Origin of the sequence: Streptomyces liliiviolaceus, from assembly GCF_018070025.1 — a bacterium.
In the GTDB taxonomy this organism is placed as follows: Bacteria; Actinomycetota; Actinomycetes; order Streptomycetales; family Streptomycetaceae; genus Streptomyces; species Streptomyces liliiviolaceus.
Window position 1 is genome coordinate 4,577,522 of sequence record NZ_JAGPYQ010000001.1, and the last position, 230,686, is coordinate 4,808,207.

Annotated in this window: 190 protein-coding genes and 16 pseudogenes (1 of these 206 only partly in view); 90 read left to right on the plus strand and 116 right to left on the minus strand. The window is 69.5% G+C overall.

The genetic code is table 11. From position 1 onward, the window contains the following. Positions 1 to 544 precede the first annotated feature (544 nt). The 3 genes and pseudogenes from J8N05_RS20065 to J8N05_RS47940 all read left to right on the plus strand — a co-directional run bounded on the left by J8N05_RS20065 (position 545) and on the right by J8N05_RS47940 (position 8,343). Positions 545 to 2,329 carry an AfsR/SARP family transcriptional regulator gene (locus J8N05_RS20065; protein WP_210884676.1) on the plus strand — a complete coding sequence of 595 codons (1,785 nt, stop codon included), beginning with the start codon at positions 545 to 547 and terminating at the stop codon, positions 2,327 to 2,329. Positions 2,330 to 3,063: 734 nt separating this feature from the next. Then, positions 3,064 to 7,776 (plus strand): annotated as a pseudogene (locus J8N05_RS20070) (beta-ketoacyl synthase N-terminal-like domain-containing protein); the annotation flags it as partial. Positions 7,777 to 7,797: 21 nt separating this feature from the next. Further along, positions 7,798 to 8,343 (plus strand): acyl carrier protein, encoded by a 546-nt coding sequence (locus J8N05_RS47940; protein ID WP_282108191.1) that lies wholly within the window; start codon positions 7,798 to 7,800, stop codon positions 8,341 to 8,343. Between the two features lie 74 nt (positions 8,344 to 8,417). Here J8N05_RS47940 and J8N05_RS20080 read toward each other — a convergent pair whose 3' ends face one another. Continuing rightward, entirely contained in the window at positions 8,418 to 9,806 is a 1,389-nt protein-coding gene (locus J8N05_RS20080; protein WP_210884681.1) for an FAD-binding oxidoreductase, read from the minus strand. A 140-nt stretch (positions 9,807 to 9,946) separates the two neighbouring features. On the opposite strand from J8N05_RS20080, the gene J8N05_RS20085 reads away from it, so the two are divergent. Beyond that, positions 9,947 to 10,861, plus strand: a complete 915-nt coding sequence (locus J8N05_RS20085) for a LysR family transcriptional regulator (RefSeq protein WP_210884683.1) — start codon at positions 9,947 to 9,949, stop codon at positions 10,859 to 10,861. A 25-nt stretch (positions 10,862 to 10,886) separates the two neighbouring features. Here the strand turns inward: J8N05_RS20085 and J8N05_RS20090 are convergent, their stop codons facing one another. The 5 genes from J8N05_RS20090 to J8N05_RS20110 form a co-directional block, all read right to left on the minus strand. Next, entirely contained in the window at positions 10,887 to 11,306 is a 420-nt protein-coding gene (locus tag J8N05_RS20090; protein WP_210884685.1) for a lipocalin-like domain-containing protein, read from the minus strand. A 70-nt stretch (positions 11,307 to 11,376) separates the two neighbouring features. After that, entirely contained in the window at positions 11,377 to 12,435 is a 1,059-nt protein-coding gene (locus J8N05_RS20095; RefSeq protein ID WP_210884687.1) for an aldo/keto reductase, read from the minus strand. A 28-nt stretch (positions 12,436 to 12,463) separates the two neighbouring features. Further along, positions 12,464 to 13,258: a thioesterase II family protein gene (locus tag J8N05_RS20100; protein ID WP_210884689.1), complete on the minus strand. Its 795-nt coding sequence runs from the start codon at positions 13,256 to 13,258 to the stop codon at positions 12,464 to 12,466. A gap of 9 nt (positions 13,259 to 13,267) precedes the next feature. Beyond that, positions 13,268 to 16,099 carry a type I polyketide synthase gene (locus tag J8N05_RS20105; RefSeq protein WP_210884690.1) on the minus strand — a complete coding sequence of 944 codons (2,832 nt, stop codon included), beginning with the start codon at positions 16,097 to 16,099 and terminating at the stop codon, positions 13,268 to 13,270. Further along, entirely contained in the window at positions 16,092 to 16,415 is a 324-nt protein-coding gene (locus J8N05_RS20110) for a phosphopantetheine-binding protein (protein ID WP_210884691.1), read from the minus strand. The genes J8N05_RS20105 and J8N05_RS20110 overlap by 8 nt, the downstream gene beginning before the upstream one ends. 629 nt (positions 16,416 to 17,044) lie before the next feature. Here J8N05_RS20110 and J8N05_RS20115 point away from each other — a divergent pair. The 8 genes from J8N05_RS20115 to J8N05_RS20150 all read left to right on the plus strand — a co-directional run bounded on the left by J8N05_RS20115 (position 17,045) and on the right by J8N05_RS20150 (position 26,052). Next, positions 17,045 to 18,436 (plus strand): class II 3-deoxy-7-phosphoheptulonate synthase, encoded by a 1,392-nt coding sequence (locus tag J8N05_RS20115; protein WP_210884692.1) that lies wholly within the window; start codon positions 17,045 to 17,047, stop codon positions 18,434 to 18,436. A gap of 52 nt (positions 18,437 to 18,488) precedes the next feature. Continuing rightward, a complete protein-coding gene (aroC, locus tag J8N05_RS20120; protein WP_210884693.1) occupies positions 18,489 to 19,673 on the plus strand; it encodes a chorismate synthase in 1,185 nt (394 codons plus the stop codon). 41 nt (positions 19,674 to 19,714) lie between these two features. Continuing rightward, positions 19,715 to 20,206: a shikimate kinase gene (locus tag J8N05_RS20125; protein ID WP_210890268.1), complete on the plus strand. Its 492-nt coding sequence runs from the start codon at positions 19,715 to 19,717 to the stop codon at positions 20,204 to 20,206. Positions 20,207 to 20,313: 107 nt separating this feature from the next. Further along, positions 20,314 to 21,351 carry a ketoacyl-ACP synthase III family protein gene (locus tag J8N05_RS20130; RefSeq protein WP_210884695.1) on the plus strand — a complete coding sequence of 346 codons (1,038 nt, stop codon included), beginning with the start codon at positions 20,314 to 20,316 and terminating at the stop codon, positions 21,349 to 21,351. Positions 21,352 to 21,446: 95 nt separating this feature from the next. Further along, complete coding sequence (locus tag J8N05_RS20135) at positions 21,447 to 23,147, plus strand: (2,3-dihydroxybenzoyl)adenylate synthase (protein ID WP_210884697.1); 1,701 nt, start codon at positions 21,447 to 21,449, stop codon at positions 23,145 to 23,147. A gap of 34 nt (positions 23,148 to 23,181) precedes the next feature. Then, positions 23,182 to 23,433 carry a phosphopantetheine-binding protein gene (locus J8N05_RS20140; protein WP_210884699.1) on the plus strand — a complete coding sequence of 84 codons (252 nt, stop codon included), beginning with the start codon at positions 23,182 to 23,184 and terminating at the stop codon, positions 23,431 to 23,433. A 25-nt stretch (positions 23,434 to 23,458) separates the two neighbouring features. Further along, entirely contained in the window at positions 23,459 to 24,127 is a 669-nt protein-coding gene (locus J8N05_RS20145) for an isochorismatase family protein (protein WP_210884701.1), read from the plus strand. Continuing rightward, on the plus strand, positions 24,124 to 26,052 hold the full coding sequence (locus tag J8N05_RS20150; protein WP_282108159.1) for an anthranilate synthase family protein: 1,929 nt from the start codon (positions 24,124 to 24,126) through the stop codon (positions 26,050 to 26,052). Before J8N05_RS20145 ends, J8N05_RS20150 begins: the two co-directional genes overlap by 4 nt. Positions 26,053 to 26,173: 121 nt before the next feature. Here the strand turns inward: J8N05_RS20150 and J8N05_RS20155 are convergent, their stop codons facing one another. Together J8N05_RS20155 and J8N05_RS20160 are read right to left on the minus strand one after the other, a co-directional pair. Then, positions 26,174 to 28,984, minus strand: coding sequence for a helix-turn-helix transcriptional regulator (locus tag J8N05_RS20155; RefSeq protein ID WP_210884703.1), 2,811 nt, complete (start codon positions 28,982 to 28,984; stop codon positions 26,174 to 26,176). A gap of 59 nt (positions 28,985 to 29,043) precedes the next feature. After that, a complete protein-coding gene (locus J8N05_RS20160; protein WP_210884705.1) occupies positions 29,044 to 29,880 on the minus strand; it encodes a PhzF family phenazine biosynthesis protein in 837 nt (278 codons plus the stop codon). 281 nt (positions 29,881 to 30,161) lie between these two features. Here J8N05_RS20160 and J8N05_RS20165 point away from each other — a divergent pair, with 281 nt between their 5' ends. From J8N05_RS20165 to J8N05_RS20175, 3 genes are read left to right on the plus strand one after another with little or no spacing between them, the layout of a single operon-like run. Beyond that, positions 30,162 to 31,154, plus strand: coding sequence for a ParB/RepB/Spo0J family partition protein (locus J8N05_RS20165; protein WP_210884706.1), 993 nt, complete (start codon positions 30,162 to 30,164; stop codon positions 31,152 to 31,154). 12 nt (positions 31,155 to 31,166) lie between these two features. Then, a complete protein-coding gene (locus tag J8N05_RS20170; RefSeq protein WP_210884707.1) occupies positions 31,167 to 32,267 on the plus strand; it encodes a phenylacetate--CoA ligase family protein in 1,101 nt (366 codons plus the stop codon). Further along, positions 32,267 to 33,646, plus strand: coding sequence for an aldehyde dehydrogenase family protein (locus J8N05_RS20175; RefSeq protein ID WP_210884708.1), 1,380 nt, complete (start codon positions 32,267 to 32,269; stop codon positions 33,644 to 33,646). The genes J8N05_RS20170 and J8N05_RS20175 overlap by 1 nt, the downstream gene beginning before the upstream one ends. A gap of 88 nt (positions 33,647 to 33,734) precedes the next feature. Here J8N05_RS20175 and phzG read toward each other — a convergent pair whose 3' ends face one another. The 8 genes and pseudogenes from phzG to J8N05_RS20210 form a co-directional block, all read right to left on the minus strand. Next, complete coding sequence (gene phzG, locus J8N05_RS20180; protein WP_210884709.1) at positions 33,735 to 34,370, minus strand: phenazine biosynthesis FMN-dependent oxidase PhzG; 636 nt, start codon at positions 34,368 to 34,370, stop codon at positions 33,735 to 33,737. 24 nt (positions 34,371 to 34,394) lie between these two features. After that, a complete protein-coding gene (locus tag J8N05_RS20185) occupies positions 34,395 to 34,718 on the minus strand; it encodes a hypothetical protein (RefSeq protein WP_308286808.1) in 324 nt (107 codons plus the stop codon). A gap of 57 nt (positions 34,719 to 34,775) precedes the next feature. Beyond that, entirely contained in the window at positions 34,776 to 35,261 is a 486-nt protein-coding gene (locus tag J8N05_RS20190; RefSeq protein WP_210884712.1) for a PhzA/PhzB family protein, read from the minus strand. 301 nt (positions 35,262 to 35,562) lie between these two features. Beyond that, entirely contained in the window at positions 35,563 to 35,817 is a 255-nt protein-coding gene (locus J8N05_RS48175; RefSeq protein ID WP_210884714.1) for an alpha/beta fold hydrolase, read from the minus strand. Next, positions 35,768 to 36,424, minus strand: coding sequence for a hypothetical protein (locus tag J8N05_RS20200; protein WP_210884715.1), 657 nt, complete (start codon positions 36,422 to 36,424; stop codon positions 35,768 to 35,770). Before J8N05_RS20200 ends, J8N05_RS48175 begins: the two co-directional genes overlap by 50 nt. A 1,235-nt stretch (positions 36,425 to 37,659) precedes the next feature. After that, positions 37,660 to 38,181, minus strand: a complete 522-nt coding sequence (locus J8N05_RS20205) for a TetR/AcrR family transcriptional regulator C-terminal domain-containing protein (RefSeq protein WP_210884718.1) — start codon at positions 38,179 to 38,181, stop codon at positions 37,660 to 37,662. After that, positions 38,182 to 38,349 (minus strand): annotated as a pseudogene (locus J8N05_RS48180) (TetR family transcriptional regulator); the annotation flags it as partial. Positions 38,350 to 38,404: 55 nt separating this feature from the next. Then, positions 38,405 to 39,379 (minus strand): NADP-dependent oxidoreductase, encoded by a 975-nt coding sequence (locus J8N05_RS20210; RefSeq protein WP_210884719.1) that lies wholly within the window; start codon positions 39,377 to 39,379, stop codon positions 38,405 to 38,407. Positions 39,380 to 39,528: 149 nt separating this feature from the next. Here J8N05_RS20210 and J8N05_RS20215 point away from each other — a divergent pair, with 149 nt between their 5' ends. Next, positions 39,529 to 40,623, plus strand: coding sequence for an NAD(P)/FAD-dependent oxidoreductase (locus tag J8N05_RS20215; protein WP_210884720.1), 1,095 nt, complete (start codon positions 39,529 to 39,531; stop codon positions 40,621 to 40,623). A 75-nt stretch (positions 40,624 to 40,698) separates the two neighbouring features. Beyond that, positions 40,699 to 41,502 carry an SDR family NAD(P)-dependent oxidoreductase gene (locus J8N05_RS20220; RefSeq protein ID WP_210884721.1) on the plus strand — a complete coding sequence of 268 codons (804 nt, stop codon included), beginning with the start codon at positions 40,699 to 40,701 and terminating at the stop codon, positions 41,500 to 41,502. Between the two features lie 66 nt (positions 41,503 to 41,568). Here the strand turns inward: J8N05_RS20220 and J8N05_RS20225 are convergent, their stop codons facing one another. From J8N05_RS20225 to J8N05_RS20235, 3 genes are all read right to left on the minus strand, one after another. Further along, on the minus strand, positions 41,569 to 43,005 hold the full coding sequence (locus J8N05_RS20225) for an FAD-dependent oxidoreductase (RefSeq protein WP_210884722.1): 1,437 nt from the start codon (positions 43,003 to 43,005) through the stop codon (positions 41,569 to 41,571). A gap of 201 nt (positions 43,006 to 43,206) precedes the next feature. Then, positions 43,207 to 43,962 (minus strand): response regulator transcription factor, encoded by a 756-nt coding sequence (locus J8N05_RS20230; RefSeq protein WP_210884723.1) that lies wholly within the window; start codon positions 43,960 to 43,962, stop codon positions 43,207 to 43,209. A 175-nt stretch (positions 43,963 to 44,137) separates the two neighbouring features. Then, the gene (locus tag J8N05_RS20235) at positions 44,138 to 44,629 is read right to left on the minus strand and encodes a MarR family winged helix-turn-helix transcriptional regulator (protein WP_210884725.1); all 492 of its coding nucleotides are present in this window, start codon (positions 44,627 to 44,629) and stop codon (positions 44,138 to 44,140) included. Between the two features lie 135 nt (positions 44,630 to 44,764). Between J8N05_RS20235 and J8N05_RS20240 the strand changes: the two genes are divergently transcribed. Together J8N05_RS20240 and J8N05_RS20245 are read left to right on the plus strand one after the other, a co-directional pair. Beyond that, on the plus strand, positions 44,765 to 46,219 hold the full coding sequence (locus J8N05_RS20240) for an MFS transporter (protein ID WP_210884727.1): 1,455 nt from the start codon (positions 44,765 to 44,767) through the stop codon (positions 46,217 to 46,219). A gap of 207 nt (positions 46,220 to 46,426) precedes the next feature. Then, positions 46,427 to 48,097: an LLM class flavin-dependent oxidoreductase gene (locus tag J8N05_RS20245; RefSeq protein ID WP_210884729.1), complete on the plus strand. Its 1,671-nt coding sequence runs from the start codon at positions 46,427 to 46,429 to the stop codon at positions 48,095 to 48,097. Positions 48,098 to 48,145: 48 nt separating this feature from the next. Here the strand turns inward: J8N05_RS20245 and J8N05_RS20250 are convergent, their stop codons facing one another. From J8N05_RS20250 to J8N05_RS20345, 21 genes and pseudogenes are all read right to left on the minus strand, one after another. After that, a complete protein-coding gene (locus J8N05_RS20250; protein ID WP_210884731.1) occupies positions 48,146 to 48,976 on the minus strand; it encodes a sulfurtransferase in 831 nt (276 codons plus the stop codon). After that, positions 48,969 to 50,018 carry an LLM class flavin-dependent oxidoreductase gene (locus tag J8N05_RS20255; RefSeq protein ID WP_210884733.1) on the minus strand — a complete coding sequence of 350 codons (1,050 nt, stop codon included), beginning with the start codon at positions 50,016 to 50,018 and terminating at the stop codon, positions 48,969 to 48,971. Before J8N05_RS20255 ends, J8N05_RS20250 begins: the two co-directional genes overlap by 8 nt. Beyond that, a complete protein-coding gene (locus tag J8N05_RS20260) occupies positions 50,009 to 51,718 on the minus strand; it encodes a dipeptide ABC transporter ATP-binding protein (RefSeq protein ID WP_247706355.1) in 1,710 nt (569 codons plus the stop codon). Before J8N05_RS20260 ends, J8N05_RS20255 begins: the two co-directional genes overlap by 10 nt. Before the next feature lie 176 nt (positions 51,719 to 51,894). After that, entirely contained in the window at positions 51,895 to 52,674 is a 780-nt protein-coding gene (locus J8N05_RS20265) for an ABC transporter permease (RefSeq protein ID WP_247706356.1), read from the minus strand. Between the two features lie 89 nt (positions 52,675 to 52,763). Next, positions 52,764 to 53,723 (minus strand): ABC transporter permease, encoded by a 960-nt coding sequence (locus J8N05_RS20270; protein ID WP_210884736.1) that lies wholly within the window; start codon positions 53,721 to 53,723, stop codon positions 52,764 to 52,766. Positions 53,724 to 53,735: 12 nt separating this feature from the next. Further along, a complete protein-coding gene (locus J8N05_RS20275) occupies positions 53,736 to 55,340 on the minus strand; it encodes an ABC transporter substrate-binding protein (RefSeq protein ID WP_210884741.1) in 1,605 nt (534 codons plus the stop codon). Between the two features lie 50 nt (positions 55,341 to 55,390). Continuing rightward, positions 55,391 to 56,305, minus strand: a complete 915-nt coding sequence (locus tag J8N05_RS20280) for an LLM class flavin-dependent oxidoreductase (protein ID WP_210884743.1) — start codon at positions 56,303 to 56,305, stop codon at positions 55,391 to 55,393. A 57-nt stretch (positions 56,306 to 56,362) separates the two neighbouring features. Continuing rightward, entirely contained in the window at positions 56,363 to 57,385 is a 1,023-nt protein-coding gene (locus J8N05_RS20285; RefSeq protein ID WP_210884745.1) for a methyltransferase, read from the minus strand. A gap of 157 nt (positions 57,386 to 57,542) precedes the next feature. Then, entirely contained in the window at positions 57,543 to 57,995 is a 453-nt protein-coding gene (locus J8N05_RS20290; RefSeq protein WP_210884747.1) for a nuclear transport factor 2 family protein, read from the minus strand. Next, positions 57,992 to 59,488, minus strand: coding sequence for an FAD-dependent monooxygenase (locus tag J8N05_RS20295; RefSeq protein ID WP_210884749.1), 1,497 nt, complete (start codon positions 59,486 to 59,488; stop codon positions 57,992 to 57,994). Before J8N05_RS20295 ends, J8N05_RS20290 begins: the two co-directional genes overlap by 4 nt. A 5-nt stretch (positions 59,489 to 59,493) precedes the next feature. Then, positions 59,494 to 60,183, minus strand: coding sequence for an antibiotic biosynthesis monooxygenase family protein (locus J8N05_RS20300; RefSeq protein WP_210884751.1), 690 nt, complete (start codon positions 60,181 to 60,183; stop codon positions 59,494 to 59,496). A gap of 11 nt (positions 60,184 to 60,194) precedes the next feature. Further along, positions 60,195 to 61,526: an FAD-dependent monooxygenase gene (locus J8N05_RS20305; protein WP_210884753.1), complete on the minus strand. Its 1,332-nt coding sequence runs from the start codon at positions 61,524 to 61,526 to the stop codon at positions 60,195 to 60,197. A 1-nt stretch (position 61,527) separates the two neighbouring features. Further along, positions 61,528 to 62,475 (minus strand): aromatase/cyclase, encoded by a 948-nt coding sequence (locus J8N05_RS20310; protein ID WP_210884755.1) that lies wholly within the window; start codon positions 62,473 to 62,475, stop codon positions 61,528 to 61,530. A gap of 54 nt (positions 62,476 to 62,529) precedes the next feature. Beyond that, the gene (fabG, locus tag J8N05_RS20315; protein WP_210884757.1) at positions 62,530 to 63,318 is read right to left on the minus strand and encodes a 3-oxoacyl-ACP reductase FabG; all 789 of its coding nucleotides are present in this window, start codon (positions 63,316 to 63,318) and stop codon (positions 62,530 to 62,532) included. A 9-nt stretch (positions 63,319 to 63,327) separates the two neighbouring features. Beyond that, a complete protein-coding gene (locus J8N05_RS20320; RefSeq protein WP_210884758.1) occupies positions 63,328 to 63,597 on the minus strand; it encodes an acyl carrier protein in 270 nt (89 codons plus the stop codon). Between the two features lie 97 nt (positions 63,598 to 63,694). Continuing rightward, entirely contained in the window at positions 63,695 to 64,918 is a 1,224-nt protein-coding gene (locus J8N05_RS20325; protein WP_210884759.1) for a ketosynthase chain-length factor, read from the minus strand. Then, the gene (locus J8N05_RS20330) at positions 64,915 to 66,186 is read right to left on the minus strand and encodes a beta-ketoacyl-[acyl-carrier-protein] synthase family protein (protein ID WP_210884760.1); all 1,272 of its coding nucleotides are present in this window, start codon (positions 66,184 to 66,186) and stop codon (positions 64,915 to 64,917) included. The genes J8N05_RS20325 and J8N05_RS20330 overlap by 4 nt, the downstream gene beginning before the upstream one ends. Continuing rightward, positions 66,183 to 66,512: a TcmI family type II polyketide cyclase gene (locus J8N05_RS20335; protein WP_210884761.1), complete on the minus strand. Its 330-nt coding sequence runs from the start codon at positions 66,510 to 66,512 to the stop codon at positions 66,183 to 66,185. Before J8N05_RS20335 ends, J8N05_RS20330 begins: the two co-directional genes overlap by 4 nt. A gap of 326 nt (positions 66,513 to 66,838) precedes the next feature. Next, a pseudogene (locus tag J8N05_RS47450) lies at positions 66,839 to 67,101 on the minus strand (IS701 family transposase); the annotation flags it as partial. Positions 67,102 to 67,504: 403 nt separating this feature from the next. Beyond that, positions 67,505 to 67,675, minus strand: coding sequence for a hypothetical protein (locus J8N05_RS20340; RefSeq protein ID WP_210890609.1), 171 nt, complete (start codon positions 67,673 to 67,675; stop codon positions 67,505 to 67,507). Beyond that, a pseudogene (locus J8N05_RS20345) lies at positions 67,645 to 68,105 on the minus strand (transposase family protein); the annotation flags it as partial. The gene J8N05_RS20340 and the pseudogene J8N05_RS20345, both read right to left, overlap by 31 nt. 174 nt (positions 68,106 to 68,279) lie before the next feature. Here J8N05_RS20345 and J8N05_RS20350 point away from each other — a divergent pair. Then, positions 68,280 to 68,459, plus strand: coding sequence for a hypothetical protein (locus J8N05_RS20350; RefSeq protein WP_210884762.1), 180 nt, complete (start codon positions 68,280 to 68,282; stop codon positions 68,457 to 68,459). Positions 68,460 to 68,532: 73 nt separating this feature from the next. On the opposite strand, the pseudogene J8N05_RS20355 reads toward J8N05_RS20350, so the two are convergent. Further along, positions 68,533 to 69,306: pseudogene (locus J8N05_RS20355) on the minus strand (transposase). A 25-nt stretch (positions 69,307 to 69,331) separates the two neighbouring features. On the opposite strand from J8N05_RS20355, the pseudogene J8N05_RS20360 reads away from it, so the two are divergent. Then, positions 69,332 to 69,667: pseudogene (locus tag J8N05_RS20360) on the plus strand (transposase); the annotation flags it as partial. 17 nt (positions 69,668 to 69,684) lie between these two features. Continuing rightward, positions 69,685 to 69,987, plus strand: a pseudogene (locus tag J8N05_RS20365) (transposase); the annotation flags it as partial. Here the strand turns inward: J8N05_RS20365 and J8N05_RS20370 are convergent. Together J8N05_RS20370 and J8N05_RS20375 are read right to left on the minus strand one after the other, a co-directional pair. After that, positions 69,971 to 70,582, minus strand: a complete 612-nt coding sequence (locus J8N05_RS20370; RefSeq protein ID WP_210884763.1) for a dihydrofolate reductase family protein — start codon at positions 70,580 to 70,582, stop codon at positions 69,971 to 69,973. The pseudogene J8N05_RS20365 and the gene J8N05_RS20370 overlap by 17 nt on opposite strands. Before the next feature lie 74 nt (positions 70,583 to 70,656). After that, complete coding sequence (locus J8N05_RS20375; protein ID WP_210884764.1) at positions 70,657 to 71,499, minus strand: helix-turn-helix domain-containing protein; 843 nt, start codon at positions 71,497 to 71,499, stop codon at positions 70,657 to 70,659. Between the two features lie 88 nt (positions 71,500 to 71,587). On the opposite strand from J8N05_RS20375, the pseudogene J8N05_RS20380 reads away from it, so the two are divergent. Next, a pseudogene (locus J8N05_RS20380) lies at positions 71,588 to 71,923 on the plus strand (helix-turn-helix domain-containing protein); the annotation flags it as partial. 198 nt (positions 71,924 to 72,121) lie between these two features. Here the strand turns inward: J8N05_RS20380 and J8N05_RS20385 are convergent. After that, positions 72,122 to 84,535: a non-ribosomal peptide synthetase gene (locus J8N05_RS20385; protein ID WP_210884765.1), complete on the minus strand. Its 12,414-nt coding sequence runs from the start codon at positions 84,533 to 84,535 to the stop codon at positions 72,122 to 72,124. A gap of 372 nt (positions 84,536 to 84,907) precedes the next feature. Between J8N05_RS20385 and J8N05_RS20390 the strand changes: the two genes are divergently transcribed. From J8N05_RS20390 to J8N05_RS20425, 9 genes are all read left to right on the plus strand, one after another. After that, positions 84,908 to 85,126 (plus strand): MbtH family protein, encoded by a 219-nt coding sequence (locus J8N05_RS20390; RefSeq protein ID WP_282108192.1) that lies wholly within the window; start codon positions 84,908 to 84,910, stop codon positions 85,124 to 85,126. 111 nt (positions 85,127 to 85,237) lie between these two features. Continuing rightward, entirely contained in the window at positions 85,238 to 86,275 is a 1,038-nt protein-coding gene (locus J8N05_RS20395; protein WP_210884766.1) for a TauD/TfdA family dioxygenase, read from the plus strand. Position 86,276: 1 nt separating this feature from the next. Next, the gene (locus tag J8N05_RS20400) at positions 86,277 to 88,007 is read left to right on the plus strand and encodes a non-ribosomal peptide synthetase (protein ID WP_210884767.1); all 1,731 of its coding nucleotides are present in this window, start codon (positions 86,277 to 86,279) and stop codon (positions 88,005 to 88,007) included. Positions 88,008 to 88,017: 10 nt separating this feature from the next. Beyond that, positions 88,018 to 88,788 (plus strand): thioesterase II family protein, encoded by a 771-nt coding sequence (locus tag J8N05_RS20405; RefSeq protein WP_210884768.1) that lies wholly within the window; start codon positions 88,018 to 88,020, stop codon positions 88,786 to 88,788. 35 nt (positions 88,789 to 88,823) lie between these two features. Then, entirely contained in the window at positions 88,824 to 90,059 is a 1,236-nt protein-coding gene (locus J8N05_RS20410; protein ID WP_210884769.1) for an MFS transporter, read from the plus strand. A gap of 66 nt (positions 90,060 to 90,125) precedes the next feature. Continuing rightward, complete coding sequence (gene alr, locus J8N05_RS20415) at positions 90,126 to 91,295, plus strand: alanine racemase (protein WP_210884770.1); 1,170 nt, start codon at positions 90,126 to 90,128, stop codon at positions 91,293 to 91,295. A 737-nt stretch (positions 91,296 to 92,032) separates the two neighbouring features. Further along, complete coding sequence (locus J8N05_RS47455; RefSeq protein ID WP_247706357.1) at positions 92,033 to 93,268, plus strand: AAA family ATPase; 1,236 nt, start codon at positions 92,033 to 92,035, stop codon at positions 93,266 to 93,268. A 17-nt stretch (positions 93,269 to 93,285) separates the two neighbouring features. Continuing rightward, complete coding sequence (locus J8N05_RS20420) at positions 93,286 to 93,975, plus strand: tetratricopeptide repeat protein (RefSeq protein ID WP_247706738.1); 690 nt, start codon at positions 93,286 to 93,288, stop codon at positions 93,973 to 93,975. 389 nt (positions 93,976 to 94,364) lie between these two features. After that, a complete protein-coding gene (locus J8N05_RS20425; RefSeq protein WP_210884773.1) occupies positions 94,365 to 94,658 on the plus strand; it encodes a transposase in 294 nt (97 codons plus the stop codon). Between the two features lie 8 nt (positions 94,659 to 94,666). Here J8N05_RS20425 and J8N05_RS20430 read toward each other — a convergent pair whose 3' ends face one another. After that, entirely contained in the window at positions 94,667 to 95,167 is a 501-nt protein-coding gene (locus J8N05_RS20430; protein ID WP_210884775.1) for a DUF6924 domain-containing protein, read from the minus strand. A 437-nt stretch (positions 95,168 to 95,604) separates the two neighbouring features. Here J8N05_RS20430 and J8N05_RS47460 point away from each other — a divergent pair, with 437 nt between their 5' ends. The 3 genes and pseudogenes from J8N05_RS47460 (at position 95,605) to J8N05_RS20445 (ending at position 98,743) form a co-directional block, all read left to right on the plus strand. Next, positions 95,605 to 95,760 carry a hypothetical protein gene (locus tag J8N05_RS47460; protein ID WP_247706358.1) on the plus strand — a complete coding sequence of 52 codons (156 nt, stop codon included), beginning with the start codon at positions 95,605 to 95,607 and terminating at the stop codon, positions 95,758 to 95,760. 898 nt (positions 95,761 to 96,658) lie between these two features. Further along, positions 96,659 to 97,910 (plus strand): annotated as a pseudogene (locus tag J8N05_RS20440) (IS256 family transposase). A gap of 32 nt (positions 97,911 to 97,942) precedes the next feature. After that, positions 97,943 to 98,743 (plus strand): alpha/beta fold hydrolase, encoded by an 801-nt coding sequence (locus J8N05_RS20445; protein WP_407699976.1) that lies wholly within the window; start codon positions 97,943 to 97,945, stop codon positions 98,741 to 98,743. Between the two features lie 71 nt (positions 98,744 to 98,814). On the opposite strand, the gene J8N05_RS20450 is transcribed toward J8N05_RS20445, so the two are convergent. Continuing rightward, the gene (locus J8N05_RS20450; protein ID WP_247706359.1) at positions 98,815 to 99,258 is read right to left on the minus strand and encodes a TerD family protein; all 444 of its coding nucleotides are present in this window, start codon (positions 99,256 to 99,258) and stop codon (positions 98,815 to 98,817) included. 219 nt (positions 99,259 to 99,477) lie between these two features. Here J8N05_RS20450 and J8N05_RS20455 point away from each other — a divergent pair, with 219 nt between their 5' ends. Then, the gene (locus tag J8N05_RS20455) at positions 99,478 to 101,256 is read left to right on the plus strand and encodes an acyl-CoA dehydrogenase family protein (protein ID WP_247706360.1); all 1,779 of its coding nucleotides are present in this window, start codon (positions 99,478 to 99,480) and stop codon (positions 101,254 to 101,256) included. A gap of 19 nt (positions 101,257 to 101,275) precedes the next feature. Here J8N05_RS20455 and J8N05_RS47465 read toward each other — a convergent pair whose 3' ends face one another. The 3 genes from J8N05_RS47465 to J8N05_RS20470 all read right to left on the minus strand — a co-directional run bounded on the left by J8N05_RS47465 (position 101,276) and on the right by J8N05_RS20470 (position 104,175). Next, positions 101,276 to 101,722, minus strand: a complete 447-nt coding sequence (locus J8N05_RS47465) for an SGNH/GDSL hydrolase family protein (RefSeq protein WP_247706361.1) — start codon at positions 101,720 to 101,722, stop codon at positions 101,276 to 101,278. A 1,574-nt stretch (positions 101,723 to 103,296) separates the two neighbouring features. Next, the gene (locus tag J8N05_RS20465; RefSeq protein WP_210884782.1) at positions 103,297 to 103,653 is read right to left on the minus strand and encodes an STAS domain-containing protein; all 357 of its coding nucleotides are present in this window, start codon (positions 103,651 to 103,653) and stop codon (positions 103,297 to 103,299) included. Positions 103,654 to 103,848: 195 nt separating this feature from the next. Continuing rightward, complete coding sequence (locus J8N05_RS20470) at positions 103,849 to 104,175, minus strand: DUF6221 family protein (protein ID WP_210884783.1); 327 nt, start codon at positions 104,173 to 104,175, stop codon at positions 103,849 to 103,851. A gap of 327 nt (positions 104,176 to 104,502) precedes the next feature. On the opposite strand from J8N05_RS20470, the gene J8N05_RS20475 reads away from it, so the two are divergent. Continuing rightward, positions 104,503 to 104,721 carry a hypothetical protein gene (locus J8N05_RS20475; RefSeq protein WP_210884784.1) on the plus strand — a complete coding sequence of 73 codons (219 nt, stop codon included), beginning with the start codon at positions 104,503 to 104,505 and terminating at the stop codon, positions 104,719 to 104,721. A gap of 186 nt (positions 104,722 to 104,907) precedes the next feature. On the opposite strand, the gene J8N05_RS47945 is transcribed toward J8N05_RS20475, so the two are convergent. The 6 genes and pseudogenes from J8N05_RS47945 to J8N05_RS47485 form a co-directional block, all read right to left on the minus strand. Beyond that, positions 104,908 to 105,195, minus strand: coding sequence for an ANTAR domain-containing protein (locus J8N05_RS47945; RefSeq protein ID WP_282108160.1), 288 nt, complete (start codon positions 105,193 to 105,195; stop codon positions 104,908 to 104,910). 17 nt (positions 105,196 to 105,212) lie between these two features. After that, a pseudogene (locus J8N05_RS48185) lies at positions 105,213 to 105,293 on the minus strand (hypothetical protein); the annotation flags it as partial. A gap of 23 nt (positions 105,294 to 105,316) precedes the next feature. Next, a complete protein-coding gene (locus tag J8N05_RS20490; RefSeq protein WP_210884785.1) occupies positions 105,317 to 105,697 on the minus strand; it encodes a LysE family translocator in 381 nt (126 codons plus the stop codon). A gap of 761 nt (positions 105,698 to 106,458) precedes the next feature. Further along, positions 106,459 to 108,171 carry a SpoIIE family protein phosphatase gene (locus J8N05_RS47950; RefSeq protein WP_210884786.1) on the minus strand — a complete coding sequence of 571 codons (1,713 nt, stop codon included), beginning with the start codon at positions 108,169 to 108,171 and terminating at the stop codon, positions 106,459 to 106,461. Positions 108,172 to 108,238: 67 nt separating this feature from the next. Beyond that, positions 108,239 to 108,826, minus strand: a complete 588-nt coding sequence (locus J8N05_RS47955; protein WP_282108161.1) for an STAS domain-containing protein — start codon at positions 108,824 to 108,826, stop codon at positions 108,239 to 108,241. A gap of 155 nt (positions 108,827 to 108,981) precedes the next feature. Next, the gene (locus J8N05_RS47485) at positions 108,982 to 109,344 is read right to left on the minus strand and encodes an STAS domain-containing protein (RefSeq protein WP_247706362.1); all 363 of its coding nucleotides are present in this window, start codon (positions 109,342 to 109,344) and stop codon (positions 108,982 to 108,984) included. Between the two features lie 176 nt (positions 109,345 to 109,520). Here J8N05_RS47485 and J8N05_RS20510 point away from each other — a divergent pair, with 176 nt between their 5' ends. Further along, positions 109,521 to 109,997: an ATP-binding protein gene (locus J8N05_RS20510; RefSeq protein WP_210884790.1), complete on the plus strand. Its 477-nt coding sequence runs from the start codon at positions 109,521 to 109,523 to the stop codon at positions 109,995 to 109,997. Between the two features lie 332 nt (positions 109,998 to 110,329). Next, positions 110,330 to 110,548, plus strand: coding sequence for a hypothetical protein (locus tag J8N05_RS20515; protein WP_210884791.1), 219 nt, complete (start codon positions 110,330 to 110,332; stop codon positions 110,546 to 110,548). A 163-nt stretch (positions 110,549 to 110,711) separates the two neighbouring features. On the opposite strand, the gene J8N05_RS20520 is transcribed toward J8N05_RS20515, so the two are convergent. Further along, entirely contained in the window at positions 110,712 to 111,338 is a 627-nt protein-coding gene (locus J8N05_RS20520) for a GAF domain-containing protein (RefSeq protein WP_247706363.1), read from the minus strand. Positions 111,339 to 112,471: 1,133 nt separating this feature from the next. Between J8N05_RS20520 and J8N05_RS20525 the strand changes: the two are divergent. Both J8N05_RS20525 and J8N05_RS20530 read left to right on the plus strand, forming a co-directional pair. Continuing rightward, positions 112,472 to 112,603 (plus strand): annotated as a pseudogene (locus J8N05_RS20525) (hypothetical protein); the annotation flags it as partial. A gap of 214 nt (positions 112,604 to 112,817) precedes the next feature. Further along, entirely contained in the window at positions 112,818 to 113,174 is a 357-nt protein-coding gene (locus J8N05_RS20530) for a hypothetical protein (protein WP_210884792.1), read from the plus strand. Positions 113,175 to 113,180: 6 nt separating this feature from the next. Here the strand turns inward: J8N05_RS20530 and J8N05_RS20535 are convergent, their stop codons facing one another. The 4 genes and pseudogenes from J8N05_RS20535 to J8N05_RS20550 all read right to left on the minus strand — a co-directional run bounded on the left by J8N05_RS20535 (position 113,181) and on the right by J8N05_RS20550 (position 117,776). Then, positions 113,181 to 113,837: an HNH endonuclease family protein gene (locus tag J8N05_RS20535; protein WP_210884793.1), complete on the minus strand. Its 657-nt coding sequence runs from the start codon at positions 113,835 to 113,837 to the stop codon at positions 113,181 to 113,183. 783 nt (positions 113,838 to 114,620) lie between these two features. Continuing rightward, positions 114,621 to 115,821, minus strand: a pseudogene (locus J8N05_RS20540) (MFS transporter). 7 nt (positions 115,822 to 115,828) lie between these two features. Then, the gene (locus J8N05_RS20545) at positions 115,829 to 116,305 is read right to left on the minus strand and encodes an ArsI/CadI family heavy metal resistance metalloenzyme (RefSeq protein WP_210884794.1); all 477 of its coding nucleotides are present in this window, start codon (positions 116,303 to 116,305) and stop codon (positions 115,829 to 115,831) included. A gap of 85 nt (positions 116,306 to 116,390) precedes the next feature. Next, positions 116,391 to 117,776, minus strand: a complete 1,386-nt coding sequence (locus J8N05_RS20550) for an NAD(P)-binding domain-containing protein (protein ID WP_210884795.1) — start codon at positions 117,774 to 117,776, stop codon at positions 116,391 to 116,393. Positions 117,777 to 117,945: 169 nt separating this feature from the next. Between J8N05_RS20550 and J8N05_RS20555 the strand changes: the two genes are divergently transcribed. Together J8N05_RS20555 and J8N05_RS20560 are read left to right on the plus strand one after the other, a co-directional pair. Next, positions 117,946 to 118,308 (plus strand): ArsR/SmtB family transcription factor, encoded by a 363-nt coding sequence (locus tag J8N05_RS20555; protein ID WP_107019764.1) that lies wholly within the window; start codon positions 117,946 to 117,948, stop codon positions 118,306 to 118,308. Between the two features lie 118 nt (positions 118,309 to 118,426). After that, entirely contained in the window at positions 118,427 to 118,834 is a 408-nt protein-coding gene (locus J8N05_RS20560; RefSeq protein WP_107019765.1) for an ArsR/SmtB family transcription factor, read from the plus strand. Between the two features lie 118 nt (positions 118,835 to 118,952). Here J8N05_RS20560 and J8N05_RS20565 read toward each other — a convergent pair whose 3' ends face one another. The 9 genes from J8N05_RS20565 to J8N05_RS20605 form a co-directional block, all read right to left on the minus strand. Further along, positions 118,953 to 119,645, minus strand: coding sequence for a phosphate ABC transporter ATP-binding protein (locus J8N05_RS20565; protein ID WP_199854891.1), 693 nt, complete (start codon positions 119,643 to 119,645; stop codon positions 118,953 to 118,955). After that, complete coding sequence (gene pstC, locus J8N05_RS20570) at positions 119,633 to 121,441, minus strand: phosphate ABC transporter permease subunit PstC (protein WP_210884796.1); 1,809 nt, start codon at positions 121,439 to 121,441, stop codon at positions 119,633 to 119,635. Before pstC ends, J8N05_RS20565 begins: the two co-directional genes overlap by 13 nt. 3 nt (positions 121,442 to 121,444) lie before the next feature. After that, on the minus strand, positions 121,445 to 122,320 hold the full coding sequence (locus tag J8N05_RS20575) for a phosphate ABC transporter substrate-binding protein (protein WP_210884797.1): 876 nt from the start codon (positions 122,318 to 122,320) through the stop codon (positions 121,445 to 121,447). 85 nt (positions 122,321 to 122,405) lie between these two features. Continuing rightward, entirely contained in the window at positions 122,406 to 122,615 is a 210-nt protein-coding gene (locus J8N05_RS20580) for a hypothetical protein (protein WP_210884798.1), read from the minus strand. A gap of 187 nt (positions 122,616 to 122,802) precedes the next feature. Then, positions 122,803 to 123,210, minus strand: a complete 408-nt coding sequence (locus J8N05_RS20585) for a hypothetical protein (RefSeq protein ID WP_210884799.1) — start codon at positions 123,208 to 123,210, stop codon at positions 122,803 to 122,805. Beyond that, positions 123,207 to 124,739, minus strand: a complete 1,533-nt coding sequence (gene gpmI, locus J8N05_RS20590) for a 2,3-bisphosphoglycerate-independent phosphoglycerate mutase (RefSeq protein WP_210884800.1) — start codon at positions 124,737 to 124,739, stop codon at positions 123,207 to 123,209. Before gpmI ends, J8N05_RS20585 begins: the two co-directional genes overlap by 4 nt. Continuing rightward, positions 124,736 to 126,058 carry a 3-phosphoshikimate 1-carboxyvinyltransferase gene (gene aroA, locus J8N05_RS20595; RefSeq protein ID WP_210884801.1) on the minus strand — a complete coding sequence of 441 codons (1,323 nt, stop codon included), beginning with the start codon at positions 126,056 to 126,058 and terminating at the stop codon, positions 124,736 to 124,738. Before aroA ends, gpmI begins: the two co-directional genes overlap by 4 nt. A gap of 43 nt (positions 126,059 to 126,101) precedes the next feature. Further along, positions 126,102 to 128,612 carry a molybdopterin-containing oxidoreductase family protein gene (locus J8N05_RS20600; RefSeq protein ID WP_210884802.1) on the minus strand — a complete coding sequence of 837 codons (2,511 nt, stop codon included), beginning with the start codon at positions 128,610 to 128,612 and terminating at the stop codon, positions 126,102 to 126,104. Positions 128,613 to 128,730: 118 nt separating this feature from the next. Then, the gene (locus J8N05_RS20605) at positions 128,731 to 129,417 is read right to left on the minus strand and encodes a glutamine amidotransferase-related protein (protein WP_247706365.1); all 687 of its coding nucleotides are present in this window, start codon (positions 129,415 to 129,417) and stop codon (positions 128,731 to 128,733) included. A gap of 847 nt (positions 129,418 to 130,264) precedes the next feature. On the opposite strand from J8N05_RS20605, the gene J8N05_RS20610 reads away from it, so the two are divergent. Both J8N05_RS20610 and J8N05_RS20615 read left to right on the plus strand, forming a co-directional pair. After that, positions 130,265 to 131,827, plus strand: a complete 1,563-nt coding sequence (locus tag J8N05_RS20610) for an MFS transporter (RefSeq protein ID WP_210884804.1) — start codon at positions 130,265 to 130,267, stop codon at positions 131,825 to 131,827. 15 nt (positions 131,828 to 131,842) lie between these two features. Continuing rightward, positions 131,843 to 132,337 (plus strand): ArsR/SmtB family transcription factor, encoded by a 495-nt coding sequence (locus J8N05_RS20615; protein WP_247706366.1) that lies wholly within the window; start codon positions 131,843 to 131,845, stop codon positions 132,335 to 132,337. A gap of 610 nt (positions 132,338 to 132,947) precedes the next feature. Here the strand turns inward: J8N05_RS20615 and J8N05_RS20620 are convergent. The 7 genes and pseudogenes from J8N05_RS20620 to J8N05_RS20650 form a co-directional block, all read right to left on the minus strand. Next, complete coding sequence (locus tag J8N05_RS20620; RefSeq protein ID WP_210884805.1) at positions 132,948 to 133,346, minus strand: hypothetical protein; 399 nt, start codon at positions 133,344 to 133,346, stop codon at positions 132,948 to 132,950. A 22-nt stretch (positions 133,347 to 133,368) separates the two neighbouring features. Further along, entirely contained in the window at positions 133,369 to 138,504 is a 5,136-nt protein-coding gene (locus J8N05_RS47960) for a DUF6531 domain-containing protein (protein ID WP_282108162.1), read from the minus strand. A 440-nt stretch (positions 138,505 to 138,944) separates the two neighbouring features. Beyond that, positions 138,945 to 139,104 (minus strand): annotated as a pseudogene (locus tag J8N05_RS20630) (helix-turn-helix domain-containing protein); the annotation flags it as partial. Positions 139,105 to 139,201: 97 nt separating this feature from the next. Then, positions 139,202 to 140,308: a phosphonopyruvate decarboxylase gene (gene aepY, locus J8N05_RS20635; protein ID WP_210884806.1), complete on the minus strand. Its 1,107-nt coding sequence runs from the start codon at positions 140,306 to 140,308 to the stop codon at positions 139,202 to 139,204. Beyond that, a complete protein-coding gene (locus J8N05_RS20640; protein WP_210884807.1) occupies positions 140,305 to 141,009 on the minus strand; it encodes a DedA family protein in 705 nt (234 codons plus the stop codon). Before J8N05_RS20640 ends, aepY begins: the two co-directional genes overlap by 4 nt. A gap of 83 nt (positions 141,010 to 141,092) precedes the next feature. Next, the gene (locus J8N05_RS20645; RefSeq protein ID WP_210884808.1) at positions 141,093 to 142,130 is read right to left on the minus strand and encodes a ketoacyl-ACP synthase III family protein; all 1,038 of its coding nucleotides are present in this window, start codon (positions 142,128 to 142,130) and stop codon (positions 141,093 to 141,095) included. Positions 142,131 to 142,159: 29 nt separating this feature from the next. Further along, on the minus strand, positions 142,160 to 149,275 hold the full coding sequence (locus J8N05_RS20650; protein WP_210884810.1) for a type I polyketide synthase: 7,116 nt from the start codon (positions 149,273 to 149,275) through the stop codon (positions 142,160 to 142,162). 520 nt (positions 149,276 to 149,795) lie between these two features. On the opposite strand from J8N05_RS20650, the gene J8N05_RS20655 reads away from it, so the two are divergent. Together J8N05_RS20655 and J8N05_RS20660 are read left to right on the plus strand one after the other, a co-directional pair. Further along, complete coding sequence (locus J8N05_RS20655; protein WP_210884812.1) at positions 149,796 to 149,990, plus strand: hypothetical protein; 195 nt, start codon at positions 149,796 to 149,798, stop codon at positions 149,988 to 149,990. A gap of 45 nt (positions 149,991 to 150,035) precedes the next feature. Then, on the plus strand, positions 150,036 to 151,499 hold the full coding sequence (locus tag J8N05_RS20660; protein WP_210884813.1) for an FAD-dependent oxidoreductase: 1,464 nt from the start codon (positions 150,036 to 150,038) through the stop codon (positions 151,497 to 151,499). An 89-nt stretch (positions 151,500 to 151,588) separates the two neighbouring features. On the opposite strand, the gene J8N05_RS20665 is transcribed toward J8N05_RS20660, so the two are convergent. Continuing rightward, complete coding sequence (locus tag J8N05_RS20665; RefSeq protein ID WP_210884814.1) at positions 151,589 to 152,356, minus strand: SDR family oxidoreductase; 768 nt, start codon at positions 152,354 to 152,356, stop codon at positions 151,589 to 151,591. 84 nt (positions 152,357 to 152,440) lie between these two features. Here J8N05_RS20665 and J8N05_RS20670 point away from each other — a divergent pair, with 84 nt between their 5' ends. From J8N05_RS20670 to J8N05_RS20680, 4 genes are all read left to right on the plus strand, one after another. After that, complete coding sequence (locus tag J8N05_RS20670; RefSeq protein WP_107019784.1) at positions 152,441 to 152,812, plus strand: ArsR/SmtB family transcription factor; 372 nt, start codon at positions 152,441 to 152,443, stop codon at positions 152,810 to 152,812. A gap of 173 nt (positions 152,813 to 152,985) precedes the next feature. Further along, on the plus strand, positions 152,986 to 153,603 hold the full coding sequence (locus J8N05_RS20675; protein ID WP_247706367.1) for a MerR family transcriptional regulator: 618 nt from the start codon (positions 152,986 to 152,988) through the stop codon (positions 153,601 to 153,603). Next, positions 153,582 to 153,776, plus strand: a complete 195-nt coding sequence (locus tag J8N05_RS47505; protein WP_247706368.1) for a hypothetical protein — start codon at positions 153,582 to 153,584, stop codon at positions 153,774 to 153,776. Before J8N05_RS20675 ends, J8N05_RS47505 begins: the two co-directional genes overlap by 22 nt. Positions 153,777 to 153,831: 55 nt before the next feature. Then, positions 153,832 to 154,167, plus strand: coding sequence for a YnfA family protein (locus J8N05_RS20680; RefSeq protein WP_210884815.1), 336 nt, complete (start codon positions 153,832 to 153,834; stop codon positions 154,165 to 154,167). Positions 154,168 to 154,310: 143 nt separating this feature from the next. Here the strand turns inward: J8N05_RS20680 and J8N05_RS20685 are convergent, their stop codons facing one another. Together J8N05_RS20685 and J8N05_RS20690 are read right to left on the minus strand one after the other, a co-directional pair. Next, the gene (locus J8N05_RS20685; protein WP_210884816.1) at positions 154,311 to 154,808 is read right to left on the minus strand and encodes a hypothetical protein; all 498 of its coding nucleotides are present in this window, start codon (positions 154,806 to 154,808) and stop codon (positions 154,311 to 154,313) included. A 48-nt stretch (positions 154,809 to 154,856) separates the two neighbouring features. Further along, positions 154,857 to 155,630, minus strand: coding sequence for a transposase (locus tag J8N05_RS20690; RefSeq protein ID WP_210884817.1), 774 nt, complete (start codon positions 155,628 to 155,630; stop codon positions 154,857 to 154,859). A gap of 206 nt (positions 155,631 to 155,836) precedes the next feature. Here J8N05_RS20690 and J8N05_RS20695 point away from each other — a divergent pair, with 206 nt between their 5' ends. Continuing rightward, a complete protein-coding gene (locus J8N05_RS20695; protein ID WP_210884819.1) occupies positions 155,837 to 156,358 on the plus strand; it encodes a DinB family protein in 522 nt (173 codons plus the stop codon). A gap of 825 nt (positions 156,359 to 157,183) precedes the next feature. On the opposite strand, the gene J8N05_RS20700 is transcribed toward J8N05_RS20695, so the two are convergent. From J8N05_RS20700 to J8N05_RS20715, 4 genes are all read right to left on the minus strand, one after another. Continuing rightward, positions 157,184 to 158,230, minus strand: a complete 1,047-nt coding sequence (locus J8N05_RS20700) for an SGNH/GDSL hydrolase family protein (RefSeq protein ID WP_247706369.1) — start codon at positions 158,228 to 158,230, stop codon at positions 157,184 to 157,186. Positions 158,231 to 158,914: 684 nt separating this feature from the next. After that, positions 158,915 to 159,730 (minus strand): sulfite exporter TauE/SafE family protein, encoded by an 816-nt coding sequence (locus tag J8N05_RS20705; protein ID WP_210884821.1) that lies wholly within the window; start codon positions 159,728 to 159,730, stop codon positions 158,915 to 158,917. A gap of 139 nt (positions 159,731 to 159,869) precedes the next feature. After that, a complete protein-coding gene (locus tag J8N05_RS20710) occupies positions 159,870 to 160,589 on the minus strand; it encodes a cation transporter (protein ID WP_210884823.1) in 720 nt (239 codons plus the stop codon). Between the two features lies 1 nt (position 160,590). Next, positions 160,591 to 160,926, minus strand: coding sequence for an ArsR/SmtB family transcription factor (locus tag J8N05_RS20715; protein WP_210884825.1), 336 nt, complete (start codon positions 160,924 to 160,926; stop codon positions 160,591 to 160,593). A gap of 424 nt (positions 160,927 to 161,350) precedes the next feature. Between J8N05_RS20715 and J8N05_RS20720 the strand changes: the two genes are divergently transcribed. Continuing rightward, entirely contained in the window at positions 161,351 to 162,922 is a 1,572-nt protein-coding gene (locus tag J8N05_RS20720; protein WP_210884826.1) for an acyl-CoA mutase large subunit family protein, read from the plus strand. A gap of 123 nt (positions 162,923 to 163,045) precedes the next feature. Here the strand turns inward: J8N05_RS20720 and J8N05_RS20725 are convergent, their stop codons facing one another. The 3 genes from J8N05_RS20725 to J8N05_RS20735 form a co-directional block, all read right to left on the minus strand. Continuing rightward, positions 163,046 to 163,561: a TetR/AcrR family transcriptional regulator gene (locus tag J8N05_RS20725; protein WP_210884827.1), complete on the minus strand. Its 516-nt coding sequence runs from the start codon at positions 163,559 to 163,561 to the stop codon at positions 163,046 to 163,048. Positions 163,562 to 163,808: 247 nt separating this feature from the next. Beyond that, on the minus strand, positions 163,809 to 164,921 hold the full coding sequence (arsB, locus tag J8N05_RS20730; RefSeq protein WP_210884828.1) for an ACR3 family arsenite efflux transporter: 1,113 nt from the start codon (positions 164,919 to 164,921) through the stop codon (positions 163,809 to 163,811). Next, positions 164,918 to 165,226, minus strand: a complete 309-nt coding sequence (locus tag J8N05_RS20735) for an ArsR/SmtB family transcription factor (protein ID WP_107019793.1) — start codon at positions 165,224 to 165,226, stop codon at positions 164,918 to 164,920. Before J8N05_RS20735 ends, arsB begins: the two co-directional genes overlap by 4 nt. Positions 165,227 to 165,330: 104 nt before the next feature. Between J8N05_RS20735 and J8N05_RS20740 the strand changes: the two genes are divergently transcribed. The 3 genes from J8N05_RS20740 to J8N05_RS20750 all read left to right on the plus strand — a co-directional run bounded on the left by J8N05_RS20740 (position 165,331) and on the right by J8N05_RS20750 (position 167,537). Continuing rightward, positions 165,331 to 165,966 (plus strand): arsenate-mycothiol transferase ArsC, encoded by a 636-nt coding sequence (locus J8N05_RS20740; protein WP_210884829.1) that lies wholly within the window; start codon positions 165,331 to 165,333, stop codon positions 165,964 to 165,966. A gap of 55 nt (positions 165,967 to 166,021) precedes the next feature. Beyond that, a complete protein-coding gene (locus J8N05_RS20745) occupies positions 166,022 to 166,441 on the plus strand; it encodes an arsenate reductase ArsC (protein ID WP_210884830.1) in 420 nt (139 codons plus the stop codon). A 634-nt stretch (positions 166,442 to 167,075) separates the two neighbouring features. Then, on the plus strand, positions 167,076 to 167,537 hold the full coding sequence (locus tag J8N05_RS20750; RefSeq protein WP_210884832.1) for a hypothetical protein: 462 nt from the start codon (positions 167,076 to 167,078) through the stop codon (positions 167,535 to 167,537). On the opposite strand, the gene J8N05_RS20755 is transcribed toward J8N05_RS20750, so the two are convergent. From J8N05_RS20755 to J8N05_RS20765, 3 genes are all read right to left on the minus strand, one after another. After that, positions 167,534 to 168,477 (minus strand): IS5 family transposase gene (locus tag J8N05_RS20755; RefSeq protein WP_407699973.1). Its coding sequence is split into 2 segments (ribosomal slippage): positions 167,534 to 168,102 and positions 168,102 to 168,477, totalling 945 coding nucleotides; the frame shifts between segments, so codons are not numbered across the junction. The genes J8N05_RS20750 and J8N05_RS20755 overlap by 4 nt on opposite strands. A 472-nt stretch (positions 168,478 to 168,949) precedes the next feature. Beyond that, on the minus strand, positions 168,950 to 169,342 hold the full coding sequence (locus J8N05_RS20760; protein WP_210884833.1) for a hypothetical protein: 393 nt from the start codon (positions 169,340 to 169,342) through the stop codon (positions 168,950 to 168,952). A 112-nt stretch (positions 169,343 to 169,454) separates the two neighbouring features. Next, positions 169,455 to 170,654: an RNA-guided endonuclease InsQ/TnpB family protein gene (locus J8N05_RS20765; RefSeq protein ID WP_210890274.1), complete on the minus strand. Its 1,200-nt coding sequence runs from the start codon at positions 170,652 to 170,654 to the stop codon at positions 169,455 to 169,457. Between the two features lie 50 nt (positions 170,655 to 170,704). Between J8N05_RS20765 and tnpA the strand changes: the two genes are divergently transcribed. Beyond that, the gene (gene tnpA / locus J8N05_RS20770; protein WP_210884834.1) at positions 170,705 to 171,136 is read left to right on the plus strand and encodes an IS200/IS605 family transposase; all 432 of its coding nucleotides are present in this window, start codon (positions 170,705 to 170,707) and stop codon (positions 171,134 to 171,136) included. Between the two features lie 263 nt (positions 171,137 to 171,399). Beyond that, positions 171,400 to 171,630, plus strand: a complete 231-nt coding sequence (locus tag J8N05_RS20775) for a bacteriocin immunity protein (protein WP_210884835.1) — start codon at positions 171,400 to 171,402, stop codon at positions 171,628 to 171,630. Between the two features lie 236 nt (positions 171,631 to 171,866). On the opposite strand, the gene serA is transcribed toward J8N05_RS20775, so the two are convergent. From serA to J8N05_RS20795, 3 genes are all read right to left on the minus strand, one after another. Then, positions 171,867 to 173,459 carry a phosphoglycerate dehydrogenase gene (gene serA / locus J8N05_RS20780; protein ID WP_210884836.1) on the minus strand — a complete coding sequence of 531 codons (1,593 nt, stop codon included), beginning with the start codon at positions 173,457 to 173,459 and terminating at the stop codon, positions 171,867 to 171,869. 395 nt (positions 173,460 to 173,854) lie between these two features. Continuing rightward, a protein-coding gene (locus tag J8N05_RS48320; protein ID WP_456339978.1) for an IS630 family transposase occupies positions 173,855 to 174,939 on the minus strand; the annotation gives its coding sequence in 2 pieces (ribosomal slippage) (positions 173,855 to 174,414 and positions 174,414 to 174,939; 1,086 coding nt in all). A 186-nt stretch (positions 174,940 to 175,125) separates the two neighbouring features. After that, on the minus strand, positions 175,126 to 175,698 hold the full coding sequence (locus J8N05_RS20795; protein WP_210884837.1) for a TetR/AcrR family transcriptional regulator: 573 nt from the start codon (positions 175,696 to 175,698) through the stop codon (positions 175,126 to 175,128). 107 nt (positions 175,699 to 175,805) lie between these two features. Here J8N05_RS20795 and J8N05_RS20800 point away from each other — a divergent pair, with 107 nt between their 5' ends. The 5 genes and pseudogenes from J8N05_RS20800 (at position 175,806) to J8N05_RS48060 (ending at position 178,653) form a co-directional block, all read left to right on the plus strand. Next, complete coding sequence (locus J8N05_RS20800) at positions 175,806 to 176,687, plus strand: alpha/beta fold hydrolase (protein WP_308286810.1); 882 nt, start codon at positions 175,806 to 175,808, stop codon at positions 176,685 to 176,687. Positions 176,688 to 176,719: 32 nt separating this feature from the next. Beyond that, the gene (locus J8N05_RS20805) at positions 176,720 to 177,595 is read left to right on the plus strand and encodes an alpha/beta hydrolase family esterase (protein ID WP_210884840.1); all 876 of its coding nucleotides are present in this window, start codon (positions 176,720 to 176,722) and stop codon (positions 177,593 to 177,595) included. A gap of 156 nt (positions 177,596 to 177,751) precedes the next feature. Continuing rightward, positions 177,752 to 177,895 (plus strand): hypothetical protein, encoded by a 144-nt coding sequence (locus J8N05_RS20810; protein WP_210884842.1) that lies wholly within the window; start codon positions 177,752 to 177,754, stop codon positions 177,893 to 177,895. Next, positions 177,892 to 178,083, plus strand: a pseudogene (locus tag J8N05_RS48055) (CoA-transferase); the annotation flags it as partial. The gene J8N05_RS20810 and the pseudogene J8N05_RS48055, both read left to right, overlap by 4 nt. A gap of 165 nt (positions 178,084 to 178,248) precedes the next feature. After that, positions 178,249 to 178,653: a type II toxin-antitoxin system PemK/MazF family toxin gene (locus J8N05_RS48060; protein ID WP_308286984.1), complete on the plus strand. Its 405-nt coding sequence runs from the start codon at positions 178,249 to 178,251 to the stop codon at positions 178,651 to 178,653. 107 nt (positions 178,654 to 178,760) lie between these two features. On the opposite strand, the gene J8N05_RS20820 is transcribed toward J8N05_RS48060, so the two are convergent. The 4 genes from J8N05_RS20820 to J8N05_RS20835 all read right to left on the minus strand — a co-directional run bounded on the left by J8N05_RS20820 (position 178,761) and on the right by J8N05_RS20835 (position 183,014). Then, positions 178,761 to 179,726, minus strand: coding sequence for a PfkB family carbohydrate kinase (locus J8N05_RS20820; protein WP_210884845.1), 966 nt, complete (start codon positions 179,724 to 179,726; stop codon positions 178,761 to 178,763). Then, complete coding sequence (locus tag J8N05_RS20825; RefSeq protein WP_210884847.1) at positions 179,723 to 181,207, minus strand: purine-cytosine permease family protein; 1,485 nt, start codon at positions 181,205 to 181,207, stop codon at positions 179,723 to 179,725. The genes J8N05_RS20820 and J8N05_RS20825 overlap by 4 nt, the downstream gene beginning before the upstream one ends. A gap of 77 nt (positions 181,208 to 181,284) precedes the next feature. Next, positions 181,285 to 182,298: an ADP-ribosylglycohydrolase family protein gene (locus J8N05_RS20830; RefSeq protein ID WP_210884849.1), complete on the minus strand. Its 1,014-nt coding sequence runs from the start codon at positions 182,296 to 182,298 to the stop codon at positions 181,285 to 181,287. Next, the gene (locus J8N05_RS20835; RefSeq protein WP_210884850.1) at positions 182,295 to 183,014 is read right to left on the minus strand and encodes a GntR family transcriptional regulator; all 720 of its coding nucleotides are present in this window, start codon (positions 183,012 to 183,014) and stop codon (positions 182,295 to 182,297) included. The genes J8N05_RS20830 and J8N05_RS20835 overlap by 4 nt, the downstream gene beginning before the upstream one ends. Positions 183,015 to 183,132: 118 nt before the next feature. On the opposite strand from J8N05_RS20835, the gene J8N05_RS20840 reads away from it, so the two are divergent. From J8N05_RS20840 to J8N05_RS20850, 3 genes are all read left to right on the plus strand, one after another. After that, entirely contained in the window at positions 183,133 to 183,474 is a 342-nt protein-coding gene (locus J8N05_RS20840; RefSeq protein WP_210884851.1) for a PadR family transcriptional regulator, read from the plus strand. Next, positions 183,471 to 184,430: a hypothetical protein gene (locus J8N05_RS20845; RefSeq protein ID WP_210884852.1), complete on the plus strand. Its 960-nt coding sequence runs from the start codon at positions 183,471 to 183,473 to the stop codon at positions 184,428 to 184,430. The genes J8N05_RS20840 and J8N05_RS20845 overlap by 4 nt, the downstream gene beginning before the upstream one ends. Positions 184,431 to 184,526: 96 nt before the next feature. Beyond that, the gene (locus J8N05_RS20850) at positions 184,527 to 185,450 is read left to right on the plus strand and encodes a phosphatase PAP2 family protein (protein ID WP_210884853.1); all 924 of its coding nucleotides are present in this window, start codon (positions 184,527 to 184,529) and stop codon (positions 185,448 to 185,450) included. A 194-nt stretch (positions 185,451 to 185,644) separates the two neighbouring features. Here J8N05_RS20850 and J8N05_RS20855 read toward each other — a convergent pair whose 3' ends face one another. The 4 genes from J8N05_RS20855 to J8N05_RS20870 form a co-directional block, all read right to left on the minus strand. Further along, positions 185,645 to 186,502 (minus strand): aldo/keto reductase, encoded by an 858-nt coding sequence (locus tag J8N05_RS20855; protein ID WP_210884854.1) that lies wholly within the window; start codon positions 186,500 to 186,502, stop codon positions 185,645 to 185,647. Further along, positions 186,499 to 186,933: a cupin domain-containing protein gene (locus tag J8N05_RS20860; RefSeq protein ID WP_210884856.1), complete on the minus strand. Its 435-nt coding sequence runs from the start codon at positions 186,931 to 186,933 to the stop codon at positions 186,499 to 186,501. The genes J8N05_RS20855 and J8N05_RS20860 overlap by 4 nt, the downstream gene beginning before the upstream one ends. Before the next feature lie 75 nt (positions 186,934 to 187,008). After that, positions 187,009 to 187,998: an aldo/keto reductase gene (locus J8N05_RS20865; protein WP_210884858.1), complete on the minus strand. Its 990-nt coding sequence runs from the start codon at positions 187,996 to 187,998 to the stop codon at positions 187,009 to 187,011. 7 nt (positions 187,999 to 188,005) lie between these two features. Next, positions 188,006 to 188,899, minus strand: a complete 894-nt coding sequence (locus J8N05_RS20870) for a helix-turn-helix transcriptional regulator (protein WP_210884860.1) — start codon at positions 188,897 to 188,899, stop codon at positions 188,006 to 188,008. Positions 188,900 to 189,095: 196 nt separating this feature from the next. Here J8N05_RS20870 and J8N05_RS20875 point away from each other — a divergent pair, with 196 nt between their 5' ends. After that, positions 189,096 to 189,467 carry a carboxymuconolactone decarboxylase family protein gene (locus J8N05_RS20875; RefSeq protein WP_210884862.1) on the plus strand — a complete coding sequence of 124 codons (372 nt, stop codon included), beginning with the start codon at positions 189,096 to 189,098 and terminating at the stop codon, positions 189,465 to 189,467. 166 nt (positions 189,468 to 189,633) lie between these two features. Here the strand turns inward: J8N05_RS20875 and J8N05_RS20880 are convergent. After that, positions 189,634 to 190,451: pseudogene (locus J8N05_RS20880) on the minus strand (IS5 family transposase). 41 nt (positions 190,452 to 190,492) lie between these two features. Further along, positions 190,493 to 191,164: a DUF2238 domain-containing protein gene (locus J8N05_RS20885; RefSeq protein ID WP_210884864.1), complete on the minus strand. Its 672-nt coding sequence runs from the start codon at positions 191,162 to 191,164 to the stop codon at positions 190,493 to 190,495. Between the two features lie 513 nt (positions 191,165 to 191,677). Between J8N05_RS20885 and J8N05_RS20890 the strand changes: the two genes are divergently transcribed. Next, entirely contained in the window at positions 191,678 to 192,052 is a 375-nt protein-coding gene (locus tag J8N05_RS20890; RefSeq protein WP_210884866.1) for a hypothetical protein, read from the plus strand. Between the two features lie 119 nt (positions 192,053 to 192,171). Here J8N05_RS20890 and J8N05_RS20895 read toward each other — a convergent pair whose 3' ends face one another. Next, positions 192,172 to 193,002 carry a helix-turn-helix transcriptional regulator gene (locus tag J8N05_RS20895; protein ID WP_210884868.1) on the minus strand — a complete coding sequence of 277 codons (831 nt, stop codon included), beginning with the start codon at positions 193,000 to 193,002 and terminating at the stop codon, positions 192,172 to 192,174. Between the two features lie 103 nt (positions 193,003 to 193,105). Between J8N05_RS20895 and J8N05_RS20900 the strand changes: the two genes are divergently transcribed. From J8N05_RS20900 to J8N05_RS20910, 3 genes are all read left to right on the plus strand, one after another. Beyond that, positions 193,106 to 193,954 (plus strand): NAD(P)-dependent oxidoreductase, encoded by an 849-nt coding sequence (locus J8N05_RS20900; protein ID WP_247706371.1) that lies wholly within the window; start codon positions 193,106 to 193,108, stop codon positions 193,952 to 193,954. 289 nt (positions 193,955 to 194,243) lie between these two features. Beyond that, positions 194,244 to 195,020, plus strand: coding sequence for an SDR family NAD(P)-dependent oxidoreductase (locus tag J8N05_RS20905; protein WP_210884871.1), 777 nt, complete (start codon positions 194,244 to 194,246; stop codon positions 195,018 to 195,020). Between the two features lie 214 nt (positions 195,021 to 195,234). After that, the gene (locus J8N05_RS20910) at positions 195,235 to 195,996 is read left to right on the plus strand and encodes an SDR family oxidoreductase (RefSeq protein ID WP_210884873.1); all 762 of its coding nucleotides are present in this window, start codon (positions 195,235 to 195,237) and stop codon (positions 195,994 to 195,996) included. Positions 195,997 to 196,380: 384 nt separating this feature from the next. Here the strand turns inward: J8N05_RS20910 and J8N05_RS20915 are convergent, their stop codons facing one another. Beyond that, a complete protein-coding gene (locus tag J8N05_RS20915; RefSeq protein ID WP_210884875.1) occupies positions 196,381 to 197,373 on the minus strand; it encodes an aldo/keto reductase in 993 nt (330 codons plus the stop codon). Between the two features lie 581 nt (positions 197,374 to 197,954). Between J8N05_RS20915 and J8N05_RS20920 the strand changes: the two genes are divergently transcribed. Further along, positions 197,955 to 198,287, plus strand: a complete 333-nt coding sequence (locus J8N05_RS20920; RefSeq protein WP_210884877.1) for a hypothetical protein — start codon at positions 197,955 to 197,957, stop codon at positions 198,285 to 198,287. Between the two features lie 357 nt (positions 198,288 to 198,644). Here J8N05_RS20920 and J8N05_RS20925 read toward each other — a convergent pair whose 3' ends face one another. The 5 genes from J8N05_RS20925 to J8N05_RS20945 form a co-directional block, all read right to left on the minus strand. Then, entirely contained in the window at positions 198,645 to 199,610 is a 966-nt protein-coding gene (locus J8N05_RS20925) for an SGNH/GDSL hydrolase family protein (RefSeq protein ID WP_210884879.1), read from the minus strand. 379 nt (positions 199,611 to 199,989) lie between these two features. Beyond that, the gene (locus J8N05_RS20930) at positions 199,990 to 201,261 is read right to left on the minus strand and encodes an aminopeptidase P family protein (RefSeq protein ID WP_210884880.1); all 1,272 of its coding nucleotides are present in this window, start codon (positions 201,259 to 201,261) and stop codon (positions 199,990 to 199,992) included. Then, positions 201,258 to 201,890, minus strand: a complete 633-nt coding sequence (locus J8N05_RS20935; protein ID WP_210884881.1) for a TetR/AcrR family transcriptional regulator — start codon at positions 201,888 to 201,890, stop codon at positions 201,258 to 201,260. The genes J8N05_RS20930 and J8N05_RS20935 overlap by 4 nt, the downstream gene beginning before the upstream one ends. Then, positions 201,887 to 202,855 carry an SDR family NAD(P)-dependent oxidoreductase gene (locus J8N05_RS20940; RefSeq protein WP_210884882.1) on the minus strand — a complete coding sequence of 323 codons (969 nt, stop codon included), beginning with the start codon at positions 202,853 to 202,855 and terminating at the stop codon, positions 201,887 to 201,889. Before J8N05_RS20940 ends, J8N05_RS20935 begins: the two co-directional genes overlap by 4 nt. Positions 202,856 to 203,299: 444 nt before the next feature. Next, on the minus strand, positions 203,300 to 204,136 hold the full coding sequence (locus J8N05_RS20945; RefSeq protein WP_308286811.1) for an SDR family NAD(P)-dependent oxidoreductase: 837 nt from the start codon (positions 204,134 to 204,136) through the stop codon (positions 203,300 to 203,302). A gap of 97 nt (positions 204,137 to 204,233) precedes the next feature. Here J8N05_RS20945 and J8N05_RS20950 point away from each other — a divergent pair, with 97 nt between their 5' ends. Together J8N05_RS20950 and J8N05_RS47510 are read left to right on the plus strand one after the other, a co-directional pair. Beyond that, complete coding sequence (locus J8N05_RS20950) at positions 204,234 to 205,142, plus strand: LysR family transcriptional regulator (protein WP_210884883.1); 909 nt, start codon at positions 204,234 to 204,236, stop codon at positions 205,140 to 205,142. A 52-nt stretch (positions 205,143 to 205,194) separates the two neighbouring features. Then, positions 205,195 to 205,416 (plus strand): annotated as a pseudogene (locus J8N05_RS47510) (GNAT family N-acetyltransferase); the annotation flags it as partial. 200 nt (positions 205,417 to 205,616) lie between these two features. On the opposite strand, the gene J8N05_RS20955 reads toward J8N05_RS47510, so the two are convergent. After that, a complete protein-coding gene (locus tag J8N05_RS20955) occupies positions 205,617 to 206,456 on the minus strand; it encodes an SDR family oxidoreductase (RefSeq protein WP_210884884.1) in 840 nt (279 codons plus the stop codon). Between the two features lie 92 nt (positions 206,457 to 206,548). On the opposite strand from J8N05_RS20955, the gene J8N05_RS20960 reads away from it, so the two are divergent. From J8N05_RS20960 to J8N05_RS20970, 3 genes are all read left to right on the plus strand, one after another. Beyond that, positions 206,549 to 207,007 carry a winged helix-turn-helix transcriptional regulator gene (locus J8N05_RS20960; RefSeq protein WP_247706372.1) on the plus strand — a complete coding sequence of 153 codons (459 nt, stop codon included), beginning with the start codon at positions 206,549 to 206,551 and terminating at the stop codon, positions 207,005 to 207,007. A 136-nt stretch (positions 207,008 to 207,143) separates the two neighbouring features. Next, positions 207,144 to 207,668 (plus strand): DinB family protein, encoded by a 525-nt coding sequence (locus tag J8N05_RS20965; protein ID WP_210890276.1) that lies wholly within the window; start codon positions 207,144 to 207,146, stop codon positions 207,666 to 207,668. Between the two features lie 158 nt (positions 207,669 to 207,826). Beyond that, entirely contained in the window at positions 207,827 to 208,423 is a 597-nt protein-coding gene (locus J8N05_RS20970; protein WP_210884886.1) for an HD domain-containing protein, read from the plus strand. A 43-nt stretch (positions 208,424 to 208,466) separates the two neighbouring features. Here the strand turns inward: J8N05_RS20970 and J8N05_RS20975 are convergent, their stop codons facing one another. Further along, positions 208,467 to 209,252, minus strand: coding sequence for a DUF1963 domain-containing protein (locus J8N05_RS20975; protein WP_247706373.1), 786 nt, complete (start codon positions 209,250 to 209,252; stop codon positions 208,467 to 208,469). A gap of 249 nt (positions 209,253 to 209,501) precedes the next feature. Here J8N05_RS20975 and J8N05_RS20980 point away from each other — a divergent pair, with 249 nt between their 5' ends. After that, positions 209,502 to 210,623, plus strand: coding sequence for a hypothetical protein (locus tag J8N05_RS20980; protein WP_210884888.1), 1,122 nt, complete (start codon positions 209,502 to 209,504; stop codon positions 210,621 to 210,623). On the opposite strand, the gene J8N05_RS20985 is transcribed toward J8N05_RS20980, so the two are convergent. Both J8N05_RS20985 and J8N05_RS20990 read right to left on the minus strand, forming a co-directional pair. Beyond that, positions 210,595 to 211,458, minus strand: coding sequence for a hypothetical protein (locus tag J8N05_RS20985; RefSeq protein ID WP_210884890.1), 864 nt, complete (start codon positions 211,456 to 211,458; stop codon positions 210,595 to 210,597). The two genes, J8N05_RS20980 and J8N05_RS20985, sit on opposite strands and share 29 nt — an antisense overlap. Before the next feature lie 13 nt (positions 211,459 to 211,471). After that, positions 211,472 to 212,299, minus strand: coding sequence for an SAM-dependent methyltransferase (locus J8N05_RS20990; RefSeq protein ID WP_210884892.1), 828 nt, complete (start codon positions 212,297 to 212,299; stop codon positions 211,472 to 211,474). Positions 212,300 to 212,882: 583 nt separating this feature from the next. Here J8N05_RS20990 and J8N05_RS20995 point away from each other — a divergent pair. The 9 genes from J8N05_RS20995 to J8N05_RS21035 all read left to right on the plus strand — a co-directional run bounded on the left by J8N05_RS20995 (position 212,883) and on the right by J8N05_RS21035 (position 223,507). Then, positions 212,883 to 213,881, plus strand: coding sequence for a substrate-binding domain-containing protein (locus J8N05_RS20995; RefSeq protein WP_210884893.1), 999 nt, complete (start codon positions 212,883 to 212,885; stop codon positions 213,879 to 213,881). 111 nt (positions 213,882 to 213,992) lie between these two features. Then, positions 213,993 to 215,042, plus strand: coding sequence for a galactitol-1-phosphate 5-dehydrogenase (locus tag J8N05_RS21000; protein WP_210884894.1), 1,050 nt, complete (start codon positions 213,993 to 213,995; stop codon positions 215,040 to 215,042). Then, entirely contained in the window at positions 215,039 to 216,550 is a 1,512-nt protein-coding gene (locus J8N05_RS21005; RefSeq protein WP_210884895.1) for an FGGY-family carbohydrate kinase, read from the plus strand. Before J8N05_RS21000 ends, J8N05_RS21005 begins: the two co-directional genes overlap by 4 nt. Before the next feature lie 26 nt (positions 216,551 to 216,576). Beyond that, positions 216,577 to 217,539 carry a sugar-binding transcriptional regulator gene (locus J8N05_RS21010; RefSeq protein WP_210884896.1) on the plus strand — a complete coding sequence of 321 codons (963 nt, stop codon included), beginning with the start codon at positions 216,577 to 216,579 and terminating at the stop codon, positions 217,537 to 217,539. A gap of 26 nt (positions 217,540 to 217,565) precedes the next feature. Further along, the gene (locus J8N05_RS21015; RefSeq protein WP_247706374.1) at positions 217,566 to 219,119 is read left to right on the plus strand and encodes a sugar ABC transporter ATP-binding protein; all 1,554 of its coding nucleotides are present in this window, start codon (positions 217,566 to 217,568) and stop codon (positions 219,117 to 219,119) included. Then, positions 219,116 to 220,135, plus strand: coding sequence for an ABC transporter permease (locus J8N05_RS21020; protein WP_247706375.1), 1,020 nt, complete (start codon positions 219,116 to 219,118; stop codon positions 220,133 to 220,135). Before J8N05_RS21015 ends, J8N05_RS21020 begins: the two co-directional genes overlap by 4 nt. Then, positions 220,128 to 221,102 carry a deoxyribose-phosphate aldolase gene (gene deoC, locus J8N05_RS21025; protein WP_210884900.1) on the plus strand — a complete coding sequence of 325 codons (975 nt, stop codon included), beginning with the start codon at positions 220,128 to 220,130 and terminating at the stop codon, positions 221,100 to 221,102. The genes J8N05_RS21020 and deoC overlap by 8 nt, the downstream gene beginning before the upstream one ends. A 16-nt stretch (positions 221,103 to 221,118) precedes the next feature. Beyond that, the gene (locus tag J8N05_RS21030; RefSeq protein ID WP_210884901.1) at positions 221,119 to 222,609 is read left to right on the plus strand and encodes an aldehyde dehydrogenase family protein; all 1,491 of its coding nucleotides are present in this window, start codon (positions 221,119 to 221,121) and stop codon (positions 222,607 to 222,609) included. Continuing rightward, complete coding sequence (locus tag J8N05_RS21035; RefSeq protein WP_210884902.1) at positions 222,602 to 223,507, plus strand: aldehyde dehydrogenase family protein; 906 nt, start codon at positions 222,602 to 222,604, stop codon at positions 223,505 to 223,507. The genes J8N05_RS21030 and J8N05_RS21035 overlap by 8 nt, the downstream gene beginning before the upstream one ends. An 81-nt stretch (positions 223,508 to 223,588) precedes the next feature. Here the strand turns inward: J8N05_RS21035 and J8N05_RS21040 are convergent, their stop codons facing one another. After that, positions 223,589 to 225,007, minus strand: coding sequence for an RICIN domain-containing protein (locus J8N05_RS21040; protein ID WP_210884903.1), 1,419 nt, complete (start codon positions 225,005 to 225,007; stop codon positions 223,589 to 223,591). 314 nt (positions 225,008 to 225,321) lie between these two features. On the opposite strand from J8N05_RS21040, the gene J8N05_RS21045 reads away from it, so the two are divergent. After that, positions 225,322 to 226,116, plus strand: a complete 795-nt coding sequence (locus J8N05_RS21045; RefSeq protein ID WP_210884904.1) for an SDR family oxidoreductase — start codon at positions 225,322 to 225,324, stop codon at positions 226,114 to 226,116. Between the two features lie 6 nt (positions 226,117 to 226,122). Here the strand turns inward: J8N05_RS21045 and J8N05_RS21050 are convergent, their stop codons facing one another. Further along, a complete protein-coding gene (locus J8N05_RS21050) occupies positions 226,123 to 227,364 on the minus strand; it encodes a sensor histidine kinase (protein ID WP_247706376.1) in 1,242 nt (413 codons plus the stop codon). A gap of 29 nt (positions 227,365 to 227,393) precedes the next feature. Then, entirely contained in the window at positions 227,394 to 228,056 is a 663-nt protein-coding gene (locus tag J8N05_RS21055; RefSeq protein WP_210884905.1) for a response regulator transcription factor, read from the minus strand. 181 nt (positions 228,057 to 228,237) lie between these two features. On the opposite strand from J8N05_RS21055, the gene J8N05_RS21060 reads away from it, so the two are divergent. Continuing rightward, positions 228,238 to 229,524 (plus strand): ABC transporter permease, encoded by a 1,287-nt coding sequence (locus J8N05_RS21060; protein ID WP_210884906.1) that lies wholly within the window; start codon positions 228,238 to 228,240, stop codon positions 229,522 to 229,524. 91 nt (positions 229,525 to 229,615) lie between these two features. Next, positions 229,616 to 230,686, plus strand: the 5' portion of a protein-coding gene (locus J8N05_RS21065) for an FtsX-like permease family protein (RefSeq protein WP_210884907.1). It continues 309 nt past the right edge of the window; the window shows 1,071 of its 1,380 coding nt (coding positions 1-1,071); the start codon lies at positions 229,616 to 229,618; the stop codon falls past the right edge of the window.

The window sequence follows — 230,686 nt, forward strand, 5'->3', positions numbered from 1 at the left end:
CGACGGTTCCCTGACGACCAACGCCCGTTCATCTCCCTCTCCGTGGACCGGATCTGACGACGGCCCGGCTGTCCGAGCACGTCAAACGCCTAACTCCCTCACGGTCACTGTTGTGCAGCGCGCACAGGAAGTCCAAGAGTTGTGAGGTATCGACGCCAGAACCGATGGTTATGGAACCGGAACGGCGGTGTCCGGCTTCCTGGCTCACGGGAGGGGTATTCGGGGCCGGACCGCCGACCGGGGACGTTCGCAGCGCGGCCCACATCGACCCTTGGGCCCCGGACGGCAGTGCGTCGCCGGGCGAACAGCCGCCCGGCGCCTCTCAGGCAGGACGACGACACAAGAAGGACAATTCGACCTTGCCTCTTGCTGTGCTCATGAAGGCATGATGAAGTTTGTTGAATTGCGTTCGATGCTCCGCATGGCAACGTTATCATTTAACACACGCAAAACCGGAGGATATTACCTCCGGGTACTCCGGAACATGCTTGTCCCGGCCAATGCGAGCTCTCCGTCAACACATGCCCAAAAAAAGGAGAATCGGGTGGAAATTCGCATTCTGGGTCCCGTCGAAGTCGCGACCAAGGGGAAATTTGTGCCTCTTGGCGGAAGCAAACCGAAGACCATCCTCGCGACCCTCATCCTGGCCGACGGGAAAGCAATAGCCAACACTGAAATCACTGAGGCACTATGGGGATCCGCTCCGCCCGCCACCCGTCAGGCCCAGATCCACACCTATGTCTCTCGCCTCCGGAAGGCACTCGATCCGCACGCGAGAATCGTACGTCGGGCAGCCAGCTATCTGTTGACGACCGATTCCGTCAAGGTGGACTACAAGGAATTCATCAGGCTTGCGGATAAGGGGCGGGAGAAACTACTCAAAGGGCGGTACGCAGAAGCTTCCGGGTTCTACTCCCAGGCACTTGCTCAGTGGCGCGGCCCGGCACTCGACGGCGTCACACAGAACTTGTCGGACCTCGAACTGCCACGCATCGACGAGTTACGGACGGCCGCCATAGAGGAGAAGGCGGAAGCGGATCTGGGTCTTGGGCGGCACGGTCAGCTGGTCGCAGAACTGACATCGCTGGTGGAAGCGTTCCCGGTACGCGAGCGACTGCGCGCCCTGTTGATGACCGCCCTGTACCGCAGCGGCCGGCAGGCGGACGCGCTCGACGTCTACCACGCCGGGCGGACAACGCTCGCTGAAACCCTCGGTGTCGACCCGAGCGCTTCACTGAAAGCAGTCTTTCACTCCATCCTCAACGGGGACCCGGCGCTCGACCTCCCCCACGCACGGCTGGAGGCGGTACCTCGCAGGCATGTCGACGTGCCGTCCATGCTGCCGCCGAGCATCGCCGACTTCACCGGCCGCGAAACACAGATGCGGGAACTGTCGGAGCGACTGCGTCCGACAAGCACCCCCCAGCCCCTGGTGATCAGCGGAATGGCCGGAGCGGGAAAGAGCGTGTTGGCCGTGCGACTGGCGCACGAGAAGGCCGACAGCTTCCCTGACGGCCAGTTATACGCCAGACTGTCGTGCGGCGAACACAGTCCCAGGAAAGTCCACGACGTACTCGGCGAGTTCATCAGGGCAGTGGATCCGGAGGAAACCGTACCCGAATCCGCGGTCGAACGCGCCTGGCTGTACCGCAGCATTCTCAGCAACAGGAAAATCCTGATCCTGCTCGATGACATGCTGGATGAAAAACAGATCGAGATGCTGCTCCCTGGGGTCGGTGAATCACGTGTCATCGTGACCGGGCAAGGCTACCTGGATACCTTGGTGGGCGCGCACGTCACCCAGATTCGCGAATTCGAGCACGGCGAGGCCGTCGCACTCGTACGCCGAATCGTCGGCGACAAGAGGGTGAACAGAGAACCGGGTGCCGTCGACGCACTGGTGGAACTGTGCGACTGCCTGCCGCTGGCTGTGCGCACGGCCGCGACGAGACTGGCAGGGAAACCCCACTGGAGCATCGCGCACCTCGTGCAGCGCATGACCGACACCTCACGGAACCGGCTCGACGAACTCCGGTTGGCGAATCTCGACGTCCGGGAGTCATTGTTCAGAAGTTTCAACCGGCTGCCTCATGACATGCGAGGAATGCTCGGGAGACTGACCCTGCTGTCGAGCAGTCGAATAGTCACCGAATCGACCGCGAACATCCTTGATACGACTGAAGTGATAGCAGAGGACTTCTTGGAGTTCCTGGTCGAGCAGAATCTGCTGAGAAGTCGCGGAACGGACGACCGGGGAAACATGATCTACTCCTCCTCAAGTCTGGTCATGATGGCTGCCGCGGAGTTCTCCGAGCGCCTGGTGTCGTGAACCCGCGCCGCGACCGGCCCCGCCGACTGCTGGAGCGCCTGTCCGACCGGCCCGCCCCCGGGGACGATTCCGCACTCAGCGCCGGCCTCGCGGTCCCCTGTCAGCGGCGCCCCCACTCGTCCCGGTTCACGCGACGGCCTGGAGCGCGCCGCGCAGGTGTGCTGAGTACCAACCGAGTACCGACCAACTGTTTCCTGTCAAATTGACAGCACGGAAACGCCGTTCATACCGTCATCGAGAACTGTCGGACGAGCCAAGCACCCACACGGGAGTGCGATATGACGGATCAGGGTCAGGTCACCGGATCGGAGCCGGTCTCAAAGACCGCTTCCGGGCTCCCGACCACGTCGACATCGGTTCGGAACATCACCGTGAGTATCTTCTCGCTTCTGACCCAACGGCTTTCCTCCCCGGCCGACCCGTGCTCCGGCTGTTCCCTCAGACAGGGGAAACTGTCCGGCCCTCAGACTCTTTGACCGACAGCCCTTCCTGGCCCCGCCACGACGACTGCCGAACTCAACTCAGGAGCGCGTTCCGCGCTTTTCCACCTGCGTCACGAGTTCCCTGCCCGCAGCCTGTGGCGCGGCTCCGCAGTAAGCGCCGCGGAGCCACTCTTCTCGGCGCACGTCCATGTGCGGACGACTCGCACACCCATCAGACGCACCCGAAAGTTCCGACTCGGTCCACACGCATGCCCGGCACTGCCCGACGGACCGGAAAGAGAGTGACCCGCCATGAGCGCTCAGGGGTATTCCAGTTCCAACCACGAGATACCCATCGCCGTCATCGGAATGGCCTGCCGTCTCCCCATGGACATCAACTCCCCAGAACAGTTCTGGCAGTTCCTGAAGGAGGGCAGGGAAGCCGTCTCCGAAATCCCCGCCGCACGCTGGGAAGGCTACGCGTCGAACCCCGAGAACAGCCGGGCGCTGAAGAACACCACGAAGGCAGGACATTTCCTGTCGGACATCGCGGGATTCGACGCGGAGTTCTTCGGTATCACGCCGCGCGAAGCTGCGGAGATGGACCCGCAGCAGCGCATCACCCTTGAGGTGGCGTGGGAGGCACTGGAGCACGCCGGCATCCCGCCGGCCGACCTGGCCGGCGGCGACACCGGTGTCTTCATCGGAGTGGGCACCGATGACTACGGCCGCCGGCTGCTGGAAGACCTCCCCCGCATCCAGGCCTGGACCGGCATAGGTTCCTCCCTCTGCGCGGTGCCGAACCGGGTCTCGTACACCCTCGATCTGCGGGGGCCGAGCCTGGCGGTCGACACCGCCTGCTCTTCCTCGCTGGCCGCCATCCACCTCGCCTGCGCCAGCCTGCGGAGCGGCGAGGCGCCGGTGGCCCTGGCCGGAGGTGTCATGCTCATGGCTGGCCCTGGGCTGACCATGGTCCTCGACAAGGCGGGCGCCATCTCCCCCGACGGGCGGTCCAAGGCGTTCAGCGCCGACGCCGACGGTTACGGACGAGGAGAGGGATGCGGCGTCCTGGTGCTGAAGCGGCTGGACGACGCGGAGAACGACGGCGACCGTGTCCTGGCGGTGATCCGGGGCAGCGGCGTGCACCAGGACGGCAAGACCAACGGGATCATGGCTCCGAGCGGCGAGGCTCAAGCCCATCTGCTGCGCCGTACCTGGAAGCGCAGCGGCCTCGATCCGGCGACCGTCGACTACGTCGAGGCGCACGGCACCGGCACGCCCACGGGGGATCCGATGGAGGCGAGCGCCCTGGCCTCGGTGTTCGGAGCCGGGCGCGCGGCGGGCGACGAATGCCTCATCGGCTCGGTCAAGACCAACATCGGGCATCTGGAGGCCGGCTCCGGAGTCGCCGGAATGATCAAGGCGATCCTCGCCCTGCGTGAGGGTCTCATCCCGGCCAGTCTCCATGCCGCCGTCCCCAACCCCGCCGTTCCCTGGGCCACGTCCGGCCTGCGGGTGGTCAACACACAGACTCCGTGGCCGGACCGGCCCGGCACACCGCGGCGTGCCGGTGTCTCCGGCTACGGATACGGCGGCACCATCGCCCATGTCATCCTGGAGGCGGCCCCCGAACCGTCCCGCCCGGCGCCCGGCACCGTCCGGGACGAGGACGCGCCGCCCGCTTCGGAGACCTCGACGCCCCGTCTTCTGCCGCTCAGCGGCAGTTCGCCGGACGGGCTGCGCACGGGTGCCGAACGGCTGCTGGCCTGGCTCTCGGACGGGACCAGGACCGTACGTCCGGCCGACGTCGGGCACACGCTCGCCCACCGTCGCGCTCATCTCGCCCACCGCGCGACCGTCGTGGCCACGGACCGCGAGAGCCTCGTCGCCGGACTCCGCCAACTCGCGGAGGCCGCGCCCCAAGCGTCGCCTCAGTCGAGCGGACCCGTGTGGGTGTTCTCCGGGCACGGCTCCCAGTGGACCGGGATGGGGCGCGGGCTGCTGCGTGACGAACCCGCGTTCGCCGCCGCCCTCGACGAGATCACACCTGTGTTCGAGGAGGAAATGAAGCTCTCCCCCCGGCAGGTGCTGATCGAGGGCGACTTCGAGTCCACGGACCGCATCCAGGCGATGATCTTCGCCATGCAGATCGGCCTCGCCGCCGTACTGCGGTCCTACGGCGTCACACCCGCCGCCGTCATCGGGCACTCGGTGGGCGAGATCGCGGCGTCGGTGGCCGCGGGCGCACTGACGCCCCAGGACGGTGCCCGGCTCGCCTGCCGGCGCTCCCTGCTGCTGCGGGAGGTCGCCGGTCAGGGCTCGATGGCGATGGTGAACCTGCCCTTCGCGGAGGTCGAAGCGACACTGGGCAACCGGAGGGACGTCGTCGCCGCCATCTCCGCCTCGCCGGAGAGCACCGTCGTCTCCGGGGACCCCGACGCGATCGACGCCCTGTTCGCGCGGTGGGAGCGGGAACAGGTGCGCGTCCGCCGCGTCAACAGTGACGTCGCCTTCCACAGCGCCCACATGGACGGGCTCACCCGGGTCCTCGCGGACGCCTGCCACGACCTGTCGCCCCGGGTGCCGACGGTGCCCCTCTACTCCACCGCGCTGTCCGACCCCAGGGACACCGCACCGCGCGACGGCGTCTACTGGGCGGCCAACCTCCGTAATCCGGTGCGGTTCACGGACGCGGCGCGCGCCGCCCTGGCGGACGGCCACCGGCTGTTCGTCGAGATCTCCGCCCATCCCGTCATCACCCACTCGCTGGTGGAGACGTTCCTCGCCGACGAGGTCGCGGACGCCTCGGCGACCTTCCTGCTCCGCCGCGACACCGAGGAGCCGGCGTCGCTCCTGCGTGGCGTCGGCGAGCTGTACCGGCACGGGACGGAGGTCGACTGGACGAGGCTCCAGCCGGACGGTGAACTGGCCGACCTGCCGGTCACCGGCTGGCAGCACGAGCGGCACTGGCGCGAGCACGACACCACGCATGCCGGTGACCACGCGGGCCACGACACCGGCGACCACGCGCTGCTGGGCACACGGTCGACCGTCTGGTCCAGCACGCCGCTGCACGCCTGGCGCACCCGGCTGGACTTCGACAACCGGCCCTACCCGGGCGACCACCCGGTGCGCGGTACCGAGATCATCCCGGCGGCCGTGCTGCTGAACACCTTCCTGCGTGCTTCGGCCGACACGGCTGAGTACGGTGCCCGGCCGGTGCTCACCGACGTGGCGCTGCGGGTACCGGTCGCGGTCGTCGGGCGGCGCGAGCTGCAGGTCGTACACCAGGACGGCGGGCTGAGGCTGGCCGGCCGTGTCCTGGACGAGGACACCACTGACGACTTCGGCTCCTGGCTCACCCACACCACGTCCTCGACGGGAGAGGGCGGTGCCCTCGAACAGGTCTCACTCGCCGCATTCCGGCAGCGGTGCGCCGAGGAGGCCAACCCGGACTCCCCCGTCACCCGCCTCGCCGGTGTGGGGGTGGCCGCGATGGGCTTCCCCTGGGTGGTGCGCGAACTGCGCCTGGGCGACGGGGAACTGCTCGCCCTCGTCTCGGTGCCCGAGGAGGAGGGCGCCGATCCCCACTCCTGGGCTCCCGCGTTCGACGCCGCCCTGTCCATCGCGTCAACCGTGTTCCCCGGGCCCCAGGTGCTGCGTATGCCGGCCCGTATCGCCCGGGTGCACGCCGTGGACGCCCCGCCGTCCGACGTGTGGATCGCCGTCCGCGCGACGGACCAGCCCGACACCGCGGACGTGCATCTGCTCGACGCGTCCGGCCGCACCCTGGCCGCGCTGGGCGGACTGGCCTTCGGACGGATCGACGCCGATCCCACCGCCTCCGCCCACCCCAGGCGTCTGGTGCACGAAAGCGTGTGGCGTCCCGCCGAGACCGGAAAAGACCGGCCCGTCACCCGTGCCCTGTTCGTCGACCCGGAGGGACGGCTCGGTGACCGGCTCGCCGACCGCTGGCGGGAACTGGGCGTGCACTGCCGGGTCGTCGGTGACATCGCCGGCCTCGACAGCGCGGACGGGGCCGGGGCCGACACCGTGGTCCTCGTCGCGCCACGCGGCCCGGCCGAGGAGTCGGTGTGGGCGCTCGCCTCGGTCGTAAGGGCGCTGGACGCGGACCGGGACGCCGCTACGGTCCGCGTGTGGTGCGTGACGGAGGGCGTGAGCGAGTCGGTGGCCGAGCACACGGTGGCGCAGTCCGCGCTGTGGGGCCTCGGGCGCATCGCCGCGACCGAACACCCCGACGTGTGGGGCGGCGTCGTCGATCTGCCCTCGGGTACCGCGGAGGACGCCACGACGGAGCACGCGGCGGCGCTCCTGCTGTCGGCCGTCCGTTCGGCGCCGTTCGGTGAGGTCGTCGCGCTCCGGGACGGCACCCTGCTGGTCGAACGCCTCGCGCGGGTCCAGCAGGAGGCCGTACGGGGGCCCTTGCGGCTCCACCAGGGCGGCACCTACCTCATCACCGGCGGCTTCGGCGCCCTGGGACTGGAGGTCGCCCGCTGGCTCGCCGGCCAGGGCGCGCGCCGGATCGTGCTGGCCGGCCGCAGTGGTCTGCCGCCCCGCGCCGATTGGCCGGGGGTGTCGGATCCCTCGATACGGCGCCGGATCGAGGCCGTCACCGAACTGGAGGCGCTCGGTGTGACCGTGCACGCCGTACAGGTCGACATCACCGACCTCGAACAGGCGCGGCGCGCGCTGGACGCGGACGCCCTGGGCCTGCCGCGGTTCCGAGGTGTCGTGCACGCGGCCGGAGTGCTCGACAACGCCTTCCTCACGGACCTCAGCCGGGAGTCCCTGCGGACGGTCCTGGCGCCGAAGGTCCAGGGGGCCTAGGTGCTGCACGAGTTGTTCCCCGCGGGAAGCCTGGACTTCCTGGCCCTGTTCTCCTCGGCGGGCCTGCTCCTGGGGCTTCCGGGCCAGGCCAGCTACGCGGCCGGCAACGCGCTGCTCGACGGGCTCGCCCGGCACCGCCGGGCCCTGGGCTCCGCGGACACCGTCAGTCTGGCCTGGACGTCCTGGCGCGGTCTGGGCATGTCGACGTCGTCGGCGGTCATCGACCTGGAGCTGGCGGCGCGCGGCACCGCCGACATCACGGCGGACGAGGCCTTCCACGCCTGGGACTTCGCGTACCGGCACGCCCTGCCGTACGCCGCCGTCCTGCGCACCCTGCCGCCCGAGCCGGGTGTGACGCGCCCGCTGATCCTGGAGGGCCTCCCCACGGACGAGGCTCTCGGCGCCGTCGTCGACCAGGGCGCGGGGTCCGACTGGGAGGCGGTGCCCGCCGACGAATTGGAGGCGTACGTGATCTCTGGAGTGGCCGACAGGGTGGCGGAACAGATGAACCTCCCCGTCGCCGCCGTGGATCCGCACCGTCCGCTCGCCGAGATGGGGCTCGACTCGATCATGTCGGTGGTCATCCGGCGCGGCCTGGAACGGCAGTTCCGGCTGAGTCTGCCCTCGACCCTGTTGTGGAACCAGCCGACGGTCACCGCGATCGGCAGGCTCCTCACGCGGCTGCTCACCGAGGACAACGACGACGCCCCGAGCTCCGACGACCAGGTGCCCGCCACCGCCTGAACCGGCCGACAGAAATGAGTGCGGCCCCCGCCGTTCGGCGGGGGCCGCACTCATGTGCTCGGCGGAAGGGCTGCTCACACCTTCGCGGCGGCGGGCACGATGTTGTGGTTGAAACGGAACAGGTTGGCCGGGTCGTGGACGGCCTTGATCCCGGCGAGCCGCCGCAGGTCCTCGGGCGAGTAGACTAGACCCGTCTGGTCGGGCGTGGCCTCGTCGGCGTAGATGAAGTTGAGGTTGCGGCCGACCGTCCACGGCCGTACCGCCTCGTACAGCCGCTCGTGCACGGGGCGCGCGGTGTCGACGTCGCAGATGGCCAGCGGGGTCAGGACACGCAGGATGTACTCGCCCTCGCGGCTGCCGATCGCGCTGGGCACGGCGGGCGGCCGGGAGAAGGCGCCGCCGAGATGGCGCAGGTCCACGATGCACGGGGCCTTCGCCGTCGGGCCGGCCAGATCGAGCACGGCCTCGGCCACCGGGGGGCCCGCCTCGCCCAGCATGACGTTGTTCCCGTAGTAGGCGTGCGGAAAGGCCGGGTCGTTGTAGATGGATCCGCTCGCGGTGTACGGCATCTCGTCGATGCTGTCGATGAGCCGGGGCCCGATCGCCCGCAGGGGTTCGACGAGTTGCTTCCCGGAGTCCGCGTCACCGGTGTACGCGACGCGGATGTGGGCGGTGTAGCGGCCCTTGAGGGGCGCCGGGATCGGCGGGAGGTCCGGGTAGCGCATCAGCGAGATCGAGGAGGTCAGCTCCTCCGGCACCGTCGTGGTCCACCGGAGGTAGGTGGCCAGCGCCTCCGGGACCAGATCGGCGTCGAAGTACAGCCCACCCCCGTAGATCCGGGTCAGCGGGACCAGTGCGACCTCCAGGCTGGTCACGATGCCGAAGTTGTCCCGTCCGCCGCGCAGCGCCCAGAACAGGTCGGGGTCGCTGTCCGCGGTCACCTGGCGCAGGGCGCCGTCGGCCGTGACGACATCGATGCTGCGTACGTGGTCGGCCGTGTAACCGAACTGACGGCCCAGCACACCGACGCCGCCGCCGAGGGTGTAGGCGACCGCTCCCACGTGCGGAGCGGAGCCGTTCAGCGGCGCGAGTCCGTGCGTGGCCGCCTCCTTGATGACCTGCTCCCAGCGCACCCCGGCCGCGATCCGAACGGTCCGGTTCAGCGGGTCGATCCGGACATCGGTCATCCGGGCGGTGCTGATCAGGACTCCTTCTCCCTGCGCGGCCGCCGACAGACCGTGTCCGGTGGCCTGCACGGCCACCGGGAGTCCTCGGGCGGCGGCGAACGTGACGGCGGCGCTCACGTCGTCCGGTCCGGTCGCGCCCACGATCACCGCCGGGCGATGCCGGAAGGCGGTCTGGAAGCCGGACCGTTCGTCGTCGTAACCGGAACTGCCCGGCGTGAACACCGGTCCCTGCACCCGTTCGGCGAGCTCTTCGAATTCCGCCGGGACATCGCTCATCGCTGCTGTGTTTCCTTCCCAGTCCGCCGAGCTCGACCGGACCCGACGAGGGGCGCCGGCGAGCCAGTACACCGTCACACTGGTTCATCGATATGCAGAAGTCCAAGATCTGACACATCTCCTTGCTAGCATGATTGGTTATGGAGCTGAGGCAGTTGGAGTACTTCGTAGCCGTGGTCGAGGAAGCGAGTTTCACCAAGGCGGCCGCCCGGCTGCACGTCGCACAACCAGGGGTGAGCGCTCAGATCCGCCGACTGGAGCGCAAGCTCGGCCAGGAGCTGCTGGACCGTTCCGGACGCCTGGTGCGGGTGACCGAGGTGGGCGCGGCCGTCCTCCCCTACGCGCGTGCCGCACTCGCGGCGATCACCGACACACGACTGGTCGTCGACGAACTGACCGGTCTCGTCCGCGGTCACGTCGCGGTGGGAATGGTGCCCTCCTGCGGAGGTTTCAGCCTGCCCGCACTGCTCGCCGGTTTCCATGAGGAGCACCCGTCGGTGGAGATCACCCTCTCCGAGGCGAACTCGGAGGAGTTGGTCCACTCACTGCGGGCGGGCCGTCTCGACGCGGCGTTCATCGCGCTGTCGGGCGGCGACGTACCCGTCGGCCTGGCGACGCACGTGATGGTGGACGAGCCGCTCGTCGCGACCGTGAGTCCCGGCGACCCGCTGGCCACGCGCGGGACGATCACGCTGGACGACATCCGGGACCGGGCCCTGATCAGCCTTCCTCCGGGCACCGGCATGCGCAAGAGTCTCGACGCGGCCTGTGCCGAGGCCGGCCTCACCCCGCGGATCAGCTTCGAAGCCGGAAACCCGGGCATCCTCGCGGAGTTGGCGAGCCGGGGCCTGGGAGTGGCCATCCTTCCGCAGTCCCTCGTCAGGTCGCACCCCGCGCGCCTGTGCGCGATCCCCTTCTCGTACCCCGAGCTGCGCGGTCAGGTCGCTCTCGGCTGGCGCGTCGACGGTCCCGTCAGCCCGGCCGCCCGGGCGTTCGTCGACCGGGTCCGCAGCACCACGCGGCAGCCCGACACGGTCGGAGCCGGCACCGTCTGAGTCACTTCAGCCGGCACGGTCCGAGTCACCTCGATGGCGCCTGCTCGCTCACGCGCCGCCAGACCAGCACACGGCGCTGCCTCGGGCCGACGAGCGAGTCGCCGTGGAGCGTGAGGGTCGCGCCGTCCAGACGCAGGTCCCGCACCTGGTCGGTGCCGATCCAGCCCGGCTCCGGGGCGAGCGTCAGCGTGTGGACGACCTGGTCCCCGGACCGCCGCCAGGTGCCCGCGTAGCTCATGTAGTTCTGGGGCGGCCTGTCCCCGGACCCGCCGCCGGGCGCCGAGGGCCTGGTGCGCATCATGTGCACCGACACGTGCCCCTCCGCCGAGTAGAGGAGCAGCCCTTCGGGTTCGGGGCCCAGCGGCCCCTCCTTCCTGTTCCCGTCCTCGTCGACGTCGTGGAACGACGCCAGCCTCCACACCCCGACGAGCTCACTCACCGTCATGTCCCGGCGCACCTTTCCTGTTTCTCCACGTTCTCTGTCCGCACGGTCCCGGACCGGATCAGGTCCCGCTTCAGGGGGCCGTGATGCCCGGAACGCGTACGCGTTCGGGGTCACCGCCGAGCAGCCGCCCGCGGGCCGCCGCGCTCACCTCGTGGGGTGAGCCGAGTGCCACGGCACTGGCCTCGTCCAGCCGGGCGAGCTGCTCGCCGGTGAGATCGACGTCGAGAGCCGCCAGGTAGTCGTCGAGCTGAGCCACCGTGCGCGGACCGATGACGGGCACGAAGGCGGTGGCGGCGTGCCGGGCCCTCTCCCGCACCCAGGCGACGGACACCTGCGAGGCGGGCAGCCCGGTCTCCGCCGCGATCGCGCACACGGCATCGACGACGGCGGTCCGCTGGCCGGTGCTCTCGGTGCGGATCACCCGGCCCTTCCAGTCGGTGAGCCGCCCCTCGGCGCCGGTGCGGTACTTGCCCGTCAGCAGCCCGCCGCCCAGCGGTGACCACAGGCCGACGCCGAGACCGAGGCTCTGCGCCATCGGCAGCAGTTCACGCTCGGCTGTGCGGTCGGCCAGGCTGTACTCGGTCTGGATGGCGGTGACCGGTGCCAGGTGCCGGAGTTCCGCGATCGTCACCGCCCGGGAGACCTGCCACGCCGGGAAGTTCGACAGGCCCGCGTGCAGGATCTTCCCGGCCCGCACCAGGTCGTCCAGGGCGCCGAGGATCTCCTCCAGGGGAGTGACCGTGTCGGGGAAGTGCGCCCAGTACAGGTCGATGTAGTCGGTGGACAACCGCGCCAGGCTCGCCTCCACCGACCGGACGATGTTCTTGCGGCTGTTGCCGGTACCGGAGATCCGCGGCTGCGCGGTGGAGCCGTAGCCGAACTTGGTCGCCAGCACGAAGTGGTCGCGGTCGGCGGCGAGGAAGTCACCGAGGAGTTCCTCCGCCTGGCCGAACTGGTAGCAGTCGGCGGTGTCGATCAACGTACCGCCGGCGTCGGCGAACCGGTCGAACACCTTGCGGGCCTCGTCGGGTTCGGCTCCGCCGCCCCACCGCGTCCCGAAGTTGACCGTGCCCAGTGCGTACTCCGACACCCGCAGGCCCGTGCCGCGTCCGAAGGTCGTGTACCGCATGTCGACTCCTGTCACCCTGTAGCTCCTGTCACCGCTGTCCTCGGCGCGACTCGGCTCCCGGCATCGCATCGCTCACCCTGCGCAGCAGTTCCTGCCGCTCCGCGCGGAGGTAGAAGTGGCCACCGGGCAGAAAGCCCAGATCAAAGGCAGCGCTGGTGTGCGTCTTCCAGTCCTCGATGCGCAGGGTGTCCGCCTCGTCGGTGCCGGCGAAGGCCGTGATCGGGCGGTCGAGCGGCTCACCGGGGAGGTGGTCGTACGTTTCGAACACTTCGATGTCCGCCCGGTAGTGGGCGAGCACGATCCGCAGGAGCGCGGGGTTCGCCCGGACCGGCTCCGGCAAGGCACCGAACCGGTGCTCCAGCGCGGGCAGCAGCTCCGCGTCGGAGAGCTGGTGCAGCGGTGCTGCGCCGTGTACGAGGGGAGGTGGCGGGGACGAGGACAGGAACAGCCGCTCGGGCTGCTCCCGGCCGCGCTCGCGCAGCGCACGGGTCACCTCGTAGGCGACCAGGCCCCCGAGGCTGTGCCCGAAGAAGGCGAACGGCTCCTCGAAGACCACCTCGTCCAGCAGTGCGTCGACCAGCGGCCCCATCCTGGTGAAGGCGGGTTCGGCCCGGCGGGAGGCCCGGCCGGGCAGTTGCACCGCCCATACCTGGACGTCCGGCAGGTCGTCGGACCAGCGGACGTACTCGCCGGGCGAACCGCCGGCGTGGGTGAAGCAGTACAGCGACGAGGCGGCTTCCGGGCGACGCTCGCGACGCACCAGCCAGGTACCTGCCGGCGCCGTGCGCGGCGCATCCGCCCCGGTTCGATTGTTGTCCACCATGACGACTCCTCAGGAGAGGGCGGGCCGCGGACTGTCATGACCGCCCGCCGACCGGTCCACGAGTGCGGCGAACTCGGTGACCGTCTCGGCCTCGTACAGCCCAAGGACATCGACTTCCACACCGAAGATCTCGCGGGCACGGGACAGGAACTGGACGGCGATGAGCGAGTCGCCGCCGAGGGAGAAGAAGCTGTCCTCGGCGTCGACGTCCGGCAGGCCGAGGATCTCCGCGAAGAGCCGGGCTACCCGGCCGACGGTGTCCTGCTGCTCCGCCCCGGGTTGGGCGCCGTCCTCGGTGGGGGCGGACACGGCGGCGGTCTCCCGTTCGGGAGCCGCCCGCTCGACCGCCTCCCGCTCGACGGCCTCCACCACATGACGCTGCCGCTCGAACGGATACGTCGGCAGGGGGACCCGCAGCCTCCGGGCGCCGTGGACCTCCGACCAGGAGATGGTGACGCCCGCCAGCCACAGTTCTCCCAGCGCGGCGAGCAGCGGGGGCGGTCCTTCGGACACGGTGCCGTGCTCTTCCCCCGTCGGCTCTTCGCCCGTCGGCTCTTCGCCCGGCAGGGCGGTCACGATCAGGTGGTCCTCCGTGCGTCCGGGGTGCCGACGGGCGGCAGACGTCAGGGTCCGGCCCGCGCCGAGCTCCACCAGTACGGCGGAGGCGTCCTTGAGCAACGGGTCGAAGGCGGTGTGCGGTCGGGACTCGCCACGCAGATGCGCGGACCAGAACCCGGGGTCCACCGCGTCGTCCGGGGAGAGCACCCGGGCCGACGTCCCGCAGACGACGGGGACGCGCGGGGCCCGGGGGCCGGCCTCGCGGACCAGTTCCTCGAAGCGGGCCGCGGCATCCGTTCCGTCCGGCGTGTCGCCGCCGGACGGGGCCGACAGCCGGGCCCGGGCCACCACCAGCCGTGTCGCGTCGTCCAGGGAGAACACGCCCGCCACCGCGGCGGCCGTCAGCACTCCCACGCCCGTTCCCAGTACCGAGGCCGGCCGCACACCCCAGGCGGCCAGCGTCCGCGACAGCGCGTACTCCTCGGCGAAGGCGAGCAGGTCCGCCGTGGCCGGGTCGTCGCTCGTCGCGCCGGGCCGGAAGCCCTGCGCGCCGAACCCGTCGACTCCACCGACCCCGTCGAGACCGCGCACCGCGGCGTGACAGGCGTCGAACGCGCGGCGGAACGCCCGCTGCTCCGCGAACAGCCGGGTGGCTTCGCGGGCCGCCCCGGTGCCGGGGAACAGGAACGTCACCGACCGGGGCCGAGGCGTGCCGGCCGGGCGTCCGGCCGGGCCGGACAGGGTCCGTACGGCGTCCCGGGCCCCGCCGACGACCGCGTACCTGCGGTGGTCGTGCTCCCGGCGGCCGGTCTGGAGCGTCCAGGCCACGTCGGCGATCGACAGCTCCGGACGGGCGTCGAGGTGGGCGGCCAGATTCTCCGCCGCCGCATCGAGGGCGGTCGGGGTGCGCGCCGAGAGGACCAGCAGCTGCCAGGGCGCGGGAGGCGCCGTCGGCGGTGGCGCGGGAGCCTCCTCCAGGACGACGTGCGCGTTCGTCCCGCCGATGCCGAAGGAGTTCACTCCCGCGCGCCGGGGGGTGCCCCGCGTAAGCCACTCCTGCGCGCGGTCGGCCACTCGGAACGGGGTCGCGGCGAAGTCGATCCGCGGGTTCGGTTCGCTGAAGTGCAGGCTGGGCGGAATGACGCCGTGTTCCAGGGCGAGGACCGTCTTGATCAGTCCGGCCGCGCCGGCGGCCGCGTCGGTGTGCCCGATGTTCGTCTTGACCGACCCGATCCGGCAGTACCCGCTGAGGTCGGTGCCGTCCCTGAAGGCCTTGGTCAGCGCGGCCACCTCGATGGGGTCACCGAGCGGCGTGGCGGTGCCGTGGGCCTCCACGTAGGTGACGGTGGCAGGGTCCACCCGGGCCACCGCCTGCGCGTCCCGGATGACGGCGGCCTGCCCCTCGACACTGGGCGCGGTGAAGCCGATCCGGTCGGAGCCGTCGTTGTTCACCGCTGTTCCCCGCAGCACGGCGTGGATGCGGTCGCCGTCGGAAACGGCCTCGGCGAGCCGTTTGAGTACCACCAGGCCCCCGCCGTCGCCTCCCACGGTGCCGCCCGCGGCGGCGTCGAAGGTCCGGCAGACCCCGTCCGCTGACAGGATCCCGCCCTCCACGTAGGGACTGTTCCGGGCGGGTACGTGCACGGCGACGCCGCCTGCCAGGGCCATGTCGCAGTCACCGGACAACAGGGCCTGGACGGCGGTGTGCACGGCCACCAGGGACGTGGCGCACGCGGCCTGCACCGTGACGGCCGGGCCGCGCAGCCCCAGTTTGTAGGCGATCCGGGTGACCAGGTAGTCGGTCGCGTTGCCCAGCAGGATCTCCATGTCGGACGCGCCCGCGCCCCGGTCCGTCCCCGACCGCGCGAGGTGGGCGTAGGAGGTGTCGGTGCCGCCGCCGTAGACGCCGATGGCGCCGGAGTACCGCGTCGGGTCGTAGCCGGCGTGCTCCAGGGCCTGGTCCGCGCACTCCAGGAGGACGCGGTGCTGGGGGTCGACGATCCGGGCCTCGCGCGGCGAGTAGCCGAAGTAGCCCGCGTCGAACCACTCCGGATCCTTGAGCAGGCCACGGGCCGGTACGTACGAGCGCTCGGCACCGCCGCCGGGAACCGGTCGCGGTGCCGAGCGGGTCACCGTGTCCAGGCCCTCGGTCAGGTTCCGCCAGAACTGGTCGACGTCCTCGGCGCCGGGGAACCGGGCGGCCATGCCGATGACGGCGATGTGTTCGGCGTCGTCCGCCTGCTCGACCTCGTCCGCCTGCTCGTCAGGGCTGTCGTCATTCACGTGTCTCACCGCGTTCCCGGGTGCCCGGCCGGCTCCGCTGGGCACGCCGGCGCTGAAGCCGCGCGCGTCCCCCCGCCCGCTCCGCCCCGCTGTGGGACCGGATGGACTCGTCCGTACCGCCGTCGAGGTGCCGGGCCAGTGCCCGGACCGTCGTGTACGTGAACAGGTCGACCAGGTCCGGTTCCCTGCCCAGTTCCTCGCCTATCCGGTCCTGGACCATGTGCAGCAGCACAGAATGCCCGCCGAGATCGAAGAAATTGTCCTCGGCGCCCACCCGGCGCCCCTCCAGAACCTCCGACCAGATTTCGGCGATCACCCGCTCCGTAGCCGAGACCGATGGCCGGGAGACTTCTTCTTCAGAAGGGGCGGGTAAGGAATCCTGCGGCTCCGGTTGCGAGTCCACTTTTTCCTCCCATGGCTTTTCGCTGCGTGCCAGGACTTTCTAATTGTCCGCCTCCGCGCATGTCAACGAAGCCCCTTGGACAGTCCGGGCGCGTGGGCGGCCGCCCGGCCGTCCAACCGGAGAAAGTCCCCGGTTGGTGGCCGTCGGCACCCGCGCCGTCCGTCGGGGAAGGCTTCGTTCCGCCCCGCCCGCACCGTTCGGTGGCCTCGGGCGCGAACTGAGTAGATGCCACTCATGGCCCGGTCAGCCGGACACGTGGTGTTCTCGTTGGGCCCCCGACTGCCTCGTGCCGGCCGGCGGCGGACAGCGCGGTACGGGCCGACGGACCGGGTGACGGACCGGGACGGACTTTTCGGGTGCCGCCGGATCCGGCGGGCCGCGAGACCACCCGGGGAGGCAATACCCATCGCCCACGCCCATCACCGGGTGGAACGCAGAAGAACGGGCCGCCGACAGGAAAAGGAAATCCTCGAATCCATGAATCCATTCCTGACACAAGGAAGCGAAGGCACGAAATGCGCTCATTCCTGAAGGGCAGTCCCATGGTTTCGTGGAACACCTCGTCCCAGGACCCGCTGCGCGCGTATCCGGCCGCCCAGCAGCCGGACTGGCCCGATCGTTCGGCTCTCGATGCCGTCACGAGGGAACTGGAGACCCTTCCGCCGCTCGTCTTCGCCGACGAGTGCGACCTGCTGAAGGACCGGCTGGCCGCCGTGGCCCGCGGCGAGGCGTTCCTGCTGCAGGGCGGTGACTGCGCGGAGACCTTCGACGCGGTCCGGACGGACACCACGCGGGACAAGCTCAGCACCCTGCTGCAGATGGCGGTGGTGCTGACCTACGCCGGCTCGGTTCCCGTCGTGAAGGTCGGCCGGCTCGCGGGGCAGTACGCCAAGCCGCGCTCCAAGGCGACCGAGACCCGGGACGGGCGCGTGCTGCCGGTCTACCGGGGCGACGCGGTGAACGGCTTCGACTTCACGCAGGCCTCCCGCGTCCCGGACCCGACCCGGCTGCTGACGATGTACCAGGCATCGGTGACCACGCTGAACCTGGTCCGCGCCTTCAGCGCGGGCCGGAACGCAAACCTGCGTCAGATCCACAACCTCAACCGGGACTTCGTCTCCGGATCGCCCTCAGGACACCGCTACGAGTCCATCGCCGACGAGATCGACCGGGCGTTGCGCTTCATGCACGCCACCGGCAGTGGGCCGGAGGCGGCGGACGCCGAGGAGTTCTTCGTCTCCCACGAGGGGCTGCTCCTGGACTACGAGACCGCCCTCACCCGCGTCGACAGCTCCAGCGGGCTCCCCTACGCGACCTCGGGGCATCTGCTGTGGATCGGCGAGCGGACCCGGGACCTCTCGGGTGCGCATGTCGAGTACTTCTCACGGATCAACAACCCGGTGGCGGTGAAGCTGGGCCCGGCGGCCACCTCCGACTCCGTGCTGCGGCTCATCGACCGGCTGGATCCGCGGCGTGAGCCGGGCCGGCTGACGCTCATCGTCCGGATGGGCGCCGGCAAGGTGCGGGAGATGCTGCCGCCGCTGGTGGAGAAGGTCACCGCTTCGGGAGCGCAGGTCGCCTGGGTGTGCGACCCCATGCACGGGAACACGGTGGAGGCTCCCTCCGGGCACAAGACCCGGCGTTTCGACGACGTGCTCGACGAGATCCGGGGCTTCTTCGACGTCCACCACTCCCTGGGCAGCCATCCCGGTGGCATCCACGTGGAGTTCACCGGCAACCACGTCACCGAGTGCGTGGGCGGCGGGCACGAGGTCCTCTTCGAGGACCTCGCCTCGCGCTACGAGTCGGTGTGCGACCCGCGGCTGAACCGCAGCCAGTCCCTCGACCTCGCGTTCCTGGTCTCCGAGTTCCTGGGCCCGCGCGATCGCCGTCCGGCACGGCCACTGTCCGCGACCAGCGGCCCGGTGCGCTGATCCGCGCCCGAACCGATCCCGTACCGCTGTCGAAACCGTGAGGAGAGCGTCGTTGAGCAGCTTGCGTTGGCTGACGGCCGGGGAGTCGCACGGCCCCGCACTCGTGGCGACTCTGGAGGGCCTGCCCGCCGGTGTCCCGGTCACGAAGGAGATGGTGAGTGACGCGCTGGCGCGGCGCCGGCTGGGGTACGGGCGCGGCGCCCGGATGAGTTTCGAGCGCGACGAGCTCACCTTCCTCGGCGGCGTACGCCACGGGCTGACCCTGGGCTCCCCCGTCGCCCTCATGATCGCGAACACCGAGTGGCCCAAGTGGCAGCAGGTCATGGCTGCCGAGCAGGTGGCCCCGGAGGTCCTGGCCGGCCTGGCCCGCAATGCCCCGCTCACCCGGCCCCGCCCGGGCCACGCCGATCTGGCGGGGATGCAGAAGTACGGCTTCCCCGAGGCTCGGCCCGTGCTGGAACGGGCCAGCGCCCGGGAGACCGCGGCCAGGGTCGCGCTGGGCGCGGTGGCGCGCTCGTACCTCCGGGAGACCGCCGGCATCGAGATCGTCTCGCACGTGGTGGAACTGGCGGCCGTCGGTGTCCCGTACGGCCTGCTGCCCCTGCCCGAGGACACCGGGCGGCTGGACGCGGACCCGGTGCGCTGTCTGGATCCGGACACGAGCGCGCGCATGATCGCCGAGATCGACAAGGCCCGTGCCGACGGCGACACCCTCGGCGGTGTGGTGGAGGTGCTGGCCCACGGAGTGCCGGTCGGTCTCGGCAGCCATGTGCACTGGGACCGGCGGCTCGACGCGCGGCTGGCGGGGGCGTTGATGGGCATCCAGGCCATCAAGGCCGTCGAGGTCGGCGACGGGATCGAACTGGCCCGGGTGCCGGGCTCCCGGGCGCACGACGAGATCGTCCCTTCGGCCGACGGTCCGCGCCGTGCCTCCGGGCGTTCGGGCGGCACCGAGGGCGGCCTGAGTACGGGCGCACCGCTCCGCGTGCGAGCGGCGATGAAGCCGATCGCCACCGTGCCCCGCGCGCTGGCCACCGTGGACGTCACCACCGGTGAGGCCGCCCGCGCGCACCACCAGCGCTCCGACGTGTGCGCCGTCCCGGCCGCCGGGATCGTTGCCGAGGCGATGGTCGCCCTGGTGCTCGCCGACGCCGTCGCCGAGAAGTTCGGCGGTGACTCGGTGGCGGAGACCCGTCGCAACATCACCGGGTTCCTCGACCATCTGGTCGTCCGGTGACGGGTCGCCCGCCGGGCCCGGCGGTGGTCCTGGTCGGCCCGATGGGCGTGGGCAAGACCACGGTCGGCGGGTTGATCGCGGAGCGGCTCGGGCTGGCCTGCAGGGACACGGACGCCGACATCGTCGCCGCGCAGGCCAGGTCGATCGCCGACATCTTCGCCACCGAGGGCGAGGTTCGCTTCCGCGACCTGGAGCGGGCCGCGGTCCGGGCCGCCCTGCTGGAGCACAGGGGTGTCCTGGCGCTGGGCGGTGGGGCGGTGCTGGACGCCCGGACCCGCGGGCTGCTGGCCGGGGGGCCGGTGGCCTTCCTCGACATGGAGTGGCACGACGCCGTCCTACGCGTCGGGATGGACTCCGTACGCCCTCTGCTGGCGGTCGATCCCGAGGCGACCTGGCGTCGGACGAGACAGGTCCGCCGGCCTCTCTACCTGGAGGTCGCCCGTGCCGTGGTCGAGACCGGCGGACGCGCTCCGCAGGACGTCGCCGGCGCCGTTTTGGAGGCACTGGCCCTCGCCCCGGCGCCGGGGCGCTGAGTAGCGGCTACTCAGGAATCCGCCGTGGTCACCGTGCTCTGCTGAGCCCGGCTCGCCCACAGAAGACGACATGCGCCAGAACGTGCGCAGGAAGAGGCAGTACCGCGATGAAGCTTGAGAACATCTACCTGGCCGGGGTAGGCACCTACATACCCGAGCTGGTGCCGGTCGAGCAGGCAGTGAAGGACGGCCTCTACAGCGAGGCGGAGCACGAGGCCTCCGGCATGGAGTCGGTGGCGATCGAGGACACCCTCGGCGCACCGGACATGGCGATCCGGGCCGCCGAGGTCGCGATACGGCGATCGGGGCACCACCCCGACGACTTCGCCGCCTTGCTGCACAGCACCACGTTCCTGCAGGGCCCGCACGACGGCTGGTCGCCCTCGCACTACATCCTGCTGAACGCGCTGGACCGGCCGATCAGCGCCACCGTGATCCAGCAGGGCTGCAACGGGCTGATGACCGGGATCGAGATGGCCGCCCACCGGCTGATCGCGGCCGACGACAAGGACGCCGTCCTGGTGACGGGCGCGGACAACTTCAACACCCCGATGGTGGACCGCTGGCGTGCCTCCGGGCTGTTCTTCATGGCGGACAGCGGCTCGGCCATCGTGGTGTCCCGGCGGAGCGGATTCGCCAAGGTGCTCGCGGTCGGTTCGGTCTCCGACCCGAAGCTGGAGTGGCGGCACCGCGCCGAGGGGTCCCTGATGCCACCGCGCGAACCGTCGCACAAGCTCCTGGACTTCGAGACCCGGGTCAAGTTCTGGCAGCGCAAGTGGGCCGACGGCACCCCTCCCCCGGGCGGCAACTTCATCGACCTGCTCTCGGGTGTCGCGGAACGCACGCTGGGCGAGGTGGGCCTGACGATGGACGACGTCGCCAGGGTCACGCACGTCGGTTTCCACCGGGACACGCTCCACGCCCTGTATCTGGAGCCGCTCGGCATCGACGCCGACCGCGGCACCTGGGAGCGGAGCCGGCAGATCGGCCACGCCAGCATGTCCGACGTCGTCATCGGGCTCGAACACCTGTGGCTCACCCGCCAGGTGAACCCGGGCGACCGGGTGCTGATGATCGGCACCACCCCCGGCATGGAGGTCGGCTGCGCCGTCGTCGAGATCACCGAGGGGCCGGACGATGCCTGACCGCGCCCCCGGCGCGGGGCGCGCCGACTCCGGTTCCGCGCCCTCGTACCGCCCGGCTCCACCGCACACCCACGATTCTACGAAGGAGACGTCCCGTGCTCGACGGATGCACGCCGTGGCCCGCTGAGTATGCCGAGCGGTACCGCGCGGAGGGTTACTGGACCGGCGAGAGCCTGATCGACGTGCTGGAGTCCTCGGCCGCGCGCCACGGCTCCGCGACCGCGCTGGTGCAGGGGGATCTGCGGGTCTCCTACGAGGAACTCGTGCTGCGGTCCCGTCGGGCGGCGGTCGGGTTCCGGGAGCTGGGAATCGCTCCGGACGACCGGGTGGTGGTGCAGCTGCCCAACGTCGTGGAGTTCGTGGTGGTCTGCTTCGGCCTGTTCCGGCTCGGCGCCAAACCGGTGTTCGCGCTCCCGTCCCACCGGGCCAGCGAGATCCGGCACCTCCTGGAGATCTCCGGTGCGGCCGGCTACGTCCTGCCCGGTGTCCACCGCGGCTTCGACCACCCGGCGCTCGGCCGCAGAATGCGCGACGAGGTGGGCACGCTGCGCCATCTGTTCACCCTCGACGAGACGGTGGCGGGCGACGACCTGGTGGCTCTCTCGGCCGTGGAGGCCGCGGGTGCAGCCGCCGATCCGTCCGGCACCGTCCCGCTCCCCGCCCCGGACCCCGCCGATGTGGCGTTCTTCCTGCTGTCCGGCGGGACCACCGCACTGCCCAAGCTGATCTCCCGCACCCACGACGACTACGTCTACATGATGCGCGCGGCGGTCGAGGCGATCCGGCTCACCGGGGACGACGTGTATCTCGCGGTGCTGCCGGTCGAGTTCAACTTCACCTTCGGCTGTCCCGGTGTGATCGGCACCCTGCTGTCCGGCGGAACGGCGGTGCTCGCGGCGGACGCCACGCCGGAGCGCTGCTTCCCGGTCATCGAACGGGAGAGGGTCACCGTCACCTCGGTGGGCCCCAGTGTCGTCCAGCTCTGGCTGGACGCCGCGGAGTGGATGAAGCCGGACCTGTCCTCCGTACGCGCCCTGCAGATCGGTGGTTCCAAACTCCACCGGGACCTCGCGGCTCGCATCCGGCCCGAACTCGGCTGCGGGATACAGCAGGTCTTCGGCATGGCCGAGGGGCTGATCTGCTTCACCCGGGACGACGACCCCGAGGAGGCCCTGCTCACCACCCAGGGACACCCGATCTCCCCGGCCGACGAGATGCGGATCGTCGACGACAAGGACCAGGACGTCCCGCCCGACACGATCGGTGAACTGCTGACCCGCGGCCCCTACACGCCACGCGGCTACTACCGGTCCCCGGAGCACAACGCGCGGGCCTTCACCGAGGACGGCTTCTACCGCAGCGGCGACCTGGCGCGGCTGACACCCGACGGACGGCTGGTGATCGAGGGCCGCATCAAGGACCTCATCAACCGCGGCGGCGAGAAGGTGTCCGCCGGTGACGTCGAGGGTCATCTGGAGGCCCTCCCCGCGATCTCGCGTGCGGCGGTCGTCCCCGTGCCGGACGACTATCTGGGCGAGCGCATGTACGCCTACATCGTCGCCGTGGGCACTGCGCCGACGCTGCCGGAGATCAAGGCCGCTCTGACCGAACGCGGGCTGGCCGCCTACAAGCTGCCGGACCGGGTGGAGGCGGTGGACGAACTGCCGCACACCGGTCTCGGCAAGATCGACAAGAAGATCCTGGCGGCCCGGGCCCGGGGCGAGACCACGCCCACCGCGGCGGTCTTCTTCAGCCCTCTCTCCGGAGGCACGGGCACGGACCGCCCCGCGAGCTGACACAGAGTCACGACAGACACAGAAGGGCACCACCATGGCCGACGAGCCGGTCTCCACCCCCGATCAGGTACGCAGCGCCGTCGCGGCGCTGATCGGCACCGCCCCGCAGGACATCCCGGGAGACGCCAACCTCGTGTTCCTCGGGCTCGGTTCCCTGGACGTCATGCGGCTGAGCAGCCGCTGGCGCCGCGAGGGCCTGCCGGTGGAGTTCGAGGTCCTGACCGCCGACCCGACGATCGACAACTGGGTGCGCCACCTCGACTCCCTGCGCCCGCGCTCCGACTGACCGCCTGCTGAAAAGGAGAGCAGCCATGACGGCTCCGGCCATTCCCGAGATCTCGTCCTACCCCATGCCCACCGCCGCCGAACTGCCGGAGAACACGGCGAGCTGGACGGTCGACCCGCGGCGCGCCCTGCTCCTCGTCCACGACATGCAGCACTTCTTCCTCCGGCCCTTCCCTGCCGGACGGTCGCCGGTGACCGACCTGGTCGACAACGTCACCCGGCTCCGGGAGGCCGCCGTGGCGGCCGGCGTCCCGGTGGCGTACACCGCCCAGCCGGGCGACATGACCGACGAACAGCGCGGTCTGCTCAAGGACTTCTGGGGTCCCGGGATGAGCGGCGATCCCGCGCAGCGGGGAGTACCCGAGCAGCTGGCGCCCGGCCCGGACGACACCGTCCTGGTCAAGTGGCGGCCGAGCGCGTTCTTCCGGACACCGCTGCTGGACCTGCTGCGTGAACAGGGGCGGGACCAGCTGGTGCTGTGCGGTGTCTACGCCCATGTGGGCATCCTGCAGACCGCCTGCGAGGCGTTCGCGCACGACATCCAGACGTTCCTGGTCGCCGACGCCGTCGCCGACTTCTCCGCGGCGGACCACCGGATGGCCGTCGCCTACGCGGCCGGCCGCTGCTCCATGGTGGTGCCGACCGCGACCGTGTCCAATGCCCTGGGGGCCGTCGTCACGGGAGGGGCGCGGTGACCGCCGAAGACGCCGACGGCGGTCTGCTGGGCAGGCTGACGGGCGGGGCGCCGCCGCCATCGTTCGCCCTGCTGCACCGGCCGGAGGCGTCGGGCGCGGGGCTGATCGACCTGCTCGTCGGTGATGTGTCGGAGGTCGGTTCGACGGCGGACCTCCCGCTGTCGCCCGAGGGCGGCAACGGCCGGCACGACCTTCTGGCCCTGCTGCCGTTCCGGCAGATCTCGGAGCGCGGCTACGAGCACAACGACGACGGCGAACCGCTGCTCGTCATGAAGGTCACCGAGCAGGCCGCCGTGCCGGCCGACGAGGTGCTGGCCGGACTGCCGGACCTGCCCATCGAGGTCGGCGACGGCGGTTTCGACACCGACGACGACGAGTACGCCGACGTGGTAAGGCGCATCATCACCGACGAGATCGGCGCCGGTACCGGCGCCAACTTCGTCATCAAACGCACGTTCCTCGCGCAGATCGCGAGCTGGTCGGCGCAGACCGCGCTGACCTTGTTCGGCCGGCTGCTGCGGCACACCTCGGGTGCCTATTGGACGTTCCTGATCCGGGTGGGCGGCCGGACCTTCATCGGCGCGAGTCCGGAGCGCCACCTCACGCTGGACCGGGGCACGGCGGTGATGAACCCCATCAGCGGCACGTACCGCTACCCGAGTTCGGGTCCCTCCCTCGAAGGGGCGCTGGAGTTCCTGGCCGACCGCAAGGAGGCCAACGAGCTCTACATGGTCGTGGACGAGGAACTCAAGATGATGTGCCGGGTGTGCGACGGCGGCGCCCACGTGATCGGACCGCGGCTGCGCGAGATGCCCCACCTCGCGCACACCGAGTACTTCATCGAGGGACAGGTCACCCGGGACGTCCGCGAGGTCGTCCGTGAGACGTTGTTCGCGCCGACCGTCACGGGCAGCCCGCTGGAGAGCGCCTGCCGCGTCATCGCGAAGTACGAGAACGGAGGGCGGGGCTACTACGCGGGCGTGGTGGCCCTGCTGGGCCGGGACTCCGAGGGGGGACAGCGGCTGGACTCGGCCATTGTCATCCGCACCGCCGACATCGACCGCACCGGGCGGCTGCGTCTGGGCGTGGGCTCGACGCTGGTACGCGACTCCGACCCTCGGGCCGAGGCGGAGGAGACCCGGGCCAAGGCGTCGGGCCTGCTCGCTGCCCTGTACGCGGCTCCCGCCGCGACCGCGGACACCTGGCGGCCACCGGCCGAGGTGCCCGGGCTGAGCGCCCTGCCGGAGGTGGTCAGCGCGCTGGCCGCCCGGAACGCGCCGATGGCCGGCTTCTGGCGGCGGCCCCCGGGATCCCGGGGTGCCCGGTCATCGCTGTTGTCCGGACGCAGGGCCCTGCTCATCGACGCGGAGGACACCTTCACCGCGATGGGCGCGGCCATGATGTCCGACCTCGGCCTGGACGTGACCGTACGCCGCTTCGACGAGGAGTACCGCTTCGAGGGCCAGGACCTCGTCGTCGTGGGGCCCGGCCCCGGGGACCCGCGCGACACGAACCATCCGAAGAACGCGCATCTGCGGGAGGTGACGCGACGCCTGCTCGACACGGACACGCCGTTCCTCTCGGTCTGCCTGGGGCACCAGGCGCTGAGCGGTGTCCTCGGGCTGGAACTGGTCCGCAGATCCGTGCCCAACCAGGGGGCGCAGCGGGAGATCGACTTCTTCGGTCGCCGGGAGGCCGTGTACTTCTACAACACCTTCGCCGCCGTCAGCCCACGGGAGTCCTTCCCCGGCCCGCAGAACCGGCCCGGCCCCGTCGAGGTGTGCCGGGACCCCGTGGACAACGAGGTGCACGGCCTGCGCGGCCAGGGGTTCTCCTCGGTCCAGTTCCATCCGGCGTCGGTGATGACGCGCGACGGCTCGGCCATCCTCGACCGGATGCTCTCGGACCTGCTGCGTACGACATGATCCACCGGCCCGGCCGTCGGACAACCGGGCCGGCAGGGAGGCTCCCGGGTCCGTACAGCTGGATGGCGCGCCCGAAAGGGCACGCCATCCAGCTGTACGGGCACACCCCGCGGAACCCGTCTCAGGCCTCGCCCACCCCGACCCGCCCGGAGTGCCTCCCCGCCGCGACGAGTCCCGGGCGGTCCGCACGCGGCTGCGCCGGGCCGGCGTCCTGGACCCGCCGCGTCCGTCCGGGGGCAGGTGCCGGAAGGTTCCCGAAGCCGTCCGCCGACAGCCTGGAGTCCAGACGCTGGGCGAGATCGGCCCGCGTGGTGACCCCGAGCTTGCCGTAGGCGCGGTGCAGATGGTTCTCCACCGTGCGCACCGATACGCCCAGCCGGTCGGCGACGTCCTGGTTCGAGAGCCCGGAGGCGGCGAGCGCCGCCACCTCCCGCTCACGGCCGGTGAGTTCGGCCGACGGCTCCGATCCCTGCTTGTCCAGCGCGGCCCACACCGGCAGCGTGCCCCCGAACCGCTGCAGCAGTTCCTGGCACTCGGTCCGGGTGGCCCGGCTCCTGCGGTGCCGCCCCGCCGCCCGATGGGCCCGGCACGCCTGCGCCGACGCCTCGGCGGCCAGCGGCAGCAGGCCCATCGCCTCGAACCGCTCGGCGAGCGCGGAGAGCGCGTCCCCGTCCGCGTCGGCCAACGCCCGTACGTGCTCGGCCTGCAGTGCGGCGAGGCCGGAATCGAGGTGCCGGGCCAGGGCGGAGGCCCGCTCGACGACCGCGCGGGCCTCGCCGATGCGGGCCACCAGGTGCAGCGCCGTCAGTGCCTGGAAGGCGCGGCCGGCGGCGGCCGCGCGCTCGCCCAGTTCCAGTGCGTCGTGCAGCGCGCCGGTGAGATCTCCGACGTGGGCGAGGACCAGCGCCCGCTCCATGGCCACCCCGTCCGCGGCGAGCGGGTACCGCACGGTGCCGCTCTCCTCGGAGCGGACCTCGACCAGGACACGCATCGCCTCGGCGTGCTCGCCCGCCTCGGCCAGCGCGCCCGCCATCTGAGCCAGCCGCCACGCCTTGGTGGTGAGCCAGTCACGCGTGTCCGGCGGCGCGCTGACCTGGCGCAGCAGGCCGATGCCATCGGCGTACCGGCCGCAGCTGCGGTACAGCCGTGCCCGTACCGACGCGGCCCACAGGGCGCCGGGCCGGTCGTCCTCCGTGTCGGCGGGCAGGCCGTCCAAGATCGCGCCCGCCACCGCCACAGCGCCGGTCTGGAGTGCGGCGCAGGCCGCGACCAGTTGGTGGGACAGCCGGGCCTCGTCGCTCCAGACGCCCGGTTCGGGACGGCACCGCTGGAGGAGGGCGAGCGCACCGACCGCGTCGCCCAGTTCGTTGCGGGCGAAGGCGGCGGGCGGCAGTACCCGCTGGACCACGGCCGGATCGCGGGGCTCGGCGAGCACCGTCTCCCCCATGGCGGCGGCCTCCTCCAGCCGGTCGCCCAGCAGCATCATGACGGTCTGGGTGCCTTGCAGCAGCCCTCGGCCGGTCTCGGGAGCGGCCGTGACCGCCTCGTCGAGGACCGCCTCGGCATCCTGGACGAGGCGCAGTCCCCAGGCCAGGTTCTCCGAGCGTGCCTGCACGGCCTCCGCCCATACCGCGGTGCTGGTCGGGCCCTTTTCGGCGGACATGCCGGCGAACAGCGTCTCGGCCTCGGCATGACGCCCCTGGCCCTGCAGCGCCCGGCCGCGCAGCAGCATGAGGGTGGGGATGTCCGCGTCGGGCAGGGGAAGGGCGAGCAGGCACAGTCGCTCGGTGAGCGCGAAGTCCAGATGCCGCAGCGCGGTCCTCGCAGCGGACTGGAGCTGGTCGGCGCACGGCAGTTGTCCGGCGTCGATCCGCAGGACGGCCATGCGCAGTACGTCGTCGTCCCGACGCAGGCCGGTGTCCTCCAGGGCGTCGGCGAGTCTGCGCCGCAGCCGCAGGCCGGTCAGTTCGGGCAGGCTGGAGACGAGGACGGGACGGTAGAGGGGGTAGGCCAGTCGCAGGCGCAGTCGCAGGCCGCTGAGTTCGGCGGTGATGAGGCCCCGTCTGTCGAGCGTCTCCACGGCGTGGGTCAGTTCCGCGACGGCCGACAGCTCCGCTTCGAGCGGCTCGGCGAGGGCGATCATCTGCACGAGCCGGCGCTCGTCCGGCGAGAGGTGGCCGAGCCGCAGGTGCACCAGGTCCGCCAGGCGCGCCGCGGGCCTGCCGTTCAGGCCGTCCCACAGCCAGGTGCCGTCCTCGCTGCGGAGGCTGCCGTCGGCGAGCGCGGAGTCGGCGAGTTCCGTCAGGAGCAGCGCGTTCCCCTGGGTGAAGGACCACAACCGTTCCAGTGCCGCCGCGGCGACATGTCCGCCGAGCTTCGCGTGGACGACGTCGGCCGCCGCAGACCGGTCGAGTTCCGCGATCTCCATCCGCTCGACCAGCCGCTCCACCCAGAGCCTGTTGACGCCGTCGGGTGCCGGGACGCCGGCCCGGACGGTGGCCACCAGGGTCAACCGCCCCTCGGCGACACCTGCCCGCAGTCGCGCCGCGAACGCCGGAGCCAGGCAGTGCGCGTCGTCGAGGCCGAGGACGAACCGCCCCTGGAGACCGTCCGCAGCGGGTGTCCGGCGGCCGGGGAAGGCATCGTCGAGGAGGTGCCGGGCGACGGCATCACGCTCACCACCCTGCCCGCTCGCCCATCCGGTGAACAGCGAGGACACGTCCGCCCCGCAGATTCCCGCCCCGCTGACCAGCCTGACCTCAGCGCCCTTCTCCGCTGCGCGCCGCAACGAGGCGCGCAGCAGCCGGCTCTTGCCGACGCCGGGCTCTCCGGTCAGCAGGGCGCCGTGCCCGCGGGCCACCGCCGCCTCGATCCTGTCCAGTTCGGTGTTACGGCCGGCCATGGGCCACTCGGTCACCGTGTCTTCCGACATCACTCAGTGCCGCCTGTTCCGTTCAGGTCTGTGTCCGTCACCACGGCTCACCGTGCGCGTCATACGTGGATGACTCCAGCGGCGACGACCACGGCGGCCCCGCCCACCTCGATCGAGGTGATCCGGTCCTCGGTGCCCTCGGCCCTGGCGATCATCGTCGACGGGCGGCCCATCTCGACACCCTGGAGGATCTCGATCTCGCGGCCGAACTTGCTCAGGCCGTGCCGTGCGACGTGGACCGCCAGCGGTCCGGCGGCCGATCCGGTCGCCGCGTCCTCGGCCACGCCGTACGCGGGTGAGAACATCCGGCTCCGCCAGTGCCCGTCCGCGGGGGCGAAGCAGTTCACGGCCATGTCGGGGAAGCGGGCGAGGACACGAAGGTCGGGCCGGACGGCGGACAGAGCCGCCACGTTCTCCAGCCCCACGAAGACATGCCGTGGTCCGTTCCGGTAGGCCTCCACCGGCAGGGTGGACGACTTCAGGCCGAGCCCCGCCAGCAGTTCGTCGGCATGCTCGTACGGTTCCCAGGTGGGAATCGGCTGCTGCATGCGGACGGAGGTGACCCGGTCGCCCTCGCGGTCGAAGTCGAAGGGGATCGTGCCCATGGCGGTCTCCAGCAGTAGCCGATCGCCCTTGAACGACCTGCCGAGGACGACGGCGGTGCCCAGCATCGGGTGCCCCGCAAAGGGCAGTTCGTTCACCGGAGTAAAGATTCGGATGCGCGCGTCACCGCCCTTCTCAGCGGGGAGCACAAAGGTGACCTCCGAGAGGTTCATCTCTCTGGCAATTCTTTGCATACGCACGTCAGGAATGTCGTGTGCGTCGAAGAAGACGGCGACCGGATTTCCTTCCAGCGGCGTGTCCGTGAAGGCATCCGCGACTACGTAATTATGCATAACGGTGAAGTTACCAGCGCCATCACCTCACCGACAACCTTCGTTCCCACGGCACCGACCGGACATCCGCGACTGCGAGCGACATATAGAAAAAATATAGCCTCCGCTCTCTCAAATATAGCCTTGAATTACATGCTTACAGCTCGATAGCGTCAGTGGGTACGAAATGCCAAGGAGGGATTTCGGTGACCCGTCATAGTAGAGTCGGCACCTCAGAATCCTTACCCGAAAATCCAGAGAATGCCGCCGAAGCGTCTCCCGAGGAGATCGAGACGGCGCCGGTGAGTGCGCTGATCCCGGGGTACTCCCCACGCATCGGCGGCGAGATCACCAGCCACGTGCAGGCGCTCGCCGAGACGGAGGAGACGCTCCCTCCCATCACCGTCCACCGACCCAGCATGCGCGTCATCGACGGAATGCACCGGGTGCGCTCCGCGATCCTCCGGGGCCGGCAGACGATCCAGGTCCGGTACTTCGACGGCACCGAACAGGATGCCTTCGTGCTCGCCGTCCGGCTGAACGTCACACACGGCCTGCCGCTCACCCTCGCGGAGCGCCGAAGAGCCGCCGCGCGCATAGTGGTCTCGCACGCACAACTGTCGGACCGGGCCATCGCCTCCCTCACCGGGCTGTCCGGCAAGACGGTGGGCGAGATCCGCAAACGCACCGCCGAGGGAGCGCACCAGCCACTCGCCAGAGTCGGCCGGGACGGACGCACCCGACCGCTGAACACCGAGCTCGGCCGACGGCTGGCCGCCGAGTACCTCAGCGCCAACCCGGGCGGCTCACTGCGGGAGGTCGCCAGAGTCGCGGGCATCTCGCCGGAGACCGTGCGCGACGTCCGGGACAAGCTCAGCCGCGGCGAGGACCCCATACCCGTGCGGCAGCGCTTCTCCCCGGCGGCGGAGGCCACGAAGGACCGGACCCCGCCCGCGAAGGACGAGCATCAGGGCCGGCGGAGCTTCGGCTCCCCCGCGACCGTCCATCGGATGCCGACCGACGGCCGGTCCGCCCTGGCCGCCCTGCGCAAGGACCCCTCACTGCGGTTCACGGAGGCCGGCCGGGTTCTGCTGCGCCTCCTGGACCCCCACATCATGTTCGCCGACCGCCGCGAACAACTGATCAAGGACCTTCCCGAGCACACCCTGGGCATGCTCTCCAGAGCCGCCCAGCAGTATGCCGCCTCATGGAGCGAAATCGCGGTCGCACTGGAGGAGAGGGCCCGCCAGGCGGCCCTCAACCCGCAGTCGTCCACAGGGATACGCATCAGCTGACAAGGAGTCACCATGCCGCGAGAGGCCAATCCGGTCCTGGAACTGCCGTTCGACGTCCGGCCCGACCCGGACGAGTTCATCCAGGCCGCGATGGACTGGCACTTCAGTCCGGAGACCGGATCCCCCTACTGGCTGGAGCGCGCCAAGAAGCTCGACTTCGACCCGCGGGCCGACGTCAAGAGCTTCGACGATCTCAAGCTCTTCCCGAACATCGTCAACGAACTGCGGGACACCCCCGCCCAGGACCTCGTACCGCAGGGCTACGGCGACGCCCCCGACGTCGTCGGCGTCTACGAGAGCGGCGGCACCACCGGAGCCCCGAAACGGGTCGTGTGCCTGGCCGACTGGATGGACCGTCTGGTGGCCTGGAGCCTGGTCAACCTGGACGCACACGGCTTTCCGCGCGGCGCCAACTGGCTCGGGGTCACCCCCACCGGACCGCACATCGTCGGCGAACTGTTCTCCCGCTCCGCGGCGGCCCACGGCTCCCTGAGCTTCCCGGTCGACCTCGACCCGCGCTGGGTGAAGCGACTCATCGCCGCGGGCCGGACCGATCAGGCGGACGCCTACGCCGAACACGTCATCGACCAGGCCGCGTTCGTCCTGCGCACCCAGGACATCGGGGTCATGGCCATCACGCCGCCGCTCCTGGAACGGCTGGCCCGCCGGGACGAACTCGTCGACCTGGTCAACCAGAAGGTACGGGCGATCAGGTGGGGCGGCACGCAGATGGACGCGGACTCCCGCTACCTCTACCGCACCGAGGTCTTCCCCGACACGCTGCTCTACGGCCACTACGGCAGCACCATGATCCTGGGGATCGCCGGACAGCGTCCCGGCCTCGGCGACGACGGCCCCTGCGTCTTCGACACGTTCTCGCCGTACGTCACCTTCTCGGTCGTCAACCCCGAGACCCGAAGGACCGTTCCCTACGGGGAGCGCGGCCAAGTGGTGATGAACCACATCAGCAAGTCGCTGTTCCTGCCCAACAACCTCGAACGCGACCTGGCGACCCGGATCGAGCCGCTGCCGGGCCAGATCGGTGACGCGGTGGCCGACATCGCTCCCGTCACCCACTTCGAGGACGAGGCCGTCATCGAGGGGGTCTACTGATGACGCGGTCGACCGCCGACATCGTCACGCTGGACGCACTGGGCCCCGCCGGTGCGTACGCCTCGCGCAGCCATCAGGAGATCAAGGACGTGGCCGGCAACCCGGTCGCCCGACTGGGGCTCGTACCGACGTTGTTCGTGAGCCGTGCCATGACTGCCCTCCGCAGGTCGGCCCGGCTGCCGGTGGACGACCGGATCGCCGCGATCGCCCGCGCCGGCGAACTGTTCGCCACCGCCACGCTGGGCGGCCTGTCGGTGTCCGAGTACGAGTACCGGGTCAGCCGGGTCTCCGGGTTGCCCCTCTCCGTGGTCCGGGCGGCCACCAGGACCGCAGCGCACCGTGCGGCACACGTGCACGAAAGCGTGCAGTACGCCCGGCCGGCCGGATCGGTCGGCGACTGGCGCGACCCGCTCACCCGCTCCGGCCGGGCCGTGTGGAGCCGGCGCGGCGACGTGCTCGCCGTCCATGTGTCCGGCGTGCACCCGGGGGCGCACAGCCTCTGGCTGGAGGCGCTGGCGCTGGGCTTCAAAGTGGCGGTACGGCCCACCCGACGGGAACCGTTCACCGCGCACCGGCTCGTCACGGCGTTGTGGGAGGCGGGGTTCGGCACCGACCACGTCATTCTCCTGCCGACCGAGCAGGAGGCCGGCGAAGCCGTCCTGCGCGGGGCAGACCTGGCGTACGGCGGCGACGACGTGATCCGCCGGTTCGCCGGGGAGAGCACCGTGCTGCCCCAGGAGCCGGGCCGCTCGAAGGTCCTGCTGACCGCGGGCACCGACTGGCGTGCCCACCTGGACATGATCGTCGACTCGGTCGCCCATCACGGCGGAACCGGCTGCGTGAACGCCACCGCCGTACTGGTCGAGGGCGACCCCGCCCCGGTGGCCGAGGCCATCGCCGCACGGTTCACGGCCCTTCCCAGTCTGCCCCCCGAGGACGAGAAGGCGGTCCTTCCGGTCCAGGCCCGGATGCCCGCCAAGGCCCTCGAACGGTACGTGCTGAACAACGCGGTCGGCACCCGCGCCTGGCTGGGCGGTGACGGTTTCATCGACGAACTCGAAGACGGCAGCGCGGTCCTGCGGCCCACCGTTCATCAGCTCGACAGCCCCACCGCGCCGCAGTCCGACCTCGAACTGCCCTTCCCTTGCGTCTGGGTGGCGCCGTGGACGCCCGAGGCCGGGCTGGAACCGCTCCGGGACACGCTGGTCCTCACCGCCGTCACCGACGACGCGCGGCTCATCGACGACCTGGTGAACGAGCCCACGATCGGCAATCTCTACATCGGTGGGCACCCCACCCACTGGACCGACATCGGGATGCCCCACGACGGGTACCTCTCCGATTTCCTCATGCGTACGAAAACCGTGATCCGCGGCTGACCGCTTCACCGAAGTACATGCCGCAGGACACGCGGACGCCGGTGGGCGCCACCCGGGGGGGGGCCCCCACCGGCGTCCGTGTGCCGTCTCAGGGCTGGAGGCGGGAAACGCTCCAGCCGTCGGCGGTCCGGGTGTAGAGCAGCCGTTTGTGCAGACGGTCCTTGCTGGCGTGCCAGAACTCCACGGTCTCCGGCGCCAGGTGGTAGCCGGCGAAGGTCGCCGGCCGGGGCAGCTGACCTTCGAGGCCGGTCAGCCGCTCGATCTCCGCGCGCAGCGCCGGCTCGTCGTCGAGCGGGTCGCTCTGCCGCGAGGCGGACGTCACCACCTTCGCGTCGGCCGGCCGTACCGCCCACAGCGCGTCCGACTCCGCGTCGGGGAGCCGCGTGATGGGGCCGCTGAGGACGATCTGCTGGTCGGTCTCCCGCCAGTACAGGACGGCCGAGCCCCAGGCGGTGGCTTCTATGTCACGCCCCTTGAGGCTTCCGACGTGCGTGGTGAACACGAAACCGTCGGAGGTCAGACGGCCGAGCTGGATGATCCGGTTCGACGCGCGTCCCCGGGCGTCGGCGGTGGCCAGAGCCAGCGCGCCCGGCTCCCGTACGTCGTTCTCCGCCGCGTCGGCGAGCCAGGTACGGAACAGGTCCAGCGGGTCGTCGGGCGGTGTTCCGGAGTCCGACAGCGCGTCGGCGGACAGCGGAACGGTCTTCTGGTGCGTCACAGTCATATAGGTCTCCGTATGTCCGGCCGTTCACTTCTCCAGGGCCAGTCCCAGCCCGGCGAGGGCGGGCAGGGAGTGGACGCCCTCCGCCACGGCCTCGATGTCGAACCAGGCCCGGAACGTGGGCGGATATCCGATGAGTTCGGCGGCACTCCTCGGGTGGGGCGGGGCGGCGGCCTCCGCCGACTCCCATACCAGAACCGCTCCCCAGCGGTTGTTCTCCCTGTCGGCGACCCAGAGCTTCAGCGGCAGGCCCCGCACCGAGGTCCACGCCTCCACGGCCTCGTCCCGCAGGAAGTCCCGCATCGAGTCGATGGTCTGGTCGGAATCGTCGAGATCCCACCAGGCGATCATGGTTCTCACAATGCCCGCACCTCTCCCCTTCGTCACGTCACGCGGCATCCCACGACGTCAGGTGGGAATTCCCTCGCGCTTGATCTCCGGTACCGGAATGCTCAGGGCCCGCAGCTGCTCGAAGGGGTTCATGAACTCTCGGTTCTGCACAACCTTCCCCTCCGCCAGCAGGAACGAGTGCAGGAAGTGATTCTGGTAATACCCCTCGGGATACCCGGGAAAGAGAATCTTCCCCTTGCCGTCGCATTCGACCCAGAATCGGTTCGGGTCCTGCGTCTCGAAGACCTCGATGTTGTACCAGACCCAGTCAGGGAAGCATTGCAGGGACCATACGGCGTGCTCGCCCAGCCGATCCCGGCCCCGGATGACGATCGGCTCGCCGGTGTCGGTCGTCCACAGTCCGCCGCTGCCGTCCTCGGTGAAGAGCAGATGCCGTTCGAGCCGGTCCTGCCCGGTGGTGTGCATGTACTTCTCAACCGTTTCCCGGTTGATTCGCCGGAGTTCGGCGTCGTCGTCGAATCCCTGCCGCTTGGCATCAGACATGGATGATGCTCCCAAAGATAGCCATCACGGAACGTCGTCCTGGCCATCCTGGCGTCGGCGGCTATACCCGAGGCCGTGCCGACCATTATTTTTCTATACACCGCGGCATGCCGACCGTCGTCACGCGTTCGCATCGCCGCCCGCACACTCCACGACGTAGGTCCCCCTATCGTCGGCCGCGACGGGTCCCGAGCGAGTCCGAACAGCAACTGGCCGCCTCACGTGCGCCGTCGCTCGTCGTGTGGACTCCGGTGCCCGCTCTCGGGGATCAGCCGTACATGTCAGCCCCGCGCCCGACGGGTCACCCTTTCGACCGCATCCGCGAGGACAGGGAACATCTGCGGGGGCGGGGGGAATGGTGTCCCATGCCCGGGATGATCAACAGCTCGACACCGGCGATGTTGTCCGCCGCGTCCCGCCCGCACGCCACGGGAATCAGCGGATCCTCCGCTCCATGGACGACCAACGTCGGTGCGGTGATCCTACGGAGCCTGGGACTCTGCGGGTCACGGTGCCAGGACGTAGAAGATCTCGCCCTGCGTTCCGGGAGGGCCACTCGTGCGCCAGGCGACAAGCACCCGGTTGTCGCTGACCAGTGTCATGGCGAGGCCGGGCTGCGGAAGATCACTGACGCCGACCCTTGCGGGCGCTTGAAAACTATCACCGCCGTTGGTGCTCCGGGTGAGGAAAGCAGTGTCCTCGTTGTTCAGCGTGGCCCTCCACGCGACGAAGACGTTGCTGCCGGAAGCGGCAATCCGCAGGAGTTCGGGAGCGGCGCCGGTGTTGGCGCTGCTGAGCGTGATGCGGTTGGAATACACACCGTCGTTCTCCCGGTCGCGTCGGAAGACCACGTCGCCGGCCTCGACCCACACGACGTAGACCCGGCTGCCGGACACCGTGAGGGTCTCTTCGGACGAGATCGTCGGACTGTTGCTGAGATTGATCCGCGGCTGGAACGTCGATCCCCCGTTCGTACTCCGCGCCAGGAAGATGTCCGGTTGCGGGTTGTTCGGGTCGAAACCCGGGGGAAACTCGTGCCACAGGACGAAGACGTTGTTCCCCGACCTGGCGACCGTCGGTGGCTCAGCGTCCGCGCCGGCGGTCCCGGGGATGCGTAGCGGCCCGGTGAGTGCACGGTCCTGGATCGTGGCCTCGTCGGTCATGACAACCTCCTGGTGGTCGGTGCGGGGAGGGAAGGGGGGACGGCCTCTGAGGCGGGCCGTACATGCGTCCGACGTGTCACCTCGCTCTCCGACCGGTCCCTCTCCCATGGCGATGTCCGCGCGACGACTTCGCTGCGGCCTCCCGACCCCGTGGTCCAGGAATTCCTCGATCCCGAACAGCCGCGGATCGTCCGTGGTCGGCGCGTAGTCGCCCGTGCACGCTCGTGTCCGGTCCGGTTTTCCCCCCGTCCCGATGGCCGCGGGCCCTGGGACGACACGGGCGGGTCCGGACCGTAGACACCACTGCCGCACGCGAACGGGAGGGACATCGAGGACGGCTCCGCCTCGCTCGACGGCATGTCGGCCGCCGTGGATTGCACGCCTGCGATGTCGTCCATGGTCATGCGGCCCTCCCCCGAAGACTGCAGGGGCTCCGACCCGAGGGCCGGAATCCCGATCCGCCCACCGTCCTCCTCGGCCGAGAACCCGTCAATGCGCAGAAAGGCGCATTGGAAGCACGGTGACCGCCGAGCGGTGCCTGCGCCTTCGTACGCTCTTGCGGCGGAGCAGCGGACCGGGCGGAGCGGCCTACCGGGCCGGTGGGAAGGGCGGGAGCACCTGGCCACCTCATGCGGGGTCCGCCAAGTCCCACAAGCCCCAAAGGCCTGCCTCAAGCAGGCTGACTGCCTCGTACGGACACGTTCGCCGCCGCCGTCCTCGGACCGGATGCGCCCTGTTTCAAGAGCGGCGAACGGCTGCCTGAATCCCGGGGACGATCGAATCGTCAGCCCGCGTAGGCACCGCGGACGACGCTGTCGCCCGCGCACACTTTCCCCTCGCACACTTTCTCGGACGACCGGGAAGGCAAGAGCGAGGGCCGGCGGCGGCAGCGACCACACCGGCCGCGGGCGCATGCGGATGCCACCCCGAGCCGGAAGAGTGCGCCCTTTACACCGTCGGACGTTCTCTCGCAGGTCTGACCCCGAGTGAGGGCCTGCCCCTCACCGGTGCGCCCCCTCCATGGAGGGGGCGCCCGCCGAACTCCACCAACGGCGCCCGAACGGAGCTGTCCAAGAGCTCGGCTTCCGGCTGCCCCACGTCCCCTTGGAGCATCCCTGGGGGCAGGCCTGCTCCCCACCGCCATCTACCCGGCTCGGCGCCGGAAGCGAGGCCACCCCCTCGCGCAACGTACGAGCCATGCGCGGTCGTCCGGCCGCTGCAGATCACCAACAGAGTCACTGCCCCTGGACCGTGCCGACGGTGTGACCGTAGCCGTGCAGGAACGCATCGACCGCGCGGGTGACACAGGCGCGGACCTGTGCCGGGCTCGGCGCACGGCTGGCATGGGGACTGATGGTGATCTCGGAGTTGACCAGCGCGACGAAGTGGAGGGTGGCGCGGGCAGGGCTGGAGATGTTCAGGAGACCGGCGTCGGTGAGCTGGGAGAGGCGCCGGGAGACCTCGGTCTGGACGCGGAGAGGTCCCGCCTGCTGCCAGGTGTCGATCAGGGCGGGCGAGAAGTGCTGAACCTCGGCCTTGATCTGCCGGATCATCGCGAAGTGGTCAGGAAACTGGGTGCGTTGACCGACGAGGGCGCGGCCAAGGGCGATCAGGTCGGCGCGGGCGTCGACGCAGGCGAGTTGTTCGGCCACGGTCGCGATGAAGGCGTCCGCGACCTGGCTGGCGCTGTCGTGGACGACGGCCGAGAAGAGGTGTTCCTTGCCCTCGAAGTGGTTGTAGATCGTGCGGGTGGACACCCCGGCCTCGGCGGCGATGGCCTCGATGCTGGTGCGGCTGTATCCCTCCCGGCCGAAGACGGTACGCGCGCCCTGGGTGATGGCCCGGCGTTTCGCGGCTCTGCCACCAGGCCGGCCGAGGCGTGGCTGCGCGTCCGGGCCGACGTGGGCCGCGGGTGTGGTGTTCAGGGAAGCCTCCGTGAATCGGGTGGCCCGTCGGCCAAGTTGCCATGCACGTTATATTTTACTTTCCCGGGGATCGAGCGGTCCGCCCCTCCCCCGAGGCGGTTCGCCGCTCGGGCTCCCAGGCCAAGGGTGGCATCTCCAGGACGGTCTTGCCCCAACTGTGTCCGCCCTCCACGGACCGGACCGCCTGCGCGGCCCGTTCGAACGGGATCACGCGCGTCACCTTCGGGTCCAGGGCGCCGGTGCGGACCAGTTCCACGACCGCGCCCAGGATCGCGGGGTCACGGACCGGCCCCACCGGCGCGCCGCCGAGTGCGGTGACGGCGTCCCGGTCGGCGCCACTCACCAGTTTCGTACGGTCCGCCAGGAGCGCGGCGCTCTCGCGCAGCACCTCGCCACCGACCAGGTCGAGTACGCCGTCCACGCGGCCCGCTATCCGCGTGGCGAGGCCGGGCCCGGAGGCGACGAACCGTACACCGAGAGCGTCGACGAACGCCCGCTTGTCCTCGGCGGCCGAGCCCACCACGTGCAGGCCCAAGCCTGCCGCGATCTGCGCGGCGGCCACGCCGACGCCGCCCCCGACGCCGGTCACCAGGAGCGTCGCGCCGGGCGGCAGGGCGAGTTGGGACACCGCGCCGTAGCCGGTGGCGGCAGCGATGGGCAGGGCGGCGGCGTCGGTCCATGAGACCTCCGGCGGTTTGCGAACCGCCGCTCGCGCGGGCAGCAGGGTGTACTGCGCGTACCCGCCTGTCGTCGGGCCGCCGAGGACCGCGTCACCCACGGCGAACCCGGTGACGCCGGGGCCGAGCCCGACGACCCTGCCCGCCGCCTCGCCGCCCATCACGGCGGGCAGGACGACCGCAGGCGCCCCGGCCGGGCGGCGGCCCGAACGGCGTTTGAAGTCAACGGGGTTGACGCCGGCCGCACGTACGGCGACCAGCAGGTCACCGGGGCCCGGAACCGGTCGCGGAAGGTCGGCGAAGTGCTCGACCTCCGGTCCACCGAAACGGTCGTACACGTAGGCCAGGGGCATGCGACACCTCGACGTCTCTGTCTGACTCCGGTCGTTAATTGCCATACAGATTGCACTTTACCCAAACCGGCGGCTAGGCTTCCCGGGTGTCGGCGGAGCCCTTTCTTCCGCCCGTGGTATCGACGCGGTGAACACAAGGAGCGCAACGTATGGGCAACACGGTCGCGATCGTCGGCGGCGGATACGGAGGGGCCGCGCTGGCCCGCGAGTTGGATCCGGACCTCGACGTCGTTCTGATCGACCCCAAGGACGCCTTCGTCCACGCGGTGGCGGCTCTGCGCGGGCTGGTCGACGAGGAGTGGGCCAGGCGGATCTACTTCGGATACGACGGCCTGTTCATCCGGGGCCGGCATGTTCGCGACCGCGCCGTGGCGGTCGACACGGGAGGTGTCACCACGGCCGACGGCACACGCATCCACGCGGACTACGTCGTCCTCGCCACCGGTTCCTCGTACCCCTACCCGGCGAAGCCGGACACCGAGGACAGCGCCGACTCCGTGCTGCGGCACGCGGACACACGGGCCCAGCTCGCCGCCTCCTCGCGGGTGTTGCTGCTCGGTGCCGGTCCCGTCGGGCTGGAGCTCGCCGGGGAGATCACCGAGCGCTGGCCGCGGACGAAGGTGATCGTGGTCGACCCCGCCGAGGACGTGCTGGGCGGCCGCTATCTGCCCGAACTGCGCGGCGCGCTGCGCGAGCAATTGGCCCAGCGGGGCGTGCGGCTGGAACTGGGCAGCGCGCTGACCGCCCCGCCGTCTTCGCCTGCGGGGGTGCACGAGCCCTTCTCGGTCACCACCGAGGCGGGCGTACGGATCGAGGCGGACCTCTGGTTCCGCTGCTACGGCATGACGCCACTCAGCGACATGCTGACCGGCGAACTCGCTGCCGCCCGGCGGCCGGACGGCCACGTGGAGGTCGACGAGCACCTGCGCGTGGCGGGCACGCCGAACGTGTTCGCCATCGGTGACGTCACGGCCGTGCCCGAGCCGAAGCGGTCCAAGGCGGCCTCCGAACACGCCGTCACGGTCGCGGCGAACATCAAGGCGCTGGCCACCGGGCGACCGGTCGAGCAGACCTACCGGCCGGGGCCGGACGCGGTGCTCGTGCCGCTGGGTTCGACCGGCGGCGCCTCGCAGGTGCCGGGCCCCGACGGTCCGGTCGTGCTGGGTGCGGCGGAGACCTCCGGCTACAAGGGCGCCGATCTGCTGCTCGGGCGGTTCAGCGAGTTGTTCGGCGTCTCCGTCTGACCCTTCCCCCGCCCGATACGACCGTACAGCGCCGCTTCCCCGCACATCCTCCTGGCTACGAGAGGTCGTTGACCGATGACGAACGCAACGCAGTCCCTGGTCGGCAAGGTGGCTGTGGTAACCGGCGGCGCGGGAGGGATCGGGGTCGCGACGGTGGAGGCGCTGGCGGTCGCGGGAGCGCATGTAGTCCTCGCGGACATCGTGGACGACACGGCGAACGAGGCCGCCGAGAAGCTGGCCGCGCAGGGACTCTCGGTAGTCGGGCACAGCGTCGACATCGCCTCCGAGGCGAGCGTCGAGCGACTGGTGGACTTCACGGTCGACACCTTCGGGGGCATCGACGTCCTGGACAACAACGCGGCGCTGACGGCCACGATCCGGCAGGACCGGGACGTCGTGTCGATGTCGGTGGAGCTGTGGGACCAGGTGCTCGCGGTCAATCTGCGGGGGCCGATGCTGCTGTGCAAGCACACAGTCCCGGTGATGATCGAACGCGGTGGCGGGTCGATCATCAACATCGCCAGCGGCCAGGGCCTGTCCGGCGACCGGGTGATGGTCGCCTACGGCAGCTCCAAGGGCGGACTGATCGCGCTGACCCGGTCGGTGGCCGCCGCGTACGGCGCGGACGGCATCCGCTGCAACGCGGTCGCGCCGGGGCTGGTCCGCACGCCGGCGCTGGAGGCGGACATGCCGGTGCCGGTACAGGAGATGTTTCAGAGCGCGAACCTCATCCCACGCCTCGGCACTCCCCAGGACGTGAGCCAGTTGGTGGCGTTCCTCGCCTCCCCGGCCGCCTCGTTCATCACCGGGCAGGTGCTCTCCGTGGACGGCGGCTTCCTCGCCCACCTGCCGACGCTCTCGCCGCTGCCTCCCCGCTGAGGGCCCGGGATGGTCTGCTTACGGCCGGTGACGGCGGACCGCTTTGACGCGGTCCGCCAGGTCCCGTCAGCCCGTCCAGGGGGCGAGACCCGCCTCGATGACAGGGACCTGCGGCGCTCCCGCCCAGGCGTAGTAGCCGTCGGGGCGGACCAGAAGCGCCTCGTCGCCGCCGGTGCGGTGGGCGACGACCAGCCCGTCGCGGGCAAACCCGCCGATCTCAGTACCCGGTGGCAGGGCCAACACGAAACGTCCCTCGCGCAGCACCTCGTACAGACGTCCTCGGTCCAGTTCCAGGTCGGGGGCGCGCTTGCCGGTGAGGGGGTGCGCGCCTTTCGGAGCGGGGTAGGAGAAGCCGATGCCGGTGATCTCGCCGACGGCCTGCCGGGTCACCGGGCGTACGTGGGTGACCACCAGCTTGCGTACGGTGCGCAGGGCGATCTCCAGCGGATTGTGGGCCATGGCGAGGCGAAGGTTGAGACCGCTGCTACGCAGAACCGCCCTGCCGATGGGATGGCGTTCGGTGTGGTACGTGTCCAGCAGGGTGTCGGCGGACCGGCCGTTCCGTACCGCCGCCAGCTTCCAGCCGAGGTTGGCGGCGTCCTGGAGACCGGTGTTCATGCCCTGGCCGCCGGCCGGGGAGTGCTGGTGGGCGGCGTCGCCGGCCAGCAGGACGCGGCCGACGCGGTACTCCGGCACCTGGCGTTCGTCGCTGTGGAAGCGGGACAGCCACCGGGGGTCGTGCATCCCGAAGTCGGAGCCGAAGGCCCGCTCGATGAGTGCGCGCAGCTCCTCGAACTCGACCGGGGAGTCGTCGGGTTCGCCCCGGTGCGCGCGGTCCCAGCCGCCGACGCGCCAGTAGCCGTCACCGAAGGGGGCGATGAAACCGAACGCGCCGCCGGTGCCGTGCACCCGCACCACGAGGGGCGGCTCCTCGGTGAACTTCACATCGGCGAGCGCGACCGACCGGATCACCACCTTGCCGGGGAAGGGCAGACCGAGCGCCCCCCGCACCGCACTGCGCGCTCCATCGGCGCCGACGAGGTACCGGGTCCGTACGGTCGCGTCACCCGCCTCCGTCCGCACCGACACGGTGACACCCCCGCCGTCCTGTTCCAGACCGGCGAACTCCGTGCCGTACCGGATGACCGCGCCGTTCTCGACGGCCCGGCGCAGCAGGACCTTTTCCACCTCATACTGCGGAGTGACCAGCAGGAAGGGGAACCGGGACGGCAGCGCGCCGATGTCGAACGGCACCGCTCCGAACAGCCGCAGCTCGCGGATGGTTCGGCCCGTGCGGACGAGTTCGTCGGCGAGGCCCCGGGCGTCGAGGAGTTCGAGGGTCCGGGCGTGCACACCGAAGGCGCGGGTCAGATTACTGATGCCCTCCGGGCGCTTCTCCAGCACGACGACGTCGACGCCGGCCGCCGCGAGGTCACCGGCGAGCAGCAGCCCGGTGGGGCCTGCGCCGGCGACGACGACGGGAGACTCATCCGTGTGAGACATGCGCGACTCGCTTCCATCGGTAGGAATCGGGGCCCGCCCCTTGAAAGGGGTCGGAAGACGTCATGGTGCCAGCATCCGATTTCCGGTCCGGCACCACGCGAGCGATTTCCTGGCGGCCACCTCAAGCCTTTCCGCTGCAGCGACAAAAATTACGCCAAGAAAAGGTCACGTGCAGTTCTCCGTATTACGGCGATCGGAAATTCAGGCGTGTCCGAGCCGGAATCCCACGCCGCGTACGGTGACGACCCAGCCACTGCTGCCGAGCTTTTTACGGAGGCTGCTGACGTGGGTGTCGACGGTCCGCCGGGACCAGGAGTCGCCCCACACCTGCTGAAGCAGGCGCTTGCGTGAGATGACCGTGTCGGGGTGGGAGGCCAGCAGGCAGAGGAGGTCGAACTCCTTGCGGGTCAGCTCCACGCCGTGGCCGTCCACGCAGACTTCGCGGGAGCTCACATCGATGTGCAGCGGGCCGTGGTCGATCGCCCGGCCCTGTCTGCTCTGGATACGCACCCGCCTCATGACCGCGTCGATACGGGCCATCAACTCATGGAAGCCATACGGCTTGACCAGGTAGTCGTCCGCGCCGGCCTGGAGTCCGAGGACTCTGTCCAGCTCCGAGCCACGCACCGTGACGACGATCAGCGGGACACAGCTGACGGCACGGATGGCCTTGCACACCTCCAGGCCGTCCAGGTCCGGCAGTTCGAGTTCCATCAGGACGAGATCCACGCTCTCGTGGGCGACCAGGGCGACGCCGCCCCGGTCCACGGCGGCCACCTCGTGGCCGTGCCGACGCAGCCCCTCCCCCAGGGCGCAGGCCTCGGAGACGTCGCCCTCGACGAGCAGGATGCGCCAGCCCGCGGTGCCGGGAACCACGACGGGAGCCGGGCCGGGCAGGAGTTCGGTGCGCTGATCGGCTATGAGAGGCCCTGACAAGAAATCTGATGTCTGCGTCATACCGGCTTCCCCCGTAAGTCATGTTCGTCGCACGAACCAAAACTCACGCACGATTCTATGAAACCGGGGCCACATATTCCAACCCGCAACAGTGAATTTCCTGTTTCAACAGTATGAAACGATTCTCAGTCACTTGGCGCACGGATTCGTCTTTACTGAATTCGGTTGCCGTTTCTCAGGCTCGCGCCCGGTCGTCGGCGTCCAGCAGTCTGCGCAGCAGCGTCGTCAGCGTGTCCCGTTCCTCGGGGGTGAAGCAGCCGAGGAAGGAGTCCTGGGACTCCTGGGCCACCTGCCACAGTCGACGCTGCAACCGGGATCCCTCATCGGTCAGTTCGACCAGCTGCCGACGCCGGTCGGACCGGTCACGGGTGCGGCGCACCAGCGCGCGCTCCTCGATCGTGTCCAGGTAGCCGCCCAAGTGGCTGCGCTGGAAGCCGAGCCGGTCGGCCAGCACATGCTGGGGCAGCGGGCCGAAGTCCGACAGTGCGGTCAGCGTGGCGAAGTGCGGAAGCCGCAGACCGTGCCGGCCCACCGCCTCAACGAGCGCGTCGTGGCCGATTCGCGCCACATGCCCGGCGAGGTACGACGGCAGCGCCAGCAGGCTCGGCGGGCGGGGCGCGCTGTCCTGGGTCGTGACACCCGAGGCAGCTTCAGGGGTTTCGCTCATGCGTTCATGATACGGGACTGCGGTGACTGGACGTAAGAATGCCATCATGTAATCCTTACAGTAAGAAACTAGTTCGGCGCCCAGTCTGTGCTCCGGTACAGCGGACCGAGGCGCCCGTCCCCGGAGGTCCGCTCCATGACCGACACACCAGCCCCTGGCGCACAGCGCGGCACCGCCGCCCCGTTCGCCGCCCTGCTCCTGGCCGTCCTGTCCTTCTCCCTGATGCAGACGATGGTCGTGCCCGCGCTGCCCGACCTGCAGCGCGAGTTCGACGCCTCGACGACGGCCGTCTCCTGGGTACTCAGTTCCTTCCTGCTCACCGCGTCGGTGGCCACGGCACTACTGGGGCGGGTCGGCGACATGTTCGGCAAGCGCCGGGTACTGATAGCCAGCCTCACCGTTTTCGCCGCGGGAACCCTGCTCGCCGCGCTGTCCGACTCACTCGCCCTGCTGATCACGGCGCGCGCGGTGCAGGGTGTCGGGTCGGCCGCCTTCCCGCTGGCGTTCGGGATCGTGCGCGACCATTTCCCGCGCGAGCGGGTGCCGGTGGCGATCGGCCTGATCTCGTCCACCTTCGGCATCGGCTTCGGCGTCGGGCTCGTCATACCCGGCCCGATCGTGGACGCACTCGACTGGCACTGGATCTTCTGGCTCGGGCTGGCCGTGATCCTGCTCGGCATCGCCGCCGTCACCGCGTTCGTCGAGGAGTCCTCGGTCACCAACCCCGGACGCATCGACTGGGCCGGAGCGGTGCTGCTGAGCGCGGGTGTCGTGGCGCTGCTGCTCGCCATCAGCGAGGGCAAGTCGTGGGGCTGGACGTCCGGCGGGGTCGTCGGCCTGTTCCTTGCCGCCGTCGTGCTGCTCGCGGTGTTCGTATACGCCGAGAGCAAGGTCCGCGAGCCCCTCATCGACCTCGAACTGCTGCGCCGACCCGCCGTGCTGACCAGTCACCTCACCGCGCTCGTCATCGGGTTCGGCATGTACGGCGCGTTCACGCTGGTGCCCCTGCTCGCCCAGACCCCGTCCAAGGCCGGGTACGGCTTCGACGCGTCCGTCACCGAGGCCGGGCTGTTCATGGTGCCGATGGCCGTGACGATGCTGATCGCCAGCCCCCTCGCCGGACGCATCGGCGCGGCCGTCGGCTGGAAGCTGCCGCTCGTCCTGGCCTGCCTCATCGGCGTCGCCGGTTTCGTCATCTACGCGGGCGCGCACGACACCGAGTGGGCCATGTACGTCGGCTCCGCGGTCCTCGGCATCGGCGTCGGCTTCGCTTTCGCGGCCCTCGCGAACCTCGTCGTCAGCGCGGTCGACCGCAGCCAGACCGGCGAGGCGACCGGCATCAACACGATCATGCGAACAATCGGCGGCTCCCTCGGTGCCCAGATCGCCGCGTCGATCGTCGTCTCCAAGACCATCCCCGGCACCCGGGTACCCGCCGAGTCCGGCTACACCACCGCGTTCCTGATGTCGGCGATCGCCCTCGGCGTCGCGACGCTGGCCGCACTGGCGGGGCCGGGCAAGTTCTGGGGCAGGAACCCGGAGCCGGTGGCAGCGACTCCGGGCAAGGAGCAAGCCCGCTCCGCGGCCTGAGAGGGTTGGTGCGCCGGGGCCCAGAGCGGGTGGCCGCACGGCGGTGCGAGGGGCTCGGTGGAACCGATGGCGGCCAGAACCCACCCCCTCGCGCTTTCCGAACACCCTCCCCCCTTCGCGCCGGCTGCCGCCCCCTGCACACCCTCCAGCCGGGACACCCAGCGCCCCGATCCGACGTCGCGCCAATGAACGGGAGCCCACGCACATATGCCTGACTACGGACACGACCTCCTCTTCGGTGCCGTCCTGGTGCCGAGTGCGGAGCACGCCGATGATGCGGTGGCGCCGGCCCGGGTCGCCGACCGGGCGGGACTGGATCTGGTGAGCGTGCCGGACCACCCTTACCGGCCGGAACTGCTCGATGCGTGGATGGCGCTCGCGGTGATCGCCGCCTCCACCACCCGCGTACGGGTCTTCCCGAACGTCGCGAACCTCCCGCTGCGCCCGCCCGCCGCACTGGCCCGCACCGCCGCCGCTCTGGACCTGCTCAGCGGAGGCCGGGTCGAACTGGGGTTGGGTGCCGGGGCGTACTGGGACGCCATCGTCGCCGACGGGGGACCGCGCCGCAGCCCCGGCGAGGCGGTGCGGGCGACCCGTGAGGCCATCGACGTCATCCGAGCGCTATGGGGCGAGGGCCGCCGGGTCCACGTACCCGGCGAGCACTACGGGCTCGACGGCGCCGACGCAGGCCCTGTACCCGCGCACCCCATCGGCATCTGGGTCGGTGCCATCGGCCCCCGCATGCTGAGGCTGACCGGCGCGACGGCGGACGGCTGGCTGCCCAGCGTCCCGCACGTACCGCCGGGCCACCTCGCCGCGGGGCACCGGATCGTCGACGAGGCGGCGGTCGCCGCCGGCCGCGATCCTTCCGAGGTCCGCCGACTGTACAACCTCTCACCGGGGCCGGGCGGTTTCCCGGACGGTCCGCTCGACGCCTGGCCCGAGCAACTCGCCGCGCTCGCCCTGGAGCACGGCACCAGCGGTTTCCTGCTGCCCACCCAAAAGCCGGCCCTGCTCCAGGCGTTCGCGGCGGACGTGGCACCGGCGACGAGGGAGCTGGTGGCGGCAGAACGCAAGCGCGCGGCGAACAGGACGAGTTCGACGGATGCCTCGGGCGCGGCACGTAGCCATGAGGGCGCTGTGAACGCGCAGACGTCCGCGGGACGTGGCACCGTCACCAGCGCGGTGCACGGTGCCACGGCGGCCCCCGCGAAGCAGCGTGAGGCTGCCGCGGACACAGCAGTTGGCCGGACCGTCCCCGCCGGGAATCCGCTGACTGTACGGCCCACCCCGCCCCCGAAGGCGTGGCGGTCCACCGAGCGGTTGTGGGACGAGTCGACGCGCCCCGTCGGGCCGCCCGCCGACCCGGAGCGGCACTATCCACATCGTGAGCAGGAACCGGCCCGGAATCTCGTCGCCGCGCACGACCAGCTCCGCGCCGATCTCGACCGGCTCGGCGCACTGCTACACGAGGTGTTGGCCGACACCCTCGCCCCGGGGGAGGCACGGTCGCAGATCCAGCGGATGAGCCTGCGGCAGAACGCCTGGACGCTCGGCGCGTACTGCGCGTCGTACTGCCGGATCACCACCCTGCACCACGGCCGGGAGGACGACGACCTCTTCCCCTACCTGCGTCGCTCCGACCCACGGCTCGGCGAGGTACTGGACCGGCTCACCGTGGAACACCACGCCATCGGGCGGCTGATCGAGCACATCGACCGCGAACTGGTCGCCTTCGTCCGCGAGAAGGGCGGCGAGAAGGAGCGCGAGGCACTACGGGCGACGATGGACCTGCTCACAGACACGCTCCTGTCTCATCTCGCATACGAGGAACAGGAGTTGATCGAGCCTATGGCGCGGTTCGGGACGGGCTGGTGAACATCGTGACCGGCACCGGCCTCCCCGGGCGCCGGTGACCGCTCGCCCCTACCCGGGCTGCACGCCCGTCGCCACCGGCCGGGACAGATCCGCCGACCAGGCGGACCAGGAGCCTGGGTAGAGGGCCGCGCCGGTGATGCCGGCATGTTCAAGAGCAAGGAGGTCGTGACAGGCGGTGACTCCGCTGCCGCAGTAGACGACGACGTCGGTGTCCGCTCCAACCCCCAGCACCGCGTACTGCGCGCGGAGTCGGGTCGGCGTCAAGAACGTTCCGTCCGGCCCGAGGTTGGCGCTCCAGGGGGCGCTGTGGGCACCGGGTATGTGGCCGGAACGGACGTCGTTCGGGAAGACACTCGCACCGGAGTACCGGTCGGCGGCACGGGCGTCGAGGACGATCGCTTCGCCCGCCGCGACCTGATCAGCGCTCCACAGCGCCTCCTCGGGCCAGTTCACCGGCGTCAGCCGTGCCTCGGGCAGTACGACCGCGCCGGTCTCGGTCCTGCCCGGCCAGCCGGTCAGTCCGCCGTCGAGCAGGGCGCCGGGCCGTCCGGTGCGGCGCAGCAGCCACACCAGCCGGGCAGCGTACGGCCCGCCGTCGGCGTCGTACGCCACCACGGTCGTACCGTCCCCGATGCCGAGCGCACCCAACGCCCGTGCGAAAGCGTCGGGGTCGGGCAGGGGGTGGCGTCCGCCGCTCTCGTCGGGCGGGGCGGACAGGACCGTGTCGACGTCGACCCAGACCGCGCCGGGCAGATGGCCGGTGAGGTAGGCGTCGTAACCGCTGCGGCCGTCCAGGAACCAGCGGACGTCGGCGAGGACCAGGACGTCGCGGTGGGCTCGCACCCACGAGGCGTCGACCACGGGCGGCACCTCAGGCACGGGTCACCACCTCGGTCCCGAGACCAGCGACCTGGGGAAGGACCTCGGCGGCGGTCAGTTCGGTGGCTGCCTGGACCTGCGCGTACGGGATGCCGCCGACGTCGATGGCGAGGAGGTGAAGGTCATGACCCCACAGCTCGTGCAGACGGCCCAGTTTGTCGACGACCTCGGCGGGGCTGCCACAGATCGCGGGCCCGTTGTCGCCGATGTACGTATCGAAGTCCGGCGGGGTCGTGAAGTGTGTACTGCCGGGCTTCTTCACTGTCAGGTAGTTGTTCATGTAGGAGGCCCACAAGGAGCGTGCCCGCTGGGACGACTCGGCGACGAAGACGTGGCTGGCGGCACCGAGCCTGCCGGGCGGGTCGGTGCGTCCGCTCTCGTGCCACAGGGTGCGGTACGCGTCGAAGACCGTTACGAACACGCCGGGTTCACGCGCGGTGGTCCCCACCACCAGCGGCAGCCCGTGTTCCACCGCGAGCTGCACGGACTCCGACCCGACACCGCCGCTGATCCACACCGGCGGCCTCGGTTGCAACGGCCGTGGCTGTACAGTGACTTCGGTCAGCGGCGGCCTGAACTCGCCCTGCCATGTGACCTGCTCCTCGGTCCAGAGCCGGAGCAGCAGCTCCGTGTTCTCCCGCTTGCGGGCCGCCTTCGAGTCAGGGGACTGGCCGAACACCGCGTACGGCTCGGGGAAGAAGGAGCCGCCCGCGATGAGTTCGAGCCGGCCACCGGACAGCAGGTCGAGGAGCGCGTAGTCCTCGGCGACGAGTACGGGGTCGCGATTGGCGACGAGTGTGGTACCCGTCGCCAGCCTGATCGTCGACGTGTGCTCCGCGATCGCGGCCAGCACCAGCGCCGGCGAGGAGATGACGTCCCGCTCCCCGAAGTGGTGCTCGCCGACGGTGTACCAGACGAACCCTGCCTCCTCCGCCTCCGCCGCCGCCCGCACCACGTCCCGCAGCCGCTGGCGCTGGGTGAGGATCTTGCCGGTGATCGGGTCGGGCAGAAGACTGCCGAACGTGATGAGCCCTAGCTGCATGGAATGTCCTCCGTCGAGCTGCGGCCCGGCACGGCAGCCAACAGCAACTGGGTATAGGGGTGCCGCGGCGCCCTGAGCAGTTCCTCGGCAGGCCCGCTCTCCACGATCCGGCCACCACGCATGACCGCGATCCGGTCACTGACCTGCGCCACGACAGCCAGATCGTGGGAGACGAACAGATAGCTCAGCCCACGCTGCTCCTGAAGCCCGACGAGCAGCTCCAGAATCCGGGCCTGAACGGTGACATCGAGCGCCGACACCGGCTCATCGCACACCAGCACTTCCGGTCTGAGCGCCAACGCCCGTGCGATGGCGACCCGTTGACGCTGTCCCCCGGAGAGCTCGGTCGCCTTACGCCGCTCCACGCCGGCCGGCAGTGCCACATCATCGAGCAGCCGCCGCACCTCGCCGCCCCACTCCGCCCTGCCACCGATCCCGTGATTGCGCAACGGCTCGGTCAGCAGCTCCTCGACGGTGAACCGAGGGTTCAGCGAGGCGTAGGGATTCTGGTAGACAAGCTGGATACGGCGATGGAGAGCCCGCCGCGTGGCTCCCCGCACGGTGGTGACATCGACCCCGTCCAGCAGCACCGTCCCGCTGTCGACCCGCTCCAGCCCGAGAATCATCCGCGCGGTCGTGGACTTCCCCGACCCGGACTCCCCCACCAGCCCGAGGGTCTCCCCCCTGCCCAACTCGAACCCGACCCCGTCGACGGCGGTGCGTGTACGACGCCGTGACAGGACGGGTCCCCTGACGGGGAAGGCCCGGGTGAGGCCCGTGACGCTCAACAAGGGTGCTGGTGAACCGAGGTCCCCCGGGGCGGGCCGAGCGGCGGAGGTGGACGAGTCCTGTGCCGTGCGGGAGGCGGAGCGTTGGCGAAGACGCCGGGCCGTGAGGGTCGGTGCGTCCGCCAACAGGCCGCGCGTGTACGGATGGTGCGGATCCCCCAGGACCCGCCCGGCAGGCCCGGCCTCCACCACCCTCCCCTGTGACATCACCACGACGTGCTGCGCCCGGTCTGCGACCACCGCGAGGTCGTGGGTGACCAGGAGCACGGCGGTGCCAGTGGTGGTGACGACTTCCTGGAGGTGGTCGAGGAGTTGGCGCTGGACCGTGACGTCGAGGGCCGAGGTGGGTTCGTCGGCGATGAGGAGGCGGGGGCGAGCGGCGGTGGCCACGGCGATGAGCACGCGCTGGCGCATGCCACCGGACAGTTCGTGGGGGTACTGGCGGGCACATTGTGCCGGGTCGGGCAGTCCCGCCTCGGCCAGGAGGTCGACGGCTTGGGAAGGGGCTTGCCTGCGGGTGGCCAGGCGGTGCACCCGGAGCACCTCGGCGACCTGCGCGCCGACCGGCCTGACCGGGTCGAGGCTGACACCCGGATCCTGCGGGATCAGCCCGATACGCCGCCCCCGCACCTCCCGCCACGCCCGCTCCCCGAGCCCGGTCAGCTCCTCGCCCTGGAGGCGAACAGAACCGCCCAGCACCACACCGCCGGCCGGCAACAGTCCGACCAGCGCGTGAGCGGTGCTGCTCTTGCCCGACCCGGACTCCCCCACCACGGCGGTGATCTCCCCGGCCGCCACTCTCAGATCCACCCCGTCCACAGCGAGGTGCTGACCACCCGCGGCGCGGTACCCGATCCGCAGCCCTCGCACGGCCAGCAACGGATCACCGGCCGGCTCCACAGAGGGAACCACGGCGCGAGCACCCAAGCTCCCGGCCGCGCCATCGCCGTACCCGGCCGCCGCACGGGAACCCCGGTCCCCTGCCGAACCGTGAGCGCAGAGGCCATGGTCCGGCGCCGGGTCACTGCCGAAACCGGCGCGCCCCCGAATGCGCGCCGCCTCGTGATCGGGCAGCGGTTCCACCGGATTCACCGATGCCCCCCTTCCGCTTCGAGGACCCGTGACAGCCGGTTCGCCGCGAGGACGACGACCGTGACGGTGAGACTGGGCAGAGTGGTCAGCCACCAGGCCGTCGCGAGGTAGTTGCGGCCGTCGGCGACGAGGGAGCCCCATTCCGGGGCCGGTGGGGGTTCGCCGTAGCCGAGGAAGCCCAGGCTGGAGACGGCGAGGACGACCAGGCCGAAGTCGAGTGCGGCCAGGGCCAGGACGGGGCCGATGGCGGACGGCAGGATGTAGCGAGGAAGGAGGCGCCACCACCGCGTGCCGCAGAGGATCGCGGCCTCGACGTACGGTGCGGCACGTACGCGCAGCACTTCCGCCCGCATGACTCGGGTGAACGCGGCAACGCTGGTCGCGCCGATGGCGACGGCGATCCGGCCGGTGCCCACGCCGAGCGCGGTGACGAGGGTGAGGGAGAACAGGAGCGGCGGGACCGACATCGTGACCTCGGCGGCCCGCATGATGACCGCGTCCGTCCAGCGGCCGAAGAACCCGGCGACGAGCCCGAGAATCACTCCGCCGCCCAGCGCGATGAGAATGGCCAGGGCGGTGGCGCTGAGCGACAGGGCTGCCCCGTGGACCACTCGGGCGTAGATGTCACGGCCCAACTGATCTGTGCCGAAGGGGTGTTGGGTGCTCGGCGATTGGAAGCGGTCCGCCGGTACGCCGGTGAGGGGACTACGGGAGGTGAACCACTCCGGCACGAGGGCCCAGCCCAGGACCAGCACGAGAACGAGGACGGAGAGCATGGCCCCGGGTGAACGGAGTGGGGCCGGGAACACACGGCGACGCCGTGCGGGCTCCTGGACCGGCTCGACGGGCCTTTGAGTCAGCGTCGTCATGCGGTCACCAGCCGTCCGGTGGCGCGGATGCGGGGGTCGAGCAACGGATACATCAGGTCGATCAGCAGGTTGACCACCGCGAAGGCCAGCGCGGCGACCACCACCACGCCCTGGACCACCGGCAGATCCTGCGCGGAGACGGCGGACTGGGTGATGCGGCCCATGCCGGGGCGTGAGAAGACCGTCTCGACGACGACCGCGCCGCCGATCAATGAGCCGACCAGCATCCCGGCGACGGTCGCGGCCGGGATGGCCGCGTTGCGCAGTCCGTGGCGGAAGAGGAGCCGGGCCCGGCCCGCACCGGTGGCGCGGACGGTGTCGGCGTACGGCTCCTGGAGGGTCGTGTGGAGGGACTTGCCGAGGACCTGGGCGACGAGTGCGGCTCCTGGGATCGCCATGGTGCAGGCGGGCAGGATCACGCTGTCGAAGCCGCTGTCGCCGAGGGAGGGGAAGAGGTGCCAGCGGAAGGAGAGGAACTGGATCAGGACGAGTCCCACCCAGAAGGAGGGCAGGGAGACGGCGAACGACGGCAGCGAGCGGAGGAGTTGGCGCAGGAGAGGGATCGCGGTGAGGTTCGCGGCGACCCCGAGCAGCGTGCCCAGGGCCAGGGCCAGCAGCAGCGCGAGGGTGCCGACCTGGAGGGTGGGTGGAATCGCGTCGGCGATCATGCGGGAGACCGGCTGCCCGGTCTGGAGGGACGCGCCGAGGTCGCCGTGGAGCGCGCCGGCGAGCGCGGAACCGTACTGGACGATCAGCGGCCGGTCGAAGCCGAGGTCCGTGCGCGCCTGGGCGACCTGCTGCGGTGTGAGTTCGGCGAAGCCACCGCGCCCGCTGAGCATGAGCGCGACCGGGTCGCCGGGCAGTAGCCGCAGCGCGACAAAGGTGAGGGTGAACGCGGCCCAGACGACGAACACCGCTCGCAGTGTCCGGGTGGCCGCGTGCAGGGCCGTGTGCACAGTCGATCTCCCTCAGCCCAGCCAGGTGTCGTGCAGGTCGAACCGGTTGGAGGCGTCGAGCGTGAAGCCCCTGACCTTGTCGGAGACGCCGTGGACCTGGGCACCCTCGTACAGGGGGACGGTGTCCGCGTGGTCGAGGATCCAGCGGACCGCGTTGGACACGGCGGTCTGGCGGGTCTTCGCGTCGGTCGCCGCGGCCTCCTGCTCCAGATAGGTGTCGAGTCGGCTCGGCGGCAGGTGCCAGAGGTTGGCGCTCTTGGTGTAGAAGATGTTGCGCAGGACGTCCGGGTCGGCGCGGGTGACACCGACCGCGGTCAGGTCGAAGTTGCCCTTCTGCTGCTGTTCGACGTAGACGGCGGGGGTGACTGCCTTCAGCTTCAGGTCGACGCCGATCTTGCGGAGCTGCTGCTGCACGGCCTCGTTCGCGGGCGGCATCGGCGCGGGGATCAGCCAGGTGAGGGTGAGCGGCTTGCCGTCCTTCTCCCGGATGCCGTTCTTACCCTCCTTCCACCCCGCGCTGTCCAGCAGGGACTTGGCGCCCTGCGGGTCGTGTCGGAGTCTGTCGGAGAAGTCCTCGTAGTACGGCGTCGCCGAGGACAGCACACTCGTGGCGGTCTTGTACGAGTCGCTAAACACGGAGTCGACGAGCCCCTGCCGGTCGATGCCCTTGAGGAGCGCCTCACGGACCTTCTGGTCGGCGAGAATCCCCTGGTGGTTGAGGGAGAGCGGCGGTACGAGCCCGGGTCCCGGCGCCGACAGAACGCGGAAGCCGTTGCCCGTGAACTGGGCCTCATCCGTCGGCTGGAGGGCCTTGGCTATGCCGACCTGTCCGGAGGAGAGGGCGCCGGTGCGGGCTCCGGCCTCCGGGATGAACGTGAACTTCACCTCGGCGAGGTGGGCGGCGCCCTTGTGCGCGGCGAGGGACGACGGCCAGGCGTAGTCCGCCCGCTTGTTCAGTACAGCTTCCCGGTTGGTGTGGTAGTGGTCCAGGACGTACGGGCCCGAGCCGATGAACTCGCCCCGGCATCGGTCGGCGGCCGAAGCCGTGAACGACGCGGGCGACAGGATCCCCAGGCCGACGGTGGACGTCGCCTGGAGGAACTGGGCGTTGGCCGTCTTGAAAGTGACGGTGAGGGTGTGCGAGTCGGTGACGGTCGTGCCCCGGTAGCCGATCAGATAGCTGGGGGCCCCATTCGCGGGCAGCTTCACCAGGTTGTCGAACGTGGTCTTCACCGCCGCCGCGTCGACGGGCTTGCCGTCGCTGAAGGTGACGCCGTCGCGCAGCACGAACGTGAACGCGCTGCCGTCCGCACTGGTCGTGAACGACTTCGCCAGCCAGGGCACGATCTTGCCGGACTTCGGGTCCTGCGCGGTGAGCGAGTCGACCACGGATCGAGTGACGTCGATCGCGCTGATCTGCCCCGTCTGCTGCGGATCCAGGCACCCCGGATCCGCCTCGGCCCCGACCAGCAGCGTCCCTCCGTCACGCGGCGCCCCGTCACTCGTACCGCCCGAGTCGCCGCCACCGCCCGAACACGCGGCGACGGGCAGGACGACCGCGAGCAGCGCGCCCGCGAGACGAGGCCGACGGCGCGAGCGGGTAGTTCTGGTGGGCATCTCAGGACCTTTCTCGAAGGAACTCGGGACAGCGGGCGTGTGCTCGTTCTTCAGTTCTTGGCCACCGCTTCCCGTACGGCAGGCACGATCTCCTCGGCCCATCGCCGGAGGCCGACCTGCCCCAAGGGGTCACCGGACGCGAAGTACACGAATCCGGACGCGCCGTGTTCGAGGACGGCCTCGGTCAGCTCGGTGATCCACTGGCCGACGGAACCGCCCTGCCACCGCCCGGACGCGTCGCGCGGGACGTTGACGGGGGCATCGGTGATGCGGGCCGGCAGGTTGAAGACGGTCGCGATGTCGGCAGGGTCACGGCCCACCGAGTGCGCGGCTTCCTCGATCAGCGGCCGTGACCTGCGGTACTGCTCGCTGTGCCAGTCCGCCGCGTGGCCGGGGATCCAGCCATCCGCCGAACGCCCGGTCACCGCGAGGGACTTGGGCCCGACGGAGCCCGTCCAGACCTGCGGTGCGGGCACCGGTGCCGGGTCGAGCCCGACGACCTGGGTGAACTCGCCGGTCAGGGTGACCGGGGCCGGGCCGCCGGACAGTGCCCGCACCAGACTGATGGCTTCCTCCAGAGCGCGGACCGCGGCGGCCGGGCCGAGGCGGGTGACACCGAAGCGGGCGATGTCGTCCCAGTAGCCGCCCGCGCCGATACCGAGGACGACCCGGCCCCCGGAGAGCACGGACAGCGTCGACAGGGTGCGGGCCAGCAGCGGTACCGGGCGGGTCGGCAGGTTGGTGACGGTCGTGACGCCGGTGATGCTCCGGGTCCGGCCGAGGAGCAGGCCGAGCGTGCTGTACGCCTCCAGCCGATCGCCGTAGTACGGATGGTCGGACAGCGCGAAGAAGTCGAGCCCGGCCCGATCGGCGTACTCGACCCGGCGCACGACATCCGGCGCGTCGTCGACGGCGACCCCCGGCCCGATCCCGAACCACAGTTTGCGTGCCAACGGTTCTGTCATCTGATTCTTTCCTCGGTACGGATTTCAGTGGGCGTTTCGAGAGGTGCATCCCCCATGTCAGATCCGTACCGCCTCGATCACGCTGCAATGCCCACCCGGCACGACCCGCGTCAGCTTGAGCCCCGAGTCCGCCAGCAGCACCTCGAACTCACCGGCGGTACGCTGCTGTCCCCCTGCGACGACCAGCATGTCGAGGTCCATCAGGGAAACCGTCGGTGACGGCCGAGGCCGGTCCGGCACCACGGCCTCGACCAGCAGCACGTGTCCCCCGTCGGCCAGCGCGGCACGCGCGTTGGTCAGGATGCGCCGGGACTGCTCGTCGTCCCAGTCGTGGATGATGTTGGAAAGGATCACGGCGTCCCCGTCGCCCGGTACGGACTCGAAGAAGTCCCCGGCGACCAGCTGCGCCCGGTCGGCCACCCCGGCGTCCCGCAGCGGCTGCCCCGCCGAGGCGATGACCTCGGGCCGGTCGTACAGGATCCCGCGCGCCCCCGGTGCGGACGCGAGGACGGCGGCCAGCAGCGCGCCCCGCCCTCCGCCCGCGTCGATGATCGTCGAGAAACGCGCGAAGTCGTAGGCGGCGACGACCGGCGAGATGATCTGCCGGGACGCCTCGGTCATGGCCCGGTCGAAGACGCCGAGCACGTCGGGGTGGTCGTGCAGGTAGTCCCAGACAGACGTGCCCAGCACCTCGGGGAAGGCGGTGTGCCCGGTGCGTACGGCGTCGGCGAGGCCGGCCCAGGCGTGCCGTTCGGCGGGCAGCCCGGTCCAGATCGCGAAGTTGCGCAGGCTGACCGGGCTGTCGGCGCGCAACGCGTCGCCCAGCGCGGTCAGTTCGAAGACCTGGCCGTCGTGTTCGGTGAACAGGCCGATATCGGCGCCGGCCCGCAGCAGCCGGTGGAGGCTGGGCGCGTGCGTGTCGGTCGCGGCGGCGAGTTCGGCGAGCGGCCGGGGGCCTTCGGCGAGCGCGTCGGCGACTTCGAGTTCGGCGGTCGCGCTGACCGCCTGGGCGAGCCATCCTGCGGTGGCGAGCTGCAACACCTGTACGTGCAGCGGCAGTTCACTGGAACCTGGGGGCATGGCGAAGCTTCCTCCTTGACGGCGGGGTCGGCTGGTGGGGTCCGACCGGGACACACCGACAGGCCCATCTGAAGTGTGTCGAGGCCGGTCGGGTGGTACAAGCCGCGCTGATGTCAGGTCTTTGCGCGGTACGTCAGATCTGTGCAAAGTCGCGAGGTCAGTGCCCCGGTGCTCCCTGCGGACCCTGCCCTTCGTGCCACACCAGGTCGAAGACGAACCGGTCGATGCGCCAGCCGTCCGCGGTCCGCACCGCACCGGCCTCGTAGTGCCCGCCGATGGTGAAGTGGACGCCGGGCTCGGCGGCCGTGCGGACATGTACGGCGGTCAGGTGCGCACGGATCGTGGCCCGGTCGCCGTCGGCGTCGATGGAATAGTTGGACGCGGTGTGGTGGGTGCGCTCGAAGGTCGTACGGGCCATCTCCTGGAACTCGATCAGCCCAGCGATCCCCTTGTACTCGCCCATGGGGAAGGTGAGGTGGACGTCGTCGGTGAAGACCGCGCCGAACCAGTCGTCGCGGTGCCGGTCGCGGTCGAGGTGGGTGACGTACCGGTCGGCGAGGGCGGTGAGCTCGGCCCTGTCCCTCAGGTCGGCGAGGGTCTTCTCAATCATGCCGGTACTGCCTCTCGGTCGGTGACGGGTCCGAACCAGCGGTGCAGGGCGTCAGTGAGCCCTTCGCCGCCGGGTGCGGCGGACACCCACGCGGCGTGCCCGTCGGGGCGGATCAACAGGGCTTTCACGTCTGCCAGTTCGTCGTGCGGGGCGTCGGCCGGCTTGGCGGTCGTGACGGTCACCCGGTCATGCCAGGGGGCGGCGGCCGTGCGGACCTCCGGATCGTCGGCGAGGTCGAGCAGGACGCCGCGCGCGGGGTGCAGGAGTTGGGCGGTGCTGGTCTCCCCGGCGGGCCCGACCAGGGCCCGCGGTGCGACCCGCCCGCCGGTCAGCGGATGCCCTGTGCCGAGGTCGTACCGGACGTCGACACCGCTCACCGCGCCAGCGAGATGGCGTTTGACGTCGTCGTACGCGATGAGTTCGGCGAACAGGGCGCGCAGCGGGTCGGACTCCCGGCCGCCGAGGAAGACCGTTCCCTGGGCGCGGGTGTTCAGCAGCAGGCGAGCGCCGACCGCGTAGCGTTCGGCGTGGTAGGTGTCGAGGAGGTCCGGGTGGGCGCGGCCGGTGACCTCGGCGGCGAGCTTCCAACCCAGGTTGACGGCGTCCAGGATGCCGGTGCTCATGCCCTGGCCGCCGGCCGGGAGGTGGATGTGGGCGGCGTCCCCGGCGAGCAGGACCCGGCCCGCGCGGTAGGTGGCCGCCTGCCGGGTGGCGTCCGTGAAGGAGCTGACCCACTCGGTGCCGGCGTCGGCGATGTCCTCGCCGGTGAGTCGCCGCCAGGCGTCCGCGACCTCGGCGAACGTGACGGGCGCCGCGTCCTCGCGGGGCGGTGCGCCGTCCGGGCAGACGATGATGCGGTCGACCCCGTCGGTCAGCGGCGCCGCCATCACCATGCCGTGTTCCAGGCGCTCCCCGAGCGGCCGGGGCCGCAGCCCGCGCCCCACCACGTCCGCGAGGTACATGACACGGGCGGCCGGTGTGCCGGGAAAGGCGATGCCGGCGGCCTCACGCACGGGGCTGTGACCTCCGTCGGCGCCCACGAGGTAGGAGGCGCGCAGTCGCCCAGGCCCTTCGGGGGTGCGTACGGTGATCTCCACCGCCGCATCACCGGCCTCCAGGCCGGTGAACTCCCATCCCCGGTGGACGACCGCGCCGAGTTCGGTCGCCCACTCCTCCAGTACCGCCTCGGTGCGCGACTGCGGTATTCCCCGGGCCCCGAAGTGGGCGCCCGGCAGGACGGTGTAGTCGAACCGCACCCCGCCGAAGTGGCCGACCGGGCTGATCTCCGGCATGCCGAAGCGCGGCAGCAGCCCCCGCTGGTCGAAGGCCTCCATCGCACGGGCGGTGAAGCCAAGCCCCCGGGACTGTCCGGTGGGCTCGGCGAGCCGCTCCACGACCGTCACCCGCGCGCCCCCCAGGCGCAGTTCAGCGGCGAGCGTCAGCCCGGTCGGTCCCGCGCCGACGACGATGACGTCGGTGTCGGTGTCGGCCATGCCGGTCAGTCCTTCGCCGGCATGGCCGACCGCGCGTGTGTCACCCGGTAGGTGTTGGCCTGCCGCCCGGTGACGAGGGACCGCGCCCGCTCCCGGCCCCGGCGGACGTCGGCAGGCCGCTGCTCCTCGGGAAGGGTGTGGAAGGCGTCGTACGCCTCCTTGCTGTCCCACTGGGCGTAGTTGACGACGTATGTGCCCTCCACGCCCCGGAAGTAGGTGTGCGAGCGGTAGCCGGGGACGGTCGTGATCCACTCGTCCGGTTCGGCGAGAGTCTCCAGGAGGTCCTTCTGGTCCTCGGGGCGTGTGTCGAGGACGATCACGACGGTGTAGTCGTCGCGTTCCGGCGCGATCTCGATGCCGCGGTGCAGCGCGGGGTGGTGCTGGGTGAAGGCGAGTTCGGTCTTCAACAGGCGTACGGTCCGGGCGAGTTTGTGGAACAGCGGTACGGTCTTCCGTTGGAACTTCTGGCCCTCGTAGCGGGCCTTGAGGTCGGCGGCGCTGCGCCACTGGATGTAGTTGACGGTGCCCGGCTCGTCCACGCCCGAGTGCAGCGTCGAGGAGATCCAGCCGGGATAGTCGGCGTGGTCGATGATGTCGCGCATCGCGGCGAGCACGTCGTCCTGGAGGGGCCGGGTGTCCGTCTCGAAGAGGTTGAAGACGGTCAGGTAGCCGTCGTCGGGCGAGATCAGGGGCATGGCGGGTTTCCTTAGGTCGTCGGTGGGGTGAACCAGCGGGCGAGCACCTCTGGGGGCGGCGGGTCGGACGGGTCCGCCCAGACGGTGTGCCCGTCGGGCCGTACGAGGGTCCAGTGCTCGGCGGGGGCGTGGGGGACGCCGCCCGGGAGGTCGGTGGGTCCGAGGAGCAACCCCCGTCCGGCGCGCAGAGGTTCGGTGCTGTGCGGCCAACGGGCGCCGACGCCGTCGTAGTGGACGTCGAGGCCGCCGATCGTCGAGGCGAGGTGGGCGCGGACCGGTTCGTGGCCGATGAGTTCGGTGAGCAGGGCACGTACGGGTTCCACCTCGGGGCCGCCGAACAGCAGCAGCGCCTGCGCCTCGATGATGGACAGGGCGCGTGCACCGGCCGGGTGGCGTTCGGCGTGGTAGGTGTCGAGGAGGTCCGGGTGGGCGCGGCCGGTGACCTCGGCGGCGAGCTTCCAGCCCAGGTTGAAGGCGTCGTGCAGGCCCAGGTTGAGGGCCTGACCGCCGATGGGGGGTTGGCGGTGCGCGGCGTCGCCCGCGAACAGGACGCGGCCGTGCCGGTAGTGGGTGAGCTGACGGGTCGTGTCGTCGAACGCGTTCACCCACAGCGGGGTGCCGGCGCCGACGTCCTCGCCGGTGACGCGCTTCCAGGCGCGGGCGATCTCGTCGTACGCGGGCGGACCGGTCCGTACGGGCACCGGCGCGCCGTGCTCGTGCACCATCACCCGCGTCACCCCGTCGGCCCGGCGCGCGGCGACGGCCAGTCCGTCCGGCAGCCGTTCGAAGCGCCGGTCGCGGATGTCGATCCCGGTGACGTCGGCCCGCAGCAGTTCGCGCCGTGCTTCGTGGCCGGGGAAGTCCGCGCCGAGGAGGCGGCGTACGGTGCTGTCCTCACCGTCGCAGGCGACGAGCCAGGCGGTGCGTACGACGTCGTCGCCGGTCTCGACCTCGACGTCCGCGCCCGTGTCGGTGACCGTCCGCACCTCCTGCCCGCGCCGTACGTCGGCACCGAGCCCGGCGGCCCGGCGCGCGAGCAGCAGTTCGGTGTCGAACTGGGGCACCTTCCACAGCCCCGGCCGGCTGCCGGGCAGTGTCAGGTCGACCGGGATCCCGGCGAAGTGCCCGTGCGGGTCACTCGCCGGGCCGTCCACCCCGTCCCACAGCCCCCGGCTGTCGAAGATCTCCATCGTGCGGGCGTGCAGGGTCGAGGCCCGCGACTCGGTGGTGGGCTCTTCGAGCCGTTCGAGTACGACGACGTCGGCGCCGCCGAGGCGCAGTTCCCCGGCGAGCAGCAGTCCGACGGGGCCCGCGCCGACGACCACGACCTGGGTGTCGGGCATGTCAGCCCCGCTCTCCCGCGAGCGTCTCGGCGTACGCCTTGGCGTGGCCGAGGGTGGCGAGGCTGTTGGTGGACAGGGCGGTGTGGACGTACGTCCGGGCGTCGGCGACGGTCGCCTCGGGGCCGAGGACGGCGGTGATGTTGTCGGTGTTCAGACTGACGGTGTGCTGGGAGGAGGCGACAGTGCCTTCCCCGGTCTCCTCGAAGGTCCACACGCCGGTGTGCAGGGTCAGCAGCGCGGGCAGGGTGACCTGCTTGTAGGCGATGCGCCGGTCGGGGAAGGTCACGCGGTACGACTTGGTGGTGTGCGTGGAACCGTCCTTGGCGCGGGTGTCCATCTCCAGGGTCTGGAGTCCCGGGGTGTCCTCGGTGAGGCGTACGGACGCGACGTGCGGGAGCCGCTCGGCCCACCGGTCGGCCTCGTTGACGAAGTCGAAGAGGTCCTTGGCGGCGCCGGTGACGGTGACGCTGTCGGTGAAGGAGAACGTCAGGTCCTCGGCGGCATGGGCGGCTTCGACGTTGGTACGCAGCGCGGCGAGTTCGGAGCGGCTGTTGCGGTCGACGGCCTCGTCGATCCAGGCGAGCCCTTCCGGGTCGTCGTCGACCGCGCGGTAGTCGTGCGTGAGCCGGACCCGGGCCTTGTGGTCACCGAGCGGTTCGATGATCCAGGCGCCGCCCATCGCGGCGACCGGCGGGTGGCTGATCTCCTGCCGGAAGGTGATGCGCAAGCCTTGCGCGTCCAGTGTGCGGCGGGAGGTCCAGTTCTTGGCCTCGCCGTGTGCCGTGGCCCAGATCCGGATGCGTTCCTCGGCGCCGGTGTGCTCGACCTGGTCGACGTGGATGGTGGGCGGGAAGATCCGGGGCCAGTTCACCACGTCGGCGATGAGGCGGTAGACGGCCGCCGCGGGGGCGCCGACGGTGATCTCGTGCTCGACCTCACGGGTTGTCATGCTCAGGGCTCCTTCGTCATGGTCGGGCTCCTTCGCGTCGGTCCTGGGGCCTGGTCAGAAGTTGCCGAGGCCGCCGCAGACGTTGAGGGCCTGTGCGGTGATGGAGGCGGCGAGGTCGGAGGCGAGGTAGCCGACCAGGCCCGCGACCTCCTGCGGGGTCGAGTACCGGCCGAGCGGGATCTTCGCCTGGAACTTCTCCAGGATCGCGTCCTCGCTGGTGTCGTAGGCGGCGGCGTACCCCTGCCGCACCCGCTGCGCCATCGGCGTCTCGACATACCCGGGGCAGACCGCGTTGACGGTGATGCCGGTGGGCGCGAGTTCGTTACCGAGGGCCTTGGTGAAGCCGACGACGCCGTGCTTCGACGCGGAGTAGGGGGCGCCCAGTACGACGCCCTGCTTGCCGGCCGTGGAGGCGATGTTGATGATGCGGCCGCGGTCCTTGTGGCGCAGCCCGCCTGTGGTCAGGACCTCGCGGGTGAGCCGGAAGACGCTGGTGAGGTTCGTCTCGATGACGTCCTCCCACAGCTCGTCGGCGAGATCGGCGGTGACACCGCCGCCGGACCGGCCCGCGTTGTTGACGAGCACATCGATCGTCCCGAACCGCTCCAGCGCGGCCCGCACGAACTCCCGTACGGCATCGGGTTCGCGGACGTCGACGGTCGTTCCGGCCACGTCGAGCCCCTCGGCAACGAGTTCCTTGACCGTGGCCTCGACGTTCTCCGCGTCGCGGGCACCGATGAACACGCGGTGCCCCTGGACGGCGAGCAGTCGGGCGACGGCCAGGCCGATGCCGCTGGTGGCGCCAGTGACGAGAGCGACGCGGCCGGTGGTGGTCGTGGTCATGGTGGCCTCTCAGACGGTGCGGGCGACGGTCAGCAGGTCGTTGACGACGCCGATGAGGGCGCGCGGGGTGAGCGCGTCGGTCAGCAGGTCGTCGTCGAGGGCGATGCCGTACGTGCGCTCGATCCGGCCGGCTGTCTCCAGGAGGGCTAGCGACTCATAGCCGAGCGCGGTGAACTCGGTGTCCAGGACGTCGCCGTCGAGGTCGAAGCCCTCTTCGGCGCCAGCGGCTTCCAGGAGTATGCGGGTGAGATCGGTGCGGGTGAACGCGTCGGCAGACACGGAGGGTCCTTCCGGTGAGGGCTGGCTGGGTGGCGCGCGCGAGGCTTCGGGATGTGGTGGGGGCGCGTGTGGGGACAGGGCCCTTCGGGCGGGGCGGTCAGTGCGGAGCGGGCGCCCGCAGGACGACGGCGGAGTTGAAGCCGCCGTATCCCCGGGCCAGGACCAGCGCGGTACGCAGACCGAGGCGGCGCGGCTGGTCGACCACCAGGTCTATGTCGTACTCGGGGGAGAGCTTGACGTTGACGGCGGCGGGAACGATCCCGTCGCGCAGCGCGAGCAGGGCGGTGGCAAGGTCGAGGGAGGCGGCGCCCGAGTAGAGGCGGCCGGTCATGGTCTTGGGGCCGCTGACCGGGACGCCGCGCGGGCCGAAGACCTGGGTGAGCGCGTCGGCCTCGGCGCGGTCGAGCTCGGGGTCACCGGCCGCGTCGGCGAATACAACGTCCACGTCCGAGGGCTCGGCGCCCGCGTCGGCGAGGGCCAGTTCGACGGCCTTGCGCAGGCCGGGCGGACGCCCGCTGCCGGGCTTGGGGTCGAAGGTGGCGCCGTACCCGGCGATCTCACCGTAGGAGTGCGCGCCACGTGCGCGGGCGGCCTCGGCGGCCTCCAGGATCAGGATCGCGCCGCCCTCGCCGGGTACATAGCCGCGGGCGTCAGGGTCGAAGGGGAGGTAGGCGCGGGCGGGGTCCTCGCTGGTGCTGAGCCGGCCGCCGGCGAGCTGCGCGACCCAGCCCCAGGGGCACAGGGAGGCGTCGACGCCACCGGACACGACAAGACGGGTGCCCTTGCGGATCAGCCGCCGGGCCTGGGCCACCGCGTCGAGGCCGCCGGCCTGGTCGCTAACGACGACACCGCTGGGACCCATCATCCCGTTGCGGATGGAGATCTGGCCGCTGTTGACGGCGTAGAACCAGGCGAAGGACTGGTACGCGGACACATGCTGGCTGCCCTGGCTCCACAGCTTGCGCAGCTCGTTCTGGCCGAACTCGAAGCCGCCGGACGCGCTCGCGGTGACCACACCCATGTCGAAGGAGGCCAGCTCGTCGGGGCGTACGCCCGCATCGGCCAGCGCCCAGTCGGTGGCGGCGAGGGCGAGCCGGGTCACCCGGTCGGTCTGCGGGATGAGCCGACTCGGCAGGTGCTCCTCGGCGGTGAACCCGGTGATCTCGCCGGCGAGTTTCGCCGGGTAGCCGGACGGGTCGAAGCGGGTGAGGCGGCCGATGCCGCTGCGGCCCTCGCATGTGGCCGCCCAGTGCTCGCGGGTACCGAGCCCGGTCGGCGAGGCGACGCCAAGTCCGGTCACCACGACGGTCGCCGTGCTCACGCCTGCTTCCTTTCCGGCTGGACCAGCACCATCGCGCTCTGGAACCCGCCGAACCCGCTGCCGACGGTGAGTACCGCGTCGGTGAGCTGGTCGCGGGCGTCGAGCGGCACGTAGTCGAGGTCGCACTCGGGGTCGGGGGTGTGGAGGTTGGCGGTCGGCGGCACGACGTCGTACTCCATGGCCAGGACCGAGGCGGCGATCTCGATGGAGCCGATCGCGCCCAGGGAGTGGCCCACCATCGACTTGATCGAGCTGACCGGGGTGCGGTAGGCATGCGCCCCGAGGCTGCGTTTGAACGCGGCTGTCTCGTGACGGTCGTTCTGTTTCGTGCCCGAACCGTGCGCGTTGATGTAGTCGATGGCCTCGCCGGGCAGCCGCGCCTCGTCGAGGGCGACCCGGATCGCCTCGGCCATCTCCGCCCCGTCGGGGCGCAGTCCGGTCATGTGGTAAGCGTTGGAGCGGGTCGCGTACCCGGCGATCTCCGCATAGATGTGGGCGCCCCGCCTGCGAGCACTGTCGAGTTCCTCCAGCACGAACACGGCCGCGCCCTCGCCGAGCACGAACCCGTTGCGGGTGCCGTCGAAGGGGCGGGAGGCGTGGGCCGGGTCGTCGTGGCGGGGGGTGGTGGCCTTGATCGCGTCGAAGCAGGCCATGGTGATCGGGGAGATCGGCGCGTCCGACGAGCCGGCGACCATGATGTCCACCGCTCCCTCGCGGATCAGCTCAGCGGCGTACCCGACGGAGTCGATGCCCGAGGTGCAGCCGGTGGATACGACGGTGGCGGGGCCCTCGGCGCCGACCGCTCGGGCCACCTCGGCGGCGAAGGAACTGGGCACCAGATGGTCGTAGAGGTGCGGTGCCGCGTACGCGTGGTCGACGAGGGCGAGCCGACCGCCGTCGCTGACGACGCGGTACTCCTCGTCCAGGCCCATCGTGGCGCCGACAGCGCTCCCGACGGTGACGCCGGTGCGGTACGGGTCGAGGTCGGCGAACTCGATCCCGCTGTCCGCGACCGCGCCGTGCGCCGCGACCACAGCAAACTGGGCGGCCCGGTCCATGCGGCGCACTTCCTGCGGGGTGAGGCCGTGCTCGTACGGATCGAAGTCGATCTCGGCGGCGACGCGGGAGCGGAACGGCGCAGGGTCGAAGAAGGTGATTCCGCGAGTCGCCGTACGCCCCTCACTCAGCAGGTTCCAGAAGTTCTTGGCGCCCACGCCACCCGGCGCCAGTACCTCAAGCCCCGTGATGACGACGCGACGCGCGCTCACGCGGACGCTTCCCACGCATAGAACCGTGTCGCCATCGCGTCCGCCGGTGAGCGCCAAGTCGCCGGGTCGTACGCCTCGATGAACGGCTTAAGGTCGTTGCTGATCCCGACGAACCTGGGGTCGGCCTTCGCCGCCTCGATCAGCTCTCCCCCGTTGTCCTCGTCGAAGTCCTGAAGGTGGAAGTACAGGCCCCGATAGTGAAAAAGCTGGCGCCGCCTGGTCCCCATCCTGTGCGGCATCTCGGTCGCGTCGAAATCGGCGAACAGGTCGGCCACGTTCACGCTCGCGCCCGGTTCCAGCCTGGCGACGATCAAGGTGCTGTGCATACGTACCCACTCCCCGCTCATGTAATGACCATGACATCCCGACGGTGCAGGTCGCGTCCGGCGTCCCTCAGCTGCCCACATCGACCCGCAGCTTCAAGCCTCCGGGGCGCGGGGGCCGTGTTCAAGGGAGGCCGGTTCAGGGCTTCGTCAGGGCTTTTCGGAGGGCTGCGCAGAAAGGTCAAACGGGCGCAGGTCCACGACAGAGCGAGCTACGGGCGAGACAGAGAACTGCGGGGCGGGTCAAACGATCGTCACGGGAGGTGCGGGGAGTGGCTTCATATCCTGCACCGGGCGCTCCTGTTGGGCTGGGACCGGCTGGGAGACCTCTTCGGGTCCGCGGCTGCCGCGGCGGCGCGGACCCGGTGCCGGCGGTCGGGCCGGTGCCGGAAGGCACTTCCACGCGCGCCCCTCCATAGCTGCGCCGCCGTGGATGCCGTCACCGCGGGAACGGCGTCTCCACTTCTGCTGCGACCGGCCGGGAACATGTCGTGGACGGGTTGGTCGATGGCCCAGCGGGTGACGGCGGTGTCGTGCCGGGTGGTGGCCACAACGCGAAAACGTCCACCTGCTCAAGCTCGAAGCGCCGGCCCATGTTCCGGACTCGGCGGCTTCCTCCCTTTTCACGTGTCGGTCACGCGCGCCGCGTCGACCGCGTGGCGCGGCCAGGGAGGCGGCACGACGGCGACAGCCATGGGGCGCCTCGTGCACCCACCGGCCCGCGGACCTGTCTGCCGCTCGGCGTCAGTCACGACCAGGTGTCAGGTGGTTCAGGACTGGGCAGTGGGGCGGACGACGATGTCTCCCACATCGACACCCTTCCGGCTGCTCGATGGCGAACGCGATGGCGCGGGCCACCGCGTCGGGCGAGAGCCCCATCTGTTCCATCTGCTCCACGATCCGCTCCCGCAGTGCCGGGAGCATGGGGTCCGCGAAGTCCGTGCGGACGAAACCCGGGGAGACGACGGTGACCCGCAGACCGTCCCCCCGTTCATTCAGCGGCCTTTCGACAAGTCGCGTAGCAGCACCTCGAAGAGCCGACGTCCAGAACCGTCGGCCTGGAAGTCGCCGTTCGTGGTCAGTTGCACCGCGTTGAGCGGCTGGTCCAGCAAGTGCGTCCCGCCCGACTGGGCCTGTCTGATAAAGGTGTCGCGTTGTTGAGCCACGACAGGGCCTTTTCGACCCGTGGCCGGGCCCGACGGTGGACGGCGTCCCCTGTTTCCTGCGGCAGGCTGAGGTGTGTCTGACCGCGTCGTTTGCGGTGCGGGACGCGCAGGCAGGTGGTCGTTGCGGCTCCCGGGCAGGAGCAGGCCGATAACCATGACCAAGCGACTGTTGGCGCCGATGACGCCTGGGAGGTTGGTCGAGCACCGGTGGTTTTGCTCAAGTCTGCGACCGTGCGGTCGCGGGTGGGTACCGGGGTGCCGTCGACAACGCGAACGGCGTGCTCGCGCGGCCGCGGGCCGGCGGGATCGCGAGTAGCGGTGCCAGGTAGTCCAGGATCCTGTCAGCCACGGACTTCGACACCCCGAACATCGGCTCCAACTACCGCAACGTCAGGTTCGTCCGCCCGTACGTCGCCACCAGCAGCACCCGCGCTGACCTGCGCTTCATGGCGTGGTGGCACGGCACTTTGAACAAGGACAGTGCGGCAGACGCTGAAAAACAACACGACAATTCCCTGCGGGTTCAGAGAGAATGGACAGTGGTATCGGCGGCCCGCCATGGATCCCGCTGTCCAACATAAGGGGGAAGGAAATGCGTAAACGTATGATCACCATCCTCATCACCACTGCAGCCGTGGTGATGGGTGTGGCTCCGGCGGCGTCGGCGCTCGCGCAGCCATGGGACAGCCACCGACTTCAGCCCGCTGGTCACATAGACGGCGGCGTCGCACCCACCGGCCACCACGAGGGCAGTTTCACGCCTGCCGGTTACCACGACAACTGAGGACCTGTCGGGATGTACGTCAACGGTCAGGTCGTGGCCGTCACCTAGACGGTTGTCCCGTATGAGGGCTGAGTTATCTGCTGAGGGCCATGTTGTGCAGGCGCGCAACGCCGAGCATGGCCAGGCGAACGCCATTCCCCTTAAGCCGGCAGTCCCGCAGGACCTTCCAGTTCTTCACGCGGGCCAGGGAGCGCTCGACACGGGCCCGGCCCCGTCGATGGACGGCGTTCTCGGCCTCCTGCTGCAGACTCAGACGCTCCTGGCCTCGCCGTTTGCGGTGCGGGATGAGCAGCCCGGTGCCCTGGTAGCCGCCCTCGGCGATGGTGGGAACACTGCGGCATGCCCGGTCCACTCCGGACTCGCTGAAAGCCCGGCAGTCGTTACGGCTGCCAGGCAGCGGTTCACCGATCGCCACGACCAAGCGGCTGTTGGCGTCGATGACCGCCTGGAGGTTCGTCGAGTAGCGATAGTTCTTGCTGCGATGCTCCGGCCCCGGGTGGGCACCAAGGTGCCATCGACGATGTACACGGTGTCTTCCCGTTTGCGGCGGGCCGGCGAGATCGTCAGCAGCGGCGCGAGGTGGTCCAGGATCCTGTCCACGGCTGACTTCGAGATTCCGGTCAGCGGCCGACTTGGAGATCCCGAACAACGGAGCAAGTCGCCGCATCGTCAAGTTCGTGCGCCAGTACACCGTCACCAACAGGACACGGTCCTCCAACAGCAGACTCCAGGGCCAGCCGCGCTGCTGATCCGAAGCTTCCTCGCGTCGCACCGAGGCAACCAACTTGCCGAAGCAGCGGGCGCTCAATTCGGTGAAGGGCTCTATCCAGGACGGCCAGAACAACAGCCGGCGGAGGACGTGATCCTCGGCGTTGCTGATCGCCGCCGGCGACAACCCGGAGCCGCTGGCAAACGAGGCATCCTTCGCTGCTCTGTGTGGCGTCAGCCCTGTCGAACAGTCCTCCGGAAAGACCCAGCGACGACGACTGAACCGCGGCGGCAACCGCCAGGCCAACGCAGCCCTCTACCGCATCGTCGTGACACGTCTCCGCCGTGACACCCGCACGCGCACCTACCTCGAACGACGCACGAAGCAGGGCATGTCGAAACGCGAGATCATCCGCTGCCTCAAACGCTACGTGGCCCGAGAGATCTACCGGCAGATCCAACCGACGACTGCCTCCACCGCCGCAACCGCTGCCACTTGACGCAACATAGGGGCATCTTGAACACCCATGTCAGCCGCGCGATGCGGCAGCTGGTCGCGAACCGGGACTGGCTCACCGTCTACCAGCTGCCGCCGTACGCACCCGAACTCAACCCGGTCGAGGCGGTGTGGTCCCACCTCAAACGGTCACTGGCGAACCTCGCCAAGCACGGAATCGACCAGCTGAACGCCATGGTCAAGACCCGCCTCAAGCGCATGCAGTACCGCACGAGCCTCATCGAGGGCTTCCTCGCGAAGACCGGCCTGGACCTTACACCGCCGCAACCTAAGCCATTGAAGATCTCTAGCGGCGTACCTTGAACCTGAGGTGCAGCACCCGGTCGCCCTGGATGACCACGTGGGGATTCTCCAGCAGCTGCTGGCCGTCGATGCTGCCGAAGTAGCGTTTGCCCGACCCGAAGACCACCGGCACCACGTCCATGGCCACCTCGTCCACGAGGCCGGCCGCGAGGATCTGACCGCCCACCTCGCCGGCGCTCACAGCGACGACTCGCTCACCGGCGAGCTCCTGGGCCTTGTCGATCGCAGCCGTCACGCCGTCGACGAAGTGGAACGACGCCTCAGGGTGCCAGCCCTCGGGCTTGGGCCGATGGGACACCACGACCACGTGGTCGCCGGCGGGCTGGTTGCCTTCCCAGCCGTTCATCAGGTCGAAGAAGTGGCGGCCCATCACGATCGTGCCGATCGACTCCCACATCGGCCGGACGTACTCCGCCGATGCACGTGAGACCTGGAAGCCGCTTCCGACGCTAGAGTGGTCGTACTGCTGGTCGCCGCCTTCGGTGATCGGGGTGTTCCCGCTGAAATACCACTCGTGGAGTGGCCCGACGTCGTCGTTGGCATCGGCGATGAAGCCGTCCACCGACACCACGTTGTGCATGATCACTGTGCCCACGGGTCCTCCTCGACTCTCTCTGCGTGTTCACCCCCGATCTTGTCGCCCCGGGAGGCGACCGGGCATGTAAGAAATCAATCAGCGGGCATCGGACCTGCGTCCGGCGGGAACCCCTGCTCGGCGGGGAATCGGCGCCGCAGGGCCAGGTACTCCGTCGGGGTGTGGCCGGTGAAGTCTTTGAACTCCCTGCTGAAATGAGCCCGGTCGAAGTAGCCTGCCGCGTGCGCGAGCTCCGACCAGTCGACCGGACGCAGGGCGTCCACGGACATGATCAGCCGCGCGAAGCGGTAGATCCGCGCCACCCGCTTCGGGGTGACCCCGACATGAGCCTTGAACTGCGCGGCCAGGTGGTTGCCACTTACCCCGGCGCCCGCGGTCAGCGCACCGATCGGGATCGTTCCGTTGGACGTCTCCAAACGCCCGCCTGCGTGCAGGACCAGGTCGAGACCGCGCGACGGCGCCTCGGCAAGCCGCGACAGCAGCTCCGCTTCCAGCACCCGCAGTGTCTCGGTCGCCGACGCGATGTCGCCGGCCTGGTTGCGAATCCGGTCCACCGACCGTTGCCAGACGGCGTCAACCGGCACCCATCGGTCCCGCAGCTCACTCGCCGGCATGTCTAGGAACGGCGACATCCCCCACGGCTTGAAGTGCACCCCGACGAGCCGCACCCGTGCGGGGTACTCGACGAGGAAACGCCTGGTCCATACGCCCAAGAACCACCCATCGGCCAACACAGCCGACGGCACCACAGGGTCGGAGTCCCACAGGCGGACGGGCCCGCCCAGGTTGAGGAACAGGTGCGCCGACGGCATCGGCGGGATGTTCATCCGGCGATGGCGCGGCACCCCGGTCAGGCAGTAGATGTCGTCGACGAACCGGTCGAGGGGCGGACAGGGCACCCGGCCGACGTATTCCACCGGCACAGTGTGCCCGACAACCGTTCAGTGCGCGAGGGACGTCGCCGGCCCTGCCATCGATCCTCTCCGCGGTAACCTCAACCATTGAAGATCTCTGGACGAGTTACGCGAGCAAGGACGGCTCCGACAACGAGGAGGCGAGCGCATCCGTGCTCGGGGCGCTGGGGCCAGAGACAGGCTGACCACCTTCGACAGAGTCCTGGCCACCGTGCTCTACCTGCGCCAACTCGGCACCCGCGACCTCATCGCCCAGCTCTTCGGGGTCAACACCAGCACCCTCACCAGGGCCGTTCACCAAGTCCAGCCCCTCCTGGCCGAGCACGGCTACACCATTCCACCCTCGACAGCCAGGTTCCGCACACCCGCTGACGTCACCGCGCTCCTCACCAACAGCAGCCCCACAAAGATCAAACCAGCATGTTGATTCTCTGCGAGCCCTAAGGGAGCCGGGAGCGGAGTCCGCGGGCATACGGCCTTCCCCCACGGAGCTCCGGCGCATCGGCTCTCTCCGGTCGGCGAGACGACCCGGTCTCATCTTCGAACCGTCCGGGAACGCCCGAACGCCGGAACGCCGCCGGCCACCGGGATCGGCGGTGGTCGGCGGCGTTTTGAAGGCCTGGGGTCAGGCCTGGTCGGTGAGCGTGGCGTTCACCAGCGGACCGATGACCTCCAGGGCTTCGGGCATCATCAGGTGCAGGTGCTCGAAGTCGACCACCTGGTAGCGGGGTTGCCTGGCGAGGTACGGCGCCCAGTCCTCCGCGCCGACCGTACCGGCCGTGCCGGCCGCCAGCGTGAGGCTGGACGCGATCAGGGTGGTGCGGCCGTGGAAGACGCCGACGCTGTGCCGGCCGGCCAGTGCCAGGTGGCCCGCCATGATCTCGGCGAGGTTGCCCACCTGCTCACGGGTCAGTTCGGCCAGCGGCGCGGCATGGGAGCGCAGGGCGGCGATGAAGCCCTCGAACTCCAGCATCGAGTCGTCGATCTCGTCGCGGCCGAGGCCGAGCATGCCGAGGATGTCGAGGTACACGCTCTCCTCACGGTGCCCGGCCGGGTTCGGGCTCGCGTCGATGATGGTCAGCGACGGCACCTCCACGCCGAGCGATTCCAGCCGAACGGCCGTGGCGTGGGCCAGTTTTCCGCCGAAGGACCAGCCGAGAAGGTGGACCGGGCCGCTGTGGGCGCGGACGATCCGCTCCGCGTAGACCTCGGCCATGTGCTCCAGGGTGACGTAGCCGGCCGGGGTGGTGGCGACCCCCTCCGCCTGGAGCGCGAACACCGGGGCCGCCCGGTCGAGGTGCGGCAGCAGGCCGACGTACGGCCAGCCGAGGCCGCCCAGTGGGTGGACGCAGAACAGCGGGGCGGCATCTCCCTTTTCGCGCAGGGGCAGCACCGGGGCGTAGGCGTCGCGGCCGGTGGCGCCGTCGAGGCGGGCGGTGATGCCCGCCACGGTGGGCGTCTCGAACAGCACCCGCACCGGCACGTCGATGCCGAGAACCGACCGGATCCGGCCGGTCAGGCGGGTCGCCAGCAGCGAGTGGCCGCCGAGTTCGAAGAAGCTGTCGTCGACGGTCACCTCATCGGTCCCCAGCACCTCGGCGAACACCGCGCACAGGGCCCGCTCGCGCTCGTCGCGGGGCGCGCGGCCGTCGCTACCGGCCGGGCGGCCCGGGGCCGGCAGCGCGCGCCGGTCGAGCTTCCCGTTCCGGGTGACGGGGATCGCCGGGATCTCCACCAGCGCCGACGGCACCAGGTGCGCCGGCAGCCGCCGCTCCAGCGACCGCCGCAGCGTGACCGTGTCGATCGCCCCGCCCGGTGGCGGGACGACGTAGCCGACCAGCCGGCGGTTGCCCGGCTCGTCCTCGCGGACGGTCACCGCGGCTGCGGCCACCCCCGGCTCCTCGCGCAGCGCCACCTCGACCTCGCCCGGCTCGATCCGGAACCCGCGGATCTTCACCTGGTCGTCCGTCCGGCCCAGGAACTCCAGCTCGGCAGCGGTATTCCAGCGCACCAGGTCGCCGGTGCGGTACATCCGCGACCCGGGCGGCCCGTACGGATCGGCGACGAACCGGGACGCGCTCAGCCCCCGCTGCCCCACATATCCGTTGGCCACCGTGGCGCCCGCCAGGTACAGCTCGCCGATCACGCCGTCGACCACCGGGCCCAGCCACTGGTCCAGCACGTACACGCGCACGTTCGCCATCGGTCGGCCGATCGGTACCTCGGGGGACGACGGCGGCAGCTCTCGCCCGCGCCACGCGATGACGACGATGCCGGTCTCGGTCGGTCCGTACTCGTTGTGCACGGTCAGGGCGCGGTTGCGGGCCAGCGCGCGGCGCAGCGACGCCGAGTGCGCCATCGCCTCGCCGGCCTGGACGATGTGCGTCAGCGGGGCCAGGTCGTCCTCGGTCCCGGGCAGCGCGTCGACCAGCGCCTGCAGCGCGATGTTCGGCAGGTGCAGCTCGGTGACGGACCGACGGCCGATCCAGGCGGCCAGCGCCTGCGGATCGCGCCGCACTGTGTCGGGGCAGAGCACCACGGTCGCGCCGGACGCCAGCGCCGTGCACATCTCCTGGAGGGAGACGTCGAAACCGGCGGCGGCGAACTGGGCGACCCGCCGCTCGCGCGGCATCAGGGCGCGGTACTCCTGGGCGAGCTTGTGCAGGGCACGGTGCGGCACCAGGACGCCTTTGGGGCGGCCGGTGGAGCCCGAGGTGTAGATGATGTACGCGCTCTGCTCGGGGTGGCACGGCGCCGCGTCCAGGTCCTGGTCCGACTGTGCGGCCAGCGCCGCCGCCGTCCCATCGTCGTCCAGCGCGATGCTCTGCACGCCGTCGAGCACCCGCGCGGGGCGCCCGGCGGTCAGGCAGAGCCGGGGCCGGGCGTCGTCGAGCAGGTACGCCAGCCGGTCGTCCGGGTACGCCGGGTCGAGCGGCAGGTAGGCGGCGCCGAGCTTCAGCAGTGCCGTCAGCGCCACGACCAGGTCCGGCGTGCGGGCCAGATGGACGCCGACCCGGTCCTCCGGCCGGACTCCCCGCTCGGCCAGCAGGCGTGCCAACCGGTTCGCCCGCAGGTTGAGTTGACGGTACGTCAGAACGGTGGACCCGTCCTCGACCGCCGGCGCGTCGGGTGTTGTCCGGGCGCACTCCTCGATCATCGAGGCGACGGTCTGCTCCGGGTACACCGCCTCCGTGGCGTTGCGCTTGCCGAGCAGCTCGGCCCGCTCGTCCGGCGAGACGATGTCGATCTTCGACAGGGCGGCCTCGGGGTGCGCCAGGACGAAGTCGAGCACGGCCGTCCAGCGGGAGGTGATCCGCTCCACGGTCGCCGCGTCGAACAGCTCGGTGCGGTACTGGACCATCACGTCCAGACCGCCCCGGTCGGGCCGCTCGGAGACGCTGAAGAAGAGGTCGAACACCGAGTTCCCGGTGGGCGCCTCCTGCACCTCCAGCTCCATCCCGGGCAGCGTGAACCGCTCCACCGGGCTGTTCTGCAGGAAGAACGCCACCTGGAACAGCGGGTGCCCCGACGCCGAGCGCTCCGGGTTCAGGCGCTCCACCACCTGGTGGAACGGCAGGTCCTGGTGTTCGTACGCGGCGATGCCGGTCTCCCGCGCCTGCGCGACCAGGTCGACGAACCGCGGGTCGCCCGAGGTGTCGGTCCGTATCACCAGGGTGTTGACGAAGAACCCGACCAGCTCCTCCAGTGCCTCGTCCGTGCGGCCCGCGATGCCGGTACCGATCGCGATGTCGGTGCCCGCACCGTAGCGGGTGAGCAGCGCCGCCATGGCCGCCTGCAGCACCATGAACGTCGTCGCGCCCTGACCGCGAGCCAGCTCCGCCAGCCCCCGGTGCACCCGGGCGGGCACCTCCAGCCAGGTGGTTGCGCCCAGTTGCGAGGTCGCCGTGTGCCGCGGCCGGTCGGTGGGGAAGCCCACGCCGTCCGGGAGCTCCGCGAGCTGCTGCGCCCAGTACTCCAGTTGCCGGGTGTACTCGCTGTGCGGGTCGGAGGGATCGCCCAGCAACTGCCGCTGCCACAGGGCGTAATCGGCGTATTCGACCGGCAGCGCGTCCCAGGCCGGCGCGCCGCCGGAGCGCCGGGCCGTGTACGCCGTCACCAGGTCGCGGGCCAGCGGGCCCATCGACCAGCCGTCGGCGGCGATGTGGTGGATCAGGATCAGCAGCACGTGCTCGTCCGGGCCGGTCCGCAAAAGCCACGTCCGGACCGGGATCTCGGCCGCCAGGTCGAAGGCGTGCCGGGCCGCCGCGGCGAGCCGGGCCGCGGACTGCGCGGCCGGCACCGTCTCCTCGGTGAAAGGCGCCATGGCCTCGACGGCCGGCCGCACATACTGCTCGGGTACGCCGTCCACCACCGGGAAGACCGTACGCAGTGGCTCGTGGCGCGCCACCAGGTCGTCCACCGCCGCGCGCAGCGCCGCCGTGTCCAGGTCGCCGGTCAGCCGGAACGCGAACGGCATGTTGTAGGTCGGCGACGGGCCTTCCAGGCTGTGCTCGAACCAGATCCGCTGCTGTGCGTGCGACAGCGGCAGCGTCGCCGGCCGCACCGCCCGCTCCAGCGCCGGCCTGGCCCGCGTCCCGCCGGTCAGGCGCTGGGCCAGGTCGGCGACGCTCGGCGCCTCGAACAGCGCCCGGACGGGGAGCTCCACGCCCAGCGCGGTGCGGACCCGGCTGACCAGCCGGGTGGCGAGCAGCGAGTGGCCGCCCAGGTCGAAGAAGCTGTCGTCGATGGTGATCCGGTCGACGCCCAGCACCTCCGTGAACAGGTCGCACAGCAGCGCTTCGCGGTCGTCGCGCGGGCTGCGCCCCGAGCCGTCGCCGGTGTACGTGGGTGCGGGCAGCGCCTGGCGGTCGACCTTGCCGTTGGTGGTCATCGGGATGGTGTCGATCAGCATCAGCACCGAGGGCACCAGGTACTCCGGCAGCCGCTCGGCGAGCCCGGCGCGCAGCACCTTGATCAGCCGGCCCGCCGCCATCGTCCGGGTCGGCGTGTTGACCAGCGCGCCCGAGCGGGACTCCGCCTGCCACAGCCCGTCGAGCGGGGCGGTGGCCAGTTCGGCAGGCAGCACCACCGCGTCGAACAGGTCGGCGCGGTCCCCGCAGTAGGTGGTGGCCACCGCCCGGCCGTCGGCGTCGCCCCAGGCGTGCAGCGACTCGGGATCGAGCGCATGCCCGGTGTCGGCTTCCGGGAGGTCCGCGAGCCGGGCCCCGGGAGCAGCGTCCTCCAGCGCCCGCAGGGCGTGCCACTCCGCCGCGGTCCGCTCGTTGAGCAGGCCGCGGATCCGGACGCCGCCGGTGTGCGCCGCGACGATCTCCTCGACGGCTGCCAGGCCGCCACCCGGCCACGCCACCTCGGGCAGCCGCGCCACCGGGTGCGAGGGCACCGGCGCCTTGTGCAGCGTCACGTCGTAGCGGTGCAGGGACATCTCGTTGCGGCCCAGGCCCCGCTTCAGCCGGACATCGACCCCGCCGACGTCCGCGCGCCCGGTCAGCGCCGCGAAGAACCCGGGATCGACGACAAGTTCCCGCTCCAGCCGCAACACCGCGTCGGCCGCCTCCAGTACCCGTGCCGCCTCGGCGTCCGCGCCGAAGCGCCCGGCTTGGAGCGCGACGTGGAAGGCGCGCAGCGACATACGGTTGCGCACGTCGCCGACGAAGATCCGCCCGCCGGGCCGCAGCAGCGCCAGCGCGCCCTCCAGCACCCGCGCCAGGTAGTCGCCGGACGGGAAGTACTGGATCACGGAGTTGATCACGACGGTGTCGAAGTGCCCGGCGGGCAGGCCCTCGAAGTCGTCCGCGCCGCGGGTGGACAGGTGGGTGCGCCCGGCCCACTCGGTGTCGCGCAGCTGACGGGTCAGCCGGTCGATCACGGAGGCGGAGAAGTCGGTGGCCCAGTAAGACTCCACGTGCGGCAGCAGCTCGCTGAGCAGCAGGCCGGTGCCGACGCCGATCTCCAGCACGTTGCCCGGCTCCAGTGCGAGGATCCGGCCGACGGTGGCGGCCTGCCATTCACGCATCTCGGCGAGCGGGATCGGTCCGCCGGTGTAGGAGCTGTTCCAGCCTGAGAAGTCCGCGCCAAACCCGACGGCGCCCTCGTCCCCGTACAGCGTCTCGTACGTCGCCTCCCAGTCGGCCACGAAGTCGCCCGGGTCGGTGTCCGCGTCCGGCATCGGCACCACGTAGCCGACCAGACGGCGGTCGCCGGGGACGTCCTCGCGCACCACCACGGCGGCGGCCAGCACCGCCGGGTCCTCCCGCAGCACCGCCTCGACCTCGCCGGGCTCGATCCGGTGGCCGCGCAGCTTCACCTGGTTGTCGGCGCGGCCGATGAACTCCAGCTGCCCCCGCGCGGACCAGCGGACCACGTCCCCGGTCCGGTACATCCGTGACCCGGGCGGCCCGAACGGGTTCGCGACGAAGCGCTCGGCGGTCAGCGCGGCCCGCCCCAGGTAGCCGCGGGCCTGGCCCGCGCCCGCGACGTACAGCTCGCCCGCGACGCCGTCGGCCACCGGCTCCAGCGCCCCGTCCAGGACATAGGCCCGGGTGTTGGCCAGCGGCCGGCCGACCGGGACGCCGGCGCCGAGGTCGGTGTCCGCGTCGATGGGGAAGTGCAGGACGAACGTCGTGGTCTCGGTCGGCCCGTAGCCGTCGACGATCCGCACCTCTGGCGCCGCCGCCCGGACCAGGGCCACCGCCGAGGCAGGCACCACGTCTCCGCCCGACCAGATCTCGGTCAGGGTACGCAGCCGCTGCGGGTACTCCGCGGCAACCACCGTGAACAGTGCCGCCGTCATCCACGCCGCCGTCACGCCGTACTCCTCGATGCACCCCGTCAGCACGGCCGGGTCGGCCGCGCCGGGCGGAGCGAGCACCACCGTGCCGCCCGCGCACAGCGGCACCCACAGCTCGTACGTGGAGGCGTCGAACACGTGCGGGGAGTGCGCCAGCACCCGGCTGTGCCCGCTACCCCACGCCGGGTCCTGCACCAGCTCGGCGACGTTGCGGTGGGTCGTCGCGATGCCCTTGGGGCGGCCGGTGGAACCGGAGGTGTACATCAGGTAGGCCAGCTGGTCCGGCCGCACGACGGGCAGCGCGCCGCCGCCGGCGGGGCCGTCCAGCGCCGAGCCCAGGTCGGCGACGTGCGCGCCGGGGGCCAGCGCGGCGAGCCGCTCGACCGCGTCGGCGCCGGTGACGACGCACACCGGGCGCGCGTCGGCCATCACGTAGTCGATGCGGGCGTCCGGATGGCCGAGGTCGACCGGAAGGTACGCGGCCCCCGCCTTGAGGACGCCGAGCAGGACGGCGAGCAGCTCCGGCGAGCGGGGCAGGGCGACGGCGACCGGGTCCTCCGGCCGGGTGCCCCGGGCGAGCAGCCAGTTCGCCACCCGGTCGGCCCGCTCGTCCAGCTGCCGGTACGTCCACTCCCCGCCCTGGGAGACCAGCGCGACCGCGTCCGGGGCCCTGCGGACCTGCGCGGCGAACAGCTCGGTCAGCGGGGCGTCGAGCACTGGGTGGGCGGTGTCGTTGCGCCCGACCAGCAGCTCGGCGCGCTCGGCGGGGGCGAGCAGCGGCAGGCGGCTCAGCCGGGTCTCCGGCGCGGCCGCCGCCCCGGCCAGCATCCGCTGCCAGCGCTCGAACAGCCGGATTACGCCCGCCGCGTCGTACAGGTCGGTCGCGTAGTCGATGTTGCAGGTCACACCGGCCGGCCGACCGGCCTCGTCGAACCGCTCGAACAGGTCGACGTGCAGGTCGAACTGGGTGCGGCCGGTCGGCGGCGCGTCGTAGGCGACGTCCAGGTCCGCCAGGGCGAAGTCGGGGGCCTTGTTGTTCTGCACCGCCAGGATGATCTGGAACAGCGGGTGGTGGGCGGCCGAGCGGCGCGGGTTGACCCGCTCCACCAGGTGGTCGAACGGCACGTCCTGGTGCTCGTACGCCAGCAGGCAGGTTTCCCGGACCCGCCGCAGCAGTTCCGCGAAGGTCGGGTCGCCGCCGGTGTCGGTCCTGATCACCAGGGTGTTGACGAAAAACCCGACCAGGTCGTCCAGGCCGTTGTCGAGCCGGCCCGCGATCGGCGCGCCGACCACGGTGTCCGTGCCCGCACCCATCCTGGTCAGCAGCGCCGCCATCGCGGCCTGCACCACCATGAAGAGCGTCGCGCCCGAGCCCTGCGCCAGCGCCACCAGCTCCCGGTGCAGTTCGGCGGGCAGCTCGAAAGTCTCCATCGAGCCCCGGTAGGAGGCCACCGCGGGCCGCGGCCGGTCGGCCGGGTAGGACACCACTTCCGGTAGCCCCGCGAGGTGCTCCGTCCAGTAGTTGACCTGCCGGGACATCACACTCGCCGGGTCGTCGCCGGCCCCCAGCGTCGCCAACTGCCACAGCGTGTAGTCCGCGTACTGCACGGGCAGCGGGGTCAAGCCCGGCTCGCCGCCCGAGCGCCGCGCCGCGTACGCCGCCATCAGGTCCTCGGCCAGCGGCACCAGCGACCAGCCGTCGCCGGCGATGTGGTGGACGATCACCAGCAGCACGTGTCGCTCCGGCGCCACCTCGAACAGCCAGGCGCGCAAGGGGAGGTCGCGCGCCAGGTCGAAGGTGTGGGTGGAGACCGCCAGCAGCTCACCCTCCAGGTCCGCGGCGTCCACCCGGCGGCGGTCGAGCCCGACGGACACCTCCGCGGCCGGGACGATGCGTTGCTCAGGAGCGCCCTCGACGTCCGGGTAGACCGTCCGCAGCGACTCGTGACGGCGCACCAGGTCGCCGAGCGCGCTCTCCAGCGCGGCGCTGTCCAGCCGCCCGTCCAGGCGCAGCGCGAGCGGCATGTTGTACGTCGCCGACGGGCCCTGCAGGCGGTCCTGGAACCACAGGCGGCGCTGCGCGTACGACAGCGGGATGCGCTCCGGGCGGACCTGCGGAGTCAGCGGCTCGCGCGGCGGGGCGCTGTCGCGCAGCCGCTGGACGAGTTCGGCGACGGTCGGCGCCTCGAACAGTTGACGCACCCGCAGTCTGGCGCCGGTCGCGGCGCGGATCCGGCTCAGCAGCCGGGTGGCGAGCAGCGAATGGCCGCCCATCGCGAAGAAGTTGTCGTCGATCGACACCCGGTCGGCGCCCAGCACCTCGCCGAACAGCCGGCTCAGCAGCGCCTCCTGGCCGTCGCGCGGGGCCCGGCTGTCGCCCGCGAGGGCGTCCAGCGGCTCCGGCACGAGAGCGCCGGCATCCGGGCCGGCACCCGCGCCGGTGCGCGCCGGCATCCGGGCCGGCTCCCGCCCGCCGGGCGTGGGGAACGCGCCGACCCGGGTCGCCGGGTCGTCGGCAGCCTGCGCCAGGACCGCGACCCAGCCCTCCAGCAGGGAGCGGACGGACTCCGCCTCGAACAGGTCCAGGGCGTAGTGCGCCACCAGGCGGATGCCACCGGGCCGGCCGTCGTCGGTCCACGACTCGGTGACGTCGAAGTGCACGTCGGTCAGCAGCTTCCCGGTGGACAGGATCTCCGCGGAGACCTCCGCGCCCACCACCTCGATCCGCGCATCCGGGGTGTTCTGGAGCGTCAGACTGACCTGGTACAGCGGGTGGTGCGCGGTCGAGCGCACCGGGTTGAGCGCCTCCACCAGCCGGTCGAACGGCAGGTCCTGGTGCTCGTCGGCGCCGATGCAGGTCTCCCGCACCCGCGCCAGCAGGTCGGTGAAGCGCGGGTCGTCCGCGGTGCTGGTGCGGATGATGAGGGTGTTGACGAAGAAGCCGACCAGGTCGTCGAGTTCGTCCTCAGTGCGGCCGGCCGCCATCGTGCCCACCGCCAGGTCGGTGCCCGCGCCGGCGCGGGTGAGCAGCACCGCCAGGCTCGCGTGCAGCACCATGAACAAGGTGGTGCCGGTGCGGCGGCCCAGCTCCGTCAGCCGCTCGTGCAGCTCGGTGGGGACGGTCAGCGGCAGCGTTGCGCTGTTCTGCGAGGCGACGGCCGGACGCGGACGGTCGGCGGGGAAGCCGACCCGTTCCGGCAGGTCGACCAATTGCTCCTGCCAGTAACGCACTTGGCGGTGCAGCGGGGTGTCCGGCGCGTCCACCGCCCCGAGCCGGTCGCGCTGCCACAGCGTGTAGTCGGCGTACTGGACCGGCAGCGGCGCCCACCCGGGCGCCCGGCCCACGCACCTGGCGGCGTAGGCGGCCGTCAGGTCGTCGGCGAGCGGCCGCATCGACCAGCCGTCGCCCGCGATGTGGTGGACCACCATCAGCAGCCGGCGCAGCTCCGGACCGGTCTCGAACAGCCAGGCCCGGAACGGGATCTGGGTGGCCAGGTCGAACTCCTGCCGGGCCGCGTACCGGACGGCCGCGTCCAGCTCGGCGGCCGGCAGGCGCATCTGCCGGACCAGGTCCTCGGCGGCCGGAGTGGCCACGATCCGCTGCCGCGGCATCCCGCTGTCGGCCACGAACACGGTGCGCAGGGCCTCGTGCCGCTCCACCACGTCGCGCAGCGCCCCGTTCAGCGCCGCGGTGTCGACCGGGCCGGTGATCCGGAAGCTGAACGGGATGTTGTACAGCGCCGACGGCCCGTTGAGCTGCTCGACGAACCACAGCCGCTGCTGCGCCAGGGACAGCGGCAGCGGGTCGGGGCGCTGCAGCGGTGTCAGCGGCGCGCGCCGCCGGCCGGCTCGTCCCCCGACCCGGGCGGCCAGCTCCGCGACGGTGGGTGCGTCGAACAGGGTCCTGATCGACAGGTCCGCGTCGTACCGGGCTCGCAGCCGCCGCACCAGTCGGATGCCGTGCAGCGAGTTGCCGCCGAGGTCGAAGAAGCTGTCGTCGATGCTCACCCGCTCTTCGCCGAGCAGCTCGGCGAAGAGCGCGCACAGCTCCCGCTCGGCGGCGTCCCTCGGCTCCCGGCCGCCCGCGACCGTGTACGTGGGCGCCGGCAGCGCCTTGCGGTCGACCTTCCCGTTCGGGCTGATCGGCAGCTCGTCCAGGACCACGATCGCGGACGGCACCATCTGCTCGGGCAGCCAGGTGCGGATCCGCCGCCGCAGCGCCGCCGGATCGATCCCGGTGCCGGCCCGCGCGACCACGTAGCCCACCAGCCGCTGGTCGCCGGCGGCGTCCTTGCGGGCGAGGGCCACCGCGCGGGCCACCGAGGGGTCCTCGCGCAGCACGGACTCGATCTCGCCGAGCTCGACCCGCACGCCGCGGATCTTGACCTGGTGGTCGATGCGTCCGACCAGCTCCACCAGCCCGTCGGGGTGGAACCTGGCCAGGTCGCCGGTGGCGTACAGGCGCTCCGCGCGCACCGGGCCGTGCGACCACTCGAAGAACTTCGTCGCCGTCAGTTCCGGGTCGCCGTAGTACCCCTCGGCGACGCCCAGGCCCGCCATGTGGATCTCGCCCACCACGCCGACCGGGACCGGCTGCTTCGCCGCGTCCAGCACGTACAGCCGCTGGCCGGCCATCGGCCGTCCGAACGGGATGCTCGACCAGCCCGGCAGCGGCTTGCCCGCCGGGAACCAGGTGGAGGAGATGGACACCTCGGCGAACCCGCCGAAGACGTGCACCCGGATGCCCGGGGAGAGGGCCTCCAGGCGCTCGGGGAGGTCCGGCAGGCTCCAGTCGCCGCCCAGGATCACGGTGCGGATGCCGGTCCGGTCGCCGAGCGCGCGCACGTGCTCGACGTAGAGCTCCAGCAGGGCGGGCGCCGAGTTCCACACCGTGACGCCGTGCTCGCGCACCAGGTCGTGCCAGTGCGCCGGATCCTTGCTGCGGCCCGGGTCGGGGAAGACCACCGAGCCGCCGGCCACGGCGAGGCCCAGCAGTTCGTAGACCGACATGTCGAAACTCGGCGAGGACAGCGCGATCACCCGGTCCGCGGGGCCGACCCCGGCGGTGGCGCTGATGTCGGGCAGGTTGTTGACGACGCCCCGGTGCCGGATGGCGATGCCCTTGGGCCGGCCGGTGGAGCCGGAGGTGAAGATGATGTAGCAGAGGTCGTCCGGGCCGGTGGCGTCCTCGGGGGCGTGGTCCGGCAGCCGCTCCAGCTCCGCGGCGTCCCGGTCCATCAGCACCACCGGGATGTCGGTGCGCGGCAGCCGCGGCACCAACGGCGCCTCGGTGACCAGGGCGTGGCAGTCGGCGGCGTTCATCATGTACGCCAGGCGTTCGACGGGGTAGTCGGCGTCCATCGGGACGTACGCGGCGCCCGCCTTGAGGATGCCCAGGATCGCCACCATCAGGTCCGGTCCCCTGTCCAGGCACAGCGCGACCCGGCCGCCCCGGCCGACGCCGAGCGCCCGCAGCCGGTGGGCGAGCCGGTTGGCGGCCCTGTCGACCCGGCCGGCGCTCCAGGCCGTGCCGCGGTGGATCAGCAGCACCCCGTCGGGGTCGGCCGCGACCCGTTCGGCGACGCACGCGTGCAGGGTGCGGTCGTGGTCGAACCCGGTCGGGGTGTCGTTCCAGTCGACCAGCATCCGCTGCTGCTCCGCGGCCGTGAGCAGCGGAGCCTCGGTGCGCGGGCGCAGGCCCGGGTCGGCGACGCAGGCGGCCAGCAGGGTCGTCAGGTGTCCGAGGAGCCACTCGACGGTCACGTGGTCGAACGCGTCGGTGTCGAAGGCCACGTCCAGGTGGGCCTGTTCGGCGGACTCCCCTACCTCGACCACCAGTTGGTGCTTCGACGGCTCGGCGGTCGCCGGTCGGAACACCGCGTCGGCGGCCAGGTGGCGCTCCTCGTCGACCTGCCGGCGCCCGGTCAGCCGGACGGTGCGGAGGAGGTCGGCGAAGGTGTCCTCGCGCCCGGGCGTGATCGCCAGCAGCTCGCCGGGCGCGCCGCCGAGCTCGATCAGCTCGGGGCCGTCGTACCGGGCCAGCACCGCCGCGAAGGCGGCTGTCAGCACGGAGAACAGGTCGGTTTCGTGGTCGGCGGCCAACGAGCGGGCGGCGTCGAGCAGTTCGGGGTCCAGTGCGCGGGTGATGCTTCCCTCCCCGCAGGGCGGATTCGATCCGTCCGCCTCCCTGGTGTCCTGCAGTGCGCGCGGAAGCCTCGGCAACCTGGGCATACGCCTCTTTCCGTCCTTCCCCGAAGTAGCGGCACAGGGCACGGCGCACCGACTCCGGGCACGCGCGACCGGCGTCACCGGGGCGTGGGGTCGGCGGCTGTCACCCGTCAGAAGTAAGTGGTCCGGCTCAGAAGTAGATGGCCTGGCCCCGGGCGCCGATGGGCACGCCACAGGCAGGTTCCGGCTGCCATGACCATTTCAAAGTAGGTGCTGGGTTCAAGATAATCAACACCCCATTTCACGCCCGACCAAACAGATCCGGCCGATTTCGACGCGGAGCCCCCGCCGCCCCCAAGAGGCGGTTGCCAGGCGCTCGAAGCTGTGGTTATGGTGATGATCGAAAAGCAATATGCCGCTGTGAGGATGGTTAATTTGACGAATCCTTTCGACAATACGGAAGGGCAATACCTCGTGCTGTCCAACGCCGAGGGACAGCACTCACTATGGCCCGCATTCGCCGACGTTCCCGCTGGCTGGAGCCTGATTCACGGGCCGGGAGCGCGGGAGGACTGCCTCGAATACATCGAGCGGAACTGGACCGATATGCGCCCGAAATCGCTGATCGAGGCGCTGCGCGGCGACGGCCAGTAATGTGCGGCCATTCGGATCGATGACCCCCGCACGCAAAGCATTCACTAGCGATTTCATGCTCTCGTTATGAGATTTTCATAACTCCGGAATCCGGAAGAGGTTCGGCGTCAGATGACGAATGCCACCGATCAAGGAATCGCGAGTCAGTTCGACAGCAGGCTCGACATCCAGCTCGAAGCCGGGGCCCCGCCGCTGGTGGTCACCCCTGAGCTGCCCGCACTCGCCGACGCGCTGGACTGGCTGCGCTCGGTCGACGACGACCTCCGCGCCGCCACCCGCACCCACGGGTCGCTGTACCTGCGCGGCCTGCCGGTACGGGACGTGCAGGACTTCGGCGCCGTCCGCGACCTCCTCGTCCCGCAGCGCACCCCGTACCGGGAGAAGGCCACACCGCGGCACAGCTACGGCGACGACGTGTTCTCCTCCACCGACCTGCCGCCGGCCCAGCCCATCCGCATGCACAACGAGAACAGCTACACCCTGGACTTCCCGGGAACGCTGGTCTTCTGCTGCCTCACCGCCCCGGCGGAGGGCGGCGCCACTCCGGTCGCCGACTGCCGGGCGGTCCTGCGCGAGCTGCCCGACCACCTGGTGCGCCGGATGCGTGCCACCGGCTGGGCGCTGCGGCGCAACTACTCCGACCTGGTCTCGCTGGACTGGCGCACCGCCTTCGCCGCCGACCGCGCCGAACAGGTCGAGGCCTACTGCGCAGAGAACCTGATCGCCGCCCGCTGGAGCGGCGACGACCTGAGCACCAGTCAGGTCCGGGCCGGCATCATCACGCACCCGCACACCGGTGACGAAGTCTGGTTCAACCACATGGCGTTCTGGAACTCGTGGTCCCTGGACGAGGAGATCCGCGAATCCCTGGTCGACGAGTTCGGACCCGACGGCCTCCCCTTCGAGACGTCCTTCGGCGACGGCGAATCACTCACCGAGGACGACCTCGCCACCCTCAACGCCGCCTACGCCGCCGCCACCGTCCGGCGCTCCTGGCAACCCGGCGACGTCATGGTGGTCGACAACATCCTCACCGCCCACGGCCGGGAGCCGTTCCGGGGCGAGCGCCGCATCGTCGTCGCCATGGGCGGCCCGGTCTCCGTCCAGGACTGCCTGCCCAGCGTCGACGCCGAGGCGAGGTTCGTCTGAGATGACCGACCGTCAGCACGCCACCGGTGACGACCCACTGGCCCGGTTCCTGCGGGCCGCCACCGCCACGCCGGACCGCCCCGCCGTCCGCTTCCGCGGCGCCGGCGTCACCTTCGCCCAGCTCGCCGACCGCGTCACCGCACTGGCCGGCGCCCTGCACGAGCGCGGCGTACGCCGTGGCGACCACGTCGGCGTCTGCCTGGAGCGCGGCGTCGACCTCGTCACCGCACTGCTCGCCGCCTGGAGCGCGGGCGCGGCCTACGTACCGATCGACCCGCGCCACCCCGACGAGCGGATCGCCTTCCTGATCCGCGACTGCGGCCCGCGGCTGGTCGTCGCGGCCGACGACCGCCCGACCCGGCTCGCCGACGTCGAGACGATCGCCCCCGCCGCCGTCGGCCCCGCCACTCCGCCGGTGCCCGTGACCCCCGCCGACGCCGCCTACGTCATCTACACCTCCGGCTCCACCGGTGTGCCCAAGGGCGTCGTCGCGACCCGAGGCGGCGTGGCCTCCCTGCTGCACCGGCTCGAAGCCGTCGGCGCCTACCCCGACGAGCACCGCGTGGTCGGCTGGAACGCCAGCGCGTCCTTCGACGCCTCCGTCCAGCAGTGGGCACGGATCTGCCGCGGCGACACCATCGTGGTCCTCGACGAGGAGGAGCGGCGCGACCCCGCCCGCTTCGGCGCCGCACTGGCCGCGTACGGGATCACCGACGTCGATGCCACCCCGTCCCACTGGGAGGCCGTGGAGCCCGGGATCACCAGCCCGTCGCTGCGCCTGTTCCTCGGCGGCGAGCCGGTCTCCCCCGCGCTGTGGCGGCGACTGGCCGAGGCCGGGCGGCAGGGCCGCATCGAGGCGTACAACCTGTACGGGCCGACCGAGTGCACCGTCGATTCCACCATCGCCCCGATCGAGGGCGACGAACCGCACATCGGCCCGCCGCTGCCCGACGTCGAGGCCCACGTGCTGGACGACCGTCTGGCGAAGGTCCCGGTGGGCGTCACCGGCGAGCTCTACCTCGCCGGTCCCGCCGTCGCCCGCGGCTACGTCGACCGCCCCGGCCTCACCGCCGAACGCTTCGTCGCCGACCCGTTCGCCGGCGGCGAAGGCCGGATGTACCGCACCGGCGACGAAGTCCGGTGGCGGGCCGACGGCGCACTGGAGTTCGTCGGCCGGGCCGACCGCCAGGTCAAGGTGCGCGGCTTCCGGATCGAACCCGGCGAGATCGAGGCCGCCGTCGCCGCCTACCGGGAAGGCTGCGCCGCCGTCGTGGTCCCCCGCGCCGACGACCTGGTCGCGTACTACGTCGGCGACATCGACCTCGACGCGCTGCACGCGCACCTGGCCGCACGGTTGCCGGCCCACCTGGTCCCCGCACGCATGGTCCCGATCGCCGCGTTCCCGCTGACCGTCAACGGCAAGATCGACCTCGCCGGGCTGCCCGACCCCGACGCCGGCCGGACCGACGGGCGGCAGCCGGAGGGCAAGTACGAGGAACTGGTCGCCGACGTGTGGGCGGACGTCCTCGGCCGGGACCGGGTCTTCGCCGACGACGACTTCTTCGCCCTCGGCGCCCACTCGCTGATGGCGATCCGCGTCGTGGCCCGGGTCAAGAAGGAGCTCGACACGGCCCTGTCCATCCGCGACGTCTACCGGCGGCCGCTGCTACGGGACTTCGCCGAGTTCGTACGGGCCACCCACGTCGGCGCGGCCGCGACGGCCGAGCGCTAGAGGAGAACACATGGCCAACCACCTGGGGGCGGCCCGGCAGAACACCGCCGTGATCTCCCCGAAACAGCTCGACGACGCCGCCACCACCCTGGTCTGCCTGGGCTTCTGCGGCGGCGGCACCGGGCCCTACCACCCATGGGCCGAGGTCGTCGCACCGGACGTGGACCTCGCGCTGGTCTGCTACCCCGGCCGCGACGGCCGCTTCATGGAGGACTTCGCCACCACCTGGGACGAGCTCGCCGAGGACGCCACCCGCACCGTCGTCTCCGCCGTCGGCGACCGCCCCTACGTCCTGTTCGGCCACAGCATGGGCGGGTGGATGGCCTTCGACGTCGCCACCCGGCTGGAGGCCCGGGGCAGCTCCGTCCCCGACGCCCTGGTGGTGTCCTCGTGCAACGCCCCGGCCCGCGGCCTCACCCCGCGCGACATGTTCCCGGCCCGCCAGGACAGCGACGAGGACCTGATGACCTGGATACGCACCCACGGGCTGGTCGCCGACCACGTGCTCGGCGACCCCGACCTGCTGGAGATGGCGGTGGAGATCATGCGCGCCGACATCGCCGTGCGCGACACCTTCCACCACAACGGCGCCCTGGGCGTCACCATCCCGGTGCAGTTCCTCGCCGGCGCCGACGACGCGGTGATCGAGGCCGACGCACCCGCCCAGTGGAAGGAGCTGGCCCTTGGCTCCTACCGGCACGACCAGCTGCCCGGCGGGCACTTCTACACCCCCGAGGTGTGGCGGACCCTGCCCACCCGCATCAGCGCGATCAACCTGTAGAAACGCCCCAGGAAGGCTCCGGGAGTGCCCAGCCCATGACCGATCAGTTCACCGTGAAGGCCACCTACGGCCAGGTCTTCGCGGTCGCCCAGTTCCGTGCCGTCTTCGCCGGCCGGCTGCTCGGCGTCATGTCCGACACCCTGCGGGCCGTGGCACTCGCGGTGCTGGTGTACGACCGGACCGGCTCGCCGCTGCTCACCGCAGTGACGATGACCATCAACTTCCTGCCGCAGGCCGCCGGCGGCCTGTTCCTCGCCGCGCTGGCGGACCGGTTCACCCCGCGCACCCTCATCAGCACCGGCTACGCCCTCCAGTGCGCGGTCGGGCTGCTGCTCGCGTTCGGGCACCTCCCGGTCGCCGCCAGCCTGGTCCTGGTCGCCGGCGTGGCCTGCCTGACCCCGGTCACCACCGGGGCCACGGCCAGGGTCCTCGCGGAAGCCCTCGCCGGCGACACCTACGTCCTCGGGCGCTCACTGTCCTACATCGTCGCGGTCTCCGCGCAGATGGTGGGCATGGCCGCCGGCGGGACGCTGGTGGTCTGGCTGGGCGTGGAACGCACGATGCTGGTCACCGCCGGCGCGCACCTGGTCGCCGCAGTGATCAGCAGCCTGTTCCTGTCGCCCTCCCAAGCTGCCCGCGCGAACGCGCCGGCGACGGACGGTGGATCGATCGTGCGCCGGACCCTGCGGGGCAACGCTGCGCTGCTCGCCAGCCCCGGCGTGCTCAAGCTGATCATGGCGCAGTGCCTGCCCGCCGCCTACCTGGCCGCGGCGGGCAGCCTGATCATCCCCTACAGCGCGCACCGCGGGTTCAGCCCTCAGCAGACCGGTGTCCTGCTGGCCGCCACCTCGGTCGGGATGCTGATCGGTGACGTCGTCATCGGCCGGGCGTTCGCGCCCGCCACCCGGGAACGGCTGGTCCTACCGCTGCTGCTGGTGATGGGCGCCCCCTCGCTCACGCTCGTCCTGGACCTGCCCTATCCGGCGGTCGCCGCTGCCTACGTCGTCACCGGCACCGGCTCCGCCTACCTGCTCGGCCTGCAGCGGCGCTTCCTGGAAGCCGTTCCCGCCGAACTCCAGGGCCAGGGCTTCGCGTTGCTGAACACCACCACCATGAGCATCCAGGGTGTCGGCCCCCTGGTGTTCGGCGTCTTCGCCGAGTTCGTGCCGGTCGGCGTCGCGATCGCGCTGACCGGAGTGGGCAGCGTGGCCACCACCCTGCTGCTGCGCGAAGCGGTCCGGCCGAGGCCGGTTCCGGGCGAGGCCGTCTGAGCACGCGCGACGCGGCGAAGGCAGAACAGCAGTCCGCCGACCGCTACGAATGGAATGGATTTGCCTGTGGAGGCTCGGTCGACCGTTCCGCGTCGCTACCTCAGCGTGCTGGTGGACCTGTCGGCCGTCGCGCACAACACGCGCGTCGTCCGACAGGCCGTCAGCCGGCCCGCCACCGCCGTGATGGCCGTCGTCAAGGCCGACGCCTACGGGCACGGCGCGATCGACGTCGCCCGCACGGCGCTCGGCGCCGGGGCGACCTGGCTGGGCGTGTGCACCACGGCCGAAGCACTCGAACTGCGCCGGGCCGGCCTCGACGCCCCGATCCTCGCCTGGCTGCACAACTCGGCGGAGAGCATGCGCCTGGCCACGGCGGCCGGCGTGGACGTCGCGGCGCAGTCCGCCCGCACCCTGGCCTTCGCGGTCGACGCCGGACGAAGCACCGGACGCCCGGCCAGGGTCCATCTGGAGGTCGACACCGGGCTCGCCCGCGGCGGGGCGGCGCTCCAGCACTCGGCGGCCCTGCTGGACGCCGCAAAGGTGGCCCAGAGCCGGGGCCTGATCGAGGTGGTCTCGGTGTGGTCGCACCTCTCCCATGGCGAAGTCCCGGGCCATCCCACGCTGGACGACCAGGCGAGGCTGCTCGACGACGTCTGGCGGCAGGCCGTCGACACCGGTCTCGATGTCCGACGCCACCTCGCCGGATCACTGTCGGCGCTCACCAGGCCCGACCTCCACCTCGACATGATCCGGACCGGCTCGGCCCTCTACGGCCTACTGCCGTACGCCGAGCGCCACCGTTTCGGCCTCCGGCCCGCCATGCGGGTCACCAGTCATGTCGCACTGACCAAGCGGGTCGAAGCTGGTCAGGGCGTCTCCTACGAACACGACTGGGTCGCGCCGAGCGCGCTCAACCTGGCCCTGATACCGGTCGGCTACGCAGACGGAATCCCGCGCTCCCTCAGCGGACGCCTCGCGGTCTGCATCCGCGGCCGTCGCTACCCCGTCGTCGGGCGCATCTGCATGGACCAGATGATGGTCAACTGCGGCGACGAGAAAGTGGCGGAGGGGGAGGAGGTGGTCCTCATCGGCAGCGAGTCGGACGGCGACCCCACCATCCACGAATGGGCGCTCGCCACGAGCACCACCCCGTGCGAGGTCGCCACCTACTTCGATCGCCCGCACGCCAACCGGCAGACCGTGCCGGCGGCCGGCACCCGGCCCTGGACGGGCTGAACCTGCCTACGAGGATCGCAGGACGGCTCCACGCCCGACCCCGGAACCGACACAGCGGCCCCACCTCACGCCTGGAATATCCCGATCGTCCCATCACGCACGCCTAGGAAGGACCCCGCGACCGCCCAGCCCCTGCCTCACTTCGATTCCAGGAGCGCCCAGACGCGTCTGCCCCACGGGGCTGTGCCGGGTCCGAGCAGGTCGTGTCCCCAGCGGTCGGTGAGGTTGTCGGCGTTCGTGTGAAAGCACCCAGCCCGGTACGCGGCTACGTACCCAGCAAGTTTCGATACCGCCCGGCGCTGGTGCTACCCGATTGCCGGCTCTTTCAAGACGGGTGCGCTGGTTGTGAGACAGGCGCCTCACCAGCTTGACCATCACTCCGTCAACCTCCTGCGCGCGTGGTCTCGGTTTGGGCATGCTGATGGCGATGGACCGGGGGGGCGACCATGGGGCGTAGGCAGGGTGCGCGGGCCGGGTCGGCCGTGACGGGGACGGCTGCTGTCGTGACGGCGGGACTGGGGCCCGTGACCAACTACGCCAGTGCCACCGTTCCAGGATGGGCAGCTCACGCGTGGGTGATCTGGCCGCTGTTCGCCGTGCTGGTGACAGCAAGCATCGGGCTGGTGCTGTGGAGCCGACGGTTGGATGGTGCAGCAGGACCGCCGGCGCGGCTGGGCCCGGTGGGCCGACCGGCCCGAGGCCGACAGGATTCCTTACGCCCACCACATGTGGAGCGTGTGCGCGGACGTGAAGCCGAGCTGACCGAGCTGGCAGGCATGATGCGACAGCCACGAGGACGGTTCGCGGTGTTGTGCGCAGCTGGCGGGATGGGCAAAACAACGGTAGCCGCGCAACTAGCCGCCAAGGCCGACGCGGCGGGCTGGCGAGTGTTCTGGGTACGCTGGCGCGATTCCGCCGAACTGGCGCAGCAGATGGTGCAGGCGGCACTGGCCTGCGGACTACCCGAGGCAGAACTGGAGTCCGCGCAAGCCGGGCAGGCAAGTCTGCCCGATGTAGTGTGGCGGCAGTTGGGCCGGGCACGACGGTGGCTGCTGGTGGTGGACAACGCCGACGAGCCACAAGAGATCGGCCCGGCAGGGGAACCGTTGGCCGACTACCGCGGTTGGATCCGCCCGCACGGCCGAGGTCTGCTGGTGATGACCAGCCGAGACGGCAGCCAACAGACCTGGGGGCCGCGCGCCCGGCTACTTCCCTTGACGCCGCTGCCCGCACAACCTGCAGGAGAGGTCCTCGTTGACGCTGCTCCGGCCGCTGGCACAGCAGAGCAGGCTCGGGACCTGGCCGTTCGGCTCGGCGGGCTCCCGCTGGCGCTGCACGCGGCCGGCACCTACCTGGCCGGACCCACCAGCCGCTACCGCACCTTCACCACCTACCGCCAGGCCCTGGAGCAGGAATTGCCCCTCCTGCTGGGAGCTGAACTGCCGGAGGCCTCTCATACACGAGTCGCCCGCACCGTGGTGCGGCACACCTGGGAGGTGTCCCTGGACCAACTCGCCCGGAAGGGCGATGCTTTGGCCCGCCCCGTGTTGCGACTGCTGGCCGTACTGGCCGAAGCTCCCATCCCGTTGTCCCTGATCACCCCGGACCTGCTGTCTGCCGTAACCGGAGACAACGTCACCGTCCCCGCGTTGGAGGCTGCCTTCGCAGGTCTGCATCGGTACGGCCTCCTTGGCGTACCTCACCCTCCCGGCAACACTGGGCAGGCATCGGGCATCAGCGGCCCGGCGCAGGTGGTGCTGCACCCTTTGATCCGAGAGATCAATACCGTCGCTCTGGCGGCCGAGGCATCCCATCTCACCACGTGGCACCAAGCCCTTGCCGAGCGGTTGACCGCTGCCGTGCACGAGGTGGACGAGCAGGGGCGCGCCGGCTGGTCTGCCGCCGTACTCCTCGCCCCTCACCTGCCAGCGCTGCTCGACCTCCCCGACGCACGCTCCACAGCACCGCCCTGAGCACGCTCGCGCACGTACTGGAGCACGCCGGCGCCTTCAGCGCAGCCCGCCTGCTGCACCAACGGGTCCTCAACTTCGAGACGCGCACCCTAGGTCCCCAGCACCCCAACACCTTGACCAGCCGCAATCACCTGGCCAACGCCTTGTTCGGGATGGGCGAGCCGACTGAGGCGATACATCTGCTCCGGCAGACGCTGGAAGACCGTAGCCGTCTCCTGGGCACGGAGCACCCTGACACCCTGACCAGCCGTCACGACCTCGCCTGCGCCCTGGACGGAATGGGCCGGCATGCAGAGGCGCTGGCTTTGCTGCGGCGGAACCTCCCCGACCGTGCTCGTGTGCTGGGCCTCATGCATCCGCACACTCTGGCCAGCCGTCTCAGCCTCGGTCTCGCCCTGGACGGGGTGGGCGAACATGCGGAAGCGGCCCGCCTGCACCGGCAGACCCTCGACGACCGCATCCGCGTGTTGGGCATCGAGCACCCCGATACCCTGACCAGCCGCCACAACCTTGCCGGCGCACTGGCCAGGATGGGCAAGCAAGAAGAGGCCATACGCCTGCTTCGACAGACCCTCGCCTCCCGCGTCCGTATGTTGGGCCCTGAGCACCCGCACACCGTGCGCACCCGCGACGACCTGCAGACAGCTTCGGCTGCCTGGCGTGCTGCACGACGGCGACAGATCTGGTTACGCCGCTCGCGACGCTAGGAAGCTGCCCTCCCCCACAGGCACCGCACGAAAACGCGGGCGGGCCCAGCGCGGCCACGCTCGACGATTCAAATGCTGGGCACATAGAGGTGTACGCATCTGAGTACATTCGGGCGTACGCCGACAGAGGTCGTCGATCAGGGGCAGTCCTCGGCCCGAGTCGTTCTGTGCGGTCGGTGTCCGCGGGGTCGGCAGACGGTTCGGTGCGCGGTCGACGACGGCCAGGTACACACGGTCGGCCCGCGGGGCGGTCCACGACTTTGCGGGCCGAGGACCCCCGTGCATGCCAAACCGCGTTCATCATCGACTCGGACCTGTTGAGGCTCGCGCAACCTCCGGTGCAGCCCTTACCCGCCGGGGCAGCAGTGCCTTCTACGTGTCTTGCCGGGGTGGGGCTTCTGGTCTGTGACCGCGACGCCGCCCGCGACGTGTTCTGGCGCCTGCGCATCGTCTCCCGGCTCAAAGGCACCAAGGGCCTCGTCGTCCTGCCCCACCGTTGGAAAGCCGAGCGCACAATCGGCTGGTGCATGAACGCCCGCCGCAACGCTCGCGACTACGCGCGCTTGCCCCAGCACTCCGAAGCTCACCTGAATCGGGCACTCATCACCATGATGACCCGGCGGCTGACCCGCAAGAGCCCGCGCACGAGGCAGTGGACGCGGAAGACGCCAGCCACCGGATGACGATGGTCCTACTCGGCGAAGGAGCGGAAAACTCCCTCCGAGTCCTCGTGCGCGCTCGACGAGAACTCCTCGAAGTCCATGTTGGCCAGTTCAAGGTTGGCATGGATCGAGTGGACACCGCTCGGCACCGTGCGGAATTCGCGTCCGAACTCGATCGCGGCCTCGTAATCCTCGTCGTCGTCAAAGTCCTCCCGGGTCATGGTGGTGACCGCAAGCAGGGCGTGGTGGTCGGCACGCATCGTCGTGCTGTCGGCGACGAACACCACACTGAGCTGGTCCCACAGCTCCTCGTGAGCCGATATCGCCGCCAGGATCGCGTCTGTGTCCGCGCCGTCCAGCTCCGGCGCGTCGACCACGTCATAGGAATCCGCAGGGTCGCCGTCGTAGTGGGAGGACCTCTCCAGCTCCGCCGTCATCTCCCGCCACGCAGCCTCGTCCGTAAAGTCGATCCTGATGATCACAGCTGAGAACTCGTTGCGCTCTGACAGCCCGGACAGCGCCACCATCATCACCACTCCTCGAAGAATTCTGTACTCCTGATCCGGGCCAGAAGATAGCGAACGGCACTGACATCGCCTTCGGCAGACACAACTGTCCGGGGGCCTCAAAGCTGTGAGGGAAGGTGACTTCAGCACGCGACTACGAACGTCTGCCCCAGCACTCGGCGGAAGCGCATCTGAACTGGGGATTCGTCACTTGAGGCTGTGACCCACTCGACTACGGCCCGGCTGGTGATGTCACCAGCCGGGCCGTAGTCGCTGAAGACCGTCAGGAAGAGAGGAGCCTACTCAGCTACGTCCACCGGATACGGGCCAACGCTGCGGCCGCGGTCACCATCGGAGCTCTGAGCTCGCGGCACGAAGCATACGAGGGGCTCGCCGCGCTGCGGGACCGTATCGAGACAATGGCCTGGCGCGGCGAGCGGGGACGGACCGCTCTGCGGGTCTTGCGGGCGCATCTGAACTTCGCCGAGATCGCGGGCGACGGCGCCAGTGAACGGCAGACGGCCGAGGAGGCTGGTATCTCCCGCACGCCCCTGCGGGTCGTCTACGACCTGGTCCTCAAGCCGCGCGGCTGGCTGCGCCGTCTGCGGCGTCTATGAGACCGATCAGACATGGGCTCTGACGCCTCGGGCTTTGGAGGGCATCGGGCTGGCCACCCATGCTGCGCGGCCAACGCCAGTTGGAACGCCCGCACTCGACTGGGACGCCCTCGCCGACGACTACGGCACCGCAAGCAGCATTGCTGCGCGCCGCATAGCCCTGCACGGGGTCGAACTCGCGGCCTATCGCCACGCAATGAAACGGCTCACAGGTCACCAAAGCAAAGCCGTGGTGACCGTGCGCGACGGCCGCACGGTCCTGCTCCCGGCACCGCGCGTCGACGAAATCCCGGCCCCTTGGTGCTCCCCCGACAGCTCTGCCTTCGACCCGGCGCGGACGCACCGCCGCGGACTGACGGGTGGCCACCGACGGGCGCCTCATCCTCATCACCCCTGCAGACCAGCGCAGTTATGACGAGCTGGCAGCAGCCCGGGCCCAAGCTTTCAGCGAATGGAAGTCCGCCGCGTGAACCCACAGCCTCCATCACCTGCCGCTGCCCAGGAGGCAGCGACCACTCCTCAATCACTGCGCAAGCAGTACGAGTCCGGGGCTACGGTCGCCGACCTCGTCGCCCAGAGCGGGTTCTCATCCGGCACGGTCCTCAACCGGCTGAGGGAGGCCCGGACCCCGATGCGTACCTCGACAGGTCGACGAGGTCCTGTTCTTCCAGGAGCTAGTGCTCTGACCGCTTAGGTTCACCGGGTTGGGCGGCGTCTGCGGGTGGACGCATCGAACCGGGGCTGTCCTACTGCAGGGTGTTCTCCGCTGCCCACCCGAGCAATGCTCATGACCTGTGGATCGGCCTCGGATCGGGCGCGAAGGGCGTACCTTCCCGAGTGATCGACTTCTGGTCATCGAGTAGGCCGACGTTGCACCGTCGGTCGGGAAGGCACGCCCGTGCTGAGCGTAGTGAATGCCGATGGAACGACCGAGACGGGCTGTCTGATCGACGACATTGTCCGCGAGGGCGCGAGGCGGATGCTGGCCGCCGCGCTGGAAGCCGAAGTCAACGCCTATATCGCTGAGTTGGCTGATCAGCGCGACAAACAAGGGCACCGGTTGGTCGTCCGCAACGGCTATCACCAGCCGCGGTCGGTGACGACCGTGGCCGGTGCGGTCGAGGTGAAGGCGCCGCGGGTGAACGACAAGCGCGTCGACGAGGCGACAGGTGAGCGCAAGCGGTTCTCCTCGGCGATCTTGCCGCCGTGGTGCCGCACGTCCCCGAAGATCAGCGAAGTGCTGCCACTGCTCTATCTGCATGGCCTGTCGTCGGGTGACTTCGTGCCCGCGCTCGAGCAGTTCCTGGGTTCCTCGGCCGGCCTGTCCCCGGCCACCGTGACTCGGCTGACCACCCAGTGGCAGGCCGACCACAAGGCGTTCGGCGAGCGCGATCTGTCTGCCACCGACTACGTCTACGTGTGGGCCGACGGCATCCACCTGCGGATACGTCTGGAGGAGGCGAAAGCCGCGGTCCTGGTCGTCATGGGTGTGCGCGGACGGCACCAAGGAACTGATCGCGATGGCGGACGGCTACCGGGAATCGGCGGAGTCCTGGGCCGACCTGCTGCGGAACTGCCAGCGTCGCGGGATGCGCGCTCCTGCCCTCGCTGTCGGCGACGGCGCCCTCGGCTTCTGGAACGCGTTGAACGAGGTCTTTCCCGAAACCCGCCATCAAAGGTGCTGGGTTCACAAAACGGCCAACTGCCTCGACAGCCTCCCGAAGTCGGCCCAGCCCGCGGCGAAGAAGGCCGTCCAGGACATCTGCAACGCCGAGGACAAGGAGCACGCGGCCGAGGCGGTCAAGGCGTTCGCCAAACAGTACGGCGCGAAGTTCCCCAGGGCGGTCAAGAAGATCGTCGATGACGAGGACGAGCTGCTGGCCTTCTACGACTTCCCCGCAGAGCACTGGATTCACCTGCGGACCACGAACCCGATCGAGTCGACCTTCGCGACCGTCCGGCTGCGGACGAAGGTCACCAAGGGCGCCGGCTCCCGAGCGGCCGCCCTGGCGATGGTGTTCAAGCTGGTCGAGTCCGCACAGGCCCGCTGGCGGGCCGTGAACGCACCCCACCTCGTCGCCCTCGTGCGAGCCGGAGCCCGCTTCGAACGCGGTCAGCTCGTCGAGCGCCCCGAGGCGGTTGCGGCATGACCGAGGCCAGCCGATTCCCTGGGGGCGCCGACGTGGCATGGTCTGAACACGTGGTGGTGCGAGACGGCGTCCGGCTTGCCTGCCGGGACTGGGGCGGGCCTGGACAGCCCATCGTATTGCTGCACGGCCTGGCAGGTCACGCGGGTGAATGGGATGTGCTGGCACGGAGGTTGAGCTCCAGATATCGGGTCGTCGCGGTCGACCAGCGCGGGCACGGCGCCAGCGAGCGCCACCCGCGGGACCTCTCCCGCGCCGCCTACGTCGCCGACGTCATCGCCGTTGTCGATCAGCTGGCGCTGCGGCGGCCGGTCCTGGTCGGCCAGTCGCTGGGCGGGCACACGGCTATGCTCGCCGCCGCCGCACATCCCCAACTCGTCCGCGCGCTCGTGCTCGTCGAGGCCGGCTCGGGCGGTCCGAACCCGAACGGCCCGGTGGACATCGGCGGATGGCTCGACTCGTGGCCGACACCGTTTCCCTCACGCGAAGCGGCAGCCGCATTCCTCGGCGGCGGACCGGTCGGCGCAGGCTGGGCGGCCGGACTGGAAGAACGCGACGGCGGATGGTGGCCTCGCTTCGACCGGGACGTGATCGTCCGCTCGCTGGCGGAGAACGCCCAGCGTTCCTTCCGGCACGAGTGGAGGCAGGTCACGTGCCCCACCCTGGTCGTCCTGGCCCAATCCAGCTTCATCCCCGCGCAGGAAGCCGATGAGATGCTCCAGCAGCGACCCGCAACCATGGCCATGAGCATCCCCGGCACTGCCCACGACCTGCACCTGGAACAACCTGGGATCCTGCACACCGCGCTCTCGGGCTTCCTCGAGAACCTCGCCTGAAACTCCTACGCGCTCACAACGACACCAAAGTCAGACCCCGCACATGGCCATCGATCCACAGATTTTGACAATTACTCGTGACCGGAGTCGTCACGAGTGAACTGCGCAAGGGTCGTCGCGGCCGCGTGCGCCACACCGGAGAAGTCGTCCGTAAGCAGTTCCTCATAGCCCTTGACGATCAGGGTCCCAGCGTTCGACATGTCTGCAAACGTCCTCGCATCCGGCTCCTGATGAATGACCACACCCACAACAACCCTGGCATAGGCGCTCGACAGGCGGTCGAACTCCAACGACATCTCTTCGACGAACCCGAACCCCTGGCCGGTCTGGCTGTGACGGCTCACGTTGATCGTGCCGTCCGGTGAACGGCTGTCGTAGTGCACCAGATACACCGGCTCGCCGAACGGATCGTCTGCCGCGTACGTCGCCGCCACAATGTCGAGATGCCGCGGGGACTCCCCCAGAGGACTCGGATCCCATTTGAGCCGCACCTCCACCTTGTCCAGCCCACCCACAACAGTTCCCACCCGACACCCCTCACCCGGACCACACAGACACGTCAAGCACCCACAGCATGTCCCCAGACACGCTCCTTGATGCCCGACCTCACGACAAAGATCCACTGCCCCACCAGCACGCGCTACAACCGCTCAGTTTCCCCGGGTGGCCCCACACATCCCCCAACGGGTGTGCAAAGATCGTTTCCTTTCGGCGCCTGGCTCGCTTATAGAAGCGTGCTGAGCAATGAAACCTGTCTGGAACTGCGCGACCTCCTCTTCCAGGACGGCCCCGAGGGCGCCGCCGTGCACGCGCACTGGCGCAAGGTGATCGGTGACGACCTCTTTCGCCACCACCCCGCGACCTGCGAAGAGCGCTGGCAGTTGTCGTACGACCGGCTGCGCCGGATCAACGAAGAACTTCCCCTGGCACCCGACCAGCTGGCCCACGACCCGCGCCACCTCGCCGCGTTGCACGAGTGGGCATCGGTCGTGGACGGCGCCACAGCAACGGTCGCCGGCATCCACTACAACCTCTTCCTGGGCAGCCTTCTCGACGACGACCGATCGGCACCACGCGATCTGAGCGACTTCATGCGCCTGTCCCGCGTCGGCACCTTCCTGTGCACCGAACGAGCACACGGCAACGACGCCCCGGCGCTGGAGACCGTGGCCCGCTACGACCGCGGATCCGACGAGTTCGTGCTGCACACTCCCCACCCCGGCGCTGCGAAGTTCATGCCCAACACCAGCCCGGCGGGCGGCCCGAAGACGGCCGTGGTCGCGGCGCGGCTCCTGATCGACAACCGGGACCAGGGGGTCTTCTTGTTCCTGACCCCGCTGAGTGACCACCGGGGCGCCCTCCCCGGTGTCAGTGTCACCTCCCTGCCTGAGCGCATCGGCAGCCCGGTTGACCACTGTGTGACCTCCTTCGACCGGGTGAGGCTGCCCCGCACCGCGCTGGTCCAGGGCCCGCAGGGGCAGCTGGATGCGGACGGCACCTTCCACAGCACCGTCGGCAGTGCCCGCAAGCGGTTCCTGCACACCATCAGCCGGGTCGCGGTCGGCAAGTTGTGCATGAGCGCCAGCACTCTCGGCGGCGCCCGGGCCGCACTGGCGATCGCCGTCCGCTACGCCGGGCACCGCCACGTATCCGGGCCGGCGGGCGGCAAACGGCGCGTCCCGATCTCCGCCTACCGCTCCCACCACGGACGGCTCCTGGAAAAGATCGCCGACGCCTACGCGATGACCTTCCTGCACCGTATGGTGACCGACCGGTGGATCACCCATGCGCCCGCCGAACACGCTCCGGTGGAACGGCTGGCGGCGATCGCGAAGGGCTGGATCACCTGGCGGGCCCGCGACATCACCATCGAGGCCCGCGAGCGCTGCGGGGCACGCGCCCTGTTCCCGGCAAACGGCCTCGCCGAGTTCCCCGCCAACACAGACGGCGCGATCACCGCTGAGGGCGACAACCTCGCGGTGTGGTCGAAAGCCGGCGCCGAGATGATCTTCGGGCACCAGCTGCTCCCCGCATCCCCTCACGCCACCGGCGCGGAACAGCTGACCGATGTGACCTTCCTGCGCCGCGCCCTGGCACACGTCGAACGCCAGGCGCACCTCGCCGCCCGCCACGACCTACGCACCCCCCACCCCGGCCGCGAAAAGGGCTCATTCGTCCGCTGGAACAACGCCACCGCTTCCGCGCTCGCCCTGGTGGAGGCCTACGCCGTCGGCCAGGCAGCCGACGCCTTCGCCACCGTCTGCACCCGCGCCGCAGACACCGCGCCCCGCACCCTGCTCAACGACCTGTGCGCCCTGTTCATGCTGCGGCACGTTCGCGCACATGACGGCCCGCTGCTCGCCGACGGCATCCTGACGGCCGACCACGTCCAGACACTGCCCAGCGTCCTGAACGCCCTCACCGCCCGCCTCGCCCCACACCTCGACACCCTGGCCCACGCCTTCGACATCCCCGAGGAACACCTCAGTTCCCTGCCCATGCTCACCGACTGACACAACAGCGCGGCAGGCCCTATGCGCCTGGCACGCAGGTCCTCCTCGGACCACCAGCGGCACTCCACGGGCGCGCGCGGTCCGGACCCGATCCGGCAGTCTCGGACCGTAAGCGCGCCGCGTTCGGTGTCACGCTCGCACACCCAGGCGTACAACTGGCCAGCGGTCGCCGTGACCACCGGGACCGCTGGCAGAGGACGTTGGTCAGCTCGAAGAACGAGCCGAGGTCCCGGTCGATGACCTGGGGGTAGGACCGGTCGGTGCGCTCGCAGCCGTCCCGGGGGTACTCGAAGACGTCTCCCGCGGCCTGGATGACCCCGGCGGTGTAGGAGTCGCCCAGGGCGACCCAGTCGTAGTCCGCCGCGGCGGCGGGCTGCGCCCCGGCGAGCTGTGCGGGAGCGAGCGCGCCGGCGGTGAGAGCCGCGGCCGAGCCGAGCCGGGCCAAACGCGTACGGAACCTTGCCACGAATCCTCCAGTGACACGGTGTTGGCGACTCCTCGACCCTACGAAGACTGCAACTTTCCGCACTAGATCCAATACGAACAGTCACATTCCGTGGAGTCCGAGGATGCACCCGTTCCCGGCAGACACTTTCCGGACTGGTTGATTCCGTATCCGGACCGCCCGTACGCGAGGTCTGGCCGAACCTGCGCGATCTTCGCGATTCATGGAGCAGCCCCGATCGCCGCAGCCCGACTCTCGGCCGCCACCGCATGTCTCATTCGTGATCACCGCCAGCCTGGGCCGGCTGACCACCGGACGCCGCGGCAGCGTCCTCTCGACAACACCCGCCGGACGCAAAGTTGAGCCCGGAGCGGCGGGCGGCGCTCGATGAACTCGGCACGCGCGGGCAGGGCCCAGCACGCGAAGGACGCCCCGTACCCGCAACACGGCGGGTACGGGGCACCTGCCCGATCGAGGCCGACACAGCAGGACCCGGCCGATCGCGCGATGATCCCCCTCGCACACCTCCTCATACGGCGTGCGAAGGTGAATCGGGAGCCGGGGTCCGGGGCTCCCGGGAGCCGGGGTCCGGGGCTCCCGAGAGTGGCTCCCGTCCCGCAGGAGCCGCTCTCTGTCTGTCACTTCCCGACCCGCACGCGGGCCGGATGCGTCCTTAATCCCGAATACGACCGTCGCAGGGCGGCCTCGTACGTCAACAGACAGAGTCGACCCGGTGGCGGCCCTCTCCACACCAGCCACCGGGCCTGGAAACGGAGTGCAGGGGTGTAGTGGCGGGGCCCGGTCCGCAGTGGGCGGCATCCCTCCACGAACAGCACCGGCAGGCCGGCCTGCGGGGCTGGAGGACCGCGTCCGCGCGCGACGGCGCGGGTACCTGTGCTATCGGGCAGATGCAGCGGGACCTCCGCCAACCACGAAGCCCACCCAGCCCATCCCCGCAGCAGCCGCCCGGGATGCGGGCGCCTGTTCGAGGTGCGGTGGCGTCGCTCGGTTACCTGCTGACGGGATGCGGGCCCGGGGTTGTGACAGGGGCGCAGGTCATCGCAATGACGGTCTCCTTGACCGCCACCGTGCGCGGAGCCCCCGAGCGGGCGGCGCCGCCCGCTGTCCCGCCCACCTGGCCGGCCAGCCTGCCGGCAATGGGCAGGGGCAACGCCAGGGAACCCGGGAGCGGACTCGGAGGGTGGCGGTACTGAGGTACGCGCGCGGCAGGTGTGGAAAACGCCGGACCGGCAAACCGTTTCGACAACCCGTGCGCTCGCGCCGATGGAGCACACGGCGGTACTCCCGCAGGCACCCGAGGTTCTCCCGCCCTTGTGGCGCCTGCGGTTGGAGGCAGGCCCGGCTGCGCAACAGGGGGAGCACGCGCAGCCGGCCCCTGCCGTGCCGAGACCGCTTCTGGTCTGAATCAGTTAATCCGCCTTTGTCGGCACAGGGCCTGCCGGGCCGGGGTCATCCTTCACCTTCCGGCCGGGAACAGCCACCGGTTTGCCCCCCCCACAGCTCCGCAGGCGCCCGCGTCGCCTCGCAAGCACCCGGCCGACAGATCCCCCGGATGCTGCGGGAGGGCCCCGTGGTCAGCGGCCGGTGCCAGGCTCCGTCTCGGGAAGCGCGTCCTGGACGCTCGGATACAGGCGCAGCACCTCGTTAGCGCCGGTCAGTTCCAAAAGACGCACCACCGCATGGGGCACGCCCACCAGCCGCAGGTCCGTAGCCTGACGCAACAGCAGCAGAAGGTTCAAGAAGGTGGAGTCGGCGAACGTAACCGCGCTCAGTTCCAGGACCAGGACAGGCACGGCGGCCGCCGTGTCCTGCAGACGCATGCGCTGATCCGCCAGCGAGGCAAGATCGAGATCACCGCGGACCGTCACCACCCACGCCCCACGGCACGCGTACTGCTTTCCCAGCACAGTAAACGACGGCACAACATCCACCGGGACAGTATGGCGCCAGCGGGCACGCCCAACCAGCCGCTGACAGGCCACCCGCGCACCCCCGCACCGACGCACGGACCAAGAAAGCGGTCGGACGGCAGAGCCCCTCCCCTTGACCTTCGGCTTCACGCAGATCGGACGGCCGCCAGAGCCCAGTCCAATGCCGTGCGGATCTCATCGCGTCCGTCGGTGCTGTCAGGGATGCCAGGTGTCCTGCCATGCGGGGTGCAGTTCGTAGGGCAGGGCAAGGGCTTTCATGATCTGAAAGGCACGGCCCGAGTCCACGGACCAGTGCACACCCCGGCTCTGCTCGCGTCTGATGCGCTGTTCGCAGTCCCACACGATCCGCCGGTGGAGGGCAAGCCGGCCAAGGATCTGAGCAGGGCACGGGCACCAGCAGTGGCTGACGTGTCCGGCCTGTGGAGGGTCGGGGCAGTCGAGTTCGTGGAAGAGTGCGGCATCGCGCTGTTCTTCGTCCCACCGGTCCTGGAGGAACGACATCAAACTGGTGACGACAGGCATGGGTGCAACCCCCCTCATCGCACGGACAATCCGATGCTCCCACCACACGGCCGAGTCGAGGGCCGTGCCCCCGGGCCGTGACAGCGACTGCGGGGGTTCTTCCACGGAGTTCAACTCCGCTGCGAGCAAACCGGGTTGCACAGCACCGCAGACCAGCACACTGCTGCTGTCCGCCGCAGCCACCGCGCGCCGGTGCGGTGTCCGTCTCATCATCACCCACGCCTCGCCCCGCAGCCTGCACATGCTGGAGGAACTGGGTATACAGCATCTCCTCGACGCACCCCTTCGCCCCCTTCCCTGACCCGCAAAGAGATTAAGAATCTGCCGATGCCAGCCCCAACCGGTCCAACCTCCCCGCCCTCGCCCACCGCCCAGGAGCGTGCGGCCCAGGAGGTCCTCGCCTCTTTCGACGCTTACGCCCGTGTCCGCGCAGCCCGCGACGGCGTCCTGCCGTCCTCCCGCGTCGGCCCGCGGGAGGAAGAACGCGCCTTCGACGAGCTGCAGCAGGCCATCGCCCGGCTCCGCACCGCATCCCGGCCCCGGTAGGACCCGAAGAGGCGCCGCCTCGACCACCGCCCGCACCCCCGGGCGGACGATGTTTCGGCGGGAGGAACGCTGGTACACGGTCGACGGAGGTCGCGTCGCGTGTGGGTTCGGAAGTGAGCCGGCATTCCATTCGTCCGCCCGCTCTGCCGTCCGGCTCACCACGCGGGCGGCAGAGCCATGCCAGGTTCACACGCATCGGGCGGCCGCCAGAGCCCCCTCCAGTGCCCTGCGGATCTCCTCGGGCTGCTGTTCGCTGTGGGCCCAGTCCACGATCATCGCCGAAGCCTGCCGCAGTTTCACTTCGGTACGCTGCGAGACCTCCCGGAGCACTTCGAAACCCTGATCGGGGCACAGACCGCCAACGGCGACGACCACACCGATCGCCTGGTCAACCACAGCGTGGGAGACCACAGCCTCCCGAAGCTGACCGTTCTCCCTCTGAGCAGGAGGACCAGTGCAAACCAGAACAGGCACATGCGCCAGCAGACACTGGCGAGGATGCTGTACGCGGTCGTTGTCGTCAGGCCCGGGAGGGTGAACTGAGGGAAGAGTGCCAGGTAGAAGACGGCCACTTTGGGGTTCAGCAGGTTGCTGATCAGCCCCTGCTGGAAGGCGGCGCGCGTGCCGGGGCCCGCAGCCGCATAGTCGGACTGGGCGACCTGGGGCGCCGGAGTGTCCGGTGTCGCCTCGGCGCAGGCGGATGAAGTCGGCCGGGCTGAGCACCGAGGTAGATGAGGTAGAGGGCGCCGGTGATGCGCAGGGCTGTGTAGCCGATCTGCGAGGCGGCCAGCAGGGCCGTCGGGCCTGCCACCGCAGCCGTGGCAAGCAAGGCGTGCCCCAGCATGATCCCGGCTGCGGTCGCGTGAGCCGCGCGCCGTCCCGACCGGGCCGTGTTGGCCAGCAGCAGGGTCAGATCGGGGCCGGGCATGACGATGACGACCAGCGACGCGGCGAAAAAGCCGAGCAGTTCTGACATGGGAATGCACACATCGCCGAACTCGCCGTCACCCACCAGCGCTGGGCGGCCAGCCCTCTCGCCGCCGCGATCGCCGCGCGACTGGGCTGGCACCTACCTCAACTTCGGGAACGCCGAGCGCGGCCTGGCTCTCGTCGAACCGGTCGATCGCCGCCGTCCGGCACCGTCGGCCGGGACCTGGACCGTGGGCATCCTCAACTTACGCGGCATAACCCTCGCCGAACTCCTCCCAGACAAAAGGAGGGCAGGCGGGAAGCAGAGCGGCAGAACCACTCGGCCTGGCGCGCGGCTGACGCTCACCCACAACCACGTTCTCCCAACGTCTTCGCCCCCCGGTCGATTGGGCCGACCGCGCGTCGCGCTGCCCCCCACCGGCAACCTGGACGATGCGCTCACCGGCTTGCCGACGACCCTGTTCGCGCCGGCCTGGATCAGCTACGCGCACTTAACTCGACATCGGCGACCGCGACGGCGCGCTTCAGGACCTGTCGTCAGCATTCGACACGGCTCCGCAGATGGCCCGTATCCACCCCATGGACCGGGAGGTCTTCCGCGTCCTGTCGTCCCTCAACCTCCGCAGCGACCCCCAGCTCGAACGGCTCTCCGGAGCCAGCCTCTGAGCCATCGGAAGACGAGTGGCACAGGCGCGCACTGACACGAGAGAAACCGCTAGCTGACATCGGAGCGGTACACCGCCGGGTGACAATCGGCCGGTGCCTGCGCCCCGCTGAGGGGTCCGGATGTCTGATGCGGTCGTTTGTTTAGGTCGTGGTGGGGTGGGTGGGGGTGCGGATGGCGATGAGGGTGATGTCGTCGCGAGTGTCGCCGAGGTCGGTGGCGAGTTGGGTGCACAGGCGTGGCAGGGGCTGGTCGTGGTGGGTGTCGAGGTGCTGGCGCAGGCGGGTCATGCCGGTGTCGATGTTCTGGGTGCGGGATTCGACCAGGCCGTCGGTGTAGAGGACGAGGGTGGCGCCAGGTGGCAGGGGAATGCGTGCGGTGGGGCGTTGCATGGTGGGGCGCAAGCCGAGGAGCATGGCGTGGGGGCCGGTGAGGTAGGTGCTGGTGGTGTCCGTGGTCAGGAGCAGGGGTGGTGGGTGGCCGGCGACGGACCAGGACAGGTCCCACCGGTTGTCGGGGGTGGGGTGGAGGCGGGCGAGGATGACGGTGGCGGAGTCGGCGAGGGTCAGGTGGGCCTGGGCGGTGTCGAGGCGTTGGAGGATCTGGCCGGGTTGTTCTTCTGGGCGGTCGACAGCCAGGGCGCGGAGCATGTTGCGCAGTTCGCTCATACGGGAGGCGGCCTGGATGTCGTGGCCGGTGACGTCGCCGATGACCAGGGCGAGGTCGCCGTCGGGCAGGGTGAAGGCGTCGTACCAGTCGCCGCCGACTTCGGCGGCCCGTTGGGCGGGCTGGTAGTGGGCGGCGAGTTCCAGGCCGGGGACGGCGGGCAGGTCGGTGAGCAGGGCGCGCTGGAGGGTGGCGGCGATGTCGGCCTGGGCGGCGTGCAGGCGGGTGTTGTCCAGGCCCAGGGCGGTGCGGCGGGCGATCTCCTCGGCCACGAGGCGGTCGGCTTCGTTGAACGGGGGGCTGGCGGCGGCGCGGATCAGGGTGAGCGCTCCCAGGGTGAGTGCGCGCATCCGCAGTGGGACGATCAAGGTGTCGGCGGCTTCCACCAGGTTCAGCAGATCCTCGCCTGTTCCTGTGGCAAGTTGCGGCAGGTGCTGGGCGGTGCCGCCCTGGCGGATCCGGGTCAGGGCCGCCTGGTGTTCGGGGTGTTCAGGCGCGTTGAGGTCCGCGGGGGTGGCGGGCAGTATGCCGGGCGCGTGGTGGGCCCAGGCCACGCGGCGCATGGTGGGCCCGTCGGCCAGGTCGATCAGCGCGGTGTCCGCCAGGCGGGGAACCAGCTGGCGTACCAGACGTTCCAGGGCCTGTTCCGCGTCCAGGGTGCTGACCATGGCCAGGGTGATCTCGCTGAGCCAGGTGATTTCTGCGAGGTCGTACTCGGCCTGTTCGCGCATCGTCTCGCTGTGCGCGTAGCGGTCCGCCCGCCGTTCGGCGCGCTCGCGCTGGGCGGACGCGTCGTGGAAGACGACGACCGCGCCGTTGCCGTGCCCGGCTTCTGGCGGCAGGGGAACGGCCGACCACCACACCGGCAGCGCGCTGCCGTCCGCGCGCAGCAGTACCGCACGGTCACCGCTGATCCGCTTGCCCTGGGCGACGTCCTTGAGGACCGGCCGCTGTTCGCGCAGGCCCTCCGTGTTGCCGACGGCGGGATTGAGCGCGTCGTGTGCGTTGACACCGATCAGGGCGCCGGGCTGGTAGCCCAGCAGGTGTTCCGCCCACTGATTGCAGGCGATCACCAGTCCCTGGCTGTCGATGGCGTAGATGCCGGCCCCGGCGGCAGCGAACAGGGCAGACATCAGCGCATCGCCCGCCAGCGGGGCGGCGGGGATGCCCGTTTCAGTGAAACTCTCCACCCGCCGTATTGTGCCGAACGCTCTTGGCGGCACGAAGAGCAAGGTCCGCCTGCGGCGCTCCGGATCTTCATGCGGTCACCGGGCCTGTCGCGGAAGGCACATCGGGGTACTGCTCGATCACTGTGTCCAGTCCGGTGAGTTCCAGCAGCTGCCGGATCTGCTGGCCAGCGCCGGCCAGCCGCACGCAGCCCTTCGCGGCTTCTGTCGAGCGCATCGCGTAGACCAGCACTCCCAGCCCGCTGGAGTCCATGAAACTCACCGCCTGCAGGTTCCACACCAGATGTGCCCGGCCCGCCGTGACCAGTTCATCGACCGCCTCACGCAGCAGCGGAACCGTTGCCAGGTCGATCTCACCGGACAAGGTCAAAACCGCCCACGTCCCACAGTCACGGGAGCGCTCCACACCGGACACCCGGGGTCCCTCCCCACCTTGAATAGCCCGATCATCCCACCGGACGGACGCTCCGCCAGCCACCGGCACGAGCGGAAGCCGACGCCATACCCCCGGCCGGATCGGTGCACGGCGTCGAAGGGCCCCCTTCTCACTGCGGGACAGTTCGGCGGTGTGGAGCAGCGAGCGGCCGTAAAGGATCGAGGCGCCCTCGTGGCGGACCGGCCCGGGCTTTTCGGCAACACCTCGGGGTGCGGGCCGCATCCCCGGCCAGGGATGACACAGCCTCTGATGCCTCTGAGGTTTCAGCGGCCTTCGAGATCCAGGCTGCTGTCGCCCGCGCCCAGCGCCGCCCTCACACGGGCACGGGCACGGGCACGGGCACGGGGAAGTATCCGGCTTGGCTACGCCTGGCGGAGTCAGTGTTTCAGGGCCTGGTCCACGGTGGGGTAGCAGGCGATGACGGTGTCCAGGCCGACCAGTTCCATCACGTGCAGCACGGGCGGCTGGGCGCCTGCCACGCGGATCCAGCCGTCGGTGGCGGTGGCGGCCTTGTAGGCGGTGACGAGCATGTTGATGCCGCTGGAGTCCATGAACGTCACACCGGTGAAGTCGGCCACTGTCCTCGCGGGCGTGTCACCGGCCAAAGGGGCGAATGCTGTCGCAGCGTGCCGGCATGCCGTGTGGTCCAGTTCGCCGCGCAGGGTGACGACGTGTACGCCGTCGATGGTGGTGGAGCTGGCCGACAGAGAGCCGGGCTGTGCAGGGTGCGACGTGGCCACCGTGTCCTCGACTGTGTTCGCTGACGTGTTCGGACCTGAGCAGGTATCCCCATACTGCCCCGGAAACACCGGGCAGCATGCACGGCCGCACCATCCGGTCCGGCCGGAACTGCTTGGGGCAGGCCGGATACGGGTACCCGAGGCGGACAGGCAATAGCGAAGGTGGACATACGCATATGAAGTCGGTCCGGGACGACGGTGAACACCCGCCGGACAGCTCTCACCCCCTGTCCCTCGCATCACCCCTGAGCGGAGACACCTTCTGCATCGCTCACGCACGCCACCTCGCCGCCGGCTTCCTCACCCGCGCCCAGAGCGAGCAGGACGTGACCGTCTCCGACCGCGCCATGGACCTCACCCAGCTCGTGGTCAGCGAACTGGTCACCAACGCCCACCGCCACGCCCCCGGCCCGATCCACATGGAACTGCGCATCACCGGCACCATGGTCGAAGTCACCGTGCAGGACAGCACCCGCGTCCAGCCGGCCGCACATTCCCTCGACCCGGGGCGGGTCGGCCAGCACGGACTGGAGATCGTCATGGCGGTCGCCGAACACTTCGACGTCCGCCTCGAACCGTCCGGGAAACGCGTCACCGCCCACATCGCCCTCGCCGACCGCCACGCCCCCACTCCTCCCCCGGTCCTGGCATAAAGGCCGTTCTCCGGCTGACGGCTGCGTCGTGGCGATACTGCCGATGATCTTTGACGTGGCCGTGGGCGCGATGCCCTGGGCGGCCGTGCGGCCGACGATGATCACGGCACAAGACCTGCGCTGATACGGGCCCGGGGACAGCGGAGAAGACGGTGACAGGTACGGCGGCGCCCGGTACTGAAGCGGCCGCGCAAACGCTGCGGTCGACAAGATGGAGGTCTTGCGGGGCAGAACGCGCGGATGTGGAAGGCCGTGCACGCGCGCCGTGGTGGACCAGGCGATCGGGGTCCTGATCGTGCCGGGGCCAGCTGACGCCGCGCCAGGGCTGGGAGGTGCTCAGGGAGGTCTCCCCGTGGCCCGACACCAGGCTGCGGCACATCGCACAGTTACTGATCGAATGGGCCCGGGCCGGTCTCCTGTCTACCGGCAACGGCACGGTGCTGGAGGAGCAGCCGCAACGAGCGTGGCCGCCTGTCGGCGTACGCGTCGCCGTCGCCCGCCACATCGTCGACACCGGCGACCTCCCCACCACTCAGCACCACCAGCCCTAGAACCACATCAGCCGGGCAGACAGCGGAGCTGGAACTGCCGGGAGAGGTGTCAGGGCCCCGGGTCCAGCAGGTCGGGCGCGGCCATGCCGTCCACGACCTGGCGGGCCACGTCGGTGAGTTTGGCCCTGTGTCTGCGGGCATAAGCACGTATCCTGGTGAACGCCTAGTCCAGGGTCGTGTCATGGCGCTGAGCAAGGCAGCCCTTGGCCTGTTCGATGACGACTCTGGAATCCAGAGCGTGCTGGAGCTGAGCGACCAGGGTGATCAGTTCATGGACGGTGCGCTGCTGCAGGACACCGATCGTCGCGACGTCCGCCAGCGCCTGAGCCAGCCGCAGCCCGCCGCCGTCCAAAGTCCCCGGCCCACTGCGGAAGAGGACCAGCGCACCGACGGCATGATCCTGCCGGCGCAGGGGGACCGCGGCCACCGACGTGAATCCAAGTCGGCGAGCGGCCGGCGCGAAGCGGGGCCAGCACCGGTCGGCCACGCCGTCGTCCAGGCGAACCTCGGCCACCGGCGCACGGGCCTGGCAGCAGTCCCGGCAGGGCCCCTCGTCTTGTTCCACACCGAGCCGCACCAGCGCCTGAGTGCACTCGTCGGAGGCACCGACCTCCACACCGCGCCCCTGAGGCATCCCCAGCAGCACTCCGGCCGCCGCCACATCCAGCAGATCCACACAGTGCGCGGCCAGCACGTACAGAAGACCGGACACACCAAGATCCCGCACCAGGGTGTCGGCGAGCTCGACGAATGCCGCAGCAACCCGCTCCTCGTACGGCAGTTCAGGCACGGCGCACGCCCTTCGCCCCCATCTTCCGTCTGCGGCCGGGCCACAGCGTGACCCGCAGCCCGCAAGCGGTACACCGACCGTAGCCGTTACCCCGTCAGGCCCGGGAGGAATCGCGCACAGTGAGCACTCACAGGCATCGGACAGAGTTCTCGGCCGGTACTCCCCCCAGCCTGACACTGCCGGGGACCGAGGGGCCGCGCAGCGCGGCAGGAGGAACCGGTGAGTGAGCCGTCGGAGGCCGAGGCGGTGAAGGAGTCCGCGGCCCGGACCAGAGAACCGATCGCGGCGCCGGTGGCGACCACGACCGCCGCATCGACCGCGGGTCCTGGGGCCGCGGCCACAGCGACGGTCACGGCGGCGGCAGTCACCACCGCCGCTGACCACCATCCCCACCGGGCCCGTGCCGTGAAACTCACCGGCACACGATGGCCACACCACCACGGCGTCCCGGAGCTTCACCAAGCCTCCGGGACGCCGTCGCGCTGCAACCCCGCGCTAGAAGAACCTGTCCCGCCGCAGCGGCACTGCCATCCACCATGGCCGTGTACACGAAGACCGGGAAGCGGATACCGCCCAACTGAACCACCGCAGGAGCAGAAGCTGGCGCCACGCGGCCCGCAGAAGGCCGGGAAGTCCGGAGTGGGCCCGTGTCCGTCGGTGCAGGGCCGGCCCCGCACTCCCACCCCTCAGCCGTTGAACAGCGTGTCCTCCCTCGGTCGCCGTCGTTGACGAGGTAGCACGCACCCGCTTCTTCACAGCGGGTGCGCAGTCTCCGAGGGCCCAGCTCCCGTCATGGCGTTGGGCCCTCACCCCACCCGGCCTTCGTCATGTGCAGTCTCGGGCCTCAGACCCGCCCTGGTCGGCCGCATGCCTCGACGCTCCCGACCAAGATCTGGCGCAGCGTCATGGGGATCGTCTGGAGGTTGAGACGGCACTGCAGGCAGTGACGGCCGCCTTCCTCTGGAGTAAGGGGATGGCGCTCGCCCCGCGCGCCGGTGAGCGGCCCATCACGCTGTTCGCACGGCGGACCCTGCGGTGCGGACAGTCGAAAGTTGGCTGGACAGGCCTCTTCCACCTGCACGGTGGTCCGGGCACGGTGGTAGGGACGGGTGCCTCCATACGAGGAGGTGAGGTTGGCCCTCACCGAACGCGACCAGCACCTGGTGCTCTACAGCGCCCCACACGGGTCCCCGAGCGCTGAAGCGCTGGCCCTCCTCAACGTCCTGGGAGCATCGGCCATCGACTACCAAAACCCCCTGACATGACGCCGTGAACCCCAGAGGGCACATCGCGCCCCAGCACGGTGGGATGCGCGCCTGAGCCGCCCCGGACGGTCGTGTGCCCGGGGCATGACGGACCGTCGCGCGTATCCGGGGGATCAGGCGGCCGTGATGCTGCGATGAGGTGCGGGTGCGGGAGACCGTCCGCGCCGGACCCGCAGAGGGCCAGACGACCATGCCGGTAAGGCACCAACAACCCATGCATCCGCGAGACTTCAAAGACTTCGTCAGCCGACGGGCGAAAACGCAAGGCTACAGTCTCGCCCCCCAAGACGGCCGGACCAGGCTCACCAAGGACACCAGCCTGTCAGAGAGCGCCATAACCGCCATTGCGACGGGGAAGCACAGACCCCCCGCCGGCCCTTGGAAGAACCTCGCCGACAAACTGCTGTGCCAGCACAAGGACCTGCTCCGTGCGGCCGACATCCTCAAACGTGCCAGCGGCCCAAAGAAGAGGAGCCCACGGGAAGTTGCGCTCGACCTGTGCCTGTCGATTAAGAATGTCACCTTGTTCGAGGTGATCGTGGCTGCGTTCCTGAAGTCTGAGAAGCAGTAACCCTCGCTACGGCGCCGGCTCGTAGTCGACCGTCTCCTGCCCGCAGCCCGCCGCGAGTTCGGTCAGAGCGCCGCGCTCACGGTCATCGACGGCCAGCTGCCAGCGCAGCTTCGTCGCCACCCAGTCCGCGGTGTAGGTGCAGCGCGCGTCGGCGAGGGGCGGTGTCCAGTCGGCCGGGTCCTGGTCGGACTTCGAGCGGTTGGTGCGGGCGGTGACTGCGACGAGGGACCTCTCGGCATCGAGGTCGTTGGCGTAGGCCTCCCGACGGGCCGCGGTCCAGGCGGAGGCCCCGGAGTCCCAGGCTTCGGCCAGCGGCACCATGTGGTCGATGTCCAGGCCGCCCGGCGCGGTCAGGGTGACGCCGTCGTAGTAGGAGAACCACATCCCCGCTGTCACCTTGCAGCCAGCCTCGACGGTCGGCTCGGTACGCGATTCGGCGATCAGTACTTCCATCCGGGTGGAGCAGCCGTCCCGGTCGGCATCCACCCAGTGCTTGAACGAGGTGCGCTGGTAGCCATCCCGGGACTCGACGCCGGACGGCAACAGGTCGACAGCTTCGGCGAGCGGGAGCGGCGCGGCATGCTGCGCGGCAGCAGCCGGGGCCGCAAGGGGCAGGGCGAGGAAAGCGGCGGCCAGCAGGCCACGCGACAGAGTCTTGAACATGCTGCGTTGATATCTGGCCCACAGCCGGCCCCGGCCCCGAACGCGGCCTGCGGCACCCGGCCGCCGCAACAGTCATATCGGCGCCCGCGCAGCCGCATGGCCTCCCGTGGGGAGCCGGGAGGCGGCGGGTCCTGCCGCCGACGGGACGGCAGGACCCTGCGACAGGGCGTCCACCTGGGGGTTTGGCGGGGCCCGGACCGACAGACTGCACCACAAACCGGCCACAGGCATAGATCCCGGCCGAAAAGAGTTGATCCAGTCGCTGTCAGACGTGCCGGCGATGACGAGCGAACGGCCGCCCCCTGCACCGCCGGAGACGGACTCTCGCCGAAGATCAGTGAATTCTGCGCCGATGCGCCTCGCCGCGGATTCGGGCCGCGAGCCGGCCAGCCTTCACGGCACGCTCCCCGCTCAGCACGCACAAGGTGCGCGGGGACCTGCCGAGGCTCACCACCCGGCTCTAGGAACAGATTCGCCTTGCTTGGCGCCAGCCCGCGTCGACGCCCGGAAGCTTTGCTCGCATAACCGGCCAGCGCACTCGCCCATCGGGACTCAGACCAGGGGGCAATGCACCATTCAACACCGGGCCGCGGGGTCGACGCACAGCCGGAGGGGACGAAGAGGATCCAGTCCGGAGGATCCCCCGCGGGCGCGGGGCCGACACCGCTGATGCCCAGCCCGTCTGGCCCTACATCGGAAGATCCCCGCGGGCGCGGGCAGCGAAGGTCCGGCTGTCCTGCAGAAAACGCAGTCTCTTGGGGGTTCTTAGCCGCTACTTCAACGTCAACCGACCCGAGGCAGAGCCAGTACCGCCGCCAGAGCAGAACCAGCGGCAAGCACGAGGAACAGCCCGTCGTAGCCGCCCATTTGTCCTGCCGATGCTGCTCCCGCCCAAAGCGCGAGCGCCGCAGCCACAGTGGCCGGTGCGATCAGGAGTCCGGACAGGCGGCCGTAGTTCGTTGTTCCCCAGCGGTCGCTGACGGCGGTTGCCTGGAGGAGCGTGAGGTTGCCGCGTACGACTCCGGCGAGGACGGCGAGCAGGATCAGCAGCGAGATCGGGCCGGGGATGAGGGCAAGGGCCGTCGTGGTGGCGCCGCCCGCGGTGAACAGGACCGCGGTGCGGGTGGTGACGCTGGTGGTGCGGGTCAGGGTGGCGTAGAGGGTGCGGCCCAGCGCTTGGCCGGCTCCCCCGAGGCCCAGTGCCCAGGCGGCTGTTGAGGGGCCGGCGCCTCGTTCGATCATCATCGGGACCATGCCGAAGACGACGGCGTACATGGCGAAGCCGGAAGAGGTGAAGGCCGGGACCAGGAGCAGGAAGGGCGGCTGCGGGCGATCGGTGTGCGGTTGGGTGTCGGTGCGGATGATGGGGCCGGTGGCCAGGGGGCTCGTAGGGCCAGGGCGTGCGCGGGGATCGTCACGGCCGCGAGGATGACCGCGAGCACGACGTAGGTGGCGCGCCAGCCGAGGTGGTCCGCGAGCAGGGCGGTGAGCGGGGCGAAGATCGTGCTGGCGAGTCCGCCGGCGAGGGTGACGATGGTCAGGGCGCGTACGCGGTCGGGTCCCCACCAGCGGGTGACGGCAGCGGAGGCGGGCTGGTAGAAGGTGGCAGCCATGGCGAAACCGGCCAGGAGCCATCCGGCCGTGCAACATAAAAGTTCGGGGCTGCGGCGATGGTCAGGATGGCCGTGACCGCGAGCACTGAGCCGGTTGTCATGACGGTGCGGGGGCCGCGGCGGTCGAGGATGCGGCCGATGGGGATGCCGGTGGCAGCCGAGACCAGGAGGGCCGCGGAGAATGCCACGGTGGCGGCGCTCGCCGTCCATCCGGTGTCCGCTGTCAGGTGCGGGAGCAGAACGGGGAAGGCGTAGTAGACGATGCCCCAGCTGGTGATCTGGGTGGCGCAGAGTGCGGGCAGTGCGGCGCGGAGCCGCGAGCGGCTCGTTGGCGTGCCGGTCGCGGCCTCGTCGGTGTGCAGGTGGGTCATCAGCAGATCAGCAGCAGCCGCCACCGGCGGCGACAGGTTCGCCCGCGTTGGCATCCGTGTCGGAAGTGGCTGTGCCTGAGGTGCAGCAGCTGCTGCCTTGCTGCTTGGCGAGGGAGTCTGCGTCGGCCTTCACGACGTACACCTCCCAGGGTTCCTGGCCGGGGCCATGGACCCAGACCTTGTCCTGGAGTGCATAGCAGCAGGTGGTGTCGTTCTCTTCGTCGGTGATCAGGCCTTCTGCGCTGAGACGGGTGGTGGCGGCGTGGACGGCTTCGGTGGTGTCGACTTCGACTCCGAGGTGGTCCATGCGCGTGTCCTCGCCCGCCGTGCCTTCGATGAGGACGAGCTTGAGCGGGGGCTCGGCGATGGCGAAGTTGGCGTAGCCGTCGCGGAGTTTGGCGGGCTCGGTGCCGAACAGTTTGCTGTAGAAGGCGATCGAGGCTTCGAGATCGGGGACGCGCAGGGCGAGCTGTACACGGGACATGATCTTTCCTCCTGGCGTAGGAAGGACGCGTCCGGCCGGGCTTTGGCCGAGGCGCGATGGTGCAGGGCCGGGCGACAGCCGGTGGTCAGCAGCCGCCGGATGCCTCGGGCCTGCCGATCTGGAGGGCGGACGTGGCGGATCCGATCTGGACCAGGGCGGGCGCGGGGGCACAGCATCCGCCGCTGCTCTCCTCGGCAGCCGCCTCGTCGAAGAGTCCTGCGCCGCCGCAGACTCCCGTCTCGGGCAGGGTCAGTTCGACGCGCTCGGCTGCTTCCTGGTCTCCGGCGAGGGATGCGGTGATGGAGCGGACCTGCTCGTATCCGGTCATCGCGAGGAAGGTGGGGGCGCGGCCGTAGGACTTCATGCCGACGAGGTAGACGTCCTTCTCCGGGTGGGAGAGCTCGTTGACGCCGTGCGGGTAGACCGTGCCGCAGGAGTGGACGTTGGGGTCGATGAGCGGGGCCAGCGCGGTCGGGGCCTGGAGGCGTTCGTCGAGGCCGAGGCGGATCTCGGACAGGAAGGTCAGGTCGGGGCGGAAGCCGGTGAGGACGATGGCCTCGTCGACCGCGTCGAGGTGTCGGCCGTCCTCTGCGATGAGGATCAGGCGGCCGTCTTCGTCTCGTTCGATCGTCTCGGTGCGAAAGCCGGTGACGGCGTCGGCGTGGCCGTTGTCGACGGCTGCCTTGGCGGCCAGGCCGAGGGCTCCGCGGGCGGGGAGCTGGTCGGCTTCGCCGCCGCCGAAGGTGGAGCCGCTGATGCCGCGGCGCAGGATCCACACGGCGTGCGTGCCCGGTTCGTTCTGGGCCAGGTCCGCGAGGGTTGCGAGCGCCGTGAAGGCGGAGGCTCCGGAGCCGATGACCGCGGTGCGCTTTCCTGCGTAACGCGACCGTACGGACGGGTCGTTGAGGTCGGGGACGCGGTAGGTGATGCGGTCGGCCGCCGCGTTCTCGCCGAGTGCGGGCAGGCCGCTGGCGCCGGCTGGGCTCGGGGTGGTCCAGGTGCCGGAGGCGTCGATGATCGCGCGGGTGAGGAGGCGTTCCTCGCGGCCGTCGGCGGTGGTGAGGTGGACGACGAGGGGCTGGCTGTCTCGGTCGGCGTCGACGATGCGGTCGCGTCCGGCGCGGGAGATGCCGGTGACGGTGGCGCCGTAGCGGATGCGGTCGCCGAGGGTGTCGGCGAGGGGCTGGAGGTAGCGTTCGGCCCAGTCGCCGCCGGTGGGGTAGGTCGTCGCGTGGGGGCGGCTCCAGCCGGTGGGGGCGAGCAGCTTCTCGGCGGCGGGGTCGGTGAGCTCGCTCCAGGTCGAGAAGAGCCGGACGTGGGACCAGTCGCGTACTGCGCTGGCGGCTACCGGTCCGGCCTCCAGGACCAGGGGTGTCAGCTGCCGCTCCAGGAGGTGGGCGGCGGCGGCCAGGCCGATGGGGCCGGCTCCGATGACGACAACGGGCAGATCCTGGGCAGCGGGCGCAGTCACGACGGGCTCTCCTCGGTTTCGATGTTTGTCGATGTCCTCTGGTCATCAGGATGCACCCGGGTTCGATGTGCGTCAACATAGAGGTTCATCGAAATAACCTCGCCCGTTCGGGCAGATCCAATCCCCTTCGACTCTTGGCAGGTGATTAGATGAGTGTCAACATAGAGGCATGTCGAAGTTAGTCTCTGTCTCCGGTGCTCCGGACGCCACGACGTCTCTGGCTTGCTGCCAGCCGCTGGGGCAGGAAGAGCTCTCCGCGCCCGACGCGGAGAGGATCGCGAGCATGTTCAAGGCCCTTTCGGACCCGGTCCGTCTGAGGCTGTTCTCCCGAATCGCCGCGCAGCCCGGCGGTGAGGCGTGCGTCTGTGACATCCAGGACGTCGGCGTTTCCCAGCCCACGGTCAGCCACCACCTGCGCAAACTCCGTGAAGCGGGTCTTCTGGTCTCCGACCGGCGGGCCAGCTGGGTGTACTACCGGGTGGCCCCGGGCGTGCTTGCCGGCATGGCGGGTCTGTTGTCAGCAGCGGCGTGAGCTGAGCCGGTCGCCGAGTGGCGGCGCACTCCGGTGGGTTGAGGGCTGAGCCGCCCCGGACCGGCCGTGCCCGTCCACTCGCATTCCCAGCCGGACGACGCTGGGGTGAGGAGAAGAGATGTCCCGTGAGGCCGCGGAGCCTGCCGAGAACGCGGAGTGCTTCCAGCTGAGCGCGGCGGATGCGGTCTGGTGGGCCGGCGTCTTCAAGACACTGGGCGATCCGGTACGCCTGCAACTGCTGGTCCATCTGGCGGCACGGCAGGGAGCGGAGGTCGCGGCGCACGACATCTGCGATGTGGGAGTGGCTCAGTCCACCGTGAGTCATCACCTCAAGCGGCTGCGGTGCATGGGGCTCGTGGAGAACAGGCGGGAAGGGCGCATCGTCTACTACCGCATGGGCGCCGGGGTCCGTTCGGCGCTGATGCAGATCCTTCAGCGCGACCAGGCCGAGGCACCCACGATGCCGTCGGCGCCCGAGGCAGCCAGGGCGCCCCTGGTGGAAGACTCCAGCCCGTTGCCGCCCTGAGGGTGAAGCGGCGGCGCCGGGCCGGAAACGGTTGCGGGCCCTGAGCCTTGCCTGCTCAGGGCCCGCTGATCAGTCCGGTACGGCTGCTCCTACGAGGGCTCGATGGTGAGCGCTATCATCAGGAGACTGCGGCGGCGGCCGGGGATACGGTCGCCGGCTGGTCCAGGTGGACCGTGGTGTCGCACAAGCGCTCGACCTGCGCCGGGTCGTGGGAAACGAGAAGGACCGTCCGGCTGCCGCGCAGTGCCGCGATCGACTGCTCGACCGTATCGCGGCTCTGTTCGTCGAGTGCGCTGGTCGGCTCGTCCAGAAGCAGGCACTCCGGTTCCAGGGCCAGCGCCCGGGCCAGGCACAGGCGCTGCCGTTGCCCCGCGGACAGGTTCTGCGCCGGCGAGTCGAGCCTGTCGGAGACCTCCTTCCACAACCCAGCCTCGCGCAGGGCCTGTTCCGCTCGCTCCTTCAGCACTTCCCGCGGGGCCCGCAGGATGTGCCGCAGCCCGAACAGGGCGTTGTCGAGGATGCTGCCGCCGAAGACGACCGGTGTCTGGGGTACGAGGACGATCTTTGCTCTGAGGTCGGCGTCTCCCTTGCCGGGCGCGATCGGCCGCTCCAGCACCTGCAGGTCGCCATCCCGGGTGAGGCCGGTCGGGAGGAGGTCCACCAGAGCACGCAGGACGGTGGATTTCCCGGCGCCCGACGGCCCGCACAGCCCGGTGGTGGAACCACGCTCCAGACTGAAGGAGACCGGCCCGACCAGGGTCTTGTCGCGGCTGAGCACGCGCAGTTGACGCACGGCGATTACGTTGTCCATCGCTCTCCTTCGAAGCGGTTGCGCAGCGCGACCGCCGCGCTGAGAAGTACTGCGGTGATCAGTACAAGGACCATGGCGCTCCCCCAGGCCTGGGTAACTGCCTGAGGGTCGCCCGAGTCCTGGGAGAGGGTGAAGATGTGCGTGGGCAGCGCCTGGACCGGCGATTCCACGACGCCGCTCGGGAAGGCGGGAGCCCCGAAGAAGACGGTCGCCGTGAACAGCAGCGGCGCGGTTTCTCCCGCTGCGCGGGCCAGGCCGAGGAGCAGGCCGGTGAGCGTGGCGGGCCAGGCATAGGGGACGACGACCGAGCGGATGAACTGAGCGCGCGTCAGCCCCAACGACAGTGCACTCTCGGTCAGTTCCGGTGGCATGCTCCGCACGCGCGCTGAGGTGGCCAGGGCAATCACCGGGATGACGACCGGCACGAGCACGATGGCTCCCGCCAGCCAGGATCTGCCCCATCCCATAATGCTGGACAGGATGACGAACCCGGCCAGCCCCAACAGGATGGTCGGCGCTCCGCCCAGCACGATCGTCAAGGTCTGCAACAGCCGTGCGACCCGTTCGGATGCGTGAACGCCGATCAGGATGCCCGCGCCGAAGCCGAGCGGGAGCGCGATCAGACCTGTGGTGCCGATGAGCAGCAGGGTGCCGACGATCTGGTCGCGTACGCCTCCGCCCGCGGCGCCCGTGGCCGAGGTGAACCAGAAGGACGGGTTGAACGCGGAGCTTCCCCGCGTCACCAGGAGGGCGAGCATGCCGAGGAGAAGCGCGGTGGGCAGCAGCAGTGCGCCCAGACGCAGTCCCATGGCGAGCCGGTCGCGCTCAACGCGCATCCGGGGCGCGCCGCGGAAGGCAGGGGCTCGCTTGTCCGAGGTACCGCGTTTTTGGCCTCGGGTGCCCCAGATGGTGGCCGCGGCCACGAACGCCAGGAGGACGAGGCCCAGTCCGCACAGCGCGGCGAAGTAAGGGCCGGATGTGCCGGCCAGCACCGGTTCGGGGCCGGCCAGTTTCGTCGTCAGTGTCTGCCCCGGATGCACCAGCGAGTGGAGGAACCCGTCGAAACTGGTGGGCAGTCGTCCGTCGGCCCGGCCCACCACCAGGAACACGGCGATGGCTTCGCCGAGCGCGCGGGCCAGGCCGAGCAGGACGGCGGAGCGCATGCCGGGCCGGGCGAGCGGCAGCACCGCGGAGCGGATGACCTCGCGGCGGGTCAGGCCCAGCGAGAAGGCGGCCTCCCGGTAGCGGTCGGGCACCGCGGTGAGCGCGTCGACGCTCACCGCCACGATCGTCGGCGTGATCATGACAGCGAGGACGATCCCGGCAGCCAGGAGACTGTCCCCGCCGGGTACGTCCCCGATCCAGGCAACGACGGGCCGGATGACCATGATGCCGATCAGGCCGTAGACGATGGACGGTACGGCGGCGAGCAGCTCCACGCACATGCGCAGCGGCCGGGCCACGCGGGGCGGCAGGTACTCCGACAGGGCAAGGGCCGCTCCCCAGCTGACGGGTACGGCCAGGATCAGAGCGAGGGCGCAGACGACGGCCGTGCCGTAGATCATGGCGAGGCCGCCGTAGGCGGCGTTGGGAGGGCTCCAGGAAGCGTCGGTCAGCAGGGCCGTCCAGTCGACCGAGCCGCTGCTGATCCCCGCGACGAGATAGCCCACGACCACGAGGAGGAGGGCTGCCACGGCGAACACCCCGGCACCCGTCCAGCTCCAAACCCATTTCGAGGGGCGTGGCCGTATTGCTGCGTCAGGTGGCGCGGCATCGCGCGCCAGTGTGGTGGTCATCGGCTACTTACCGATTTCCTTGAGCGTCAGATAGCCGTGCTTGGTCATCAGCTTCTGGCCCTTGGTGGTCAGGACGTAGTCGATGAACTTCTTGGCCGTCCCCTCCGGCTTGCCGTCCGTGATGAAGTACAGCGGCCGGGACATGGGGTACTTGCCGGAGGCGATGTTCTCGGGTGACGCGGCGATGCCGTCCAGGGTGACCACGGCCAGGTCCTTGTGCCCCTCGACGAAGCTGGTGGACAGCGGGGCCACCGAGCCGGGGGTCGACTTCAGCTTGTTGCGGGTTTCGAGGTTGCCGCCCACGATCGCGAAGTTGTCCGACTCCGGCGGCGCGGGGGCCTTCTTGTCGCCGTAGATGTACTTGTCGAGCACCTCGCGGGTCCCGCGGCCTGGCTCCTTGTCGTAGACGAAGACCTTGAGATCGGGTCCGCCGACTACGGACCAGTTGGTGATCTTGCCTTCGAACAGGTCCCGTACCTGATCCACGGTGAGGTTCTTGACGCCGGCGTCGGCGACCTTCTTGGTGACGATGATGCCGACGGCGTCCGAACCGATCTGGGTGGATTGGAAGTCGGTGTCGGGGCTGGCGGCCTTGTCCTCGTCCGCGAGGGGCTTCGAGCTCATCGCGATCTTGATCTGGCCTGCGGCGAGCTGGGAGATGCCGCCGGCGGAACCGCCCTGGGTGGCGACGGTGATGTCGAGTCCGTCGGCCTTGAGGGCCTCAGCGGCGTCCGCGGCCACGGGGGCTACCGTGGTGGAGCCGCTGACCTGCAGAGCACCTGATCCTCCCGCTTTTCCGTCGGCGCAGGCCGTGGCAAGGGACGCGAGGACCAGAGCGGTTGAGGCGAGGTGGGCGAGGCGACGCTTCGTGCTGAACACCAGTGGGGCCTTTCTGTCTTCATGGGATACCGCGGCGTGGATGTGGGCATGGGTGTGCGACATTTCTCGGTCCCCTCTGCGGCGGTCACTGAGGTGACGGCTGGAGGGAAACCGGCCTGACGTAGCTCTGCGACGACAGGTGCACACCTGTGCCGTCCGCGCTGTGGCTGGTGTTCATCTCGCTCGTGTGGAGCGAGGCGAGGCGGCCGGGCGGGCGGGGCAGGAGTCGGGGTGTGGGCAGCGGAACGTGGGCACCGGCTGGAGCAGGCACCACGAAGGACGTACGTATGAACATGTCAGATCCTTAGGGAATGGCGGTGCCCTGAAGGGATTACGCGGGCGGCACGAACCCCAGAGGGCGGCTGCCTGCGCAGGCTGCAGACGGATCTGTAGCGGTGCAGTAGGGACGGCGCTGTGCGTCGTCATGGCTGTGGTGCCTTCGGCTCAGGGCCGTCGGCACCGCGGTGACGGAGTGCTCCTCCTCAGCGGGTGAAGGTGATCCAGGCGTGGCCGAACGCGGCCAGGTGGACGTGGAGTCCGTCGGTCTCCTGCGTGGTGTGCAGGGCGCCGCGGACGAAGTGGGCCTGCTGGCCTGCGGTCTCGGGCAGGAGAGCGTGCAGGCTCGCCGAGACGGCGTCGCTGGAGGGGTTGTGCATGCACAGCACCTGGCACGAGCGGTCGGGCGACTCCCGAAGGACCGCCCACACGCCGCCTGCGGCGGCGAGCGGCCGCACGGTCGAGTCGTCCGCGAAGGCGGACGCGATGGAGGGCGGCAGCGGACAGCCCGTCTGATCGGTGGGGCCCTGGAGGGTGGCCTGCAGCGAGGCGAGCAGTGCGGGGACCGCGTCCTCGGTGCGTACCGTGGCGGCGGTCGGGGTGGGGGGACTCATAGGAGGGGCCTTCCTGTCATGGCGGATCCGGGCTTGTGTCCCAGCAGGTGCAGGACCGTGGGGGCGACGTCGGCGAGCGTTGCCCGCTGGGGCAGCGTGGCAGTGGCTTCCTTGTTCGCGGGCACCACGACGAGGGGCACCGGGTGGGTGGTGTGCCCGCCGTAGGGGCGGCTGGTTCCGTCCGGTGCCTGCTTGGTCATCTTCTCGGCGTTGCCGTGGTCTCCCACGAGCAGCAGCCACCGGCCCGACTCGGCGGCGGCTGTGGCGATGCGTGCCACCGCGGCGTCGGTGTGTTCGCAGGCTTTGACGGTGGCCGCGTAGTCGCCGGTGTGGCCGACGACGTCGATGTTGGCGAGGTTGGCGATGACGAGGTCGACTTCAGGGCGGGCCGCGGCGTCGAGGACGGCGTCCGTGACCTGGTCGAGGTTCATCTCCGGGCGGGCCTTGTAGTCGGGGGCGCCGGGGCCGGTGATGCGGACGTGTTCCTCGACGCTGCGTGCCGTGCTGTCACGCCCGTTGATGTAGTAGGTGACGTGCTCGAACTTCTCGGCCTCGGCGATGCGCACGCTGCGTACGCCTGCGGCGGTGAGTTCGTCGGCCAGACCTCCGGAGGCGTCCGCCCGCTGCACCAGCGCGGGGATGTCGGCGCGGGTGTCGTACTGGGCCAGGCTGAGGGTGTCCACCGTGCGCGCGGTGGCCGCAAGGTGCTCCAGCAGGCGGTCGGCGAGCTGCTGGATGCGGTCGCTGCGGAAGTTGAACCACACCAGGCCGTCACCGTCGGCGATGCGCGCTCCCGGTGCGTCCCGCAGGACGCTCGGGTCCACCCACTCGTCGCCGCGGTCGGAGGCGTCAGCGGCTTCGGCCGCGGTGTTCGCCTCGGTGCCCTCCGCGTCGGCCACCAGGTGGACGGCCCTGTCGGTCAGGTCGAGGTTGCCGGCCTTGTCCATGGCGTAGCCGCGGCCGATGACGCCGGCGATCGCTCCGGTGCCGGCTGCTGCGGCCAGTTCGGTGACCTGCGTCAGGTAGGTCTCGGCGGTGCCGTCGGCCACGTCGCGTCCGTCGGTGATCGCGTGGATCCACACACGGGGCACCCGCCGGGCGGCGGCCGCGGCCAGCAGCTCGCTGAGATGCCCGACGTTCGCGTGGATCTGCCCGTCCGAGCACAGGCCGACCAGATGCAGCGCCCCTCCCCTGACCGCGAGCGCGTCCAGGAGGGAGACCAGGCGCGGGTTCTCCCGCAGCTCACCGGAGTCGATGTGCTGCTGGACCAGGAGGCTGTCGTAGGGCAGAGGCCGTCCCGCTCCGATGACCATGTGGCCGATCTCGGAGTTGCCGACGGTGCCCGGCAGCAGCCCCACCGCCTCACCGGACGCGTCGGCCTGGGTGGAGGGGTAGCGGCCGGTCAGCTCGTCCAGAACAGGCGTGGATGCGGCGTCGACAGCGTTGTCCGCGGCCGGCGGGGCGTGGCCCCAACCGTCCAGTACCAGCAGGATGCCCGGGTCGCCGGGCGTGGTGTCCGGCGCGGTCACTTGGTGCTCTCCAGGGTGGGGTGGAGGGTGTCGAGGGTCTGCCAGAAGGTGGGGAAGGACTTTGCGACGCAGCCCGGGTCCTTGATGACGACGCCTTCGGTGCGCAGGCCGGCGATGGCGAAGGTCATGGCGATGCGGTGGTCGTCGTAGGTGTCGATGGTCGCGCCGTGCGGGGTGCCGCCGGTGATGTACATGGCGTCGGGGAGTTCCTCGACCTCGATGCCCATCTTGCGCAGTTCGGTGGTGACGGCGGAGATGCGGTCGCACTCCTTGACGCGCAGCGAGGCGATGTTGGTGATGCGGGTGGTGCCTTCGGCGTAGGCGGCGACGGCGGCCAGGGACGGTACGACGTCGGGCATGGCCTCCATGTCGATGTCGATGGCGCGCAGCGGGCCGCCGGTCAGGGTGATCTCGTCGTCGGTGACCTGGCTACGACAGCCCATCCGCTCCAGGGCGTCGACCAGGTGGACGTCGCCCTGGTGTGAGCCGGAGCCGATGCCGGGGATGACGACGCGGCTGCCCAGGATGGCGGCGGCGGCCAGGAAGTAGGACATGCCCGAGGCGTCGGGCTCGACGGTGACCTCGCCGCCGCGGGCCTGCTGGCCGGCCGCGACGGTGAACGTGCGGTAGCCGTCGCGTCCGACGTGCACACCCATCTCCTTGAGGGCGGCCAGCGTCATCTCGACGTACGGCTTGGAGACCAGTTCGTCCGCGATGGTGATGTGGGTGTCGTTCTCGGCGCGCAGCGCGTTGATGATCAGGCTGGAGGTGAACTGGCTGGAGACGAGACCGTTGATGGTGGTGGCGCCGCCCTTGAAGGAGCCGCCCACGACGCGGATCGGCGGGCTGCCGTTGCCGCGGACCGCGGTGGCGTCCACACCGAGCGGCGGCAGCGCCTGCAGCAGGTCGCCCATGGGCCGCTCCTGCATGCGGGTGTTGCCCGTGATGATCGTGGTGCCCTGGGCGTGGCCGGCCATGGAGATCAAGAAGCGCAGGGGGGTGCCGGCGCCGCCGACGAAGATGTCGTCCTTCGGGGCGCGCATGGGCCGGCCGGTGGGGGTGACGTGGATGCTGGCGGTGGCGTGGTCGACGGCGCAGGTGACGTGGCCGAACGTCTCGATGGCGCGGGCGAAGTAGAGGGTGTCGTCGGACAGCAGGGCGCCCTTGATGACGGTCTCGCGGCCCGAGAGGGAGGCGATGGCCAGGTAGCGGTTGGTGTAGCTCTTGGAGCCGAGGACGTTGACGCGTTCGTCGAAGGCCGCCAGGGGCAGCACGGATACCTCTTCGGCCTTCAGGCGCGGGTCGGGTGTCGCGTTCATACGGTCCTCCGTGGGATTGCGCGGATGCGGGCCTTGGGGCTGGTCAGGCTTTGACGACGCGGCAGGCGAAGCATTTGTAGGCCTGCTGGCCGGAGAGGTTGTCGTAGTACTGGTCGTCGGGCAGCGTGTTGGCAGGTTCATAGCGCGGGTCGTCGAAGAGGTCGCCGACCTTCTGGGCGGGGCCGAAGGTGTTGGGGACGAACACGGTGTCGGGCCGGATGCCGTCCCAGAAGAGTGCGGTGCCTCTCACGGCGCCCCGCGGGCTCTCCACCCGTACATCGTCGCCGTCGGCGATGCCTGCGCGCTGGGCCGTCTTCGGGTGGATCTGGATGAAGCGGATGCCGTTGAGCTGTTTGCCGGTGGGGGTCCAGTGGGTCATCTCGGCGAAGTGCACGACGCTGGGCCGTCCGGTCATGCCCATCAGCGGGAAGGTGCGGTGCACGTCACCGTTGCCGGGCACGCCCAGTCGCACCGGGTGGGTGAGGGCCTGCGGGTTGATGGGGCTGGTGACCAGCTTCTTGCTGTAGGCCACGGTGGGGTGGGCGCCGGTGACCTCGGGGTGGGTGTAGAAGATCGGCAGCGCGGTGTGTCCGGCGGTCGACAGGCTCTTCTCCAGCGCGGGGGTGGTGAGTTCGACCTTGCCGCTGGGGGTGAGGAAGCGTTTCCCGCGATGCGCCGCGTCAAGGGATTCCGCGGCCTCGTACCAGCTGGGGTGGTCGAGGTAGAGGGTGCTCACGCCGAGGTGCTCGGGTGTGGGGCACGGCCAGCGCAGCGGCTCGGTGCGCTTGCTCATGCGCTCGCGCGTCATGCCGCCCGCGCCGGGCGTGTGCTTCACGAAGTCGGCCCACAGGTTCTTGTAGTCCATCCACCGCTTGGGGAACGCCTCGCGCCATTCCTTCGCCGGGCGGCGGGTGTCGAGGTCGGCCAGCGCGTGGGCTAGGCCGATCCAGATCTCGTAGTCGGGGCGGGACTGGCCGACTCGGTCGACGACTTGGTCCTGCCAGCGGATGGCGCGGTCGTCGCGGCGCATGTAGACGCCTTCCATCTCCAGTCCGCTGCAGACGGGCAGGATGATGTCGGCGTAGGTGGCCGGCTCTTCCATGAACAGGCCGGTGTAAACGTAGAAGTCGAGCTGTTCGAAGGCTTTGCGGACCTTGGTGGTGTTGGCCGAGGACACCAGCGGGTTGCCCTGGGTGATGACGGCGCGCAGCTGATAGGGCTGGCCGGTGAGGATGGACTCGGCGAAGTAGTCCGGGCCGACCGGCAGGGCTTCGCGGCGCTCGGGCGTCTCGGCTTCCAGAGGCGGCAGATGCAGGTCACCGGGCCAGGTGTTGTGCATGAAGTTGCAGCCGCCACCGGGCTTGCCGATATTGCCGGTGACCGCGGCGAGGAACGTGAGCACCCGGTAGGTGTCGAAGGCGCCGAGCTGGTGCGAGATGCCAGCGTTGCAGAAGATCGCGGCGGGTTCGGCGCCCGCGTACTCCTCGGCCATGGCCGTGATGGTGGCGGCGGGCAGGCCGGTGACCTTCGCAGCCCAGGCGGGCGTGTACTGGTGCTTGGCCAGATGGGCCCGCAGCTCACCGAAGCCGGTCACCCACCGGTCGATGAACTCCTGGTCGTACAGGCGCTGTTCGACGATGTGGTGCAGCATGCCGAGCAGCAAAGCCAGGTCGGTGTGGGGCTTGGGCGCCACCCACCGGTCCGCGGCTGCTCCGGTCGGGGTCAGGCGGGGGTCGACGACGGTCAGCGTGGCCTTGGTCTTCTTGCGTTCGCGCAGCAGGTAGTCGAACGTCACCGGGTGGGTCTCGGCCTGGTTGGTGCCCAGGAACAGGTAGTGCCGGGCGGAGCCGAGGTCGTCCTTGCCCGTGGCGCCGTCGATGCCGTAGCCGTTGGTGAAGTTGCCCAGGCCGAAAGTGGCCGCGAGCGCGTTGCCGCCAGCGTCGTTGCAGACCGGGCCGACGTCGGTGTTGTTCGGACTGCCCAGCATCGCGAACAGGCGGCCCACCAGAGAGCCGGTGCCGCGCGGCATACGGCCGGTGGTGCGGTTGGCGATCGTGTGCACCTGGCCGGTGTCGCGCAGGTGCAGCAGCTTGCGGGCGATGGTGCGGTAGGCCTCGTCCCAGCTGATGGCCTCGAACTTGGAGTTCGCCGCACCCTTCTTGCCCGAGACACGACGTAACGGGGTGGTGAGGCGTTCCTTGTTGTAGACCAGCTGCGGCATCATCTCGGCCTTGACGCAGACCTGGCCGTTCTGGACGGGGTCGCCGTCCTCGCCGCGGACGGCGATGATCCGGTCGGCCTTGAGGTCGACGTTGAGGCGGCAGTTGGAATTGCAGAACTGGCAGGCCGTGGCCACCGTCCGGTCCGGGGTCAGGGCCGCCGACTGGTCGGTGAAACTCGCGCCCGGAACACTGCCCGGGGTGTCGGGGCTGCCGGACTCGGCGGCGCTGGCCGCCACCAGCGGCAGCAGAACAGGGGCACCCAGGCCGGCACTGCCGACGACGCTGCCCCGGACAAATCCTCTTCGGGAGATCCCATGCTGGTCGTGCTTCATGCGCGTGAGTGATCCTTCCGCCTGGTGTGGGGACAAGGCGGGCATGGCGGTGCCCGCGGCCGTGCGCACCCGGGCGCACGGCCGTGTCAGAAATTGAGGGGCAGCGAACGAAGCTGCGTCAGAGGGCGTGCTGGGGCGACGGCGTGCTCGCCGACACTCGCACCGCGTTGAGGAAGGTCTTCAGAATGACGTGCTCATCGCCGGGGGCGGAGGACAGTTCGGGCTGGAAAAGGCTGCCCATGAAGAACGGGTGGCCGGTGATCTCCAGGGCGCGCGGCGCGCCGTCGCTGTCCCAGGCGCTGATCTGCAGGGAGCCCTGGCTGGCGGCGCCCATGAAGTCGGCCGTCAGCCCGTACTCGCAGTGGAAGACCTCCTCGACGTTGGTCGTGCCGTAAATCGAGGCGAGCAGCGAGTCCTCCTTGACCGTCAGGGGGGCCTTCTCGCCGCGGAAGGAGCATGTCAGCGGGGTGACCAAGGGCAGGAGCTTCTCCGGGTCCTCGTCCACGCCTTCCGCTTCGGGAAGGTGCAGCACGTTCTGCGCGTGCTCGATGAGGGCGCTGAAGAACCCGCCGCAGGTACCGAGGAAAGGCAGCGCATTCTCACGGGCGTGGCGGACGGCGAGGTGCACGCCCTTCTGGTTGAAGTACGGCGCCCCGGGGACGACCCAGATGCCGTCGAACCCGTCGAGCCGGGAGGCATCGTGGATGTCGACCGTCGGAACCCACTCTGTGAATACGTCCCACTGCTCGCGCATGGCATCGATCTTGGGGTGAGACGGCTCATCGTGGTTGCCACGATCGCCCACCAGGGCAAGGCGAGGCTGCGCAGAGTCTGACATCGTTTTCCCTTCAAGGATTGCGGGCCAGGCGTGGGACAGCCGTCGCCAGCGACCGTTCCAGCCTCGTAAAACCGCAGCGAGCAGTGCGCCGACCGCACGACCGCTGCGTTCTGGTGGGGATGTGATGTGGTGTCAGGAACCGTGCCGCCACAGCGCGGTTGAAGGGTGAATGGAGCGCGCAATACGCCTACGGCACGGCCGGGCACATTAATGAGCCAACCGTCTGCCTGTCGGGTCCATGCAACGTCTTTCAGCCCCCCTGGCACCAGGACGGGCCCGCTCGTACAGGCCCCCGTGCTGCTTCTCGCTCAATGTATCGATGGCGGTCAAAGTATTCGAGACCCGGTTTTCAGCCGACGGTCTTTTTCCGCCAACCCCGCTCAACACCGCTCACGAACCACCACTCCGAGGCACGTTTCCGCAGGCCATCAGGGAGCAATCGCCGGTAACAGCACACACCGAAGCCCCTGCACAGCCAGCGGCGCGCCACGTCGACGCGAAGAGTTGCCATCGCGGACATGACCGACCTCCTTCAAGTCTCCGCAGGTCAATGCCACTTCGAGCCACATGCGGGCGCAGAGTGGAGATCTCGGGTAGATGGCTGAAACGAGCATCCAAAGCAAGCCGTTATCAACAGCATTCACTGTTGATACCACTCGATGCTGGTTAGTCTGTGGACCGCCGGAGGTCGGCCCTCATCCCCCGTGGAGACCGGCCTCCGGCGCCCCATCACAGGCGGCCCCGCGCACGAACACGCCCCGGACCCGCCGCTGTTGGCGTCCCCCAGCCTGATTGCTTCCTTGAGGAGATCTTTGTGAACCGCCCTGCCGGACATCCCCGCCGATGGCAGATTCTGGCCATCCTGTGTCTGAGTCTGGTTCTGATCGGGCTTGACACCCTGATCCTGAATCTGGCCCTGCCCAGCATCCAGAAGGACCTGGACGCCAGCAGCAGCCAGTTGCAGTGGACCGTCGACTCCTACGCACTGGCCTTCGGCGGACTGCTGCTGATGGCGGGAGGACTGTCGGACCGCTTCGGCCGCAAGAAGCTGCTCGCCATCGGACTGGCCGCCTTCGCAGTGACCAGCCTCGGTGCCGCGTTCGCCTCCAGCCCCGAACTGCTCATCACTTTCCGCGCCACGATGGGCATCTCGGCAGCCTTGATGATGCCCGCCACCCTGGCCATCATCAAGGACGTCTTCCCGCCGGAGGAACAGGGCAAGGCCATCGGCATCTGGTCGGGCGCCGCCGCGGTCGGCGTACCGCTCGGCCCGGTCGTCAGCGGCCTGCTGCTGGAGCACTTCTGGTGGGGCTCGATGTTCCTCATCAACGTGCCGCTGGCGGCCATCGCGCTCATCGGCGGCTTCAAACTGATCCCCGAGTCCAAGGCCGACGGCCACCCCGGCCTGGACCTCGTCGGCGCGCTGCTCTCGGTCGCCGGGCTCGTCGCCATCGTGTACGGCCTGGTAGAAGCCCCCCACAACGGGTGGGGCGACATCGTGACCCTCGGCTCGCTCCTCGCCGGCGTCGCACTCATGGTCGGTTTCGTCCTGTGGGAGAAGCGCACCGAGCACCCCATGCTCGACATCGGCCTGTTCCTCAACGCCCGCTACGGCGGCGGCGCCTTGGCCATCGCCTGCACGTCCTTCGGCCTCTACAGCGGCCTGTACCTGCTCACCCAGTACTTGCAGTCGGTCCTTGAACTGGACCCGCTCGGCGCCGGTCTGCGGATGCTGGCGATCGGCACCATGATGATCGGCGCTCCGCTCTCCGCCAAGCTCGTCGAACGCACAGGCCTCAGGAACACCGTGGTGATCGGCCTGGCGCTGTGCGCGGTCGGGCTCGGCGTTCTCGCCGGACTGCAGATCGACGACGAAGCACAGGCCCTGTGGGGTCTTGCCGTGTTCGGCCTCGGCATGGGTATCGCCCTCCCCGCCGCCGTGGACGCCATCCTGGCCGTCTCCGCGGCCCGCCAGGCGGGCGCGGGATCCGCTGTCGCCGACGTGGGCATGCAGGTCGGCGGCGCCCTGGGCATCGCGGTCAGCGGCAGCATCATCGCCACCCTCTACCGCGACGACCTCCCCAAGGCCGCGCAGGTGCCGGGAGAGGCGGGCGACGCCGTACGCGAATCCCTCGCCGGTGCCTCCGCCGTCGCGCAAGAGATCGGCGGGGCGGCCGGCGAGCGGGTGCTGTCCGCCGCTCAGGAGTCCTTTGTGCACGGCTTCACCGGCACGTTGACGGTCGCTGTCGCGGTCGCAGCCGTCGGAGCGGTCGCCTCCGCGTTCATCCTGCCCCGCGGGCAGACAGTGGAAGGGGACGGGGCTCCGGTCGCGGACGTGCCCGCGGAGCCCGAGGCCGACGCCCGGACCGGCTCGTAGTCGGTCATGGCCGCCATGCGTAGGATCGAACACGCAGTTCGCCCCGCCTCCAACAGCACCCGCGCCGCCGGTGCCGGCCCGAGCGACGGGCGCGGGGGTGACAAGGAGGTGGTGATGGCCCGGCCATCAAAGCTGAGGGTCGCGGTCAGCGATCCCGGTCAGTGGCTCAGTGAGCGTGAGCGTGCGCAGTTGCTTGCTCCGAAACTGCGCGCCCTGGCGGATGAAACGCGACTGACGCTGATTCTGCTGATCGCGCAACGTCCGCGCACGGTCAAGGAGTTGCAGGAGGCCACCGGGCTGAGCCAGACGCTGGTCAGCCATCATCTGGCGCCGCTGCGCGAGCAGGAGCTGGTGGAGGCGATCCCGCAGGGGCGCAGCAACCAGTACGTGATGTGCTGCTCGGCACTGGCGGAACCGCTGCGCATGTTCGCCAGTTTGGCGGCTCTGGATCCGGAGACGGTGGCGGCCTGTTTGGAGCCTTCCGCCCCGGCCGCCGCTACCGAGGGCTGACCGCCGCCTGCCCGCAGAGTCCCGCCTCCGCCCCTCGCGCGGAGGCAGGACTCTTTTGGGTGACCGCGTTCGCGGTCAAGCGCGAGCCCGACGGCGGCCATCACCTACTACGGGCCGACGCCTTCCTCGCAGTTGAAGCTCAGCTCCAACTTGGTGCGGACCCGCGCGAAGGCTTGTAGGGCACTGGTCGGCGGATGTGTGTGTCAGGTGGGCCGGTCTGCCTGGGCGGCGTAGGCGCGCAGTATGCGCACGAGCAGGATCTGTGCATGGTGGTTCTGTTTTAGCGGACCGCCTGGCGGCGGTGACCCCGACTTCAGAGGCCAGGAGCTCGATTAGTTGGGCGTGTCGCCTGCCATCGGAATTGTCCAATCGGACGATCGCGAGAGCTGGCAGAAGATCGGCGAGGAGGGCAGCGTTCCTATGGTCCAACGCGATGTGCCCGACACAGAGGCGAGGTTCTCCTCCACGGCAGTGCAGGGCTGTTGGGATTCATCTCGTAACCGGGCAGCGACTCCAAAGAGCAGTCCATTAGTGGGATCGCATCCTCCGTGAGGAAGCCGTGCGGTTGAGCGGCCGCAGAAACTGGTGGGCTTCTGCGGCCGCGTGCCGCTCAGTGAACGGGTGGGGACGATCGACGGAGCATGAAGGAAACTGAACGACCTGCGCTTGGGTCGACCTCGGGTGTGGGCATGGTGCTGTCGCCCTTGATCAGCTTGGCCCCTTCTTGAGTGGCAGTTGTCACGCCTGCCGAGAAAGCAACTGCCAGGACCTCTGCCAGCATGCTGTTGGCCCCGGCCTGCGGGAATGGTGTGATCGCGGAAAAGGCTTGCTCGCGATCGTGGAGCCAGTCCTGTTCTGCCGACACGGTCAGCCACTCTCCGTCGGATTGGATGAGCACTTTTGCCGAGCCCAGAGTCAGAGCTTCGGTGGCGATCATCCCAGCCAGTTCGATCGGGTCATAGCTGCCCAGACGGAAGAATCTACTTTCATTCTTGAGCAGAAATTCCATCGGATCGAGTGGGGCGATGTCTTCAGGGTGATATCTCAATCTCGCCGCCCTGCCTGAGTTCGTTGAAGAGGTTGAAGGCCGATGGGGGTATGTGGAACTCATACCCCTCGAATTTGGGCGATTTAGGCGACTCCGGGATTTTCCGACTTACGGCCCCGGCTTCTTCAAGCCTGTTCATCGCGGTGTCCGTGATCCTGACCTTGATGATCCCTTTCTGTCCTAGCTGCCTGAGCGCAAAGAATTGCGCATCGGCGTAGTGCGTGGCGAGGAAAAACCCTCCCGGCCCGTCAGTGTGTCCTGCTGCCGCCGCGGTCGCGTCGAGTCCCTTGTTCAGGATATCGACCAGCGACTTCACACTGGCTCCGTGAAAGAACAACCCACCGCTGGCTGAGCCCTTCGCCAGCCCCTCTGCTCCGAGGATCGAGGTCTCTGCCTCGTATGCCTGCCGTCTCCATCCGGTGAGTCCACCGACTCCCACGAGGGCGATCTGCTGTGCGAGTTCCTCGGCTGCTTCGGCGTACAGGTCGGCGAGGGCGTCGCAGCCTTGCTGACGGAGCAGGTATTCCGCACGGTACAACCGGTAGGCGGGGCGGACGGGGAGGTACTTGTCGACGAAGGCGCCTGCGCCGCCGTTGTCGCCGGTGAACGCGTCGTGTGCGTCGCCGAGGAACACGAAGGGTGACTTGACGACGTCGGCGAAGGCGTCGCCGAAGATGCCGAGCGCTTCGCCGAAACTGCCGACGCGATCGTTGGGGTCACCTGGGGTCAGACCGCTGGGATCCGTCAGAAGGGTGGGGGTGTTGTCGGCGTAGGCGTACGGCGAGACGTGCGGCGTGGTCTGGCCCCGGGTCGCGGGGTCGGGGCTCGTGAAGCGGCCGGTACTGGTGTTGTACTGGCGGGCGTGCAGGTCGAGGTTGCCGGTCGTGGTCTCGTACCGCGCGCCGGTGTAGGACGGGGTGCTGGCAGGGGCGCCGCTGCTGGTGGTGTTCAGGACGCGGGTGCCGAACGGGTCGTAGGCCCAGCGCTGGTGGAGGGTGCCGGTGCTGCTGGCGACATCGACCGGGGAGCCCTGCGTGTCGTGGTGGTAGTAGAAGAGGGTCCCGGCGCCGGTCTTGGTGGCGGTGGGCTGGCCGAGCGGGTCGTAGCGGTAGGACTGTTTGATGGCCCAGGCGCTGTCGTACTCGGTGGCCAGGATCGGCAGGGGTGCGTTGGGGTCCCACTGGGTGCGGCTGGTGACTGTGCCGTCCTGGGAGGTGGTGACTTGGTTGCCGGTGGCGTCGTGGTCGTAGGTGTAGTTGGCGCCCGCGACGGTGGCGGCGGAGATCTGTCCGGTCAGGTCGTAGGTGAAGGTATCGGCGCCGGCCTTGGTCTGGTTGCCCTCGGTGTCGTATTCGTAGGCGGTCGTGGTGGTGCCGGCGGTGGTTGAGGTGAGCTGGTCGGCTGCGTCGTAGGCGTAGCTGGTTGAGGCGGTGCCCAGGGTGGAGGTCTGGCGGTTGCCGACCTTGTCGTAGGTGTAGGAGGTGGTGCGGCTGGCGGCGCAGCTGGTGACCCAGGGTTGCGGGAAGCAGCCGGAGGTGAGGCGGCCCGCGGTGTCGTAGGTGAGGTCGTAGCCGCCGGTGCCGACACCCTCGCGGGTGATGTCGGTGTGGGTGGGCAGGCCCGCGGCGGACAGCGTCTGTGCGGTCTTGGTGACTGTGGTGCCCGCTTTGGTGGTGGCGACGGCGGTCAGGCGGCCGGCCCGGTCGTAGGTGCGGTCCTCGGTTTCGGTGTTGGGCAGGGCGGACCTGGTGAGGTTGTCCGCGGCGTCCCAGGTGTAGGTGGTGGTTTTGCCGTCGGCTGCCATCGTGGCGGTGCGGCCGTCGTTGTCGTAGGTGTGGGTGATGGTGTTGCCGTCGGAGTACTTGCGGGTGAGCATCTGCCCGGCGGCGTCGTAGGTGTAGGCGAAGCCGCGGGTCTTGGTCAGGTTGCCGACCTCGTCGTAGACGAAGTCCTCAGCGATCTTGGAGTTTGCGCGGGCGGTCAGCTGTCCGGCGGCGTTGTAGCCGAAGGTCGCGTCGGGGGTGGAGTCGGAGTAGTCGATTTTCGTGGTCAGGCCGCGCGGGTCGAAGGTGTAGCTGGTGGAGCCGCGGGGGGTGGTCTTCTTGACGAGGTTGCTGTCGGCGTCGTACCCGTAGGTCGTTACACGGTCCAGTGGGTCGGTGACCGTGGTCAGGCGTCGGGCCGCGTCGTAGTCGTAGGTGGTCTTGTGATCGTTGGCGTCGGTGCGCAGGGTGACGTTGCCGACCTTGTCGCGCCCGTAGGTGGTGACGGCGCCGCCGGGGGCGGTGACGGTGGTGAGCTGGTCGAGCTTGTCGTATTCGTAGGCGGTGACGCGTTTGTCTGCGTCCGTCTGTTTGACGACGTTGTTCACCGCGTCGAAGGCGGTGGTGCTCACGCCGCCGAGCGGGTCGGTGACGGTGGTGAGGTTGCCGGCCAGGTCGTAGCCGTAAGTGGTGGTGTACTGGGCGGGATCGGTGCCGGTGGCGTTGCCGCGGGGGTCGACTGCGGTGGCTTGTCGGTTGTCGCTGTCGTAGGTCCAGCTCTCCTTGTTGCCCAGCGGGGAGGTGCGGCTGAGCAGGTTCCCGTCGGCGTCGTAGGCGTAGGTGGTGGTCTTGCTGAGCTGGTTGGTGCTGCTGGTCAGCTGGTTGTTCTTGTCGTAGACGGAGCTGATCGTGTTGTTTGCGGCGTCGGTGACCTTGGTGACGTTGTCGTTGGCGTCGTAGGTGTATTTGGTGGTGTGGGTGAGCGGGTCGGTGACCACCAGCGGCCGGTTGATCGCGTCGTAGGTGGTGGAGGTCGTGCCGGCCGGGCCGGTGACCTTGGTGTTGTTGCCTGCCGCGTCGTAGGTGTAGCTGGTGGTGTAGGCGGCCGGGTCGGCCCCGGCGGCGTTGCCGCGCGGCGAGACGCTAGTGAGCAGCCGGCCCACCTTGTCGTAGGTGTAGGTGGTCTTGTTGCCGACCGTGTCGGTTTCGGAGGCCAGGCGCCCGCTCGCGTCGTAGGTGCGGGTGACGAAGTTGTCCGCCGGGTCGGTGGCCCGGGTCAGGTGTCCGGCGTCGTCGTAGGCGTAGCTGGTGGTGTTGTCCGCCGGGTTCTGCGCGGAGGTGAGCTGTTCGGCGCCGTTGTACTGGTAGGTCGTGGTGCGGTTCAGCGGGTCGGTCGCCGACTTCAGCAGTCCGCGCCCGTCGTAGGTGTAGCTGGTGGTGTAGGCGGCCGGGTCGGCGCCGGTGGCGTTGCCGCGGGGGTCCGTCTTCGACAGGATCCGGCCGGCCTTGTCGTACGTGAACGTCGTCTTCTCACCCAGCGGCGTGGTGACCGACGTCCGGTTGCCCGCGGAGTCGTAGCCGTAGAGCGTGGTCTTGTTGCGCGGTGTTGTCACGGTCGCGATGGAGCCGAGCGTGGTGTACGTGTATCCGACCTTGCCGTCCAGCGGGTCGGTGGTCGAGGTCAGCTGGTTCGACGTGTTGTACGCGTAGATGGTCTTGTTGTTGCGGCCGTCGGTGTGGCTGGTGATGTTGCCCGCGCTGTCGTAGGTCCATTTCTCGGTGTAGCCCAGGGCGGTGGGTGAGCTGCGGGTGAGCATCCGTCCGGCGCTGTCGTACGTCATCGTCGTGGTGTTGCCGCGCTGGTCGGTGATGGAGACGGGCCGCAGTGTGCGGTCGTAGTCGTAGGTGATGTTCTCGCCGTACGGGTCGATGGTCTCCATCAGGACGTTGCCGGCGTATACGTCGGTCCAGACGCCGCCGTCGGGCGCGGTGGTGTGTGACTCGCTCTTGCCGTCCCAGGTGAAGGTCGTGGTCTTCTTGTTCTGGTCGGTCTGGGACTTGATGCGGCCGGCTGTGTCGTAGACGTTGGTGACCGTGCCGTCCGCCGGGTCGGTGTAGGAGGAGAGGCGTCTGTTCGTGTCGTAGGTGTACGAGGACACGTTGTCGGCCGGGTCGGTCGCCGAGGTCAGCAGGCCGTTGCTGTAGCCGTAGGAGACCGAAGTGCTGTCGGGCAGGCCGACTTTGGACAGTAGCCCGTCGGCGCCTAGCGTGAATGTGGTGGTGCGTCCCGCGGCGTCCTTGACGGAGGCCAGCTGGCCCGACGCGTACGTCAGGCTGAGCCCCTTGCCCGCGGTGTCCAGCACAGAGGTGAGCTGGCCGCCGGTGGTGAAGGTCCGTTTGGTGTGGTCCGGTGTCGTGAGGGTGTAGTCGCTGGCGTTCTTGACCAGCTTGGCCGCCGAACCGCCCGGAGCGGTGTAGCTGCCGTCGCTGGCCTGCGTGAACACGAACGACGCCCCGTCGTCCGTCCGGTACGTCACCTTCCCGGTCGCGACCGTCAGCTTCGCGTCAAACGGTGTCGCCCAGCCCCGCCCCAGCAGACCGACAGCTGCCGAGTCGGACCGGTAGGTGCGCTCCAGGGCGAGCGGCACTCCCGGGCTGACCAGGGAGGCGTCGGTGAGCTGCTCGAAGAACATGCCGGTCGCCGTGTTGACCGGGTCGGCCCGGTGGGCCTGCGCGTAGCAGGTGCAGATGCCTGCCTGCGCGCCGGGGATGTCGGGCGTGTAGAACGCCTCCACCAATGGTGAGGTGGTTCCTCCTGGGCTCGACGAGCCGTCGGCGGCGTTCAGGAAGACCCAGGCGTAGTACTTCTTGCCGTCCTCCAGGATTCCGCCGAGCGTACTGCCGGCCCACCAGAAGCACTGGTCGGTGGGGTAGGAGTTGCTTGCCCACCAGTCGTAGCACCAGGCCCCGGTAGCTGGGGTGTTCCCGCTGGGATCGTCGGTGGACTTCTTGATCTCCTGCTGGACGACGGGGAATCCCGCCTCGTCCAGGACGTACAGCCACATCCCGGTGTACGTCGAGCCCCGCTTGGGCAGCTTCACCTGCCCGCCGATCGACAACATCCCGGGATACGCGGTCGCCCAGGCTGACACCGAGGTCGGGTTCTCGGGCGCCGCGGCGAGGCGCTGAGTGGTGGCGCCCGCTTCGGCGGCGGGACCGCGCTTCACCCCGCTTGTCTTCGGCTTTGCATGGGGTTTGCCCTTGAGTGTTCTCTCGGGCGCGTCCATGTACGAACGCATCGGCGACCGCTCGTCCCGGTCCTCGTTCATCTGACGACGGCGCTCGGCCAGCGTCATGGCCTTGGGCGGCTTCGGTAGATCGGCCGCCGTCTTGGCCTTGGGCTGCGCAACAGCTGCAGCAGCAGGAGAGGGTGGGCTGGCGCGGGGCGACGCCCACGCGGGAACAATTCCCGCGATGGCCACAAGGGCCAGCGCCAGAGCGGCTATGACGAGTCTTCGTACGTGTATAAGCACGATGCATCACCGGTGAGGAAGAAGTGAAAGATGGCCGGAGTGATGCTTGATCCAATAGACACGGAAACTAACGCCCGCTGCTGGATACGGCCGGTAAACGATGGTTGCTCAACGTGAATTGCCCTTCCTCCCTGGCCACAGGGGCAACACGACGAGCCCTCACATTTGATTGGCGTGAACACGATCATGGAGGGAGGAAGGTGTCGCTGAAAGAAGAACCAACTGCGAGGCACACCGCGTCACACAAAGGGTAAATTCGAGGTGGCAAGCAGCGGACCGATGTGGTCGATAGTCCGGTCCGCCGTCGACTTTGGAGACCCCGAACAATGGCGCCAGTTGGCGCGTCGTCAAGTTCGTGCGCCAGTAGACCGTAACCAGCAGGACAGGGTCCTCCAGCGACAGACTCCAGGGGCGGCCGCGTTGGTGGTCCGCGGTCTGCCCTCTTTCTGACTTCGATCGTTTTTGAGCCCCCGTCAATACGCTGACGGGGGCTCAAAAACCTGTCTGCTCGATGCAGCAATCAGCTGCCCTGCAGGTCCTGCTGGAAGCGGTCGCGGATGGCTTCCGGGGTGAGGGCGTTGGTTGCCCGCGGTGGGATCGCGCCCGTGCGCGGCAGGGTTCGCACGCTGATCAGGTGCGGCCCGGAGGCGGCCTTGGCCCTCAGGACCGCGTTGCGCAGGGCGTCTTCGTTGTCGCAGCCCTCCGCGGTGCGGTAGCCGGCTGCGAGGGCCGCGGCCGGGAACGAGGTGTTGCCCGAGGTGGTCGACTGGCCGCCGGTGGACTCGTGGATCTGGTTGTCGAGGATCACGTGGATCAGGTTGGCGGGTGCCTCGTGTCCGATCATCGACAGGGCGCCGAGGTGCATCAGCGCGGCGCCGTCGCCGTCCAGGACGACGACGGTGCGTTCGGGGTGGGCCAGCGCGACGCCCAGGCCGAGCGACGAGGCGTGGCCCATGGAGCCCTGCATGTAGAAGTTTCCGGGGCGGTCGGCGACGGCGAAGACGTCGCGGCCGGTGAAGCCGGTGGTGGCGATGACGGATGCGTCGGGGCAGGTGTCGGTCACCACGCGGATCGCGGTGCTGCTGGCCAGGCCCGTGGGCGTCTCGGTCTCTTGGGCGGCCGCCTTGCCGATGGCTCCGCGTTCGACAAGGACGAAGGGGGCCCGCCGGTCGGCCAGGTCCTTGTCCGCGGCGTCGAGGATCTCGGTGAACCGCTCGATGCCGTCCGCGGCGTGCAGCGTGTAGTGCGGGCTGCCGACGCTGTCGAGGATGCCGTGCGTCGACGGGCCCATCACGGCGTGCTGCGGCTCGTCGCTGGCCGGGTCGGGCCAGCCGCGCAGGCTGGCGAAGGTGAGGATGGGCAGTTGGTAGGTCATCACCAGTGAGGTGAGCGGGTTGATGAGGTTGCCCAGTCCGGAGTTCTGCAGCATGACGTAGGCGCGCTGCCCGCCCAGGGCGGCGCCTGCCGCGACCGCCAGGGCGTTGCCCTCGTTGGGGGCGGGGACGTAGCGGCCGGGCTGGGTGCTGAGGTGGGCGATGGGGCCGCCGAAGTGGGAGCAGGGCACACCGCTGGCGGTGGTGAAGCCTCGGTCGGCGAGGATGTCGCAGAAGTCTTCAGCGGAGATCATGGGCGGGGCAGCTCCGTTTCCGTGGCGGGTGTCGCGGCGGCCTGGGGTGTGGCCGCCGGTTCGTCGGTGGACGCTGCCTGGCGGCTGCGGCGCCTCATCTTGATGCCCTCGATGATGATCGGGATACCGGAGATCAGGACGATGCCGATGACCATGCCTTCGATGTTGTCGCGGACGAAGGCGATCTGGCCGAGGTAGTAGCCGACCAGGGTGAGGCTGACGGACCACAGGACGGCACCGATGACGTTGAACAGGAAGAACGTCCGGTAGGTCATGCGGCCGACGCCTGCGGTGATGGGGATGAAGGTGCGGAACACCGGGATGAAGCGGGCCATCACCAGGGCTTTGGGGCCGTGCTTGAGCATGAATTCCTGCGCGCGTTCGGCGCTCTCCTGCTTGAAGAAGCGGGAGTTGGGCCGCCTGAACAGTGCGGGGCCTATCTTGCGGCCGAAGGCATAGCCGAACTGGTCGCCCAGGACGGCGGCGACGGCGATGGCGAGCATGACCACCCATAGGGGCTGGTGAAGGATCTGGTCGTTGGCGACCAGGAGGCCTGCGGTGAACAGCAGTGAGTCGCCGGGCAGGAAGAAGCAGACGATCAGGCCCGACTCCGCGAAGACGGTGGCCATGATGCCCAGCAGGCCGAAGGTGGAGATGAGTTGTTCGGCATCGAGTAAGGGTGAGGCAGCGAGGTTCAGCATGGCCGGAGGTCCCTGGGTGGTGAGGCGGGAAATGGAAGATCCGGGAGCCGGCCCGTATGGGGGCCGGCTCCCGGAAGCGCGGGCTATTGGGCCCAGTGGGGTCGGTGGTCGATGCGTACGACGGCGCAGGTGATGGAGACTCCGCCGCCGTGGGCGACGATGAGGACGTGGTCGCCTGGCCCGACCTGGCTGGTGGCGACGAGGTGGTCGAGGCCGACGATCTGGTCGTTGACCGTCAGGTGGCCGAGGTTGCGGCCGAAGTCGAGCAGTCCCAGGTCGGTTGAGAGGCCCATCGGGTCGAGGATGACCTTGAGGTAGCTCTCCTGGCCGGTGAAGACGTGGGCGACGCGGGTGACGTCCGCCGGTTCGAGGCCGGCTTCGGCCAGGGTGCGCAGGGCTATCTCGGTCCGCAGTTCGCCCTGGCGGCGTACGACTTCGGCGACGGTCTCCTCCAGACCACCGGCGGCAGCCAGACGTTCCTTGAAGTCCATGCTGCGTCCGACCGTCAACGACGGGGGGAAGAGCGGCTCGGCGCCCCGGTACTGCTCCTCGACCTCGGCGGTGGAGCCGGTGTTGATGGACAGCAGGCTGGCGAAGCCGTCGGTCTTGGACAGCAGGACGGCGCTGCCGGCGTCGCCCAGCACGCCGTTCTGGATGCCGAAGGCCCACCGGTTGAAGTTCGGGGTGCCGACGTTGTCGGCACCGGTGAGCAGGGCGGTGGTGCGCTCGGGGACGGCCTGGAGGTAGCAGGCGGCCAGTTCCAGCGAGCCGATCAGGCCGCTGCAGGCCTGCCAGACGCGGAAGGAGGGCACGTCGCGGTCGGTGATGTGGCGCAGGATGTAGTGCTGCGGCGACCAGCCTTCTGGGCCCTGCTCGTGGCCGCAGGCGTGGATGTGCATGTCGATGTCGTGCGGGTGAGTCTGGGAGCGTTCCATGGCCTGGCGGGCTGCGGCGACGGCCATGTCGGGTGCGGGCATGTCGTCGGCGACGGCCGCGCCGGTCCAGCCGTACCACTCGTAGTCGTCGGCGTCGTACAGGCCGAGTGCGACGGCCTTTTGGGCGTCGACGATCTCGGGGATGTAGGTGCCGAGACCGGCTATGCGGATGTCTGTGGTCTTCACGGGTGGCTCGATCCTCGTCTGTCGCTCGGTCAGGCCGAGGCGTTGGCTGAGTTGAGTTCGGCGGTCAGCGCCTGGACGACCGTGGTGATCGTGCCGTCCTTCAACAGCTGCACCATCGGCAGCTTCACCTGGTACTCCCGCTCGATGCGGTTACGCAGCTCCACCGCCATCAGCGAATCCATACCGAGCCGGTTCAACGGTCGGCTGACGTTGAGGCGCTCCGCTCGCAGCCCCATCACGACCGCCACCGCTTCCTTCACGAAGGCCAGCACCGTGTCGTCGGTGCCGTTGACCGGTACCGCGTCGTCCTCGACCGACTGCGCCTGCAGTTCCGGCTTCGGCTGCGGAGCGGCGGTCTTCTCGGGCTGGACCGGGACCGGGGATACGGCTGCCGGTGCGGGCACACGGGGAGCTGCCGGGGCAGGCGCGGCGGGGGTTGTCGGGGCAGGCGCTGTCTCGGGCTGGGAGGCCGAGGGGTTGGCGGAGTTGAGTTCGGCGGCCAGGGCCTGGACGACCGTGGTGATCGTGCCGTCCTTCAACAGCTGCACCATCGGCAGCTTCACCTGATATTCGCGCTGGATGCGGTTGCGCAGCTCCACCGCCATCAGCGAATCCATACCGAGCCGGTTCAACGGTCGGCTGATGTTGAGTCGCTCGGGCTTCAGACCCATCACCACGGCCACTTCCCGCTTGACCGACTCCAGCAGTTCCGTGCTCGGCGCGACAGCTGCGGGTGTCTGCCCGGTGTCGGCCGACCGGGGGGCGGGGATGCGGGCCTTCTTCGGCGTCGCCGCGGCGGGTGCGGGCTTCGACGCGGGCTTGCTCGGGGCGGGTGTCTCTACCGCGACGGGTGCGGGCACCGCCGGGGCCGGGGCTGCGATGACCGGTGCCGGGTCGGCCGGGCCGGACGCGGCCGGGCGGCTCGTGGCGGTGAGGTGCTGCAGCAGCGGCACGGTGGCCGCCGTCGGGTAGGCGCGTGCCCAGGCGGGCCAGTCGGCGCGCAGGACGGCGGTGTGCAGGCGCCCTTCGGCGAGGATGCCACCCAGGACGGCGAAGCCGTCGTCGGGGCTGAAGGAGGACATTCCCTGGGGCAGGAGGGTGCGGTCTTCCTGCTGTTCCTTGCGGGCCACCATGCCCACGCTGTCCCAGAAGCCCCAGTTGATGACGGTGGCCGGTCGGCCGTGTGCGTCGCGGTGGTGGGCCAGGGCGTCGAGGAAGGCGTTGCCAGCCGCGTAGCCGCCGAGCATGGGCGAGCTGAGGATCGCTGAGCCGGAGGAGAAGAGTACGAACGCGTCGACTTCCTGGTCGTGCAGGAGGCGGTGCAGGTTCCAGGCTCCGGAGACCTTGGCCGCCAGGACCGTGTCGAGGTCGGCGGGGGTCATGTCGCTGAGCGGGGCGTAGTCGATGACGCCCGCCGCGTGGAAGACGCCGCGGACGGGCGGCAGGCCCTGGCGGTGGCGGCCGGTCAGCAACCCCTGCATGGCGTGGTGGTCGGCGACGTCGGCGGCCTCGTACTGCACGCTGACGCCGCGCTCGGCGAGTTCGTCGAGGACGGCGAGCGCAGCGGCGTGCGGGTGGTCGGCGGGCAGCGGGGTCCCGGTAGCGGGCAGGGGGCTGCGGCCGGTGAGCAGGAGGTGGCGGGCGCCCTGGTCGGCGAGCCACAGGGCGAGCCGGCCGCCGATACCGCCTGCTCCCCCGGTCACCAGGTAGGTGCCTTCGCCGTGGATGGCGACGGCCGGTGTACGGGCTGCCGACGGCGCGTTGACGGCGGCGTGGTGGCTGAACGACAGGACGATCTTGCCGGTGTGGCGGGACTGGGCCATGAGCCGGAACGCGTCAGCGGCCTGGTCGGCGGGGAATTCCGTGTGCGGCAGGGGCTGCAGGTCGCCGCGTTCGACCAGGGCGGCTGCGGCGCGCAGGATGCGTCCGGCACGCTCCGGCGCGTTCTGGATCATGTGGACGACGTCGACGGCATGGAAGGACAGGTTGCGGGCGAACGCGCCCAGGGGCAGCGGGTTGTCGTCGAGGATGTCGCGCTTGCTCAGTTCGAGGTAGTGCCCGTAGGGCGCCATCAGGGAGAGGTTGGCCGGGATGGCCTCGCCCGCCAGGGTGTTGAGGATGACGTCGAAGCCGTTCTCGCCGACGGCTGGGCGGAAGGTGTCGGCGAAGTCCAGGCTGCGGGAGTCGGCGACGCGGTCGACGCCGAGCTTGGCGAGGAGTTGGCGCTTGGCGTCGCTTCCGGCGGTGGCGTAGATCCGGGCGCCCTTCCAGCGGGCGACGTTAAGGGCGGCAAGTCCGGTGCCGCCGGTGGCGGAGTGGATGAGGATCTTGTCGCCGCGGTCGATACGGGCGAGGTCGTGCAGCGCGTGGTAAGCGGTCAGGTAGGAGGCGGGCAGCGTCGCGGCCTGCGCTGAGGTGAGGCGGGCCGGTTTGGGAGCGGTCAGGCAGGCCCGCGTGACGACTTCGCTGGCCAGGGAGCCGTCGGCGAAGGCGATGACCTCGTCGCCGATGGCGACGTCGGTGACGCGGCTGCCGGTCTCGGTGACGGTGCCCGCGCACTCCCAGCCGAGGGTCGGCGGCTGGTCGTCCTGTCCTGGGTACATGCCCAGGGTCAGCAGGACGTCGCGGTAGTTGACTCCGGCGTGGGCGACCTGGATGCGGACGTCGTCGGGTCCGAGGGGCCGGTGCGCGGCGGGCTGGAGACCAAGGTCGTCCAGGACGCCGGGGGTGGGCAGTGACAGGTTCCGCGGTCCGTCGGCGGCGGCGGGGGCCGGGCGCAGGCGGGCGGCGAGACGCTGGCCGTCGCGCAGTGCCGTCTGGTCTTCCGTGTCGGGCTTCTGCAGCAGGTCGGCCAGGGCGGGGATGCTGTCCGGGGACCGGTCGAGGTCGACCAGGCGGGGGCTGAGAGCCGGGGTCTCGGCGGCGAGGGTGCGGCCCAGGCCCCACAGGGGTGCCTGGAAGGGGTTGCGGACCGTGTCGGCGGGGCTGGTGGACTGGGCGAGCTGGGTGATCAGCCAGAGCGGCGGGTGGCCGAGGGAGTGCTTGTCCAGGGCCCTCATCAGGTGCAGGACGCTGTGGCCGGTGAGGAGTTGGGTGCGGCCGATCTCGGTGGCGGTGGCGTCGAGGCCGACCTGCGCGTCGAGCGCCCACAGGTGGATGACGCCGCGGCAGGTGCCCTCACGGGCGATGTCGGCCAGGGTGTCGACGTAGTGGTCGGGGTTGGCGGGGTCGAGGCGGTAGCGCTCGCCCGCTCCGGCCATACGGCCGGCCGCTGCGGTGATGGCGATGACGCGCTCGCCGCGCCAGGTCAGTTCACGGATGAGGGAACGGCCGGTGGGGCCGCTGTCGGTCAGCACCAGCCAGAAGCCGTCCGGCTGCCGGGCGGTGGCCGAACCCTGGTGCGGGGCGGCTTCCCAGGTGAGGGTGTGCAGCCAGGACTCCTGTCCGACGGAGGCGAGTACGGGCGGGACGGCTTCGGTGGCGGTCACAGTGGTGTCCTCGTGGTGCGGTGTCAGCGGTGCGGGGGCGTGGCCGGCCAGGTATTGCAGGCGCAGGCCGCGCATCTGGGCCAGCAGCCCGCCGTCGTCGTCGCGGATGTCGATGTCGGCGCTGAAGGAGTCTTCGCGGGGGGCGGGCAGCAGGCGGGCGTGGCTGTGCATGGAGGCGGTCGGCCGGCCGAAGAAGCGGACTTCGTCGATGCCTCCGAGGACGAAGACGCCTTCCTCGCCGGGGGCGGTCAGCGGCCGGGCGGCGGCCATGGAGTGGCCGCTGGCGTCGAGAAGGGCGGGGTGGAAGTGGTGCTGTTCCAGGCCCTCGCGCAGCTCGGCGGGGCAGATCAGGTGGGCGAGGACTTCCCCGTCGGTACGCCACAGTTCGGCCACGCCCTGGAAGGCGCCGTTCCACTGGTTGCCGCGTGCGGCGTTCCAGGGGTAGAAGTCGGCGGCGTCCTGGTGCTCGCCGCACCGGCCGCGGATGGCGTCCAGGGGTTCGGCTCCGGCCGCGGCCTGCGCGGTGAGGTGGCGGGCGGTGGCCTCGGTGTGCAGCGTCCAGTCGACGCTGTCGGTGTCGGCGTCCCGGCTGTAGATGGAGCAGTGCAGGCTGCCGTCGGCGGCGGGGGTGGCGACGACGACCCGTACCTGGGGCGGCGGTGCGGACTCTTCCAGGAACAGGGCACGGTGGTAGTGCACGTCGGCCAGTGACAGCGCGCCGTCGCCGAGCACGATGCGCGAGGCTGCGCCGACGAGTTCGAGGTGGGCGGTGCCGGGCAGGATGATCGTGTCCTGGATGCGGTGGTCCCGCAGATAGGCGTTGCGCGTCAGGTCCAGGGGACCCTGCCAGATCCGGGTGGTGCCCTCGCCTGCGAGCTCCGTGCCCAGCAGCGGATGCGATGCGGCGGCAGCGGTCGAAGGGCGCGGAGTCGCCGCGTCGGCCAGGGTAGGAGCGGACGGTTCGGCAGCGTTGGGGGCGGGGTCGATCCAGTGCCGGGTGCGCTGCCACGGGTAGGTCGGCAGGGGCACGTAGGAGCCGGGTCCCGTCAGGGCGTCGAAGGTGAGCGGCACGCCCGCGGTGTGCAGCAGGGCGGCGAAGGTGAGCAGGCAGCCGCGTTCGTCGTCCTGGCGGCGCAGGCTGCCGACGGCCGTCACTTCCTGGCCGTCCGCGCGTCCGGTCTCCCGGATGCCGTTGACCAGCAGGGGGTGTGGGCTGACTTCGATGAATACGGTGTCGCCGAGGGCGAGTTGCCCGCGGACGGCGCCGACGAAGTCGACGGGCTGGCGGATGTTGCGTACCCAGTAGTCGGCGTTCATGGCCGACCCGTCGATGACTTCGTTGAGCAGGGTGGAGTGCAGCGGGATGGTGCCCGGCCCGGGGGTCAGGTGTGCCAGTTCGGCCAGGAGGTCGTCGCGCAGGGCGTCCATCTGCGGGCAGTGGGAGGCGAAGTCCACGTTGACACGGCGGTTGGCGACCTCGCGGGTGTCGAGGTCGGCCAGCACCTTGGCGAGGGCGTCTCCGTCACCGGACAGCAGGGTGGAGGTGGGGCTGTTGATCGCCGCGACGGCGACCTTGTCCTCGTAGCCGGCCAGCGCGCGGGCGGCATCCTCGGCGGGCAGCCCGACCCAAGCCATGGTGCCGCGTCCGGAGAGCCTCTTGGCGAGGCGGCTGCGGCGGCAGATGACGGCGGCGGCATCGGTGAGGCTGAGGGATCCGGCGATGTAGGCCGCGGCGGACTCGCCCATGCTGTGGCCGATGACCACGTCGGGCTCGACGCCCCAGGAACGCCACAGCTGGGCGAGGGCGATCTCCATGGCCCACAGGGTGGGCTGGATGACGTCGAGTTCCTTGAAGCGGCCCTCGTCACCGAAGCGCAGGAGGTCGATGACCGACCAGCCGGTCTCGGTGCGGATGGCGGCGTCGCACTCCCACATCACGTCGTGGAAGACGGGCTCGGTGTTGAGGAGTTGGCGTCCCATGCCGACCCACTGCGAGCCCTGCCCGGGGAAGACGAACGCGATCCTGGGCGGGCTGGTGGGGTCGGTGTAGTCGCTGTAGGACAGGCCGGGTTCGTCCTGCCCGTCGGCGAAGGCGCGCAGGGCGTCGGCTGCTTCGCTGTGATTGTCGACGGGGACGGCCAGGCGTGCGTCGTGCAGGGTGCGGCGCAGTGCTGCGGAGTGGCTGATGTCGCGCAGGCTCTGGGCGGCTCCGTCGCCGGTGAGGTGGTCCGCCATGCGGCGGGCGGCGTCGACGAGGGCCTCGGGGCTCAGTGCGGACAGAGTCAGCAGTTCGGTGCGAGCCGGCTCCTGGTCGTGCGGGGCTTCGGTCTGGGGTACGGGGGCTGCTTCGAGGACCAGGTGGGCGTTGGTTCCGGAGAAGCCGAAGCTGCTGACCGCGGCGACGTGCGGGCGGTCTCGGTCGGGCAGCGCGGTGGCCTGCGTGGGGATCTGCAGCGGCAGTTCGTCCCAGGCCACGGCCGGGTTGGGGTTGTTCAGGTGCAGGTTGGGCGGCACGGTGCCGTGTTCCAGGCACAGGATTGCCTTGATGAGTCCGGCGATGCCGGCGGCGGCCTCGGCGTGACCGATGTTGGTCTTGATGGAGCCGACCAGGCAGCGCTCGTCGCCGGCGCGGGGGCCGATCACGTCGGCGAGGGCCTGCAGCTCTACAGGGTCGCCGACGCTGGTGCCGGTGCCGTGGGCCTCGATGTAGTCGACGTCGGCGGGGTCGATGCCGGCGTTGGCGTAGGCGCGTACGAGCACGTCGCGCTGGCCTTCGACGGCGGGGGTGACGAGGTAGCCGGAGCTCTGGCCGTCGTTGCCGATGGCGGAGCCGCGGATGACGGCGCGGATGCGGTCGCCGTCGGCGAGGGCAGCCTTCAGCGGCTTGAGGATGACGGCGCCGATGCCGTCGCTGCGGACGAATCCGTCACCGGAGGCGTCGCCGAACTTGCAGCGTCCGTCGCTGGCGAGCATCCCCGCGCCGGAGTAGACGACGCCTTCTTCCGGGAGCAGGACGATGTTCACGCCACCGGCGATCGCCAGGTGGCATTCGCCCAGGCGCAGGGCCTGTACGGCGTTGTGCACGGCGACCAGGGCGGAGGAGCAGGCGGTGTCGACGGTGAAGCTGGGTCCGCGCAGGTCGAAGGCGTAGGACAGGCGGCCGGAGGTGATGGCGCGGGAGGCGGCGCCGGTCATCGCGTACAGGTCGAGTTGGTCACGCCGGTCGTACTGCAAGTGCCAGTAGTCGCCGCCGAGTTGTCCGATGAAGACTCCCGCGTCGGAGCCCGCGAGGCGGGCGGCGGACTGTCCGGCGTCTTCGAGTGCTTCGTAGGCGGTTTCCAGCAGCAGCCGCTGCTGGGGGTCCATGCGGTCGGCCTCGCGGGGAGAGACTCCGAAGAACTCCGCGTCGAAGGCGTCGATGTCACGCAGGAGGCCGCCCCACCGGCTGACGGTGCGCCCGGGCGTACGGGGGGCGGGATCGTAGACCGCGTCGATGTCGTAGCGCTCTGAGGGTATTTCGGTGATGGCGTCGCGGCCCTCCAGGAGCATCTTCCACAGTTCCTGAGGGCTGGTGGCGTCGGCGAACCGGCCGGCCATGCCGATGATGGCGATCGGTTCGCTGACAGGGTCTGCGGCAGGTGTGGGGTCGTGCGGCATGGGTGTCCTTCCGGGCATGGCGAAGCCGTTCACTGGAACGCAGCACGTGTGAGACCCATTGCGTGCACGCGGCGAGCTGACGGCAGTGCCGGCTCGGTGGCGGGCGTGCACGCGAATGGTGTTCGAAGGTGGCGGGAGAGTCGGCTCCGTCTACGAGGACGGTGGCGCGGCGCATGGCGAGTGCGTCGTGCGGTCGATGAGCCGTGGCGGCTTGTCGGCGAAGCCACCGGTCTTCCAACGTTGTTGCGGCACAGGGCAGTTGCCCGTTGCCGAACGCCCCCGTTGTTTCGACATGTATCGAGATTGGCTTGTGAAAGCATACTTCGCAACGCGCGACTCGGTGACGCTAGTCACACGCCGTAGATCTCTGGGTTCAGGTTGACATCCATCGAATCAGGAAAGATCCTGGAGTCTTGATTCGTCATTTGTCTATATAGGCGTCGGTGATCAACCCGCCGCGACAGCGGCGAACGGGCCGCCGCCAACGCCACGCAGAGACCCTCGACAGGAGTCGATCTCGTTGAGCGAACAGACCACCAGCTCGGGCCCGGGCCAGACCGGTCAGAACGCCGGGGCCGAGACCGGCGGCGCCTGCTGTGCGGGCATCGCCGATCTGCGTCGGCGAGCCGAACAGGCCGCAGCACTCCGCGCCGAGCAGACCGCTTCCGGCGCGGACGGCACCACACCGTCTCCCGCACCCTCCGGCGCCGCGTGATGCCGCCGACCGCCTTAGTCCCCGCGTCTGAAAGGACACGACACCGTGGTTGACCACAGCCTCGACCAGTTCCCCGTCGCCGTGATCGGAGCGGGCCCGATCGGCCTGGCCGCCGCCGCGCACCTGGCCGAACGCAACGTCCCCTTCGTAGTGCTGGAAGCCGGAGACACCGCGGCGGCAGCAGTACGGTCCTGGTCCAACGTCCAGCTGTTCAGCCCCTGGGAATACAACACCGACCCGGCCGCCCGGCGCCTGCTGGCCGAGGCCGGCTGGCAGGAGCCGGACGCCTCGGAGCTGCCGACCGGCGGAGACCTGGTCAAGCAGTACCTGCAGCCGCTGGCCGAACTGCCCGCCCTGGCCCCGCACATCCGCTACGGCGCGACCGTCACCGCTCTGAGCCGGCTGGGCATCGACCGGCTGCGCACCGCCGGCCGCGAGCAGGCTCCCTTCGTCGTCCGCCTCGCCGACGGCGAGGAACTGCTGGCCCGTACGGTCATCGACGCCTCCGGCACCTGGCGCCAGCCCAACGCCGTCGGCGCCAACGGACTGCCCGCCCACGGCGAGCAGGACGCGGCCGCGTGGATCACCCACGGACTGCCCGACGTGTTCGGCGCGGACCGCGATCAGCACGCCGGGCACCACACCGTCGTCGTCGGCGCCGGGCACTCGGCGGCCAACACCCTGCTGGCTCTGGCCGAGTTGGCGGACGCGGCGCCGGGTACCTCCATCACCTGGGCCATCCGCAGCGCCGATCCGTCCGCCTCGTTCGGCGGCGGCAGCGACGACGAGCTGCCCGCGCGCGGCGCGCTCGGTTCGGGACTGAAGATGCTGGTGGACACCGGCCGCGTCACCCTGGCGGCGAACTTCCGCACCCACAGCATCCGCCGCACGGGCGACAACCAGGTCGAGCTGATCTCCACCCAGGGCGGCGAACAGAGCATCACGGCCGACCGGATCGTGGCAGCCACCGGCTTCCGCCCGGACTACGGCATCAGCGACGAACTGCGCCTGGAACTGGACCCGATCATGTCCGCGCCCCGTGCGCTGGCCCCGCTGATCGACCCCAACCAGCACTCCTGCGGCACCGTCACCCCGCACGGCTACCGCGAACTGGCCCACCCCGAGCCGGGCTACTACATCGTCGGCATGAAGAGCTACGGCCGCGCCCCCACCTTCCTCATGCTCACAGGCTACGAGCAGGTGCGTTCCATCGCCGCGGCACTGGCGGGAGACCTGGAGTCCGCCCAGTCGGTGGAACTGCAGCTGCCGGAGACCGGGGTGTGCTCGGTGACGGCCGGCGGCGAGGCGATCGCCCTGCGGCTGGGCCTGAGCAAGGAAGAGCACGAGCAGCTCCTGCACGTCACCGCCAAGTACCTGGGCACCTCGGCCACCGCGGCGGACGCGGTCCTGTCCGCGGCCACCGAACTCGGCATCGATCACACCGCAGCACTCCAGCTGGCGGCCTACGCCGCCGACCAGTTCGACGCGCCCGGCGCCACCGGCTGCTGACAGCACGCCCCGGGGCCGTCTGCTCCCTCACGCCAACAAGCGCGAAGGAACAGACGGCCCCGGGGCCGTTCGCCAGGAGACGCGACCCGTCAGGAGACGCGGTGCACCTTGTGCTGGGCCGCCTGCGCCCGCGGGCGCACCACCAGCAGGTCTATGTTGACGTGCGAGGGCCGGGTCACCGCAAAGGCCACCACATCGGCGACGTCCCCGGCGACCAGCGGGAAGGGCACCCCCGCATAGACGGCATCGGCCTTCTCGCTGCTGCCGCGGTAGCGGTTGCGGGAGAACTCCTCGGTGTGCACCATGCCGGGTGCGATCTCAATGACCCGCAACGGCTGACCGCACGCCTCCAGGCGCAGTGTCTCCGCCAGCACGTGGGCTCCGTGCTTGGCGGCGCTGTAACCGCCGCCGCCCTCGTAATTGGTGAAGGAGGCGGTGGAGGTCAGCACGACGACCACGCCGTCGCCGCTGGCGACCAGCAGGGGCAGCAGCGACTGGGTCATGTGGAGAGCGCCGACGACGTTCACGTCGTACATGCGCTGCCAGTCGGCCGGATCGGCCTGGGCGATCTCCTCGGTCCCGTACGCGCCGCCCGCGATGTTGACCAGCACGTCGCAGGATTCGAGCTGTCCGGCGAACGCGGTCACGGCCTCGCGGTCGGTCACGTCGAGCGGATGGACCTTCGCCGTCCCGCCGTCGGAGTGCACCTGCTTGGCAACGGCTTCCAGCCGGTCCGCTCTGCGCGCCGTGAGCACCACGGTGTAGCCCTGGCGGGCCAGTTCCCGCGCGGTGGCCGCGCCGATGCCGCTGCTTGCTCCGGTGATCACAGCCGTACGCGACTGAGTGGGCTCTGCCATCAAACGGTCCCCCACACCCTTGATTAGACGGTTATCTAAACAGGTGATCTTGGCATCCTGTTGAACGAGTGTCAACATAGACGCATGTCGAAGCTTCAGGAGAAGGTGGCCGCGCTCCCGGCCGAGCGGTGCTGCCCAGCCCTGACCGAGAGGGAACTCACGGCGGAAGAGGCCGAACTCACCGCCGCCATGTTCAAAGCCCTGGGCGACCCGGTGCGGCTGCGCCTGTTCTCCAAGGTGGCTTCGCACCCGGACAGTGAGGCCTGCGTCTGCGACATCGCCGACGTCGGCGTCTCGCAGCCGACCGTCTCCCACCACCTGAAGAAGCTCAAGGAGGCAGGCCTGCTGACCTCCGAGCGGCGCGGAACGTGGGTCTACTACCGGGTCGAGCCGTCGGTGCTGGCCGCCATGGGGCATCTGCTGACGCCGACGCCTGCGTCCGCCCAGGTGGCCTGACTCTCCTCACCCGCCACCCCGGCAGTACCTGCAACCTCGGCGACCGGTGCCGCGCCTCGCAGACCCTTTCGCCGACGATCCGGCGCGTCATCCGCCGCGACTGTGCAATAGTTCGACAGCAGGCGCTGGGCGACTTGCCCTTCCAGTCGGGTCGAAGGTTTACCGTCGGCCGTATGGCGACCTACCGCATCTCGCAGCTGGCCGAGCGCTCCGGTGTACCAGCGACGACGCTTCGCTACTACGAGGGCGCCGGTCTGCTGTCTGCAGATCGGACTCCGGCCGGCTACCGGGTGTACGGCGAGGCGGCGGTCGAGCGGCTGGGGTTCATCGGTGCGGCCAAGCACCTGGGGCTGCGGCTGGAGGAGATCGTCGAGCTGCTCGCGGTATGGGAGGCCGGTACCTGCAGTGAGGTGAAGGCCGATCTGCGACCGCGTATCTGTGCACGTCTGACCGACACCGAGGCCCGTGCCGCCGAGCTGGCCACGTTCACCGCCTCACTGCACACGGCCCTGGAACGCTTGGACGCACTGCCCGACCGCGCGAGCCCCTGTGATCCGCAATGCGGCTTCCTCTCGCCCGTGGCGTCCGGCAGCAGCCGTCCACCGGTGGATGTAGTGCTCTCTCCCAGTCGTCAGGCTGCCGAGTCCGAGGCTTGGCGCACGGCGCCGGTGGCCTGTTCCCTGACCGGCGAGGGCCTGGCCGAACGGACCGTGCAGTGGCGCGTGGCGGTCGACGGTGCCGTGCGGGCCGCGGTGCCGGACGGGCTGCGGTGCCGGACGGGCTGCGGCTGACGTTGCCCGTCGAGCGGACCTCGCGGATCGCGGAACTGGCCGCGGCCGAGCAGCAGTGCTGCGCGTTCTTCGACTTCCGTCTCCACCTCGACGGCCCTCAGCTGCACCTGGAGGTCCGTGCGTCCGCCGAGGGGACAGGCCTGCTCAACGACCTGTTCGGCACGGCCACCTGACGGCGCTGCCTCTGCCAGGTCCTGTTCGTTTCCCCTGCTCCGGAAAGTCTCCGCCGTGCTCGTCGCCCGTTCCATCGCCCTGTTCGTCGTCGCCGCGCTGTTCGAGATCGGAGGCGCCTGGCTTATCTGGCAGGGCATCCGCGAGCACAAGGGCTGGATCTGGATCGGGGCCGGCGTCATCGCGCTCGGCCTGTACGGGGTGGTGGCCACCTTCCAGTCCGATGACAACTTCGGCCGGCTACTCGCCGCGTACGGTGGCATCTTCGTCGCCGGTTCGATCGCCTGGGGCATGGCCGCCGACGGCTACCGCCCCGACCGCTTCGACATCATCGGCGCACTGGTCTGCCTCGCCGGGATGGCGGTCATCATGTACTCCCCGCGCGGGCAGTGACTCGCCGGGCGTCTCAGGCCGGGGCTGCGTACAGCGCGCCTAGGGCAGCGGTGAGAGTGCCGGGTGTGAACGATCGCGAAATGGGCTCTGGCCGCGATTTCGTGATGACAGCGATCATGGCGGGAGTCCCGACCGCCTGAGGGTCAGCGCCTGATCCTGGGGCGGCCGCTCTCCAATGCGTTCCGTGCCGCCTCCATGAAGGCGTAGCGATATTCGCGCTTCGTGGGATTCTGTTCAGACGGAACGGTGTTGCGCATGTGGGTGTGTAGCACCTTGGTGTAGTCGTGGGCGGCCTGGGCTGTCTCGTGCGCACAGGTCAACTCGACGGCTTTCTTCGCCAGCCACAGGCCGTGGAGCTTCTCGTCTGCAGGGTCCGTAGAAGTCGGGAGGCCAAGTCCTCGGCGGTCCAGTATCAGCTCGATGCGTTGCGCGGCAGCGAGCAATCCTAAGATGGCTTCCTTGCACTCAGTGCGTGCCGCTTCCGTGCGCTGCCGCCGATCACGTTGCACCTCGACACGCGTCGCCAGGTACTGCCCTACAAGGGTCCCGGCAGTCCCGAGCAGAACACCGATCAGGGCGAGAACTGTGCCTTCTGTAACTCCATCCATGACATACAGCCTGGTAGACGGCTGCTGTGCCACGGCGGGTTTTTTGAAAAGCCAGCCTCTGCTCAGGCTCAAGCTCAAGGGTCATGGTTGGGTGAGGATGCGGGTGCGGAAGAGTTCGAACGAGGCTCTGCCGTACATAGCCGGCTTGAGTGTCTTCACGCGGTTCACGTGTCCTTCGACGGCTCCGGAGCTCCAGGGCAGGGCCAGGCTGGCGGTCACTGCGTCGAGGTCCTGGCGGAGGAAGCCGGCGAAGCCCTTCATAGGCTTCGGTGCGTCCTGCTCGGCCTGCCGGGTCCACTCCAGGAGCAGGCATCCGCGCTGGTGACGGACCATGTCGGCGAACACCCGAGCGAGGTCGCAGAGCCGGGTGATGTCCGGGCAGGCGAGCCGGGCTTGAAAGAGCCGCTCGTCCTGGCTCTCGGTGAGCGTCTCCCAAGGCCGCATGATCCACGAGGTGATCTTCCGGGGGCTCGGGATATCGGCCCGGACCGGTTCAGCGGTGCCCGCGCGGAGGGCCGCGAGGTGTTTGCGGACGGCCTGGCGGCCGCCCCGATAGCCGCGGGCCCGGATCTCCAGGAAGAGCTGGGTGCCGCTGGCCTGGCCTTGGGCTTCGGTGAAGTGGGCGTTGAGGTATGCCTTGAACGGCTCCAGGACGCCGTTGGGGCGGCGTTCGCGAGCGGAGGCCAGCAGCTCGTCGAGACCGCAGACCCAGTCCACCTCCTCCGTTTCTTCCGCATCCACCCCGGTGTCGCGGTGAAGTAGGTGCAGACCGCGCACCCGGACAAGGCCCTTCCACCAATCCGCTGACCAGGCGACACCACCCGCCGCCTGCTCACGGCGGGAGGCGTCGATCACTTCCTCGACCTGGGTGCCTGCCGGAGCCGATGCTTACTCCCGCCCGATACCACCCTCCACCCCGGGGAACGCGGCCAAACCGAAGTTCTGGACAGGGTTCGAGGTTGTCCGTTGTCCGCGGAGCGGGAGCTCCTCGGTTCTGGTGCTGACCACTCTGCAGGCATCATCCTGAAGGAGCTGACCCAGGGCGTCGCCAGGAGGCACAAATGGACAGAGAGCTCGTCCATGCAGAACTGCGGCAGGCCAGTGCCACGTTCCACCAGCTTCTGGAGTCGGCCACGGCCGAGGACTTGCACCGCCAGAGCGAAGGAACTCGTTGGACCAACGAACAGTTGCTCTATCACATGGTGTTCGGCTACATGGTCGTGCGGGCCTTGCTGCCGATGGTGCGTCTGTTCGGCCGTCTACCGCCGGGCGCAAGTCGCGCGTGGGCACGCGTGCTGAACGCTGCCACCCGCCCCTTCGACGTGATCAACTACCTTGGTGCCGTGGGCGGTGCAAAGGTCTACGGTCATCGGCATATGGGAGCGAAGCTCGACCGGACCCTCGCCGCCCTGCACCGCCGTCTGGACGCCGAACCGGAGGGGCGGTTGGCCCGGACGATGGGATTTCCCAGGCAGTGGGATCCGTTCTTCAAGGACGTGATGACTCTCGAAGATGTGTACCGCTTCCCGACCCAGCACTTCGACTTCCATCGCGCCCAGCTCACCGTGAAGGCCCGGGGGTGACGTGCACGCCGTGCCCCGGTGACTACGGCAACTACCTTGCGCGTGCCTCGTTCCGAAGATCACCGAGGATGCGGCGGGTGCTGCCCATCTCACCTGGCTGAGCAGTCGTCCATGAGAGCGACGGCGCCGAGTGCACCAAGGGGCTTTCAAGACACACGCCCAGCTATCACTCATTTGATGAGTTTCGCCTGGTGAGGGCGCTAATACGCCTGTCGGGCCCCCTAGCGTTTCAATGTCACGATTCGTATTGCCGGGTGTCTGGACGGTGATGCGCATTTCGTGTTTCTGGCATGCGTCGAACAAGGAGGCGTAATGCCGATTGTTATCGCGGGTGTTGGCGCGACCACACCCGGCCAGGGGTGGAAGCCACACGCCCAGGGTGAGGGCATCTTCATCACCGTCGACACGACATCGGCCGGGTTCAACTAAACACTCAAGCTGCCTATCTACATCATCCCGCTCGGCGGTACGGCTACACGCTGAACCGTCACCGGCTCCTCCGCGATCTACCATCCATCGCTCACCCAGTTTCGAGGTGTGCCTCAAGAAGATCGGACGCGATGGACCTCTGACGGTCACGGGAGCGCAGCAGTACGGCTTCCGCATCAACGGGTACGGCGCTCAGTACCTCTGCCGCCTGCCCGGTCGGCTCGGCCTCGTGCGGCAAGAACCTGAACCAAAGCGTCTGGCTGGGCGGGCGGGGCGCGTGCTCGCGGCGGAATGCCCGGTCACGCACCCCGCGTCGGCTGGCGTACGACCAAGGGGCAGCCGGGTCCGCCGCGGTGAGGGTGTGGTTCCTGTTCCCCGCTGAGGGCTGTGTCCCTCTTACCGGTTCAGGACCTGCTCGACCGTGTCAGCGACCTGCTCGGCCTGGATGTCGCGGCCCTTCTCATTGGGGTGCAGATACCACGGGAGCTTCTGGCCGAGGTCGATCTGAGAGGACTCCAGCAGGCCGCCGACGCCCCGATCGGCGCCGTCGCACGCCGTGTTGCCGCCGGTCTGGTCGTAGAGGTTCACGAAATCGGCGCCGCCATCGATGTCGGCGGCAACCTTCTTCATCGTGTCGTCCAGCCGCTTCTGGACCTGCTCCAGGACCGGCAGGGCGTCCTGCGGGATGTCAGCGAACGGCAGTTCCGTCTGGCCGGGTGCCGGGGTCAGGCACTGTGCGGTGTCCGCGGGCACGAGCCGGGGGTAGCCGACCAGGACGCGCTTGGCGTCGGGAGAGAAGTACCCGATGCGTTCGAGCAGCTCCTCCAGGTCCCATCCGACCCGCTCGAACCGGTCGTCCAGCCACTGCTTTCCGTCCCCGGACGTGAAGAACTCGCCGCACTTGGCGGCCGGTACGTCCTCGTCCACCGGCGTTCCCGGGAGCAGTGTCCCCTCCTCGCCGCGGAGCTTGTCGGAACACTGCTTCAGGATGCGACTGAAGCCCACCGTGTTGCCGCCCATGCTGCCCACGGCCAGCTGAGTGTCGGGCTTGAGCGCGTCCTGCTGCGCAGGGAGATCGCCGAGGCCGAAGGGCAGTTCCTGCTTCTCCCAGAAGTGATGGGTGAGCGCGCCACCACAGGAAACGTCCGACTGGACATCGAGCGTGACACCCCTGTCCGCGAGGCGCCGAGCGGCGACGGCCGGATAGTTCTCCTTCGCCTGGAAGCAGAAGAACCTTGCTTCACCTTCGTGGTTCACGGGAGCGATGCCGTAGTTGGCGGTGTAGGAATCACCGAAGAAGACCGTAGGTACCGGGTCAGCGGGCGCCGCGCCGGCGCTGGCCGCCGGGGCGGCGAGCGCCAGGCAGCTGCCCAGCACGAGAGCCGCGGCGGCCAGCCGCCGTGCCACTGGAATTTTCGTCGTCTTGCACATGGCCGAGGACATGCCTGTGCCCTTTCATCAAGGCTCACGAGGAGGTGCGAACGAGCCGGAACTCTCCGTATTCACTCATTAACGGAACGCAATGTTCCAGTTGGTGTGAATCAAACCGGATGTTCTTGGACAGGCCCTCGTTCGTGCCTGTCTGACCTGCTCAGCCGGGGTGCTGGGGAGGTGCGGCAGAGCAGCCCCGAGGGGGTCATGACCCGAAAGAGGAGGAGCCTGCCCATCCGCCGCGCGGACCCAGCGGCGCAGCCGTGCGCCGAAGGGGCGAAGGCGCCTGGCACGCATCGGCTCTGCCGCACAGAGGAGCAACCATCGAAAATGAGTTTCGTGGCCGACGGGGTCGCCTCTGCGGACGTGGCCGAAAGACTGTCCGAGACGTGGGCTTCGGTCGGCAATTTACAGATGGGGAATCTCAGGGAGCAGGTCTGTCCCACTCCAGAGCGCCAGGCGATGACCTGCGGCGGGTCTGCGTTCGCGACATGACGCACAGCAGGGTGGAAGGCGACATCGAGACCAGGCGACTTCCCCCCGCCGTTCGTCCCGAATATCTAGGCCACTCGTCGACCTGAGGATGGGTGGCCTAGATCCCTGGATCACAAACAGCTTCCGATGTAACCACCGACCAGTTCAGCTGCTCCGCAGGCCCCGCCCCGCAACCAGGCGGGCCCGTGCCCGCACGCGTCGTCAGTCGTGCCGAGCAAGTTTGACCGCGGACACGAGCAAGATCACGGACAGCGCGGGGATGAGCATCAACTCCGGGAACACCCCGAGCAGCAGCCCACCCAAGGTGGCTCCGACGATCGAGCCCGCGATCATGACCAGGGCGAAACGACGGTTGGCGCCCAGCACGGCAAAGCTGCCGTCACGACTGTAGCGAGCGAACGCCACCAGCATCGTCGGCAATGACACCAGCAGGGAGAGACTGCCCGCGGTCTTGATGCCCAGGTCGAACAGCAGCACGATCGTCGGGATCAACAGCTCCCCGCCGGCTACGCCCATGATCGCAGCGACCACTCCGATGCCGAACCCCGCCATCACTCCGATCGGCACCTGTGCCCACATGGGCAGGTCGAGGGTTCCCATCGTGGAGAAGTGCGTGAACAGCAGGGCCGCGGCCATCAGGACCATCAGCGCGGCCAGCACCTTGTACAGGGTGGAGGAGCGCATCCGCACCGCCCACGATGCTCCGGCCCAGGCGCCCAGCAGACTTCCGGCGAGCAGGTTAACCGCGACGGCCCAGTGCGTGGCAAGCTCGGGAGCAGATACGGCTGCCAGGCGGGCGGGCAGCGCGGCCAGGACCACCATCAGGCTCATTGCCTTGTTCAGGATGACGGCGGAGAGCGCGGCGAACCCGAACAGGCTGATCAGCAGTGGTAGACGGAACTCCGCACCGCCCAGCCCGATCATCCCGCCCAGGACGCCGATGGCGGCCCCGGCACCGAACACCACGGGCAGGGAACGCGCCGAAGGCAGCGGCACGAGGGTCTGGTCGGTGGTCATGACGGGCATCCTCGCTGGTCGCGATGTCTGTCCGCTACGGAATGCCCTTCCCTTCGAAGGAATGCACCGGGCGCTTCCTCAGATTTCGTCCGGATCTCCGAGCACGGGCATCGACGTGCTGTGCATTCCCGTGGGGCGGTCAGCTGCAACAGTCGCAGCCGGGGCGGCAGCCGCATGCATCCGCCTCCTCGTCTGCGGACTGCGCGGGCACGCCGACGGGAGCGCAACAGCCCTTGCCCTGCCAGGCGTCGCGGCCTTCCTTGATTGCGATGGCGGCGATGACGAGGGCGGCGATCGGGTCGGCCCAGGCCCAGCCAAACGTGGCGTTGAGGACCAGGCCGGCCAGGAGTACAGCGGACAGGTAGGTGCACAACAGCGTCTGCTTGGAGTCGGCGACCGCACTGGCGGAGCCGAGTTCGCGGCCGGCCGTGCGCTGAGCGGCGGACAGGAAGGGCATGACCGCGAGCGAGAACGCGGCGATCACGATGCCGAGGACGGACGGTTCGGCATCTCCCGTCCCGACGAGGGCACGGACGGCGTCGATGCCGACGTACGCGGCGAGAGCAAAGAACGACACCGAAATGATCCGCAGCGTCCGCCTCTCCCGGGCCTGGCGCACTGTGTGCTCGCGGGCGGAGAACTGCCAGGCGACTGCTGTGGCTGAGGAGACCTCGATGACCGAGTCCAGGCCGAAGCCGATCAGAGCCGTTGAGGAGGCGAGCGTTCCGGCGGTGATGGCGACGACCGCCTCGATGACGTTGTAGGTGATGGTCACTGCGACCAGCAGCCGTACCCGGCGGGCCAGTGCGTCGCGGCGGGCCGGGGACGGGCCGATACCGAGGGATATCTCGGCGGTCATCTCAGCAGCAGCCCTTCTCGTTGGCGTCCGCGCAGGTTTTGTCGGCCGCGACCGCCACGACGGCGGTACGCAGGTCGTCCAGTGCATGTCCGAGCCGTTCATCGGCGAGCTCGTAGCGGGTGCGGCGGCCTACGGGCACGGCGACGACGAGGCCGCAGTCCCGCAGGCACGCCAAGTGGTTGGACAGCCGCGTACGGGAGATCTCCAGGGCGTCGGCCAGGTCTGCGGGATGGGCAGGAGCCTCGCGGAGGGCGAGGAGGATCCGGCAGCGGATCGGGTCGGCGAGGGCGCGGCCGAACCGCGCCAGCACCTCGATATCAGCAGCGAGAGTCAGCACACCAACGACAGTACATGAAATCCTGAATTCAGACATCCATGAATTCAAACCCCCGACCCGCCCAACAGCGGACGCGGGCTCACTGTCGCGAGCTCCACACGGATCCTCATCCGCACGAATGGAATCCACCCTCCGAGGCTTGCCGGACACCCACTCACGTCACATCCAGGCATTGACATGCCCGGGACGGCGACGCCATGCTGACCTTACTTCGGCGTTCATCGATACACGCCGGTCGGTTGTACCTGCTGCCGTGCGCGCACGGCTGTCCGCAACCAGACAATCGACGTCCACGGCGACATGCACCGCTCGCTCCCGATGTCGCTCCAGCGGCAGACCGGACGCAACCCATAACCATTCGTCGCGCGCCAGATTGCGGGCGCGCACCAGGATTTGGCATCGACCGTGACAGAAGGAGCTTCACGTGACGCGTGTGTCGGAGTCCGGGCTGCCCATCGAACCGGTTTACGGGCCGGTCGACTTGGAGGGCTGGGACCCGGCGGAGAAGCTGGGTGCGTACCCGTTCACTCGCGGCGTCCACCCGTCCATGTACACCGGTCGGCCCTGGACCATGCGGCAATACGCCGGTTTCGGCACGGCCGTGGAGTCCAACGCCCGCTACAAGCAACTGATCGCCGACGGCACGATGGGCCTGTCGGTGGCGTTCGACCTGCCCACGCAGATGGGCCACGACTCCGATGCGCCGATCTCGCACGGTGAGGTCGGCAAGATCGGCGTGGCGGTCGACTCGATCGACGACATGCGGGTGCTGTTCGGCGGGATCCCGCTGGACAAGGTGTCGACGTCGATGACGATCAACGCACCGGCCGCCCTGCTCCTGTTGATGTACCAGTTGGTCGGCGAGGAGCAAGGCGTGTCGCCCTCGCAGCTGACGGGCACGGTCCAGAACGATGTGCTGAAGGAGTACATCGCCCAGGGCACGTACATCTTCCCGCCCAGGCCTTCTCTGCGTCTGACCGCGGACATCTTCAAGTACTGCCAGGCCGAGATGCCGAAATGGAACACCATCTCGATCTCCGGCTACCACATGGCGGAGGCAGGTGCCTCGCCGGCGCAGGAGATCGCTTTCACGCTGGCGGACGGCATCGAGTACGTGCGCACGGCGGTCGCGGCCGGCATGGACGTCGACGACTTCGCGCCCCGCCTGTCGTTCTTCTTCGTGGCGCGTACGACGACCCTGGAGGAGGTCGCCAAATTGCGTGCGGCACGCCGGATCTGGGCCCGAGTGATGCGGGACGAGTTCGGCGCGAGGAACCCCAAGCCTCTGATGCTGCGGTTCCACACGCAGACGGCAGGGGTGCATCTGACGGCTCAGCAACCTGAGGTCAACCTCGTCCGGGTTACTGTGCAGGGTCTGGCCACCGTGCTCGGTGGCACGCAGTCGCTGCACACGAATTCTTTCGACGAGGCGATCGCCCTGCCGACGGACAAGTCCGCTCGGCCGGCCCTGCGTACCCAGCAGGTCCTCACATACGAGACGGACGTGACGGCGACGGTCGACCCGTTCGCGGGCTCGTACGCCGTCGAGAAGATGACCGACGACGTCGAGGCCGCCGCGATCGCATTGATGAGACGGATCGAGGACCTGGGTGGCGCGGTCGCGGCGATCGAACAAGGCTTCCAGAAAGGCGAGATCGAGCGCAGCGCCTACCGGGTCGCGCAGGAGACGGGCTCCGGCGAGCGGGTCGTGGTCGGTGTCAACCGGTTCCAACTCGACGCGGAGGAGGCGTACGAGCCCCTGCACGTCGAGCCGGCCATCGAAGCCCAGCAGGCAGAACGGTTGGCGAAACTGCGGGCCTGGCGTTGCCAGGAGCGAGTAGACGCCGCCATCGCCCTTACCCAGAAGGCAGCCGAGGGCACCGACAACGTGCTGTACCCGATGAAGGAAGCGCTCGCGGCGGGCGCCACCGTCGGCGAAGTGTGCAATGCGCTGCGCGAGGTATGGGGCGTATACGTCCCACACGACAGTTTCTGACCTGTACGACTCGTCGTCGTCCTCAGCCGCCCGCTGCCGGGGATCTGCCGGCCCGTTGCGCCCACCCCCTACCCGGCGTACGCCATCAGCGCGCCGATGCAGAGATCGGACGGGGTGCCGGTTTCAGTTCTCCACGTACAGGCCGTCGAGATACACCTGCAGAATGCGCGGGCTGAACCGGTCGGTGGCGGACCAACTGGTGCCTGGCAGTGGGCGGCTGAGTTGGATGACAACCCCCATGAACTCCTCCAGGGAGATATCCGCGCATATCTGTTGCGCCTGCTGCGCACGGCTCAGCAGGCGCTGCGCGGCGTGCACCAGACGCTCTCTCTGCTGAGCCAGTCCCTGCCATTCCTTGGTGAGTTCGTCCGACACGCAGCACAGAGCGGCGAGCCGCGCACGGGCGATGGCCTGCGCGAAGCTGCTGAGCGCGGCAAACGGATCGTCTTCCCGGGCGGCGGCCTCTTCCGCCGCGTCGGCTCCGGTCACAACAATCCGCTCCAGTGCTGCCGCGAGGAGAGCATGGCGTCCAGGAAAGTGGCGGTAGAGAGTCGCGTTGCCGATTCCCGCGCGGCGCGCAATCTCGTCCAAGGAAGCTTTCGGCCCCTGCTCCCCGAACAGTTCCTGGGCGACGGCCAAGATCCTGTCCCGGTTGCGTGCAGCGTCCGTCCGCAGTCCCCTCCAGTGACATCCTGTGGCGTCCGCATCCGATTCCCGAGCCCGCACGCGTGCCCCTCTCAACTCCGCCGCCTCTTCCTCGAATTATGTGCCGTTCCTTGCACCTGTAGTCGCAGTACGGCAGGGGCAGCCCGCCCATGCTCCAGGGCCGCACGGGCTGCGCCGCAAGTCTTCGACCGCGCCGCGCCGGAGCAGTCCCTGCAGCGCATCAGCTTTCGTGTGAGGTGGACGTCAGCTGTCGGTCGGCGCTGAACTTCCGTCGCCAGGCCAGGGAGACGTACACGAGGGCGACCAGGACCGGCACTTCGATCAGCGGGCCGACAACGCCCGACAGGGCCTGTCCTGAGGTGACGCCGAAGGTGGCGATGGCGACCGCGATCGCCAGCTCGAAGTTGTTGCCGGCAGCCGTGAAGGCGAGCGTCGCCGTGCGGTCGTACGCCAGGCCGATCACCTTGCCGAGGGCGAAGGTGCCGAACCACATGACCGCGAAGTACACGAGCAGCGGCAGCGCGATACGGACCACGTCCAGCGGCTGGGAGGTGATCGTCTTTCCCTGCAGGGCGAAGAGGATGACGATCGTGAAGAGCAGGCCGTACAGGGCCCAGGGGCCGATCTTCGGGAGGAAGTTGGACTCGTACCTCTCGCGGCCGAGCTTCTTCTCGCCGATCCGGCGGGTCAGGAACCCGGCCAGGAGCGGGACTCCGAGGAAGATGACGACGTTCAGGGCGATCTTCCACATGGAGATGTCGAGGTGCTCGCCGTCGCCCAGGCCGAGCCAGCCGGGCAGCAGGTCGAGGTAGAACCAGCCGAGCAGGCCGAACGCCAGGACCTGGAAGACCGAGTTGAGCGCGACCAGGACGGCGGCGGCTTCGCGGTCGCCGCAGGCGAGGTCGTTCCAGATGATGACCATGGCGATGCAGCGGGCGAGCCCAACGATGATCAGGCCGGTGCGGTACTCGGGCAGGTCCGGCAGGAAGATCCAGGCCAGCGCGAACATGATCGCGGGGCCGACGATCCAGTTGATGACCAGCGACGCGGCCATGAGCCTGCGGTCGCCGGTGACGGCGTCGAGCTTGTCGTAGCGGACCTTGGCCAGGACCGGGTACATCATGATCAGCAGGCCGACGGCGATGGGCAGCGAGATGCCGCCGATCTCGACCTTGGCGAGAGCGTCGTTCAGGCCGGGGATGAGCCTGCCGAGGCCCAGGCCGAGGGCCATGGCGGCGAGGATCCAGACGGCGAGAAAGCGGTCGAGCGTCGAGAGCTTCGCGACGACCGAGGGGTCCTCGGTGGTGGTCACGGGTGCTTCGGTGGGGGTCACGGACAGGCCCTCTTGTTGTCGGCGGCGCTGCGAGCGGACGCGGCCAGGTCGGCGAACTGGCCGGCGAGCCGGTCGATCACGTCCGGGCGGAGCTTGTAGTAGGTGAACCGCCCGCACGGCTCGGTCTCGACGACCCCCGCCTCGCGCAGCACCCTGAGGTGGTTGGAGAGGTTGGTCTGCTTGGCACCGGTCTCCTCCACCAGGTGGGTGGTGCACAGCGTTTCGCGGGCGAGCAGGGTCACGATGTGGAGTCTGAGCGGGTCGGCTAAAACACGGATCAGATCAGTGTCGACTGATGTCAGCATGCACTGATACTGTCACATCAGTCGGGACTGATACCAGTCCGTGCTGACCTTTGGGCCCGCCAGCAGCACCCACTGGGCCCATGACCCGTAGAAGGGGGTCACCAATGAACGCATCCCCACCCCCGGTTTTCCCCGATCAGCGCCTTGCAGCAGGCGTGTCCCGGCTCGCGTCGCGTTACCGCGGCCAGTTCTCGGCAGAGACCATCCAGCGAGTCGTCATCGACTCCTACGACCGTCTCGCCCAGCCCGCCCGCGTCCGCGGTCACCTCGTCGTGCTCGCCGAGCGCCTCGCCACCGAGCGTCTTGACGCTCTCGCCCACGTCGAGGAACAGTCCGACGTCGGACTGCCCCGAGTGCTGTTCGTCTGCGCTCACAACGCCGGCCGCTCCCAGATGGCGGCCACCCTTCTCGCCCATCGCGCGGCCGGACAGGTGGTCGTCTCCTCCGCCGGCACGCACCCGGCCTCCGACGTCGAACCGGCCGTCGTCCAGGTGCTGACCGAAGCCGGCCTGAACCTCAGCGACGCGTTCCCCAAGCCGCTCACCGAGGAGGTCGTCCAGGCCGCCGACGTCGTCATCACCATGGGCTGCGGCGACGCCTGCCCGGTCGTACCGGGCCGCCGCTACCTCGACTGGCCCATCAGCGACCCCGAGGGCGCACCGATCACTGTCGTACGCGATATCCGCGACGAGATAGACGCCCGCATCACCGACTTGCTCGATTCCCTGCCGCACGCCTGACGGGCCGGCCGCTCCGCCAACGCTCCACCTGATCCACCTCGTGAAGGAAGAACCGATGTCCCCGACTCCACTCGCCTCCGTGCTGTTCGTCTGCGTCCACAACGCGGGGCGATCACAGATGGCCGCCGGATTCCTCAACCACCTCGCGGGCGACCGGGTCGAGGTCCGCTCCGCTGGTTCGATCCCGGGCAACCAGGTCAACCCGGCCGCCGTCGAGGCCATGAACGAGGTCGGCGTCGACATCTCCGACCAGAGGCCAAAGATCCTCACCACCGAGGCCGTGCAGGCGTCCGACTACGTCATCACGATGGGCTGCGGGGACGCCTGCCCGATCTTCCCCGGCAAGAGGTACCTGGACTGGGACCTGGAAGACCCGGCCGGCAAGGGCGTCGAGTCCGTACGCCCCATCCGCGACGAGATCAAGACCCGTATCGAGGCCTTGATCGCTGAGATCGATGCCAAGCGGGAGGCGTGAACGCTTTGACCGCGAAGGACGGCATACGCGAGGTCACCATCGGCTCCGGCTCTGCCCAATACGGCGCGGCCTCGTACACGGCTCCCGCTGAGCTCAAGCCGCTCGCCTAGTGATCCGCAAGGTTGCGTCACATTGGCCGACGGTAGGAGGTCGTGGCCTGCGCGAAGGCCACGAGCGAACGGCAGGTCACATCACCATGGCAGTACGTGATCCCATCACGTGGGCACGTTGAAGATGAATTCCTTACCGCCACGATCAGGGCTTGAGGAACGTTCACGCCTGAGCGCTCCTGCTTCGAGGAGACGCTTGAGTCGGTTGTTCGCGTTAGTAGGGGAGATACCCATGCATAGTGCCGTTAGGGTGCAAATGAGACTCTCAGCCACGCCCACGTGCCATCCACAGACATCTCGGTAGTGAAGCTGCGGAGGGCGGGCGGTACCCCGGTGCGATGTCGGGCCGTGCGCACGAGTCCGGAGCCGCTTCGCAGGACGAGCCGGGTCGGGCCGGTGCCGCCAGCCTGGCTGAGCAGATCGGGCAGCCCATTACCGCGATCCTCCCTGGTACCGCTGACACCACGCCCAAGAGCCCGACAGAGCGCAGTCTCGCCGTCTCCCAAGTGGGTATGGTCCGGGTTTTGACGCAGGTGGGCCAGGACCCCGATGCCGTTGTCGCAGATGCCTACCTCCAAACGGCGGGTTCCCGTCGTTTTTCCGGTGTACGCCTGCGCGGCGATAAAGGCGCCCGCAGGACCGCATCCGTGACTGGCCGCGTTGTCGATGAGTTCGCCAACGCTTCGGGCGACCTGCGCACCTGGCGACGCACCAAGGTTGGCGACAGCAAGCAGGCCTATGCGCTCACCTACAGCGTCCGCGGTGCCTGGGGTGAGCAGCGTGGTCTCAAGAAGAGTCGTGTAGCGATCGCGACGATCGTCGAACGGAACTGCCCCGACGACAGTTGCGCCCTCGGGAAGCCGGGCGAGGAGGTCCATACGCTGCAGGTAAGAGGCTACGCGACCATCGGAGGGGAGACACGGAACGCACTTGCTCGACATGACAGAAGCGGCTTGCGCGAGCGCCGACACGACGGCGAGGTCTAGGGCGTTTCTGACGGCTCTTGGACGGTGTCTCGGAGCCAGATGACGATCGCGGTGATGGTGAGGGTGCCGTTGAAGATGTAGTCGCGTTTGTCGTAGCGGCTGGCCACGGCCCGGAACTGTTTCCACTTGCTCACGCACCGCTCGACTGCGCTGCGCCGTCGGTACTGGGCCTTGTCGAGGGCGGGTGGGCGGCCACCGGCCCGGCCACGGTTGCGGCGGTTGGCCTGCTGGTCGTTCGGTTCGGCGATGGTCGCCTTGATGCCCCGACGGCGAAGGTAGGCACGGTTGCCGCGGCTGGAGTAAGCCTTGTCGCCGCGCACCCGGTCCGGGCGGCGGCGCGGGCGGCCCGGACCGCGCCGCCGGATGTGCACTGTCTCCAGCACGGGGACGAGCATGGGGCTGTCGCCCCGCTGGCCCGGTGAGGTGAGCCAGGTCAGCGGGCGGGCCCGGTCGTCAGCCAGCAGATGGACCTTGGTGGTCACCCCGCCCCGTGAGCGTCCCAGCGCCTCCCGCCCATCAGCCTCCACACGGGCTCCGCCCCCTTTTCGGGGAAGTCGCGCGGCGGCCGGTGCCGGGCCCCGGCCGCGTGCTGGTGAGCCCGGCAGGAGGTGGAGTCGATGTTCACCGCCCACTCCCGCTCCGCATCGAGGCGGCGGGCCAGGGCGCCGTCGGGATCACCGGCGTCCGCCTCGATCTGCAGCTCGGTCAGGATCCGCTGCCAAGTGCCGTCCGCCGACCAGCGGCGATGTCGTTCATAGACGGTCTGCCAGGGCCCGTACCGCTCCGGCAGGTCCGGCCAGGGCACCCCCGTACGGGCCCGGAACAGCACCCCGTTGACCACGGTCCGGTGATCGGACCACTGCCCGCCCGGCCGGCCGTTGTCCGGCAGCAAGGGCTCGATCATCCGCCACTGCGCATCGGTCAGTTCATGTCGCCGCACCATGCCCGGCACCTGCCCACCCCAGGACTTGGTCCACCGCATCCGACAAGAGCCATCAGAAACGACCTAGTGGGCTGATGATCTGCAGCCGCGTGACATCGATGGTGAGCGGCTCGCCGGGGCGGCGACGAAGAGACAGGTCTGCACGGAGCAGAGGGTGGCGTCCGACGAGTTCGAGTAGCACGACTCCGCCGCCGAGCGCGGCAGAGTGAGCGGTTCGGCGATGCCCTTCATCATCGATCGCGCATCGGGATCAACTCTCCTGGCCAGCAACTGAACCAAAGTGGCTGCGTCCTCGTCCTCCACCGCTCAATGCGCTGCCGTACAGGTCTTCTCCACATCGACAATCAACCCTGCTGGAACAGTCTGACCAAGCTCTTTTTCGACACCTACTCACCAATTGAGATGGCCTGTCAGTCCGGCGCTCAGCGAGGTCGGGGCAATGTTCGATGGCAGACCGTCCAAGCCAAGCTCAGGTAATACGTCGGTACGCGGCGCGGGCGTTGACGATGCGAGCGAGGCCGGTTCCGAAAGCCGTTGCGGCGAAAAGGCACGCGAGCCAAGCGCTGTCGCGGTGTCCGGCCCAGGTGACTTGTCCGAGGGGCGGTATGGCGAAGCCGTTAAGCAGCAGCCAGCACAGTACGGCGGTGCCTGGCGCGGCAGTGAAGCGAGCGCACAGTCCGAGTACGGCGGCAAGGAGGGACAGCGCGAGCAGGGCCGTGCCGGGATGTCCGTGTTCGCCGAAATGGTTAGTGATCGCCACCAACAACAGAGCTCCGGTAAAGGCCGCGAACCAGACGATCGGAGTGGCAACGGGCTGGGGAACGGCCCTGGCGCCTATGCTGATCCGCACCCACTCGATCAACTCGTACTCCCTTCGGCATGGACGCGAGGCAAGGCAAGAGTTCTCGTCGAACCCTGGGTTGCAGAAGAATAATCCCGTGACTACTCCCCCTCGTGAACGAGGGGGCTTCTCGTCAAGCTGATTGAGCTTGGCGACGGGCCAGCCCGGCCCGTAGAACGTTGGTAGCCGCCACGACGTCGGCGTGCGCGCGGTGGCCGCATCCGGTGCAGTGGAACTTCTCCTGGGTGGACCGGTTCTCCGCGCTGATGTGCCCGCATTCGGGGCAGGTGCGGGAGGTGTTGCGGGGGTCCACGGCGATTACTTCCCGTCCGGCGCTTTCAGCCTTGGCGTGCAGGATCGTCAGGAACACCCCCCATCCGGCATCCGAGATCGAACGGTTGAGGCCGGTCTTCGCGCTGGCGCCGTTAGGCAGGAAACGGTCCGGCTGTTCGAGGTCCGGCTTCGGCGCGACGGTCTTGACCATGTTGCGGATCTTGAGGTCTTCGTGCGCGATGAAGTCGTGTTCCCGCACGAGATCCAGCGCGGTCTTGTGCGCGTGGTCGAGGCGCTGGCGGCGGACCTTGCGGTGCAGGTCGGCGATCTTCTGGACAGCCTTGCGCCGTCGTTTCGATCCTCGCTTGCAGCGGGACAGGGCCTTCTGTGCGGTTTCGAGTTTCGCGGCGGCATTGCGGCCGTGGCGGGGGTTGGTGACGTGTTCGCCGTCGGACGTGGTGAGGAACGAGGCGATACCCATGTCGATACCGACCACGGCTGCGGTCGCGGGGAGCGGATCGGGCTGGGCCTGCTCGGCAGTCAGGACGACGTACCAGCGGCGCCCTTCACGCTTCACGCTGACGGTCTTGACCTTGCCGGCCACCGGCCGGTGCTGCTTGACCTTGACGTGCCCGACACCCTGGAAGCGGACGCGGGTCTGCGGGTCGTGCGGGGTGGAGTCCCACCGGCAGCCGTCCCCGTCCTTGGGGAACTCGACCGTGTCGAACCAGTTCACGCCACGAAAGCGCGGATAGCCCGGCGTCTCGCCGGACTTGACCCGGCGGAAAAAGGCGGCGAACGCCTTGTCGAGACGACGCAACGTCGCCTGCTGCGAGCTGAACGACCAGCGTCCTTGCCGCTCGGGATCGAAAGCGCGGATGTCCTTGAGCTGGGCCGACTGCATCCCGTACTTGATGCTCGTCTTCGAGGTGTGCCGGTAGGCGTCACGGCGTTCCTGCAACGCCCCGTTGTAGAGCGAGCAGTGGTCGGCGAGCATCGCCGACAGTGCGGCTGCCTGGCCCACGGTGGGCCTGATGAGGAACGTGTACGCGCGGATCATCCGGCCCACCTCCTTCCTGGTCGTTGCCGTCACTCTACTACGCTTGGTGTATGTCACCACGCTGGGAACCAAATGCCGATGTCCGCAGGGGGCGACACGTCGCCTATAACCTTCACGCCCATTTGGTGTTTGTCACCAAGTACCGGAAGGGAACCCTCGACGACGCCATGCTCCGACGCTGCGAGGAGATCATGCGCCAGGTGTGTGACAAGTTCGAGGTGGAGCTACGCGAGTTCAACGGCGAGGCCGACCACGTGCACCTGCTCGTGCACTACCCGTCCAAGCTCGCACTGTCGAAGCTGGTCAACTCCCTCAAGGGCGTCAGCTCCCGCTACCTGCGCGCCGAGTACACCGGGCGCGTCAACCGGACGGGGATGGGTTCGGTCTTCTGGTCCCGCTCGTATTTCGCGGCGTCCTGCGGCGGAGCGCCGCTGTCGATCATCCGTCAGTACATCGAAGATCAGCGCCGTCCTCCGTCATGACGTCACCGAACAACGGCGCTCCGCGCCGTTCCGTTCTCCCGCCCCGGCTGAAACCGGGGATACCCAACGGAGGAACTGATGGTGCCGTGTGAGCGCGCTGCGAAGCTCATACAACTCGCAGCAGCCTAAGCGCTCGTCCTGACGCGGACAGTTGCGGGGCGGATGGAGACTTCAGCTCTCCACTTTGATCCGGTGCTCCGTGTCTGCCAGGAGCTGTCCGGGCGAACTTGCGTCCCGCTAGGGTGACTCGTAGGAGGAACCCAATGAGTGCTGCCGAGATGAGTCGCGCGGAGTTGGTTGCGCTCGTGCAGCGGATCATCCAAGCGGACTACGCCTCTGACGACGAGGTGGACAGCTGGCTGGAGAGGCTCGACCGAGCCCTGGGATGCCCGTCCGGTCACGTCTGCGGCTTGATCTTCTGGCCGCCGGAGCGGGAGCTCTCGGCTGATGAAGTAGTCGATCAGGCCATGGCGTCTCGGTCGATCGCTCTGTGAGGTCGGTACTCAACTCCGAAGCCAGTCTTGTACCGTGCAGTCCGCCCGCTGTCCCGGCGTGACAACCAGGGACAACGGACGGAATGAATCGTCGGCGCTCAGAGGGAGTTGCTGGTGAACCCGCCCCGCGAGCGGCCCAGTCCCTCACCTCCTGCACCCTCTCCATCAGCCGGGCGAGCAGGCTCTGCCACGGCGCTTCGCCCTGCTGTTCGGCCGTCCCGGGGGGCCGATCCCACTCACTTGACGAGGTTCACCGAGCGGGCCGACGTGGCTCCGATCTCGCCGGCGACCTCGTTCACGGCTTCCTGCGGGACCGTGTCGTCGACGGTGAGGATCGCCAAAGCCTCGCCTCCTGCCGCGGAGCGGGACACCTGCATGCCTGCGATGTTGATACCCGCCTCACCGAAGACCCGGCCCACCGTGCCGACCACGCCCGGACGGTCTTCGTAACGCAGCACGACCATGTGGTCGGCGAGTGCCAGGTCCACGTCGTACTCGCCGACGGCGACGATCTTCTGGTGGTGCTTGGGACCGGCGAGCGTGCCGGAGACCGAGACCTCCTGGCCGTCGCCGAGGGTGCCGCGCACGGTGACCACGTTGCGGTGGTCCGAGGACTCCGAGCTGGTGGTCAGCCGTACCTCGACACCGCGCTCCTGCGCGAACAGCGGAGCGTTCACATAGGACACCGTCTCGTCGACGACGTCCTCGAAGACGCCCTTGAGCGCGGAGAGTTCCAGCACCTTCACATCGTGCTGGGTGATCTCCCCGTACACCTCGACGTCGAGACGCACCGCGACCTCGCCCGCGAGCGCGGTGAAGATACGGCCGAGCTTCTCCGCGAGCGGCAGACCGGGCTTGACGTCCTCGGCGATGACGCCGCCCTGGACGTTCACCGCGTCCGGGACCAGCTCACCGGCGAGCGCGAGACGCACCGAGCGGGCGACGGCGATGCCGGCCTTCTCCTGCGCCTCGTCCGTGGAGGCGCCCAGGTGCGGGGTGCAGACCACCTGGTCGAGCTCGAAGAGCGGGGAGTCGGTGCAGGGCTCCTTCGCGTACACGTCCAGGCCGGCGCCGGCGACCCGGCCCTCCTTGAGCGCCGAGTACAGCGCGACCTCGTCGACGATCCCGCCGCGCGCGGCGTTGACGATCCGCACCGACGGCTTGACCTTGTGCAGCGCCTCGTCGCCGATCAGCCCCAGCGTCTCGGGCGTCTTGGGCAGGTGGACGGTGATGAAGTCGGAGACTTCGAGCAGCTCGTCCAGCGACAGGACCTTGACGCCCATCTGCGCGGCCCGCGCGGGCTGCACGTAGGGGTCGTAGGCCACGACCTTCATGCCGAACGCCGACATCCGCTGGGCCACGAGCGCGCCGATGCGGCCCAGGCCCACGACCCCGAGGGTCTTCTCCGCGAGTTCGACACCCGTGTACTTGCTGCGCTTCCACTCGCCGTTCTTCAGGGCCGTGTTGGCCTGCGGAATGTGGCGGGCGGTGGCCAGCAGCAGACCGCAGGCCAGCTCGGCGGCGGTCACGATGTTCGAGGTGGGGGCGTTGACGACCATCACGCCGGCCTTGGTGGCGGCGGAGACGTCGACGTTGTCCAGGCCGACGCCGGCTCGTGCGACGACCTTCAGCTTCTTCGCGGCCGCGACGGCCTCGGCATCGACCTTCGTCGCGGAGCGGATCAGGATCGCGTCGACATCGGCGATGGCGGGCAGCAACTCGGCGCGGTCGCCGCCGTTGCAGTGCCGGATCTCGAAGTCCGGGCCCAGTGCGTCCACCGTCGCGGGCGACAGCTCTTCAGCGATGAGTACGACAGGTTTCGAGCTCACGTGGACTCCTCAGACGGCGTTGTTCGAACTGGGCGGTCGGGTCGTGTGCCACCGGCCGAAGACCGGGCCGTGCCCGGAGATCCGGTGTGGCACCCGCCGCGACCTGCGCTGGAGGAACCTTCTCCGAACGGATTCCCGTCCCGTTCCCGTTTCGTGTCCGGAACGGGCTTGGGCCGACCTGCGGCAAGGGGCCGCTTCCAGGGCCACCGCACGCCAACTGCCGGACTCTCGGGGGCTGATGGATCCGCCTCGTATCAGTGGGTGCGGCGGCGGCATCCCTGGAAGCGGAGGGGCGGTGCTGCTCTGCTCCAGCCCGCGCATGCCTGGGGCCCGGAACGGCCGACCAGCAGATCCATGAGCTCCTGCGCTGCCAGGTGCGGCAGAGGAACCGGCGGTTACTGAGGTTGTTGCCGTGATGTCGTCAAGGTGAGGCCGGTTTCGGAGAGACATCCATCGACGAGGTTGCTGCGGTACTGGATCTGGCGGAGACCGTGCCGAAGCGCGCTCATGAGGTGGTCAGGGTCGGTGAAAGCGGTGTTGGCCTGACTGCTGCGTCGCAGCAGTGACCAGATGCCCTCGACGGGGTTGAGATCGGGTGCATAAGACGGCAGGAAGTAGCAGTTGACCCAGTCGTGGGTGTCGATGAACTCCCGCAGCCGACGGTCTTTGTGCACGTTCAGGTTGTCCCACACGAGCACAATCGGTGCGCCGAGTTGCTGGTGGGCGGCGATGAGCAGGTCGCGGTAGTCGGTCCAGGTGAAGCTGCGTCTGCCGCCCTGCTTGTGGTCGACGTGTTGTTTGGGCCGGTAGATCAGGCGTGAGCGTTCGCCCTGCTTGTAGCAGGCCAGAGCGGCGATGGAGAAACGGCGCTGGGAGCGGCCCCGCACTCGGATGACGGGTGTGTGTCCGCGCCTGGCCCAGGTGCGGGCTGTGGGCGGCGTCATCGAGAACCCGGCCTCGTCTTCGAAGCACAACCAGGCCCCAAGCGCCGCCACGGCGTTTCCACCCGGGCCCATGTCTCCTTCGCCCACCCGGTGACTGCGTCCTCGTCGCGCTCGCTCGCGCGGCGGGCCGGGACCTGGTGACTGAAGCCGTGCCGGTGCAGCATCTGCGCGATCGCCGACAGCGTCATGCTCTTGTGGAACCGGCGCCCGATCAGCGTCTTGATCCGCGCCAGCGTCCAGGTCTGGTCCGGCCAGCCGTGCGCCACCGGCCCCCTGGCCAGCTCCTGCTCGAGAACCTCGAACAGTGCCTCACTCAGCTTGGGCCTGGACGCCTGCCCCTTCGACACCAGGGCCGGCGTTCCGCCGTGCTCCCATGCCTGATGCCACCGCTGTACCGACCGCACGCTGACACGTAACTGCTTGGCGATGGTGGCGTTGTCGTGTCCCAGGGCGAATAACTCGGCCGCCTGCATCCGGATGTGCTCGCGAAACGTCCGTCGCTCCGCGGTCAGCCCGCCCCCTTGCGGATACCTCATGTGACCGGCCTACTGCGACAACCACAGCTTGTCGACCCCCACGACATCACGTCAGCAAGGTCAGTAGACCCTCGCAGTCAGCGAACTCCTCCGCCTGCCACCGCCTGATCCTTCCACCGGCCCGACAAGGGCCCGGGCACCTGCTGTGGTGGTCAGCCTGACGCCCTATACCGGGAGTTGGCGTGATCAGGGGCGGTGCAGGCCGGTGAGGAGCAGGTCGAGGTAGCGCAGGCCGAGCGTGGCTCGTTCGGTCGGGTCGAGGGCATTTTGGATGTTCGCGGCGTAGGCGATGCCGCACATCAGAGGGATCATGTCCGACTCGGTGACGCCGGAATCGATGACTCCCGCCGCGTGCGCGCGTGCCAGCAGTTCAGCGAAGGCTGTGGCGAGCCTTCGTTTGAGGTCGCCGGTGTGCTCCAGGGTGTCAGTGGCTGCGGCGAACACCGGCGGGACCGCCGGGTCGGTCAGCAGGACTTCGATCGCTGCGGCGAGGAAATCACGCAACGCCGTCCAGGGGTCGTCCTCGGCCAATGCGTGCTCGGCTCGCCGCGCCAGCTTCTCGATGGCAGGCAGCGCGACGGTCTCCAGCAGCGCTTCCGGCGTCGGGAAGTGCCGGTAGACGGTGGCCACGCCGATGGATGCGGTCCGCGCCACGTCGTTGAGCTGCAGGGGTCTGCCGTCATCGACGTATCGCCGGGCGATCTCGATGATGCGGTGCCTGTTCTGGGCGGCGTCCTTGCGCAACGGTGGCGTGCTCATACCCACACCATAACTGGATGGGGTATCCGGTCGTGCTACGTTAAAGCGGATGACTCATCCACTTATGGTTTGGGTCCGGCAACGAGGAGACACCGATGCCTTTCACCGTGGACGCCGTCCCGCACCTTCCCGCCGGATTCGGTGACACCTTCACCAGCCGCACCGTTGACGTCAACGGCGTCGAACTGCACGCCGTGGTCGGCGGGACCGGCCCGGCCCTGCTGTTGCTGCCCGCGTGGCCGCAGTTCTGGTACGGCTGGCGGCTGGTGATGCCCGCTCTCGCCGAGCACTTCACGGTCGTGGCCGCCGACATGCGCGGCATGGGCGCCAGCAGCAAACCTGTCGGCGGGTACGACGCAGTCACCCTGGCCGACGAAATGACCGGCCTGATGACCTCCCTGGGCCACGACGATTTCCACGTCGCGGGCTACGACATGGGGATGATGGTCGGCTACGTGCTCGCCGCCCGCCATCGCGACCGGGTGACCAAGCTCGTGCTGGCCGAAGCCGTCCTCGCCGGCTTCACCCCGATGCCTCCGCTGCTCATGCCCCCCAAGGTCAACGAGCTGGCCTGGCACTTCGTCTTCAACCGTCTGGCCGAGATCAACGAGCGCATGGTGTCCGGCCGCGAGGAGATCTACTTCGGCCACCAGTTCGCCACCAAAGCCGCATCGCCCGAGGCCATTCCTCAAACCGCGGTCGACGTCTACGTCGACGCCCTGCGCGACCCCGCCGCCTTGCACGCGAGCTTCGAGTTCTACCGCGCGGGAGAGTCAGGCGACCAGGTGGTCGCGCTGGCCGCCGAGGGGCCGCTGGACATTCCGGTTCTGGCCATCGGGGGCGAGCACGGCATGCGTGACGGCGTCGAGCAGGCGGTGCGGCAGGTCGCCTCGAACACCAGCGGCGCCGTCGCTCCAGGTGCGGCGCATTTCCTGCCCGAGGAAGCGCCCGAATGGATGGCGCGCACCTTGATCGACTTCTTCGTCTGAACCGAGGGAACACCATGTACCGAGGGAACGCCATGTCCAGCCTCCTCGAAGCCACCCGCGGCAGTGTCACCGTCGCCGGGGCCACCCGCACCTTCACTCTTGTCGGCACCCCAGCGCCGGGCGATGCCAAGCCACTGATCCTGGTCTTCCACGGATCCGGCCAGACCGGCGACAAACACCGCGCCTTCACCGGCGGCGTCTTCGACGCGCTCGCCGCCCGCGGCGCACTGGTCGCCTACCTCGACGGCTTCCGCGGCAACTGGAACGACGCCCGCCGCGAAAGCCGCTTTCCGGCCCGCCGAGCCGACATCGACGACGTCGGCTTCACCCGCGCGGTCATCGCCACGTTCGCCTCGGACCGGCGCATCGACCCCAACCGCGTCTACGCCGTCGGCTACTCCAACGGCGGCCAGATGGTCATCCGCCTCGCCCACGAAACACCCGACCTGCTGGCGGGTGCGACGGTGATCGCCGCCACCATGCCCGCACCGGAGAACTTCCTCGCCGGTCAGGCACCCCGGGCCTCCTTGCCGGTCTTGTTGATCCACGGCACCAAGGACCCCATCGTCTCCTACCAGGGCGGCACCATGAACTGGGCCCTGCGCACCCTCTTCAAAGCAGGCGGCCCGACCTGGTCGGCCACCCGCACGGCCCGCTACTTCGCCGAGCGCAACGGGATAACCACCGAACCCACGGTCACCCGTCTGCCGAAGAAGACCACGGCCGACCCCACCGAGGTCGAACGCACAACGTACGAGGCAGAAGGCGTCCCCCCGGTGGTCCTCTACACCATCCACCGCGGCGGCCACACCGTCCCCGCCCCCTCCTCCTCCGCCCCGGCACTCATCGGCAAGACCAGCCACCAGATCGACACAGCAGACCTCATGACCCAGTTCTTCGACCTCTGAAACGCACGTGCTGCGGTGACCCCGGCACAAGGGTGATCACGTTCGAACAGCGAACAGGACCACGGTTCTGGCTGGAGGAGGGATATCGCCGGTAGAGCCAGGGCCGGCCGACGGGTGTGGTCGTCGCTGCGTTGCGGCTGGTCAGGTGAGGAGCAGATGCCGGTTCGCGGTGCGCGACCATCTCATCTGCAGGCCTGGGAGTACGTGCCGCTCGGCGGCAGCACCCGTATCGGCTTCGGATCGGTGACCGAACGGGTCACGGCCACAGCCTCGCGGCACGGGCGGAAGGCGGCCCGATGAACAAGGTGACCGACGCGGACACCGCCGACGCCGACATCGCGGACGGCGCGACCCTCGCCGTCGGCGGTTTCGACCTCTGTGGCATCCCCACCATGCTCATCCGCGCCCTGCACCGGAGCAAAACCAGCGCTCTCGCCGTGGCGTCCAACAACTGCGGCACCGACAAGGGCTCATCAGGCCCTCGAACCCTTCCTGCCAGCGAGCAGGGTCTACGCTGTCTCCTGCGTCCACCACATGATCATTTGTCTTCACGCGCCGATGATCAACGGTGGCCGCGCCCGTCTCCACAGCGCGTCAGGGTCGCACAGCGTCTGCCTGCCGTCCCAGTATCTGTCCCAGTACCTGGAGGACTTGTGCGACGTGGCGAAGTCTGGTGGGTCCAGTTCGACGAGCGCAGGTTGGTCGTACTGCTCTCGGAAGAGAACACGTCCGCGATCCAGGTGATGCAGGTCGTCGATCCGGCGGGCGTCGACATCAGCGGTCTGGGCATCGAAGTGTCGATCGGCACCGGTGAAGGACTGCCGTTCGAAGGCGTGCTGCGGCTCGCCTTCCCGCGTCCAGGCTTCACCCCGTGCACGTGGCTGACCACTGTGTCCCGGGACGACCTGATACAGCGGGAGGCCGTCCTGTCCTCCGTGAAGCTCAGCGAGATTGACGACGCCCTCCAACTCGCTGACCAAGCGCAGGAGCGGACCCCGGAAACGACCGCGAAGCTCAGCGCGATAAGGGACGCCCTCCGTCTCGGTGAACTCGGGTAGACGAAGAAGAAGACGACGCCCGCCACAGCGTGAGCGATCTTGGGCGAGATGACCCACGCCGGCCACTAGCCGCGCGGCCGCGGCCTGACGCCGGTAGTGGAAGTCCGTCAGCTCAGTCCCAGCGCACTCGATGTCTCCTCGCCCAGCAGCGCGGCCAGTTCGCCCGAGGTCGGCCCGGTCGCGGGGCCCCTCCGTGTCACCGCCAAAGCCGCTGCCGCGTTCGCTCCGCGCGCCGCGTCGTAGGCGGATACTCCCCGCCCCAGCAGCGCCAAGAACGCGCCCACATGCGCGTCCCCAGCCCCGTTGCTGTCGACCGCGTTCACAGGAAACCCGGGGACGTGCACGACGTCATGAGCATCCGGTGCCGACAGCCAGCAGCCGTCCTTGTCGGCCCGTACGACGATCCCGGCCCCGCTCCGCATTCGCCCGCGCAGCACATGTGCGGCTTCCCGCGGCTCCGCCACCCCGGTCATCAGCTGGGCCTCCCGCGCATTGCAGCTCAGCCAGTCGGCCCGGGTCAGGACCGGGTTCAGTACCCCGGCCGGGATGTCCGCCACCAGCGGCGCGGGGTCCAGACAGACCCGTACGTCTTCCGCGAGGCTTGCGACCATGCGGGACAGCAGCGGGCCGTTCACCTCCATCACCAGGCTGTAGCCGGAGACCTGCACCAGGTCGCGGCCCCGCACGGACGCGGCGATCGTCGCCGTCTCATCCGCCGTCATACGTGCGTCGACGCCGAAGCTCGTGACGAAGGTCCTCTCCCCTCCTCCGTCGACCAGCGCCACGCAGAACCCGGTGTCGCCGTCCGAGCGTGCCGGAAGGACCAGTCCGATCCCTTCTGCCGTGAGCGCGGAACGCACCAGCTCTCCATAGGGACCGGTGCCGTGGAGCCCGGCGTAGACGGCTTCGGCGCCGAGTCTGCGCGCCGCGGTGAGTGTGTTGAAGCCACCGCCCGCGTACAGCTCGGTGCGGGTTCCGATGACATCGCCCCCGCGCTCGGGCAGGTTGGGCACCTCGATGACGAGGTCGACGATGACGTTCCCCACGAGGACGACACGGTAGTCGTCGTTCATCGGGTGGCCTCCTCGAACGTGGTGGTACCGGGGACGGAGTCGGGGGCCGAATCGGCGCTCAGCGGTGTACGCCGTCCGAGCAGCAGGTACACCGCGCCGGCTGTGACGATCGCGATGAGCCACCCGAGGCCGTTCGTGCCGAGCCAGGAATCGGCCAACGGGCCGGCGAACCACACATCGTCGGCGCCGGTCGCGGCCTTGGTGAAGGTCAGTCCGGCTACGATCGCGGCCAGCCAGGCGAGGACGGCGGGCAGATTGAACCCGCCGGTGTACCAGTACCGGCTGCCACGTCCGGTGTCCATCAGGCCGGCGGGGTCGTACCGCCGGCCGCGGACCATGTCGACGGCGATGACACCGATCCAGGCGGAGATCGGCACGGCGAGCAGCGTCAGGAAGGTGCTGAACGGGCCGTAGAAGTCGTCCGCGATGAGCATGAAGTAGATGCCACCGGCGAACATCAGGATGACGTCCAGAACGACCGCCCACGCACGCGGTACCCGGATGCCGAGCGTGATCATCGTCAGTCCGGCCGAGTAGGTGGAGAGGTGATTGGACATCAGCAGCCCGCCGAACGCCGCGATCAGATACGGAACGGCCATCCAGGACGGCAGCATCGCGTTGATCGCCGCGACCGGATCGGCGGAGGTGGCGAGCGTGGGATCACCGGCCGTGAGGAGCGAGCCCAGGGAGATCAGCAGGACGAGGGGAATGCCGGCACCGAACGCCGAGGCGCGCACGAGCCGTATGCCCGGGATCGCCTGCGGCAGGTAACGGGCGTAGTCCGCACCGGCGTTGGCCCATCCGATGCCGGTGCCCGCCGCGATGAATCCGATGCCCGCGATGACGCCGCTGGCAGGGCCGGCCGGGCTGTCGAGCACCTTCGACCAGTCGACGGTCGCCACGAGGAAGCCCATCACCACGAGGTTGAGGATTCCGAAGACCACGGTCGCCCACTTGTTGATCCACATGATGGTGGCGTGCCCGAGCCCGCTGATCAGCAGTGTGCAGGCGATGAAGACCAGGAGACAGAGCAGTGTGAGGACCGTGCCCCGCTCGACGCCGAAGACCGTGTTGAGCAGGGCGAGCAGCGCGTACGCCGCTGTGGTCGTGGTGATCGTCTCCCAGCCGACCCGGCTCAGCCAGGTCACCAGGGTCGGCCCGTGGTTGCCACGCTGCCCGAACACCGCACGGGACAGCGTCAGGGCTGGGGCACCGCCCTTCTTGCCCGCGATGCTCAACGCACCCACGAGCGCGAACGAGCCCACCGAACCGGCGACCGCGACGAGAACGGCCTGCCAGATGTTCAGGCCGCGGAAGGCGACGAGAGTCGCGCCGAGCGGCAGCCCGAGGAGTGAGATGTTGGCGGCGAACCACGTCCAGAACATCTGGCTCGCGTGACCGTGCCGCTCGCTGTCGGGGACCGGTTCGATCCCACGGGTCTCCACGGTGCCGACGCGGTCGTTCTTCGTTGAAGCGGCCATCGCGGGACCTCCTTGCCTGTGCTCGGTACAGAGGGAAAAACAGAGGAAAAACAGGGGGAAACAGAAAACGGGGAACTTCAGCGAGTGCGGTAGGTGAGCAACTGCCGGGTCAGAGGACCCAGTTCGAGATCGTTCACCTCACGCAGGGTGTGAACAGCGTCGACGGGCAGGGCGCTGAGCCCTCCCATGGCTCCGGCGATCGCGCCCGCGATGGCACCGATCGTGTCGCTGTCACCGCCGAGGTTCGCGGCCAGCAGCGCGGAGCGCCACGGGTCACCGTTCGTGAGCGCCAGTACCGCGAACGCGGCCGGGATCGATTCCTGACTGGCCACGCTGGTGCCGATGAGCGAGTCGATCCGGTCGAGCGCCTCCGCTGTGTCCAGGTCGGTCACGAGGTCGCGTGCCCAGTCGATACGGGCCGAGATGCTGGCGCCCGCTGTCCAGTGCCCGCGCCTGGCACCGGCCGCCGACATCGCGACCGCGGCGTCGAAGACGTCGTCGAGCGAGCCGCCGGCCATGCCTGTGGAGACGGCTGCGGCGACGGCCGACGCTCCCGCGATCCCGATGGTCGTGTCATGGGTGACCTGACAGGACTCGACGACCCGGTCCAGGAACCGTTCCGTGTCGTCGACACCGAACGCGATACCGACCGGCGTCACCCGCATCGCGGCGCCGTTCGTCGTGCCGTGCTTGCCGGCCTCCGTGAGGTCGACGCCGCGTGTCACCGCGTCCAGGGCCGCTTTCGTCGAGGGACCGAGCAGGTCGAACGACCCCTTGGCCTTCATCTCCTTCTCCCAGGACAGGAGTTCCTCCGCGAACCGCAGGGGGTCGACGTGCCCGCCGCCCTCGACCAGCAGCCGTGCCACGATCACCGCCTGTTCGGTGTCGTCCGTGATGGACCCGGCCGGCATTCCGGCGCTCACCGGGTTGTCGGGCCGCGCGGGCTCGAAGCCACTCAGCGTGCCGTAGACCCGTACGACATCGGCGCGGGACATGACCTGCGTCGGCATTCCGAGGGCGTCGCCCAGCGCGAGCCCGTAGAAGGCGCCGAGGGCGCGGTCGAGCAGGGCGGGGTCGGGTGTGGGGGTCATAGGTGGGCTCCTCGGCCGGTCCGTACGTGCAGTTGGAACCTGGACGGATCGAGCAGGCTGGTGACCTGCTCGACGACGTCCCCGTCCGCGCCCCGGAACACCTGGGCGACGCGGAGGAAGGACTCTTCCGGTGAGCGGTGCAGGATCGCTGCCTCGTCCGAGGTGAGTCCGACGACGGAGATATGGGCCTCGCTGGAGTCGGGCACACGCCCCGCGGCCGCGAGGGTGCGGCTCAGGGAGCCCTCGTCGAGTCCGCGCTCCGGCAGGTCGAGGAGGGCCGCGACGGCAGGTACGCGGCTGAACTCCAGCGAGACACCGTGTCCGCCGACCAGTCGGCGGACACGGTCCAGAGCGATGAACCGGGGTGACTGCAAGCCCAGTTCACCGGCCAGAGCCTCGTCCCGTATGCGGTCGAAGCGCAGGGTCTCGGTCGTCAGTTCGGTGCCCTGCGCGGCAAGGGCACGGGTCCAGCCGAGCCGCTGGTCGAGGGGTGTGCCGTCGAAGGTGACGAGCGACCCGATACCGGCGTGCGTCTCGATGAGTCCCTGCTCGCCGAGGACGTTGAGAGCCTGCCGCACGGTCGTACGGCTCACTCCGAACCGCTCCCGCAGCGCGTGTTCGCCGGGCAGCTTGCTGCCGTCGGCATGTACCCCCGCTCGGATCTCCTCGGCCAGCACATGAGCGACACGATGATGCTTGTAAACCTGTCCAGGCATGTCTAGAACCTAGGCCCGAGCCACCCGACCTGTCTACACCTGTCCAAAAACTGGGCCGAAGTGCCGTTGACCATCAGGGTTGGCAGATATATTTCGTAGCTCGATATATGCTCGATGAATGACCAGACAGAATACGCCCTTGACGGAACCGCAGTACTTCATCCTTGCCGCACTCATGGATGGTCCGTTGCACGGTTACGGCATCATCAAGGCTGCCGAGCAGGCCACCGGCGGAAGGCTCCGGATCGCTGTCGGCACTCTCTACGGCGCGCTGGAGCGGATGGAACGGGCCGGGCTGGTGGCCCCCGGCGACGAGGAGATCGTGGACGGACGCGCGCGGCGCTACTACCGGCTCACCGAGGACGGCGCCGAAGCGCTCGGCCGGGAGGCACTCAGGATGCAGCAGGCGGCGGCTGTCGTCATGGGACGCTCGCGGGATGCCGGGGCGGCCCCGGCATGAACCGTCTGCTGCTCGCGGCCTTTCCCGAGCCCTACCGTTCCCGGCAGGGAGAAGAAGTGCTGACCTGCCTGTCCGAGGCGTATCCCGGCCGTTCCTGGCCCCCGCCGCGGGAAGTTGTCGCCCTGACGCGTGCCGGGGTGCAGGCCCGCGCACGTACCGTCGTCGACGACACGGCCCGGCCCTGGTGGCTGGACGGCATCCATCTGACCGCTCTCGTCCTCGCCGCGCTGGCGCTGGTTCCCTACTTGCAGGACGTATGGCATTGGGCCCTGCACATCGATCCCGGCGGGAATGCCATCGCCTTCCCCTTCTCCGGCTGGTACCCGTGGGCGCAAGGTCCCGGCGGCCGGACACGGCTGCTGCCCTACGGGCTGCTTCCGCTGATCTGCCTGATCGCCCTGCTGCGCGGCAGGGCCTGGATCGCACTGCCTGCCGCAGCGGTGATGATCTACGCCGGTGCCACGTTCAACAGCAACACGTTCTTCGGTGACGAGGGCAAGGCGGGCCTGAGCTACTACGGGCTGGGTGCCCCGATAACCGCCCATGACCTGGTGCTCTCGGGGGCACTCTGCGCCGCGTGCGCCGTGCTGGCGCTCTGCCGTCCCAGCCGCCTGCGACGCCGCTCCTACCGCTGGCTGGCCCCCGTCGTACTCGCCATGTTCATTGCCGGGAGCCTGCACATCATCTCCGTCAGTCCGACCTTCCAACGTGGCCTGTTCGTCCTCGAAGCCACCGCGCTGATCGCCGCGTGGGTGGCGACGGCCGCCACCGGCGACCACCGTTGGCTGATCCCCGTCGCGGCGGTAGCGATCGTCCGCACGCAGGCGATCGTCGTCCAGCCGGACGCGTTCATGCAGTCCTTTCCCGACCTGGTCGTCCTCCTCCTGCTGGTCGCCCCCCTCCCCGCCCTGGCGTTCACCGCCCAGCGCCGACAAGGGCAGGCGCTCGCCGAATAGGAGCGGCGCCACGGTGGGCCGGCCGAGCCCGGCGGCCCACGTCGTGCCGCAAAGACGTGCGTGACCGAACTCCCCCGACGGAAGAAAAACCGAGCAATGCCTCAGCACGATTCTCCGATCCTGCCCGCACACCGTCCGGCGTCCTCACAGCAGGCCCCCGAGGCCTCCGACGGCCTCGCCCCGCCGCGTACGGCACGGCCGTGGATGCCGGCTCTGCTGTACACCCTGGGATTCCTGACGGTCTACCTGCTCGCCATCTGTACCCCGTGGGGGCAACGAGCCGAGAACGCCCTGTTCGATCTCAGTGAACTGGGCGGCGAAGCCGCATGGATCTACCCCCTGTCAGGAGCGTCCTACGGCTCGACGCCCCTGCCGCCGATGGAACTGAGCGCCAAGCCCACCCTGATGGTGGGTTTGGCCGTCATCGTGGTCCTCACCCTGGTGCGGCGGTGCTGGCGGCAGGGATGCGCGGCGCTCGGGGTCGTCATTCTCACGACCGGGGGCAAGGAGGTGCTCAAATCGAGCATCCTGCCCCGCCCCGATCTGGTGGGCGCGCCCGAGAATCTTCTTGATCAGGGGTTCCCCAGCGGGCACACGGCCATCCCCGCCGCGCTGACCCTCGCCGCCGTCCTCGTGGTGTCCCCCCGCATCCGCCCGTACGTCGCCACGGCCGGTGTGCTGTGGCTCGCCTGCATCGCCGCCGCCAGCGCGACCATGGGCGGCCATCGGCCCAGCGAAGTACTGGGGGCCGCGCTGTTGGCCTGTGCCTGTTACGGCCTCGCCACCTGGCTGCTGCCGCCGGCCGCCGCGCCAGGCGCCACGCGGAGCTCCCGTGCGCTGTCCGTCATCACCCTGACGCTGGCACTGGCCGTAGCCCTCGTTTCCGGCGCACGGAACGACAGCCTCACCAGGTCTCTGGTCTCCGCGGCGACGGCCTTCATATGTGCGGCCCTGGTCTGGTACGCCGCGGTCGGGCGGCCCGCACTCACCGCACGCCGCGCACGTCCCGCCCTGGACTGACCACCCGGCCGGCTCCGGGCGGGAACCAGCGTCCTGGCACACCGGCGCTCCGACGCCACCGCCCAGTCGTGGAAGCCGTCGACGCCCGAGCGGGGATGCGCTACCGCCCAGCCTGTCCCCCGTACTCCGGGTACTCCGGTCAACAGGCCGGTGTCGCCCGGCGCGGCAACCGACTTCCTATCTCGGTCTCAGACTCACTTCCCGCTGAAGACGGGGAAAGCGCTGTGCTCGCCGTAGTCCACATCACGCAGGTCCCGCAGGGTGTCCATGTCCCCGTCGGAGATCTCGAAGTCGACCTGGGCATTGGAGCGCATGTGGTCGGGGTTCGCCGTCTTGGGCAGCGACACCGTCCCGAGCTGCAGGGTGTAGCGGATGCACAGCTGCGGGACGGACACACCGTATTTCTCCGCCAGCGCCTGGACCTCGGCGTTCCTCAGGATCGCGCCGTGTGCGATCGGCGAGTACGCCTCGACGAGGATCTGCCTGCTCTCGCAATACGCCAGCAGCTCGGAGGGGGTGTTGCCCGCGTGCACGAGCAGCTGGTTCACCTGCGGGGCGACAGTCGCGCCCCGCAGGATGTTCTCCAGGTCGTCCTGCTGGAAGTTGGAGACGCCGATGGACCGGATCTTGCCGGCCTTGTGAGCCTCCTCCAGGGCACGCCACGCCTCCCGGTTTCCCTGGGCGTAGTCACCCCCGCGGAAGTCGTCCCACGGCTGCGGGCTGTGAATCAGCATCAGATCGACGTACTCCAGGCCCAGCTTCTCAAGAGAGCCGTCGATCGCGGCCAGTGCCTGATGGTGGTCCTTGATCTCCGCAGCGAGCTTGGTCGAGACGAACAGTTCCTCACGGGACGCCCCCGAGGTGCGCACGCCCTCGCCGACACCGCGCTCGTTGCCGTACGCCTGAGCGGTGTCGATGTTGCGGTAGCCGATCTCCACGGCTGCCCGGACCGCCTCGGCCGCCTTGTCGTCGTCGACGAACCAGGTGCCGAGACCCAGCTTGGGAATCTCCACGCCGTTGGACAGGGTGTAGGTATCGTCCAGGATGGTCATGCGTTCGCTCCGTTCTTCGGCAGCTCGCCGTACGCCTCGTCGGTGACGGGTTCGAGCCATTCGTTGCTGACGTCTTCACCCGGGGTGATGAAGGCGACGTGGGAGAACCACGAGTCGGCCTTCGCGCCGTGCCAGTGCTTCGTGCCGGCCGGGACACGGATCACCGTTCCCGGCCCCAGGCTGACGGGGTCCTCGCCCTCGGCCTGGTACCAGCCGCTGCCCGCCGTGCACAGCAGGATCTGGTCCCCGCCGCCGGCCGTGCCGTGGTGGATGTGCCAGTTGTTACGGCAGCCCGGCTCGAAAGACACGTTGCTGACAGGGACGCTCCCCGAAGCGAGCGGAGCCAGGTAGCTCTGGCCGACGAAGTACGGGGCGAAGGCGTCGTTCTTCTCGCCGATCGGGAAGATCTGGTCGAATTCGGTGGCGGTCATGTCGTTCGTTCTTTCCTTGTGCTGCTGATTCTGGCCTGGGGTGCTTCTGCTTCTGCTTCTGCTTCTGGTTTGGCCCTAGCGATTGACGTAGGCCATGAGCTCGGCGTTGTAGCGGTCGCCTCTGACACCGACCCGCTGGGCGAGGCCGTCGAGGTCGGCGACCTCGTCCGCGGACAGCGCGACAGCCGTGGCGGCGGTGTTCTCCTTGATGCGTGCCGTGCGGCGGGTGCCGGGGATCGGCACGATCCAGGGCTGCTGCGCGAGCAGCCAGGCCAGGGCGATCTGGCCCGGCGTCGCGCCCTTCGCACCGGCGAGCTGACGTACGTGGTCGACGAGTGCCTGGTTCGCGGCCAGGTTCTCCGCCTCGAAGCGCGGGACCCGGCCGCGGATGTCCCCGTCGGTGAAGGTCGTGGAGGTGTCGACGGTGCCGGTGAGGAAGCCCTTGCCGAGCGGGCTGAAGGGCACGAATCCGATGCCCAGCTCGGCGAGCGCGGGCAGCACCGCCGCCTCGGGATCCCGTGTCCACAGCGAGTACTCGCTCTGGACCGCGGTCACAGGGTGGACGGCGTGTGCGGTGCGGATGGTGGCGGCCGAGGCCTCGGAGAGCCCGAAGTGCCTGACCTTGCCCTCGGCGATCAGCTCACCGACCGTGCCCGCGACGTCCTCGATCGGCACGTCGGGGTCGACGCGGTGCTGGTAGAAGAGGTCGATCGTCTCGGTACGGAGCCGCTTCAGGGACTCCTCCGCGACGCAACGGATCTGCTCGGGGCGGCTGTTGAGGCCGACGCTCCGGCCGTCCTGGATGTGGAATCCGAACTTGGTGGCGATCACGACCTGCTCGCGGATCGGCTCCAGCGCCTCGCCGACCAGTTCCTCGTTGACGTAGGGCCCGTAGACCTCGGCGGTGTCGAAGAAGGTCACGCCCTCATCGACCGCGGAGCGCAGCACTGCGATCATGTCGTCGCGGCTGCCGGGGTTGGGGCCGTAGCTCTGGGACATGCCCATCGCGCCGAGCCCCATGGCGGAGACTTCCAGGCCGTCGTGTCCGAGCGTTCGGGTGTGCATGTTCGGGTCAGCTCCCTTGGATCGTGTCCGGGTACTCGGCGCGGGGCGGCCGCGCGGCGAACGTGGCGGCGAGGTTCGCAAGCAGCTGCAGGCGCTCCTGGCTGGGCGACCCGGGCTCTGCGGTGTAGATGAGGAGGGAGAGGCCGGGCTCGGCGGTCAGCTCAAGACCCTCGTACATCAAGGTGAGGTCGCCGACCTCGTGGTGGTGGAACTCCTTGGTGCCCGATCCGTGGCGACGCACATTGTGTGCTCCCCAGCGGGTACGGAACGCGTCGCTGCACGTGGACAGCTCGCCGACCAGGTCGTGCAACTGCTTGTCCCGCGGATCCCGGCCTGCCTCGGTGCGCAGGATCGACACGGTGACGTCGGCGGCGGCCTCCCAGTCGGGGTAGAACGCCTTGGCCCGCTCGTCGAGGAAGCAGTAGCGCGCCAGGTTCCCTTCGCCGGGCCCGTCGAACACCTCGTCGTAGAAGGCGCGGCCGAGGGTGTTCGTGGCGAGGACGTCCATCCGTCCGTTACGCACGAACGCGGGCCCGGCCACGATCGCGTCCAGCGCCCGGATCAGGCTGTCTCGGGCCACCCACCTTTTCGGCCTGCGCCTGCGCACGGGCTGGGCCGCGCCGTTGGCCGCCCGGGCCAGGTCGAAGAGGTGCTCGCGCTCGGCGTCATCCAGCTGCAGCGCCCGGGCGAGCGACTCAAGGACCGCGTCCGAGACGCCGGCCAGCTGGCCGCGCTCGATCTTGGCGTAGTACTCGGGGCTCACGTCCGCGAGCATCGCCACCTCGCCGCGGCGCAGGCCCGCCACCCTCCGGTGCCCGGAGACCGGCAGCCCGGCCTGTTCGGGCGTGATGTTCGCTCGACGGGACATGAGGAACTCCCGTGCTTCGTTCCTGGCGTCCATGACTCCACGCTAAGGCGCGATTCCACTGTGCGGGATGCCGGAGGGATGCCCTGTCAGTACCCCCTTCACCAGGGACTTCCTCGCCCGGCACGTCAAGCGGTGTCATCGACATCGCTGACTTCGCGCCTTCGACGCTCGACCGACGGAGGTCGACGTGAAAGCCGAGCGCAAGAACCGACGCGGAATGGGAGAGAGCATGGCTGAGAACGCAGACACCGGCGGGACCGGCGGGACCGGCAGGACCGGCTGGACCGGCTGGACCGGCGGAAAGCATGCCTTCGGAGACTTCGCCCCGGGGCTGGTTCATTACACCGACAGGGTCCTCTTCGACGAGGTATGGGAGCGCGAGGACCTGTCCAAGCGGGACCGCAGCCTCGTCACCATCGCCGCTCTGACCGCGCTCGGAAAGATGGACCAGCTGCAGTTCCACCTTGGCTTCGCCCGCCAGAACGGTGTCACCGACGAGGAACTGCAGGAGGCCCTGCTGCACCTGGCTTTCTACGCCGGCTGGCCCAACGGGATGGGGGCGACGGGGGTGCTGAAGCGCATCGTCGACGAGCGGGACTGAGCCGGTGTCCGCGTGCTCGCCACTCTCGATCAACGCTGCGACCTGCGACTTAACTGTCGGTGGTTGTCAGCGTTGGTCGTCGCTGGTCGTCGTTGGTCGTCGTTGGGCGCCGCCGTGGCGTCCTCCCCTCACGAGGTGGCGGTCGACCTGCCTTGACTAAGAGGTCCTAACAAAGGCGTTGTGCGTGCCGGTGGGTGATGAGGCAGGTGGCGAGGCCGAGGAAAGCCTCGTGGATGTCGTCGCGTCGCTCCCAGCGGATCCGCAGGCGGCGGAAGCCGTGCAGCCAGGCAATCGTGCGCTCTACCACCCAGCGCAAAGAGCCCAGGCCGGATCCGTGTTCGACGCCTCGCTCGGCGATGACGGGGCGGATGCCGCGGGCCCAGAGCAGGCGCCGGTACTTTTCGTGGTCGTAGGCCCGGTCTGCGAGCAGGGCATCAGGTCTGCGTCGGGATCGGCCGACGACGCCGGATACCGCTGGGATCTTGTCCAGCAGTGGCAGCAACTGCGTGACGTCGTTGCGGTTTCCGCCGGTCAGCGACACCGCGAGCGGGATGCCCTGGGCGTCGGTGACGACGTGGTGCTTGCTGCCCGGCCGTGCGCGGTCGACCGGGCTGGGCCCGCTTTTGGGCCCCGCCGGGCCGCCCGCACGTGGGAGGAGTCGATCACCGCCCGCGACCAGTCCAGCTTCTTCGCCGCCCGCAGCTTCTTCAGCAGCACCAGATGCAGTGCGTCCCAGACCCCGGCCGCGTTCCAGGCGGCAAGGCGCCGCCAGCACGTCATGCCCGAGCCGAAGCCCAGCTCCTGGGGCAGGTACTCCCACTGGATGCCGGTATGCAGCACGAACAGGATCCCGCACAGCGCCTGCCGGTCCGGCACCCGCGGTCTGCCCTCGACCAGCTTCTGTGCCGGCTCGGGCAGCAACGGCTCAATCAGCGACCACAGTTCATCCGACACGATCCACGGCCGCGACTCACGCTTCGCCACGACAAGACCAACGAACGATCAAGCCGATAGTCACACGATCATCAGCTTCTGTTAGGGCCTCTAAGACGGGCAAGGGCGCGGTCATGGGCACGGCTCAGGAGCAGCAGGGCGCAGGTGGCGCCGATCAGGGCGCAGAACATGTCCCACTGGGTGTCCCAGACGTCTCCCTGCGTGCCCAGGAAAGCGTCCGAGGCCTCGCCTCCGGTGACCGCCGCGAGCCATTCCAGCATCTCGAACACGGCGCTGAAGGCGAGGCAGGCGCAGACCGTGAGCGGGGCGAGCCAGCGGTTGCCGCGCAGCGGGGATGTGCGGACGAGGAGTTCGCGTACCAGGATGGCCGGGACGAAGCCCTGCATGAGGTGGCCGAAGCGGTCGTAGGGGTTGCGGTCCCATCCGAGCCAGTCGCGCACCCAGTCCCCTGCGGGCACCTCCGCGTAGGTGTAGTGGCCTCCCACGATGAGGACCAGGGCGTGCGCCGCCAGCAGAGCGCACAGCAGACCGCTCAGCGGGAAGCGGTGGCGCAGCAGGATCGCCAGCGGCAGGCCCGCCATCACCCACACCGTCTCCAGCAGCCAGGTCGTCGGATCGGCCGCGCCGAACCTCGACACGACGAGCGCCGCGGTCACCGCGACGGCCAGGGCTGCCGGCAGACGACGCCGGGGCGGCAACCCCGCATCCAGCGTCGGAGCGGGGGCGGGGTGGATGGCGGTCATGGACTGCTCCTCGTATTCAGGGCGGGCCCTCACTATCGGGCCAGCCCACGAGCGCTTTCATGAGTACGTGTACTCAGACCACCGCGTTGCACCGCCCCGGTCGGAGTGAGTGATGGCGGAAGGCAATCGGTGCGGGAGGCGGCGCGCCCTCTTCCACGGCCTCGGCGTGGGAGCGTTGTTGCCCCTGCCGGGAGACAACGTACGAAAGCCGACGCATACGGTGCCGGGTCCTCTTCTTTTGCCTGGACGTCCGAGGGATTCAACGACTCGGGCGAGGAGACTGGCGTCCGTTCGATCGCCCACACGCTGTTCCTCGGCAAGGAGCATCTCGCTCCGTTCGCCATCACAGAGGTTGGGATCCCCGCGCAGACCGCGCGGACATCGCGTCGTTCGGAACCGCCGTATCCCTGCGCAGACAGGACGACGCAGCTGCCAACGGCACGGCGTTCGCTTGCTTCATCGACATCACAGCGGGTAACAGAGCGGTCTACGGGGAGATCTGGAGGGCGCAGAATGTCGGGCAGCAAACAGCAGATCGCACTGGTCACGCCGGTGGCCGCAGAGGTTCAGCAAGAAGCTCATGCCTTCGTGGCGGACGGGCGCGAGGCCAAGGCCGTGAAATGCCTGCGCAAGGCAACCGGTCTCGGCCTGCCCGAAGCGCAGGCTGCACTCCAACTGCTCCGCTCCGGCAAGGCTCTGCCTGTCGACTACCCCCAGGCTCTGGAAAACCTGGAGGCACTGGACTCGGACCTGATGGGCGAGTTGGCCTCTCTGCTCGCCGAGGGCCACAGCGTGAAAGCCGTCAAAGTGCTACGCGAACGTATGGACCTCAGCTTGACCAGCGGCTACCGCCTGGTCAAACAGCTGGAGGATCGCGAAGCCAGCTGATTCAGTCCAGCGCAAACGTAGCCGTGCGCCTGGAACAGCCCCGTGCCGCAGGCATCCCCAGACCCCGGCCCGGGAGCGGTCCGACGGCAAGGACCCGCTCAACGACCGGTACGTGCGCATCAGCCGGTGAGGGTCTGGGTCCCTATCACCGACAGGAGTGCGAGGCGTTCGGCGTCCTCGGTGCCGGGCTTGGCGGTGTAGACCATGATCCGCAGATGATTCCCAGCGACGTGGAGGACGTCGCAGTCCAGGGTGAGCGTGCCGACGGTGGGATGGTCGATGGTCTTGCGGCTCGACTGGTGCTCGGCGCTCACGCCGGACTGCCAGAGTTCGCCGAACAGAGCGCTACGGCGCTGCAGTTGGACGACCAGGTCGGTGAGTGCGGCGTCCTGCGGATACAGGGCGCTGGTGCGGCGGAGGTCGGCGGCCAGCAGCCGCTGCAGTGCCCCGTTGGACTCCGGGGTCTGGCGCACGCGCGTGGTGGAGGTGACGAACGCTCGCCACGCGGCGTTGAGGTCCGGCCCGGACCACGCTCCTATCAGCGCGGTGTACAGCGGGTTGGCCAGCAGCTGGGTCCACGTGGCGTCGTAGACCGCGACGGGCGTGGAGTCCAGGCGGTCCAGGATGCGGTGGACGCCGGGGGTGATGTGACGGGGCACGGTGCCAGGTCCGGGCACGGCGAGGCCGGCGAGCCGGAACAGGTGCTCGCGTTCACCGTTCTCCAGCCGCAGGGCGCGGGCGAGCGATTCGATGATCTGCGGGGAGGGGTTGCGAGCGCGTCCCTGTTCGAGGCGGATGATGTAGTCCGCGGAGATCCCGGCGAGCTGGGACAGCTCTTCGCGCCGCAGTCCGGGGGTACGCCTGCGGCCACCGCCGGGAAGTCCGGCTTGGTCAGGGGTGACTCGGTTGCGCCAGGCCTGCAGGGCTCCGCCGAGTTCGGTGGTGGGCATATCGCCATAGTGACAGAGAGCGCTTTTATCTAGCCTGGTACTGGTAATCCCAGGAAAGCGGGTCTACTGCCTATTCATCCGAATAGTGAGGACGCTGGGTTTCGTGAACGGAACCACAGCGCCCAAGAACACTCCCGTCGTCGGGTTCATCGGCCTGGGCGACCAGGGTCTGCCGATGGCCAGCGCCGTGGCGGAAGCCGGCTTCGCCCTGCGGGTCTGGGCTCGGCGCCCCGCCTCCCTGGAGCCCCTGGCAGGGATCCCGCACCAGGCGGCGGACTCGGTGGAGGACTTGGCGGCCTCGTGTGACGTCGTCGCCCTGTGCGTGGGCACGGACGAGGACGTCGAGCGGCTCATCGCCCAGATGCTGCCGCACCTGCGCAGCGGGGCCATCGTCGTCAACCACGGCACCGGCGTCCCGGCCATCGCCACCCGTCTGGCCGAGCAGTGCGTGGCCCGGCAGGTCGCGGTGCTGGACGCGCCGGTCAGCGGCGGCCGTACGGCGGCCGAGAAGAAGCGGCTGACCTGCATGGTCGGCGGGCCCGACGCGGCGTTCGAGCAGTGCCGCCCGGTGTTCGAGGCGTTCTCCGCGCACGTCGTGCACCTCGGGCAGACCGGTGCGGGGCAGACGGCGAAGCTGTTCAACAACGCGCTGTTGATGCTCAACCAGCGTTCCATCGCCGACATCATCGCCCTTGTCGACCAGCTGGATCTTGACCTCCTCTCGCTGCTGGACGTGCTCAAACTCGCCAGCGGCGCCAGCGCCGCGCTGAGCCTGCTGAACACCATGGTCCGGACCGACAACGTCGAGCACCTGTCCAAGGTGGAAGCGCTGGACATGGAGTTGTTCGACCAGGCCATGCGCGATGCCGGCATCCGAGCCGAGGAGGTCACCGAGCGGGGCCTGTCCGGGGCCCGCAGCCTGCCCGCGCTACTGACACGCCTCAACGGCTGAGGCCGGCATGAAAAGCATCAGCGCCGTACACCGGGTGGGCCCGCCCGCCGTCCACGTGGCGGGCGACCGCGCGTTGGCCGAACTGGCCCACTACCAGCCCCCCACTACCAGCCCCCCCTACCGGTTCCAGTCCTGGTTCCTCGACCGCCAGGGCTACCCCCCCGGACGGCGACAACCTGGGCGCCGACCAGCCCGACCGCGTCGCCGCGCAATACCGCAGCGAGTTCGCCTGGCTGCACCGCACCCCCACCGACCCGGCCGCCTGAGCCGAGTCTTCGAAAGGACTCTCATGACCAAGCTCGCACTCGTCACCGGCGCGACCTCCGGCATCGGCAAGGCGTTCGCGGAGCGCTTCGCCGCCGACGGCTACGACCTGATCATCGTCGGCCGCCGCCAGGAGCGCCTCCAGGAGTTCGCCTCCGCCCACCCCGACACCACCGTGCGCACCGTCACCGCCGACCTGGCCACCACCGAGGGCATCAACACCCTCGCGGAGATCTGCGCCACCGAGCCGCTGGACATGCTCGTCAACAACGCCGGCGTCTCCCACTACATGCCGCTGGCCGACCTGCCCGCCGACAAGGCCCAGGAGCTCGTCAGCGTCAAGGTCCTCGCCCCCACCCAGCTCATGCGCGCCGCGGTGGGCCCCATGCAGCAGCGCGGAACGGGCACCATCCTCAACGTCGCCGGCATGATCGCCTTCTCCGGCCCCGCCGACAGCAGCGTCATGCCCCGCCGCGCCGTGTACGCCGGGACGCTGGCCTACCTGGTCGCCATGACCCAGACCCTCGCAGCCGAGGTCGAGGGCTCCGGCGTCACCGTCGGGGTGGTCTGCCCGGGCGTTGTGGCCACCGAGTTCCACTCCTCGCAGGGCCTGGACATGAGCGCCGTTCCCCGCATGAGCGCCGACGACCTCGTCACCGGCGCCCTACGCGGCCTGGACCTGGGCGAGATCGTCAGCGCCCCCGGCGTCGAGGACCACCAGCTCCTCCAGGACGTGTTCACCGCCGACCTCGCCGCCTTCAGCGGCCAGTCTCCGGCTCTCGCCACCCGCTACACCAAGTAACAGCACCATCCGGCCCGTTGGCTGGAGAGCGCGCAGCGCCACCGCGCGCCACCGGTTACCGGCTCCCTCCTCGCTGGACCAGGGAAACGGGGGTCCCCCACATCCAGCGAATGCCGTCACGACTGCGATGGCACCGTTTTGCAGAAAACCGAGAACATCACTGTTCGCGCCGGGCCTGAGCGCCATCGGCGCCCTTGGCTGAAAGGTAGATCCCGTGGATCTCTCCAACCGCACCGTGCTCATCGTCGGCGGAACCTCAGGCATCGGGCGAGAACTGGCCCGGCGGTTCGCTGCGGCAGGCAGCACCGTGGCCGTTGGCGGCCGCAGTCCAGAGGCACTCTCGAAACTCGCCGGGGAAGGTTTCGGCACGTTCGATATCGACGTCACGGACAGTACCTCCGTCGCGTCCGCTCGTGATGCCGTGCTCGCCCGCTACCCCGAGCTGGACACCGTAGTGACCATGTCGGGGGTCATGCTCCCGGAGGACCTTCGCCACCCGGCGCACTTCGAGGTGGCAGAGACGACGATCGACACCAACCTGCTCGGCACCATCCGAGTCATCGACGCCTTCACCCCCCACCTGGTCCAGCGGGGCACCGGCACCTTCATCACCGTCACCTCCGGAATCGCCTTCCTGCCGTTCCCGCCCATGCCCAGTTACGCCGCCTCGAAGGCCGCAGTGCACGCCTACTCCGAGGCACTGCGCGCGCAGCTCGACGGCACCGGTGTCGGGGTCGTCGAGCTCGTTCCCCCGGCCGTCGCCACAGCAAGCCAGGAAATGGTCAACCCGCACGCGCTGCCGCTCGACGACTTCGCCACCGAGGTCATGCACCTGCTCTCGGAGAACCCCACCCCTCACGAAATCCTCGTGAAGGGCGTCCTCATGCACCGCTGGGCCGAACGCGACGGCACCTACGACGACCTCGTCGCACAGCGCTCCCAGGCCCTGGCCATGCTCCCCGGCCGCGAAGGCTGACGCTTCTCCCCCACCGACAGCCTCCTCGCTCATCGCCACCCGCACCCCGCAAGCCCTCACCGGCCAACGATTGAAGGAGGCGGGGATCAGTCTGGGTCCGGTCGAGGGCGTTGATGGCCTGGGTGGTGATGTGCTCCAGGACCGAGTCGCCTTGGCGTACGAGGCTGTCGGCCTTCGGAGTGCGAGGAATGGCCCGGGTGCGCCGGTCGTGGCTGCCGGTACGAACGGTGGTCATCCTTTTCCTGCGCAGTCGGCTGAGAGGTCGGCTGGTGAACGACTCACCCGTGCCAAGACCCATCACGCCGAACGCCGCGATGCTGCCAACAGCTACGTACTGCCGGAAGCCGTCGTCGAACTGGGTGTCGTGCACATCAGGCCCACCGGCTAGCCCCGAGCGACTTCAGCGGTGTGCGCGGGGGTGTAGCGCTCGCCCGTCACCTGGTCGCTCAGCGGGTCCAGCGCGGCCAGCGCCTCGGCATCCAGGGTGAGATCCAGTGCGGCCGCGTTCTGCTCCAGCCGGGCCGGGCTGCGGGTGCCCGGAATGGTTGCCACCGCCACCCCGATCCGCTCGGCCTGGGCGTACACCCAGGCCAGCGCCACCTGCGCCGGAGTGGCACCCAGCCGGTCGGCCACCTCGCGCACGGTCCGCGCGATCTTCTCGTTGGCCTCGCCCGCTTCGCCGGCGAAGCGGGGGTTGGTGCGCCGGAAGTCCTTCTCGCCCAGTGCGGAGCGGTCCAGGGTGCCGGTCAGGAACCCCCGCCCCAGCGGCGAGTACGGCACCAGCCCGACCCCCAGATCGGCCATCACCGGGGTGACCGCCTCGACGTCGCGGGTCCACAGCGAGTACTCGCTCTGCACCGCTGCGATCGGGTGGACCGCGTGCGCCCGGCGCAGCAGTTCGCCGTCGACCTCGGACAGGCCCAGATGGCGGACCTTGCCCGCCTCGACGAGCTCGGCCATCGCCCCGACGGTCTCCTCGATCTCCACGTCCTGGGGCGGGCGGTGGGCGTAGTACAGGTCGATCACCTCGACGCCCAACCGCAGCAGCGAGGCGTCGCAGGAGCGCAGCACGTAGTCCCGGGCACCGCGGATGCGGCGTGCCCGGTCGCCGGCGCTGCGGTCGATGCCGAACTTGGTGGCCAACTGCACCTGGTCCCGGCGGCCGTGGACGGCGCGGCCCACCAGCACCTCGTTGTGCCCGGTGCCGTAGGCGTCGGCAGTGTCCAGGAACGTGATGCCCAACTCCAGGGCCCGGTCGATGGTGGCCAGGCCGCCATCCCAGTCAGCGGCGCCATAGCTCTCGCTCATCCCCATGCACCCCAGGCCCATCGCGCTGACGGTGAGACCGGGCGAGCCGAGCGTGGTTCGGGTGATCATGCGCGGATACTCCTCCTGCCCGACGGACCGGGCGGTACCTCAAGGGCTGACGAACGCCTCCGACGCTAGGATTTGGAGCGCGCTCGAAGTCAAGCCCGAGGACCGGGTCCTCACCGCCGGAGCGCGCAGCCGCTCCAGCTCCGAGACCCGTCTGCCTTTCTGTAGTCGACCGTGAATGCGTTCCGGCCATGCGCCGTCACCGGACGGCCCGCCCATTTTCGTGCTCTGCGCCGCCCTGCGGACGGTGATGGCCCTCACCACGCTCCACACGCGGCAGTTCTGACACAGCGATACGCCGTGAACGGCCACGTCCACTTGCCCGGAAAGGAGCTGTTGCCAGGCGCATATGCGCCTCTATCCTGGGAGCAGTCCGTGGACCGACGACGATCCGTTGCTACGGTGTCGTGGTTCGACGATCACTCGGGCCCAAGGGGCGCCCTTACGTCAGCGGCTGTCCTGCGGGGCTCGGATCCCGCCCTTCTCGGCGCCGCGCGGGAACCATCACCGCCCCCAGTTCCGGCCCTCCAAAGGGCGGTCTTCGCTTCCCTTCACCGGTGCACGGCCCTTGGGAAATGTCTGCGATGTCGACCTCCTTCGGCGACGACCTCCTCCTCATCCATCCCCTGATACTCGAACCTGGCATCAAGCTCTACGGCCAGGTCATGGGTGCCCACAAGATCCCCCTCAACCTGGCCCTTCTCGCCTGCCGCCGTCAGGCAAGCGACATCACCGTCGACCTCACCCACGTCGACTACCTCTCGCAGAGCGCCCTGGAGACGCTGGTCGGCGCCGCCCGCACCCTGCCCGCCCCCGCACATCTGACCCTGCGCGCCCAACCCCGCCTCGGCCTGGCCCAACGCCTGGCCGACCACGGCTGGCACCAGACCCAAAGCCTGCACCTCGCTGCCGCCTGAACCACCAGGGTGTCTACCGCAGCCACGCACCTCATCACCTCACACGAGGTGGCGATCTCCCAGTGCCCAGACTCCGCACCGGCGAACCCGTCCTGCCCGGCCGCCCCACGCGAAGGCCGTCCAGGACGGGTTCGCCACAGCCCTGCATCGCATCATGTCCTTTGACCGCGGCCGTCGTTGAACCGGAACGAACGCAGAAGGCTCCGCGAGGCCGGGACAAGCCTTCGCGCAGCTGGCGTGTTCACACGGCTGCATTGCTCCTGATGACAGGGTTCAGAAACGGAGTTGCCTCCGTGCCGGAGGGCAGGAGGCAACTCGGTGGTGGATCAAGGACGGGGTGTCCCTTGTGGATCAGTCCTACGGGGCGATGGCGTTCAGCATCGCCGAGGTGACGTGGTCGGCGGCGTTGAGGTGGCCCTTGGCGTTGGGGTGTACGAGAGCAGGCCTGTTGTCGCTGTCGAGGATGCCCTCGACCCACTCGCCGGCGTCACAGACGCTGTGCTGGGCGGAGGAGTTGTAGAGGTCGACGAAAGTGGCGGAGTCCTGGGTGCCGGCCGACTTCTCGATGACCTTGTTGAGGGGCTCCAGGACGTCCTGGCGGAGCCAGTCCAGGTCGCCGGGGGTGATCGAGAAGAACTGGTGGATGTCGTTGTACCGGCACTTGGAGGTGTCTTCGGGGATGACCGTGGGGTAGCCGACGGCCAGGATCTTGGCGTGGGGGCCCTTCTCGTGGAGCTTGGCGAGCATCTGGTCGTAGTCGGTGCTCACCTTGGTCAGCCTGGCGGGGATGTCGGCGGCCAGTTCGTCCTTGCACGGCGTGCCGACGCCACCGCTGCCTTCACCCAGTTGCAGACACTTGAAGAGGATCTCGCCGAACCCGAGGGTGTTGCCGCCCACGCCGACGGTGATCACGTCGGTGCCGGACTTGACCGCGTCGGACTGGGGAGGCACCGGCGGGAAGGGAGCATCCGGGTCGGGCTGGCCCGGCATGCTCCGGCCGATCGGCTGCTGCGCGTTGAAGGTGACGTCCTCGATCGTGGCGGCGCCGCAGCTGACGTTGGTCAGCTCGAAGAACGAGCCGAGGTCCCGGTCGATGACCTGCGGATAGGACCGGTCGGTGCGCTCGCAGCCGTCGCGGGGAATCTCGAAGATGTCTCCCGCAGCCGGAATGACCCCGGCGGTGTAGGAGTCGCCCAGGGCGACCCAGTCGTAGTCCGCCGCGGCGGCGGGCTGCGCCCCGACGAGCTGTGCGGGAGCGAGCGCGCCGGCGGCGAAAGCCGCAGCCGAGCCGAGCAGGGCCAAACGCGTACGGAACCTTGCCACGAATCCTCCAGGGACACGGTGTTGGCGACTCCTCGATACTACGAAGACTGTAACTTTCCGCACTAGATCCAATACGGACAGTTACCTTCCGTGGAGTTCAAGGGTTCATCCGTTCACGGCGGTCACTATCCGGAAGGATTGAATCCGTATCCGGATCGTTCACCTGCGAGGTCTGGCCGAACCTGCGCGATATACGTGGTTCATGGAGCAGCCTCGATCGCCTCGGCTCGACTCTCGGCCGCCACCGCATGTCTCATTCGTGATCACCACCAGCCTGGGCCAGCGACAGCCTGACCGATGCGACAACTCGGGGCGCCGCCGAGGAGGCGGCCCGGTCCGTCACCGCCCGCCGCCGCTCGAAGGCAGCTTCGAGGAGGGGCTATGAGGCAGCGCCGTGTCCCGCTGCGGAGAGGAGCTGGGCGGAGTAGGGGTTGAGTTCGATGGGTTCGTCCTCACCGACGAGGACGGTGCCGCCGAGGTGGGCGAGGTGGCGGTTGTACGCGTAGTTCGGCTCGAAGGCGAAGCTCATGCCCGGTACGAGTGTCATCTCGGCGAGGAACGCGGGGTAGTCGAGGACGCGCGGGTATCCCTCGGTGCCGGGGAGGGTACTGAAGACCCCTCGGCCCTTGCCCACCGAGAGGCCGGGGTTGAGCGAGTGGACGGCGATGAGGAAGGGCCAGCCGTCGGCAGCGTCGATGGGCTCGTGCATGGCCTCGACGACGTCGCCGAAGGTACGGCCGGGGCGCAGGGCGTTCAGCCCTGCGTCGTAGGCGGCGCGGGCGACGCGGCCGGCGCGGTGGAAGTCCTCGTGCACCTCGCCGACGGCGATGGTGACCTGGCTCTGGGCGTGACGCCCGCCGAAGTTGGAGAACACCTCGGCGTAGATGACATCGCCCTCGGCCAGGATGCGCGGCGCCTCGGGCCGCTGTCCCCATGACGGAATCCCGGCGGCAATCACATCCGGACCGGACCACAGGTGCATCGACGGCGGCAGCGAGCCGTTCCGGTAGCCCTCGGCCATGCCCGCCGCATAGACGTGGCTCTCCGGGACGCCGGGCGCCGCAATCGCGACCATGGCCCGCACCATGGCGTCACCGATCTGAGCGGAGTGCCGGAGCACGGCGATCTCCTCTTCGCCCAGAGGCATGATGAGCTGCCCGAACGCGAGGTCGATCGGCCGGAACTCCGCCTCGGGGAACCGGTCGAGGACCCGGCTCCACTGACCATGCGGGATGATCCCTTCCGGGTTCCACGGCAGGTGCGCGCCGAGGCCGACGACCCCGATGACAGCCTTTTGCAGGCCCAGTTCGGACAGCGTCTCGATAATCGTGGGGGAATGGCGGGTGCCACGCAGGTTGTGCGGCGGGATCCACATCTTCTCGCCGCGCCGGGAGGCTTCGAGATGGTCCATCATGAACATCGGACCTGGCATGAGCGAGATCGGCTCACCGGCCTGCGGGAGGATGACGAGTGATCCCGGTCGGCTGTTGGTGAACCATGTGTCGTAGGCGACCGGCGCGGGGCCGGCGTCCTCGTGCTCGCCGTAGACCAGCAGCGCGTCCAGCCCTTCGTCGGCCATGAAGGACCTCGCGAGTGTGTAGCGGCGGTCGCGCTCGGCGATGGAGAAGGTCGGTATCTCAGTGGTGGTCATACCTCTCGTGTCTCCTGGGTGGAGGTGTCCGACAGGGTGGTGGGGGGTGATGTGTGTCCGGGCGGCTGATCTTGGAGGAGACCGATCAGGAACCGCAGTCCTGCCCGGACATCGGTCCAGCCGGACCGGGATCGCAGTCGGCCGCTCGCATCGGCATCGATCAGGCCGTGGGCCGTCGCGAAAATGATGATCCCGAGGTTGTTACTGGAGGACGCTGGAAGGGCGCCGGTCTTCTGGCAGTCGACAACGATGTTGGAGAACACCTGCAGCGCCGTCTCGGCGGCCTCACCCAGGGTTCCGCCCTGCGCGGCGACGTCGGGCGTGCCGAAGAGCAGCCGGTAGCGCGCTGGATGGTCCACGCTGAACCGGATGACGACATCAAGCGCGTCGAGCAGGCGCTCCACCGGGTCCAGGGACGATTCTCCGATCGTTCTCCAGGACTCGGCGATCGCGGTGAAGTCGGCCGCGGCGACAGCGGCGAGCAGGTCGTCGCGGCTCGTGAAGTGTTTATAGGGCGCGTTGTGCGAGACCTCAGTCGCGGAGCCGACCGCGCGCAGCGTCACAGCCGCCTGCCCGCCCTCGTCGAGAAGTTCCGCAGCTGCCGCCACCAGGCGTTGCGCGGTACTCATCGGACTCGGGCGGTTTCGTCGTCGTCCGCCGTCCGTACGACGAGCCGCTCCGAGTCCTCCCACAGCCTCTTCGCTCGCCGCCTGTCGTAGGTCAGATGGGCGGAGCGGACGGAGGACAAGGTCCCGTCGTTGGCCTGGAAGTACTCACCGGAGCGGTCCCCGTACTCCGGAGAGCATGCGAGCTCGGCCAGCGACGCGCCGGAGAACTCGACGTCGGAGACGACACCACCGATGCGCTTGGTCAGCCACGAGAACACCGAGGTGGCGGCGAACCACTGGACGGCCTTGGGCATGCCGCGCAGGAACCCGGTGGTCGGCACGGAACCCGGGTCGTAGGCGATCGAGACCACTGTGCTCCCGGCACTGCGGAGACGGCGGTCCAGCTCGTAGGCGTACATGATCGTGCACAGCTTCGAGGTGGCATAGCGCTTACCGGCGCTGAGCGCCTTGCGGCCGCCCTTGCCGTCATTGGCCAGCAGAGCGGCGTCCGGCTCGACCGCGGCACCCACCAACCTGCCGTCCATCGAGTCTCGATCGTGTGTGCCACTGGCGGTGAACACGACCCGGGCCGCCTCTCCCAGATACGGCAGCAGTAGATCGACGAGCAGGAAGTTCCCGAGGTAGTTCGTGGCGAACGTGGTCTCGTAGCCCTCGGGACTGTAGGTGACCTCGCCGTCGAAACGGCCCCCGGCGTTGCAGACGAGCGCGGCGAGCGAGCCGACCTCTCCTGTCTCGCAGAGCTTGGCCACCTCGGCAGCGGCACCGCGAACCGACGCCAGCGACGAGGTGTCGAGCGCCAGCAAGGTCACCGATACCCCGTACTTCGCCGTGAGGTCATCCTTGACCGGCTGCATTCGCTGCGTGCTGCGTCCGGCCAGCACGAGGTCAGTTCCCTTGGCTGCGAGCTCACGGGCCGCAGCCAGACCGATGCCTGAGTGTCCGCCCGTAATGAGGATCGTGGACATGATCAATACCTCCTGGTTGACAACGTCAACCTAGTGAGCCAGGTGGACACTGTCAACCAAGGTGGGTACGGCTCGGTCGCGACGCGTGAGATGAGCACCGTCACCCCCGTCGAGGGCGGAGGAGAGTGGGGCTTCGCCTCACCGGAAGTGCAGAAACATCCTCACGTGCCTGGTGGACTTGATGCAGCTCAGAGAGGATCTGGCCGAGCACGAGCTGGATGGACTGCCGGGACGCCGTGGCTCTGCACGACCGCGTCCTTGACGCCACCTCATGGCGGCCCACGGTTGGCGGCGGGTCAGGAACCCGAACCAGCGGCCGACGGCTCGTCGGCGACGTCGGCCTCCGGCCGCACACGGACGGGCGGCCGGAGACCTTCGCTGCGGCTGCGGCTGCGGCTGCGACTGCGACTGCGACTATGGCAGTGGCAGTGGTCGCCGCGTCGTTCAGACGGCGAGGCGGCCGCCGTCGGCCACGATCACCTGGCCGGTGACGAAGCTCGCGCGCTCGCTCGCCACGAACGCGATGACCTCGGCGAGTTCCTCGGGCGTGGCGTTGCGCTTGAGCGGGTTGACCTCGGACCAGGACGTGAACTGGTCGGCGCCGATGAATTCCACCACGTTGTCGCTGTTCACGTTGCCGGGAGCCACCGCGTTCACGCGTATGCCGTGTCGGCCCCACTCCGCGGCCCAACTGCGGGTGAACGATTCGACGGCCGCTTTCTGCGCTCCATACGTCGCCATATGCGGCATGGCGATAGCGGCGGCGATACTGCTGATGTTGACGATGTTGCCGCCGCCCCGCTCGATCATCCCCGGTACGAGTCGTGTGCTGAGGACGAAGTTGGCGCGCACGTTGGTGTCCCATGACTCCGCGTTCGCTGCGCTGTCCTGGTCGAGGGTCGGCTTGATGCTGGCCCGGTAGCTGGCCGCGTTGTTGACCAGCACGTCGATCTCACCTGCCTCCTTGGCCAACCGCTCGACGTCGGCGAGATCACTCAGATCAGCGAGAACGAACCGGGCCTTTCCGCCGCCGGCGGTGATGTCGTCGACCACCTCGGCCCCGCGCTCCGCGTTGCGGCCGGTGATCACCACCGACGCTCCGCCGCGTGCGAACGCGTGCGCCGTCGCGGCGCCGATTCCTCCCCGCGACCCCGCACCCGTAATCAGAATCCTCTTGCCCTCGAATTCCATTGCGTGCTCCTCGAAAAGATAAGGAAAAGATGCCTGACGGCGCGCGCCGAGATCGTGCGGAAATCTTCCTGCCCTGTGGCTGCGCCGCATGTGCATCAAGGTAGGACCGGCCTGACATAGAGGCAAATAGTGGCAACGTATACTCTGCATTGACATCTTCTATGTCGCGTTGAAGGGTGGACCTCGAATGAACCTGCGCCAATACGAGTACGCCCTGGCCGTCGCCGAAGAGGGCTCCATGACGGCGGCAGCAGAACGTCTGGGCGTCACCCAGCCCTCCCTGTCGCAGCAGATCGCCACCCTGGAGAAGCACCTCGGGGTGCAACTGTTCACCCGCACCCCGAGCGGGGTGACGGTGACGGTTGCAGGGCGGGCCTTCCTCGCGGAGGCGGAGATCGCGACGACCGCATCCCGGCGTGCCATCACAGCCGCGCGCGCCGCAGGCGGTGAACTGACCGGCGAACTCGTCATGGCTGTCCACATGGGCCTGGGAGCACGCCAACTGCCCCAAGCACTGGGACAACTGCGCAACCGCCACCCGAAACTGCAGGTGACTCTCTACGAGGAACCCGATCCCGCGGAGATGGAACGACTGGTCCGCCAGGGAAGCCTCGACATGATCCTCGTGCACCACTTCCCTCCCGGGTGCACCTTCGACGCTCACCCTCTCGGCGAGGAAAACTACGTCGCCGTCCTACCCAAGGGGCACCCGCTTCGCCCGGCCGGCGCCGCCCTGCGTCTGGAAGACCTGGCATCCGAGGGATGGATCCGGTTTCGGCGCGCCAGCCTGCTCGACGACTACCTCGCCCGCCTGCTCACGAACACGGGCCTCAGCCCGCACACCGTGGCCCGAGCGTCACAGATCTCCACCGCGGTACGGCTCGTGGCACAGGGCCTGGGCGTCACCGTAGTCCCGGCTTCGGCCATCCCCGAGGGCTTCGAAGAACTGGCCTGCCCGCTACAGCCCACCCTGACCGAACCCGTCCTCGTCGGCGTACGGCGCAATCCGGGCGCGGCAGAAACGGCCATGCTCGACCATCTCAACCAGCAGAACTGGTGCGGCACAAGCCTCCTCCACCAGCCCGCAACGGACTGAGCGTCCACGGAACTGCGAAAGCCGGACCGACAGAAAGAGAACTCTCCCATCCCTATGGCGTCTCAACATCGCGGACGGAAAGCAAGGCCGAGGCTACGGACGCTTCGCAGTGGAGTCCGTAGCGGGTGAGCTACGACGCCGAGGAGGCACACGCCTGACCACCACCTGGCATCCCGGAGCGGACGGCCCAACAGGCTTCCATCTGGCCCTCGGCTTCCAGCCGACCGGAGAGACCAGCGGAGACCAAACGGTGGGCACGCTGGAACTGCACTGAGCCCAGCTATCGCCGCACCCGCACAGATCACGCCTGCCGATATCCCGCCAACAGGCTCCGGCACAGCAGACCAGTAGGACCCTGTCCGGTCGCCCCGGCTCTTGAGTTTCGGACGGTTGTGGTGGGCGGTGACGCTGCGGAACCGCCTCGTGCGGCCGTAGTCGCACGAGGCTGCCCGGGCGTTTCAGTTGAGTCGCGCCTCAGCGAAAGGCGGCGATGTTACGGGCGACCCAGTTGTCGAAGGGACGCGGAGCGCGACCGAGGACTCGTTCCACGTCCGAGCTGATCCGCAGTTCGTCGGGGTTCGGGGCGGAGATGATGTCCAGGGTGTCGTCGGCGAGCTCCGGCGGCACGAATTGTGTCATCGCGGCTTTGGCCTCCTCTCGGGTGAGTTCGTGGAATCGCACCGGCGAGTCGAGCGCGGCGGCGATGACCTGCGCCTGCTGACGGGGCGTGATCACCTCGGGCCCGGTCAGCTCGAAGATTCCGCCGGCGTGCCGGTCGTCCAGCAGGCAGGCCGCCGCGACCTCGGCGATGTCCGCCGGGTCGACGACCGGAACCCCGACATCGCCGAAGGGCGCGGCGACCGTCCCTTGCGTGCGGACGGATTCCGCCCACGCCAAGGCGTTGGAAGCGAAGCCTCCCGGCCGCAGGACGGCCCAGTCCAGACCGGACTCTCTCAACGTGTTCTCCACCGCGCGCATCGCGATCCGCGACGGGCCGAGGGGCCTGGTCGCCACGCCCTGCGAAGACAGCAGGACGACTCGGCGGACCCCGCTGGCAGCAGCCAGGTCGATGATGTCGCCCGGCCTGGCTTCGGGGGCGTGCAGGTCGCCGGACAGCAGGAGGAACAGCGCCTTCGCCCCGTCCAAAGCAGGGCTGAGTCCCTGCGGATCGGCCAAGTCAGCCGACACATACCGGACCCCGTCCGGCACTGCCGCCGCGTGCCGAGACACCGCCGTCACCTGCTCGCCCGCCTTGGCCAGGGCCTGCGTCAAAGGCCGGCCCACATTCCCGGTAGCCCCGGTCACCACGATCATGTTCAGCTCCTAGTCCGTTGTGCACTACGGGAATTGACGCTAGGAGGCAGGCTTACTTTTCGTAAGAACATACCCAGAGGTAAGCTCCGGACATGAGGGAAGGCGCGCAGCGTATGGAGACCGAAGCAGATACTCGGTATGAGGTGTTTCACACCGACTGCCCCGCGCGCGACGTGGTCGACCACGTGACCAGCAGGTGGGGTATCTGGGTGCTGATCTCCTTGCGGAGCAACGACCTTCGGTTCTACGAGCTGCGCGACAGCATCCAGGGCATCAGCGAGAAGATGCTCGCTCAGACACTGCGCGCACTCGTACAGGACGACCTGGTCTGGCGGCAGGTCGAGCCGACCACGCCGCCTCAAGTCACCTACGGTCTGACCGAGTTCGGCCAGGACGTCGGCACGCCGCTGACGGACCTGTTCGACCGGATCACACAGCGGCTGGCAGCCAGCGGGGTGTCCGCCACGGAGGGGCCGAGCACAACAGGTCAGACGAAGCAGCTGACCATCCCCGGACCTCAACAGCCTCATCATCTCGACGACGAACACTGATGCTCTCGGCATGCCGGCCGGAAGCCCTCGTAGCGGCTGCCTGCCTCACGGTCCCGTCGGTCTTCGATCGGGTGCGTGTCCCGGATATGGGAGAACCTCCTGCGTGGGCTCAAAGGATCGGGGATCCTGGGTGATCATGACGGCAAATTTGAGCGATACCACTCCAGGTAGTGAGCTGAAGGCGCTTCTTCGGGTCCTGGACGGACAGCGACGCCACGTTCTCGGGATCCTTGACGGGCTCGACGCGAAGGATCTTCGACGGCCCGTGCTGCCTTCCGGATGGCACTGCCTGGGGCTGGTCCAGCATCTGGCGCTCGATGTGGAGCGGTTCTGGTTCCGCGCTGTCGTCGCCGGGGACGAGGAGGTCATCCATGGCCTGACGAGCGGTGACGAAGCGTGGAAGGTGGCCCCGGAAGTGCCGGCCATCGACGTACTCGACCGATATCGGCGGGAGGCAGAACTCGCCGATGCCGTCATCACCGCCGCCGCCTCTGCCGACGTCGCACTGGCCTGGTGGCCCCACGATCTGTTCGGCGAACCGCACCTGCACACGCTGCGCGACGTCCTGCTGCATGTCATCACCGAGACTGCGTGCCATGCGGGCCACCTCGACGCAGCCCGAGAGCTGATCGACGGCCGCCGATGGCTGGTCCTGACCTGAGAATCGCCGGTTCGACCGCCAGCGTGCCCTTCGGATCGCTCGCCCGCGTCGCTAGCCCGCGCGACCTACGCAGTCAGTGAAGGGCCTTGCCCAGCGGAGCGGGGACGGGCGGACAACGTGCGCCTCGTCAGCTGGACCGGCCAAGATACGCTGCCGCAGTGATCCTGCCGACGGTTGACGAGGTACGCGCGCTCCACGAACGGCACGCGCCGTCGCACGAAGCCCTGGACCTCGTCTTCACTCACTGTCAGATCATCAGCGACATCGCCGGACAGCTCGGGAAACGGACAGACCTCACTCTCGACACCGATCTCGTCCGTGTCGGTGCGCTCCTCCACGACATCGGTGTCTACCGGCTCTACGACCAGGCCGGCCGACTCGATCACGGCAACTACATCCGCCATGGTGTCCTCGGCCACGAGATCCTCCGGCAGGAGGGATTCCCCGAGCGACTGTGCCGCTTCTGCTCCTGCCACACGGGAGTCGGCCTCACCCGGCACGACGTCCGCACACAGGGCCTTGCCATACCCGAGGCCGACTATCTGGCCGAGACGGTCGAGGAGCAACTGGTCATGTACGCCGACAAGTTCCACAGCAAGACGACTCCCCCCACCTTCCTCACCGCCGACGCCTGTGCCGCCCACCTGAAACCATTCGGTGCGGCCAAGGTCCATGCGTTCGACCTGCTGCGTGCCAGGTTCGGCGAGCCCGATCTGACTTCGGTCACAGCGCGGTACGGCCACACGCAGACCTGAGACCGTACGCGGGCCTGAGACCGCGTCCGCCTCCCACTGCTTCTCAGACCTGCTGCTCGAACTCCAGGCTTGCGTACCGGCGCCTGGAGATGTTCTCGCGGGTGCCGACGATCAGGGTCTGGGTATAGACGTCGAGGTCGATCGCCTGGCCGTGTATCTGCGCCAGGAGCACCAGGTCGCCCTCGTCCGGTGCCGACTGCCAAGGGCGGGAGAAACCACCCAGTTGGACGGAGACCCCGTGCGCAGCGCCGCCCGCTGCCGCCTGCCGTGCAGCGTCCACGAAGCGGTCCAGGGCGTCGTCCCGGTCGGCATCGCCGTCCCGGAACGCACTGGTCGCGGGGGCGTCGCGCCAATCGGGCGCGAGGGTCAGTCCCGGGATCGGGTACAGGACTCCTGGTTCGTAGACCTTGGGCTGCCAGGGCTCCCCTTCGATGAGTTCGTGCGGCGCCGTGCGCTCCCCGGTTCGCGCACCAGCGGGAACGTGAAGCACCACCGACGACTCCGGCTCGTACTCGATGTCAGCGAAGAACAAGAGGCTTCCATCAGAAGGCAGTTCGATGTCCAGGACTCCCTCAGGGAGCGCCGCACAGTCGACGGTCAGCACAAGAGGTTCGCGTCCGTCGGGCCAGTCGATGCCGTCCGGCAGCGCGGGGAGGCCTCCCGTACGTGCGGCGGGACGGGTCTCTTTCTGCTGAGGGGTCAGATCCTGAAAGGGGATCAGGTGGAGGCACGGTCGGGAGCCGGTCAGCATCTCCTGCGCGACCGGTTCGGGGACGCTGTGCATTTCGGCCGTGCGGACGACGAGCTGTTCCACCATCGGAGAAGTCATAACCGCGATCATGCCAGGGCCCGCTGTCGGGAATGGGCCGACGCCATACCATTCTCAGCCACCCATACCGTTCTCAGCCACCCGCAGCTGACCACGCCACAACTGGTCCCAGCGCGAGCCAATTCCCCGGGCCACGCCGAAGCACCCGAGTGGTCAAGTGCGGTGCAAACGCCCTCTTGCCGCCCTGAGCTGCGCCTTGCACTCTATGAAACGGGGCCATTGCGATCTGTAATTGGGGGAAGGCAGTTGATGGAGCAGGGTGGAGATTTATCCGAGCGAGATCAGCCGGCCGTCGCAGCGCTCAGGGGACGGATACTTCTGCACACCCGCACGTTGAAGGCCGCTGCCCTTGCCGAGTACGCCGGCGACGGCACGGTTCTGTGCGGGGCCGGGGCACTGGGCGAGGTCAAGGACGCTCTGCGGTATCTGGGCACGGTGTCTGTACTCGCCGATCCGGCGCCCTATGAGGAGCACTTCGCCGGTGTCTCGGACAGCTTCTACGTCAAGCCCCGACCCGAAGCGGGGGGCCTGCTTTCGCTGCCCCACGGTGTGGACCGGCCCGGGCAGGACCAGTTGGCCGCCGGCGCCACCGCCGCGCTGACTCCAACTCGGTACTTTGCCGCCGGGGATGACCTGGCCGTCAGCGCAGCGACCCGCCGCGTACGGCAGTTCGACCCTTCACAGGTCATCTTCACGGTGCCGCTCGCAGCCGAGTGGCTGCAGTCCGACAGGGACGTGCGATTCCTGATCGGTGCTCTGAACAGAGTTCCGCACGTCAAAGCGCTGGCTTTGGGATCCGCCGGTGATCCACTCCCCGACCGGGCTTCGGCGCAGCGCCTGCGAATCTTGATCGACAACATCAACGACGTGGCGCTCATTCGCGCGGGACTTGCCGGCCTCGATTCCTACGCCCGCGGAGCGGCGTTCGTCTCGATCGGCATGCAGAAGTCGTGCCGCGCTTTCCGACCGCCCGACGCAGCGGGCAGACCGGATGCGAATCGCAGTGGCAGGCCCAAATCCTATGTTCTGCATCCGGACCTGATGCAGTATTTCCGCACTGATGCGCTGGCTCACCTCTACGGCTTCACCACTCCCCCACCCTGCGACTGCATTGTCTGCGACGGCCGATCGCTCACGCGATTCAGCGACGATCCCGATGATGTCAGGGAAGCCGAGCAGCACAACCTGGCCACGTGGTTGCCGTGGGCCGAGGAACTCCAAGAAGCATCAGCCAGCGACCGCCGCTACCTATGGCGCGATCGCTGCTATGCGGCGATCGAAGCTCACGAACGGGCCGGCCTTCAATGGCGCAGCCGACGCGATCCAGGGCCGCCCGCCGGCCTCACCCTGTGGGCGACCCAAGAGGATTGACCAGCCCCAGCCCCAGCCCCGCTCCCGCTCCCGGTCCCGCAGAATCCTCCAGCAACCGCGCGTAGACATGCTCGGCAAAGCGCCAGCCGGCCGCCGTCTCGTGCACCTGCGCCAGCGGTTGCACCGGCACGAGCACCCGCGGCTCGTCCACGCCCTGCCAGTGCACCACCCCGGTGCTGAACCGGACCGCCTCCGCCTGAAGCTCTGCCGAGCCGTTCATCGGAGCGTCCAGCCAGATCGCCTGCGGGGCATACGCGCCGAACGGCATCACGTCCAGAGCCTCCACACCGGCGTGCTCACTGCGCACCACCGCCAGGTCCACCGACACAGGCGGCACCGCCGACCGCACCACCGTGTCCGCACGCCGCTCACACGCGTGCACGGACTCTCCGCGCCCGAGCAGCCGCCGATCCCGGCCTGCCAGCGACGCCAGCGCCACCGCGTCTCCCACCGGCAGCTTCAGCAAAGCGTCCAGCAGCCACAGGTCGTCCAGAGGCCCGACGGAAGCGGCCTGCCGGCGAGCGTGCTCCTCGTCGTTCCAGCGATACACCAGAACCACTGGAACGCCCCATAGCGTCACCGAAGCCACTTCGGCGTCCAGAGCCAGTTTCCCGCCGGACGCGGCCTCGCACAGACGGACGAGGTCGGCGTCAGTGAACTTGGAGGTCATCAGATTCATCCCTTGCGACGGCAGCGCGAACACACAACCACAGCTGTGGTCGGCCGCCGCACCGGAACAGGCGATCCCGCGAAACGCGAGCGCGAAACGGGGCAGGATGGGATCGCCGATCGGAGTACCAGGCAGCCGGCGACGCAACCGCCCGGCGATCGGCATCCGGGGATCGCGTCTAAGCCTTTCGGGCCAGTCCGGCGGCGATGAGGTGTTCCCACACCGTGAGCTGTTGCCTTTCGCCCACATCGCACGCGGTACCGGTCTCGTCGGGACGCCACAGCGAGGCGGGGACGATCCCCGGGTCGAGGATGTCCAGGCCCTCCAGCAGGGAGGCGATCTCCGCGTCGGTGCGCCACCGGCCGCGGCCGAACGTCTGCTGGAGGACCTTCTCGGCCTCCGCCGTCTCCGCGTCGTTGCCGGAGCGGAAGTGGCTGAGGAAGAAGTAGCTGCCGGAGGGGACGTGGTCGCGCCAGTAGCGGACGATGCCGGCCGGGTCCTCGTCATCGTTGACGTGGTGGAGGATGGCGCTGAGGATGACGGCGACAGGGCGCTCGAAGTCGATGAGCTCGACGGTGTCGGGGTGCGTGCGCACGGCTTCTGGGTTGCGCACGTCGGCCGCGACCACGCGGGTGCGGTCGTTGTTCTCCAAGAGCGCGCGGCCGTGGACCAGCGCCTGGGGGTCGATGTCGACGTAGACGACGCGGGAGTCGGGAGCGGCCCGTTGCGCGACCTGGTGGACGTTGTCCGCGGTCGGCAGGCCACTGCCCAGGTCGATGAACTGCCGGATGCCGGTGGTCGTTGCGATCTCTCTGACCGCCCGTGTCAGGGCGGCACGGTTGGCGAAAGCGATGGCCACCGAACCGGGCAGGTCGCGCTTGAACACATCGCCCACCGCACGGTCCGCGGCGTAGTTGTCCTTACCGCCGAGCAGGTAGTCGTAGACGCGGGCGATGCTGGGCCTGGTCGGGTCGATGGAGGAGCCCCTGTATGTCACGGCTGCCATTCTTCACCCCAACGCCGCCTGCACAAGGTCGTTTTGAGGTTCTTTCGCTGGTCGGGGCCGCGCTGTGACATCGGCGGCCGTGCGCCGAGCGGCACTGACCGAGACGGTCGTCAGCGGGCGAGCCACGTCCTGATCTCGCCACCGACCTGCCGCACGCCCAACGCGTCACGGTCGATACGCCCCGCGAGAGCAGCCGCCTGCTTGGGCCGCACATCGACGATGACGCCGCTGACCGTCAGCTAGGAGGCGGCCACGACCGCTGACCGTCAGGTAGGAGGCGGCCACGACCGCGGCGAACAGTTCGTCCGAGTGCTCCAGCCCCGGGCAGCCGCCGGCTTGCCATCGGCCTGGTCCGGGTGTCCGAACTCGTCGGCGAAGCTCTCGGCCCAGGCGCCGGCGAAGTGCGCGCCCGCGGCCGCCGACCCACCGCCGCCACGGCACGCCCTGCCCCGCCGAGCGCGATCGGCCAGTCGGCCCGCCCTTGCGCCGCCCGTGCTCATGAGAGCAAAAAAATCAGCATGTGTTGCCGTGAGGTTAATTCTGGATCTACTGTCCGTCGCCAGGACCACATCAGGAGGCCCATATGCGTACCAAGCGCATCTTCGGGATCTTTATCACGGCATCCACTCTTATATCGCTCAGCGCGTGCTCCGTCTCGACCACCCCGGGCGGCTCGGACGGCGACAGCGGCAAGAAGGCGGCCTCGGACGGCCTGTCCATCGGCTTCAGCCAGGCGACCCAGCAGTCGCCGTTCTACGTGCAGTTGCGCACCGGCGCCGAACAGGCCGCGAAGAAGGCCGGGGCCAAGCTCAACTTCGCCGACGCGGGTGACGACGTGACGAAGCAGAACAACGACATCCAGGACCTCATCACCCGCGGTGTCGACGTACTGCTGGTCAACCCCGTCGACCCCAAGGGCGTGAAGGCGGGACTGGCCGCCGCGAAGGCGGCGGGGATCCCGGTCGTCACCGTCGACCGCCCGGTGCCCTCCGGCGCCGTCGCCCACGTCGGACGCGACAACAAGGAGATGGGCCGACTCGTCGGCGCCGAGGTCGTCAAGGCCCTGGGCGCCAAGGGCGGCAAGGTCATCGAGATCAAGGGCGACGCGGGCGGTGCCGTCGCCCGCGACCGCAGCGCGGGGTTCCACGAGGCCGTGGCGGCCAACAGCAAGATCAAGATCGTGGCAGGGCCCTACTGCGACTACATCCGTGCCAAGGCCGTCACCGCCATGCAGGACCTCGTCCAGACGAACCCTGACGTCAAGGCCGTCTACGCGCACAACGACGACATGGCCCTCGGCGCGCTCCAGGTGCTCAAGGAGAACAACCGCACCGATGTGAAGGTCGCCGGTGTCGACGGACTGATGGAGGCCGTGAAGTCCATCGCCGCCGACGGACCGTACATCGCCACCTCGCTCAACGACCCGATCTCGCTCGGCGCCACCGCCGTACAGACCGCGCTGGACGCCCAGGAGGGCAAGAAGGTCTCCGCCGAGGTCGACGCCGGGACCGGCCTGATCGACACCGGTAACGCCGCCTCGTACAGCGGCTCCACCACCTTCGCCCTCGCGGACAAGAAGTAACGTTTCGCCGCCCTTCGCCCGCGCGGGCGTGACACAACGCCCCACAGCATGCGCCAGGCCGGATCCCGGCCCCGCCCCACCCGAGAGAGCGATACGAAAATGCCGCAAACCATGCGAGCCGCCCTGCTGCACGCCCCGGGCGACATCCGCGTCGAGGAGGTGCCCGTACCGGTGCCCGCGCCCCGGGAGGCACTCGTCCGTGTCGCGGCGTGCGGGGTCTGCGGCTCCGACATACCCAGGATGCTGCGCCCAGGAGGGGCCTACCACCTCCCGCTGATCTGCGGCCATGAGTTCTCCGGACACGTGGTGGCGCTCGGCGCGGAGCTCGCGGCGGCCGGCACGGTCAAGGAGGGCGACCTCGTGGCGGTCCCGCCGCTGATTCCCTGCCGCCGCTGCACCCCCTGCGCCCAGGGGCACTTCAGCCTCTGCGAGGACTACGACTACTTCGGCAGTCGGCGCGCCGGCGCCTACGCCGAGTACGTGACCGTCCCCGAGGGCAATCTGATGGTGCTGCCCCCCGACCTCGACCCGCGCGCCGCCGCGATGCTCGACCCGGCCGCCATCGCCCTCCACGCCATCTGGCGCACCAAGCTGCGCGCCGGTCACCGGGTCGCGGTCGTCGGAGCGGGACCCATCGGCCTGTTCGCCATCCAGTGGGCCCTGCTCGCCGGCGCGCACGAGGTGCTCTCCATCGACGTCAGCGAGGAGAAGGCCGCGATGGCCATGGAGGCCGGCGCCACCCACACCGCCACCACCGCCGAGCGGGCGAGCGAACTCGCGGGCCAGGGCTACGACGTCATCATCGAGTCCGCCGGCGTGCCGGCCACCGCGGACCAGGCCGTCTCCCTCGCGGCCCGGCACGGGCAGGCCGTCTTCATCGGCATCCCGCACGATCCCGTCGTCCTGCCGAAGGCCACCTTCAGTAATTTCCTGCGCCGGGAGGTCACCCTTCACGGCGCCTGGAACTCCTTCTCCGCCCCGTTCCCCGGTGACGAATGGCGCACCGCCGCCCGCGCCATGGGGGACGGTAGCCTCCGCTGGAAGTTCATGATCACTCACGAACTGGGGCTCGACGACGTCTCCGCGACCCTGCGTCAGCTGGGCGAGCGGTCCATCTTCAGCTCCAAGGTCCTCTTCCTGCCGAACGGAGACCGTCCATGAGCGCGCTTCTCGCCATCGACCTGGGCACCGAAAGCGCCCGGGTGGCCGTGTACAGCGCCGACGGTGCGGAACTCGGGCTGAGCCAGAGCGGCTACCCCACCTCCTTCCCGCACCCCGGCTGGGCCGAGCAGAATCCCGAGGACTGGTGGCACGCGGTGGTCACGGCCACCCGCGCGGCCCTCACCGAGGCGGGCTCGCCCCCGGTGGCCGGCGTCGCCGTCGCGACCACCGCGTCCACCGTCGCCGTACTGGACGCGGCCGGACGGCCGCTGCGTCCGGCACTGCTGTGGATGGACAGCCGGGCCAGCGCGGAGTCCGCTCTGACAGCCACCCTGGACCATCCGGTCCTGCGGTACGCGGGCGGCTCCGACGCGGTCGAGTGGCTCGTGCCGAAGGCCATGTGGCTGGCCCGGCACCAGCCGGAGGTCTACCGCGCCGCCGGTCACATCGTCGAGGCGGTCGACTACCTCGTGTGGCGCCTCACCGGCGAGTGGACCGGATCGCGGATGAACGCCGTGTGCAAGTGGAACTACGACCCGCGCGGCGCAGGTCTCCCCGACGACCTCTACGCGGAGCTGGGCGTACCCGACCTCCGGGACAAGCTCCCCAGCCGTATCGTCCCGGTCGGCGACCCCGTCGCGCCCGTGCAGCCCAGTGCCCGCGACGAACTCGGCCTCACCGGCGGGGCCGTGGTCGGCGCCGGCGGCATCGACGCCCACCTGTCCCTGCTCGCCGTCGGCGGCGCGCGGACCGGCCGGGTGTCGGTCGTCTGCGGCACCTCCACCGCCTTCGTCACGGAGATCGACGAGCCCGTCTTCCCGCCCACCGTCTGGGGCCCCTATCCGGATGCCCTGAACACCGGCCGGTGGCTGGTCGAGGGAGGGCAGGTCACCTCGGGGTCCGTGCTCACCTGGGCCGGTGAACAACTCCTCGGCCGGCCCCGCGCGGAACTGCCCGCTCTGATCAAGGAGGCCGCGGCGCTGCCGCCCGGCGCACACGGGCTGATGGTCCTCGACTACTTCATGGGCAATCGCACACCGCTGCGCGACCCCCGGCTGCGCGGCGCCGTTCTGGGACTGACGCTCGGCAGCCGTCCCGAGGAGGTCTACCGGGCCGCCGTCGAAGGCGTCGCCTACGGCACCCGCCAGGTCCTCGACTCGTTCGTCGAAGGCGGCGTACCGGTCGAGGAAGTGTTCGTGTCCGGAGGCATCCGGCACAACCCGTTGTGGCTGCGCACCACCGCGGACGTACTCGGCCGCCCGCTGCTGCTGGTCTCCGAGAGCAACCTCACCCTGCGGGCCTGCGCGGTCGCCGCGGCCAACGCGGCCGGCCGGGCCACCTCCCTCACCGAGGCCGCCGCGGGCTTCGCCCCGCGCGTGACGGTCATCGAACCGGACTCCTCCCACCGCGCGGCCTTCGAACAGGGATACGCGGACTACCGGGCCGCGACCGATGCCACGCGCGAAATCGCCCACCGGCTCAGCGCGCCCGACCGCCACGCGGGCTGACCCGGCCGTCGGACAAGGAGGTCCGGATGACCAACATCGAGGACGAGGCCCTGCTCTACCAGGTCGCCTCCCTGTACTACGAACAGAACCGAACGCAGGAACAGATCGGGGAGGAACTCCACTTCACCCGCTGGAAGGTGGGCAGGCTGCTCGCCGAGGCCCGGGACGCGGGGATCGTACGGATCGAGGTCGTCCACCCCAAGGCCCGTATGCGCAGCCTGGAGGAACGACTGCGCGACGCCTTCGGGCTGCGCGACGCCGTCGTGGTCGCCGCCGACCGCGTGGACGACGAGCGGCTGCGGGCCAGGGTCGCCGAGGCCGGCGCCGACTACCTCACCCGGCTGAACCCGGCGCCTCGCCAACTGGGCGTCTCCTGGGGCCGCACCCTCGACCTGCTCGCCGCCCGCCTGCTTCCCGGCTGGGCCAGCGGCGTGCACGTCGTCCAGATCAACGGAGGCCTCAGCCGCTCCCGCACCCCCACCTCCGCCCAGGACATGGCGGGCCGGATCGCCCACCTCGCGCAGGGCACCCTCAGCGTCCTGCCGGTGCCGTCCATCGTGGAGCAGGAGACCACCCGCCGGCTCCTGGAGCAGGACAGCGCGGTCTCCGACGTCCTCGACCAGGCCGCCGCCGCGGACACCGTGCTCTTCAGCCCCGGCGGCATAGGAGCCGACTCGGTGCTGGTCAGCTCCGGATACCTGACCGCCGACGACCTGGCGTCCCTGGCCGCCGCCGGAGCCGTCGGCGACGTCGCGGGCCGCTTCATCGACGCCCGGGGAGCCATCGTCGACCAGCCGCTCGACGACCGCACCCTCGGGCTCCCGCTGGAGCACCTGCGCAACAGCGCCGTCTCCGTGGCCGTCGTGTCGGGCACCGCCAAACACGCCGTGTGCGCGGCAGTCGTCTCCAGCGGCCTGTGCAACACCCTCGTCACCGATCAGCACACCGCGGCCCACCTGCTCGCCATGCACCAGCGGGAGGAGCTGTGAGCGCCAAGAGCCAGAAAGGAGGATCCGTGCTCCCTCACGACACCGCCGCCCAGGCAGGCGAGGAGACACCGCGGCTGGTGATGCGCGGCATCGTCAAACGTTTCCCCGGCACGCTCGCCAACGACGGCGCCGACCTGGTCGTGCGCCCCGGCGAGGTCCACTGCCTCCTCGGTGAGAACGGAGCGGGCAAGAGCACCCTGATGAAGATCCTGGCCGGCTCCTACCAGCCGGACGCGGGCGAGATCCTGCTCGACGGCGAGCCGGTCGCCCTCGCCGGTCCGCAGGCGGGACTGGCCGCCGGCATCGCCGTGATCTACCAGGAACTGGATCTCGTACCGGACCTGACGGTCGCCCAGAATCTGCTGCTCGGCCACGCCCCGTCATGGGGTCCCGTCGTACGCCGCAAGGAGCGCGCCGAACTGGCCAGGGCCGCCATCGCCCGGGTCGGCGGGGACTTCTCCGTCCACACGCCCGTCCGCGCGCTGCCCATCGCGGCGCAGCAGCTCACCGCGATCGCCAGGGCGCTCACGGCCGACGCCCGTCTCATCGTCATGGACGAGCCCTCCGCGACCCTCGGGGAGAGCGATCTGCGCACGGTGTTCGACGTGATCCGCTCCCTCACCGCGCAGGGCCGCTCCGTCATCTACATCTCGCACCGCCTCGACGAGGTCATGGAGATCGGCGACCGCGCCACGGTGATGCGCGACGGCCGCTCGGTCGCCGTCCGGGACCTGGCCACCACGACGGCCGACGAGCTGGTCGCCGACATGATCGGCGAGAACCGGGAACTCGTCCGCACCACCGACCGGCCCCGGCCCAAGGGCCCGCCCCTCCTGGAGATCCGCTCAGCACACAGCCCCGGGCTGATCGACATCAAGGACATCGAGGTCCGGGCGGGCGAGATCGTCGGCCTCGCGGGGCTCGGCGGCGCGGGCCGCACCACCCTCCTCAAAGCCCTGTTCGCGGACACCCGCGCCACCGTCTCGGCGGCCGTCGACGGCAAGGACCTGCGGTTGCGCAGTCCCGCCGCCGCCGTACGGGCCGGTCTGGCCCTCGTCCCGGAGAGCCGCAAGGAACAGGGGCTGATGCTGGAGCTGTCCGTCGCCCGCAACGCCGCCGTCACCGCGCTCGACCGCAGGCCCTGGCTGTTCCCGCGGCGCCGCGGCCGTCGGCTCGCGTCCCCGGTCATCACCGAACTCGGCGTGCGGTGCTCCTCACCCGACCAGCCGGTCGGCAAGCTCTCGGGCGGCAACCAGCAGAAGGTCGTGCTGGCCAAGTGGATCACCAGGGGCGACATCCGGGTCCTGCTGCTCGACGAACCCACCCGCGGCCTGGACGTGGGCGCCAAGGCCGACCTCTACCGTCAGGTCCGCCACCTCGCCGACCAGGGCGTGGCCGTCCTGCTGGCCAGCAGCGAACTGAGCGAACTGACCGCCAACGCCGACCGCGTCTGGGTACTGCACGAAGGCCGCAACGTGGCCTGCTTCGACCCCCGCACCACCGACGAGAGCACGATCGCGCACACCGTCATCACCGGTGCGACACCCACCAGAGCGACATCCCCTGGAGCACCCTCATGAGCACATCCACCACGGTGGTCGACCCGAAATCGGCTCCTGGCGACAGGGGCCCGCGGCCTCCCTCGCCCCGGTGGCGGGGCGCCGACCTCGTCGTCAGGTTCAACCTGGTACTCGTCTTCCTGGCCCTGTGCGTGGTCGCGAGCCTGCTCGCCCCCGAGTTCCTCACCGTCCGCAACATGTCCAACCTGCTGCAGCAGTCCGCGCTCACGGGCATCGTCGCCGTCGGGATGACGCTCGTCATCCTCACCGCCGGGATCGACCTGTCGGTCGGGAGTGTGGCCGCCTTCGGCGGCATGACGGTCGCCCTGCTGATCGACCACGACATCAACTTCCTGCTGGCCATCGTGGTGAGCCTGGCCGCCGGCGCCGCCTTCGGCGCCGTCATGGGCGGACTCTCCGCCTATCTCTCGCTGCCCGCGTTCATGACCACCCTCGCCGGACTCACCGCCATCCGCGGTCTGACCTACCTGCTGACCGACGGCGAGCCCGCCGGGGGCGAGATCCCGCACGCCTTCCAGCTCCTCGGCGGCGGATTCGTCGGTTACGTGCCCATCGTCGGCCTGATCTTCGTCGCGGTCGCCGTGGCCGCCGGGCTCCTGCTGCGCGGGACGACGTTCGGCGAGTACATCTACGCCGTGGGCAGCAACAAGGAGGCAGCCCGCCTCTCCGGACTGCCGGTGCGCGGCGTGATCACCGCGGTCTTCGCCATCTCCGGGGCGCTCTCCGCGCTCGCCGGGGTGCTGCTCACCTCACGGCTCACCATCGGTCAGCCCACGGCGTTCAACGGCCTCGAACTGGACGCCATCGCCGCCGTCGTCCTCGGCGGCACCAACCTCTTCGGCGGACGCGGCGGCGTCATGGGCACCTTCGTCGCCGTGCTCCTCCTGTCCGTGCTGCGCAACCTGTGCAATCTGATGGGTCTCGGTTCGTTCTTCCAGATGGTCGTCACCGGACTGATCCTCGTGGTCGCGCTCATCCTCAACATGCTCATAGAGAAGCGAGGTTCCCGTGCCTGACACCACCAGTCCCGCCGCCCAGGCACCCCCGGCCCCCGCGTACAGCAACGCCGCGCTGCGTGCTCTCCTGGACGCGACTCCCGGCGTCGACGAGGCGGGCGTCCACGCCCGCGTGGCCGACCTGGCGACCCGCTCGGTCAAGACGACCGCCAAGGCTCGCGCCATCGACCTGGCCATCCGCATGATCGACCTGACGACCCTCGAAGGCGCCGACACCCCCGGCAAGGTACGCGGCCTGTGCACGAAGGCCCTGCTGCCGGACCCCACCGACCGCACGGTTCCGCCGGTGGCCGCCGTCTGTGTCTACCCCGACCTCGTCGGCGTCGCGGCACAGGCCCTTGAGTCCACGTCCGTGGGCGTCGCCTCCGTCGCCTCGGCCTTTCCCGCGGGACGCGCACCGCTGGAGGTCCGCCTTCTCGACACCCGGTACGCGGTCGCCGACGGCGCCACCGAGATCGACATGGTGATCGACAGGGGTGCCTTCCTCGCCGGGGACTACCGCAAGGTGTACGACGAGATCGTCGCCGTCAAGGAGGCCTGCGGCCGGTCCGACGGTCCGCCGGCCCATCTGAAGGTCATCCTCGAAACCGGTGAACTGGCCACGTACGACGCCGTACGCCGGGCGTCCTGGCTGGCCATGCACGCCGGGGCCGACTTCATCAAGACGTCCACCGGGAAGGTCGCGCCCGCCGCGACCCCCGCCGTCACCCTGATCATGCTCCAGGCGGTTCGCGACTTCCGCGCCGCGACCGGCCGTCAGGTCGGCGTCAAACCGGCCGGTGGTATCCGCACCACCAAGGACGCGCTGCGCAACCTCGTCATGGTGAACGAGACGGCAGGACCCGACTGGCTCGATCCCCACTGGTTCCGCATCGGTGCCTCCAGCCTGCTCAACGATCTGCTGATGCAGCGGGCGAAGCTGACGACCGGCACGTACCCCGGTCCCGACTACTACTCCGCGGACTGAAAGGGATCAAGCGCACATGTCAGACCGCCCCACGCCCCACACCGCCTCCACCCCGCAGGAATCCTCCGGGTCCGGCGCCCTCCTCTACGCTCCCGCGCGCGAATCCAGGGCCGTCGTCTCGCTGCGGCCCGCCTACGGACTCTTCGTCGACGGCGAGTTCACCGAACCGGGCGAACAGACCCTGGTCAGCGTCAATCCGGCCGACGAGGAGAAGCTCGCCGAGGTGACCCTGGCCACCGAGGCGGACCTCGACCGCGCCGTCGCCGCGGCACGCCGTGCCTACGACGGCGTGTGGTCCCGGACCAGCCCCTCCGAGCGCGGCAAGTACCTCTACCGGATCAGCCGGATCATCCAGGACCGCGCCCGCGAACTCGCCGTGCTGGAATCCCTCGACAACGGCAAGCCCATCAAGGAGACCCGGGACGTCGACATCCCCCTCGCCGCCGCGCACTTCTTCTACTACGCGGGCTGGGCCGACAAACTCCCCTTCGTCTCCCCCGGCGTCCCCGCGCCACGGCCGCTCGGCGTCGCGGCCCAGGTCATCCCGTGGAACTTCCCCCTGCTGATGCTCGCCTGGAAGATCGCCCCGGCGCTCGCGGCGGGCAACACCGTGGTCCTCAAGCCCGCGGAGACCACTCCGCTGACCGCCCTGGCCTTCGCCGAGATCTGCCAGGAGGCCGAACTGCCGCCCGGTGTGGTCAACATCGTCACCGGCGCGGGGGCCACCGGCCGGGCGCTCGTCGCCCACCCCGGCGTGGACAAGGTGGCGTTCACCGGCTCCACCGACGTGGGCCGGGAGATCGCCAGGACCGTCGCCGGCACGTCCAAGCGGGTCACGCTGGAACTCGGCGGCAAGGGCGCCAACATCGTCTACGCCGACGCGGCCCTCGACCAGGCGGTCGAAGGAATCGTCACGGGGATCTTCTTCAACCAGGGACACGTGTGCTGCGCCGGATCCCGCTTGCTGGTCCAGGAGTCCGTCGCGGAGGAAGTCCTGCACCGGCTCAAGGAACGGGTGGCCCGGCTGAGGCTCGGCGATCCGCTGGACAAGAACACCGACATCGGCGCCATCAACTCCGCCGCCCAGCTCGCCCGTATCCAGCACCTCGCCGAGGCCGGCCGGGACGAAGGGGGCGAGCAGTGGTCCCCGTCCTGCGAACTGCCCTCCCGGGGTTACTGGTTCGCGCCCACCGTCTTCACCGGGATCACCCAGGCGCACCGGATCGCCCGCGAGGAGATCTTCGGCCCCGTACTCTCCGTCCTGACCTTCCGCACTCCGGAAGAGGCCGTCGAGAAGGCCAACAACACTCCCTACGGTCTCTCCGCGGGGATATGGACGGAGAAGGCCAGCAGGATCCCCTGGACCGCGAACCGGCTGCGCGCCGGAGTGATCTGGTCGAACACCTTCAACAAATTCGATCCCACGAGCCCTTTCGGGGGCTACCGCGAGTCCGGTTACGGGCGCGAGGGCGGACGGCACGGACTGGAGGCGTACCTCAATGGCTGACACGACCACGGCACCCGAACCCGCACCGACGGCTCCGGCGCCCCGGCGGATGCCGGTGCACAAGACCTACAAGCTCTACCTGGGCGGCGCCTTCCCCCGCTCCGAGTCGGGCAGGAGCATCCCCGTGACCTCACCGGACGGCGCCCACCTGGCCAACGCCGCGCTCGCCTCACGCAAGGACGCACGCGACGCCGTCGTCGCGGCCCGCTCCGCGTCGGGCTCCTGGGCCTCGCGGACGGCCCAGCTCCGGGGCCAGATCCTCTACCGGATCGCCGAGATGATGGAGGGCCGTCGCGCCCACTTCGTCCGGGACGTCGTCGACGCGCAGGGCATCGACGAGGCAGCGGCGCAGGACGTCGTCTCCGCCGCGATCGACCGCTGGGTCTACTACGCGGGCTGGACCGACAAGATCACCCAGGTGCTGGGCGGGGGCAACCCGGTGGCGGGACCCTACGAGAACAACTCGTCCCCCGAACCCACGGGCGTCGTCGCGATCCTCGCCCCTCAGGACTCGCCCCTGCTCGGGCTGGTCTCGGTCGTCGCCCCGGTGATCGCCGCGGGCAACACCGCGGTCGTGGTGGCGAGCGAACACGCCCCGCTCCCCGCCGTCACCCTCGCCGAAGCACTCGCCACCTCCGACCTGCCCAGCGGGGTCGTCAACATCCTCACCGGCCGCACCGCCGAGATCGCTCCGACCCTGGCCGCCCACGCCGATGTCAACGCGCTCGACCTGGCCGGAGCGGGAGACCTCGCGACACAGCTGGAGACCGCGGCGGCGGCCACCCTCACCCGGGTGCTGCGCCCGGAACCGTCCCCCGACTGGAACGCGCTGCCGGGCCTCGCCCGCATCACACCGTTCCTGGAGACGAAGACCGTCTGGCAGACCGTAGGCCGATGAACAATCCCCGGTGTGCCGTAACGCGGGCCCGGCCTGCGGTACGGCACACCCGTGGCGGTGGCCCACCGTCATCGGGACGTCTCATCCCTCCGAGGGCTGGATGATCTGCCACTCCTGGTCGTCGGTGGTGGTGCAGTGGAAGATCAGAAGGCGTGTTTCATTGGTCTTGGGCTCATTTCCGGCTACCTCAAGGCACTTGTTGTTGCTGGCGTAATTGCGGATCCAGTACGCGCCGCTCTTCTGCTTGTCGATCCACCACAGCTGGTTGTCGGCGACGGTTCCGACGCACTCGGATTCGGAAATCGCCGCATGGATGGATTGGGCTCCGGAGCCCGGCAGGTCCATGCAGAGCTGGTCCTTGACGTTGCGGATCTGGAAGAGGACCGAGCCGCCGGGGCCGAGCTTCGGGTAACGCTCCTCCAGGTTCCAGCGCTGGTTGTCATCGACGCTCTCGTCGCACGTGAACTGCTGCACCCGGCCGTCCTTCTTGCCCTTCCCCTTGCCCGGGATGTCGGCGCACTTCTTCGTGGCGGTGTTCCGCAGAAGGACGTTGTTCACCGGCACCACGCTCTCCGGCTCTTCCTTCTTCGTCTGCTCCGGCCCCGGAGCCCCTCCACCGCCCCCGCCGTCGGACGCTCCCGGAGCGGGCTGGCTCGGCTCCGGTTCGACAGACGGTGCCTTCGGCGCCTCGGGAGTCGGTGAAGGGGAAGGCGCCAGGGTGCTGACGCCGGCTTCCTCGATCTTCTCCGTGGCGGTGCTGCGGACGCTGGGCTTGTAGGCGATCCACAGCATCACGAAGGTGATCGCGAGCGCCATGAAGATACCGAGGAAGGTCGCGAGCCAGCGCGGCAGGAACCCCTTCTGGACGTACGTGCCCTCGACGTCCAGCGGATCCACACCCGACCGCTGGACAGCCAGCGTGTAGGGCCGGGACTCCTTCGACCCGAACCAGATGATCTGGCGCGGCTTCAGCGTCGTCTTCACGAACGCCGCACGACCCGGCTCGATCTGCACATTCGACGGATGGACGTCGTAGGACAGGTGGTCGCCGTTGTCGCTACCGCTCACCGACGCGGTCAGCTTCGTATTGCCGAGGTTGTCGACCGCCAGCTTCGGACGGCCCCGGAAACGGCCCTTGACGGTCGGCGGCACCAACTCCGCCCGTACTTCCGTGAACGGAGTGATGGTGAGGTTGCCCTCGGGAACCGTCGTCGCGTCAGGATGCTCGGTCGGCGTGACCCGGACCGCGTACGGATTGGGCCCTGCCGTCGCATCGGGTGTGCGAGGGGGCGCGAAGGAGATGTCGACCGAGCCCGTCGTTCCTGGATACAGCCGCAGCACCTGCGGCTCCACTCTGGCCCATGGCGCCAGGGAGCCCACCGCCTCGAAGCGGTATTCGTCCACCACATCACCGGTGTTGCGCAGACGCAGTCGTACGGTCGTACTGCCACCCGGGTCCACGGTCGCGGAGGCGGGTTCCAGAGAAGTCCAAAGGCTCACTCTCGGACGCTAGTCGCACCGCGGGCACCAGGTCAGGAGGCAGCAGGGCAAGATGATCTGCCCGAAGAGGCGAGGTCCTCTGCCCTGACAGGGGAAGCCGTACCAATTACCGCGGACCATACCCCGCGAGAACACCCCGCCGATTTCGTGCCCGTTCCGCTTGCTTGGAGTGCACGCCAAGGCCATAGCGTTTGCGGGCGTGCCGGGAACAACAGGGTCTCGCCGGTATCCACGGCCAGTTACCACAGCCCCGGCAAAGTCGTGAATTCAACACGTCGAAGCATCATCCCGCACGACCAACAGGAAAGACTCAAGTGGTGGACACCCAATTCACAACGCATGCAGAACTTTTCGATCTGCGAGGAAAGCGCGCACTCGTCACCGGTGGCACCAGAGGTATCGGGATGATGATCGCGCGTGGCCTTCTCCAAGCGGGCGCCCGCGTGGTCATCAGCTCACGCAGCGCGGAAGCCTGTGCTCAGGCGCAGGAACACCTGTCCCGATTCGGTGAGGTGCGGGCCATCCCCGCCGATCTGTCCCGCCACGACGAGTGCCGACGGCTGTCCGACCTCGTCACCGCCGACTCGGAGCGGCTCGACATCCTCGTCAACAACGCGGGCGCCCTGTGGGACGAGCCGCTGGCGACGTTCCCGGACGAGGCCTGGGACACGGTTGTCGACCTCAACCTGAAGTCGCCGTTCTGGCTGGTCCAATCGCTGCTGCCGACACTTCGCAAGGCGGGCACCGCCGACGATCCCGCCAGGATCATCAACATCGGCAGCATCGCCGCCATCCACATCCCCCAGCGGCCCAACTACTCGTACTCCAGCAGTAAAGCCGCACTGCATCAACTCACCCGAGTGCTCGCCAAGGAACTGGGACCGCAGCACGTCACCGTCAACGCCGTGGCACCGGGACCGTTCCCCTCGACGATGATGGCCGCGACCCTCGACGAGCTCGGCGAGGCGATCGCGGCGGCGGCCCCACTGCGCCGGATCGGCCGCGACGACGACATGGCGGGTGTCGCCGTGTTCCTCGCCGGCCGGGCAGGCGCCTACCTGACCGGCACCGTGATCCCCGTCGACGGCGGCATCGCCACCACCGCGTAGGCCCTCTCAGGGGAAGCGCAGGGTCAGTGTGAGTCCGTTCTCCGGGCCGGGGCGTGCTGTCAGGGAAGCGTGGTGGGCCTGCGCGATGGAGGCGGCGATGGAAAGTCCCAGGCCGTGGCCCGTGGTCGCGGTACGGTCTCCGTCGAGTCGGCGGAAGGGTTCGAAGAGGTCGGGGATGCGGTCTGCGGCGATGCGGGGTCCGCTGTTGGTCACCGTCACGGTGGAGGCGTCGAGTCGTACGAGGACGTGGCCTTCGGGGTGGTTGTACTGGATGGCGTTTCGGATGAGGTTCGTCAGCAGGTGCCGCAGCAGGACGGGATCGCCGGGAACGACCGCGGGGGTGCCGGCGCGGAGGTCGACGCGGACGCCGTCCCGCGCTGCCTGAGGGGCGAGTTCGGCCATCGCAAGCCGGGCGGTGGTCGCGAGGTCCACGGGTTCGGTCTTCTCCAGGCCGCGGTCGCTGCGGGCGAGCAGGAGGAGTCCGTCGATGAGCTGTTCGGCTTCCCGGTTGGCGGTGAGCAGGTCCTCACGGACGCCGGTGAGGCCGTCGGGCAGGGGGTCGGCGAGGCCTACCTGCAGGGTGGCGCGCTGGACGGCGAGGGGTGTCTTGAGTTCGTGGGAGGCGTTGGCGACGAAGCGGCGCTGGCTCTCGAAGGACCGCTCTAGCCGGTCGAGCATGGTGTCGAAGGTGTCGGCGAGGCGGTGGAGTTCGTCGTCGGGGCCGGTGAGCGCGAGGCGTTGGTGCAGGTTCTGCTCGCTGATGCGGCGCGCGGCCCTGGTCATGGAGGTGACGGGGTGCAGGGCGCGTCCGGCGAGCCACCGGCCGAGGAATCCGGCGAGGAGCGCCATGGCCAGCAGGCCGATGGCGGACCAGAACACCATCTGGCGCAGGGCCGTGTCCTGGACAGCCTGCACGGTCTGGTCGATCTTCTGGATCAGGGCGACGTCGCTCGGGGGCTCGGGGAGGTACTCCGGCCGCGTGGGGAGCGTGGGTTCGACAGGTGTCGTGCGGCCGAACGGCGCTGTGGGGTCGGGCTGTGTCGTGAGGGCGCTCTCGGCATCGCCGTACGTGACCGCGATTCCCTGGGCCTGCTGGGCTGTTCCGTAGCGGGCGAGCAGCACCACGAAGGCGAGGAGGAGGATGCCGGTCAGGAGGAAGAGTCCGGAGAAAGCCAGGGCGAGGCGGGTGCGGAAGGGCAGGCGGTTCAGCAGGGCCCGAGGGGTCGGCAGGGCCCGAGGGGTCGGCAAGGCCCTGGGGTTAGGCCAGTCCCTGGGGGTCAGTCGCACAGCCGGTATCCCTCTCCCTTGTCGGTGCGGATCAGGCCGGGGTCGCCGAGTTTGCCGCGCAGGCGGCTGATGGTGGTGCGGACCACGCTGGTGCGGGTGTCGAGGTGTTCGTCCCAGACGGTGCGGACGATGTCGTCGTGGGTCACCGGCGCTCCGCCGGCCCGCATCAGCAGGTGCAGGACCGCGGTCTCTTTCGGCGAGAGCTCCAGCGGTTGTCCGTCCACGGATGCTTCGCGTCGCGTCTCGTCGAGGGTGAGGTTGCCGAAGTGCAGCAGGGCGGGGGCAGGTTTGGGGATGCGGCGGCTCAGTGCCCTGATACGGGCGACGAGTTCGGTGAAGTCGAAGGGTTTGGGGAGATAGTCGTCGGCGCCGAGTTCGGTGAGGCCGTAGATCCTGTCGGTGAGCTCGCCGGCCGCGGTGAGCATCAGGATGCGGGGCGGGTCGGTGAGTTCACGCAGCCGTCTGCAGACCTCGTCACCGCTCATGACGGGCAGGTCGCGGTCGAGGATCAGTACGTCGTAGGCGGTGAGCAGGCACATCCGCTCGGCTTCGTCGCCCGTCGCGGCGATGTCCACGGCCATCGCCTGACGGCGTAGACCGGTGGCGACGGTGCGGGCGAGGACGCGGTGATCTTCGGCTACCAGAACTCTCATGGCACCAGGAAACCAACATCGTGATTGCAGGCGGATAAAGGTACTGAAGGACGGGCTCCGGGCTGCGGGCCGACCGGCTTCCTCACGGCCGGTGCGCGGGGCTGCCGGTGCGCGGGGCGAGTCCTTATGCCGCCGTAACACGCTTATCTGCCTGCAAACAGCGGGCTGCTTCTGTCTGGGCATGAACTTCGTCAAACGCGCCGGGATGAGCCTGGGTGTCAGAAGGTCCAGGACCGCCGCCCTGCTCGCGATCTTCCTGGTCGTCTGCACCCTGCTCCTGGGCGGTTTCCTGCTGCAGGCCGCCGCGGCCCGTCAGGAAGCCGACGCGCAACGCGCCATCGGCGTCGACGTGACGGTCCGGAAGGAGGGTCTCTCCCCCGCCCTGGCCGACCGGCTCGGCGCGCTGGGCCCCGTGCACCGCTACAACACGGAGGTTCCGGTGCGGGCCGGCGCGCGGGGCTTCACACCGCTGGTGTCGAGGGTCCCGGAGCCGGGCGGCGCCTCGCCCGAGCACGAGGGCGATGGCGATGGCGGCAAGGGGGCGTTGTCCGTGCACGGCGTACGGGACTCGGGCATGCTGCTGCCCTTCTCGTACGGGTCGACGAGGATCACGGCGGGCCGCGGCATCTCCTCCGGGGATACGGGCCGCGGTGTCGCGGTGATCGAGCAGCGCTTGGCCGACCAGAACCACCTGGAGGTGGGCGACACCCTCCGGGTGCGGTCGGCGGACGATGAGCGCACCGCGGCCGTGACGGTCGTCGGCGTCTTCCAGGACCCGACGCAGGACCCGGCGACGTGGGCGCCTGCGCACCGGCTCCCCGGCAACACGCTGTACGTCCCGGTGGACATCGCCCGCAAGCTCGGTGGCGGCGCCGCGACGGTCAGCGAGGCGGTACTCAGGATCGGCTCGCCGGACCAGGCCCGCCAACTGCACGCCGCGGCCGAGAAACTGCTGGGCGGGGACGGCCTGGAGTTCCGCGTCAACGACAAGGCGTACCGGGACCAGGTCCAGCCCATCCAGCGGGTGGGCGCCTTCGCGGGGCTGATCATCTGGGTGATCGCCCTGGCCGGAACGCTGATCCTCGGCCTCGTCGTGATGCTGCAGATCCGCGAGCGGCGCTTCGAGCTCGGGGTGCTGCTCGCGATGGGCGAGAAGAAGTGGAAGCTCATCGGCCAGCACGCCGTGGAGGTGGCGGCCGTGGCTCTGCCCGCCGTCGCGCTCGCCGCTCTGGCCTGCTCGCTGGGCGGGCAGAGCACCGGTGAGGCGCTCCTCGGTCACCGGAGCGGACCGGCGTCGGCGGGGCGCGTCCCGCAGGCCGGGACCGGTCCGCCCACGGTACGGGTCGAGCCGGCCGATGTCGGCCGGGTCGCCGGCATCGCGCTGGGGATCTCCCTGGTCTCCACGGTCATCCCGGGCATCGGGATCCTGCGTCTGCACCCCCGCTCCGTCCTCACCGACACCGAATGACCGACCCCCGCTTCACCCGCTTCACGGCCTCACCACCTCACCACCTCACCCGGCAGCAACCCGCCCGCACGGACCGAGAAAGCCGATCTCCATGAACTTCGTCAAACGCGCAGGGCTCAGCCTGTGGGCCCGCAGGGGCCGCGCCCTGATCACCCTCGCCACCTTCCTCGCCATCTCCGTGATGGTGCTGGCCGGTGTCCTGGTCGACGACGCGACGGCCCGGGCCGAACTGGCCGCCAAACGCTCGGTCGGCGCCGAGGTCAACCTCGACGTGGACATGAGCCAACTGGCCGACACCGGACAGCTCCAGGCTCCGCGCATCGACGCCGCGACCGTCGACAGGATCGGGGCCCTGCCCGAGGTGCAGAGCTACACCTACACGATCTGGGACCGTGCCCTCCTCACGGGCCGCGACAAACTGGTCGACGGCGGACCGAAGGATCCCATGGGCCCCGGCGGAACCGTGGGTATGGGCGTCCTGGACTCCTCGCTGCTGCCCGACTTCCGCAGCGGCAGGTCCACTCTCCTGTCCGGTGAGCACATCACCGCTGCCGACCAGGAGAAGAAACAGCTCCTGATCGAGGAGCGCCTGGCCCGGCGGAACGGCCTCAAGGTCGGCGACAGGATCACCCTCACCGGCAACGACGAGAAGACCACGGGCAAGTTCACCGTGGGCGGCATCTACCGCGACCCGCGCCCCACCGCCGAGGCCGACGCCGAGTACGGCATCAGTCCGGCCAACATGATCTACGGATCGGTGGGCGGCCTCTCCGCGCTCGACTCCGCAGGAGACGGCCCGCGGAAGGTCGGCAAGGCCACGTTCGTCCTCCGGGACGCGGACGGACAAGGCCCGTTCAAGAGCGGGGCCAAGCGGATCGCGGGCTCGGCACTGACCGGCTTCAAGCTGGACACCAACGACAAGGCCCTCCAGCAGATGACGGGGCCGCTGGGAGGCATCCGCTCCACGGCCACCCTCGCCATGTGGCTGATGGGTCTCGCGGGCGCGGCCGTACTCGCCCTTCTGGTCAACCTGGCCGTCAAGCAGCGCCGCACGGAGTACGGCGTCCTGCTGGCGATGGGTGAGAGGAAGAACAGGCTCATCGCCCAGCAGGCCCTGGAGATCGTCGCCGTCGCCGCCGTGGCCGTGGGCCTCAGCGCCCTG

Bases quoted from the DNA above. Each gene is read 5' to 3' on its own strand.
- J8N05_RS20410 (WP_210884769.1), top strand. From the start codon at position 88,824: ATGACCGATCAGTTCACCGTGAAGGCCACCTACGGCCAGGTCTTCGCG.
- J8N05_RS20555 (WP_107019764.1), top strand. From the start codon at position 117,946: ATGTCGAAGTTAGTCTCTGTCTCCGGTGCTCCGGACGCCACGACGTCT.
- J8N05_RS20935 (WP_210884881.1), bottom strand. From the start codon at position 201,890: ATGAGTACCGCGCAACGCCTGGTGGCGGCAGCTGCGGAACTTCTCGAC.
- J8N05_RS20280 (WP_210884743.1), bottom strand. From the start codon at position 56,305: ATGACAGAACCGTTGGCACGCAAACTGTGGTTCGGGATCGGGCCGGGG.
- J8N05_RS20190 (WP_210884712.1), bottom strand. From the start codon at position 35,261: ATGTCTGATGCCAAGCGGCAGGGATTCGACGACGACGCCGAACTCCGG.
- J8N05_RS20145 (WP_210884701.1), top strand. From the start codon at position 23,459: ATGACGGCTCCGGCCATTCCCGAGATCTCGTCCTACCCCATGCCCACC.
- J8N05_RS20140 (WP_210884699.1), top strand. From the start codon at position 23,182: ATGGCCGACGAGCCGGTCTCCACCCCCGATCAGGTACGCAGCGCCGTC.
- J8N05_RS20980 (WP_210884888.1), top strand. From the start codon at position 209,502: ATGGAGCAGGGTGGAGATTTATCCGAGCGAGATCAGCCGGCCGTCGCA.
- J8N05_RS20585 (WP_210884799.1), bottom strand. From the start codon at position 123,210: ATGAGTCCCCCCACCCCGACCGCCGCCACGGTACGCACCGAGGACGCG.
- J8N05_RS20960 (WP_247706372.1), top strand. From the start codon at position 206,549: ATGAGGGAAGGCGCGCAGCGTATGGAGACCGAAGCAGATACTCGGTAT.
- fabG (WP_210884757.1), bottom strand. From the start codon at position 63,318: ATGACCACGACCACCACCGGCCGCGTCGCTCTCGTCACTGGCGCCACC.
- J8N05_RS20845 (WP_210884852.1), top strand. From the start codon at position 183,471: ATGAACCGTCTGCTGCTCGCGGCCTTTCCCGAGCCCTACCGTTCCCGG.
- J8N05_RS20700 (WP_247706369.1), bottom strand. From the start codon at position 158,230: ATGTCCTCGGCCATGTGCAAGACGACGAAAATTCCAGTGGCACGGCGG.
- J8N05_RS20805 (WP_210884840.1), top strand. From the start codon at position 176,720: ATGTCCAGCCTCCTCGAAGCCACCCGCGGCAGTGTCACCGTCGCCGGG.
- J8N05_RS20745 (WP_210884830.1), top strand. From the start codon at position 166,022: ATGTCCCCGACTCCACTCGCCTCCGTGCTGTTCGTCTGCGTCCACAAC.
- J8N05_RS20235 (WP_210884725.1), bottom strand. From the start codon at position 44,629: ATGAGCGAAACCCCTGAAGCTGCCTCGGGTGTCACGACCCAGGACAGC.
- J8N05_RS20650 (WP_210884810.1), bottom strand. From the start codon at position 149,275: ATGCCGCACGACCCCACACCTGCCGCAGACCCTGTCAGCGAACCGATC.
- J8N05_RS20215 (WP_210884720.1), top strand. From the start codon at position 39,529: ATGGGCAACACGGTCGCGATCGTCGGCGGCGGATACGGAGGGGCCGCG.
- J8N05_RS20210 (WP_210884719.1), bottom strand. From the start codon at position 39,379: ATGCCCCTGGCCTACGTGTACGACCGTTTCGGTGGACCGGAGGTCGAG.
- J8N05_RS20560 (WP_107019765.1), top strand. From the start codon at position 118,427: ATGTCCCGTGAGGCCGCGGAGCCTGCCGAGAACGCGGAGTGCTTCCAG.
- J8N05_RS20095 (WP_210884687.1), bottom strand. From the start codon at position 12,435: ATGCGGTACACGACCTTCGGACGCGGCACGGGCCTGCGGGTGTCGGAG.
- J8N05_RS20490 (WP_210884785.1), bottom strand. From the start codon at position 105,697: ATGTCAGAACTGCTCGGCTTTTTCGCCGCGTCGCTGGTCGTCATCGTC.
- J8N05_RS20840 (WP_210884851.1), top strand. From the start codon at position 183,133: ATGACCAGACAGAATACGCCCTTGACGGAACCGCAGTACTTCATCCTT.
- J8N05_RS20535 (WP_210884793.1), bottom strand. From the start codon at position 113,837: ATGTTCAAGACTCTGTCGCGTGGCCTGCTGGCCGCCGCTTTCCTCGCC.
- J8N05_RS21060 (WP_210884906.1), top strand. From the start codon at position 228,238: ATGAACTTCGTCAAACGCGCCGGGATGAGCCTGGGTGTCAGAAGGTCC.
- J8N05_RS20835 (WP_210884850.1), bottom strand. From the start codon at position 183,014: ATGCCTGGACAGGTTTACAAGCATCATCGTGTCGCTCATGTGCTGGCC.
- J8N05_RS20185 (WP_308286808.1), bottom strand. From the start codon at position 34,718: ATGATCGCCTGGTGGGATCTCGACGATTCCGACCAGACCATCGACTCG.
- J8N05_RS20275 (WP_210884741.1), bottom strand. From the start codon at position 55,340: ATGCCCACCAGAACTACCCGCTCGCGCCGTCGGCCTCGTCTCGCGGGC.
- J8N05_RS20735 (WP_107019793.1), bottom strand. From the start codon at position 165,226: ATGCTGACATCAGTCGACACTGATCTGATCCGTGTTTTAGCCGACCCG.
- J8N05_RS20175 (WP_210884708.1), top strand. From the start codon at position 32,267: ATGACGCGGTCGACCGCCGACATCGTCACGCTGGACGCACTGGGCCCC.
- J8N05_RS47955 (WP_282108161.1), bottom strand. From the start codon at position 108,826: ATGCGGCCCGCACCCCGAGGTGTTGCCGAAAAGCCCGGGCCGGTCCGC.
- J8N05_RS20975 (WP_247706373.1), bottom strand. From the start codon at position 209,252: ATGACTTCTCCGATGGTGGAACAGCTCGTCGTCCGCACGGCCGAAATG.
- J8N05_RS20290 (WP_210884747.1), bottom strand. From the start codon at position 57,995: ATGATTGAGAAGACCCTCGCCGACCTGAGGGACAGGGCCGAGCTCACC.
- J8N05_RS20405 (WP_210884768.1), top strand. From the start codon at position 88,018: ATGGCCAACCACCTGGGGGCGGCCCGGCAGAACACCGCCGTGATCTCC.
- J8N05_RS20775 (WP_210884835.1), top strand. From the start codon at position 171,400: ATGAGTGCTGCCGAGATGAGTCGCGCGGAGTTGGTTGCGCTCGTGCAG.
- J8N05_RS20795 (WP_210884837.1), bottom strand. From the start codon at position 175,698: ATGAGCACGCCACCGTTGCGCAAGGACGCCGCCCAGAACAGGCACCGC.
- J8N05_RS47940 (WP_282108191.1), top strand. From the start codon at position 7,798: ATGTCGACGTCGTCGGCGGTCATCGACCTGGAGCTGGCGGCGCGCGGC.
- J8N05_RS20855 (WP_210884854.1), bottom strand. From the start codon at position 186,502: ATGACCATCCTGGACGATACCTACACCCTGTCCAACGGCGTGGAGATT.
- J8N05_RS20400 (WP_210884767.1), top strand. From the start codon at position 86,277: ATGACCGACCGTCAGCACGCCACCGGTGACGACCCACTGGCCCGGTTC.
- J8N05_RS20670 (WP_107019784.1), top strand. From the start codon at position 152,441: ATGTCGAAGCTTCAGGAGAAGGTGGCCGCGCTCCCGGCCGAGCGGTGC.
- J8N05_RS20665 (WP_210884814.1), bottom strand. From the start codon at position 152,356: ATGGCAGAGCCCACTCAGTCGCGTACGGCTGTGATCACCGGAGCAAGC.
- J8N05_RS20695 (WP_210884819.1), top strand. From the start codon at position 155,837: ATGGACAGAGAGCTCGTCCATGCAGAACTGCGGCAGGCCAGTGCCACG.
- J8N05_RS20865 (WP_210884858.1), bottom strand. From the start codon at position 187,998: ATGCACACCCGAACGCTCGGACACGACGGCCTGGAAGTCTCCGCCATG.
- J8N05_RS20255 (WP_210884733.1), bottom strand. From the start codon at position 50,018: ATGCAGCTAGGGCTCATCACGTTCGGCAGTCTTCTGCCCGACCCGATC.
- pstC (WP_210884796.1), bottom strand. From the start codon at position 121,441: ATGACCACCACACTGGCGCGCGATGCCGCGCCACCTGACGCAGCAATA.
- J8N05_RS21055 (WP_210884905.1), bottom strand. From the start codon at position 228,056: ATGAGAGTTCTGGTAGCCGAAGATCACCGCGTCCTCGCCCGCACCGTC.
- phzG (WP_210884709.1), bottom strand. From the start codon at position 34,370: ATGACTGTGACGCACCAGAAGACCGTTCCGCTGTCCGCCGACGCGCTG.
- J8N05_RS20565 (WP_199854891.1), bottom strand. From the start codon at position 119,645: ATGGACAACGTAATCGCCGTGCGTCAACTGCGCGTGCTCAGCCGCGAC.
- J8N05_RS20100 (WP_210884689.1), bottom strand. From the start codon at position 13,258: ATGGTGGACAACAATCGAACCGGGGCGGATGCGCCGCGCACGGCGCCG.
- J8N05_RS20580 (WP_210884798.1), bottom strand. From the start codon at position 122,615: ATGTTCATACGTACGTCCTTCGTGGTGCCTGCTCCAGCCGGTGCCCAC.
- J8N05_RS21035 (WP_210884902.1), top strand. From the start codon at position 222,602: ATGGCTGACACGACCACGGCACCCGAACCCGCACCGACGGCTCCGGCG.
- J8N05_RS20875 (WP_210884862.1), top strand. From the start codon at position 189,096: ATGGCTGAGAACGCAGACACCGGCGGGACCGGCGGGACCGGCAGGACC.
- J8N05_RS20285 (WP_210884745.1), bottom strand. From the start codon at position 57,385: ATGCCCCCAGGTTCCAGTGAACTGCCGCTGCACGTACAGGTGTTGCAG.
- J8N05_RS20350 (WP_210884762.1), top strand. From the start codon at position 68,280: ATGATCACCATCCTCATCACCACTGCAGCCGTGGTGATGGGTGTGGCT.
- J8N05_RS20080 (WP_210884681.1), bottom strand. From the start codon at position 9,806: ATGAGCGATGTCCCGGCGGAATTCGAAGAGCTCGCCGAACGGGTGCAG.
- J8N05_RS20640 (WP_210884807.1), bottom strand. From the start codon at position 141,009: ATGCTGAACCTCGCTGCCTCACCCTTACTCGATGCCGAACAACTCATC.
- J8N05_RS20765 (WP_210890274.1), bottom strand. From the start codon at position 170,654: ATGATCCGCGCGTACACGTTCCTCATCAGGCCCACCGTGGGCCAGGCA.
- J8N05_RS20125 (WP_210890268.1), top strand. From the start codon at position 19,715: ATGGGCGTGGGCAAGACCACGGTCGGCGGGTTGATCGCGGAGCGGCTC.
- J8N05_RS20820 (WP_210884845.1), bottom strand. From the start codon at position 179,726: ATGAACGACGACTACCGTGTCGTCCTCGTGGGGAACGTCATCGTCGAC.
- aroA (WP_210884801.1), bottom strand. From the start codon at position 126,058: ATGAACGCGACACCCGACCCGCGCCTGAAGGCCGAAGAGGTATCCGTG.
- J8N05_RS20155 (WP_210884703.1), bottom strand. From the start codon at position 28,984: ATGTCGGAAGACACGGTGACCGAGTGGCCCATGGCCGGCCGTAACACC.
- J8N05_RS20965 (WP_210890276.1), top strand. From the start codon at position 207,144: ATGACGGCAAATTTGAGCGATACCACTCCAGGTAGTGAGCTGAAGGCG.
- J8N05_RS21000 (WP_210884894.1), top strand. From the start codon at position 213,993: ATGCGAGCCGCCCTGCTGCACGCCCCGGGCGACATCCGCGTCGAGGAG.
- J8N05_RS20830 (WP_210884849.1), bottom strand. From the start codon at position 182,298: ATGACCCCCACACCCGACCCCGCCCTGCTCGACCGCGCCCTCGGCGCC.
- J8N05_RS20740 (WP_210884829.1), top strand. From the start codon at position 165,331: ATGAACGCATCCCCACCCCCGGTTTTCCCCGATCAGCGCCTTGCAGCA.
- J8N05_RS20335 (WP_210884761.1), bottom strand. From the start codon at position 66,512: ATGCACAGCACCTTGATCGTCGCCAGGCTGGAACCGGGCGCGAGCGTG.
- J8N05_RS20990 (WP_210884892.1), bottom strand. From the start codon at position 212,299: ATGGCAGCCGTGACATACAGGGGCTCCTCCATCGACCCGACCAGGCCC.
- J8N05_RS20085 (WP_210884683.1), top strand. From the start codon at position 9,947: ATGGAGCTGAGGCAGTTGGAGTACTTCGTAGCCGTGGTCGAGGAAGCG.
- J8N05_RS20240 (WP_210884727.1), top strand. From the start codon at position 44,765: ATGACCGACACACCAGCCCCTGGCGCACAGCGCGGCACCGCCGCCCCG.
- J8N05_RS20090 (WP_210884685.1), bottom strand. From the start codon at position 11,306: ATGACGGTGAGTGAGCTCGTCGGGGTGTGGAGGCTGGCGTCGTTCCAC.
- J8N05_RS20530 (WP_210884792.1), top strand. From the start codon at position 112,818: ATGCATCCGCGAGACTTCAAAGACTTCGTCAGCCGACGGGCGAAAACG.
- J8N05_RS20615 (WP_247706366.1), top strand. From the start codon at position 131,843: ATGCGTAGGATCGAACACGCAGTTCGCCCCGCCTCCAACAGCACCCGC.
- J8N05_RS20310 (WP_210884755.1), bottom strand. From the start codon at position 62,475: ATGACAACCCGTGAGGTCGAGCACGAGATCACCGTCGGCGCCCCCGCG.
- J8N05_RS20825 (WP_210884847.1), bottom strand. From the start codon at position 181,207: ATGGCCGCTTCAACGAAGAACGACCGCGTCGGCACCGTGGAGACCCGT.
- J8N05_RS20230 (WP_210884723.1), bottom strand. From the start codon at position 43,962: ATGACGCAGACATCAGATTTCTTGTCAGGGCCTCTCATAGCCGATCAG.
- J8N05_RS20305 (WP_210884753.1), bottom strand. From the start codon at position 61,526: ATGCCCGACACCCAGGTCGTGGTCGTCGGCGCGGGCCCCGTCGGACTG.
- J8N05_RS20890 (WP_210884866.1), top strand. From the start codon at position 191,678: ATGTCGGGCAGCAAACAGCAGATCGCACTGGTCACGCCGGTGGCCGCA.
- J8N05_RS20985 (WP_210884890.1), bottom strand. From the start codon at position 211,458: ATGCCGATCGCCGGGCGGTTGCGTCGCCGGCTGCCTGGTACTCCGATC.
- J8N05_RS20955 (WP_210884884.1), bottom strand. From the start codon at position 206,456: ATGATCGTGGTGACCGGGGCTACCGGGAATGTGGGCCGGCCTTTGACG.
- J8N05_RS20885 (WP_210884864.1), bottom strand. From the start codon at position 191,164: ATGACCGCCATCCACCCCGCCCCCGCTCCGACGCTGGATGCGGGGTTG.
- J8N05_RS20300 (WP_210884751.1), bottom strand. From the start codon at position 60,183: ATGCCCCTGATCTCGCCCGACGACGGCTACCTGACCGTCTTCAACCTC.
- J8N05_RS20860 (WP_210884856.1), bottom strand. From the start codon at position 186,933: ATGACCGCCACCGAATTCGACCAGATCTTCCCGATCGGCGAGAAGAAC.
- J8N05_RS20510 (WP_210884790.1), top strand. From the start codon at position 109,521: ATGAAGTCGGTCCGGGACGACGGTGAACACCCGCCGGACAGCTCTCAC.
- J8N05_RS20245 (WP_210884729.1), top strand. From the start codon at position 46,427: ATGCCTGACTACGGACACGACCTCCTCTTCGGTGCCGTCCTGGTGCCG.
- J8N05_RS20710 (WP_210884823.1), bottom strand. From the start codon at position 160,589: ATGACCGCCGAGATATCCCTCGGTATCGGCCCGTCCCCGGCCCGCCGC.
- J8N05_RS20295 (WP_210884749.1), bottom strand. From the start codon at position 59,488: ATGGCCGACACCGACACCGACGTCATCGTCGTCGGCGCGGGACCGACC.
- J8N05_RS20160 (WP_210884705.1), bottom strand. From the start codon at position 29,880: ATGCATAATTACGTAGTCGCGGATGCCTTCACGGACACGCCGCTGGAA.
- tnpA (WP_210884834.1), top strand. From the start codon at position 170,705: ATGTCACCACGCTGGGAACCAAATGCCGATGTCCGCAGGGGGCGACAC.
- J8N05_RS20850 (WP_210884853.1), top strand. From the start codon at position 184,527: ATGCCTCAGCACGATTCTCCGATCCTGCCCGCACACCGTCCGGCGTCC.
- J8N05_RS20895 (WP_210884868.1), bottom strand. From the start codon at position 193,002: ATGCCCACCACCGAACTCGGCGGAGCCCTGCAGGCCTGGCGCAACCGA.
- J8N05_RS20915 (WP_210884875.1), bottom strand. From the start codon at position 197,373: ATGATCACCCGAACCACGCTCGGCTCGCCCGGTCTCACCGTCAGCGCG.
- J8N05_RS20220 (WP_210884721.1), top strand. From the start codon at position 40,699: ATGACGAACGCAACGCAGTCCCTGGTCGGCAAGGTGGCTGTGGTAACC.
- J8N05_RS20265 (WP_247706356.1), bottom strand. From the start codon at position 52,674: ATGCTCTCCGTCCTCGTTCTCGTGCTGGTCCTGGGCTGGGCCCTCGTG.
- J8N05_RS20130 (WP_210884695.1), top strand. From the start codon at position 20,314: ATGAAGCTTGAGAACATCTACCTGGCCGGGGTAGGCACCTACATACCC.
- J8N05_RS21020 (WP_247706375.1), top strand. From the start codon at position 219,116: ATGAGCACATCCACCACGGTGGTCGACCCGAAATCGGCTCCTGGCGAC.
- J8N05_RS20600 (WP_210884802.1), bottom strand. From the start codon at position 128,612: ATGAAGCACGACCAGCATGGGATCTCCCGAAGAGGATTTGTCCGGGGC.
- J8N05_RS21010 (WP_210884896.1), top strand. From the start codon at position 216,577: ATGACCAACATCGAGGACGAGGCCCTGCTCTACCAGGTCGCCTCCCTG.
- J8N05_RS20920 (WP_210884877.1), top strand. From the start codon at position 197,955: ATGTCGACCTCCTTCGGCGACGACCTCCTCCTCATCCATCCCCTGATA.
- J8N05_RS20810 (WP_210884842.1), top strand. From the start codon at position 177,752: ATGCCGGTTCGCGGTGCGCGACCATCTCATCTGCAGGCCTGGGAGTAC.
- J8N05_RS20475 (WP_210884784.1), top strand. From the start codon at position 104,503: ATGCCAGCCCCAACCGGTCCAACCTCCCCGCCCTCGCCCACCGCCCAG.
- J8N05_RS20705 (WP_210884821.1), bottom strand. From the start codon at position 159,730: ATGACCACCGACCAGACCCTCGTGCCGCTGCCTTCGGCGCGTTCCCTG.
- J8N05_RS21030 (WP_210884901.1), top strand. From the start codon at position 221,119: ATGTCAGACCGCCCCACGCCCCACACCGCCTCCACCCCGCAGGAATCC.
- J8N05_RS21005 (WP_210884895.1), top strand. From the start codon at position 215,039: ATGAGCGCGCTTCTCGCCATCGACCTGGGCACCGAAAGCGCCCGGGTG.
- J8N05_RS20995 (WP_210884893.1), top strand. From the start codon at position 212,883: ATGCGTACCAAGCGCATCTTCGGGATCTTTATCACGGCATCCACTCTT.
- J8N05_RS20620 (WP_210884805.1), bottom strand. From the start codon at position 133,346: ATGGAATTTCTGCTCAAGAATGAAAGTAGATTCTTCCGTCTGGGCAGC.
- J8N05_RS20905 (WP_210884871.1), top strand. From the start codon at position 194,244: ATGACCAAGCTCGCACTCGTCACCGGCGCGACCTCCGGCATCGGCAAG.
- J8N05_RS20225 (WP_210884722.1), bottom strand. From the start codon at position 43,005: ATGTCTCACACGGATGAGTCTCCCGTCGTCGTCGCCGGCGCAGGCCCC.
- J8N05_RS20950 (WP_210884883.1), top strand. From the start codon at position 204,234: ATGAACCTGCGCCAATACGAGTACGCCCTGGCCGTCGCCGAAGAGGGC.
- J8N05_RS20200 (WP_210884715.1), bottom strand. From the start codon at position 36,424: ATGACCGACGAGGCCACGATCCAGGACCGTGCACTCACCGGGCCGCTA.
- J8N05_RS20545 (WP_210884794.1), bottom strand. From the start codon at position 116,305: ATGTCCCGTGTACAGCTCGCCCTGCGCGTCCCCGATCTCGAAGCCTCG.
- J8N05_RS20395 (WP_210884766.1), top strand. From the start codon at position 85,238: ATGACGAATGCCACCGATCAAGGAATCGCGAGTCAGTTCGACAGCAGG.
- J8N05_RS20385 (WP_210884765.1), bottom strand. From the start codon at position 84,535: ATGCCCAGGTTGCCGAGGCTTCCGCGCGCACTGCAGGACACCAGGGAG.
- J8N05_RS20470 (WP_210884783.1), bottom strand. From the start codon at position 104,175: ATGCCTGTCGTCACCAGTTTGATGTCGTTCCTCCAGGACCGGTGGGAC.
- J8N05_RS20940 (WP_210884882.1), bottom strand. From the start codon at position 202,855: ATGTCCACGATCCTCATTACGGGCGGACACTCAGGCATCGGTCTGGCT.
- J8N05_RS20930 (WP_210884880.1), bottom strand. From the start codon at position 201,261: ATGACCACCACTGAGATACCGACCTTCTCCATCGCCGAGCGCGACCGC.
- J8N05_RS47960 (WP_282108162.1), bottom strand. From the start codon at position 138,504: ATGACGCTGGCCGAGCGCCGTCGTCAGATGAACGAGGACCGGGACGAG.
- J8N05_RS20430 (WP_210884775.1), bottom strand. From the start codon at position 95,167: ATGATGGTGGCGCTGTCCGGGCTGTCAGAGCGCAACGAGTTCTCAGCT.
- J8N05_RS20170 (WP_210884707.1), top strand. From the start codon at position 31,167: ATGCCGCGAGAGGCCAATCCGGTCCTGGAACTGCCGTTCGACGTCCGG.
- J8N05_RS20115 (WP_210884692.1), top strand. From the start codon at position 17,045: ATGGTTTCGTGGAACACCTCGTCCCAGGACCCGCTGCGCGCGTATCCG.
- aepY (WP_210884806.1), bottom strand. From the start codon at position 140,308: ATGATCTCCGCTGAAGACTTCTGCGACATCCTCGCCGACCGAGGCTTC.
- J8N05_RS20870 (WP_210884860.1), bottom strand. From the start codon at position 188,899: ATGGACGCCAGGAACGAAGCACGGGAGTTCCTCATGTCCCGTCGAGCG.
- J8N05_RS20945 (WP_308286811.1), bottom strand. From the start codon at position 204,136: ATGCGGCGCAGCCACAGGGCAGGAAGATTTCCGCACGATCTCGGCGCG.
- J8N05_RS20675 (WP_247706367.1), top strand. From the start codon at position 152,986: ATGGCGACCTACCGCATCTCGCAGCTGGCCGAGCGCTCCGGTGTACCA.